We start from the raw sequence: 230,686 nt of genomic DNA, 5'->3' as shown, positions 1-230,686 counted from the left end.
CCTTTTCAAATTTCTGAAACGCTTCGGTCCTTAGCGAGCGAATATTTTTGTAGTCGAAATCGGCGGGGATCTTCTTCTCCGATAAGCGGTTCATCCGCGCGATCTCGGTCTGCTGCCGATTCACATACCCGGCATACCGCGTGTCGAATTCGACTTGTTGAGCCGCTTCGGCGGAGAGTTCTCGCAGTTGCGGGACGGCTTCTTCGATCTGTTGCCATGTCGTTTCGGGGCGACAGAGGAATTTTGCGGCCGGCTGTCCTTCGATGCGTCCCGCCTTGAGCCACTGGGTCCCCTGGTCGATCTCGGCCAGCTTGGTTTCGAATCGCTGCCAACGCGCCGGATCGACGAGGCCGGCATCGTTGGCGATCTTGGTTAAGCGGCGGTCGGCATTATCCTGCCGCAGGGTGAGTCGATATTCGGCGCGGCTGGTGAACATTCGATACGGTTCGTCGGTGCCGCTGGTGACGAGGTCGTCGATCAGCACGCCCATATAGGCGTCTTCGCGGCCGAGAATCAACGGTTCGCGACCGGCAGCGGTGAGGGCTGCATTGGCACCGGCCAGCAAACCCTGCCCGGCGGCTTCTTCGTATCCGGTGGTGCCGTTGATCTGGCCGGCCAGGAACAATCCATCGACCAACTTGCTCTCCAGGTGAGGGCGAAGCTGTTGGGGCGGGCAATAATCGTATTCGACGGCGTACCCGTAACGCATGATCTGGGCGTTTTGCAGGCCGGGGATCAGGCGGAACATCTGGTCTTGGACATCGCGAGGCAGGCTGGTCGAGACGCCGTTGACGTAGACCTCCTGGGTGTTGAAGCCCTCGGGTTCGAGGAACAGTTGGTGCGAGTCGCGTTCGGCAAAACGAACGATCTTATCTTCGATCGACGGGCAATAACGTGGTCCGGTGCTGTCGATCTGGCCGCTGTACATCGGTGCCCGGTCGAGATTGGCGCGGATCAGATCGTGGACCTGGGCGTTGGTGTGAGTGATCCAGCAAGGCAATTGCGGCGTGGTGATCGCATCGGTCAGGAAGGAGAACGGTTGCGGGTCGTCGTCTCCCGGCTGGCGTTCGGTTTGCGAATAATCGATCGTGCGGCCGTTGAGCCGCGGCGGGGTGCCGGTTTTGAAGCGTTCGAGTTGGAAGCCAAGTCGATGCAGGGCGCCGCTGATCCCGGCCGTTGTCCCTTCGCCGGCGCGGCCTCCTTGGGTTTTCGCTTCACCGGTATGCATGATTGCTTGCAAAAAAGTCCCCGTCGTCAGCACGACGCAGCGGGCGCGGTAGAGCGCGTCCCCTTTGACTTTGACGCCCGTGATCTGGGGTCGTCCGTCGACAGTTTCGGTGACAAGGTCTTCGACAACTTCCTGCCGCAGCCAGAGGTTGGGCTGTTCTTCGATCAGACGTTTGATCTCGATCTGGTACGCCTTTTTGTCGGCCTGGGCACGCGGGCTGTGCATCGCCGGTCCCTTGCGGCGATTAAGCATCCGGAACTGGATCCCAGTCCGGTCGATAGCAATTCCCATCAACCCGCCGAGGGCGTCGACTTCGCGAACGATATGCCCTTTGGCGACGCCACCGATCGCCGGATTGCAGCTCATCTGGCCGACGGTATCGAGGTTGGTCGTCAGCAGGGCCGTCTTGGCTCCCAGCCGGGCCGCCGCCGCGGCAGCTTCGGTTCCAGCGTGCCCGGCACCGATTACTAAGACATCAAAATCGTATTCCGCCGCAAACATATTGTTTACCTAGATGAGCCGTGTGTTTGATTCAAGTTGATCCGCTGAAAATGCCGAACCGACAAAGGAGTGTGCATGATCGGCACGACCCGCAATTTGAGTGCGACAGGAAGAATCAGCATCCGCGACAATGGTTTGCACGTGCAAATCGACGCTCGCGATCGATCTGACCGGAGCAGTAGGACCCATGCGACAAAAGCGAATTCACCGAACATTGGCGGTCTTGTGTGCCATTCCTATGTATTGTTGCACAAACGTCGCCGTTGCCCAGGCACCTGCGATGCAGGCGAGCGTGATTGCATCACCGCCGCCGCAGGACTTCGGAGCTGGCGTGTTCTTGAACAACACCAGCTTTGATATCCCCTTTTCGGTCGAACGGACGGGGGCCCAGCCGGTCGAGGTCCAGTTATTTGTCTCGCGTGACCAGGGAAAGACTTGGAAGTTCTTCGCGCGGCAACCGGCAAACGAAAGCGGATTCCCGTTCCAGGCTCCGGAGGATGGCGATTTCTGGTTCTCCACGCGAACGATCGATGCTCGCGGGATCTCCTACCCCACAGGGAACATGTCGCCTCAGTTGCGGGTGTTTGTCGACACTACGAACCCACAAGTTCAAGCGACCACCGATTCGGACATCAATGGCCAGATCGTGTTGGATTATGCGATCACCGACATTGCTGTCGATGAAAGCTTCATGCAACTGGAATACATGACCGATGCGGTTCGTCAGTGGATGCCGATCACGATCGACGGCCGCCCGGGACGTCGCCCCGAGGACGGCGCGATGGTGGGGCGGATCACTTGGCAACCCCAAACGGATTGGCGCCAGGTCCATGTGCGGATGATCGTTCGCGACAAGGCGGGGAACCAAACGGTGTTTAACGAACAGGTTCAACGCCCTCGCGTGGCGGCCAACCCGATGACCTTTGCCAGCGACCCTCGGCAGCAAGGCGCCGGCATGAACGCCACTCCCGTTTCGGACCGTCTGCCACCCCGCGGCAACGCGATGCCGATGTACTCCCAACCAGCCCCAACCTCAGGCTATCCGCAGCCTGCTTACCAGTCTGCCCAAGCAACCCCCGTTGGCAATTCGGCCTACCCGCCAGCGACGCCACAAACTGGGCTGCCCGCGACCTCGGCAGCCCCGGCACATTCCTATACACATCCGGCCACATCGCAATTCCGCGGCTCGGCCCCAATGACAGCCCGGACGGTCAGCGATACGCAAGGCTTCGGTCTCAATCCGCCAATGCAACAACCGATGGCCAATCCTCACTATGGCACGGCGACCGGAACGTATTCGCCATCGATCGAACCGCCTCACACCTCGACATTGCAACAGCAACCGGCCGCACCACGGGAAGCGTTTCGTCCGCTGCAGGGGACGCAAGTTAGCGCCGTTTCCCCAGCGGAATCTGAACCGCCAGCAGAGCCCGCAGAAACGCGTCAGTCGCGAACGCTGTCACTAAACGATACGCCAAGAGTCACGCGATCGAAGCAGTTCAGTCTGGATTACGAGGTCGAATCGGTAGGCAACGGCGGGGTCGAAGCGGTTGAATTGTGGGGAACTCGCGACGGCGGCCAGACTTGGCAGCGATGGAATGCCGATCCCGACAAACAAAGTCCGTTCGACATCGAGGTGTCCAAGGAAGGGATCGTTGGGTTCCGAATCGTGATCGTAGCCGCTAACGGATTGACCACGCCGCGCCCTGTCTCCGGCGATCCGGCCGACATCTACGTGCTCGTGGACACCACGGCGCCACAGACTCGCGTGACGGGGGCGACGTATGGCGACGAAGGGTACACCGGCTCGCTAATCATCGATTATGCCTGCAACGACGAAAACTTTGGCCCGCGCCCGATCAGCCTCGCCTTTTCCGATTCGCTCGACGGTCCCTGGACAACGATCGCCACAGGCTTAGCGAACACAGGACGCTACATCTGGCCTGCCGATCCACAACTGCCGCGGCAGATCTACTTGCGAGTCGAAGCGACCGACAAGGCGGGGAACGTCGGCGTGCACGCACTGGACGTGCCAATCTCGGTACAAGGATTGTCGCCGCAAGGACGGATCAATGGCTTTCAAACAATCGAAAGTCAACCCGAAGGCACACAAGCCGCTCTGCCCCGAGCAAGCTTTCGTTAGAACTGGCGTCGGTTTCCGCGATTCCGTGCCGCTTGCTGACTGCCCTACAATGCATAGGCATCAAAAGCAAGCGAGACACGGGAGGCTGGGCCGATGTCGGACGACGCCGTCAACAATCCTCACGACCGGTTTGTTCGCCGGTTCTTAGGCGAGATCGATCAGGTTCGCCAGCTCGTGCTGTGGCGTCTGCCGCCAGAGGTCGTGGCGGAGTTGGATCTCGATACCATCGCTCCTGCGAAGCAATCGTTTGTCGATCAGACGTTGCGTGAGAGCCTTTCGGATCTGGTCTTTGAGGTCGCGTTGGCTGGCGGCGGCGAGGCGTTGGTTGTGTTGTTGTTCGAACACAAATCGTCCCCCGATGCGATGACGTCGTTCCAGGTGTTGCGGTATATCTTTGGGGTGTTGGACCAACGGCAGCGGGATTCGCTGCCGTTGCGCTGCGTGATTCCGATCGTGTTGTATCATGGCGTGCGGCCATGGAATGTCGCTCGATCGCTGCCGGAACTGATCGATGCTCCTGCATCGCTGCAGCCCTATGTTCCGTCGTTCACGATGCCGTTGATCGATCTGAGCTGTTGCACCGATGAAGAATTGCGTACCGAATCGCTTTTCTTCGCGTACATGTCGCTGCTAAAATACATCGGGCGCGATGAACTGCCCGAGCGGCTGCCGGAGCTTTTGCGGCTGTTTCGCAGATTGCTCCCCCCGGCGACGGGATTGGCGAGCCTTGAAACGATCCTCCGCTATCTGGTCAGCGGAACCGACCGAGTGACTCGCGACCAGTTGCGAACGGCGGTCGCCGACGCATTGCGAATCGAAGGAGAAAACCTGATGCCAACTATCGCTGAACAGTGGTTAAAAGAGGGGATCGAGAAAGGGGTTCAAGCAGGTGTTGAAAAGGGGGAATGGATCGGCCGGATCCGGACGCTTCAAGAGGTCTTGAGCCGCAAGGTCGATTCTGTCGAGTTGTTGATGTCGCTGCAGGTGAGCGAGCTTCAACAGCTGGCCGGCGATTTGAGCGAAGCGTTGCCAAAAGAAGGGCGTTGAGCTTGAGCGACTGTCGGGTGTTGTCGTGGCAGAAAGCCGCTACAGTTTTCGATTGAAATGCACACCGCTTCAACTGTTCGTCACGTTTATTTGCCCGCCGATCGCATTCGACCATGCCGCTCCTGAACGCTTTTGATCTGCTAACCTCCGCCAACGACTCCGCCCCCAGCGCGGTCACCGTCTTGTTTGGCGACGATCCGATGCTGCGTAGCTGGACGTTGCGAAAGCTGTTGGGCTTGGATGCGGCGGAAGAGGATCGCCCCGATAGCATCGATCTCGATGGCGAACTGGCGGAGTGGAAGGATGTCCGGGATGAATTGCAGACCGGATCGCTCTTTTCGATGGGGCAACCGCGATCGATCGTCGTCCGCGACGCCGACAAATTTGTCTCCAAGTACCGCGCGGAATTGGAGGCGTACGTCGCCAAGCCCTCTTCGGCGGGGTTGTTGTTGCTGGAACTGAAGTCGTTTCCTGGCAACACGCGACTCTATAAAGCGATCAGCAAAACCCATCTGTTGGTCCAGTGTGCGATTCCGACCGGCAGCGGCCGCAGCACTAAGCCCGATCTGAACAAGCTGAAGTCGTTTTTGTGTGGGTTCGTCGCGGGGCGACACCAGTGCAAACTGCAGAAGGGTGCCGCCGAGACGTTGGTCGAGCTGTCCGGCACCTCGCTAGGGCTGCTCGATACCGACATCGCCAAGCTAGCGGTTTGCGTCGAGCGGGGGGCACCGGTCACGGACGACATGGTCCGCAAGTTTGTCGGCGGCTGGCGCAGCAAAACAACCTGGGAGATCATCGATGCAGCGACCGAAGGGAATTCGGGCGAAGCGCTGCGGCAACTGGACCACCTGATCGCCAGCGGCGAGAAGGCGTTTGCACTGCTGCCGCAGATTTCCTGGTCTCTGCGGCGATTGGGGCTCGCCGCCGCGGCGATCGATTACGCGGAGAAGTCGGGCCGACGGATCTCTTTGTCCGACGCGCTGCAACAAGCGGGCTTCCGTCCGTTTGACATGAAGAAGGCCGAAGCCCATCTGCGAAAGATCGGACGCCCCCGCGCTCAACGCATGCTCGGTTGGCTATTGGATGCCGACTTGAAGCTCAAAGGAACCCACTCGACCGACGATCGGGCGCGATGGGTTTTGGAGGAGCTGTTCCTCAAAATGGCTAGCTGAACTGCGGTTTAGCCCGTTTAAGAATGCTTGCAAAGGATGTTGCGCAAATTTGGTTCCGCCGTGCGATTTCGACGATCCATGCTTCGAAAAGCCTCATTTCCCCCGATTTCGACCCGTTTTGCGGGATTTGGCACACGGTTACCGGAAAATAGTCAAGATATCGGACAGCGAACGCGTTGACAGGTAATTTGAAGAATTTGTACGATATGGGGCTTCGACTAGCTGATAAGTCACTATGTCCATAAAGAGCATTGCTCCTAATTCCGTAATCTGAGATTTCGTCATGGCCGTTCCAAAACGCAAGCATTCCAATAGCCGCACCAACAAGCGGCGTTCGCACGATCACTTGAGCCGCAAGCAATTGACCTATTGCCCTCAGTGCAGCTCGGCCACGCCGACTCACACCGTATGCCCGAAGTGCGGGTACTACATGGGTCGCACGATTGTGGAAGTCAACGAAGACTAAACTGCCACCGCGGTTTAATCTGTCTGCCTCATATCCGCTAAGCAATTGCAAATCGTTCGCGATTTGTTGGTTTGCCGTTGGTCGAATGGACACGCATGGTTTCGCTTGAAGTGCAAAAAATTGGTTTCCTGTTCCCTGGGCAAGGCGCGCAATCCGTAGGGATGTGTCGTGGACTGCTGGATCAGCATGCCATTGCGCGCGACGTCTTCGAGCGCGCCTCCGCAATCTTGGGTTACGACCTGGCCGACGTTTGCTTGAACGGCCCTGAATCGCGTCTCTCGGCGACGGAATACAGTCAACCGGCGTTGTTTGTCAGCAGCATCGCAGCAATCGAAGTGATGCGAATCGAACAGCCGCAGATTTTAGCGCAGGCGACCGTTGCGGCGGGACTGAGCCTTGGTGAATATACAGCCGTCTGCTTTGCCGGGGCCTTGGATTTCGAGTCTTCGGTCCGATTGGTTCAACGTCGCGGGCAAGCCATGCAAGCCGCTGCCGATGCCGTCGAAAGCGGAATGGCAAGCGTACTGGGGCTAGACGTCGACAAACTGACCGATGTCTGCCGCCAGGCCGTCGAACCGGGCGAAGTATTGCAGATCGCCAATCTTCTGTGCCCAGGCAACATCGCCGTATCGGGCCATAAAACAGCACTGGCGCGTCTGGAGACGGTCGCAATGGAAGCGGGCGCCATGAAGGTGATCCCGCTGAGCGTTGCTGGCGCATTCCACACACCTTTGATGGCTTCCGCTGTCGACTCACTTACCGAAGCCCTTGCGGAAATGCCAATCGTCGATGCAAAAATCCCCGTCGTGTCGAATGTCGATGCTCGCTCGCACACATCGCCCGATGAAATCCGCAGCCTATTGGCACGCCAAGTGGTCAGCCCCGTTCGCTGGGAAGAATCGGTGCGGCAGATGATCGCCGACGGGACGCAAGGATTCTTTGAAGTCGGAGCGGGACGCGTGTTGCGCGGAATTCTTCGCCGGATCGACCGCAAGATGCCTGCTGAAGGATTCGGCGACGACAACTGATTGACGTCGCGCATGAATTCCTACTCTTCGATAACAACTCTCTCAACGACCAACCGAACCAAGAAATAGATTCATGAAGCTCTCGATTTCCGCAGATTTAAACGGCCAGGTCGCAATTGTCACCGGCGCCTCGCAAGGGCTCGGCAAATCGATCGCGTTGGCCCTCGGTGCCAATGGCGCTACGGTCGTTTGCCTGGCTCGCAACGCCGAAAAACTTGCCGCTACCGTTGCCGAGATCGAAGCCGAGGGGGGGAAGGCTGAGGCCCTGGCGTGTGACGTGACCGACCGCAAAGCTGCGGCCGATGCGATCACTGGAACGCACGAAAAGCATGGCCGTCTGGACATTTTGGTCAACAATGCTGGCGTCACCCGTGACAAACTGATGCGTGGAATGACCGACGAGCAGTGGGACGAAGTGATCGCGACGAACCTGACAAGCTGCTTCGTCTGTTGCCGTGCGGCGGCAACGATCATGCGTCGTGCAAAATATGGCCGGATCATCAACATGGCCAGCATTTCGGGGATCATTGGAAATCCCGGGCAAACGAACTATTCAGCGTCCAAGGCGGGTATGATAGGTTTGTCGCGTTCGCTGTCGCGAGAACTGTGCAGCCGCGGTGTGACCGTCAACGCGGTCGCTCCCGGATTCATCGCCAGCGAAATGACGGCCGCCTTGGGCGACGTAGTGCTGGCTGAAGTGGAAAAGCAGATCCCAGCGAAGCGTGTTGGGCAGCCGGAAGATGTGGCGGCGACTGTCCTGTTTCTGGCGAGCCCTGCGGCTAGCTACATCACCGGACAATGCCTGGTTGTCGACGGCGGCATGACGGGCTGATCGAAACCGGTTTTTGTCAGATTTCTGTCCACAAGGGGCGGATGCTGCGAAATATCGGAAAAAACCGGGCTCTTGACGCTAGGAGAATGCCAGGCGGATATTGACCCTGTTTATGCGCATCCTCTATCTTTTGGAATCCTCAACGTTTGACTTTCGCGCCGTGACCACGGCGCACGAATCAATTCATCAATTTTAGAAAACACTGAATACCAGTTTTTGGAGAACGCCGGATGGCATCGATTGAAGAACGCGTGATCGACATTGTCGCAGAGCAATTGGGCGTGGACAAAGAGAAGATCACCCGAGATACCTCGTTTGTAAACGATCTAGGTGCGGACTCCTTGGACACCGTCGAACTTGTGATGGAACTGGAAGAAGAGTTCGACATCAACATTCCCGACGATTCGGCTGAGAAGATCCAAAAGGTCGGCGAAGCGATCGACTACATCGAAAAGGAACAGGCTGCTTCGTAAGCCTGACTTTTCAATCCGTATGACGCAGTGCCGCCAAAGCCAGGACGCTTGAATAAAGCCTCGCGTCTGGTCTGGCGGCATTACTTTTATTATGGGGCGACTGTTCGAGTCACCTTCGCGTCTGTCGCGTTCTAAGGCGACCGGCGGGATCAATTGGAACCTAAAACATGAATCGACGGGTCGTTGTGACCGGGATGGGCGTCGTCACTCCGCTTGGTTGCGAAGTTGACGAATTGATGCAAAACCTGCTGGCTGCCAAGAGTGGTATCCGGGACTTGGTTTACCTTGACACGAACGAGTTCAAGGTCAAGTTTGGTGGAGAGGTTCACGACTTCTCGCCAGAGCCCTACGTGGTCAAAAAAGAAGCGAAGCGAGTCGACCGGTTCTCCGCCTTTGCGATGTACAGCGCGGGCCGAGCGGTCGATCAATCGGGCATCGATTTCTCGAAAGAGAATCCCGATCGCTGTGGCGCGATTATCGGATCGGGTATCGGTGGTCTGTGGGAAATCGAAACCCAGATGCAGCGTTTGATCGCCAAGGGACCCGATCGGGTCAGCCCTTTTGTGATCCCCAAGCTGATGCTGAACGCGGCTGGCGGTAACGTTTCGATCACCTATGGCCTGCGAGGACCTAACTTCGGCGTCGCCACGGCTTGTGCTAGCGCTGCCAATGCGATGGGCTGTGCGCTGCGATCGATCCAGACTGGCGAGACCGATGTGATGGTCACCGGCGGCAGCGAAGCGGCGGTCACGCCGATGGCGTTGGCTGGTTTCCAAAACATGAAAGCGCTTTCGACTCGCAACGACGATCCGCAGCGAGCCAGTCGTCCGTTCGACAAGGACCGCGACGGGTTTGTGTTGGCCGAAGGCGCTGGCATCCTGGTCTTCGAGGAATACGAACACGCCAAAGCTCGCGGTGCCAACATCCTGGCCGAGATCCTGGGCTTTGGCACCACCGCCGATGCGGGGCACATCACGTCGCCCGACGCCCAAGGCGCCGGAGCCGGCCGCGCGATGGCCGAAGCGTTGAGCGATGCGAAGCTGAATCCAGCGGACATCGGATACATCAATGCTCACGGCACCAGCACTCCGCTGGGCGACAAGGCGGAAACGCAAGCCGTGAAGACTGTCTTTGGCAGCGACGCGAAATCGGTCTCGATCAGCAGCACCAAGAGCGCCCTGGGGCACTCGCTGGGAGCCAGTGGCGGGATCGAATTGGTGATCTGCATCAGTGCAATCAACAATGGCAGCATCCCACCGACGATCAACCTGGACACTCCCGACCCCGATTGCGACCTCGACTACACGCCCCGCGAGGCGCGTCAGAAGGACGTCAAGATCGCGATGAGCAACAGCTTTGGCTTCGGTGGCCATAACGCATCGGTCATCTGCGGCAAGGTTTAGTTCTTGTTGTTGAGTTTGCCGCGGCGATCGCTTTGCGATAGCCGCGTCGAGGAATCGCCAACCGCTGGGATCTCCCGGCGGTTGGACCACGCCTAAGCTTCGGCTCCCGCGGGATCGCGAATCCATGGACTTCGGCTGGCTCTCGCTGCTCCCTCCGCTTGTCGCCATCTTGCTGGCGATCTTCACGCGTCGAGCAATCCCCTCGTTAGCCCTTGCTGTTTTTGTCGGCGTTGCGATCTTGCAGTTCGCTGGCGATCAGCCACGGTCTTGGTCGCAGCGGATGTTCGTCGACACGCCTTGGTCGATGGTCGAAGAGCATCTCTGGTATGCGGTTGCCGGCGGCGGCTCGCTGAATCCATTTGCCGCAATCGCCTCGGTTGTTTCGCTCGACTTTCGCGGTGCTGGCGATTCGCTCTCAGCGCTCGCCACTTCGGATCATCTGCGCGTCTTCTATTTCACGATGCTCTTCGGCGCCCTGGTCGGGGTCCTGCACGCCGGCGGGGCGATGCGGAGTCTTGTGTTGCGGTTGGCGTTGCATGTGCAGACGCGTTGCGGCGGCCAGTTGCTGATCTGGCTGTGTGGGATGCTGATCTTCTTCGACGATTACGCCAACACGCTGTTGGTCGGAACGACGATGCGGTCGACGGCCGATCGGATGCGTTTGTCTCGCGAAAAGCTGGCTTATCTGGTCGATTCGACTGCCGCGCCGGTGGCGGGACTGTCGCTGGTCAGCACGTGGGTTGCGACCGAGATCAGTTACATGAGCGAAGGTCTGGCGGCTCAGGGGAATCCGCAGGGGCTCAGCGGGTTTGATCTCTTTTTGCAATCGCTTCCCTACCGTTTCTACCCGATCTTTGCCCTGGTGCTTGTCGTTGTGATTGCGGCGACGGGACGCGATTTCGGACCGATGAAGGCGGCGGAAGATGGTGCCGCCAAGGAACCGGAGGATGTTCGCGAGAGCAATTTGCCGCAGTTGCACGATGCTCCCGCTTGGACCGCTATCGTGACGATCGCCGCAACGATCGGCGCGATCTTGTTTGCGCTGTATCGAACCGGTAGCGTCGAGGATCCCGACGTGGGTCTGCTGAGGTACTGGGGCCAGTATGTTGGCAATGCCGATCCCTACAACGCGCTGACCTGGGGTGGGCTTGTCGGTTTGCTGCTGTCGTTGGCGACGACCTATTGGTGCGGTGCGAAATCGATCGGGCCGTTGATTGTCGGCGCGTTCGACGGGATGCGTCAGTTGATGCCAGCGATGGTGGTGCTGTGGTTGGCTTGGACGCTATCGCGGCTGACGACCGCCGATTTTCTGGACACTCAGGGTTTTCTTGGCGATTGGATTCGCGAGGCCAATGTCTCGTCGGTCTGGATTCCGACGCTGGTCTTTGTCGTTTCGGGAGTCGTCGCATTTGCGACGGGAACCAGTTGGGGAACGATGGGCTTGCTGGTGCCGCTGTCGATCCCGATCGCGATCGCCAGTTCGAACGATCCGACGATCCTGTACGCCACGGCGGGAGCTGTCTTGTCGGGTGCGATCTTTGGCGATCACTGCTCGCCGATTTCCGATACGACAGTCTTATCGAGCCAGGCCAGCGGATGCGATCACATCGCGCACGTCAAGACTCAGATTCCCTACGCGCTGCTTGCGGCGGGCGTTTCGATTTTGTTTGGGTCGCTCCCCACCAGCCTTGGCGTCTCGCCGTGGTGGATGTTGATCGTCGGCTGCGTCGCAACGTTTGCCGTCGTCCGAGCGTTCGGTAAGCTGCCCAGCGATTCCGCCGAATAAGGCGGCTCGCAAGCTATTCGACCAGCGTCGGTTCGGTCGCGTTGCTGGCTCGCGTCTCTTTTAATCCGGTGCCATCGCGCGTGTAGCCCAGCACGTCGTGCAGCTTGGAGAACTTGTTGACGCCGGTGCTGAATTCGATCTCGCGGCCATTGAATTGGCAGGGATGTTGGTACCCGCACGCGTACGATAGCGACAGCAGTTCCTTGCGGAAGCTTTGGATGTAGCGGGTCATTCGCTTTGCTTTGTCGTCGACGTCCAGTCCCGCTTGCAGCCAGCGGTTCTGGGTCGCGACGCCCGCGGGGCAGTGGTCGGTGTGGCACTTGCGGGCTTGGATGCATCCGATCGCCAGCATCGATTCGCGGGCGATTTGGATCGCGTCGCAGCCCATCGCAAACGCGATCACGGCGCGGTCGGGGAAGCCCAATTTCCCGCTACCAAACCAGACGATGTCCTTGGAGATTCCTTGGGCTTGAAAGATCGGATAGACGCGAGCGAAGCCGATCTTAAATGGCAGCGAGACGTGATCGGAGAAGGTTAGCGGCGCCGCACCGGTTCCTCCTTCGGCACCATCGATCGTGATGAAGTCGGGGCCTTCGCCACGCTCTCGCATCCGTCCGGCCAGCTTGTGCCAGAAGCCGGTCGATCCGATCGCACTTTTGATTCCCACCGGCAGTCCGGTGCGAGCGGCGATCCGTTCGATCCAGTCGATCAGTTCGTCGACGGTGTCGAATTCGGAGTGAGCGTTGGGGGAGATGCAATCGCGACCGATCGGAATCCCTCGCGTTGCGGCGATCTCGGCGGAGACCTTTTTGCCAGGTAGGATTCCGCCTTTGCCCGGTTTGGCTCCTTGGGAGAGTTTGACTTCGATGCAGCGAATCGATTCGTTGGCTTCAACGCGCTGGGCCAGCACGTCCAGCGAAAACCGCCCCGTCTCGTCGCGAGCCCCGAAATATCCGGTTCCGATCTGCCACATGATGTCCGCGCCGTGACCATGGTAAGGGCTGATCCCTCCTTCGCCAGTGTTGTGAAAACAATGGGCTTCGCGGGCGCCGATGTTCATCGCCGAGACGGCGTTGGAGCCGAGCGAACCAAACGACATGGCGGAGATGTTGACGACCGATTGCGGATGATAGGGCCGGGCCCGATCGTGCGATTGCCCCATGATCTTCAGGCAGGGAATCGCTGTCTTGTCTTCACTGATGTATTCCGCTTTGTGTTCGGGAAACGGAAAGACCGCGTGCTTGATGATCGGGTATCCGATGCTGTAGATCTGCTCGGTCGTGCCGAAGCCGAAGTTGCTGTTTTCGCCTTTGGACGACGCGTAGACCCAACTGCGCTCATCGCGATTAAACGGCATCTCCTCTTTGTCGTTGGCAACCCAATATTGCCGCATCTCCGGCCCGATCATCTCCAACCAGTATCGGATGTGACCAACGATCGGGAAGTTATGCAGGATCGTATGCTTCCGCTGCATCATGTCGTAGATCGCGACGATCAGCAGCAGTCCAACGATTCCGCCAATTGTCAGCAGCAGCCAATGATCGGTGATAGCAGCGAACATGTCAGGTCGTCCGGTTTGCGGTGATATCGTTGATCGCAGGTCGCGCTCGCTTCGGTCTTCGAATCACGAAACCGAGGCGAGCGGACAATGGGTTCGAAGCGGCAGGTTGGTGCCGTCGCAAACGCGTCGCTTAGGTCGCTGGTGGCGGAGTTGGTGGAACGGACAGAGTCGCCGAGGGAGAGGCCGCCGGTGCGACGGGAGTCCGTTTCTTGGCCCAGGCGGCAGCACCCAGGACTGCTGCGTCGTCTCCCAGTTCGGCTTGCACCACGCGGAAACGATCCTTGTACGGTGCCAGCACCGATTTCTTCGCGGTTCGCGTGACGGTGCCGATAATCAGATCGGGCATCGCTTCGACCAATCCGCCCCCCATCACGATCGTGTCGGGGGCCAGCAGGTGGACGATGTTCACGACGGCCAATCCGATCGTTCGCGACGCCTCTTCGATCAACTCTTTGACTTCGGTGTCGCCATGCTTGACCGAATCGGCCAACGCACCGCTGCGAATCTCCGAAAGATCCATGCCGGTCTCTTTGTAGAGATGAGGTGCCATCCCGCGGTAAGCCGCTTTGGCCGCTTCGGCTGCGATCGCCAACCGGCTCGCTTCGGCTTCCAGAGTTCCCGACAGATCGTAACCGCTGGTCCGCGATCCGCTGCTGATCCGCGTGTGTCCGATCTCCATGCAACTGATGTCGGCGCCGTGCAGGATCGTGTCTTCGTATACGCATCCGCCGCCGATCCCGGTCCCTGGGAAAATGCCGACGGTGCATCGCGACTTCTTCGCCGCGCCATCGACATATTCGCCGTAGACGCCTGCATCGACATCGTTCAGAACATGCACGGGGCAGCCGAACTGTTTGTGAAGGATCTTGCCGATGTTGACGTTTTCCCAGCCCAGGTTGACGCAGACGTGGACCAATCCGGTGTTGGGGTCGACAGGGCCGGGACAGCCGATACCGATGCCAGCGAGCTCTTCGGCCTTCGTGTCGGTCTCTTCCAACGCGCGTTCGATCGCACCGATGATCCGTTCGATCACCGAATCCGCCCCCGAATTTCCTTTGGTGCGACGCCGGCGACGGCCCAGCGGCTTGAGGTCCTGGTCGTAAACAACCGCCAGCATTTTTGTGCCGCCTAGGTCGAAGCCAATCCACTTCTTTTTGTCTGTGTCAGCCATGAGGATCTCGTGATCGGTTGCGATAGGGAAACGGATGGTGTGCGAACAGGCAGAATAGAGGTTTTTTGCCGATTATTACAGCCCCGCAGGTCGCCGATCGTGGCGTTCGCCGGCGGCCGCTACGCTAAAATCGTTCGCACAAGGGCGGATTCATCTTGGCGATTCGCATTTTTTCCAAATTCTTTTCGCACCGTGACAATAAACTCCCGCCGCCAAGCATCTAGGTTTGTGCCAGTGCCTGTCCGCCAAGTGAAAACCGAGTGAACGAACGCGAATCGACACGATTGAGTGCCGACGAAGCGGCGCAGTTGCACGCGCAGCATGCTGCGTCGTTGCTGCGTTTTTTGACCGGATTGACCGGCAGCGCTGACGATGCCCAGGACTGCTTGCAAGCGACCTTTGCGATCCTCCAAGAGAAAGGGGGCGCTTCGGCTGCCGGAACTCGCCGAGCTTGGCTGTTCCGCGTCGCCCACAACGAAGCGATGCAGTTGTTTCGCCGTCGCAAACTGGCCGGGCCGATGGAATCGGCGGAAGCGCTGCAGCATGCCGCCGGGCGACACGATTCCCCCGTCGATCGGTTGCTTCGCCAGGAGCGATTGCAGCAGGTCCGACGCGAGTTGTCGCAGTTGCCCGAGGAGCTGCAGATGATCGTCAGATTAAGGATTGTCGAAGGGTTGAGGTTTCGCGAGATCGCCGACCAGTTGCAAATCCCGTTAGGGACGGCGTTGGGACGAATGCAGACGGCGCTGCGAAAATTGGGCCAGCAGTTGGGCGAGGATTTGTAGGCAGCAGCCGACCCGTCGCCGAGCTTTTGAAAATTGAACCGTTAAGAATCTAAAGACCGTGACAGCTATGAGTAACCAAGAACAGATCGATCGATGTCGGCTGTATCTGCTCGACGAACTGCAGGGGGACGATCTGCAGGCGTTTGAATTGCAGATGCAGTCGTCGCCGGAGCTGCTGGAGTGTATTGCCCAGCAAGCCGACTTGTTGGTCGAACTGGGAGAGGCTTGCCAATCGCCTGCCGAGCAACCAATCGCGGCCCCGCTTCACGCTTCGACCTCGTTCCTGCGAGTTGCTGGCGCGGTGGCAAGTTTGGCCGCGTTGGTGCTGTTTGTGATTTGGTTTGCACCGGTTGGACATGCACCACAGGCCAGCCGAACGACTGGCGGTGGAGTCGACGATGCCTTGGTTGCTCACGCCTGGGCGGAGAATCGCGTCGTCTTTCGCGGCGACGATCTCGACGTCGGGCAAGATGCGACCACCATCGACTTTGACACCACTGTCGACGAGGTCCCTTCCTGGTTAAGCCTTGGGGTCGCGCAGGTCGAACGCACCAGTGAGCCCGAAGGCATCGAAGGAGCGGATCGTGAACGAAGTTAATTTCTTGTCGAAATGGTGCGGCGTCGCGGTTTGTTTTTTGTTAGTGCTTGCCGCTACCAACGGTCTCGCGGCCGAATACGATCTCTCGCGCGACGCGATCGCTCAAGCTGACGGTTCCGCTGCGGAGCGGCCTGCCGAAGGCGAACGCCGGGTGACGGAGTTCGTGAAGTCGCATCTGCCCGAGTTGGAGTCGGTGCTTGCTTCGTTGAAGAAACATTCTGCCAAGGAATACCAAAAAGCGATCGGCGACTTGGCGCGGACGTCGCGACGGTTGGAACAGCTGCAGCAGCGCGACCCGGACGGATTTGAATTGGAACTTACGTTCCTGCAATGGCAGACGCGAGTCGACATCGCGTTGGCTCAGTTGCAGGTTCGCGACAACGAAAAGACGCGAGCGCAGTTGCGAAAAGCGATCGCCAGTCGAGAACAGGCGAAGGTGGCGCGGGCGCAGCACGAGAAGGCTCGTTTGACCGAGCGGATCGCCCGCATGCAGACCCAATTGCAGCGACTGACCGACCAGCTAGAGAACGTCGACGCTGAGAAAAATGCGGACAAAGCGTATACCTCGGCGATTCGGCGACTGGATGCCAAACAGGTCCGCCCCAATGCCGCCGCACGGACGAAGAAGAACGCCAAGTCGAAGCCTGCGACAGATCCCCAAACGCCAGAAAACAAATAACGAGTCTCGGATTCCCCAATGAAAGAGCGAGAAATGATGCATCGAATCGGTCTTGATCAATGGATCGCAGCCAGTCGTGTGGCCTGTGGTGCGCTGGCGATGTTGGTCGCCAGCGTCGCGTTTGCAGCGAAGCCCGATCCGCGTGGCGATGAATCGGTTCTGCCGGAGCTGGGCACGCGATTTGCCGTCGGCAGCGAGACTTCCGAGATCCCCGACTTTCAAAAACACATCAGTCCTTTGATGGGGCGGCTGGGTTGCAACGGGCGTTCCTGCCACGGGTCGTTCCAGGGGCGTGGCGGTTTCATGCTGTCGCTGTTTGGTTACGATTTCGAAGCCGATCACAAGGCGATGCTCGAAGCCGATTCGGGACGGATCGATACCACCGACGTCGACGAAAGCTTGGTTCTGGCCAAGCCGATCGACGAGGACATGCACGAAGGTGGCAAGCGATTCGACAAAGACGGTTGGGAATATCGCGTGCTGCGAACGTGGATCGCGGCTGGGGCGAACTACGATGCCAAGCAACGCAAGAAACTGGAACGCTTGGAAGTTGGGCCGGTAGAGATTCTGTTCGATCAAGACAAACAAACGACTTCGTTGCGGGCGGTTGCTCATTGGGAAGATGGCACGCGTGAAGAGGTCACCGGTCTGTGCCGGTTCCACACCAACGACGACGCGATCGCGACCATCGATGAATCGGGGAACGTCACCTGCACCGGTGTCGGGGACACGCATGTCGTCGTTTCTTACGACAACGCGGTCGTTCCGGTCGCGGTGATTCGGCCTGTTTCGCAGCTGACCGGCGACGACTATCCGCAGCGGGAAACGCGGACCGAGGTCGATCGCTTGATTGCGGTCAAGTTGCAAAAGCTGGGGATCGTGCCGTCGGAGATCTGCTCCGACGCGGAGTTCCTGCGTCGGGCGAGCCTCGACATTTCGGGGACGCTGCCGACCGCAGCCGACGCGGCGGCGTTTATCGCCGACCAAAGCAGCGACAAGCGTCAACGCAAGGTCGAAGAACTGCTCTCCAGCCCCGGTTATGCCGCTTGGTGGACGACGCGGTTCTGCGACTGGACCGGCAACAGCGATGCTCAATTAAACAACGTCTCGCCGATCCGTCAGGCTCCGACGCAACATTGGTATGAATGGATCCATCGCCGGGTCGAAGAAAACATGCCCTATGACGAGATGGTCGAAGGGATCGTTGTCGCCCAATCGCGTGAGGAGGGGGAATCGTATCGAGAGTATTGCGAAGCGATGGGGGCCGCGTGTCGCAACGGCGAGATGGATGGGTTTGCGGATCGACCTGGGCTGACCTATTTCTGGGCACGCCGCAATTTCCGACAGACCGAAGACCGGGCGATCGGATTTGCGTATTCGTTTTTGGGGATCCGGATTCAATGTGCCCAGTGCCACAAGCATCCGTTCGACCAATGGTCCAAGCAGGACTTCGATGAATTCAAGAACTTATTCCAAACGGTGGGACTGAGCCAGAAGCCGCGCGACAAGGAGGACTTGGAGCAGTATGAAGCGATGATGACGAAGATGGATTCCGACCTGAAGGGGAACCAGCTTCGCAGAGAGTTGCAAAAGGAATTCAACAAGGGGGCGGTGATTCCGTTCCCCGAGGTCGTCGAGCGCCCAATTCGCGGCAATGCCAAGATGGTTCGCAAACCAGGGCAGAAAGCGCGGCGAGTGGTCGAGCCGCCGACGGCCAAACTGCTGGGAGGTGACTACGTCCAATTGGATGAAATGGCGCGAGAGAAACTGATGCAGTGGCTCCGCGATCCCAGCAATCCCTACTTCGCCAAAGCGATCGTGAACCGCGTGTGGGCAAATTATTTTGGCAGCGGGATCGTCGATCCGGTCGACGATTTGAATCTCGCCAATCCGCCAAGCAACGCTCCGCTGATGGACTATCTTGCCGATGGGTTCATCGAAAGCGGATACGACATGAAGTGGCTGCACCGCACGATCGTCGACAGCGATGCTTACCAACGCAGCTGGCAAACGAACGAGACCAACGCGTTGGACGTTCGCAATTTCAGCCACTTTGTGCCGCGACGCCTGCCCGCCGAAACGCTTTACGACGCGATCTTGGTTGCGACAGCCAGCGATAAACAGGCGGCCCAATTGTGCAGCAGCCGCGACGGTCGCGCCGTGGGGATTGCTTCGAGCAGCCCTCGCAACAACGGCCGCGGTTCGTCGTACGCCCTGCAGGTCTTTGGCCGCTCGATTCGCGAATCGAATTGCGATTGCGATCGATCCGAAGATCCGAACCTGCTGCAAACGGTTTATCTGCAAAACGATGAAGATGTCACCAATCGGCTGTACGACCGCAACGGTTGGTTGGCTGAGCAGATGAAGAGCTTGGGGCAGCCGATGCTGGTCAGCGACGCAGCACTGGCGAAGGCGAAGCAGCAAGGCAACGAAGCGCGTCAGCGTCAAATCCAGATGATGAAGAAGCGTCGACAGGAGCTGGTCCAGACGCTCGTCAAGGTAGAAAAGAATTCCTCCATTTCGGAGGAGCAACTGAAGATTAAGACCACGCGAATAAATCAGCAGATCGCTCAAGTCAGCAAGCGAATCAAAGCGTTGCAAACGGGCGAAGTCCAGGATCTGCTCGCTGGCAAAGCGGCAGAACTGGACAGCAAACAATTGACCAACTTGGTCCAACAGGCTTACCTGCGAACGGTCGCGCGGTATCCGGAGCCGGAGGAACTGAGCAGTTCGTTGGCTTATATCGAAGCAGGCGATTCGGTTGCCAGCGGGGTAGGTGACCTGTTGTGGGCGTTGTTAAACACAAAAGAGTTTGTGTTGAATCACTGATGCCTTCGGGCAACGCAGACAAAATGAAGACGCAAGTTTAGATCGGTGTGATAAGAAATTTGGAGCGATAGTCGATGGGTATCTCAAAAACGTGTGATGGTGTCAGCCGACGCGATGTGCTGCGAGTGGGAGCGTTGGCCGCTGGTGGGTTCTCGCTGACGAACTATCTGAGTATCGCCGAAGCGGGCGAGGTTCAAGCGGGAGCCAAGGCGCAGTCGGCGATTTTCATCAACCTGCCCGGCGGTCCATCGCACATGGACACCTTCGATCTCAAGCCCGAGGCGGATGACAAGGTTCGCGGGCCGTTCCGACCGATCAAGACGAACGTGCCGGGCATTGAGTTTTCCGAGCATCTTCCCAAGCTGGCCGGCTGTGCCGACAAGTTTGCGATCCTGCGTGGCGTCAGTCACACGCTGGCCGCTCACGCGTTGGGGCAGGAATATGTGAACACCGGTTCGCGTCCGCTGCCATCGTTGGAGTATCCCGGTTTCGGATCGGTCGTCTCGATGGAACGCCCTGGCGATCGCGAGATCCCCGGTTTTGTGGCGGTCCCCAATATCAATCAACGTCCCGGTTTCTTGGGAGTTCAATACGCGCCGCTGAATACCAACGCAACACCTCGAGCGGGACAACCGTTTGCGGTCCGAGGCATCAAGCTGGCCAACGGGATGACGGTCGATCAGATGCGTCGTCGCCAGGATCTGTTGAGTAGCTTGGATCGGCGGATGGCGTCGATCGAAAAATCGAGCTCCTTGCTGCAGGGACTCGATCGCTTCAGCGAGCAAGCCTATTCGATGATCACGTCGACACGCACGCGGCAAGCTTTTGACATCAGCAAAGAATCGGAAAACATCACCAAGATGTTCGACGATCAAACCTTCAGCCAAAGCTGTCTGTTGGCAACGCGGTTGGTAGAGTCGGGAGTGCGGTTTGTTGGTCTGACTCTAGGCGGCTGGGATACGCATGTCGACAACTGGACCAAGTTGAAGTCGGGGCTATTGCCGCAATTGGATGCCGGACTCAGCGGCCTGCTGAATTCGTTGGCAGCCAAGGGGCTGTTGGAATCGACAGCGGTCTTTGTGACCGGCGAGTTCGGACGGACCCCGAAGATCAACACCCGATCGGCCGAAGGAGGCCGCGATCACTACCCACGCTGCATGTTCATGCTGATGGCGGGTGGCGGCGTCCGCGGCGGCCAGGTGATCGGCGAGAGCGACGACACCGCATCAGCTCCGCGGCACGAAGCGATCACCCCCGACGATGTCGCAGCCAGCTTCTATCACAACCTGGGTATCGATCCGACGAAGGAATATCACACCGAAACGGGCCGCCCGATCACGCTGGTCCGCGATGGCAACGTGATCAAACAGCTGTTTTCGTAACGGGTTGTGATCTGAATTGTGTCGAGCAATCATTATTAAATGAGCGAGTCGGGAGTTTGGGCTCCCGATAGCCGCGCTGCGTCATTTTTTGTTTCCGCCGTAAACCACCAATACGGCGGCTGCGACGATGATGAAAGCGATCAGGCCGATGGCGAGAAGTCCAAGCATTGTCATGTCATTCCTGTGAGTGAGGGTTTCTAAAGCATATCCAGCGGATCGATGTCGACAACGTATTGGATGTCTTCGCCCGATCGATGCTCGCTGGTCGCGGTGCGGATCACGTTCCCTAGCATTCCCGCGTCGGGGCACTGCAGCAGGATATGGAATCGGTATTTGCCACGCAGCTTGGCGATCGGCGGCGGCGCGGGGCCGAGGATTCGAATTTCGGCTTGCTGTGCATCGCGAGCCCGTTCCAGGCTGCTGACCAAGTTGTCGGCGAAAGCTTCGGTTAGTGTTTCCTCGCTGCCACGGATGATGATCCGGGCGATACGGCCAAAGGGCGGGTAAGCGAACTTCTGTCGCTGCTGCAGCTCTTCTTCGGCAAACTTGAAGTAGTCGTGTTTGGACGCGGCTTGGATCGCTGGATGCTCGGGCGTATAGGTTTGCACGACCACTTCGCCACCAGCGTCTCCACGTCCGGCTCGGCCCGCGACCTGAGTGACCAGCTGAAACGTCCGCTCGGCGGCGCGGAAGTCGGGAAAGTGCAACGCCGAATCGGCATTGATCACGCCGACGAGGGTGACGTTGGGAAAGTCGAGCCCTTTGGCGATCATCTGCGTTCCCAGCAGGATGTCGATCTCGCCGCTGCGGAATGCCGACAGCACGCGTTCGTGGCTCCCCGGGCGTCGCATCGTGTCGCTGTCCATCCGAGCGATGACCGCTTCGGGGAACTTTGCCTTGACTTCCATCTCCAGCTTCTGTGTTCCCAGCCCCGAATAACGGATGCCATCGAATCGGCATTCCGGGCACCAGGGAGGCGTTCCGATCTGGTAATCGCAATAGTGGCAGACGGCTTTGCTGCCATCGCGGTGATGCGTCAGCGGCATTTCACAATCGGGACAGGCGACGACGTGACCACACGAAGGGCACTGGATCGTCGTGGCAAAACCGCGGCGGTTCAGCAGCAGGATCGCTTGTTCTCCTTTGGCCAGCGCCGCGCGAGTCGCTTGCATCAGCGGGCGGCTGATCGACCCGCCGGTGCGATCTTCCTTCAGTCGCAGGTCGACAAGTTGCACGTGAGGCATCGGGCGATCGCCGACGCGTCGATGCAGCGGGATGCGTTTGTAAATTCCCTTCTTCGCGGCATTCCACGATTCGAGAGCCGGAGTGGCCGATCCGAGAATCAACGGAATCCCCTCCAGATGCGCTCGGTAGCGGGCGACATCGCGAGCGTGATACCGCGGGATCGTGTCCTGTTTAAACGACGCGTCGTGCTCTTCGTCGATCACGATCAGTCCCAGGTGAGGCGTCGGAGCGAAGATGGCGCTGCGGGCACCAACGATCACTTGAACCTGCCCTTCGGCGATCCGTTGCCAGTGATGGTTCCGTTCGACGGGGCTCATGTGGCTGTGCAGCACAGCGACGCTTTCGAAACGATCCTGGAACCGTTGGCGAGTCTGCGGCGTCAGGCTGATCTCTGGGACCAGCACGATCGCTTGGCGGCCGAAGCGTTGCAGGTGTTCGATCGCTTGGATGTAGACCTCCGTTTTGCCGCTCCCCGTAACGCCGTGCAGCAACAGCGTCGAATGTTTTCCCGAGTCGAGAGCAGCGCAGATTTCGGCAAGTGCCGCGGACTGTTCTTTGGTCAAACTGTGGGCGTCGGTCATGACGTTGTTACGCGACGGCAGGATGCCAGGCGTCATCACGCGGCGGACTTCGCCGACGATCAATTCTTTTTGCAACAGCTGGCGAATCGGTCCCTCGGTGCAGCCGGCTTGGTCGGCTAGATCGCGGAGCGTCATCGGTTCGGCAGCGGCGATCAGATACTGCAACGCATACTGCTGTTTGGCTGGCAGTTTCGCCACGACGTCGTCGTCCAGCGCTTGTTGCGTCGGAGTGAAGAAGGTGGTCGCACGCGTGCCGGCTCCCATCCGCACTCCCGCCGGAATCAAGGCGTCGAAAACCTGGCCGGGTTGTGCCTGGTAGTAGTGCGCCATCCAGAGCACCAACTGGATCAGGTTGGCGTTGCAGAGCGGTTTTTCGTCGAAGCAGGAATCGATCGGTTTCAGTGCCATCCCGCCGGTCGTCGTCGCGGTGACTTTCGTGCACCAACCGGTGATCGGTTTGCGTCGCTTGCCCAGCGGAACTTGCAATCGCATGCCGGGGCGAACGCTGTCGACAAGTTCGCTGGGGACGCTGTAATCGAACGGGCCAAAAGGCATCTCCGAAAAGACGACCGTTGCAACGGTGATCTGTTCATGGACATCGGTTTCCCACGCGGGCCCATCGAGGCTGAACAGCGAGCCTTGAGGGTCGTTGGCGGCGGGATCGGAATCGGATGACATGAATTCGTTCGGCAAGGAGAGTTCGGTCATTTCAGGATAATCTGCCGGAGACGATTTGAAGAGATGGTGTAGCCACGCCCACCACCACTACCATCGGTGCAACGCTCGACAACAACGGTCAATCTTGTCTAACCGCAATGCCGTCAACGAAGCGTAGTGGACGAGGTTACGAGTCCTTTTGCATCAGACCAAACCGCTGGGACTCGTAACCTCGTCCACTACATCCCGCCGCGAATTCTTTCGACGGTCCGAGGCTCCTTCATTGAACCGTAATGCGGTTAAACAACTGAAGCCCCTCCGATTCGCTAGCCGAGCGTTTTGCGGAATCGGGCTAGGCTAAGCCCCAGTACGATCACGTTGCAGAGAAACAGCCCGGCGACGGGGGCTAGCAAATCCAGCAGGTCGGCCCCTCGCAAGACGACGCCACGCAGGATCTCGATGTAATAGGTGACAGGAATTCCGAACGAGGCGAGGTAGATCGGCCAAGGCATCTCGCTGCGAGGGAACATGAATCCCGATAGCAGCACCGAGGGCAACATGATCATGAAGGCAAACTGCAGCGCTTCGAGCTGCGTTTTGGAGATCGTCGAGACTAGCAGGCCAAGGCCCAGCGAGCAGGTCATGAACAACAGCGTGAGGCAGAGCAACAGGGTGAGGCTGCCGTGGATCGGGACGCCAAAAACGAAGACCATCGCCGACAGAACGATCAGCGTGGCGATGAAGCCAAGGACGGCGTAGGGGACCAGTTTTCCAAGCAGCAGCCCACTGCGGCTGACCGGTGTAACGAACAGTTGTTCCAGTGTCCCCAGTTCGCGTTCGCGGACGATGGCGAATGAGGTCAGGAAAACCGTCACCAGTTGCAGGATGATGCCGACCAATCCTGGGACGAAGAAATGGGAGCTGTCGAGGTCGGGGTTGTAAAGCAATCGCGGCCGGATCTCGATCGGAACCGCACCGCGTCCCAGTTCGTCTCGGGCGGGGGCAACGTGAAGGTTTTCGCTCATGTTCTGAGCGATCGCGATCGACAGATTTAGGCCCAGCAATTGGGCGGTGTTGAGGGCGGTCGTGGCGACCTGGGAATCGCTGCCATCGATCAGCAGTTGCACCGAAACCTGCTCGCCGCGGACCATCCGGTCGCTGTAGTTGGGCGGTATCCGCAAACCGACGCTGGCACGCCCCGAGGTCATCGCGCGGCGGAACGATTCGTCGTCCAACACTCGCTCGACCGTCGTGAATCGCCGCGTGTTGTGAAACGCGTCGACGAGCTCGCGCCCCTGGCGGCGACCGTCTTGATCGTAGACGACCATCGCGATGTTTTCGATCTGCGTATCGAGAGCGAATCCGAAAATGATCGTCTGCATCAACGGAACGAGCAGCAGAAAGACGAGCGTCGATGGCTGGCGGCGGACGTGAGCGAACTCCTTGGTCAGGACCGCGACAAAGCCGCTGGACCTTCGCCGCGGCGGAGATCCGCTGGGGGACGCTGGACTTGGTTTCTGCAGCGGCTCCGATTCGTCGACGGCTTCGTTGGCAGCAGCTTCCGTTGGCGCGGGGGCTTGAAAACTGTCGGGATCGCGTTCGGCAGCTTGCGTCAACGTGACAAAGACATCTTCCAGGGAAGGTTCGACCGGCCGCAGTTGGACTTGGTCGGGTTCGGTCTCCATTCGGGAAACGAGTTCGCGATCGGACAGTTCCTCCGCCAGCAGCAGATGGATGGTGTCGCCGAACAGCGTCGCATCGAGGACGCCGTCGATCTCCCGCAATTCGGACAGCCTTGCCGTTGGCGAATCGATTCGCATTTCGCAGCGCCGCGTTCCGGTGGGCGTCACGTCGGGCAAGCGTTTCAAATCCGATGGTTTGCCACGCACTAACAGCCGCGACAGATAGATGTATCCCACATCGGTGCAGCGTTCGGCTTCGTCCATGTAGTGCGTCGTCACGAACAGCGTCACGCCGCGCCCTGAAAGTTCGAACAGCAGATCCCACAGACGCCTTCGCGCGACCGGATCGATCCCGGCGGTTGGTTCATCCAGAAACAGCAGGTCGGGTTCGTGAATCAGGGCACAGGCCAGAGCCAGCCGTTGTTTCCAGCCGCCCGAGAGCGTGCTGGCGAACTGGCTGACACGGTCGCCCAGTCCGGTGAGCTCGATCACCTCGTCGGCTCGCCGCTCTAATTGGCTCGGCGAGAGCCCGTAGATTCGTCCGTAGAAATCGATGTTTTCTCGAGCGGTCAGGTCGCCGTAAAGACTGAAGCTCTGCGACATATAACCGACGCGATGCTTGATCTGTTCCGATTCGGTGCGAACGTCGTGCCCTAGGACCGTCGCGTCGCCGCCGCTGGGAGGCAGGATGCCCAACAGCATCCGAATGATCGTCGACTTGCCGCTGCCGTTGGGGCCCAGCAAGCCAAAGATCTCTCCTTTGCGGACGTCGAAGCTGACGTCTTGCACCGCGACCAGATCGCCAAAGCTGCGCGAGAGATTGCGGACCGAAAGAACGTTCTCATTCATCGGCGTTCTTCGCTGACGGTTGCTCGATTTCGCCCAGCCAGAGGTCGGCGGACATTCCTGGCCGCAGTCGATCCAACCCTTCGACGAGCGTCGCCTTGATGCGGAAGACCTGTTTCGATCGCTCTTCAGGCGTCTGGATGTTGCTGGGCGTGAATTCGGCTCGCCGCGCGATGAAGCTGATCTCGCACGCGAACCGCTCGTCAGGAAAACTGTCGACGCTCATCGGCAACCGCTGGCCGACCTGAAGGTCCAGGTGGTTTTCGGGGACGTAGGCGCGGACCCACAAGTTGGTGTTGTCCATCAACGACATCACCGGTCCGCTGGCACTGACCAGGTCGCCCGGTTGCAGTTCCAACGCTTCGACCACGCCGGCGACCGGGCTGCGGATCACCAGTTCGTCCAGCCGCTGGCCGATTGCGTCGAGCGTGGCTTGAGCTGCATCGCGGGCGGCGGCAGCTTGCCGGACCAATTCGTTGCGATAGCCGTTTTTCATCAGCTCCCACGCGGCCTCCGCTTCGGCCAGCTTCGCCTTGGCTTCGTCCAATTCCTCCTGCCGCGTACCCGCTTCCAGCAATTGCAGTTCGTTGTTGCGGACGGTCAGGTTGGCCCGAGCCGACTTCATCTTCTCGTCCGCCTCTTCGTACTCTTGCTGCGAGACGGCGTTGCTGTCGCGGAGATTGCTGGCTCGATCGAGCGTGCGTTGGGCGAGCGTCAGCTCGACTTCCGCCGCTTGTTGGCGGCCCTTGGCGGCGGCGATCTCTTCCGGTCGCGGGCCGTTGGTCAGCTTTTCCAGTTGAGCTGCGATCTGGTCGACGCGCGCCTTGGCTTGGCGGATCTCTTCGGGCTGGTATCCGGCGGCCAAGCGATCGAGATCGGCTTGCCGCGCCGCGAGTTGGGCGGCCGCTTCGCGCTGCGATTCGATCAGATCAAACGGCTCCAGCCGTACCAGTTCCTGTCCCTTGGCGACGGTAGCTCCCTCTTCGACCAGCACCGCCGCGACGCGTCCGCCGACGCGCGAGCCGATCCGAATCTCGTCGGCTTCGATAAAACCAGAAACCTTCAGCGGCCCGGTCGCGCGCTGGCTGTACGCCAGAACGCCGATCAACACAGCGGTCAGGAGCGCCAACGGTGCAATGCGTTTTATCATCGGTGGAGGTTGTGTAATGTGATGGAACTGTCGGTAGCGATGTAGATCTCACTTAGTTTAACCGCAATACCGTTTAGCGAAGGCGCTTCGGACCGTCGAAAGCATTCGCGGCGGGATGTAGTGGACGAGGTTACGAGTCCCAGCGATTTGTTCTGATGCAAAAGGACTCGCAACCTCGTCCACTACGCTTCGTTGAACGATAGTGAGCAAAAGGACTCGTAGCCTCGTCCACTACGCTTCATTGGACGGTATTGAGTTTAACCGCGGCGGCATCGCCCCGCGCGGCTGTCGTTGGCGTGGACGCGCGTCCCGTTGGGCACGCGGTTAAACGAATGGTGCGGACCTGAGGACTGTTGGGCACTCGAGTCAAACGATTGGTGTGGGCCCCGCGACATTTGGTGGCGAGTCGCTTATAGTTCGATCCGGCGGTGGCGGAGTTTCGGTGGAGAGTGTTAAGAGGGTCTTCGGTGATGCGGATCGGTATCTTGGGCGGGTCGTTTGATCCGGTGCACTATGGGCATCTGATGTTGGCAGAGCGAGCTCGAGAACAGCTTGAACTGGACAAGGTCTTGTTTGTCCCCGCGGCGACGTCGCCTCTGAAGCCGACCGGTCCGGTGGCATCGAGTGAGTCGCGGGTTGCGATGCTGCAACTGGCGATCGGCGGGAACGAAGCGTTTGAAGTCAGCCGCGTCGAGATCGATCGCGGCGGCGTCAGCTACACCTTGGATACGGTGACAGCGATTCGCGAACAGTTCCCACAGGCGGAGTTGTTTCTGATGATGGGAGCCGACCTCGTCGGTCAGCTCGGCGACTGGAATCAACCTGAAAAGATCTTCGCGATCGCCAAGCCAGCGATCATGAATCGGGGCGGCTACGACGCGGCGACGGCTGCGGAGATCGAACCGTTTCTGACTGATAGCGAATCAGGGCAGGTTGCCTTTTTACAGATGCCACAGATCGAACTATCGAGCAGCGAGCTGCGCGATCGGATCGGTGCGGGTAAAAGCATTCGCTACCACACGCCGCGAGCTGTCGAAGAATTCATCCGCGCCGAAAGGTTGTACGTTTCGTAGCGTGCGTGTGCTGCGAAGCTCGCGATAGCCGGAAAACGAAAAAACCGCAGCCTCCAATGCAATGGAAGCTGCGGCTTTCAAATTCGTTCGCGAACATGGCCGATGATTATCGGTAGATCGATCCGCCCGTGTTTGGCGAAGTTGCGGTGGGCATCGAATACGACGAGCTAGGCGATTGGGTGGCCGGTGTCGTGTAGGTCGATGGAGCCACCGAGCTGTTCATACCAGGGTAGGCAGTTGCCGAGCTGGTGCTGCCGGGACGGTAGCCTCCAGGACTGGCAGCCACTTGATTGGCTGGCGTGGTTGGGTTTGCATAAGTCGCTTGGGTTGCAGGTGGTGCTGCATAGCCCGCGGGGTTCGTTGGAGTGGCGTAGCCTCCGGGGCCCGGTGGCATGTAGCCAGCTGGGCTGGCAGACGCGGCATACGGCGAAGCCGAACTGGCCGTTGCACCGTAGGCTGGACTGTTGGTTGCACTTGCTGTGTAAGCGGACGGAGCACTTGGGCTGGCATAAGGTGCCGCAGCACCGTAAGGCGAAGTTGGTGCGGCCCCGCCATAAGGGCTCGTTGGCGTCACACCGCCGTAAGGCGAAGCCGCTGCGGTGCTGTTGTAGCCGTTGGCCTGAGCGGCAGCGGTGGGCGTGCCGTAAGGCGAGCTCCCACCGGGAGTGCCATAAGGGCTTGCGTTTCCGTAAGGGCTTGCTGGAGCGGTGGTGGTCGACGCGGCGACTTGCGTGTTGGTCGATTGCCCCGACTTGCCGGTCGCTGCCGAAGCGATCGCCGTTGGCGTGTGGTTTTCGCTTGGCGGAGCTGGGTAGGTCGCGGTGGGCCCGCTACCAGCCAAAGTTTCTGCCGAAGGCTTTTTGCCCCACGAGAACAAGTTCTTGCCCGGCATTGCTGTCTTACAACCGGTGGTCCCCAGAGCCATGACTGCAATGCTGGCTACGGCGACGCGGTTCCATGTCACTATACGGCATCGCATAACGATGTTCCCTCAAACTGGCGAGTTTAGGGAAGCTGGAGCTTGCGGACGTCGTCTGGATAGAAACCAGTCGCGATTCGCAAAACCCTTCTTCCCTGAAGTGTTTTATTTGGAGTGAGTGCCCCGCACCGAATGTGTGGGGGCATCACAACGTTCCTATCAGAAGGGTTTCGGCCTGCGAGATCCGCTGAATCCAACTTATCCGCAGATTTTACCAAACTCCACTAATTGGGCCCGGATACTAGAACCGCAAGATTGCCGACGTCAATGTCGACTGAGCAATCCTATCGCGCAAAAGTTGGCGAATGTGGCGATTCATGCCCGATTCGAAAGCGGCGCTCTTGCAAAAAGCAAGGTATCCAGTGACAATCCTGGACTTCAAAAGAAATCAGGCGCGACCCTCCAGGATCAAGAATCGATCCTGTCGCTGGGATCGTGCCACTGCGTAAATCTACGCGAGGTAACGACTTACACCCTTTCTTGCACTCCCTTAGGAGCAATGTCGATGGCCCGATATACCGGACCCAAAGCACGTATTAATCGCCGTTTAGGCGCCATGATCTATGAAACCGCCGGTGCTGCCCGCGCGATGGAACGCCGCAATACCCCTCCAGGTATGCACACCCGCGGCCGTCGCCCCAGTAACTACGGTCTGGCGTTGATGGAGAAGCAAAAGATCAAGCACTATTATGGCTTGGGCGAACGACAACTGCGACGCTACTTTGACGCGGTCAGCAGCAAGCAAGGAAACACGGGTGAGTTGTTGCTCCTAATGTGTGAACGCCGACTGGACAACATTGTTCGTCGCTGCGGATTCACCAAGACTCGCCCGCAAGCACGCCAAGGCGTGACCCACGGCCACTTCCTGGTCAACGGCGTGAAGGTTACCAAGCCAAACTACCTGCTGCGTCCCGGCGATGTTGTGGAAGTTCGCGATCGTGACGGCCTGAAGAACCTGTATCGTGGCGTGATCGCCAATGCTTCGCCCGATGCATTGGACTGGGTCGCCTTCGACAGCGAAAACCTGAAGGCAACCGTGCAAGGGCTGCCCGGCCCTAGCGACATCAGCCTGCCCGTGGATGCTAACTCCGTGGTCGAATTCCTGTCTCGCTAGGTTTCCGCAGATTCGTTTGCAGATTCCTCAACTTGCTACCCTGAACAAACATCATGCATTCATCGCTCGTTGTATTGGGCGGAGGTCCAGGTGGCTATGCCGCCGCGTTCCTGGCCGCCGACGAAGGTCTGGACGTCACGATTGTCGAAGCCGATTCGCGGCTCGGCGGTACGTGCTTGCTGCGAGGTTGTATCCCCAGCAAGGCGTTGTTGCATGTGGCTCGGGTGATTAGCGAAGTTCAGGAACTCAATGAAGACTGGGGCGTCAGCTATCCTGGCGCTCCGTCGATCGACATCGATAAGGTTCGCGGTCGCAAAGAAACGGTGATCTCGAACCTGACCGGTGGCCTTCAAGCGTTGGCCAAACGCCGCGGCGTCAAAGTCATCCACGCCAAGGGCGTCTTTGAAAACAGCACCACGCTGAAGCTGGAAGGGGACGATGCGTCGATCCCCGAAGGCGGCAAGATCACGTTCGATCATTGCATCCTGGCGACCGGCAGCGTTCCGTTTGTTCCGCCGGCGTTTGACATCGGCAGCGATCGCGTGATGGACAGCACCGGCGCGTTGGAACTGAAAGACGTTCCCGAAACGATGCTGGTTGTCGGTGGTGGATACATCGGCCTGGAACTTGGCAGCGTCTACGCTCAACTGGGCAGCAAGGTTTCGATCGTCGAATTGATGGACGGCCTACTGCCCGGCGCCGACCGCGATCTGGTCAAGCCGCTGCAAAAGCGGATCGAAAAGCTCGTCGACGGCCGGTTGTTCTTGAACACCAAAGTCGGCTCGCTTGCCGAAGAGAAAGACGGCGTTCACGTGACCTTCGAAGGGCCCAACAAGTTTGGCAACGAAGTCTACGACCGCGTGCTGGTTTCGATCGGCCGCCGCCCCGTCAGCAAGGGCTTTGGCCTGGAGAACACCCAGGTTGTCGTCAACGCCAAGGGATTCGTCGAGTGCGATTCGCAACAGCGGACCGCCGACCCACACATCCTGGCGATCGGCGACGTCGCAGGCGAACCGATGCTTGCACACAAAGCCAATCACGAAGGTCGCGTCGCGGCCGAAGTCGTGCTTGGCAAGAACTCCGCCTTCGACAAAGTGGCGATTCCCGCAGTGGTCTTCACCGATCCGGAAATCGCTTGGGCTGGCCTGACCGAAGGTGAAGCCAAAGCTGCCGGCCGCAAGGTCGATGTCGAGGTCTACCCCTGGGCGGCCAGCGGTCGTGCTCAAGCGATCGGCCGGACCGAAGGTTCGACCAAGTGGCTCGTCGACCCCGAAACGCATCGCGTTGTCGGCTGTGGAATCGTGGGTGCCGGAGCTGGCGAATTGATCGCCGAAGCCGTCCTGGCGATCGAGATGGGCTGCGAAGTCCACGACATCACCGACAGCATCCACCCGCATCCAACGCTCAGCGAAACACTGATGAACGCGGGCGAAGTCCACTTCGGCACGGCGACGGAAATCTACAAGCCGAAGAAGAAGTAAGCTGCCTGCCTCGGCACGATTCTCCTGCGTGCTGGGGTTTTCATGTGCTTTAACGACGGCCTGCTTAGCCAGCCCGTCGTTCGCGGATTGCGTGCCGTATGCTTCAACCAATCGAGTTTGCTGCGGTCGTAGCCAGCGCGGTTTATGGAGTGCTGCTGGCCCGGCGGCACGACATGGATTTTGTTGGCGTCTTTAGCCTTGCCTTCATCGTCGCCTTCGGTGGCGGAACGCTCCGCGACTTGTTCCTCGACCGGCATCCGCTGTTCTGGATTCAAGAGGACCACTATCCGGTCGTCGTCTTCGCTATCGCATTGGCCGCCTACGGCGTCCGGCGAATCCCCGACCGAACGGAGTCGATCCTGAGCATTCCCGATGCGCTCGGCTTGGGGCTGTTTAGCATTGCCGGTGCCAGTGCAGCCATCGAAGCGGGGACCTCTTATTTCATTGCGTCTTTGCTAGGAGCGGTGACGGGCACCTTTTTGGGGGCGTGATCGGAGACGTGATTTGCAATCGTGTGCCCAGCCTGTTTCGGCCTTCTCCGATGTTTGCCACCTGTTCGTTTGTTGGCTCGTGGATCTTTCTGTTGCTCGATGCCTGGCCGGCCACTCGCAGCTATGCTTCCACGGTTGGAATCGTCGTGGTTGTCGCATTTCGGCTCGCGGCGCTTCGTTTCAAGTGGCGCCTCCCGCATGTTGGGGAAGGCGTGGCGGACGACCTGCCCAACAACGATGCAGCTTGACTGATTGGGCTCGGTCGCAACGTTGCAGAGCGACTGCTCGACTCGATGCGCCGGATGGTCCTGCATCGGCTGCTCGAAGCGGGTGATTCGATTCGCAAAATGGGTAGGGTTTTAAAAGTTCTAGTCAGCTTGCCAGTCCGCCCATTGTTAAAATCGAGGTGAGATTGAGGTCGTTAATCCACTAACCCTCCAGGAACAACTGCGTGAGTCTTCGAAACATCGCCCTGTCTGTATTTTGCGTTCTCTTGTTCGGCCTCGATGCCGCTGCCGATCAGCCCCAAACCCCAACGCTAGAGCCGGTCGCGTCGGTTGGCGTGGCAATCCCGGCGCCCCCGTTTGACGACGGGGAACGCGTCTGCTTCCTAGGGGACAGTATTACGGCGGGCGGATACGTTCAAACCCTGATCGCCGACTATTACCTGACGCGATTCCCTGAGAGGACGATTCACTTCTTCAACGCCGGTCGTTCGGGCGACACCGCCAGCGGTTCGCTCTCGCGACTCAAGGAGGATGTCATCGACAAGCGGCCGACCTCCGTTGTGATCATGTTCGGCATGAACGATGTCAGTCGCGGCTCTTACACGGCGAACCCGACCGACGCGCAGAAGGTCCGGCAACAGCAGGCATTGGACCGCTACAAAGCGAAGATGAAAGAAGTCGTGGCGCGGCTCCGCGATGAGGCGAACAACCCCAAGCTCTACTTCATGACCCCGTCCCCCTTTGATCAAACGGTGGTGCTGGATCGCGACAACAATCAGCCCGGCTGCAATGACGGCTTGGGGCGATGCGCCGAGATCGTTCGCCAACTGGCACTCGAGAACAACGCCCCGGTGATCGATCTGCACGGCCCGATGACGGCGATTAATCTCCAACAGCAAAAGCGCGATCCGACCTGGACGATCGTCGGCCCCGACCGCGTCCATCCCGGATCGCCTGGGCGATTGATGATGGCGTGGTTGCTCCTGAAAGCCCAGGGTGTTCCCGCGACCATCTCCAGGACGACGATCGACGCGGCGGCAGGCGCGGTCACCGAGAGCGTTAACGCGGACGTCACGTCGGTGGAGCGAAGCGAGACGGGTGTGAAGTTTGTGTCGCGCGAGGAGGCGTTGCCGTTTCCGATCAACGCGGGACCGATGGAGCTGTTGGACTTGCTGCCGATCGGCGACGATCTAGCTCAACAAATCCTGAGCGTGACTGGCCTATCCAAAGGAACTTATGAGTTGCGGATCGATGGCGCTGCGGCGGGGCAATACAAAGCGGAGGAGCTTGGCGGTGGGATCAATCTGGCGTTCAACAAGGCGACGCCTCAGTACAAGCAAGCTCAGCGCGTTGCCGAGTGGAATTCGCAGCGGCGCAGCGCCGAAGCGTCCGCTTGCAGTCTGTTGAATACGCGCCGCTGGATGCAGAGCTACTACAAAGTGGATGTCGATGACCCGCAAGCGGTTCAAGCTCACTACGATCATTTCGAAGATAAGAAGCAGTATTCGGCGGTGATGGCCAGGAAGTACCTAGAGGACTGGCCGAAATACAGCGAGTTCCGCAAGCGAGCTGCCGAGCTTCAGCAGACGGCCGAAACGAGTCGCGAGTCCGTGCCTCACACCTTTGAATTGGTGCGAATTTCAGGCTAAACCGCTGCGGAGAGGAGGTCGGCTGAAGCCTTTACTCCAGCGCTGGAGTCATAGGCTTTAGCCGATGTACGGCGAGTCGGGGAGGAGGTCGGCTGAAGCCTCGACTCCAGCGATTACGTGCATTGCCCCGCGAAGCGCAGGCCGCGGACGACCTGATTGACTGCGGCGGTTGCGTCGATCGTTCGCGCGACTTCGGCGTTAAACGACCACTCGCGATGCTGTCGCCGATCGCTAACCGTTTGACCGCGGGTCAATTCGCCGCGAGTTTCGACGTCAACGGCCATATCTTCCCACGTGAACAGCTCCGGCTCCAAAAACCCTAGCAGTGCCACCGGATCGTACAACGGAATCGTTTCGCGGCCCAAGTTTTGGACGTAGCTTCGGAATGCGCACAGCAGCAATTGGTGCAACAACTGCCCCGCGCGCGTCTGTTTCGACGGCAGGTTTTCGATCAGTTCGATCGAGAATTCAACCTGATCGGTAACGTCCAACGGCAAGAGACTCTTGGTCGTCGCCGATTCGATCACGCTGCGAGCCGCCACCGGATCGAAGTACATGTTCATTTCGGCAACGGGGGAAATGTTGCCTGGACAAGCGACCGCGCCACCACTGATCACCAACCGATCGACCAGCGATTCGAGTCCCGGTTCACGTTGGAACGCACGGGCGACATTGGTTAGCGGCCCCAGGCAGATCAGCGAGACTTGATTGGGATGCTGACGCAGCAGTTCGGAAATAATTTTTTCGCTCAGATGCCGATGCTGGCGATCACTGGGCTGGTAGTTGCAGCCCGCCAAACCATCAGCACCATGCAGCACGATGTCGTTGATCACCGAAGCCCCTTCGCATGGCGAAGCAATCCCGATCCGGGGATATTTCGGCGGATCGAGCTGTTGGATCAGCCCCTGGACATTGGTTGTTGCCTGGTCCGCATCAACGGTTCCAGCCGTCGCCGTAACCGCCAAGACTTCCAGCCGCGGGTCAAACAACGCCATTGTGAGTGCGATCGCGTCGTCGATTCCGGGATCACAGTCAATTATCACTTTTCTTGCCATAGGTGCGATTGTACGGTTGTCAACGCGGTGGCGAAACGGGGATTTTGTCCGCTGCCGTCGGGAAATGGACATTCGCACCCAGGCTGCCCTAGATTGCCGGTGTTGTGGTCCCCATCGATTGCGTCTATCGGTATATTGGCCTCCAACGGGCATGCCCTGCGATGCCAACGCCCCTCCAATGCCTTCTCTGTGCCGACAATGTTGTATTGAATATGAGCATCCAGATTGACGAAGCAATCGCCACCGCGCAGGCTGGCAACGATTTGTCCGCGGACGATGTGCAGGCATTGCTCGGCACGATGTTGTTAGGGCAGGCCAATGATCAACGGATTGGCGAACTGTTATTGGCGCTGCGTGCCAAAGGAGAATCGGTCAGTGAACTGGTTGGCGCGGCGCGCGCAATGCGTCAACACATGACTCCCATCAAGTCCCAAGGCGGCGTCCTGTTGGACACCTGTGGCACCGGTGGCGACGGATCGGGAACGTTTAACATCAGCACCGCCGCGGCAATCGTAACAGCGGCAACAGGCATTCGCGTCGCCAAGCATGGCAACCGAGCGATCACCAGCAACAGCGGTTCGGCCGATGTGCTTTCCGCGTTGGGAGTCAAAATTGACACCGATCGCGATGTGGTGGAGCGATGCCTGGAACAGGCAGGGATCTGTTTTTGCTTCGCCCCTCGGTTGCATCCGGCGATGCGGCACGTGGGTTCGATCCGGCGTCAATTGGAAGTGCCGACGCTGTTCAATTTGCTTGGCCCGCTCTGCAATCCTGCCGCGGCAACGCACCAAGTGCTGGGCACCGGCCAAGCATCGACACAGCGGAAACTGGCCGAAGCACTGCATCAACTGGGAACCGAACACGCGGTTGTTGTTCGTGGACACGACGGACTCGACGAAGTGACCTTAAACGGCCTCACCTCGGTGATCGAAGTGACGGGCGAAGGCTGTCGCGAAACCGAATGGTCTCCCGCCAGCTTTGGGCTCGATCCATCGGGCCCGGAAACGATGCTGGCCGACGGTCCCGACCAGAGCGCCGCGATCATTCGCGCGGTACTCGATGGCCAACCTGGACCGGCACGCGATATTGTGATTGCCAATGCCGCCGCATCGATCTGGCTGTGCGATGCGGATGACAACCTGATCACAGCGGCTCAACGAGCCGCGGATGCGATCGATTCGGGGCAAGCGCGACGCACCCTCGAAACACTATCTGAGATCACAACCTCGGCCCAGTAACGCAGCAGTTCCCGCATCGACGGAGAACAATGAGCGACCGCGTCTGCCAGCCACCGCGACGATTGCCACCGCTCCCTCCGGCGGGAAAAGCCGGCATACAACATCAAACGGCTCTGCTGTCGGATGTACAGCTCAAGTGTCGGGGAGGATACTGCCATGCCCGTCTAGGCGGTGGCATAAGTGGATAAAATATGGATCAACAAACTTTCCAAACGAACAACGGTAAACCCATGAACACATCTCTTGAAGCGGTCGCGTCTGCCGACAAAGTCGACTCGAAAGCGCAACCGAAATCTGGAGGTGCCTGGAAAACTCGGCTCGCCATCCTCTGCTCGATGTTGGTCCTTGCGATCGCTGGGATCGGATTCACTCAGGCGACCGACTCGGGCGCGTGGGAGTACTGGTTGTTTGTGGTGATCGTCTACGCGGCACTTGGGCTTTGGAAAAGCGTCCGCAGCGCCAGGCAGGCGGGACAATCTATCCACAAGACGATCGTCAGAGAATTGTCTCACTGGGGGATCTTGCTTGGTTTCCTCGCCGTCCTGCTGATGTTGGAGCGTCGCGAGATCATCAACCGCGATTCCGCTTCCTACTTTGCGGTGATGCTACTGGCGTTGACCTGTTGCTTGGCGGGGGTTCACATCGACTGGCTGCTGCTGGTCGTTGGTATCTCCTTGACGCTCATGGTATTGGCGATGGCGATGCTGGAACAATTGTCCGCGTGGCTCATCATGATTTTAGTGGCTTGCTTGGCAGTCGCCTTTTTCTATTTCAAATCCAAACGCGACGGTTCCGCCGTGAAAGCCACCAAATAGTTCCCCAATCGGTTGCCCTGACACAGCGGTACCTTCCTAAGCAAGTTTTACATGTCCAGCGATTCATCGAATCTTACCGCTCCGTCACCTCCGTCAATTCTTCAACAGAACTGGTGGCACAAGCCGCTGATTTGGGGTGTATTCCTCGCGTTGATCTACGCATTGCGAGAATTCTTTTTCATCGGATTTCTGACGTTTTTGTTTTGTTTCATAATCCGCAGCTTGGTGGCGATGATCGCCCGTCGCTTTGCACCGCAGCGCCTCCCTAGCCGCAGACTTGATTTACTACTCACGTTGTCCATCTTCCTGTGTCTGTGCTTGTCACTCTGTGGACTCGGCTGGTTCTTTTTGCCTCCGCTGATTCACGAAGGCAAGAGCCTGGTGGTGCAGATGAAAGACACCACGGCCGCCGAAGTGCAAAACACGCTGTTGGCCCATACCGTTGGGACGTGGAAATTCAAGCATCAGTTTGGCGCTCCCGCGGACCCACGCTACCAAAAAGGGATGGCCCAGTTTCTCGCAGCTGGCCGCAGCGGCGAGGGGTTGTACCAGGAGTTCCCCAAACTCCACTCAAGACTCAAAGCCGAATTTGAAGCCGAATACGAACAAGCTCAAGTGCTTGACCTACAGTCGCAAGAGAGCGGTGTGGGTGTGTCGTTTCAGAAGTGGTTCATGGAGTTCAAAGCACCCGACATCTTCCATTCAAAACGCGACTACTACGTTTCTCGCTGGCAAGCAAGCCAAACGTCAGAAGAGGCAAGTCAGGCGACAGACGACAAACCGGATGCAACATCAAGCCTAACCCAGCCGACCGATTTTGAATCTCGCCGCGATGAACGTATCCGGCAGCGAATATGGGCCGATGTCAACGCCGACCCTGTGCTATTGGCCCAACTCAGGAGCGAGTGGGCGCAAGCGATTTCGATCCAGAGATGGACAGTATTCCGCGAATCGGATGCATATCAAACCGAGTTCCAACAGTTTTATGAGACTCAGTTTGCGGACCCTTCCAATAACATACCGATCGACTACACCTATTTTGACGCCTTGGCCACAGCCTACCCCAAAGGGAAGCAGGCCTTTTTGCAAGTGGTGGATCAGCATCAACAGACAGCAAAAGAATCGCCTGAGCACCAACGGTTCGATTTTGAATCGGCAACAAAACTGGATTTGGGGCAGCAGTGGTGGGCCACCAGTCCGATGGCTGACTGGGTGCGTGAACATGCAACCGAAGATGGCCCCAGAATTCTCGAAGCAGGCGTCAAGCGAATGGACCAAGCGCTCGGCCACGTGTTAAGAATCCCGGTCCAGATTGGTACCGCACTGCTGTTGGCAGTTTTCATGTTACTGGAATGGGAGGGAGTGAAGACCGGCGTCGCTAATATTCGCAACACCCGACTACGATCGGTCTTCGATGAAATTGCGCCGGGGGTCACCGCGCTGGGTAAGCTGATCGGCAAGACCTTCCAGGGCCAAGTCACCATTGCCGTAGTCAATGCCTTTCTGACGCTGATTGCGCTGTGGATAATCGGTGTAGAGTACAAGTTCATCCTGGGGTTGGTCGTGTTCTTGCTTAGTTTCATTCCCGTGGTTGGAGTGATTCTGTCGGGCATTCCACTGTGTGGAGTGGCCATCCTGCAACCAGGCGGATCGCTGTTGATGGCGGCTCAGGTGATCGCGGCGATTGCATTGATCCATTTGATCGAGGGGATGATCTTGTCGCCACGGATCATCGGCAAGATCGGACATTTGCATCCGGTGCTAGTGATCGCCATCCTGTTGATCGCGGAACACTTCTTCGGAATGTGGGGGCTGGTTCTAGGCGTCCCGGTCGCCATCTATCTGATCCGAGTGGTGCTGCTCGATTCACCCATTCCCGGAATCTACGAGCCTGACCGCAAGCGGCAGTAAATCCACAGCCTCACCGCGACCGATGACCTCGCGAGTGATTGGGTCGAACTGGGATGTTCACCAACGCAGGGTGCCCGGTTCCTGAAGCCGCTGATAAAATTCTCGAGATTCGTTTCTCGATTCCATTTCAGAGCAGGATATTTCCTTCGTGTCGTCCACCAGTGAGCCCAAACTCGGTACGTTCTCTACACTCTCCATCGGTATCGGCGGCATGGTGGGAGGCGGGATTTTTGCGGTCACCGGACTCACGATCACCGCAACCCAAGGTGGCGCGCCGATCGCGTTCTTGATCGCGGGGATCGTGGCGTTGTTGACAAGCTATTCCTACCTGAAACTGACGCTCAGGTATCCTGGCGTCGGAGGCACTGTCGACTTCCTCAATCGGGCTTTCGGCAACGGCATCTTTACCGGTGCGGCGAACATCCTGCTGCTGCTCAGCTACGTCGTGCTTGTCGCCGTCTATGCCTATGCCTTCGGCAGCTACGGAGCCTGTTTTTTCCCCGAGCCAGACAGACCCATCTGGACTCACTCGCTGATCAGTGGCGTGATCATTGGGTTGGTGGGCGTGAACGCTTTCGGAGGAAGTCTGGTCGTCCGCGCGGAAAACGTTTTCAACATCCTTAAGATTTTGCTTCTGGCCGCCTTCATCGTGGCTGGACTTGCGACCCCAATGGAATGGAGTCGGTTGGGGACAGAGTATTACGTGTCGCCGATGGGTTTAGTCGCCGGAGCGATGTTGATCTTCTTAAACTACGAAGGCTTTGAACTGATTGCCAACGCCTCCAAAGATGTGGCCAATCCCAAACGCTCGCTCCCGATTTCCTATGTCGGCGGTGTGCTGATCGTGATTGCGATCTACATGCTGATCGTCACGGTGGTTGTCGGTCACCTGAGTTTCGCGGAAGTGGCCAGCGACAGCGACACCGCACTTTCGGTCGCTGCACAAGACGTCTTGGGAAGAACGGGATACATCGCCATTGCGATCGCCGCGCTGCTGGCGACAAGTTCGGCAATCAACGCAACGTTCTACAGCACCGGACGCTTGGCTTACATCATCGCCAAGACAGGTGAACTGCCTTCGGAACTGAAGCGATCGTTTCGCGGCCAGCATCTGGAAGGGACGCTGATCACTGCGGCTCTGGCATTGGTCGTCGCGAACTTTGTTCCTCTGGATGCGATCGCGACAATGGGGAGCGCAGGATTTCTGTTACTGTTCTTGGCTGTCAACGTTGCCAACGTCCGTTTAGCCCGTCAGACCAACAGTCGCGCATGGTTGTCCGGGCTAGCAGCGCTCAGTACGCTGGGCGCCATGATCGTGCTGTGCGTGGAGGTCGACGAGAATCCGGCGACCCGAAACCATTTGTGGATTTTGGTCGGCATGATTGTAGTTTCGCTGACTATTGAGATCGTTTACCGCCGCTTCACTGGACGCGAAATACGCCTAAGAGAGACCCCCGATTAGAATGCGAAAAACGGCGCTCACTAGCTGCGGCTCAGGAGCCGACCCAACCCATGTCGCAGGGATTCGGACGCGGCGCACACGAGGGTCCTAATGCGTACACGCCAGACGCTTAACAGGAAAGTGATGCAAAGATGAATGAACAAATCCAAGCCATCGTAACGATCCTCTCGTTGATGAACCCTGCGATCTGCGCAGCGATGTTTACTGCGGTGGAGGCGGACCGGTCGTTCGGCGAAAAGGCAACCGACGCCACCAAGGCAGCGCTGGCGATTTTGGTGATTCTCTCGATCGCCGCGTTGATTGGAACACAGTTACTGCACGTGTTCGGCGTTTCCTTGGACGCCTTCATGGTGGCGGGCGGCGGCGTTCTGGCGTGGATGGGGTTCTCCATGCTCAACCGCCAGGCGGGTGCCGAAGCCTCGAAGTCGGAGCATTCGATGACGCCCATGATCCTGTTTGCCGCGAGCCCCGGGACAATCACCGGAGTCATTACGCTGTCGGCGGTTCACACTCAATTGAAGTTGCCGATCACCGCGCTGGTGGCGATTGCCTTCGCGACGGCGTGCACTTGGCTCGTAATGCTGCTGGCTGCCCGGTTCGCAGGCGCACAAAACGGCGGCGGCTTCCTGCGGGACACCATGACACGCTTCATGGGGCTGATCGTTTTGTCGATGGGCGTGCAGTTCGCGTTGACCGGCTTTCATGCGTTCGCAAGAAGCGGAGCCGTCGCCGGTTGATCGAAGAGTGCCGCATGATCCTGGAGTCGTTCGGAACCATTTCGAGTGATACAATTAGCCCGCTCTGCAACTCGGTTGCCGTAGCAATCGCGACAGCAAAACCGTCAACAACTCTTTTCCATAGAAACCGTCCATCCGATGTCAAAACCAAAAGAACACAAGCACGATAGCGACCATCAACATACATCGCATCACAACGCTGCGAAGTCGAAGAAGATTCATCACGATTGGCGGTTCTGGACCGCCATCGTGTTAATGGGATTGGCGATGGCGGCCTATGTGCTTTCGTTTGACGAGTCGCTTCGTCCTGGGGACGTAGACCAAGCCGAAGTCCCCATGTCAGCTGAATAAAGGCCAATGAAGCAGCAAGCTTCCGCCCTGAACCGCGACTCGGCGACTCCGGCAAAAGTCGTGTCACCACGCGAGACATGAAATAGACAGCTGCAGGATTTGCCATCAGCCGCAGTCTCGGATTCAGCCCTCACGCCCGTGTTTCGGCATGGCGTGTGGGCTTTTCAAACGTTCAGCCACGATGCCTGGAGAGCGTTGGCGCGGCGGCAGCCAGTGACCGCCAGCGTGCGTCGCGAAAGCCATCACCTGGCTTAACGCAGCCAGCCGCGTGACTCCAATTCGGTTTCATCCCCACCTCTTTTGAGAGTCCAGCATCCCTATGAATGCGTCGATCATCACGCTCTGGACACGCGTTCGAGACAGCTATTGGTTCGTCCCCTCGCTGTTGGTTGTTGGTTCGATCCTGCTCTCGTTTGCCACAACAGCGTTGGACGAATCGCTCGGATCGGACTGGATCGATGACATCGACTGGCTGTCGACAAACCAACCCGAAGGTGCACGGGCGGTACTGTCGACAGTTGCCGGGTCGATGATCACCGTCGCGGGTGTGACGTTTTCGATGACGATCCTCTCGATCTCGCACACAACGTCGCAGATCGGACCGCGGCTGCTGAACAACTTCATGGCGGATAAAGCCAACCAGTTCACGCTGGGTGTTTTTATATCGACCTTCATCTACTGTTTGATGGTCTTGCGAACCGTTCGCAGCGCTGAGAGCGCACCGCCGGGCAGCGACCCGGCCGGCGATCTGGCTGGTGCGTTTGTGCCTCAGATCGCGGTGGTTGTTGGTGTCTTGATGGCGATCGCCAGCGTTGGCGTATTGATTTTCTTTATCCACCATGTCCCTGAGACGATCCATGTCTCGAACATCATTTCAGACGTTGGCAAAGGGTTGAACCGACACATCGATGACCAGTTCCCCGCGCGCGTTGGAGAACCGGGGGACACCGAAGGCGACGATGCTACCGACGCTGAAATGCCCGCCGGGTTCTATTCAACAGCGTGCCGGGTCGACTCGACAGTCGTCGGCTATCTGGAATACATCGACGGCGACGGGCTGATGAAACTGGCGGTCCAGCACGACCTCGTCTTGAAGATTCAACGCAGCCCTGGAGACTTCGTCACGCCGTCCAGCTCGCTGCTGCTGGCATCGCCGCAAGACCGAATCGATGACTCCGTCTCCAAAGCCTTGGCGTCGAGGTTCATCTGTGGTGTGCAACGCACGGCAACGCAAGACCTTCGGTTTCAGGTCAATCAATTGGTCGAAGTCGCGATGCGTGCACTCTCTCCCGGGGTCAATGATCCCTTCACGGCGATCAGCTGTATCGATTGGCTGCAGGCGGCGTTGGAAAACTTAGCAGCCCGCGAACTGCCTGAATCGCATCGCTATGACGAAGATCAAACGCTTCGTCTCGTGGCGACGCCCGTTACGTTTGCCGCGTTTGCGTCGCTGGTGTTCGACCAATTGAGGCCCTACGTCGCAGCGGATCGAAATGCGGCGTTACGCCTGATGGCGATGCTTGGCGATCTCGTGGTACAACCGATGTCCGCGCGAGACCAACGTCTGTTAGCGCGGCACGGCTGCGCCCTCCAGCGCGAATGCCGAAAAGCTCAGACCGACCTCCGCTCGCTCGGGGCGATCCACAAATGCTACCGCGAACTTTTGCGACGGAGCCACGATCCAGCGCGTCGAGCGGAACTTCACCGACGAGGCGCTGCGACTTAAGCTTCACGGCGAGACTGCGGTCCCAGCATCACCTGTTGACGGTTATTCCACGCGTCGAAGCCAATGCCGAGAGTCGTTGGGAACGGACGAACGTTAGAACCGCAAAATCGCAGCCACCTCGACTCCCTGAGGCATTTGCTGCTCGGGGCAACTTGCGACTTCCCCCCCATGACGCAGCGTCTCGATTACGATCGAATTCAATGCTTCGCCAATCGCAGGCTCACGTGAAATCATCACCGATTCAACGCGTCCATTTTTCGCAGCCGTGCGGACTTCGGCGAGGTCACTTGACGCTTGCGATCGCGACAGCGCCGTCCCAAATCGCTCAAAGAACGGTCCTGCGTTGGACGCGGATTCGTCACCGAGCGTCGAGCGTAATTGGGCCAGCAACTGCGTTTCATTCGATCGCGCAGGGCTGCCTTCCACGTGACAGGCGATGCAGAGATCGGACGTCGCAGCGAAGTGCCCGCCGACTTCGGTCGTCGCCATCAAAACCAAGGGCATGCCTGAATTGTAGATAGCGCCCGCGACCTCTTCACTGACCCGCGACAGGTAGTTTCTGCGATCGGCTTCAATCTTCTCTTCCCCCTCCCCCTGCCCATGGAACATCGTGGTCGATGTCCCTGCCGTGTTACCGACGCGACGATGACTCGTATGCTGCAGACTTTCCTCGGGGTCGCGTGGCAAAACTAAGTCGTGGAACTTTGCCGGCAACAACTTCGTTTCCACCGACTCCAACGACTCACCATCGGATCGGAACAGCCGCGCCTCGTCCCACGTTAGGGCGAGCAGAAAACAGGCGTCGACGGCGTGACGAGGACTGATCAGCGGAGCAATCACGAAAGAGTCCCCCACGGTGACGCTCTCCTCGAGATGCCGATTAACCTTGAATGCAAAGCACTGATCCGAACACAAATAGATCGCGAGACCGTCGGCTTGATGTTGCCAGAAATCCGCACTGGTCGATAGCGATTCAGTGGGGGCGAGAATCGAACAATCGTCCCCGGCGGCTTGAAGTTGCTCGGTCGCCTCGCGGAGCAAATTCTTCAGCCGGATCGCCGCTTGTTGAACTTCACGGCCGGTCCGATGCGTGGGCATCAAGATCGAAACACAAGGCGAGGATGAAACCGAGGCGAGCTTCCTGAGATCTTCCTGTTGAACGGTGCGGAGTGTTGTGGCTTGAATCGTTGTCGACATGACAGACCTCGGGGTGACGTGTGCAAGAAATAACCTTTTCCTGCTCACCTTCGCTGCAAACCGGATGCCGACCGAAAACCATTCGCGAACGCTCGAACGGATTTCTCGCGATTGAGGCGTCTTTCGTTGCCACCGAACACCCGATTTCAGGCCGAACACACGGGCCGCACCCTCTTCCGATCCAAGCTCAATTTTTCAGTAGTGAGGCACAGCCAACACTGCAGGAACTCACTTCCCTTCAGCGAGCGCACCTTGCAGAATCGGCTCGAACTGCAACGCTTGCCGCATGAACCCCAGGTCGCTGGCGTGCGAACCGTCGGTCGCCCCTTCCGAGTCATCCCCATACAGCGTATCGCCCGTGATGTAATGCAGGTTGGTCACGCCGTCGGCGACCAGGCTGGCGTGCGCCGCCTTGAGTGCAGCATGATTCCGCGTGTGATGCGCTTGTCGTGCCGGCAGAATCCAATCGTTCGTGTTGCGACGATCCTCGACAAGGAGGATCGGAGTCGCCGGGTGCGCCGCGCGCAGTTGTTTGATCAGCGGAATACATTTGGCCGTCACATCAGCAGGCCCCATGTTCGGCAAGCAATCGATGACAAACGCTGCGGCATCGACTTGCGTCAGGTAGTCGCCAACCTCTTTGTCCATTCGGCCATTGCCCGAGAAGCCCAAGTTGACCACCGGCCGATCCAATCGGCGGCCCAATATTGCTGTGTGAACCATTCCGGGACGACTGGCACACGCGCCGTGCGTGATGCTGGTCCCATAGAACACGATCGGCTTGGGCCGCGGCGCAAGACCTTCGAAATGACTCCCCGGCTTCACGCCGATACTCATAAACTCCACGCCGTTGTACAGCGGCAGGTAGGCGGCATACTCGCGCATCCCCTCTGCCAAATCGCCGACGATCTTTACTTTCATCTCTTGCGAGGCGGGCCGCGTGACTTGAACCCATCGCCAGTCCCCCGCTTCATCGCGTGCGTAGAGATCAACCCCACTGACGCCCGTCGCAGGCATATGTGGCATCGCCAAACGAGATTTCTTCAGTTTGTAATGGACATGAATCTCGGTCGCATCCGTTTTAAAACGAACCATCATTCCAGCACTATCGCGACTGAGGTTCCACACATTGGAGGTTACCGATCCTTCTGCCGACGCCGGAAAGCGATCAAACCACTGCTGGCGTTCTTGATCGGGAAGGATCCGGCCTTCGACTCCCCACTGCGTGACGTCGTACCAGTCGAGTCCATCGACCGTCTTCTTGGCGACCGCCATCTCGGGATCAAGCTGGTCGATCGCAACGTCTTGAGCAAACAAAGGGGATGCGGTCAGAAGGAGCCAAGTAGCGAGCAAGCTGCGAAACAACGTTGTCATCGGAGGTGGTTCTCAAGGTGGGAGTCAAACAGGAGAGTGAGTGTTGGCAGCATTATAGCGAACCACCAAATCGATCGCGAGCATTCACCGATTCCTGTCCAGCAATTCCACCCTCCAAACGAAGTTGGGAGGGTCGAAGAACGAGCGTTTAGCGAGTTTTTCGGGGAGGGCCGTCCGCAGGATCGACCGACGCGGAATCACCAAAAACTCCCCTCCCCGAACCGCGCTGCGCGGGTTCGACCCTCCCTGAGGGAGGGTGAAGAAGGGCCAGAGAATCCCATCCGAGCAACACCGACAAACAACCAACACAACAACTAGACACCGGCCCTCCAGCAAGCTCACACTGAAATTGATCAGATCGTCACTTTCGCACGCGAGAACACCTACAAATCTTTAACACCGGCACCCGCCCAACGAAGTTGGGAGGGTCAAAAAATGAGCGCTTAGCGAGTTTTTGCGGGGAGGGCCGTCCGCAGGATCGACCGACGCGGATTCACCCAAAACTCCCCTCCCCGAACCACGCTGCGCGGGTTCGATCCTCCCTGAGGGAGGGTGATGTCGCGACCAACGATCAGCGGGCGGTGTCTTCGTAGATCGGCAGGTGCCGGTAATAGATCTCCAACGACAACAGATTCATCGTCGTCAAATACAACCGACCGCCGTGCGGCGACCAGCGATCAGGAATCGGCAGCTTCGGATTCCAACTACCGCTTTCGGGACCTTCCTTTTCCTGGCCGAGAATCAACAGCGGATGCAGTTTATTATTCCACTGCTCCCACGTCTGACCTCCCATATGAAACATCACCTGGGTCGCGTAATACCAGTAATACGTATCGCGCTGAGGACGACGGGCGCTGCCCAGTTCGGGCAGATGCGACAACAGATACTCGGCCCCCGCTTCCATGTTGGGATTGTCGCGACGCCAACCGCGATACATCCGAATCAACATCCCAACGGCTGTCATCGTCGGCGTCACGTCCCGGCCGTGACGTTGGGCCGGCGTGTCCAACGCATACGGGTTGTAACGGAACAAATAGGGTTTGCCCGCCGAATCCTGGCTAAGCGTGACCCATCGATCGATCCCTTGATACGTTTTTTCGGGAACATTCAAACCGGCCAGCTCACCACTTTTCAGCGCCATCGTCATCCAACCGGTCACGCTGGTGTCGCTGCTGACCTGCGGCTGATACCGCCAACCACCACGCGTTGGATGCTGGCTGGCAACGATAAAATCGATCGCTCGCTGCGCCGGTTCGGCCAACTCCGGATCCTGGGTCATCCCAAAGGCTTCGCAAACCGCCAGCGCCGCGATACTGTGACTGTACAACCACACGTTACGATTCGATTCAGGATCCTCGGATCGAAACAAGTCACCATTCTCGCTTTGATTCCGCTTCAGATAATCGATCGCCTTGGCAACGGTATTCGCATGCTGATGCTTCAGGTGTGTATAGCCTGCGCCCTGGAAAGCCAAGATACAAAGCGCTGTCGCTGCGGTATCGCTGCGCAACGTCACCTCTTCGCCATGCCCCTGCAACGTCCAACTGCCGTCCGACCTTTGACGCGCCGCCAAGTAGGCCAAGCCTCGTTCGATCGCTTCTTCGGTCTCTGGTCCCACCAGCCCTGCCGGAGCTGGTGCGGCGCCACCAGCGGTCCGCATCAAACGACGTCGAAACGGCTCGACCGAGGCCACGCGCTGAGCCGGAGGCGGCGTTAACCCTCCGAGCTGGCGACGCTGAAAACGCTGTTGATTGGGTTGCAATGCAATCATCGGGCGGTCGTTGGTCCGATCCGATGGAAAGCCCATCCGCGGTGCCAATTCACGTCCCAAACCCGCCGGGCCGTCATCGGCCATGATATTTAGAGGCGTCGGCGTACCGATCGATGCCATCGCATCGGCGGCGGCCGTCGCACGACCAGCCATCGCACCGCGCACCGCCAATTGCGGTTCGGTTTGTTTCCCGGTTTCGCCATCGCCTTGGTCGCCGAGTGGCTGAGGAACCTGGACTTTCCCTGCGCCCGCCGTCATCGCCATCGATCGCGCCGCGCCGCGCGACCGACCAGTCAACGGGCTGGTACTGTTAGCCTGATTCGAAGCAATCGCGGGCATCGCTTGCTCCCCAAGCGATCGCTGGGCTGAGGCTAGGGGCGCGATCGACGAACCGCTGATACTGCTAGGCAATTCGTTCATCGAAGTCGAAGGCACCAACGAAGCGCCGCTGGCGGTTGCCGCTCGGCGAGGCGGCCCCGTGCCGCGATCGGCCAGCTGGCGCGACGCTCTCTCCGAATTGCGTGCCACATGCAAGCGAGGTGCTGCCGGCGCGGACATCGATGGCGTGGTTCGCGTTTGCGCCTCACGCCGCAGCATCGCCGCGGCGTCGCTACGGGCTTGGATCTGCGGAGCCGCTTGCGGTGTGTTGCGGCGCGCGATCGTCGAGCTGCGATTGGGGGAGGCTTGCATTTCGGGAGCCGACTGAGGCGTCACCGCCGAGGCTCCCGCCGCACGGGTCCGCGCGATGCTGGCGGCGTTGGCTTGAGGCGATTGCGGCGCCGCCTGCTGCTGAGGCACGTCGGGCGTTTGTATCGATTCGGTCGTCGAACGCATCTCGGGGGCGACCGCTGCGATCTGCCGAGCCAGCTTCGACGGCGCATCGGCAAGTGTCGGCTGGGCTTCGGTGGGCTGGTCGCGAGGAACCAAGAACGGTTGCGGTTGATGCTCAACCTGCGGCGGCGTCGGCATCTCCAATCGCTTGGCAACTTCGGCAACACGAGGCAAACGTTGCGCCTCGACGGGTGTCACGCGGGCTTCGCTGGTCGCGTCGACAGGCTTTGCCCAATCGGGCTGTTCCGCCACCGTGTCGGGGTTCACGCGAAACAGGTTGTCGGGCAACGTCTTCCGCACCGGCGCCCGCTGCGGCTGGACCCCCACGACCGCCTCGGGCCAATAGCGGGCAAAGATCACGACGTTGACGGCGAGGATCAAGAGGACCAAATGGACAAACATGCTGACCAAAAAACCGAACTGCAACGAACGCTGCATGTATCGCGAAACAAAGTTCCGCAACATCAGATCGATCAACACCATGCCCGCAGGAATCACCACGGCATACGTTTTTGCGTTATAAAGCCAACGCGGATCCTCCCACCCCAAGCGGCTGGCCGCCATATACATCAACGAACCGCCCAGCGCAACCAAAGCCAAATCCAACGGCCACATCTGGTCGCTTTCAGGAGGCAGTTCGTCGGACGGCAGTCGTGAAGAGGAAGGAGGAAACATAGTTTTCGCTGCTAATATTCGCTGGGGCCTTCTTGCGTCGTGACGGTGTAATCGGCAACGCCCGTGCGATTACAGAGGTCCATAACCGTAACGACGGCCTGGAACTGAACCCGTCGATCGGCACGAATCACAACCGATTGATGAACCGGGTTGCTGGCGACGCCGCGGATCAATTCCGCTTCCAACGCGTCGGGAGTAACTCGATTGCCGTTGAGCACCAACTCGCCTTCGGAATCGATATCAACCACGATCTCCTTGGGTTGTTCGGTCATCGGCGAGGCGCTGGTCGCCGAAGGGAGTTCGATCGGGATCCGCCGATCTTCCTGAGCAAATCGCGATGCCACCAAAAAAAAGATCAGCAACAAGAAGACAACATCGATCAGCGGAGTCAAGCTGAGTGTGCTTGTCGCTTGGGACTTTTTTAGTTGCACAGCCATGGGATTGGATCTCGTGTGAACTTAGCGAACCGGCGACGCAGGCGATTTGGTTGCCATTCCTGGCGGCTTACTGGAGGGGCGTTCGGCCGGGGGCGCAACGGGAGGCTTAGCCGAGGTCAGCGGCACCAAACGGCCATCAAAATCAAGCCGCATCCGCCCCGTAAATCGCTCCAACCCAGGAGCCACCAGAAAACAGATCTCTTCGATGCGATGGAACGCACGCGTCAGACAGCCTTCAAAATGATGCGCCAGAATCGCCGCGGGGATCGCCACGATCAAACCTGCCAAGGTCGTGACCAACGCCACGTAGATCCCTTCGGCCAAGTATTCCGCCTTGTTTTGCCCCGCCGCCAATTGCGTCGTATCGTGAAACGCGCGGATCATGCCCCAAACCGTCCCCAACAATCCCATCAACGGCGTGATCGCGGTCGCCAGGTACAACCATCGGATTGGCCCCGCCAAGCGATCCGCTTCGCGCTGCGCCGCTTCGGAAGCGATGCGTTCGATTTCGGCCAACGGCCTGCCGGTGCGAAGCAACAGCGATGCGACGACCCGCGCGGTTGGCGAAGGATGCCGGCGGCACGCCTGGTAAGCCACCTCGGGATCAAACGTATCGATCGGATCCGACAACATCTCCAGTTTGCGATTCAGCGCCGATGGCACCAATCGGCCTCCGCGCAAGGCAAACAGCCGCTCGGCTCCTAACGTCACCACCAGCAACGACATCACACCGATCGGAATCATGAACACGCCCCCTTTGGAAATCAACGACAAGATGTCGATCCCCATTGGCTTGTCGGAGGCATCATCGACCGATCCACCGGCCGCCGGATCGGGCTGTGTCAATTGATTCAGCGCCGCTTCGTCAATGATCTGTGGAGCATCCTGAGCGGCCAGACGATGCGTTCCCATCAGGCAACCGACGGCGAGAACCATCGGAAAGATTCCCCATCGCAGCCAGTGGGGCGTTGGTCGAATTGTCAAATCCACACACGTTCTCCCTAGGAAGTTCACCCACGTTGACAACGGGCAAAGTTTCCGAGCTTTAAGGACTGGAACCAACTTGAACAGCTTGCTCCATTCCAGCCGGATGGGGCCGCGGGCGACCTTCCAATACTAATCGGATATGCCATTGGGCAACAACGCCCACTGGGCCGTTTGACGAATTCGGAGCGATTTATCATTAGCGGGGGGGCGATTGCCCAAACCCTAAAATCGACGGACCGATACAGGCCTTAAAGCCGATCGAGCACGCCCTTGCGTTCATTTGCCTTGGCAACAAGTTCATGTTCTGGGTGTTTTTCGGCAATGTATTCGTAGAAACCTTGTGCGATCCCGATAGCGCTGGCCCGCTTTTCTCCGGCCGTGCTTTGAATCAGCAACTCGCCGCAGCGCCCCGCTTCGAACGCGCTTTTCGCTTGCCAGTTTTTAATCTCCGCGGGGGCCTTGTCCCCGCCAAAACCAAACATCACACGTTGAAACTCAGGAATCGCCTTGGTCAGTTCGCGTTCTGAAAAGTGAATCTCCCCCATCATGAACCGCGCCCGAGCTGCGACTTCGTCGCGATAATTGGCTGCTACTTGGCCATAATATTGCAGCGCCTTGGGATACTGCTTTAACTGCTGATAACAGTACCCGGTTTCGTAGAACACCTGCGGTAAATACGCGGTTGACGGATACAGATCGCGCATCTGGTCGAACCACTGCAACGCCTCGTCCCAATTTTTTAATTGTTGGGAAGCCTGCCCCCCATGCAAAAAGATCAGCTCGCGCAATTGCTGTGCTGCCGGATCGGCAGCTCGCGCTCCCTTCCCTTCGGCCAATACGATCTGCCGCGCCTGGCGGTAGCCCTCCAACGCGGGGGCGAACTGCCCCGCTTTGAACATCGATTCGGCGATCATCACCATCGCGTCAAGCTTCAACGGTCCCTCGGGAGCCACCTTCAATTGTTTCTCGAACGATCGCTTGGCGCCGTCGTAGTTCTTCAATTGGTATCCCGACCAACCCAATTTGTAATAAGCCTTTTCTAACAATGCGGGATCCGTGGTATGCTCCGCCGCGGTCGAGAACGCCCCGGCAGCTTTTTGAAAGTTGCCGGCATCAAACTGCTGCTGCCCCACGTGATAACTCGCCTCTGCTGCCAGCGGCGTTTTCGGGAACTTGACGACCAACTGACCAAAATGGCGGATCGCTTCGGCTTCATCCCCCTGATCGCGCATCGCCCAAGCCAGTTCGTACAACACCTTGTCCAATTCAGGATACTGCGGCACCTCACCGACCAAGCGTTTCAGGTAGGCCGAAGCTTTGGCCGGTTGCTTGGCGCCAACTTCCAACAGCGCTAATTCATACAGCGCGTGCCCCAACTCCAGTCCCGCGGGTCCACGTCGCAACAGGTCTTCGTAAGCGTTGCGAGCCTGATCGTCACGGCCTAGCTTCCGCAAACAAATACCGCGGGCCAATTGGGCGTCTTTGGCGATCGGGTGGTCCTTGTATTCTTTGAGCACTAAATCCAGCTGGACCAAAGCCTCTTCATATTGCTCCTTCTTCATCTGGCACCAACCGCTGCCGTAGATCGCGTAAGGCTTTAGCGCGGCTTGGTTTTCGGCGGCCAAGATTTCGTCGTAATACTTCTTCGCCTCGTCGAAATCCTCGTTGCCCGACGCCAACAGCGCCAAACGATACCGCGCTTGGAAAGCGGGGCCGGAGGTCCCCGCTTCGGCAATCACTTGCTTCCAAGACGTCTCGGCCAATTCCGGCTTGCCAGCATCCAACTGAACGCGGCCCAGCGTCACCAGCACATCGGCCGCTTGATCCCACTGGCTGCTCGTCTTGCGACTTTGTTCCAGCATCTTCGCAGCCTCATCCAGCTTTTCGAGCCTGTAATGGCTGGATCCAATCATGAACTCCGATTCGGCTTTCTGTTCGGGTGTCGACAATGCCCCTTTGGCCTTCGTCAATCGATCGACAACGCCGGCATAGTCCTCGGCGAGAAACGCAGCGGTCGCGCCGCGCAAGATCCACAGCGAACGCGAGGGGTGATCTTCGGAGAGCTGCAACAGGCGATCATAAGTCGCCGCTGCCTCTTTGGCTTTCCCCGTCTGCAGTTGCGATTCAGCAGCCACATACAACACATCGGGAGCCAGCGGGTCCTTGGCATATTCCGCCATGAATTGCTCTGCGAATTTACCCGCGCTAGCATGGTCGCGATTCTGCAGCGCCGTAAAACTGGCGTTGTACAACGCGCGAGCCCCCACCGGTTCCCCGGCCGACTCTTTGGCAATCGCCGCGTACATGTCGATCGCTTCCTGGCTGGTCGCCGGCGTTTTCGAAAGCGCGTCGGCCAGATCCATCTTCACACTGGAGGCAAAGAAACCATCGATCCCCTTGGCAATCGCAGCCCGCGCGATCGCGATCACTTCATCGGTTTTGTTATTCTTTGCGGCAATCGTCGCCAACCAGTGCGCCGCTTCGGTCGCGGCCACGGCGTCATCCAGCTTCAAAACTTCCTGAAACTTCGCGCTCGCTTGGTCAAACTTCCCCGCCCGGTAGTAGCTTTGTCCGGCGGCAATCAGTGCGGCCGAGGCAAACTGGCTTTTCGGATACTCGGTGATCAATTCGTCATAGGTCTTTGCCGCCGAATCGAGATCCTGCAATTGGACAGCGCAAAAGGCCAACCGGAAAAGTGCATAGTCGGACAAACGCGTCTTCGAATCGGCAACCTTCCGGAACAGCGGGGCCGCTTCTTTATATTGCTGCAGCCGAACATTGATGTCCGCCTGCCGGATCTGCACTTCGGGCAACAGATCCGAATCGGCACATCCGCCAATCAATCCGTCATAAGCCGCCAATGCCTCTTTCCAGAGCTGCTGATCTTCCAACGCCACGCCGTTGGCGTACAGCGCGTCGCAATACAGTGGCGACTCCTTCCCCTTCGGAAGATTCACCAACCGTTGATAATACCCAACCGCATCGGCCGGTTTCCCCGACGCATAGGCCGCTTCGCCGCTGTAAAACAACGCCTGATCGGCGAATTTCGTCTCGGGGAACTTTTTTAACAGGCTGTCAAAAACCGCGAGCGCTTCTTGGAATCGCTTCGCTTGATTGGCTTGGTCGTTCTGGCCAGCCGCAAAGAGACACCAACCACGATTGCTGAGCGCCTCTTCAACAAGCTCGAAATCCTTGGCCGCCAACGCTTGTTCGAACGCCTTGGACGCAGCCATGTAATCGGGCGATTCCTTCCGCATCTGACTGATGCCCAGATAATGCGCCGCCTTTGAGGCCAGCGGATCCTTGGCGTGCTTGTCCAGGAACTTCTTCCATTCGGCAATCGCGAGATCAAACGCGCCGTTGTTTTGGAAATTCGCCGCGTCGGCATAAACCGCCAACGCCTCTTCGCTCGATTCCGATGGATCTTGCCCAAGGCCATCGCTAGCAAAGAGACCGACCAGACACGCCGCCAGCAATAATTTGCTCACACCGATCGCTTTGTGTCTTCGAATCGATTGCAAGTTCCCGACTCGGCTCACACGATTAAGCACGATTAACGCTCCTTGACATGGAAGAAGGTATTGGTTCATTGAGAAGCTCCCGTTCCTAAGTGTATCGGTGACCGATAACGCCTGGAAGGATCATCGTCAACACATTGCCCGCCCGACCCCACGGGTCGACACTGGTTGCAAGCCTAGCCTGTTTTTGGCACTGCCTGCAAGAACATCCCCCCCGAGAGAAAGCCCAGCGATTCCGATGCCAGCCAACCAACCCCACACCATCCGCCTGCGAGGCCCTTGGAAATTGACGCCGTTGGAAGCCCCCAATGCCCAGCCGCTTCCTGGGCAAATCGGTCAATCCTGGGATCGGTTCATCGAAGGCTACGCCGGTCCTGTCCTGTACGTTCGACATTTTAATCGGCCCACTGGACTCTCGACCGAAGATCGGGTCGAGCTAGCAATTACCGACTGCGTTGGAACCGCGCACGTTTCGCTAAATGAAACCCCGCTAGCAAATTTCGCAGCGGAACAGACACCTTTTCGGATCGACATCACCGCGCATCTACAGCTGAGCAATCAGTTAGCGATCGAGATCATCCCCCCTGCCCTCCCCTGCCCTGCCGGAATCACCGGCGACGTCCAGCTGGAGATCCACAGCGGCGAAGGCTCGGCTCATTGACTGACAATTAAGAAAGTGAGCGGACCGCACCGGCGGCGATCGCGATTCGCGTCGCCGGTAAGCCGTTGGCGATCCGAGGTGCCCCAATAGAGCGGCGCACCGGCGCTCCCCCTTCGCCTGCACGCGAGTAACCTAACAGAAAAGATTCAGGGCTGCAGATCGAAATCGTGGGTTGTCGAATCCGATGCTACGGTAACACGAAGCTCCGATTGGCGATTGTACTTCGCCGGAACGTACTGCTCGACGCGTTCGGTGATCCCTCGGCTCACTTCTTCCTCCGTCGGATTCTCCAACGTCACGACATTGGTCCCCGTGATCTGCACCGCCTGTTCTCCTGGCGAAACGGTCGTGGCGTAACGGCCATCGACAATCTGAGCCCCCGTCGTCTGCCCTGTTCCGTTGACAGGCATAAACGAAATCGTCCCTTCGGCAACGGGCTTCCCTTCGAATTGCACTTGTCCCGAAACCGCAATTTGATCGCTGCGCGTTCCGCCACACCCCATCACCAACAACATGACCGACGCTGCCCAAACCAAACGATGACGCACATCTCGACGAACCATGAAACGCTCCAATAAAGAAAGGTCGAATTACCGGTGAACCATAAAAAAAAGACGCCACGTGGCAACAACGTGCAACATGACGCCCTGTGTACAGAAACGTGGAAGCAAAAAGATCAAAGAGGATCGACTTCGCCACCGTTGGCCGTCGACGCAGCCCGCCACGCAAACAGATCGACAGTCTCCGCGACGAACCGAACCGATCCATCGACCAGGGCCGATTGAACTCCCCCCGGATGCATACTCATCGACGCGTAGGTCGCCGCTTGCCACCTGTCGGCATGGTGGCAGGGAATGGTTCGCGGCGCGAAATCCGTGGCTCCCCAACAATACCTTCCACCGTCGACCGACGCGGTCGTATTGGGAGACAGGTACGTCGTAAAACCGGCTCCCGAAGTAACGATCGTCGCGGCATACAAGCCACGATAGCCCTGGCTGTTCTTGTTGATCGGAACTTCGGACAACAGCAACGTATTGGAAGTCCCATCGGTTACATCGCGGAATGCTTTTTGGGAGTGAACCTTAAACGGAGCCCCACCAAAATTGTACGTCCACACGCCGTCCCAATTCGACGCATTCTCTTGTCCATAATTGGTGTTCCCCATGTTCACCGCGTAGCTGCCGCGACGCGTCGACCACTGCGTCGGACTTTCGGATTGCCCTAAGACACTTCCCTCCGACGGGCATGTCATCACGGTCAGTTCCGCTTCGCGGAACTGTCGCTGCCGGTCGTGCGAATTGATCCGTTCATTGAAATTAATCGTTTCGTACAACGGCCCCTGTTCGATGAAGGGCAGAATCCGAGCGACCCACGAATGCGTGTCAAGATTGACGCCGTAGAAGTCGTAGCCAACCGACGGCAGGGACCGATAGGTGTCGTGGTAATTGTGCATCGCCAACGCGTTGTTCTTTAGATTGTTGGAGCATTGCATTCGGCGAGCCGCTTCGCGAGCCGCCTGAACCGCGGGCAACAACAGCCCCACTAAAATTCCAATGATCGCAATCACGACCAACAACTCGACAAGCGTAAAGCCCACCTTGGGAGCTGCGCTGGCAGAACTCGTTCTCATCTTATGAACTCCGAGCATGAACCGATAAACCTTATTTACGACAACACCCGCCACGCAGGCGGCCACAAAACCCAACGCCCCGACAAGAGATGAAGCAACGGCAGGTGGAGGGGGAAACAAGAAGACCGCTGCCGCGATCCAGGGACGACAGCGATCCGATGGAGGCGGTAATAAACCTAACGCCCCGTTTAAAGAGCAAGTAACCACCTCTATTAAATCCATGCGTTACAGCGTCAACGCTCTGAGATATATTGTCAGCATCGAGAACATACTGCCCTATCCCCTTGTCTCCGCCATAAATCGCTGCAGTAAACCATGAAACGACACGTTGCCCTGATCGTTGAAACGTCCAGCATCTATGGTCGCCAAGTGCTATCAGGCATCATCCAACACATGCGGATGTTCGATGATTGGTCGGTCTTTTTGGACCAGCACGACCTCACTCAAGAACCGCCGCGTTGGTTAGCGAATTGGTCCGGAGACGGGATCATCTCCCGGACAACCACCCCCGAACTACTGCAGACGGCTCAAGCGACCGGCGTCCCTCTGATCGAATTAACCGACAGGCACCAGTCGCACGGACGGACCTACGTCTGGTCCGACGACGCGGCGATCGGCCGTATGGGAGCCGAGCATCTGCTGGAACGCGGCTTTCGAGAATTTGGATTTTGCGGCTTTACCAATGAGGCATGGTCGGAACGGCGACAGGTCGCATTTTCTCAAAGGATCGAAGCGGCACAACGACGTTGCCACCAGTACGAATCCCCTTGGTACGGCCCCGACGCGCTTTCTTGGGAAGAGGAGCAGCAGCGATTGCGGGGCTGGCTGCGAACGCTACCGACATCCTGCGGGATCATGGCCTGCAACGATCTCCGCGGACATCAAGTGGTCGACGCCTGCCTTCAGGAAGGATTGGCGGTCCCCGAAGAAGTTGCGATCATCGGCGCTGATAACGACACGCTGCTATGCCGCGTCTGCAGTCCACCGATGTCCAGCGTGATCCCGAACGCCGAAGGCGTTGGGTTTCGAGCTGCCGAGTTGCTGACCCAGCTGATGAACGGCGAAGTTCCTAAACAAACCGAACACCTGATCCCACCGCTGGGCGTGGCGGAGCGGCAGTCGACCGATGTCGTCGCCATCGACGATCCTGACATCGCCGCCGCCCTTCGCTACATCCGCGAGAATGCCTGCCGTGGGATCAACGTTGCCGATGTGACCGACAACGTCGCGATCTCCCGCAGCTCGCTGGAACGCAAGCTGCGCCAGTACCTAGGGCGAACGCCGCAACAAGAGATTCGCCACGTTCAGATTAAACGGGTCAGCGAACTGCTGACCAGCACCGACCTGCCAGCCGAACAGATCGCAATCCTTTGCGGGTTCGACAATCCCGAGTATATGTACGTCGTCTTCCGCCGCGTCGTCGGCATGACGCCGGGCAAGTTTCGCAGCAAAGCCAAGTCGGGGTGAACGCGTTTCCAGCTGACAAAATATCGCAATCCCGCGACGCTCCAACACGTTGCTTCACGTGGCGACACGGCTAGGATAAGAAGGTCTTGCGACCAACATCCCTCCCCTATTGCCGAGAAACCATGAAGACGAGCCCCTTAAAATCGCAACTGCTGATCGTCGCCACCGCGTTGCTGCTGGCAACCCCACTGACCGCCGTCGAGGTCGACGACTTCGATTCGATCCAACGTTACACGCTCAAAAATCAGTCGGGGATGACCGTCAGCGTGACCAATTACGGTGCGATCATCACGTCGATCGTCGTCCCCGATCGCAACGGCAAGATGGCCGATGTCGCACTGGGCTACAACCGCGTCGAAGATTACATCAACGCCGTCGATCGGCCCTACTTCGGCGCGATCGTCGGTCGCTACGGCAACCGCATCGCGCAAGGCAAGTTTACGCTCGACGGCAAAACCTATTCGCTGGCGGCCAACAACAACCCGAACCATCTACACGGCGGCAACATCGGATTCGACAAAGTCGTCTGGGATGCAAAACCGATCGAAGGACAAAACGCGATCCAATTGTCGTACCTGGCCCGCGACAAAGAGGAGGGTTATCCGGGCAATCTACAGATTCGCGTCACCTACACACTGACCGATGACAACGCGATCCTCGTCGATTACCACGCGACGACCGACCAAGCGACTCCCGTCAACCTGACCCAACACACCTACTTCAACCTCAAAGGGGAAGGCGAAGGGACGATCCTCGATCACGAACTAATGTTGAATGCCGATCGCTACACGCCGGTCGACGCAACCGCGATCCCAACGGGAGAGCTGCCCGCGGTCGCGGGGACGCCAATGGACTTCACCAAGCCCAAACCGATCGGACGTGACATCGACAAGAAGAATCAGCAACTGGAGTTCGGCCGTGGCTTTGACCACAATTGGGTCTTGAACAAACCGGACGACAAGCAAGCGATGACGCTTGCCGCTCGCGTCTACGAACCAACCAGCGGCCGCGTGATGGAAGTCCACACGACCGAACCGGGGATCCAGTTTTACTGCGGCAACTTTCTGGACGGCCGTCTGATCGGCAAGGCGGGCAAACCCTACGTCCATCGCGGCGGATTCTGCTTGGAAACGCAGCACTATCCCGACAGCCCCAACCAACCGGGCTTCCCGTCGACGATCCTGCGCCCCGGAAAAACCTATCAAACGCAGACGAGCTATCGGTTCAGCACGCGATAGGCAATCTTGGTGGAGATACCGGTGCATCGGGGCAGGTTCTAAAACAAGTCCATGCGGAAGGCCCCGCACGGCCACGGCCTGACCCAGTGAAACGACCGGTTACTTGTGGCCGGTCGGGTTTACTTTGCGAGCTCCCATGCGGCCGAACATGCGGTCGAGTTCTTCGCGGCTGAAGAAGAGCGCGGTCGGGCGACCGTGCGGACAGTGGTGCGTGTCCTGATACATGTCCCGTTGTTCCAACAGGCTGGTGATCTCTTCGGACGTCAAGCGATCGCCCGCTTTGATCGCAGCTTTACAAGCGATCGTGTGCAGCAGATGGTCCAACAGATCGCGGACCTCGGGATCCTTGCCAGCACAGATCAGCGACTCCAACGCCTGCCTCAGCAGATCCTCGGGGCGCAGTTTCGCCAGCATGGCGGGATAAGCGGAAACGACGACGGTGTCGCCGCCAAAGGGTTCGATTTCGATCCCGACTTGTGCCAGCAGATCCTTCGATTCCAACGCGGTGGCGGCCTCCGATGAGGTCAGCGAAACCGGCTCGGGCACCAATAACTTCTGCGTCTCCAGGCTGCCATTCAACACCTTCTCGCGAACACGTTCGTAAAGGATCCTCTCGTGCAAAGCGTGCTGATCGACGACGACCATCCCGGTCTCGTCCTGGGTGACCAGATAGCGATTGTGAACCTGGTAGCCGAGATGACTGTGCGGCTTCGACGGATGCAGCCCATCGACTCGCGTCGTTTCCACATCTTGATCGTATTGTGTCGCATCGCCCCCCCCGTCGACCTCCGCACCTGGCAACCGCGGGCTGGGTTCGAACGGAATTCCAAACGATTCGTCGCTTTGGTCGCGAGCGGGTGCAACGGCACGAGCGCCACCAGGGAAGGGTTGGAAATCGGGAAGCTCTCCCGGCAGCGAACGGATCGACGGGCGAATGTTTGGCAGATCCCGCTCTGCGGTCGAGTTGCTCGACCGGCCCCACTGGATCACGTCCTGACGTTGACGTTGCTCCAGATCGTTCGATGTTTCGACAGCCTCGGATTTGGGTTCGGCAGTCGTCGGCGCGTTGCTGGAGATCGAGTTGCCGACGCGCGCCGTCAGGTCGCTCGTCAAAAACTTGTGCCGCAGCGTCTGCAGCAACTGGCTGTAGATCCGACCGCTCTCGGTGAACCGAACTTCTAATTTGGTAGGATGCACGTTGACATCGACGAGGTCCGACGGCATGTCCAAATTAATGAAGCAGATCGGAAATCGGCCGACCATCAACAGCCCGCGGAAGGCTTCGCCCAGCGCGTGCTGCAGCGCCCGGTCGCGAATGTGGCGGCCATTGAGGAACAGATACTGCATTCGATTGTTGCCACGACTGACGCTCGGATCGCAGACAAACCCTGTCAGCTTCACCTCGCCATTGTCGCCGGAGATCGGAATCAAACCACTGGAGATCTCTTCGCCAAAGAAGGCGCGAATCCGTTCATTGATCTTGTCGGTGGCGGGCAGATCGTGGACGACGCGGTTGCCGTTTTGCAGCACCATGTGGACCTGCGGATTGGCCAGCGCGATCCGCGTGAACGCCTCGACGATATGACTGGTTTCGGTTTGCGGCGTCCGCATGAACTTGCGTCGCACCGGCGTATTAAAGAACAGATTGCGAACCTCGATCACCGTTCCGACGGGACAACCGCAAGGTGCCAGAGGTTCGATCACGCCGCCGTGGATCAGCATTTCGCTGCCGCTGGCCGCCTCGGGCGTTCGGCTGCGAATCACCATCTGACTGACCGAAGCGATCGACGCTAACGCCTCGCCGCGGAACCCAAGCGTGCCGACGTGGAACAACGAATCCTCGTCGGGCAGCTTGCTGGTCGCGTGGCTGGTGACGGCCAACGTCATCTGATCTTCATCGATCCCGCAGCCGTTGTCGCTAATCCGAATCAGATCGGCCCCTCCCGCCTCCAACAGAACTTCGATCCGCGTCGATCCTGCATCGATGCTGTTTTCCAACAGCTCCTTGGCGACCGAGGCGGGCCGCTCGATGACTTCTCCGGCGGCGATTTTATTGACGAGATTGGGCGGCAGTTGGCGGATCGTAGGCATCCTGGAATCTTACCGCGCCCCCGATATTCCACAATTGGAGACGCCGCGGTGCGATAGCCCTAGGGCGGAGAATCGAGTATTAAGAGTCCAGATGATTCCACTTATTCAGATTGAGAAAAGATGAGCGACGAGAGCCCGCAACCGCTTCCCTTCCCAAGCCAAGGGCGAATCGCCGCGGTCGACTACGGCACCGTCCGGATCGGCGTTGCGGTCTGCGACCCCGACCGAATCATCGCCAGCCCGCTGACGGTGGTTCCCCAAGGAGCGGCTGAGCAACGGGGAAAAGCCTTCTGCCAACTGGCCGACGAAGAGCGGATCGCCGGATGGATCGTCGGATTCCCGATCCACCTGAGCGGTACCGAGAGCAAGAAATCGATCGAGGCCCGCAGGTTTGCGAAGTGGTTGCAGCAAACGACCGAGCTACCCGTCCGGTTGTTTGATGAACGTTTTTCCACTGCCGCAGCCGACCAACGACTGGCACCGTCCAAACTGACTAACAAGGGACGCAAGAAGCGGATCGATGCGGTCGCCGCACAGGTGCTGTTAGAATCATTCCTCGAAGCAGCGCGGCATCGGTCGGACCTGCCCGGCCTTTCCTTGGACGAAAAGGCGATCGGCGACGCGATCGATGACTAGCCCCCCTCAAACGTCAACATTTTTACACATTTTTTACGTTCCAGCGGTTGCGAAACAGCAGCGATTCCCGCACGAAAGCGATCCCTCACCACGCCGGCCCACGAACCCAAACCTATTACAGCAAAGCATTTACGGAAAACGGAACCGTCGCCCGATGGCGATTCCACTCAAGTTAGGCGGTTTACGAAGGAACTTCTGCCACCCCACTTGCATCCCAGCAGTAGGGACGTCATGCCGGCTCCATCGGCACTGCGTCGTCAATCCTTGCGCCCAAACGACGCCCTAACCGGCAAACGCAAGCTATCATCCGACCACCAGGCGATGCCTGAACGGGTGAAACATTGAATTTCCTTAACCCGAATGATGTCGGGACCTGAAGTGCCATGAACAACGATGCCCGCGAAGAACTGCTCAGCGCCTACCTGGACCAGGGTCTCAGTGCAGACGAACAGTCGTACGTCGAACAATTGCTGCAGAACGACGCAGCGGCGCGTCAACAACTAGAATCATTGCGCGCCTTACAGGCCGACGTGCGGGCGTCGCTGGCAACCGATGCGCGTTTGGGCACCGATTTTTCCGATCGTGTCTGGACGGCGGTGTTGGCACAGGCTGATGCCGAGAATCTTCCGCAGACGCATCCGATTCGGCGGGCGCAGGCTCGCGAACAGCAGGGCGTTTGGAAGCGCCATCAGCGTGCCTGGCTGGGCGGCATCGCTGCCCTGGCGGCCAGTTTGATGTTGATCGTCGCATGGAACGCAAACAACCCAACGGTTCAACCCGGCGGCACGCACGTCGCTGGCGGGCCCACGAACGCGGCAACGCCCAGCGACTCCCTCGGCAACCCACCGAAACCGAGCCGCGCGACAGATTCCGCCCCGAGCCCCATCGTCGAAGCGATCGCTTCTAATGACGACGCAGCCACCCCGAGCGCCCCTTCGGTCGATCCCGTGACACCTGCGGCAACGACCGCCCCAACAGCGGTACACGAGACTCCTGAAGAACGAATTGCGATGGCTCCCACGGCCTCGCCCACTATCACTCAACCCGCCGAGGCGCCCGGTGAAAGCACTCGTCCTGCGGCCGCCGTTCCGAACAAGCTGGAGTTTGCGGTTCTGCTGGAAGTGGAATTAACAGAACGCGGCCGCGATCTCAACGAACTGGAATATGCTCTGGAAACCGCGGGGATCCAAGATGTTCAACCCCAATCGATCAGTCGCGATCTAGTTGGCCAGCTGGTGCAAAGCAAGATGATCGGCACCGTGAATTTCGACGCCCCGCAAACCGTTGATGGCGACACGCAATTGCTGCTGCTAAAGGGGTCGGCGAAGCGTCTGGATCGCTTCATGCTGTCCTTGTTCAACCATCAAAGCGTCGTCAAGAGCGTCGGTTTTCAGATGACCATGGACCCAAACCTATTGACCACGATCAGCGAACTCTCTTCGGTCGATCCCTCGGTCATCCAACACGCCGACACCCAGGCATTGGCGCATCATCTGACATTTGGGGCGGGTGCGAATAGGTTCCCCCGCGCCGCACAATCGACATTCTTTGCCCTGACCGAAGAGTCGGCCAAGCAGATGAAATGGTCGCCGGAAACGCCCAACGACGAAGGCCCCGACTTCCAAACCCAGATGCTGGTTTTAGTGCGCTGCCCCCAATAGTCGTAGACGATATCGTCGGCACAAATTACCTGAGCCGAGGCATCATGTCGAAGCTTAACGGTTAGCCAAAGTTGACTGCAAAATGGCGTGCTAACTTCTCTGTTGATTGCTCTAGATCCTCCGGTCCCTCGGTCGATAGCTCTGATGACGTCTGCGTTGTTCCAGTTGTATTTGTGGAATAACGGACTTCCAGGACTCTAGCAGAGAAGCATCGACTCATGGCTCGACTCAAAACACGCACGCAGAAACTTCTCGCGGCGGCGATCATGGCGGCAAGCGGCTGTGCGCTGCCCGGGTGCATCGCCAACTGGAAACTTCCGCCAGGTCCGCACGACACGACCAAATCGTACTACGATTCCGTGGCCACCCGAATTGAGTATCCGGATGTGCAAACGATGGCAAATGAAGCCAGCGCGGCAGCCAACTCAACGGCTGCCCCACTGGCCTTGGAAGATCCATCGCAGATGCCCAGCTGGGACCTCACGCTGGAACAAGCGATCCAGATGGCGATCGGTCAGGGTCCCGTTCTACGAAGCTTGGGCGCCAGCGTCGTCACCTCGCCTCAAACCACTCCGACGATCTACGACCCGGCGTTGGCCGAAGCGAATCCGCTGGGAGGCGTCGAAGCGGCACTCTCGGAGTTCGACGCGCAGTTTGCCGGCGAGTTGTTCTGGCAGAAGAACGATCAACCGCAGAACGTCGACCCCAATGGTGCGGTCGCCTTCTTCCGTCCTTTGGCGTTCCAGCAAACATATGCCAACTATGCCACGGAGATCAGCAAGACCACAGCGACCGGTGCCAGCTTTGCCGCGCGACATAACGTGGCGTACGACCGACCGAACTCGCCTGGCCGTTTTTTCTCCAGCGACTTCGCTGGCTTCTTCGAGGGTGAATACCGACAACCTTTGATGCAGGGCCGAGGCACGGAATTCAACCGGATCGCGGGCCCCAACAGCCAGATCGGCGTATACAACGGTGTGCTGATCGCTCGCGTCAACAATGACATCAGCCTGACCGACTTCGAAGCTTCGGTGATCCAACTGGCCAACGACGTTGAAGAAGCGTACTGGAATCTCTACTTCGCCTACCGCAACCTCGAAGCCCAACTGCGTGGCCGCGAAGCGGCACTGCAAACGTTCCAGTATCAAGAGCTTCGTCTAAACGTCGGTGCCGGTCGTAGCGACGAAGAAGCTCAGGCTCGATCGCAATACTACCAATTCCAAGTTCAGGTCGAAAATGGATTGGCAGGCGAGGTGGGTCTCTACAAGCTCGAACAAAAACTTCGTTACATGCTCGGCCTTCCCGCGGCCGACGGGCGGCTGATCAAACCAGCGACCGACCCGCACGACGCTCGCGTGGTCTTCGATTGGAACAGCGTCCTGAACCAAGGCCTCGAACGGCGCGTCGAAATTCGTCGCCAGAAATGGGCTATCAAGAAGCGTGAACTTGAATTGACCGCTGCGAAACTGAACAAGCAACCGCGACTCGACTTCCTGGGCCAGTACCGCTGGCGTGGCCTGGGCAATCACCTGATCGGCGACGACGATTCCTACCTGGATAGCATGTACGGCGAGATCGCCGGCGGCGACTACCAGGAATGGCAGGCGGGCGTCGAATTGGCGTTCCCCGTCGGTCTCCGCAAGGCCTCGGTGGCCATCTCGCACGCTCAATTGAACCTGTCGCGAGAGCGTGCGTTGATGAACGAGACCGAGCTTCGCGTCAGCCACGACTTGGCCGATGCATCGCGTGAGGTGCAACGTCAGTACCAATTGCTGAAGACCAACTACAACCGCTGGATCGCCGATCGCCGCCAATTGGAAGTGCTGCGTGAACGCTACCGCCGCGGTGCCGACAACATCAACTTCCTGTTGCAGGCTCAACGTCAAGTCGTCAGCAGCGAAAGCGATTATTACGCCACACTGGTCGCTTACAACTTGGCGATGCGTGACCTGCACCGCCAGAAGGGAACCCTGCTTGCCTACAATCACGTTCACCTGTCCGAAGGTGGCTGGCACTCGCCCGCCTATCGTGAAGCATGCGAACAGGGACGCTTCTTCCGACCTTGCCTAACTCCCGAGGCCGTCGAAGCACCATGCCCCGTATCGCGTGGACCGTTCGACCCAAGTGCCCCCGGCGTGTCGTCGATGCCCGTCATGGAAACTGCCCCGATGATGGCTCCCGAAAGCCCGACGCCTGTGATCAGCACTCCCGACGAGATGCCAAGCCTTGGCTCGCCGACGAATGCTCAAGCCGCGATCGCACCGATCCCGGCCACAATGCCTCAAGCGATGAACGCCCCCACACGGCTGCCCATGCCTGGATCCAGCAATGCGATCCAACAGGTCAGCTATTAAAGGGCCCACCGGTTGCCGTCAAGCACACCGCAACCGCAGCGTCCAACACGCTGCGGTTGCGAAAGTGATCGACAACAAATCAGAAAGCCACGGGTCGAACGCATACCGTTCACCGGTGGCTATTTTGAATTCTCCGCGGCACGAAGCTGCAAGAATGCATCGAGGAACGGCTGCAGGTCGCTGCCATCAAGCACACCGCAACCGCAGCGTCCAACACGCTGCGGTTGCGAAAGTGATCGACAACAAATCAGAAAGCCACGGGTCGAACGCATACCGTTCACCGGTGGCTATTTTGAATTCTCCGCGGCACGAAGCTGCAAGAATGCATCGAGGAACGGCTGCAGGTCGCTGCCATCAAGCACCGAGTGGAAGTTTCCCTCCAGATGTCCGGTCCGCGCATCTTTGACCCGTTGGTCCGGATGCAAGAAGTAGTTTCGGATCTGCGATCCAAAACCGGTTCGCGCCTTGGACGCGTATTTCGACGCCTCCTCTTGCTCGCGTTTCTCTTCTTCGATCCTCGCCAACTTGGCCCGCAACATCTTCCACGCCGTAGCGCGATTCTGATGCTGGCTGCGTTGGTTCTGGCACTGCACCACCGTCCCGGTAGGTCGGTGCGTCAACCGCACGGCGCTGTCGGTCTTATTGACGTGCTGCCCCCCTGCCCCGCTGGCCCGGTAGGTATCCTCGTCGACATCCTTCTCTTCGATCTCGATCTCTTCAGCGCTCTCGATATCCGGAGCGACGGAAACGGCGGCAAAGCTGGTCTGGCGTTTGCCTTCGCTGTTGAAGGGACTGATCCGCACCAAACGATGCATCCCCTCCTCACCCTTCAAATAGCCATACGCTAACGGCCCACGTATCGCGATCGCCGCATGGTTGATCCCCGCCTGCTCGTTGTCCTGGCGATCCAACAACTCAATGGAGTAGTCGTTCTTCGCCGCCCAAGCGGTGTACATCCGCAGCATCATTTCCGCCCAATCGTTGGCGTCGGTCCCCCCGTCGCGGGCGTTGATCGAAAGGATGCAGCTAGCCGAATCGTTGGGGCCGTTGAGCAGCGCCCGCAGCTCCAGATCGTCCAACACCCCTTCCAATCGCTCGACCTCCGCCGCAACATCGGCTGCCAATTCAGGTTCCTCGGCCATCATTTCCAACAGTTCATCCAACCCAGCGGCCGCCTTGGTCGAACTGTTGATCGGAACCACGATGTTTTTGAGCGACTTCAGTTCCAGAACAACCGCCTGCGCCGCCTCGGAATTGTTCCAGAATCCAGGCCCCGACATCCGATTTTCGATCTCTTCGATCTGTTCACATTTGCCAGCGTAGTCAAAGAGAGTCTCGAAGTTGGACCAAGCGTTGCCGAATCTCTTCGGCTCTTTGTTTTAGATCACCTTCCATAACTCTCTCCAATCGTTAACCATGAGGGTATTCAGCGACACGTGTTTTGTCGCGGCCGATGATGAATCTGCGGCGTTGACGAATTATATGCCGCCCCGCCGGGAAGCACAGTGGGCCCGTCCAGGGTGGCTCTGTCGCGGCGAGCGATTCCACACAACGATTGATCAGGGTGATGTTTTGGCACGGGTTGTTTTAGCGATGAGCGGAGGCGTTGACAGCAGCGTCGCAGCCCACCTGTTGTTGCAACAAGGGCACGAGGTTGTCGGTGTCTTCATGCGACACGGCGAGGAATCGGCCGAGGTCTGCCGCGCTCCCGACGGTTCGGAATCGCCCGTGCTGCCGATCGTCCAAGGCCGCGCCGACCACAAACAGGGTTGTTGCAGCGCTAGCGATGCCGCCGACGCGAGGCGGGTCTCCGATCGGCTGGGGATTCCTTTTTATGCCCTCAACCTGAAGCAGGACTTCCGCCGGATCATCGATTATTTTGTCGATGAGTATTCCCAGGGACGAACGCCCAATCCCTGCGTGCAGTGCAACAACTGGATCAAGTTCGGCCGGCTGTTCGAATACGCCGACAGCATCGATGCCCAATACGTCGCCACCGGCCACTACGCTCAATTGTCCGAAGAAGCCGACGGCAGCTTCGCGCTGCGGCGTGGCGTCGACGATCGCAAGGACCAATCGTACGTGCTGTTTGGAATCGGCCAGCACCTGCTGTCGCGGATGCTGTTGCCCGTCGGCGGTTACGACAAACCTTGGATCCGCCAACAAGCCGAAGCGATCGGTTTGCGAGTCGCCGGAAAACCGGACAGCCAGGAGATCTGTTTTGTCACCAGCGGACACCACGGCCAATTTGTGCGCGACCGCAGCGGCGGCGGCGACACCGCCGGGCAGATCGTGACCACCGCTGGCGATGTCGTCGGCGAGCATCCCGGCATCGAAGCCTTTACGATCGGCCAACGCAAAGGCCTCGGCGTCGCGATGGGGGAACCCTACTTCGTCGTCCGTATCGAACCCGACACGCACCGCGTGGTGATCGGGCAGAAGGCCGACTTGGCTCGCGACGGCTTGATCGCTCATGAAGCCAACTGGTTGATCGATCCCCCCGCCGAAACGTTTTCGTGCAGCGTGCAGATCCGGTACAACAGCCCGCCGCAAGCCGCACAAGTTACACCGCAGGGGACCAACCGTTTCGACGTCCTGTTCGACGAACCTGTCGATGGCGTGGCTCCAGGCCAAGCTGCCGTGATCTACGACGGCGATCGAGTGCTCGGCGGCGGATGGATCCATTCCTCGACATCGACCTCCGCACAATAGCCAGCTGGCCAGCCGCACTGCTCGCCAATCATCCACACATCAAGACAAACAAACCGCCCTTCACGCCAACCACCATGACCTCCAAAACACGTCCAGAAATTTTGTCCGAACTGCAAGAGATCCTCTCCGATTTCCAGGGGCAAACCTACGATGCCCCGATCGACGAACAGACGATGTTTTTCCAAGACCTCGGCTTTGCCTCGATCGATGCGGTCGTGTTGGGCGAGACGCTCGAAGAGCACTTCCAAACGAAACTCGACTTCAACCCGTTCCTCTCGGAACTGGCGGCCAAACAAGTCAAGGATCTCCAGGTGGGTGAACTCGTCGACTTCCTGCACCGCAGCCTTTAAGAAGCCGACGACGACCGCCCTCCCCTCCCCTTTCCCAACCCACTCCTTCCGACGCGCCAGCATCTTCCAAAATGCCTTTTGCCGACCTACCACCACTGAAAGTCCACTACCAACAATCGGGCGAAGGGGCCGACATCGTGCTGCTGCATGGCTTCACCAGCAACCTGTCGATCTGGATGTTTGGCGGCGTGATGGAAGGCCTGGCCGATGAATACCGAGTCAGCGCGGTCGACATGCGCGGCCACGGTGCGACCAACGTCACGCCAGCCGACTACACCAGCGACGTGATCGCCGCGGATCTGCTGCGTTGGATGGATCATGTGCAGATCGAATCGGCAGCTCTGCTGGGACACAGCTTTGGCGGCGTCGTAGCGACTCACCTCGCGTCGCTGCACCCCGACCGCGTCCGCGCGATCATCCTCTCGGACGCCTATTTCCCCGGCCTGCAATCGCTGGAACCGAACATGGGACAGGCGAGCGTTTGGACCAGCCTCCGCGAGACGCTGCTGCAGGTCGACACCGACATCGGCCCGGTCGTCGATTTCCCTCACCTGTTCTCGATCGTCGGCAGCTGGGACGACCGTCAGCGAAAGCATCTGCGCGAACAGCTTGGGCCGATCGGTGAGCGTTGGCTCTCGAGCCTCGTTCGCCTGTCGGGGACCTCCGCCGGAACCGACACCTTCGCCACCGCGGGGCTCGACGCCGATCGAATCGCGGCAACTAGCGTTCCCGTCCTGGCACTGTACGATGAACACTCTCCCTTCGAAGCGACCAGCAAGTTTTTAAACGAACGGCTTGCCGATTGCCGACAAGCCGTGATCCCCGAGGCCAACCACTTGGCACCGCTCGAAAACCCCAAGGCGATCGTCGCCGAAACGAAATCGTTCCTGGCCGAACTCGCCCGCCGATAACACTACCACCGCAAACAACACGCAATTCGCTTCCCCACGGTCGCCTTTCGCTCCTCGAAAAGACGTTTCGCATCCGCACTTTCGCGGAGCGAACGGCGACCAATGAAGCACAACTCACCATCAAAACTGTGACCACACCGTGAATTTTGCAACTTTCATTCTGAAGAACCTGCTGCGTCGCAAAGCTCGATCGCTGTTGACGATGTGCGGGATCGCCGTCGCCGTCGCGACCACGATCGCGCTGCTGGGCGTTTCGGACGACTTTCAATCCGCCGTTCTGCAGTCCTTCAAAAACGAAGGCTCCGACATCGTGATCTCTCCCAAAGGATCGCTGCTGCAGATCGCTGGCGACATGAACGAAGCGGTCGCCGACGACATCCGCAAAGTCCCCGGCGTCGCTGCCGTCTCCCAAGGTCTGCTGGAACAGATCGCGATGGAGATCGACGACAACCAGGTCCCCGTCCTGCTGCAAGGCTGGAAACATGGCACCTTCGCTTTCAACGATATCGAGATCATCGAGGGCCGGTCGCTGGAGCCCGACGATGTCGATGCGGTCATGCTGGGCGAAGCGTTAGCCGAAAAGATGCACGCCAAAGTCAATCAACCGATCGAGATCCAAGACGAGACGTTTAACGTCGTCGGCATCTACGACTCCAAGACGCTGCTCAAACGCGGTGCCGCGATCATGCTGCTGCGGCGTCTGCAAGACCTGATGTTGCGAGAAGGGAGCGTGACCGGCTTTTCAGTTCAAGTCGATCCGGAGATCAAAGCGGATGCCGATGCGATCGAAGCGGTCTGCGAACGGATCGACAACCTAAACGATGCCGATGGCAACAGTCTGAACCTGGACGCCTCATCGACCGACGATTACGTCCGCGACAACTTCCAACTGAAACTGACCCGAGCCATGGCCTGGGTCACGTCGCTGATCGCGGTCGGCGTCGGCACGATCGGGATGCTGAACACGATGATCATGAGCGTGATGGAGCGGATCCGCGAGATCAGCGTGCTTCGCGCGATGGGCTGGCGACGCGGTCGCGTGATCGCGATGATCGTCGGCGAATCGATTGTGCTCAGCATCTTCGGCGCCGCACTCGGGGCGGGTGTCGCCATCGTCGGCAGCCACTACATCACCAAAATGCCGCAAGTCAACGGCTTCCTCAGCGGACACATCGCCCCCTGGGTCCTTGCCGCGGGAATGACGATCGCATTTTTTGTCGGCCTAATCGGTGCCGCCTATCCAGCCTGGCGCGCTTCGCGTCTGCTGCCATCGGAGGGCCTACGCTATGAATAAAACCAACGAACAAACGCAACCACTGCTGCAATGCAAGGGACTGCGAAAAGTCTATCCCAACGGGAATGTCGAAGCTCTTCGCGGCGTCGACGTGGAGATCTTCCAAGGCGAATACGTCGCGATCATGGGGACCAGCGGCAGCGGCAAGAGCACGCTGCTGTGCACGCTCAGCGGAATGGACGTGCCAACCTCGGGCGAAGTCCTCTACCGCGGAAAACCGCTGACCCAACATGGATCGCTCGACAGATTCCGCGCCCTGGAACTCGGCTTTGTCTTCCAATCCTTCTACCTGCTGCCAACCCTGACGGCGATCGAGAACGTCCAAGTTCCGATGTTCGAAGGCCCGCCGCGATCGTCGGCGGAAAAGCACCAGCGAGCCCACGACCTGCTGGAACGCGTCGGCATCGGGCATCGAGCGAACCACTTGCCGATGCGGCTGAGTGTCGGTGAAAGGCAACGTGTGGCGATCGCTCGCTCGCTGGCAAACGAACCGAAGCTGATCTTTGCCGACGAACCGACAGGCAACTTGGACAGTCGCACCACGGAAGAGATCCTGGCGATCTTCGCGAACCTGCACGAGACCGAAGGGGTCACGCTGGTGATGGTCACCCACAGCGCCGACGTCGCCGCACACGCCGAGCGCACCCTGCACTTCCAAGACGGCCAGATCGTCAAAGAAGAAACCAACCGCACCTAGCAACTGCGAGTCGCAACTCCCCGCGCTGGAGTAAAGGCTTTAGCCGACCAAGCGCAACTCCCCGCGCTGGAGTCGAGGCTTCAGCCGACCAATCGCACCTCACGACCCTAATCTAAAACCCGCCGTGATACGACGCGACCAGCTCGCGATCCGACAACGGTGTCTCGCTGCGACTGCCGTAGAAATAGAACGCCGAAGCGGCATCGCTGGCGGAGGCTTTATTGACGAGGTAGCGGTCGCAGTACTTCAGCGGAAAGAACATCAACCGCGAGGCGAGGCTGACCGCAGCCCGCATCCGATCGCTGGCGAAGAAGCTGAGCAGAAAATAACGCAGCGACCAAGCGAGCGCCGTCCCGGGACCGCAACTGATCCCGCTCTCGATCTCGTCGAACATCCGGAACAAGCGGCGATGGCCGAGTCGCGTGAAGCGGGTGAAGTCGAACTGCCGGCCGTGAACTTGCTGCATAAACGGCGTGTCGGAATAGACCAACCCGCCCGGCTTCAGCACGCGATGAATCTCCTGAACGCAGCGATGCGGATCGACGACGTGCTCCAAAACCGCTTGCACGATCACCGCGTCGACCGATTGGTCGGCGAAGGGGAGATCGTGGCCGTCGCAGACCAAACTGGTCCGCGGCGCGATCGCTGCGTCGGTTTCGATCAGCGTGATCCGCGGATCGTCGACCAGACAATCCATCCCACCGCCGATCACACCGCCACCGATCACCAGCACCACGGGATGCTCCGAACGCTCCAGCATCTGCTGCAACATCCGGGCGTAAACCTTGTCCGATGAAACGTTTAACGTCACATCGGGCAGACACCCACTGATCAGTTCACGGACCTTGCCGACAGGCCGAAAAAACGTCGGCTCCGCATTGGTGAACGTCTCGATGTCGAACAGACTCTTCTCGGGAACAACCAGTACCGGAACGCCATCGGCGACCGGATAGTTTCGCTCGCACGCGTCGCACTGCATCGCTTCGGCCGCGACCGACAACGCGCCGCTGCATCCGGGGCACTGCAGAATCTCGATCGCTTCGCGGCCAATTCGCAGACTGGCCGCAGCGGTTTCGCCAGCGCCGGCGTGCCCCGATTCGGACGAGAGCGCGGCGGAAGAAGCAACCTCAGCTTCGCGGCTGAGCGTATCTTGTAATGGAGCGTCTAAGGTTTCGATCATCGGTGCAACTACGGTGGGACCCACGGAATTGCCAAACAAGGCGGCTATCCCGAACCCTACGTCGCGTCGCTGCCGCAAACCGGGCGAATCCCAAACCAACCGCTGCGAACTCGCCATCGACGATAGCGATCGTACCGGTCCTAACAACGACGCAGCCGATGAAGACGCTGCGATCGAATCCGACCACAGCCGTGCAGAGAACGGCGACTTACGCAGCGTCGCACAGATAGCGACGGATCTGCTTGATCGCGCGATGCTTCTCGTTGCTGATCCGGCTGGGCGTCAGATCCATTCGCCCCGCGATTTCGGCTACTGTTAGACCCTCTTTCAGCAGCTCGATGATCCGCCGCTGCTGGTCGCTCAACTGAGTCGAAGCGACGCGCAAGACCTGTTCGATCTGGTCGTCGACGCGCGACGATTGATCGTCGACAACGCCGGGAGTGTCGAAATCGTCCAACGGGGCGTGCCGCTGACGCCGAACCCAACGCTTGACGATCCGCCAGATCGAACGGTTCAGCTCGCGACGCTCCTCGGATGCCGAAGCTCCGATCGCCGCGGTCAGTCGCTCGCGCGGAATCCGCTCCAACAACTCCGCCAACACCTGCTGAGTGCTATCGTTCCACTCGTCGCGAGGCATGTGAGCCGTCTGCCAACTCTTGGAACAATAGCGTTCGATCTGCTGGATCGCGTTGCTCTCCGAGGCGGGAGCGCTGCGAGCCGACGCGGTCTCGCCCGAACTGCAGATCAGCGCGGTGACAGCCACCGCTGCAAATCGTGAAATGTGCGGACTACCTGGCTTCTGTTTCATCGCAACCGTTGCCTTTGCTGTCAAATCAAGAACTCTCCGCGCGTACGCTACCTATCCCAATAGTCAGCCAAATCGGCCGATCTCGCAAGATTCTTTTCTAGAATCTTCATTTTTTGCAATTTTGGTGCAGAGTGACAACCTCAGGCGTCGCGAAGCGACGACACACAACAGCCAGTTCGACACTTCACCCTCCCCCAAACGAAGTTTGACACAGAGAGGGTCGAACCAGCGAAGCGAAGTTCGGGGAGGGGAGCCTGCGCATTACGAAACCGATCGATCCGAAGAACTGCCCTCCCCGAAAAACTAGCTAAACGCTCGTTTTCCGACCCTCCCAGCTTCGCCGGGCGGGTGAAACTGGCCGACACTTCACCCTCCCCCAAACGAAGTTTGACAGGGGAGGGTCGAACCAGCGAAGCGAAGTTCGGGGAGGGGAGTCTACACATATGGACGGCGATCGAGCCGACGAACCGCCCTACCCGAAAAACTAGCTAAACGCTCGTTTTCCGAACTTCCCAGCTTCGCCAGGCGGGTGAAACTGCTCGACACTTCACCCTCCCCCAAACGAAGTTTGACAGGGGAGGGTCGAACCAGCGAAGCGAAGTTCGGGGAGGGGAGTCTACACATATGGACGGCGGTCGAGCCGACGAACCGCCCTACCCGAAAAACTAGCTAAACGCTCGTTTTCCGACCCTCCCAGCTTCGCCGGGCGGGTGAAACGGCTCGACACTTCACCCTCCCCCAAACGAAGTTTGACAGGGGAGGGTTGAACCAGCGAAGCGAAGTTCGGGGAGGGGAGCCTGCGCATATGGACGGCGATCGAGCCGACAAACCGCCCTACCCGAAAAACTAGCTAAACGCTCGTTTTCCGACCCTCCCAGCTTCGCCGGGCGGGTGAAACTGCTCGACACTTCACCCTCCCCCAAACGAAGTTTGACAGGGGAGGGTCGAACCAGCGAAGCGAAGTTCGGAGAGGGGAGTCTACACATATGGACGGCGTTCGATCCGACGAACCGCCCTACCCGAAAAACTTGCTAAGCGCTCGTTTTCCGACCCTCCCAGCTTCGCCGGGCGGGTGAAACTGCTCGACACTTCACCCTCCCCCAAACGAAGTTTGACAGGGGAGGGTCGAACCAGCGAAGCGAAGTTCGGAGAGGGGAGTCTACACATATGGACGGCGTTCGATCCGACGAACCGCCCTACCCGAAAAACTTGCTAAGCGCTCGTTTTCCGACCCTCCCAGCTTCGCCGGGCGGGTGAAACTGGCCGACACTTCACCCTCCCCCAAACGAAGTTTGACAGGGGGAGGGTCGAACCAGCGAAGCGAAGTTCGGGGAGGGGAGTCTGCGCATTACGAAACCGATCGATCCGAAGAACCGCCCTCCCCGAAAAACTAGCTAAACGCTCGTTTTCCGACCCTCCCAGCTTCGCCGGGCGGGTGCGGTGAGGCGGTGGTAGCGCAGCATCCTGGACCCGAAGAAAACCGCCCCGGCGTTACTTCGCCTCGGCGCTCGCGGTCCCCAGCTCATTGATCAGCTCGATCGTTTGGGCGACGGTCAGACGCTCGGCTCGGATCTCGCCGCTGAAGCCCAGCTTCTCAAGCACGGCGTCGACTTGGGCTTTGTCCAATTCGCCTTTCATCGCGCTCAGCACGACGCTGCGAAGGAACTTGCGGCGGTGGAAATAGAGCGCACGCAGTTTCTCATGAAAGAAATCGATGTTGTCGATCCGCGCCCGCAAATTGGCATCGGTGTCGATCCGGATGATCGCCGAGGTGACTTTGGGTGGCGGCCAAAAGACGCCCGGCGGCAGCGTGCGAACGATGCTCGCATTGGCGACACTCTGGATCCAGATGCTCAGCGCACTGTAGTCCTTCGTACCGGGTGGAGCGACGATCCGATCGGCCAACTCCTTTTGAATCGTCACCGAGATAACATCGGGGATCGGATCGTTGCGAAGCAGATTCGAGATGATCGGCGTGGCGACGTTGTACGGCAGATTGGCGACCAACTTAAAACGCCGCCGCTTGGCCGGCAGTTTATCGAACTCCTGACGGATGTTTTCCAGCAGTTCGGGGTCGAAGTTGTTCTTGTTTTTCAGCGCGTCGTGCAACCGCATCGTGACATTCGGCAGATCCTCCAACTCCTCCTGAGCGATCTGAGCCAGGTTGGTGTCGATTTCAACAGTGATCACATGCGCCGCTCGGGCCGCCAAACGCGTTGTCAGCGAACCGGTCCCGGTGCCAATTTCCAACACGAGGTCGCGGTCATCGATGTCCGCACTGTCGGCGATCAGATCGACGAGATTCAGGTCGATCAAGAAGTTCTGGCCAAACCGAGACAGCGGGCGCATGCCCGTCTGTTGGAATCGTTTTGTCAGGTAGCTGGCGGTTTGTCGGTTGACCATCTGTCTTCTGTTTCCAATTGACGCTGAACGTATTTCGCCAACACGTCGGTTTCGATATTCACGCGATCGCCGACGGCAAGCCTGCCCAGCGTTGTCGCTTGCAATGTGTGCGGGATCAACGCCACGCTGAAGCGGTCGTCCTGCACGTCGACCAACGTCAGACTGACGCCGTCGACCGTTACGCTCCCCTTGGATGCCATCTGCCGAGTCAGTTCGGGCGGCACGCCAAACCACAGTTTAGCCCACGGCGGGTCTTCTTCACGCAAAATCAACGTCCCCAAGGCATCGACATGCCCCGAAACGTAGTGCCCGCCGAGTCGGTCGCCAGCTCGCAGGGCTCGTTCCAAATTCACAAGCGAACCCGCGACCAGCTGCCCCAAATCGGTTCGGCTGAGCGTTTCCTCCCCCGCTTCGAAGGACAGCCGCTGGCCGTCGATCTCAATTACGGTCAAGCAACAGCCATTGATGGCGACGCTATCCCCGATCTGAGCCCCTTCGGCAACGGGGCCGGCATCGACCTCGATCCGCTTGCCCGGCGACTGCGGAAGGAGCTGAGCGACGGTGGCGAGGTGTTCGACGAGACCTGTAAACATGCAATCCAATCCAGGAGTTCGAATCGCGGCCGGCTGAGCTCTCGACGACTGGTGAGGATTAACGCGTCCGCTTCTCAAATCTTGGGCTTTGAGGCAAAATATCGACCCAGCCCTCCGTTTTTATAACACGCCTTGCCCGCAGCGATAGACGCCACCGGGTTGAAACAGGGCGAGCAATCGATTCCTCCCAACAAGCATCGGACATTAAAATGAGCTTGATTGAAAACGTACACGCCCGTCAGATCATGGATTCGCGCGGCAACCCAACCATCGAATGCGAAGTCACTCTGATGGATGGCAGCTTTGGCCGCGCCGCGGTCCCCAGTGGGGCCAGCACCGGCGTCCATGAAGCTTGGGAACTTCGCGACGGCGACAAATCGGTCTACATGGGCAAAGGCGTCCTCAAGGCGGTTGCCAATGTAAACGACAAGATCGCCGCGGTTCTGGCCGGCATGGACGCGATCGACCAACGCGCGATCGACAGCCGCATGTGCGAACTCGACGGCACCGCCAACAAGAGCGAATTGGGAGCCAATGCGATCCTGGGCGTCTCGCTGGCCACCGCCCGCGCCGCCGCTCAATTCACCCAACAACCGTTGTACCGCTACCTCGGTGGCGTCAACGCGTCGATCCTGCCAGCACCGATGATGAACATCCTCAACGGTGGTTCGCACGCTGACAACTCGGTCGACATCCAAGAGTTCATGGTGATGCCACTGGGCTTCAATTCGTTCAGCGACGGCCTGCGTGCCGGCACCGAAATTTTCCACAGCCTGAAGAAGGTTCTGTCCAGCAAGGGCTTGAACACTTCGGTCGGCGACGAAGGTGGTTTCGCTCCTAACCTGGGCAGCAACCGCGAAGCGTTGGACCTGATCATGCAAGCGATCGACAACGCCGGCTACAAAGCGGGCGAACAGATCTTCATCGCTTTGGACGCAGCTTCGACCGAGTTCTACGACGGCGATTCGAAGAAGTACAAGATCGACGGCAAGGAACTCAGCGGCAGCGAAATGGTCGACTTCATGGCCGACTGGTGTGCCAACTACCCGATCTGCTCGATCGAAGACGGATGTGCCGAAGACGACTGGGACAGCTGGAAGCTGATGACCGAAAAGCTGGGCGACAAAGTCCAATTGGTCGGCGACGACTTGTTCGTGACCAACACCGAACGCCTGCAACGCGGCATCGACGAAGGCATCGCGAACAGCATCCTGATCAAGGTCAACCAAATCGGTACGCTGACCGAAACGATCGAAGCGATCCAATTGGCCAGCCGCGCCAAGTACACCAGCATCTCCAGCCACCGCAGTGGCGAGACCGAAGACAGCACGATCGCCGACTTGGCCGTCGCTCTGTCGACCGGACAGATCAAGACCGGTTCGGCCAGCCGCAGCGACCGCATGGCGAAGTACAACCAATTGCTTCGCATCGAAGAGGAACTGGGCAGCGAAGCGCAATACGGCGGACCGCTGTTCCCAACCAAATAGTCGCTCGGACTAGCCAGGGAACTAAAGTGACGTATCGGCGATTCAGGTCGTTGATGCGTCGAAGCGGTGGCCCGCACGGCGACCGCCAAGCTATAGTGAATCGCAAATGCGGCAGCGACCAACGGACGCTGCCGCATTTGTTTTGTAAACACTCGCGACACCGAACCACCACTTCCCAAGGAGCTTCCCCCATGCGATCGCTGCTGACACTCTGCCTCGCTCTGGCCGCCGCCATCCCAACTCAGGCCGATTGGCCACAGTGGATGGGGGAAAATCGCGACGGTAACGTAGGCGGAACCGGATGGATCAAGTCGATCCCCGCCGAAGGCCTGAAGACCGTCTGGCGGATGCCGATCAAGGGAGGTTACGCCGGACCATCGGTCGCCGATGGACGTGTCTATGTAACCGACTACGTCCGCACCTCGGGCGAAGCGGTCAACGATCCGGGAGCCCGAGCGACCCTCGGCGGCCAAGAACGCGTCCTCTGCTTCGACGCCAAGACCGGCAAAAAGATTTGGGAACACGCCTACGATTGCTCCTACAGCATCTCCTACCCGGCCGGCCCACGCTGCACCCCCACCGTCGATGGCGACCGCGTCTACGCTCTCGGTGCCGAAGGGGACTTGTTCTGCTTGTCGACTGCCGACGGCAGCGTCATCTGGCAGCGCAGCTTCAAAAAGGACTTTAATTCCGCAGTCCCGATCTGGGGACACGCGGCTCACCCACTGGTCGATGGCAATCAATTGATCTGCATGGTTGGCGGCGAAACTCAATCGGTCGTCTCGCTCGACAAGATGACCGGCAAAGAGATCTGGAAACGCCCCACCGTTGGCAACGACATCGGTTACTGTCCGCCTCGCATCATCCAAGCCGGCGGCACACGGCAACTGATCACCTTCAGCCCCAAGGGAATCGAAAGCCTCGATCCCAAGACGGGCAAGCCATTCTGGGATGTCCCCCTCACCCCGCTCTATGGCATGTCGATCACGATGCCGCAGCATGACGGGAACCTAATGTTTGCCAGCGGGATCGGCTCCGAATCGGTGATGCTGGAACTGGGCAGCGACCAACCGACCGTCAAGGAACTGTGGCGCGGCGAGCAGAAGACATCGATCTATTGTGCCAACTCGACGCCGATGATCGTCGACGGCGTGATCTACGGCAGCGATTGCCAAGTCGGCCACTTCGCAGCGATCGACACCAAGACCTCCGATCGACTGTGGACCACCTTTGCCCCGACGACTGGTGGCGAGCGACGTGCCAAACACGGAACCGCCTTTGTCACCAAACACGGCGACCAGTTCTTCCTGTTCAGCGAGACGGGGGACCTGATCATCGCGGCGATCGATTCGAAAGAGTACCGCGAAATCGGCCGCTTCCACGTCCTCGAACCGACCGGCGAATGCTTCGGCCGCTCGGTCGTCTGGTCGCACCCGGCGTACAGCGGCAAACATCTGTTCGCTCGCAACGACGAAGAGATCGTTTGCGTTTCGCTGGACGCGGACGACTACAAGTAGGCCCGACCTACCGGGCAGCCAACCGACGATTCCAGCCCGGCAGAGCGTTGCCGCGAGCGAGATCAAATCAAACCGGCGTCGAGCGATCGAGCCGGTTTTTTTGTGGGCAATTCGCGTCGGCTACTCCGCCGCGTCGAGATCGCCGTCACCCATCGCCGTGATTCCCAGTTCGGCAAGCACACCGTCGAGCTTGGCTTGCAGCTCATCCAACTGGGTTAAGACATCATCCTGACGACGATCGAGGTCGTGCAGCAGATCGCCCGGTTTCATCGTCGCAGCAGTTGGAGGGTTTGCGGGGGACATCCTTGCCTCGGAATCTGATAATGCTGTATCAATGGCGGGCATCGTGCCCCTTCCTAATGCAAGGCTTCATCGGCCGCTGCGACAGCAAAAAATGCCCCCCGGTCCGATTGTTCCTCTGCTGACGCCTGCGAAGAATAGGGAATTTTGGCAGGCTTTACGGCAAGGGGGTCATGATCTGCCCAAAAATGACCGATTCATGGAGAGGGAACGTTCCAGATCGGCCCTCGCGCGCCGCCGGCTCCAGGGCAACCAAACAGCTGAAAATTACCGAAGTCCAGTGGACAAAGCAGCTTATCGGTTGTTACTATGTCCGACCTAGCTGTTTGCGATGTATGTTTGGGAGTTCTCAAAGTGTATCGCTGCGTTGGAATGAAGCGTTCCGACGAAAGCCCCAACCTTTCAATTTTGGAGGGCGAAATCCGAACCTATGTGCAGGAAAAATAATGGTTAAGTTGGTTGTCCGTGATCGGGAGACGATTCAAGAAGCAGTCCGTCGATTCCGCAAACTCGTAGAGCGCAGCGGCATCAAGAAAGAGATGCGACGTCGCGAATTCTACGAAAAGCCGAGCGAAATCAACCGCCGCAACCGTCTGCGTGCCGAACGCCGCAGCAAGCGCAACCGAATGATCTCCGGCTAGAAATTCCGCTTTAGATTCAACCACTCAAGCGACGATAGCAAGATCACCAAGGCCGACTGCAAACAGCAAGTCGGCCAGATCGCAGCCCACCCGGCGCGATCCCGCATCGCAAGCGATGCGACCCAAGGGCGTTTAGCTCAGTTGGTTAGAGCACCTCGTTTACACCGAGGGGGTCGGGGGTTCGAGTCCCTCAACGCCCATTTGTCCGCAAAACAAAAACACGAAAAGCCCTGGCTTCCCCGCGAAGCCAGGGCTTTTTTCGTAGAGCGACCGAACATCGATATTGAAGGAAGCACGTCAAGGCTTAACATGCCAAGGTGGCGACGACCTCTACACTTGGGTAACAACCGTGGCAAGCTTTCCGATCTACAAAGTTAGCTCGCTCGACTCCGAAGACCTGGAGCAACTGGGAACCAAACCCAAGTACTGGTACCACGACGGTGACCGGCGAATGATGTTCAAGGCAGAAAACCGCCAAACCGGCGAAGACTGGGCCGAACGCATCGCCTGCGAAATCTGTCAAGAACTAGGACTTCCTCACGTACACTACGAACTGGCTTTTGACACCCACCAAAACCTACCTGGCGTGATCTGCCAGAACATCGCTGCCAAACCACGAAGCCTAATCCTTGGCAACCAACTCCTGCTGGAAGTCGATCCTGCATACCCGAGCGCTGATGAGAAACACTACAGCGTGCAAGAACACACTGTCGACGCGGTCTGGGAAGTCGTTTCAAAACTCGCCCCTCCCGATCAAATCGCTTCGGTTCCCCACGAGGCATCCTCGGCGGGAGCGGTATTTATTGGGTACACGATCCTCGACGCACTGATAGCAAACCAAGATCGCCATCACCAAAACTGGGGTGCGGTCCGCGGTGACACGACGCAACTTGCTCCGACCTTCGACCACGGGGCAGGCTTGGCACGGAACGAAACGGATCTCAAGCGACGGCGAAGACTGGACGCTGGCGATTCACAGCGGCAAATGGACGCCTACACGTCGCGTGCGCGATCTGCTTTCTTCCGCAACTCTCAAGACACACGAACGATCACCACCTACGATGCGGCCGAAGCGTTCTCGCAACGAAACATTCAAGCGGCGACGATCTGGCTGCAGAGACTCCAGCATTTGTCGCCACATAAATTGAGTGATATCGTTAACAGAGTCCCCGAATCGCGCATCTCTCTAACAGCTCGTGAGTTTACAATCCGACTGCTGGAGATTAATCGAACCCGATTGCTCAACCTCATCGCCACCTTATGACTCCCCCCAACCAAACCGTCTTCGTTGCCTGGCATGCTGAACAGCCGATGCCTCGCTGGGCCGCCGTCGCCCGCCTCGATTGCCTCTACAGCGAACTGGGGGACCGTCGCTTTCGCTTCAGCTACACCGAAGGGGCCCGATCGATCGAAGGGTTCCGTCCGTTGGACGGCATGGAAGATCTGCACCAGGTTTACGAGTCAACAAGCCTCTTCCCAGTATTCAAGAACCGTTTGCTACCCGCTTCGCGCCCCGAGTTCCGGCAGTTTTTGGAGTGGAATGGTTTCGACCCCGACGACCCGCCCGAACCACTGCTTCTATTGGGGCGAAGCGAAGGAATCCGCAAGACCGATGCAATCGAAGTTTTCCCCAAGCCGGTGCCAGATTCCCAAGGTTGCTTCGTCAATTTCTTCTTTGTCCACGGAATTCGCTTCCAGCCTACTGCCGCGGAACGGATCTCTCACCTGCATCCTGGCGATTCACTCACCGTACGACAGGAACCTGAAAACCCCATCGACCCGCATGCAATCGCTCTCGAAGCGAATGGATCGATGCTCGGGTACACCCCTCGCTATCTGGCTCGCGACATCGAACGACTGCTCAGCCAATGCCCCGCCGAAACAGTTCGCGTTGTCGTACAACAAGTGAATCTGGATGCACCGCTGCAACAACGCCTGCTGTGCCGGATGAACGCCTGCTGGCCGGCCGGTTTCCAGCCTTGCGACACCGTCGACTACCAACCGATTTCCAGTTTGGTTCCGCGTTAAGAAGCCCCTGTTGAATCCGCTCCGCTCCAGAACATTCAACAAATGGAGAAGCGAACATCCACAAAACAGCTGGTTTTCACGCGAAACTCTGACCGTTCAAAAGCCAAGTCAACGGGCCCGTAGGACGATGCAACGTGCAAGCGCTCCAGCAGGGCTCCCAAGAACTGATGCCCTGACATTCAGAGCGACAGGAACGGGATTAACTGCGTAGCACTACAGTCACGCCTTCATCTCGAGCTTTCGCCCCGAGCTACCGATGCTGCCCCCTCCGGGGCGACGTCGCCACTCCCAAACAACACGCACCACCTTACCGCGGGGGATCGGTGACTTTCTGAACATATTTTGCGTAAGAATCCTGCGATGGCTCCGTCCCAATAGGGTACAGACAGTACCTAGCCTTTATTTGGGAGATTCATCCATGACCAGGCAACGCACGTTTCTCTTTTTGATTCCATTGCTCGCGATCGCAGGGTTTTCGGTTTGGTTGATCGCCGGCGACCGGAACTCCAGTTCCAGCAAACAGCTCAACATCCCCGCCAACGCAAAAATCGAAACCGCTATATTCGCTGGCGGCTGCTTTTGGTGTATGGAGCCCCCCTTCGAGAAGCAAGCCGGCGTGATCGCCGCTGAATCGGGCTACACTGGCGGCCATAAGAAGAACCCCACGTACGAAGAGGTTTCGCATACCGACACCGGACATGTCGAAGCGGTCCGCGTGACGTTCGATGCAAACCAAATCGCCTACTCGGACCTGCTGGAGATCTTCTGGCGGAACATCGACCCGACCGATCGCTACGGCCAGTTTGTCGATCAAGGTAGCTCCTACACGTCGGCGATCTTCGTCGCCAACGACGCGCAACGCGAACAAGCGACCGCCTCGAAACAACAGCTCGCCGAATCGGGACGCTTCGAGAAAGAAATCGTCACGCCGATCCAAGACGCTTCGACTTTTTACCTGGCCGAAGACTATCACCAAGACTACTACAAGAAAAATCCGTTGCGATACAGCTTCTACCGACGCATGTCGGGACGCGACGAGTTCATCGATGCGGCCTGGGGAGACGACCGCAACTACCACCCCAAAACAAAAGCCGCCGCTGCAGCGAGCACCGATTCGGCAGACGCCGGCAGCCGGTATTCTCGCCCCAGCGAAACGGTGCTGCGCGACAAGCTGACCGATTTGCAGTACCGCGTCACGCAACAGGACGCCACCGAACCGCCTTTCAAGAACACTTACTGGGACAACAAACAGGCGGGGATCTATGTCGACTTCGTCTCCGGCGAGCCATTGTTCAGTTCCAAGGACAAGTTCAAATCGGGGACCGGTTGGCCTTCGTTCACTCGCCCGCTGGTCCGCGATAACGTCGTCGAACACACCGATTACAAGCTGATCCTGCCGCGCACCGAGGTCCGCTCCAAACACGGCAATTCGCACCTGGGACATGTTTTCAGCGACGGCCCCGAACCGAACGGGCTGCGGTACTGCCTGAACTCCGCCGCCCTCCGCTTCATTCCTGCCGATGAACTCGAGGGCCAAGGCTACGCCGAGTTTGCGGAGTCGCCTTAATCCCATCCTCGCTCGAGATTCCAGGAAGCCGTTCGACGAAGACAGAAACATTATGGATGTTACGGCTTGGCGGTTGCGTTTCTCGCGGCCACAAGCTTTTTGCACCGCAGGGAGAAGCGTCGCAGCCTCGCTTCGAATTGCCCCCAAAAGGGAACAATCACTTGCCTTCGTAAATCGCTTGTAGCCGGTTCATGTCGAGCTTGGTCATCTGCCAAACCGCTTCGAGCACACGAGCGCCGACCGCCGGATCGGGATCGTTGATCCACTGGCCGATCTGCGCCGGCACGATCTGCCAAGAGAGGCCAAACCGATCGGTCAGCCAGCCGCACTGTACCTCAGCGCCGCCTTCGCTCAGAGCGCTCCACAGCCGATCGATCTCCTCCTGCGAATCGCACCCCACCGACATCGAGAAGGCAGGAGTGAACTGCCACGGCTGTCCGGTGTTGAGGGCGACAAACGCCATCCCGGCCAATTCGAAATCAACGGTCAACACATTGCCTTCGGCCGGGTGCTTCAAGACCCGCACGATTTTCGAATTGGGAATGACCGAGACATAAAAGTTCGCCGCCGCTTCGGCGCAATTTTCGAAAGATAAAAACGGAGTGATCTTTTGTGCAATCTGCATCGCTTTGTTTCCGCAAGGGTTGATTCTGAAGTCGCCCGAGAGGCTCTCTACCTATAAGTAGTCGACCGACAAACGCCGCGATCGACATCGTATCGACAAAGCGATTTGGGACAGAAAGACCGCTCACTGACTTCGGCGCGACCTAGCACCCCGCCGGCGCGATACACCGATCCAGGGGAAGCGGAAGAAACCGGCAGACCGCACCGCATCGACACGATGCTACCTCTGTCGACGCAACTGAAACAAACGGGGCCATCGCCCTCCACCTGAATCTCACAAAAGCAGAAACCAGCCAATCTGGCCAACCCCAACGATCCACATTGACAATTGCGGTCATCGCATCGGGTTCTAGAATAGATTCGCTTAGGAAGATAAACACCCGCTGCGGCGCATTTTGCGTGCATTCAGTGCACGCTCCCCACCCGATGTCCAGCGAAGGCTACGTGCAACCGTGCTCGTGTTGCAACACACACCAGCTCTTCCGATGTCCGCGAGTGCTTCGTTTTGCGCCGCTTTATCCCTGCCCCCCCCATTTTGGCATCCATCCCATGAAACAATCCCGTTCTGCCTTTACACTCGTTGAACTTCTCGTCGTGATCGCGATCATCGGCATCCTGGTCGGCCTGCTGCTACCCGCCGTCCAAGCCGCTCGCGAAGCAGCGCGGCGAATGCAGTGCTCCAACAGCATGAAACAGCTCGGCCTCGCACTGCACAATTACCACGACACCCACGGCAGCTTTGTTCCCCGGGCGACCGGAACGACCAGCGGCACCTTCCAGAACAATGGCCGCTTGAACGGGCTGATTCCATTGATGCCGTTCTATGAACAAGGGCCGATGTACGACCAGATCGCCGCAGGCGATGGCACCAGGCCTCCGTTCGGCGGCAACACCTGGGACTCCTGGACACCGTGGAACGTTGCCCCCGAAATGCTGCACTGCCCCTCGGATAACTTCTCCGGAAACCAAACCAACCACTTCAATTACCGATTCAGTCTCGGCGATCAAATGGGAAGCACCCGCGATGCGACCTCGGTCCGCGGAGTCTTTGCAAAACGGGATGGCAGCCGATTTCGCGACATCCTCGACGGTACCAGCAACACGATCGCGATGAGCGAACGGAAGGTGAACTCCTACAGCCAAGGAACCCGAACCGGAACCATCCGAGTCGCGGAAGGAGTCACCACAGGCGTCGCGGATATCCAACTGAGCCCACTGAACTGCCTGGCCGAGACCGATGGCACGTTCTACCTGGATGCCAGCGTCGTCAAAGGACGCGGCGGATGGTGGCTTGCCGATGGGCAAGCCGAACGGGCCGGCTTCAACACAGTACTGCCCCCCAACTCGGCCAGCTGTGCCGATGGAACCAGCTCTAGCGGCGACAGCGTCACCTCGGTGATCACACCTACCAGCAACCACCCCGGCGGCGTGATGACACTGCGTGCCGACGGCTCCACTCACTTCGTCGCCGAAACGATCGACACCGGCGACCTCAGCCAACCGGAACGAACGAGCGGGCTCAGCCCTTATGGCATCTGGGGTGCCATGGGTAGCAAAGCGGGCGGAGAACCGACTGCGGGAATCTAGACGAGTCCTTGCACTTCCGCCCCCAAACCCTTCGTTTCCATCCCCATTCCACTCGCAAGCCAGCCCACCAGTGGCTGGCTTGCGAATTTTTATAAGTGTCCCAAACGATGAATTTAAAAAAATTAGCAAATAACAGCGCAGCGATCACCGCGACCTTCGCACTAGCGATGATGACAGGCTGTGGATCCAGCGGCCTCCCCGAAGATGCAGCTGCCGTCGAAGGCGTGGTCACCTATCAAGGCAGCCCCGTTGCCGACGCGGTGGTCACCTTTCGCTCCCAGACGGGCTTCAGCGCCGTTGGCAAGACCGCCCCAGACGGCCGCTACCAATTGAGTTCGGCCAGCATCCCGGGAGGAACAAAAATTGGCGATTATCAAGTGACCGTCGTCAAACGCGAAAAGCTCGACAACGCGATGCTGACAGAGGACGACCCGAACTACACAGGCCAACAACAACAGACTGCTCCACAGAAACCAAAGTACTTGGTCCCCGAACGCTACAGCCGTCCCACTACCAGCGGCCTCGAAGCGACCGTTGCCACCGGCCCCAACGAAATCAATTTCGATTTGACGGATTGATCTCGGCCTCTCGAGTAAAGCATTCCGCAACGCTCGAAAGCCTTCTGCACCCTGGCCCCCCTCCGCCACATCGGTGGACGTCATACGTTAGGATACCTCTCCCTGCCAGCGGCGCCGCAACGCCCGATGGCAACGCGTACGACTCGGTTCCCACGAACCGAGTCCCTGCGATTCGCCCCTTCCAGGTGATGTATCAAACGAGACACCCATGAAGTTCCTGACGGCTCATTGGAAGCATCTTCTGCTTGCCAACTACAATGTGCAGGCCGCCCTCCTGGAACCGTTTGTTCCGAAGGGAACGCAAATCGACGCGTTCGAGGGTCAGATCTACGTCAGCCTTGTCGCCTTCATGTTTGAAGAGACGCGTCTTGCTGGCATCCCGATTCCATTTCATCGGCATTTCGAAGAGGTGAATCTGCGGTTCTACGTCTCCCCAAAAAAAGATCCGTCGATTCGAGCTGTCACGTTCATCAAAGAGCTCGTTCCCAGACGGATCATTCCGTTGATCGCAAACAACCTCTTCCATGAGACCTACGCCGCTGTGCCAATGGACCACGGCAACGACCCCAAACGTCATTGGTACTCGTGGCAAAACGCGTCGCACAACCGGTTCGCTGCGAACATCGATTCCGAACTGGTTCTTCCCCCCGCCGGCTCGCTTGGCGAATTCATCACCGAACACTACTGGGGCTACTCCCAAGGTCCTCGGCGAACGCTGCAATACGAGGTCCGGCATCCTCAGTGGCGATGCTGTCAGATCGAAGATTTTGAAATCGACGTCGACTTTGCAGCGACCTACGGCGAGGCGTTTGCGTTCCTCAACACGCAGACGCCGGCCAACGTCCAATACGCCGAAGGCTCCGCCGTTTCGGTCTCCTTCCCAAGCCAGCTTTGAACCATGGCAAGCCAACAACAACTTTTAATTCGAGCGTGGCGATGCCTCGGGCAAACCGGTCCTCGACGACGCCCCTAGATGAAAGCCGCCGGAAATCCAGACTGCCAGGCTTGGGCGGTATTCGCAAACGCCGAGGATCGTTCCCCGCTGCGATGACGGATCGATGACAGCTGCCGACAAACGCATGCGAAGCCGACAATCTGTAGCCCGAAGCTTGAGTTTCGGGCACTTGCTACGCATTTCGTTTATGATGCCTACGAATCGTGAGCTAGATCACATCGCAACGGCTCTGGATCACGTTCAATAAGAGCGCTCGATGGCGATCATCTATTCACGGTTTGAGATTCATGGACATTCCTGCAGAGCCTGCCCCCGATGCACCGCTCCGCCCCGCAGACTGGGTCGACGAACATGGCGATTATTTGTTTCGATACGCCATCTCGCGGTTGCGCAGCGCCGAAGCGGCGGAAGAGGTAGTGCAGCAGACGTTCCTGGCAGGCTTGGAGCATGTGCAACAATTCTCCGGCAAAGGGACCGAACGGGGCTGGTTGACCGGCATCTTAAAACGCAAGGTCATCGATCTAATTCGCGTTCGCCAGCGGACCGAAAACTTGATCGCAGAGGACGGAGGGGACCCCATCGACCAAATGTTCGATCGCAGCGGGCACTGGAAGCGAAGCCTTGGATCGACCCTGATGCAACCACTCGATTCGCTCGAACGGGAGGAATTTTGGCCAATCTTGCGGCAATGCCTCCACGGTTTGCCAACGAACCAAGCCGATGCGTTTACATTGCGGGAAATGGACGACATGGGAACCGAAGAAATCTGTAAGGAACTTGCGATCACTCCGTCAAACCTCTGGGTCCTGCTTCACCGGGCACGGATTCGTCTGGCGCAGTGCATGAAAACTCGCTGGAACCAAGACCGGGACCAACCCGCCCCCGCATAATGTTCAGCTGCAAAGAAATCACCAAACTCGTCTCCGATTCGCTTGAAACCAAGCTAACGCTTCGGCAGCGGGTCGAGCTGTGGATGCATCTGCGGATCTGTCGGCTGTGCGCCGCATTCCGGCGCGACGTCGATTCGCTGCATCACCGCACCCAACAGCACGCGGCAGAATTCGACAACGATCCCAGCATCGCACAAGCGAAGCTCTCTCCAGAAGCTCGCCAGCGGATCAAGCAAGCGATCGCAGCCCGCAACGACTGAGCGAGAAGCTCTCTGCTCGCCCTCTCTCCGCTGCGCGACTCACGCGCCGCCAAGCCATTTGCAACCAAGCAATCCAAAGGTGACGCAGCTCTCTGCGCGTGGCCTCCCTTGTCGCTGGTAAGCGATCGCGCGATGTCGTCGCCTGGCTGACAAAAAAGTTTCCCACCCGCTGTAAGGATCTCCGCCTCCCCCCGTCCTCCCCGGTGAAACGTCCCCATTCCTGAAACCATCCCTCCCGCTTCAAGGAAGCCTTTTACATGCTGCATCAACGCACCCGCCTTCGATCGCTCCTGACCGCCGCCACCCTGTCGACCTGCCTGATTGCCGCCCCGCCAGCCGATGCGCAATCGGGAACGCGAGCCCCTCGCCCTGCCCCGCCGGCAGCGAATGCTGGCAGCCAAAGCCGCGCAGCTCAACCGCCAGCGGGAGGCAGCCAGAGTCGGATGGCACAGGCAAAGATCGCGATGGATGGCTATTGCCCAGTTTGCGTGATCGACATGAAGAAGTGGGTTCGTGGAACGACGCAGTTCCAGGCGAACTACGACGGGAAGACCTATCTGTTCCCTGGCGAAGAGCAGAAGCAGATGTTCCTAGCCGACCCCGCGAAGTACGTCCCCGCGTTGGGCGGCGACTGCACCGTCTGTTCGGTCAACATGTCGCAGCGGATGCCTGGCAAGGTTCAGCACTCGGCCCTCTACGGCGGCCGCTTGTACCTGTTTCCTGGCGAGGAACAAAAAGAGGCATTCCGAGCCGACCCAACAAAATACGCCAACATCGACCTCGCGATGAACGGCCTCTGTTCGGTCTGCCGCGTCGAGATGCAGAAGGATGTGCCTGGAAAGCCGGAGATCGCGACGGTTCACCAAGGCCTGCGGTACCTTTTCCCCAGCGACGAGCAGCGAAAAATGTTCCTCGCCAATCCAGCCAAATACGCCGTTCCCAGCAACGCACCACTCAATTAGCTGACGAAGTTCGAGCTTTCGTGTGCGAGGCAACCGATGTTCACGCGTCTATCTAGGGGAGTTCTGCGAGCCAACCGCGATCCATCCCCGACCTTCTCGTGCTGCGAATAACAAAAGGACACGGATATGCCCAACAAAATGTGGCACCTGAAAAACTGTGACCTCTTCGCTCGGCTGATGCCAGAACAGATCGAGCGGCTCGAAATGCGAAGCCGCTCCCGTTCGTTTCGAGCCCGCAGCCCGATCTACCTTCCCAGCGAGAAAGCGGACAGCGTGTTCCTGCTGACCAAGGGATTGGTCAAAGTTTGCAACCACACCCCCGATGGCAAGCAATCGATTTTGGCGTTTGTGGAGCCAGGGGAACTGTTTGGCGAGCTGGCTTTGTTTGCCGATGCGGCGCGCGAGGAATACGTCGAAGCGGTCGAGGCGGCGACGGTGGTGATGATTCCTGCGGTCGAACTGCAAGAACTGATGTCGCAGCACGGCGGCGTCGCGTTTGCCATCACAAAAATGATCGGCTTGCGGCGCAGCCGAATCGAACGCCGCTTAAAGAACTTGTTATTCCTATCCAACCGCGATCGGCTGATCCATCTGCTCCTCGACCTCGCCGAACAATTTGGGGCGGTCGCCGACGATGGGATCCGGCTGCGGATCAACCTCGCCCACCAGGAGATCGCCAATCTCCTAGGCAGCACGCGAGAAACCGTCACGATCCTGCTGGGCCAACTGCGTGCCGAAGGTTTCATCCACGTCGGCCGCCGCAAGATCGTACTGACCGACCCGCAGCGACTCTCGCAAACCGTGCATCGCAAAATCCCCTACCAACTGCTCACCTAGCACCGCCCCACCAACTCCCGCAAGGTCCACGAAGACGCCCGTCATGCAAACGTGACGTTTGCCGCAGTCATCCGCGCTGCGTGCTCCACAGCCCCACCCCGCTGCGGAAAACGTGCCTCGCCCGGCCCAGCAAAAACCGCTTCGGGAACTTGAGCCCCGACTCCACTCGGCAATGTTGTCATACAACTTGGAGGCGTCGCTCCGTTCGGGCTGTTATACTCTGGAAAGTCCTCGTCGATCCGGCGTTCCTCCTGCGGGCTCGCTTCTCACCACGATCGCGTTGGATCTGTCATCCTGCCTACAGATCGAATTCACTCTCGAAGGAAACAAGGAAGAGGTCTCCGCCATGTTGCGTCTTGCTCCGTTTTGCCTGCTGTTGATCGCCGCCGCGATCGCCCCACTGAATGCCTCCGCCGCGGAAAAGCCAGCGTTTCGCGCCGGTGCTGCGATGGCCGATATCACGCCGCCCCTTGGCGAACTGGTTGTCGGCAACTGGGTTCCGATTCCCGCTCAACACATCCACGACCCGCTGCATGCGAAGTGTTTGATCCTGGACGACGGCAAGAACCGGATCGGTTTTGTCGTCTGCGATAACGTTGGGATTTCGCGCGAGATCTGGGACGAAGCGCGCGAGCAGGTCGATCAAGCCGGCGCGATCGCCGGTGAAAATCTGTTGATGTCTGCAACACACACACACAGCGCCACGCGAGCGACTTCGGAAAAATACCGCCCGATTCTGGTTGCCGGAATCGTTAAAGCGGTCGCCGAAGCGATCGAGAATCTCGAACCTGCAAAGATCGGCTGGGGTTCGGGAGAGGAGCCGTCGGAGGTATTCAACCGCCGCTGGCACATCGGCGATGAAAAGCAGCGTCGCAATCCGTTTGGCGGCGTCGATATGGTTCGCATGAATCCACCCAGCGGTCACCCGACCTTGATCAAACCGGCGGGCCCCGTCGATCCCGAGATCTCGTTCATCAGCGTTCAATCGATCGATGGCCGCCCGATTTCGCTGTTGGCCAATTATTCGTTGCACTACGTCGGCGGCGTGGGCAAAGGAGAGGTCTCGGCCGATTACTTTGGCGTCTTTTCGGAGCGGATCGGCGAGCTATTAAAAGCAACCGACAGCGACAAGCCTTTTGTTGGGATCCTGACCAACGGCACCAGTGGCGATGTCAACAACATCAACTTCCGCGACCGCGGCCGTCCCTACAAGCCATACGAAAAGATGACCGAGGTCGCGCACAAAGTAGCCGACAAGGTGATCGACGCGCACGCCAAGATCGAATTCCAGGAATGGGTGCCGTTGAGCGTTGCTCACCGCGACCTGACGCTGAAGGTCCGAAAACCGGACGCCGCGATGCAGGAGTACTTTGCGTCGATCGAAGCGCTGCCCGAGGGGGCTGAAGTGTACCACCGACACCAGAAGACTTACGCCGGCCGCGTCAAGCGACTGCTGGAAGGTCCCGACCAATGGGATGTTTTGTTGCAAGCGGTGCGGATCGGCGACCTGGCGATCGCCGCGATCCCGTTTGAAGTCTTCACGCAGATCGGACTGGACATCAAACAGAAGGCTCCATATGGCGACGCCTTCACGATCGAACTGGCCAACGGCGGCTATGGTTACCTGCCCACACCGGCTCAACACAAACTGGGCGGCTACGAGACCTGGATGGGAACCAACCGCGTTCAACTGGACGCATCGGACCGAATCACCGAGACCCTGCTAGAATTGATGCAGGATTTAAAATAGTTGCCGTTGGGCAACGGCTACGCATGATGCAACAAGCGATCGAAACCCCATCACGGCAATGCGGTGATGGGGCATGCGTGGTCATTGTTCAATCACTTGATATTTCATGAGAGATCATTTACCGTAAATTTCATCAACAACCTTCCGTTACTCGATCTTTCCGGCTCGCATCGTTCGAGCCTCGCGAAATGGCATCACCCAAATTGCGTCATGCAATCGCTTGGGAAGCAGCTCGGCTGCTGTACGATCACGAAGAATCCGAATACTACCGAGCCAAGCTGAAGGCGGCGCGGCGGGTTCAAAAATCTTGGGTCAAACCGGCCGATCTCCCGAGTAATGCGGAGATCCGGGACCAGGTTCAGATGATGGCGCGGATGCATGAAGGGGATCTTGGGCATTCCCAGCGGCTGCACAAAATGAGGCTGCGCGCTCTTTGGTGGATGCGTCAGTTGCAGGCGTTCCATCCCTATCTGATCGGCAGCGTTCTGACCGGGCACGTCCGCGATGGTTCGGACATCGACATCCATGTCTTCGCCAGCAACCCGCAGTCGATCTTGATGCACGTCGAAGAGACGGGGAGCGGTTGCCAGATGGAGCGTAAGCGGATTCGTAAGGATGGCGAAGAACGTGTCTTTACCCACATTCATGTCCGCGATGAATTTCCGGTCGAACTGACAGTCTACCATCCCTCGTTGATCGGACATCGATTCAAGAGTTCGATCACTGGGAAGGCGATCGAACGCGCGACGCTATCGCAACTGCAGCAGTTGATCGAACGGGAACACGGTCAGGCGATCGATCAGCAGGATCACGTGTTGGAAGAAGCCGAATGCCAAGTCGATCGGTTTCAATTGTACGAGTCGTTGCTGTGGCCTCTGGAAAACGTCAAGCAAAACCTGAAATATCATCCCGAGGGAGATGCACTTTATCACAGCTTGCAAGTCTTCGAACACGCGCGCGACGAGATGCCCTACGACGAGGACTTCCTATTGGCGGCGCTACTGCACGACGTCGGCAAGGCGATCGATCCGCAGGACCATGTCGCTGCGGGGCTCGAAGCGCTCGATGGATTCATCCAACCGCGAACCGCTTGGTTGATCGAACATCATATGCTGGCGCACCAGTTGCGTGATCGAACACTGGGCGTCCGAGCCCGTCGACGACTGGTGGAACATCCCTGGCACGACGACTTGGTGGCGCTCTCGGATGCCGATCGGCGGGGACGTCAGCAGGGAGTGGAGGTGGATGATGTCGGCGATGCGCTCGACTATATCCGCAGCCTCGAAACGATGTTTGGTTAACGCCGCAGGGTTGGTTTCCAGGGATCGACCGCGCGGGAGGTGCTTGGAAAGTCGACCGGTTGCCGGCGGTCGGCGACCGGTGTCGGTTCGGCCCCATCGACGTGGATCGCCAAGCGTTTCTCGAGGCTCTCGACCCGTTCGGTCAAAACGTTATTGAGCAGTTCCAGCCGGTTGGCCCGCTCGCGTTCGTAGCGGTAATCCGCGAGCAGCCGCTCGGATTCCGATTCCAGCTGAGCCGCTTTGTCGCGTCCAAACAGGCTGCAGCCTGTCGATGCTGGTAACAGCATCACGACGCACAATAGAAAAACGGCTGGGGGATTCATCATCGAAGCCTGAACGGAAAATGCAGGGACATCCGCAGCGAGCCGCGCGGATTCTATTCCCCTTTTAGCCGTTCATGCCCAATGCACTCAAGATCGTTTCGGTCAACGAGCTGATCGGGCTGGTCGTTTCGCTGTAAGTCCAGAGATTGCGGACCAAATCGGTGGTCATCATCCCCCCGACGCTCATCATCAACAGAATGCCTGCCAGGGCCGATACGTTCCAGATGGAAAAGGGGACCTCGTAACCTGGCGCTACCACCGATTTCGGCAGAGGGGCGTTGGAAACGATCAACTCCTCTTCCACGCCATCGGCAACCAAGCCCGCTTCGTCGATCCCTTGCGCGTCGTCAGCTAGCAATTCGTTCCGCTCGGCCCACCCGCGGCCGTCGCCGGTGCTGGGGTCGACAAAGCCTGCATCGCCAAGATCCATGGCGCTACCAAACGCGTCCGATTCTTCGATCTCGATGACTTGCGACGCGCTGTCATCATCGGCTTCCAGACCGATTCCCGACGGAGACAGCTGAAACTCTTCGTCCGCTTTAAAATCGACAAGCGATCCGCTGCCGCCAGCCGAACGGCCGCTGCTGCCGGGTCCCGAACCAGGTGTCACGCCGCTGCCGTCACCGCCGAGATCCAATGCAGAAATGCTGGATCCTGCCAAATCCAACGGTTCGCTCTCCAGCGACAGTCCGCTGTCCGATGGGCTCATCAGATTGATACCACTGTCGCCGACGACCGAAATGTCGCTCCCCGCTCCGCCAAGAACGAGGTCGTCGTCATCGTCTGAAATGACCAGATCGTCGTCGTCGTTCAGGGCATCATCGATATCGGAGATGTCCGAAAGGGCCGATTCCATGTTCAAATCGCCCAGCAGCGAAGGTTCGCTGTCGCCGCTGATCAAGCTGCCCGATCCCCCTTGGTCAACGCCCAGAAGGTCGAGTTCAGAAAGGACGTCGTGTTTCGATTGCGGCTTCGCTCCGCGAATGGCTGGCGAATCGGTCAGGTCGATCTCTTCGTCGCTGTCTTCCATCAGCCCCAATTCGCCCATCGGGTCGTCGACATCGCTGTCGGCTGCCAGCGAAATCTTGGGGGGATGGATCGCGCTATCTCCCAATCCCGACCCCGCTACGGCGTCGTAGTCCTGTTCGAAGGTGAGATCCAGATCGCTGTCACCGGTCGCGGGTTCGGAGAGCGAAAGATCGATTTCGCCCCCATCGCTGGCCGCATCTTCGGCCAGGCTGAGATCGATTTCTCCGCCGTCCGAAGGGCTGTCCCCAGCAAGGCTCAGATCGATACTCAGGTCGACATCGTCGTCGTCGACGGGCGAATGCCCCGAGGTAGCCAATTCCAATTCGCCCAGCGAATCGTCGGCCAGGCTGAGGCTGATCTTGTCCGCGGCACTTTCCTCGAACGAATCCAAGCCTTCGTGCTCGCCTCCCGCATCGGTGACCAGATCATCGCTATCGAGCTTCAATTCGTTGGCGATGATTTCCACGTCGCTGTCGCTGCTCGACTTCGACGAAGATCGGGCAACCAATGCCACATCGCTTCCCTGTTCGTCGGATTCCCCTCCGATTTCCAAATCGCTGTCGTCGTTGAGATCGCCGCCGATGATCCGGCTGCCCGATCCAGCCCCTTGTTCGGCCACCAGGATTGCGGAGCCTTCGTCATCATCGCTGATGCCAAAGCCGGAGTAGATCCCCGAATCGCCTTCGAGTCCATCGGCCAACAAACGGTCGATTTCATCCTTGGGGAACTTCCAACTGGCGCCATCCTTAAAGGCACGGACATCGCCACTGGAACGCATTTCAACCAGCTTTTCAGTTGGAATGCCCAACAGCTGTGCAGCTTCTTCGAGGGGGATGAATTTGTTTGCCATGACCTACCGAACCAGTGTCTGAAAAGGAAGAGAGAAGCGCGATGTTGATTCACGTTCCACTGGCGGCCATCGGGCAAGCGGGAGACCGACCGGTCTAACGCTCAACCATCTGCCGGATTTCGGTCGGCAGCGGCGCAGTGGCGTTGTATTCGTCTAAGGAAAAATCCCAGGTCAGCCGACGACTGCTTTTCAGCGTAATCTGACCTGTGGGTCCGTCTATATGATACACCAGCATCGTGCCGCGAGTAGCATTTACGATTGTAATCTGCTGGCCATCATTTGCTTGAGGATTTACAAAACCCAGCAATTCTCCAGCTCCGGCCACCAGAGCCGGCCGAGATGCCTCGGGTTTCGCCTGCGTCTCCCCCGCTCCCGAACCGGGCGAAACGGTCGCCAAAACGAGCGTAAAGACAGCAATCACAAGTCCCAGCCATAACCGCATCGCACCCATCTCCCTATCGTGTGCCATCTGCGGAAAACATCCTTCTCGGCATTATGAATCGTTACTCGAAAGCTTCAAGCGCTTTCGGCGTCGTTCTGCCGCGCGGTGCCGCTACGAAGGATATTTGCCGCACAATCGAATCAGTCGTTTAGACCGACGGTTGTAGGACGGTCGGGCATTCAACATCAAGATCGATCTGTGATAGCAAGCGGAGTGGTTTCGCCAGGAAACTGAACGATAGGTCACGAAACCGCCCCCTGCCTGGGTTCAGTTGCGCAAACTTTAACGATCGAATCAAGTTGCACGTTTACAACGGACGATGACGGTTTGAAGTGATAGGTGTGCCGACTCTCTCGGCTGCACAGTTCGGTATCTCGCGTGCGAACGAAGGTCAACGATGGCAGGTCGAAACAATTTGTCTTCGAATAGTTGGAGTGGTCTCGCTAGCGTCGCCCTGGGCCCACTGGTGGCGGCGATCTTCTATAGCGTGCTTTACGTTTCCCCGGTCCCGTTCCTACACCGCTACTTCATGGGACACCCGGTCGCTTATGCGGCAACCGTCCTGTTTTTTGTCGCCCTGGTCGGACTGATCGTGCGGCATCTGGATACGCGTCGCCAGCTGGGAATCGTCGCCGGCCTGGCCGACAGCGAACTGAAGCCAGCGGAGCAGACGTCGTCGGATCTGGGGGAGCATGTCGCCCACTGGCTGGACCATTTGGCCCAGCTGCCGCGCAGCGAGCGCGGTTGCCAGTTGGTCCGTCGCCTGGAGGATCTGCTGGGGCGCCAGCAACGCCGCAAGACAACCCGTTTCCTGAACGACGATCTTCGCGATGTCTCGGATCGCGAAGCGGATCAATCGCACGATAGCTTGCAATTGGTGCGGATCATCGTCTGGGCGATCCCGATGCTGGGCTTCCTGGGAACCGTGGTCGGTATCACCCAGACCCTTGGTGGACTCGATTTCAGCGACGGGCAGAACGCCGTCGACAACCTGAAAGCGGGCCTTTACGTCGCCTTTGATACAACGGCGTTGGGGTTGGTTCTATCGGTGATCGCGATCTTCTTGCAGTTCCCTGTCGAGAAGAAGATGAACCACTTGATGGCGACTCTGGACCAGCGATCGATCGAAATCCTTTCGGGCGGTTTCCCCGAGGAATCGACAGCCGACCAGCCGTTGCAAGCGATCGCCGAAATGAATCGCGCCGTCTTGGCGTCGGTCAACCAATTGGTCGAAACGCAAGCCGAACTGTGGAAGAAGACCGTCGATTCGGCGCACGACCACTGGACCAGCGTCGTCGGCAACGCTGGCGATCAGGTGCAATCGGCGCTCACCGAAGCGATCCAACTGACCTTGCGAAGCCACGCCGAACACGTCGACAAAACCCACCAGAACGCTTCGCAGCAAATCGAACAACGTTGGAAGCAATGGCAGACTGCGCTCAGCGATAACGCGCGGGTCCTGATGGCGCAACAACAGACGCTTGCTCAACAGAACGAACTGCTGATCGGCACCGCCGACCGCGCCAAGGAATTGGCAGAGGTTCGCGAACTGCTGCAAACCAATACGGCGGGACTCTCGGCGATGCCGGAGATGAGCGACGCGATGCGTTCGCTGGCCCGCGCGATCGATCTGATCGTCGATCGCGTTCCATCGCAATCCCATCGGAGTAAAGCGGCATGAGCAGGCGCAGACGCCCTGGTCTAGCGCCGTCGCTGTTTCCGTTCCTTGCGGTGCTCGTCTGTACGCTAGGCACACTCATATTATTGCTCGCTTTGGTCGCCAAAGATGCCAAGGATAGCGCCGAACAAGTGGCTCAACAGCAGCGTCAAGAGATGCTGCAAGAGGTCACCGAGGTGGCGCAACAGGAACGTTGGCGGGCCGACGAGCTGCAGAACGTGCGCGACCAGCAGACCCAAGTGCTCGAAGAGCGGCGGTCGGAACTGGCGCACGTCGAAGATCACCTGCGCCGTGTTAAGCGTCAGCTGGAAGCGTTGCAGTCGGAGATTCGCAGCGCTTTGATCGAAGATACCGACGAAGCGGAACTGAAGTCGAAGATCGAAGAGCTGACGGCCGAGATCGAAGACAAGAAGGAATCGTTAGAAGATCTGAAGGAACGCAATGCCGGGCGGCGGCCTCGCGTCGCGATCATGCCTCACCGTGGTCCCAATGGAACCCAGCGTCGGCCGATCTATTTGGAATGTTCGGCGAATCAAATCGTTCTGCAGCCCGAAGGGGTTCGGATCACGATCGATGAATTGCGCGGACCGACCGGGCCGGGCAATCCGTTGGACGCTGCGCTCCGCACGATCCGCAACTACTGGGAATCGCAAGGGACCAGTGGCAGCGAGCCTCCGTATCCGCTGCTGATCGTCCGCCCCGATGGGATCATGGCCTACACCGCCGCTCGCGTTTCGATGACCGCCTGGGACGACCAGTTTGGTTACGAATTGGTCCCCGCCGATGTCGAGCTGGCGTTTCCCAAACCGGATAACGTGTTGGCCGAACGAACTGAAAAAGTGGTTGCCGAATCGGTCCGCCGCCGCGCGACGATGATCAGCGCCGTGCCGAGCCGGTATCGCCAAGGACTATCGGGATCCGACCCGATCGGCGAAGCGATCGACGACGCCACGCAGCGTCAATCGACGGGATTGGCCAGCCGCCGCAACGGTAATCATCCCGGCCAATCCCCCACGGGCTCGGGCTACTCCGGCGGCAACGGATCGGGAATGCAGGAACCGATGCAGCGATGGAACCAGAATTTCGGGTCGTCGGTCGCCAACAGCTCCGACGGTTCGACCGGCCAATATGCGCCGGGATCGATCGCCGGCCAGCCCGGTTCGCCTCAACAGACCACGACCGGTTCGATGTCAGGGCAAACCGGCGCGTCGCAATCGACGGGTCAGCCGCCGGGAGGTTCGCCTGCCGACAGCAACTCCCTGTCGCTGTCCCCTCCGGGAGGCGAAGGAAGCAACTTCGGTAGCCCTGGCGGATCACAAGGAACAGCCGGTTCCAACGCGACCGGCAGCGATTACGGTTCGCCCGATGGAGGCGACGGGACCGAAACCGATGCGTCGGGGCAGTCCTCCGCAGCCGCTGGCGGAATCGCTGCCGATGGCAGTGCCGCCGCAGGGCAAGCGTCGGCACAACAGATGGGATCGGGGGCCGACGCCAGCAGCGATCCCGATGCGGCGCAAAACGCCAGCGTTTCGGCAAGCCTCTCGGCAAGCGCTCCGCTGTCGCAACAGCGTGGCAGCGGATGGGCGATGCGTGGCAGCAAAGGGGCTTCCGATGGCCCGGCGGTCGTCCGCAACGTCAAGGTTCAATGTTACGGCAACCGATTGGTGATGATCGGCGATTCGTCCAACGACACCGACGTGATCCTTGTCGATCCGGCCGATCCATCGGCTGCGGTCGTGCGTTTGGCGGGCCTCGTTCGCCAACGCGTCGACAACTGGGGCCTGGCACTCACCGGCGGCCGCTGGCAACCGGTTCTGCAAGTGGCGATTGCTCCTGGGGGTGAAGCCAATTTTAACCAGCTGAATACCCTGCTTCATGGAAGCGGGATCGGCGTCGATGGAAGGAGCGTTCGATGAGTCGACGCAAGCGTTCCGATCAACTATCCGGCGGACACGATTCGTTCCTGGACATCGTCGCCAACCTAGTCGGCATCTTGATCATCTTGGTGGTGATCCTCGGTGCGCGGTCGCATCAGTTGGCGCAAGAGATTTTGGTCGAACCGCCGACCGAAGCGGAGCTGGCGTTGATCGATCGCGAGCATCGGACCGCGTTGTCGGTCAGCCGCGATGTCGAGCGATTGGAGAGATCGATCAGCGCCTACGACGGCGAACTGGAACATCGCCGCCAAGAACGGGAGGCGTTGATGCAATTGCTGGCCGTCGCCCAGCAGCAATGGGACGAATCGCTCGCGGAGATGGACGAACAAAAGCAAAAAACGGCGGCGCTGCAACGCGATCGCGAGATCGCCGAAAACGAACTGGCCGAACTCAGTGCCCAAGCCGCCGCATTGGAAGATGTCCCCGAATCGATCGTCGCCGTCGAACACCTGCCGACGCCGATGGCCAAGACCGTCTTTGGCGACGAGGTTCACTTTCGCTTGAAAGATGGTTTGTTGGCGATGGTTCCGATCGACGCGTTGTTAGACGAGATCAAAGAGGACTTCCAGCGGTTGGCCAGCAGTGCGCGAAGTGGCGACAAGGAATCATCGGTCGGTCCGATCCGCGACTTTGTCGCGCATTACAGCATGCAGATGTCGCGAGAAGCGGTCACGCGCGGGGGCCAGATCGGAATGGCGTCGCGCGTCCAGGTGGCCGAACTGATCATCGAACCACTGCGTGAACCGATCGGCGAACCGATCGCCCAAGCGCTGCAACCGCAATCGCAACTGGCCTATGAATTGGCCGGCCGCGATCCGGCCAGCACGACCGTCACGGTCTGGGTTTATCCGGAAAGCTTTGCCCAGTTCCGCCAAGTCAAAGAGTATCTCTACCGCATGGGCTTCGCCACCGCCGGGCGTCCCCTGCCCCACGGCCATCCGATCGCCGGCAGCCCCTCGGGCTCGCGCAGCCAGTCGCAGTAATCACCGCCCCGGCCAAGCGATACGACAACCACTTTGCCCGGCTTTGTCGCGACAGCCACAAAACCCACGAGTCGTTGGACTCGTCGCAGTCGGTCATGGTGGAACGCGTTGGAAAGCCAACGGGGCGACAGACTGGAATGATCAGCCGGGCTGCAAATCGCGGCCCCTTTCCAGTTTCTTTCTAGATGACTCGCCCTGGGCCGTTGCTCGGACAATGCCCCCTCGCCCCCCGCCAATGGTAGAATGATGCCCAACATACTTAACGAGGTAGGGCATTCAAATGAAGAGTCGTTGCGATGGCTACGCTGTGGTGGACGTGGAGACAACCGGTTTTGGAAAACACGATCGAGTCGTTGAGATTGGTTTGGTGTTGTTAGATGCGCGATATCGCGTGGTCGACGAATTCGAGACGCTGATCGATCCGCGACGCGATCTCGGCCCCACGCACATCCATCGAATTACACCGGCGATGGTTTCGGCGGCACCAACGTTCGACGAGGTGGCCGTGGCGATTGCGAGACGCATCGAAAACCGCGTTTTGGTCGCCCATAACTTACCGTTCGACCGTCGGATGCTTGCACAAGAGTTCCAGCGACTCGGTGCGGACTTCAATCCCGGTCTCGGCGTCTGCACGTTGAAGCTGACCAATCAAAAGCTTCCCGTCGCATGCCAGTCGCTGAACTTGCCCCCACCGGTTCACCATCGCGCACTCGCCGATGCAAGAGCGAGTGCGAGCATCCTGAAGACCCTCGCCCCCTCGCAGCAACAGACGCCCGCAGCCGTTTGCAACGTCCCCGGCCCATTCCTGCAACGAACGCATCGACGCTGTGCGACTGGCGAGACCCAACCGATGAGTCGCTGGCTGAGCCGACTCGTTTTCGACGAGGGCGATACGCGCCTCGTGCAATATATAGATCTGCTCGATTGGGCGTTGGATGATCTGGAATTGAGTAGCGACGAACAAACCTACCTGAATTACTCGGCAGAAGAACTTGGTCTTCGTCCCGATGAAGTCGAAAGAGCTCACGAACTCTATTTCCTGTCGATGATTGCCGGTGCAGAAAAAGACGGCGTCATAACACAGCAAGAGCATGCCGATTTGACGGCGGTCGCCAGCGCGTTAGGCATTTCGACCGATCGGGTGCCGAAGCCTTCGGCATCTGCACATGACAGCCAAGACCTCGTGCTCGGATCGGCAATCTGCTTCACAGGAAACTACATTGGAACCGACGGACGACGGTTATCGAAAGCGGAACTCGAATCGATGGCGACTCAAAGTGGCTTCACCGTTGTTGCCAATGTAACCAAGTCCAAATGTGACTGTGTCGTTGCGGTCGACCCCAACTCATCGTCAGGCAAAGCCAAACGGGCTCGCGATTATGGTAAACCCATCGTGGCAGCCGAGCGATTTTTGGAGATCGTGATGCAAGTCAATGCGTAACGCCCTGGTTGGCATCCCCGCCCCAACGAAACCCAACAAGAGGAAGCAAAGACGCGTTCCTCAGCGACGAAGTTTTCTTCTGTCCAGCTCAACACCATTGGCTCGTGCGGAGCTTAATCGATCGGCGACTTCCAGAGCTTCTTGCCCATGCTGGGGTTGTAGTTCGTCCAGTTTTTATCGCCGCTGATGTCGCTGTCGATGATGCTGGTCGCGGCAGCTAGTTTGGCGTCCAGATTATCCAGGTGATGCAGCGCGATCGCTTCGCGTGTCAGCGGCACCTTCGGGCTGCCATATTCCAGCAGGCCATGGTGGCTGAGGATCAGATGTTCCAGATGCCACTTCAGCTGTACCGGGAACGGCGACTTCGTTTCAGCTTCAACCACTGCGATCCGATCGGCCAGGTACTGGACGCCGATCACGATGTGACCGACCAATTGGCCGCGGTCGGTATAAGTGAGCTCGCCGCCGGAGGAAAGCTCTTCGGTTTTGCCGATGTCGTGCAGGAAGGCACCGGTGGTCAGCAGATCGATATCCAATTGCGGATAACGCGGCCCGATCAACTGAGCCAATTCGATCAGGTCGACGGTGTGACGCAGCAAGCCGCCGGGGAAGGCGTGGTGATTGGTGACCGCCGCCGGGGACTGCTTGAACCGCGTCATAAACTCTTCGTCGGCTAAACAAGCATCCAACAACTGACGCAGGTGAATGTTGCGGACACTCCCCAACAGTTCCTTCAGCCGCGCGAAGGCCTGCTCGCTGGCCGAGGCATCGAACATATCGAAGTCGGCCGGATCGACCTGCGACGGATCGACGGGACTGATCCCGGTCACGATCATCTGCATGTTGCCGTTATAGATCTGCGTGCGGCCTTTGACATGCAGATATTCGCTGTCTTGGCAGCGTTCGAAATCGCGATCCTCCGCGTTCCAGAACATCCCGGTCAGAGTCCCCGTCCGATCGGCCAGCTTCAGCAAAATATACTTGTTCCCCTGCCGATTGGCTCGCAACTGCTTGTCCGCAGCGCGATAAACGTCGTCGACTTGGGTTTGTTCCGAAAGCTGGTTGATAAAAAGCCGCTCAGACACCGATCGCTCCTTGGATATTTATGTAACGTTTCCCGCCGACCAACGTAGAACGCCCCACCGCTGCTGCCAAGTGCTTGCCCGATCAGAATCAGCCACAGACCGTTCATTTCGAGGACAGAAGGGGCCAGAATCAGCCTCTCCCAAGCTTCGGCCTCCTCCAATCCAGCGTTTCGTTGGGGCAAACCAGCCGCCATGCGATCGCCCCGGCTCCTCTGGGACAATTCGCTGCCAGAACATGGCGGCCGATACCTCCAATTGAAACGCCGATTAGGCCGGGGCCTAGTCCCCCAATCCTCGGAATGTTTCTACAATGTTCGCTTTGACCGTTACCCTCTTTATCCGAAGCCAAACCTGCCGTGAATAAAGCACCCAAGACCGCGATCACGCCCACCCGCGTCGACGATTATCCCGAATGGTTTCAACAAGTCATCAAAGCCGCGGATTTGGCAGAGGTATCGCCGGTTCGTGGATGCATGGTGATCAAGCCTTGGGGCTACGCCCTGTGGGAAAACATGCAGCGTGTTTTGGATGACATGTTTAAAGCGACAGGTCACCAAAACGCCTATTTCCCACTGTTCATTCCGATGAGCTTCCTGGAGAAAGAGGCGGAGCATGTCGAAGGTTTCGCCAAGGAGTGCGCGGTCGTTACGCACCATCGCCTGGAACCCGACGGCAAGGGGGGCCTGCAGCCAGCGGGCCCGCTGGAAGAGCCTTTGATCGTCCGCCCAACCAGCGAAACGATCATCGGGTCGATGTATGCCAAGTGGGTGCAGAGCTATCGCGATCTGCCGATCTTGATCAACCAATGGGCGAACGTCGTTCGCTGGGAGCTGCGAACGCGGCTGTTCCTGCGCACGGCGGAGTTCCTGTGGCAGGAAGGGCACACCGTTCACGCCACCTCCGAAGAAGCGTTGGAAGAGACGCGGAAGATGATCGACGTCTACGCCGACTTTGCCGAGAACTGGATGGCGATGCCGGTCATCCAAGGCGAGAAGACCCCCGCGGAACGCTTCCCCGGCGCGGTCTCGACCCTTTCGATCGAATCGATGATGCAAGATCGCAAAGCGTTGCAGGCCGGAACCAGCCACTTCCTGGGCCAGAACTTCTCGAAGGCTCAAGAGATCCAGTTCCAAGACCAAGACGGCAACATGCAGTTCGCATGGACGACCAGCTGGGGCGTTTCGACGCGACTGGTCGGTGCCTTGATCATGACTCACAGCGACGACGACGGCTTGGTCCTGCCACCCAAGCTGGCTCCATCGCACATCGTGCTCCTGCCGATCTACCGCGACGACGAACAACGTGCGGCGGTGCTGGAATACGTCGGCAAGCTGCGTGAAGACCTGTCGGCACAATATTACAGCGGCCGACGGATCAGCATCGAAGTCGACGACCGCGACATTCGTGGCGGCGAAAAGAAGTGGTATCACGTCAAGCGTGGCGTCCCGTTGCGACTGGAGGTCGGGCCGAAAGACATCGACAAAAACGCAGTCTTCGTCGGCCGCCGCGACACCGGCGAAACGAAGTCGATGGATCGCGATCAATTGGTCGCCGACGTCGTCGGGATGCTCGATTCGATTCAGACGAACCTGTTCGACCGAGCACTCAAGATGCGAGAAGAGAACACCTGCGAGATCGACAACGTCGACGATTTCCGCGCCTACTTTACCGCCAAGAATCCCGACCGACCGGAGATCCACGGCGGCTTCGCCAGCTGCTACTTCAGCAACGAAGACGACCTCGAACCGCTGCTGAAGGAACTGAAGGTCACGATCCGCTGCGTCCCGTTGAAAGACAACGACACGCCCGGCACCTGTTTCCTGACCGGCAAGCCCGCCGAAAAGAAAGCGATCTTCGCCAAGGCCTATTAGGTGGCGGGATAGCCGGTGCCGCAAGGAATCACCGCGACATCCGCTGGATCACGCCTGAGTTTTCCAGCGGATGCAGGCCATGCGGCCCCGGTCGGTCCAAGCTCGCCGCCGGAAAACAGCTGGCGGCGTTTTGCACGGAACGAAGCCTAAGCGGAACAGCTGATAGAACGACCATCCCCGCCGATTTCAGAGGCTGCTACTGGACAGGTTTCAGCATGATCGCTCGCAGATCCAGCAGCCACTTCTTCAGATCTTCCGTCGCTTGCAGACTGGCTGTCAACGTCGACGCTGGCAATTCGATTACACCAATTTTCACCTGTTGGTAATCGTCCCACGATCCGGTGCTGGCGACGGTGCCGGTCAGCGTTTCGTTGCCACATCGGAACTGGAACCGATTCCCCGCCGTGCCGTCGGCGCAGGCGTAGTCCAGCCAGACTTCATAGTTGCCCGCTGCGGCGACCTCCAACGTCCACTCGGCGCGATCCCGCGGGCTGCCCCAGTGGCCGATGTTTTTGTATTTCGATTCGAAGACGCAGCGATCGCCGTAGATCCGGCTCGCGGTCGCCGTCAGCGAAAGGTTTCCATCGGCAGCCGGCAGAACCGTCGCGGGATGGTTGCCGTCGAACGGCTTGGCCGGCGGACCAACATCGTCCAAGAAGGCGAGCAGATCGTTCATCTGATTGACGGGGATCAGTTTTTCAAAACCTTCGGGCATCAGCGACGTGCCGGTATTTTGAATCTGTTCGATATCCTCGCGGAGGATCGTCTTTCGCTTCCCCTCCTGCATCTGCAATTCGATCGCCGTGCTCGATTCATTGGCGATAATCCCGGCGGTCGCGACGCCATCGATCGTCAGCACGCTGTAGCCGCGGTACTTGTCTTCGACCGCTGCGTTGGGATCGAGGATCGCCGTCAGCATCGCAACGGGAGATCGGTCCTTTAGGCTTGTCAGATCGGGGCCGATCGGATGGCCGATCTCTCGCACGCGGTGACACGCGGCGCAATGCTTGGTGAAGATCGCCGCGCCACGCGACGCATCGCCATGCTGCGGCGCTGCGGTTTGATATTGTTTCATCAGCATCTGCTTGTCGGCTGCTGAACTCGATTCGCCGAACAACTTGACCGCTGCCGCTTTGACTTTGGCGCTGGCGTGCGACGCCAGTTGCTGGCGCTGGCTGGCACCAAGCGTTTGCGGCGGCAGGCGTTTCGTTTGCAGCGCGTCGATCAGGATCAGCGCCGATGCTTCGCGCGAGAGAACCGTCTCCAGGATCGCCGTCCGCACGCTGGGGCTTAACGATTCCAGACGTTCCAAAATCTCCGTCGGTTGCTTGGCGGCAAGCACGCGCGACGCAGCGACTTGGACTTCGATCGGCTCTGCCGCATCGACGAGGCCAAGCAGGTTGTTGGTGCTGTTTCCGAGCGACGCGATCATTTCGATAGCGGCCACGCGGCGAGGAACGTCGGAATCGGAATCGGTTGCCCAAGTTGTGGCATCACGGACGATCCGATCGATCTGCGATTGAACGCCTTCGTTGAGCGAGACGTTCTGTCGCCGGATCGACGCCAGCGTGCCGCTGAGCGAATCGAGCTGGTCCGCTGTTGGTTTGACATCGATCGCTGCAATCATCTCGCCCACGCGCTGCGACAAAAACTTGGCATCTTTGCTTCGCACCGCCATCTGCAAAATCGGCGACTGGAACGCTTTTGCTGCTGCCGGATATTCTTCGATCGCCTCATGGAAACCGGCCAGGTTTTGAGGGCTCAGCGAGCTGATCACCGCCGCGCGGATGTTGCCATCGCTCACCGAATCGCTAGCGATTTTGGCTAACAACTGAGTCGCGCGCGGCGATTCCGAGAAGCCCAACGAATAGGCTAACTGCAAGCGAACGTGGGGATCGGTCGCGTCGCAGGCGATCAGCGCCGAGAGCAGTTCGTCGCTGGCGGTATCGCCATTCGCCAAGAAGGATTCGGACAATCGAATCGCATGGCGGCGGACGGTTGGATGGGGATCGGCGATGGCGGCTTGCAGCGTCGCAACGTTTAAGGCTGCAAGGCCGTCGAGCGTGCAAATCGCATGCAGCCGAGCTAGCGGAGTTTCGGACGTTTTGGCGGTCGCTTGCAACAGCGGAACGACGCTGGCATCGGCGCGGTCGATCAGGATCGCTTGCGCGAGATCGCGGGTGCGGCCGTTGGGCGAGGCGAGTTGGGCGACGAGTTGTTCGTTGCTCATCGGTCCCAATTTGGCAATCGGTCGCGGTTTCTTGTCGCTTGGGTAGATCCGATAGATCCGGCCGCGATCGTGGCCAGCGCGGAGGAAGAGTTCCTTTTCGCGTTGGTCGTCGATCCATTCGGGATGTTCGATTACCAGGCGATACATGTCGGCAACCCAGAGCGCACCGTCGGGGCCGGTGGTGACTGTCGACGGCCGGAACCAACTGTCGCTGGAAGCCATGAACTCGATCCCCGCTTCGTCCGCCGGACGAACGCTCTCAAAAGTCACGCCTTGAGAGACCAATTGGCGCCGGTGGACTGCATTGTGAACCGGTTCGCAAGTGAATGTATTTTGTTGGAACTCCGGTCCCAACAGGTCGTCGCGATAGACCATCGTGCTGCAGGCCGATGTGAACTGATGTCCGCTGCCGGCGACCGGCGGCTTGTATCCCGACCAATGACTCAGCACGCGCGAGATCGGAAACAATTGAGTGTTATCGAGCCGAGCGATATTTCGCCCCGAGGCGGGAGGAGCGACCAACGGATTGCGTCGCAGATAATGATCAGCAAACACGTAATGCCGAACGGGGACCGAATTGTTGCATCCGAACCAATTGCCGTGATCGTCGCGGTGGCGGCCAAATTGCGTCTGGCCAGCTTGCACGTCCAACGATCCATCCTCGGGACGGATCCGCAGATCCTGACCGCGGATATCGATCGTTTTGCCGGTCTGTTTCGATTCGACCGTGCCGCCGCTGTCGCCATTGGCCAGATACAGCCAGTTGTCCAAACCGCGTTCGAATCCGTTGACCAAGTGCTGTTGGTTGCCTTGGGTGAAGCCGTGGTAGAGTTCGGTGCGAGTGTCCGCGGTGCCATCGCCGTCGCTGTCGGCGGCGTAGAAAATCGTCGGTGCGGCGCTAACGATCACGCCGTCGCGATAGGCGATCACGCCGGTCGGATACGGGATGTTGTCCAAGAACAGTGTCGACTTGTCGTAAGTCCCGTCGCCATCGGTATCCTCGAGGTAGCGGACGCGGCCTCCCGGCTTTCCCTTGTCGTCCAACCCCAGCGGATAATCGGCCATCTCCGCGACCCATAGCTTGCCGTCGGGGCCCCAGTCCAACGCAACGGGATCCATCACCAAAGGCTCGGCCGCGACCAACTCCACCGTAAAGCCGGGGCGAACTTGAATCGAACGCCATGACAAATCGGGACTCCGCGGCCCCGGATCGGCGTTGCCGATCAACTCGGCAAACGTGCGGCGGTCGACGCCATCGGGCAAGCGGTGCGTATCTTCGTTCTGCAACCACATGTGATCGGCGGCAAACCAAGCTCCGTTGTTCGTGCCACCACGGACGATCAGCGGGATCTCGGTCGCGGGTTCCACGTCGCGGGTGAAGTCGCCGGTCGCACTGTCGTACAACCGAATCGCCGACTGGCGCGTGTTGGAGACGATCATGTCGTCGTAGCCATCTTTGTCGAGGTCGACAAATCGCAAGCCGTTGTCGCCGCCGGTTTCATCGACGATGGCAAACGGCAGCGGCACCGGATCCGATTTCCAGTTGCCGTCGCCGCCCAACGAGTAGACCTGCCGCGTCTGTTCATTGGCGACCAAGACTTCGGAGATCCCATCGCGATCGAGGTCGCGCATCCGCACGCCTTGATCGACACCGTCGACGCTGGTCTTCACGGCGGCAAGCGGCTCGGGGAGCGGACTTCGCTCGATTCCGTCGTCGCTGACCCGATAGATCGCTTGGTCCTTCGCATTGTTAACCAACAGCGAAACGCTAGCGTCGCGCGACAGCTGACCAAAACGAACGCCCAGGTCGACGCGCTGGTTTGCCTCGCCGGCGGCTGTGAACTGGACAGGGCTTTCCAGCTCGCGCCACTCTCCGGTTTTCGGCTGCCAAATCCGGGCCAGCTTGCGATCTTCGTTGCCGATCATCACGTCGACGAAGCCATCGCGGTTGAGGTCGACGACCCGGACTCCATTGTCGCCACCACCGTCGGGACGGCGGAGCGGTTGGTCGGCCAGCAGATTCTTGTTGATCCGGTCGATACATTCCTTGAAGGTCAGGAATTTGACTCGCTTGCCATACTTCGTGTTCACCCGGTCGACGACTTCGGCGATCTGTTCGCTGCGAATCCATTCGTACGGATGAAAGACGATGTTGGCGATTCCCTGCTTGATCACCGTCGCATCGATCGCGGCGACCATGTCGTCGACGGTTCGCGGATTCTTCGGTTGTTGGATGTTCTGCGCCTGCCAGTCGTCGGGAATCGTGCAGGGGAATTCCCAACACAGCTTCCCGATCACATACGGGTAAGGGTAGTTCTCGATCTTATTGACAAACGAAGGGAACGGGATGTAGCGTCCAAAGCGTTCCTCTCCCTCTTCGGTCAGCGTGAGCGAACGTGGCAGTTGGGGATCGCGCGACGTGAAGACACAGACGACCGACGTGCTCGCCTGCAGGAAATTGCCACCAGGCGTCGTCTTGTTAATGATTTCAGCAAACCCACGCGGGCTGGGCGTGTTTTGGGAATCCATGCAAGGAAAGCGGAACGCGACAGGACGGCTGTTCGGAATCGACGACATCAGATCGACACAGCGGTCGTAGGTCGATTTGGCTTTGGCAAAGTCGCCCGCCTGCAGGCACGGACAGGGATGGTCGACCGTGTGCGTTTCGATCGACAGCCCTTCTTCCAGCCAAGCTTGCAGCTGAGGATCGGCGGGGTCGACCTGGCAGGACATGATGCTGACCGGCGCCCGGCCGTCGATCTGTTTCAACCGGTTTAGGATCGGCCGCAGATAGGTCTCGTATTTCGCGGTGTCGCGCATGTCGTCGATCCCCAGCGTCACGACCGCTTCGACGCCCGGTTCGCCAACCCATTGCGGCGTCTTCAGCTTGGCAAAGTCAGCGTGGGGATAATAGGAATCGGAATAGGCGTCGAGATAGGCAACGGGATTGTCTTGCGTTGCGTCGGGTTGAGTTGTCGTCGATTGGGCGAGCAGCGTTCCGCACCAGAACGCCGCGATCCAGCCAAAATACATCCGCAGCATGGGGTGTTGTCCTTAAGTGGTTCGCGTGAGCAATTGATTGGCAAAGTCGGCCAACTGACTGGCCGCAGCGGTTTTAAACGGCGGCAGGTCGAGGATTCGCGGGACCGTGACGGCGGCGTATTCGCCCGCCTCGTAGGCCCGCGGGTCGACGAGATACCCGATCAGATCGTCGGTGTAGCCGACAACGATCGTGTTTTTCAGCGGTGAATCGCGTTGGATCTGCAGCCCGTAATAACTGTACAGTTCGCTGGAATGGAACAGGATGCCGAGATCTCCCAGTCGCAGCGCCGTCGTGGGCGTGGCATGCGTTGTCCGCTGCAAATCCCAATCCTTCGCCGATTCGTACCAGGCTTTGGCAAAGCCGGCATCGACCCACTGGCCCGACGCACATTGTTCGGGATGCTCGCGATAGAGTTCCAGTTGCTGTTGCAACAGATCGATGTTCAGCGGCAATGCAAACGGTTCGCTGACCAGTCGCAGTTCATTGGCGTCGACCCGTTCGCTGGCGTCCAACGCGCGGTCGATCCCCTGCACGATCGCCGCCGCCGTCGGTTCGGCTTCGCCAATCCAGATGTCTCCATTCCCAGGGTTCACGTCGCCGGCGTGTCCTTGCAGGAAGCCCGGGACGATGCCATGTTTGGCTTGCACTTGATCGGCGACCAACCCGAGCCAATCGGGGCCGGCCTCGCCATCGCGATAACAGACCGGATGGCAGGCAAAGTGATACCACATCACGTCGGGTTTGTTGGCTCGTTCAAAACGCAGCACATGCAGGATCGTATCGAGCCAGCGATCTGCGGCGGTTGCATCGGCAGTGAATTCCTGGTCGGTCTTCCAGGTCGGGCTGGTTCGATTGAAGTTGCCTCCGTCGACCGAACTCTTGCCGACGTACAGTTCCGCCGCCGAGAGATCGCGATGCGCCTGGACGACGGCATCGACGACGTGCCCCAGCGTCTCTTTCAGGTAATCTTCGGGGATCGCTCCCCATTGCCGTAGATAAGAAAACGCCGGCATCGAATGGGTGTGCGTGGCGCAGACGCGGACATTGGCGGCCGGGATGCCCGTCTGCTTGGCGACCCGCTGTTGCACTTGTTGTGTGAAGCCTGGCGAGACGCTCAAAATGTCGAGCGAGACGATCGCAACGGATTGATCGGCCACTTTCATCACCAGCGCTCGGGCGGCTGTCTTTTGGCGAATCCCCGTAATTCGACGCTCTTGTCCAACCGGCTTGTGGAACCCGGCTAGCTCGATCCCCAACGGCGGCGTGGTGTCGACGACGGCGTGGCCGATCGAAAGCGAACCGCTTTTGGATGTCGCTTCCGCAGCGATCCCGTGGCAGGGCCAAGCGGCGGCGGTTGTCGCGGCACCGAGACTCGCCAGAAATCGGCGACGATCGTGAGGCGGCAGCAAAGGGGGCTGGGATTTTGGCATGGCTTGTTTTTCCTGGAGGGCTAAGGAGGGAAAGCAAAGCTGCGATCGCGGGGAGTGTTGTCGTGCGATTGGCGGGCTGGGGGAGGTGGGCCTATTGTAGTCGATCGGAGAGCGATCGTTGCCATTCGCCAAATCGGCGGATCCGCCGACTGCTGATCCGCCGAAACGCGGTAGATGTTCGTTTCGGTTGGCGGCTACACTACGTGCCGCAGCGTCGGACCGATGCTCCGCGCACGTTACCTTCGACCAAGGATGAACCGATGTTTTTTCATGCTCCGTTGCTTTCGATCGCCGTTCTCGACGGAACCGGTTCTCCGTTCGCAATCACCACGACCTCGCTGCTGTTGGCACAAAACGATTCGACCGGCGGAGTGGGGATCGGTCCGCTGGCGATGATCTACGCCGTGGTGATGTTGATTCTGTCGCTGCTGAGTTTCGCAAGCTACGGCTGGGACAAGCGGCAAGCGCGGGTGGATCGCCAGCGGATCAGCGAACGGAGATTGCACACGATCGATCTGCTGGGCGGCTGGCCCGGCGGTTGGATCGGCCGGCGGACGTTCCGTCACAAGACGAGCAAGCGATCGTTTGTGATCGTGTTTTGGATGACGGTGGTGCTGAACCTGTGCCTCGTCGGAGGGCTGTTTTATGGATTGTCTCAGCTGATCTGAGCTGCGCGGGCCGCGGCGAGCTGGCCATCGACGTTTGTCGGTAAAACACATGCCGTCGCTTCGCGACTGACGCGGCAGGTTGGGGCCTAGATTCCTGGGACTTGCGTCCTGTCAGTTATACGTAAGGCATGATGAGTTGTCGCGACCGAACGCTTGCCCGGCCAGTGAGAAGTCTTTCGTTCGTCGCAGACCGTTCCACATCGCAATCATCCATGTTAGGGCCGCAGGCTCGACCATTTGCATAGCCCAGGCCATCGGCCTGGGTTCTAGGGGCGTTGATTGACATGGTTGGGCTGAAGGCCCGGTCGATTGTCACCACCACTGCCCGGGGCGTTGCCCCTTCGCCTGTTGTGAAATGAAACCGGGCGCCGTCGGCTGATACCCAGCCCTGCAGGCTGGGCTATGCAAATTGCTGGACCTTCGGCCCGCGCCAGGCGTGCCAGGAATGTGCGTGTCCCCTTTTGCCCCTTGCTTTCGCCGTTATCTGCGACTTACGTATAACTGACAGGACTTGCGTCCCAGGCTCTTGGATGCCGTCGCTTTGCGACTGAATCGCGACTGGGCTGGGCGTCGGTTGGTGCGATTGTTGCCGAGGCCGATTGGTTAGTACGACGTGCCGGAACCTTGCGGCTTGCTGGCGGGCTCGTCGGCTGTCTCGGTCGCGGGAGCGGTTGCGGGTTCTTCCGTGGGAGTGCTGGGAGCACATCCGATCATTGGGATGCAGAGCGCGGCGGTCAGGAGAGCGAATCGAATTGCGGAGAACATCGTTGGTTTGGCCTCGGACGAATATTGTTGACGTGACGGGGAAACGAATCATCAATTTTGTCCCGCCCCGAGGCGGATGTCTGTGAGCCAACGCACAACATCCGCACAAGCTGACTGGCACAGATCTAGGCAGGCTTTTCGGTACCGATCTTGACGACCGCTCCTTGGCAACTGGAACCGTTGCCGGCGGTGCAGCCGAAGCAATGCCGGCCGGTCTGGATGCCGCGACTGGCCAGCGATTCAAAATCGAAATCGGAGATATGCCGCGGTTGCTCCGGCGACAGGCCGATGTTGAGCATCTGATTGAAATCGCAATCGAACAGATGCCCCTGCCAGTCGACCGAGACCATCGTGCGGCACATCACGCCTTCGACAGTCGCCGGATTAAACGACTCGATCAACTTTTGCATGTAGTTGTCGAATTGGTCCGACCGCAACAGATCGTCCAGAAAGCGGCTGATCGGCAGGTTGGTGATCGTGTGCAGATTCGTGAAGACGATGTCGTATCGCGACTTCAATTCGCTGCGGTAGGTCGCTTCGAGAGCGGCTTGCGATGGCGGCAGGGATGGGCCAACGGGGTTGTAGACCAGGTTCAGCGTCCGCGTCGAATCGGGTTGGCCGTAGCCGAGGGCGTTGAGCCGGCGGAGGCCATCGATCGATCGCTTGAAGACGCCGTCGCCCCGCTGGCTGTCGCAGTTCTCTTCCAGGTAACAGGGAAGCGACGCGACGACTTCCACCTCATGCTGGGCCAGGAATTCGGGCAGATCGCGATAGCCATTGGCCATCAGGATCGTCAGGTTACAACGGTCGATCACGCGGCGGCCCAGCAACGTCGCCTGTTCGACGAGCCAACGAAAGTTCGGGTTCATCTCCGGCGCACCGCCGGTGATGTCGAGCGTCGGAATATCGTGCCGAGCCAAGACGTCGATGATCGCCTCGGCGGTCGCTCGCGACATGCTCTCGCGGCGGTCGGGGCCAGCGTCGACGTGGCAATGGGTGCAGGTTTGGTTGCACAGCTTGCCGACATTGATCTGCAGCACCTCGATCCCGGTGGCGGTCAGTCGCGGCAAGCCGTTATTCGACATCGCTTCGGTGAAGTAGGGGAGCGGAGGCGTGAATTCGTCTTCGAGCACCTCGCGTTGCCGAGCGGCGTTGGCGAGTTCACTCTGTTGTCGCAGAAGAGATAATTGCATCGTGTGGATTCTTTGCGGATCGGACGGTTGATGAACGGAGACTTCGTTTAACCGCGTGGGCATCGCCCCGCGTTTCTGCTGCGTGTGCAGCCGCGGTGGGCTCGCGGTTTAACCGAAAAATTTAATACGACGGAGCGTTAGCAGCACGGCTCGTCGTCGTGGCAACTGCTGGCGTTCCCCTGGCTGGTCGCATCGTAATCGAGCCCCTTCGATTCGCGAGGATCGCGGCAAACGTTGCGTCGACAGTCGAATGATTTGGCATCTTCCAAGGCGATCGATTCCCGCGGCTCGATCGCATCGAACATCTTGGCGTACGGCGCCCGCTGGAGCAGGTGGAACGTCTTGTCACAGACCGCCATCCGCTGGCCGCGGTGATAGGTGTGACCGTCGTCGTCGACGACCTTCTTGAATGGGCCACGATAGACAACGGCTTGATTGCGTTCCAGGCATGGGCCTTGCTTGCCCTTGTGAGCGACGACGGTGACCGATCGAAATTCGATCCCCTCGACCGTCCGCCACGGTTCGCTCTGCCGTTTGACGATCTCGATGCCGTGGAATCCCGCTTCTTCAAAAGCCTGCAAGAACTTGTCCTCGCGGAACGCTCCGGTGATACATCCCGACCACAACTCGGGATCCTGCTGCAAGCGATCGGGGACATCTTCATCGCTGACGATATCGCTGATCGCCGCCCGTCCGCCGCGACGCAAGACGCGGAAGATCTCCGAAAACAGCGGCCGACGATCCTGTTGTCGGACCAGGTTTAGCACGCAATTCGAGAGAACGCAATCGACCGAATCGTCGGCGACCAGCGGTTGCTGACGGCGCAGACGCTCTTCGGTCTGACGCAGCGAAAGGTAACCGGCCGGATCGTGGACCGGGTGCTCGGCCAGTTCGCTAGCCAACAGGTCGAGGTCGAGTCCCAGGTCTTGGATCAATCCGTAACGGAAATCGACGTTGGCGTATCCGATCGTCTCGGCGACTGTCGAGGTGTGCTTGCGAGCCAGGTCGAGCATTTCGCGATTGCAGTCGACGCCGATCACACGTCCCTCGCGACCGACGACTTGCGACGCGATGTAGCAGAGCTTGCCGCCGCCGCTGCCTAGATCGAGCACCGTCTCGCCGGGACGAACGTAGGGAGTTGGGTCGCCACAGCCGTAGTCGCGTTCGATGATCTCTTGCGGAATCGCGGCCAGCAGGTCGGTGTTGTATTCGACGGGGCAGCAGAGTGCGGGTTCGACGGCATGGGCTGCGGCGGCATAACGATCGTAAACAGAGGATTCAGAAGACGGAGCCTCGGCGGTCGTCGTGGTCTTCATTCGCGGTTTCCTTCCAGGAGACAAGGATTGGCTGGCAACACGCAGGTCGATGCGTGTGGTTTCGTCAAGGTAGACGGTCTCAGTTGTCAGTCCTTACGAATTCTATTCGTTTTTTCTAGGGAATGGCATTCGGCGGCTGTAAAAGTGGACGGGGGAACACGATCGTTGGGCCAAGCGGTTGAAGCTCGGCAAGAACGGACATTTGGCGGACCTGTGAGCGAATTCACAGATCCCGATGCAAGACGGTACTAAATTGCAGCATCTGCATCGCGATCTCGATGCGTCGCCCCAATACGATGTCCCAGGTGACCGCTATCAATCAAGCCGAATCCGCAGCCGTGAGCGCTGCGGCGAATCCCGTCGCGTCGCATCTGCAATCCGTTGTCGTCGTGATCCCCGCGCTGAACGAAGAGCGATCGCTGCCGTTGGTTCTGGGCGATCTGCCCGACGTCGGCCAAGTGATCGTGATCGATAACGGCTCGACCGACCGGACCGCCGATGTCGCCAGAGCGGGCGGAGCGGTTGTCGTCAGCGAGTCGCAGCGAGGTTATGGAGCGGCTTGCTTGCGTGGTCTGGCGACGATTGAACAACAGATAAATGACGGGCGTGCGGCACCCGAGATCGTCGTCTTTCTGGATGCCGACTACAGCGATCACCCCGATCTTTTGCCGCGGTTGGTGGCGCCGATCTTCATGGGGCAAGCCGATTTTGTGCTCGGGTCGCGACTGCTGGGAGAACGCGAAAAGGGAGCGATGCCGCCGCAAAGCGTCTACGGCAATCGACTCGCTTGCTTCTTGATGCGGCTGCTGTTTAGTGCCCGCTACACCGATCTGGGCCCGTTCCGCGCGATCGACTACGGCAAGCTGTGCGATTTAAAGATGGCCGACGAGAACTTCGGCTGGACGATCGAGATGCAGATCAAAGCGATCTTTGCCCATCTGCGTTATCTGGAGATTCCAGTTCCCTACCGCAACCGCGTCGGGACCAGCAAGATCAGCGGAACGGTTAGCGGAACGATCAAAGCCGGCTCAAAGATCCTCTACACGGTCGCTCGCTATGGTTTGCGACGGGGATCGATGTGATGGATGGTGCCGACCGACCGCACGATCGAACAGCTGTCGCAACGCGATCGCTGGCCGTTTTGGCGATCGTTTCAATTGGGCTGTATGCGGCAATCGCCTGGCTCAGCTGGCAGTTCGATTACCACGCGGCAGGCGTCGACCGACCGATCCTTGCTGTCTTAGGACTATTCGCCGTCGCGTTCGCACTCTATCTGATCGCGATCCGAATCGTGGCTGCCGGTCCGGGCAACCTGAAGTTGGTTGTTGTGGCGGCGATTGGGTTTCGGATCGTGATGCTCTTCTCGGTGCCGATTCAAGAGGTCGATATCTATCGGTACCTGTGGGACGGGGCGGTCTCGGTGGCGGGAGTGAGCCCCTATCAATACAGTCCACAACAGGTTCAGGATGCTGCGTTTTCAACGACCGTCGATCCCCAACTGCAGCGATTGATCGCGGTCTTGGATCGAGAGCATCCGCTGGCGGAGATCTTGGCTCGCGTTCACTTTCCCGAATTGCCAACGATCTATCCGCCGACCAGCCAAGTGGTCTTTGCGGCCAGCGAAATCACGACGCCCGCCGGTGCGTCGCTGCTGGCCCGCCTCTTCATCATGAAGGCGTGGCTGATCGGATTCGACATCGCGACGCTGCTGGTGGTGATCGGATTGCTGCGGGCGTGCGGGCGATCTGCCGATCTATGCGTGATCTACGCCTGGTGTCCGCTGTTGATGAAAGAGGTCGCCGGGAGTGGTCACTTGGACGCGATCGCCGTCTTCTTCACAGCGCTGTCGATCTACCTGGCCGTCCGGCTGTTGAAACGAGACGCTGCGACGGTGAAGCCCAGCGACCTTGGATTGGCAGGCGTCGCGATCACGCTCGCACTAGCCATCGGTGCCAAGTTGTACCCTGTCGTGCTGGCACCGCTGATGGTGTTGGTTGTCGCCCGCAGATTTGGCTGGCAGCATTTGCTGATGCCCGGAGCCGTCCTGGCCGTTGGAACGCTGCTGCTGTTGCGGCCGATGATGCCACGCGATGCGGAAGTTGCTGAACCGATCGTGTCACTCGTCGCGGAGGACTCCGGCGGTTCGATGCCTGAGCCGATCGAGGTGATCTCGATCGCACCTCCCAGCCCACCGGCGACCGATCCCAGCCTGGGCGTGGCGACGTTTTTGAAACGCTGGGAAATGAACGACTTCCTATTTTTGATCCTGATCGAAAACCTGAAGCCGACCAGCGAGCTACCATCCGATCGCATCGCCTGGTTTTCGATCGTTCCCGACGCGGTCCGAGAGAGCGTCCGCGAAACGGCTCAGCAATCGATGGGCATCGAAGCGGCAGAGGCTCCGTTTTTTGTCGCGCGAGCGATCACAGCCGTCGCGTTTTTGCTGGTCGCAATCGGGCTGGCGTGGCGAGCTTCCTCCGCTGCCGACGGGGCGTTGTTTTGCGAAGCCGTCTTCCTGACGCTGGCCTGGTTCTGGCTGCTGTGCCCCACGCAGAATCCGTGGTACTGGAGCTGGGCGCTGCCCTTCCTGCCGTTTGCCCGCGGGAGAGCTTGGTTGGCGGTCAGCGGACTGGTGCTGATCTACTACCTGCGATTCTGGCTGGACTATCACCACGCCGACACCACCGTCTTGGGCACCCGATACGCCGGAGTCGCATTCTACGACTTTGTCATCACCTGGCTCGAGTTCGCGCCCTGGATGGCCTTCCTAGCAATCGACGCCTGGCGACGCCGGAGCGGACGATTTCTCCTTTCCCCCAAACGTTGTTCGGAGGACGGATGAAATGCGTTCTGCCCAACTGAGCAATCGATCGACTCGATGAGTCGACGCGGTTAGCGGACCTTGCACTTGAAGCGGATCACGCAGCCTTCGCCAACGCCGAGAGTCTCGGTCAGTCCCCATCGCAGTCGCAGCGATTGGCCCTCGTTGTCTTGGGCACTGAAGTTCGCTCCCTTGGTGCAGGTCTGACTTCCTTCGACGTATTCCAGTCGTGTCGTCAGGTTGTCGAGGATCGCGACGTTGCTGACCGGTTGGTCGCCAACGTTGTCGAATCGCAAGACGAAGTGAACAAACTCGCCCGGCAATGCGTTCTGCTTGTCAGCCAGTTTGATCAGACGAACGCGCCCCTTGCCGACTTCGAAGATCTTCAGCTCTTCAGGCTTCTGGTCGTTGGTTGCGATCCCAACCACTTCTTCGTCGATCACGACTTGAGCTCCCTCTTCGCTGCTCCACGCGATCGCAGCCTGCCCGGCTTTTGCAAGCCAAGGTTTGTCGGCATCGCGAAGCACGCCCTGTTCGATGATCGAGAGTCCCGCCAGGACGGCGATCACATCTTCGGCTAGCAACGGTTGCACGACGTTTTCTGCTGGCACGCCGCGGTTGCGATCACGCAACGCATCGGGGCCCATCGTGCGGACGTTGCGTTCGGGTCCCAGCGGCTGCATGACAGCGCTGCTCGGTTGACGCAGATCGATCCCGATCGGACCTCGAGGCAGATCGACTCGCTGCGTCGCCAAAACGTTTTCGCCGGTCACGGCGGAGGTGACTTTGCGAACGGCGGCAAATCGCGGTGCGTAAACGCAGACGCGGTTGCTAGGTTCGACGTACGTCAGCCCGTCTTGCGTTTCATAATGAACGATCGTGTCTTCCAGCCCCAAGCCGCCGACGTCGTTGTTCAACAACACACGGGCGCTCGGCATCCGGTCGCCACCATCGCACAAGTATTCGTTTGGATCGCCGGGGAATTGGCAGACCATCGGCGTTGGGCATTGAGCCGTCCCGCAGCAGGCGCATCCAGTGTTGTCGGGCATGCAGGTCGCACAGCCGCCGTTGCAAGCGGTGCAGGCGCCGCCGGCCAAGCCGCTGGAGAGGCGATTCCGGAATCCGGCAGTCTCATAGACACCGGGGTAGTTGTCGGGCGTATAGGTCGGCGCGGTGACTTCGGTCTGTCCGCCGGGCGCCGCGACCAATTGCTGGTGCGTGACCAACGCGACTCCCGCAGCGGCATTGCCGGTCGGTGCCGCGGCCGGATATCCGGCAGCGGTCGCTTGTGGTGCCGGTGGCATCGCGGGCGCAGCGGTTGGCGTCGACGCGAATTGCTGTGCTGGATGCGGCTGCGACGGATGGCTCGCTCGCTGCGCCATCGGTTGCGATGGAGCAGGGGCCAGCGACTGGCAACCGCTTGTTGCGATCGACAATCCGAGTAGGCCGAGAGCGTAGAGCGACGACGCTTGGATGCGGAGGAAGGCAAGCGATGGCATTATCGAACAACTCCAGAATCGATCGGCAAGGCATACGGTCGAGCAATTCTCGTCTGCTCGGTCGATGGGATCACTTGCGTGGGAACGTCGTCTCGCGGAATGTGAGGTGTGCGAATCGCAGCGGTTTGTCCCTCGGGCGTCAACGCCTCGGTTCGCGGCGATTGCAGCGGCAGCCAATACGGGCAGCCCATCAGGAAGGCGTTCATATAAGTCGGATCCGACGGTGGCGTCCGCGAACCATAACGAATGATCGCCACGGGTCGGCCCAGCGTGTCGGCAACATCCAGGGCGTCTTGATGCGGTTGGATGTCGAAGTCGCGCTGCTCGCCGGGCCTGTCGGCTAGCGGCAGTGCGGTCGAAGGATCTTCCAGGTAGATCACTCGCGTAACGAGGTTGCCACGCAGCGCGTGCAACATGTCGTCGTTGCTGATCACGATCGGAATCGCAAACCGCACCTCTTGCCCAGCGGGCGGATAGACGCGGTCGATCAATTCGATCGTCGGATAGATTTCGTAGCCTTCGAACAACGGGATCTCGGTGATCCGAACTCGATAGACGTTGCCGAGTTCAAATCCGGCGTAGACCGGTTCGGCGGTATCGGCTTGAAACATGTTGCCGATCGCCAGGGAGACCTTCGCGGTCCCTTCGGCGGTGATTTTCACCGGCTGGTACTGGCACTGTACCGGGCCGCGGAGATCGCGTCGGAATTGACCGATCGCGCCGGGCGGCATGTTGTCGTTGAACAGGCGATGGCGCTGCGGTTGCTGCGCTGTCGCAAGGGTTGCCAACAGCAAGCTTGCGACGATGAAGCTGGTTCGGATTGGAAAGTTTTTCACTTGCATCGAAACGCTTCTCACCGTTTTTGCCGTTTTGCCGTAGCCTGCGACGCTTACTTTATTGAGCAAGGCAACCGCCTGGTGATTACCGGGGCGGTTGCGTTTCCATTTCAGCGGCCGGTGATGTTCCGGCCGCCGTCGTTTATTCAGACCCGTGTTGGATCAACCGGTCTTATTCCGGTGGGCAATAAGCACCGCCACCAGGAACGGTTCCCGGAGCATTCGGGCTGGAGACCGCTTGGCTTCCCTGGGTGTAACCAGGTCGTCCGTAAGCTGTTCCAGGATGAATGTTCTGCTCCGTGATGTTGATCCGACTGACAGGATGCGGATAGCTGTAGCCAGGTTGCAACTTGACGCCGATCTTGACGTCCTTGACCGGTGCCGGCATCACGCTGCGAGTGCGGTTGGTCATCGTGTGGCTCTTCAGGCTAGCCGGTCCACCCAATGGAATGTGAGGTGGTCCAGGCAATCCGATTGGTGTGCCGGTGATCGGCATACCGTACTGAGGCACGGTGACGCCCGAGATCATGCCTGGCAGACCAGGTGGCATAGGTGCTCCGCCTGGAATTCCCATCGGTCCACAGCTGCCATCGCCACAGTTGCCCATCGCGTATCCACCGGCTCCCGCCATTCCCATCATGTAACCGCCCGCTCCGTTTGGCATGCCCCCCAGCATGGCTCCGGTTCCCATCTGTCCAGCCATCTCGATGTCCTTGTCGCCAAGTCGCAAGATAGCCAGGATCGAACCACGGCGGTCGGCTTCGATGATCGGATCGACACCTGGATCCAAGCGAGTGCTAACCAGCGTATCGATGCCGGCCAGTGCTGGACCTTGGAAGTCGGGATCTGGAAGATAGATCACCTTGGTGACAAAGTTGCCAGTCAAGACTTGATCGAGATCTTCTTCGGTGATCTGGATTGGAATCGAATTGTGCGCCAGGTAGGCACCGGTACGCGGATTGCCTGGAGCGATTTCGAGACTTGGATACAGTTCGACCCCTTCGCGGCCAACGATGTTGGTCAGCTTCAGGCGGTACAAACCGCCGGCGGGGAAGTTTTGGCGCGCTGGAACGACCAGCGGTTCGCTGTCGAAGCTGCCGCCACCGGACACATCGTATTGAACGTGCATCGAATCGGGGCGAGCAAACGTGACTTGAACCGTGGGGTTCATTTGGAACGCAGCTTGGATGATTTCACCGCCGCCATCGCCCATGCCGCCACTGCAGCTGGAGCAACCGCAACCGCTCGATCCCTTGCAAACGTTGCTCATCCCGCTGCCATACATTCCATTGAATGCGGCTTGGGCAATCGGCGAAGGCATTTCTGCGACTTGCGATCCAGGTGCGTTAGCTCCTGGTGGCATTCCAGGGCCCATTTGGCCAGGGCCCATCATCGGTCCGCCACCCATCATGGGGCCAGGTCCCATACCGGGGCCTCCCATCATCGGTCCGCCGCCACCCATCTGCATCGCAGGTGGAGCCAACACGCCGGGGCCGGGGCCGCCGACGCCAGGGCCGGGCTGCATCATGCGCTCGGCCGGTGGCAGATTGTGGCGGACGGGTGCGCAACCGGTGACCAGCACCGTCCCCGCAATACAAAGCATTAGGTGGGTCAGTCCGATTCTCATGTGATTCCTCTTCGACTTGGTCTGTCCGTAGACCGAGAACTTTGGCGTCCGAAACGTTTTTCTTGCCCGACGTTGCCGTCACGCTTCGACTTCAGCCATCAGTAGCTGATTGCGTTTAGCAGCTTGATCAGCCTGGACCCCTGGAAGGGTTCGGGCCTAGAATCCGCGCGGCGACGAATTCAGCTACTGCCTTTGTGCATCGGCATGTTTCCACCTGATTCTTTGACAAAATCCGCATAACCGGCAAATCATGACCAAACCGAACCCTGCTCGGCCCAACCTGACAACTCTCCTGGCGGTGCTAGCATTGGCTGGCGCGGCGGTCTACTTCGTCCCCATCGCCCGCTCGCAAACCCCTTCGGACAATGCGCCAGCGAACGCTTCGAACGCTCCAGCGGAGTCTGCTGGATCGTCGAGCAACGCGACAAAAGCTTGGCAAACACTCAACGGAGCGATTCGCCAGCTGGTCGACACCGGGCCCGCGTTTGAGGCCAAGCTGAGGCAGGTTACACGCGTCGACGGCCAGGAAGTGCGGGCGGTCGGGCGATACATTCAGTCCAGCGGATTGCGGGGCCTGATGCGGATGGAGCTGCAATCACCCATTGGCGACCAGACCAGCCGATTTGAACAAACTTGCGACGGCCGGCTGACATGGACGCGCGAACAGGTCGGCGATCAGGTGCGGATCCGCCGCGTCGACGTCGGTCGACTCGATGAGCTCGCCTTCACTTCAGGAATCTCGGCGCGGTTCAAAGTCGGTGGACTGCCCGAACTACTCGATTCGATCGCCTGGGACTACGACTTGCATCTTGTCCGTGGCGTGCTGAAGGAAACGCAAAATGTTTGGATCGTCCGCGGCACGCTCAAGGCGAGCCGCATGCAAACGCTGTTGGATGAAAACGGGCAAGCGGTCGCTCCACCCGAATTGCCAACCAAAGTTCGTGTGGCATTGGCGGCCGACGGACCGTTTCGATTGATTCCTGTTCGGATGGAGTTTTCTTCGGAACCGTCATCGGGTGACAGCGGGCCCGCCCGGCTGATCAGCGAGCTGGATATTTACGAGATCAAGGCGATCGACCCTCCCAAAGAGGAACTGTTCCGCTACAGCACGACCGAAGACGACGCCCACTTCACCAACGAAACCCAGATCTATCTGGATCGGTTTCAGACCCGGATGGCCACGATCCCCGCGACACCCTCGCTGCGGCGGTAACCGAATCCGCCGGGCGACGCCGGTGCGAATCACCCGCGCGAACGTTTCCCCTTGTTTTCTGGCGTTTGCGGCTTAAAGTGGCGGCTTTCGGTTTCCAATGATCGAGTCGGCTGCGTGCGTCCGCTCGCCGCGGTCGCTTACAGAAAACGGGTTCGCTGCATGAGTTCTCCTTCCCCACGTCCCAGCTTGCGCGATTGGTGCCAACTGGTTCGTCTGCCCAATGTTTTTACCGTGGTCGCCGACACCACGGCAGCCTTCCTGCTTGTTGCGCATGAACTCGCCCCGCTGCCTCGGTACGCGATCGTGCTCGCGGCGGTCGTCTGCATCTACTGGGCCGGCATGATCCTGAACGATGTTTGGGACATCGAGATCGATCGCAAAGAGCGATCCAAGCGGCCGTTGCCCGCCGGGAAGATCTCGCTATCGGCGGCACGACGCGCCGGATGGGGACTTTTGTTGGCGGGAATCGCCCTGTCGTTTGCCGTCGGGTTCATTTCGCTGGGCGACGCGTCGCCGAACCTTGTCCCCGGAGGAATCGCCGTCGTGTTGGCCGCGATGGTCGTGCTGTACGACGGACCGATCAAACGGACGCCGCTGGCCCCGATGGCGATGGGAGCGTGTCGTTTTTTCAGTTTCCTATTAGGAGCGAGCGCCGCGGTCGGTTCGATGGCCGAATTCCCTTTCCTTCCGCTGCACGTTCTGGCGATCGCCGCGGGATTTGGAGTTTACATCGTGGGAGTCACTTGCATGGCCCGCGGTGAAGCGGTCGGCGGCCAGAAGATGCCGTTGATCGTCGGGCTGGTAATTACGATCGTGGGGATGGCGATGATCGCGGGGGGCCCGCAATTTGCTCCCGCCGATGCGGTGGCACAGTTTCAGATCGAACCGCGTCGGCAATTTTCGCTGCTGATCGGTTTGCTTGCCTTCACGATCATCCATCGCGCGTTCCGAGCGATTGTGAATCCGGAACCGTACGCGATTCAAATGAACATCAAACACGCAATCCTCACGTTGATACCGCTTTCGGCCGCCGTGGCCCTGTTGGCCTCGGGCCCGCTGGCGGGGCTGTTGGTCTTCGCATTGGCAGTTCCCGCGATGATGCTGGGATCCTTTCTGCGGATCACGTAAGACCAGGGTGTCTCGCTCGAATTGAGGGCGAGACGCAAAACCGTTTTTCGAACGCAACGATTCGATCGATGCGCCGTCTGCCCTTCGCATCGCTTTTTGAAAACCGAATTTGCCACGCCGCGAAGGCGTTTTGGCGTTTGCGTTCTCGAGTTTCTTCAGCGAAAATAGTGGACGTTCCAGCTGGACATTGCATATCATTCGGCAACACGCAAGCGAACGCTTCCGTGTTCGAACCCAGCTGTTCCGGTTTCAACGTAAGGTCTGATCATGTCAGATTTACTCGCTACACCGACCGCACAGTCTGTGTTCGGCCTGCTGATCTTAAGCGTCCTAATCGCCATTGGAATTTGGCTCGTGTCAAGATTTCGCGATAGCAGCGATGAAGACCGGGAACCGGCCTCAGAAGTGCTATCAAACTTTGAAGAAATGCTCCGAGAGGGTGACATCAGCCCGGCGGAATTCCGAACTATAGAGGCAGTGGTGGGCGATAAGCTCAACAGTGAAGCGAAGGATTCCTGAGAACCGGACTTGTGCCGATTCGCGGGAATAAAGCGGCGGGACCGAATGTCCTGTCGCGGTGGTGTGATGAGCAATCATGACACGACAGACCAAAACTTCGTTGGTGGTTTCTCAATTGTCAGGATGACAAACCCATCATCACCGATTGATTCGGATTTCAACTTGTTTTGAACTGATTCGATCCCAATCCATTAAACAATTGAACCACAATCGGCTCGAACTTGCGGTCACGGATGTCCCGAGTCATCGATGAAACAGTTTGGTCGCGACGCCCCCTTATGTCGCGGCATGCTGTCGAATCAACGGCGAATCGAGCTGTGGACTACCGTCCTGAACTAACGCGATCGATGTGAACGAGATTGAGCCTGGCTTAGGGTCGTCGCACCGGTTTTGCAATATAAACGCAGCAAGGAGTCGAGTATGACATCAAAGGATATTACCACCGGACGCCGCAGCGGTGGCACAACGAAGAAGAACGCTTTCTGTTCGTTCTGTCGCAAGAGCTACCGGGACGTGGGTCCGCTGGTGGAAGGTCCTGGCGACGTCTACATTTGTTCGGAATGCATCGAGCTGTGCCAGTCGATCTTGGATCAAGAGCAACGTCGACGTGGCCCCTCGAAGAAATTGTTCGATGACATCCCCGCACCTCGCGAACTGGTCGCCCATCTGGACCAATACGTGATCGGGCAACAATCGGCTAAAAAAGTCCTCTCCGTTGCCGTTCACAACCACTACAAACGCCTGACCGCAGAATGGGAAGGAACCTCGGACGTCGAGATCGAAAAATCGAACGTCTTGATGGTCGGTCCGACCGGTTGCGGCAAGACCCTGCTAGCCCGCTCGTTGGCTCGGATGTTGAACGTTCCCTTCGCCATCGGCGACGCGACGACGTTGACCGAAGCGGGCTACGTCGGCGAAGATGTCGAAAACCTGCTGTTGAAACTGTTGCATGCTGCCGACTTCGATCTCGAATCGGCACAACGCGGCATTTTGTATATCGATGAAGTCGACAAGATCGGCAAGACAGGCGGCAACGTCTCGATCACTCGTGACGTCTCCGGCGAAGGTGTACAACAATCGCTGTTGAAAATGCTCGAAGGAACCGTCGCTAACGTTCCACCGCAAGGCGGACGCAAGCATCCCGAGCAACAGTACATCCAGATGGACACCAGCAACATCTTGTTCATCTGCGGCGGCACCTTTGTGGGGATCGAAGAGATCATCCGCAAACGCCAAGGACGCCGTTCGTTGGGCTTCGGCAGCGACGCCGGCCATCGCGACGATTCGGACGTTGCATCGCTGTTGGCTCAGGTCAGCTCGGACGACATCCTCGAATACGGCCTGATTCCAGAATTGGTCGGACGGATGCCCGTCGTCACCCACTTGGCTCCATTGGATGAAGAGGGCTTGCTGAGCGTCTTGCGTGAACCACGCAACGCACTCACGAAGCAATATCAAGCGTTGTTCCAGATGGAACATTGCGAAGTCGAATTCACCGAGGACGCGTTGCGAGTGATCGCACAACGTGCTCAAGAGAAGGGCACCGGAGCTCGCGGACTTCGCAGCATCATCGAAGAAGTGATGCTGGACATCATGTACGAACTGCCCGACCAAGAGCGTGGCAGCGTCTACACGATCGACGAGAGCGTCGTCACCGGTCGCCGCAAGCTGTTCCAAATGCCGGAACAACCACAGACTAAAAGCGCTTAAGAATCGAAGCCTTCATAACGCCGATTCTCGAAACGGCCACGTTCCCCGGCGGGGGAAACGTGGCCGTTTCCTTTTGCGCTGTCGGTAACTAGTGAGCCGCGAATGGACTAGGTCTTGATCAAATTATTGACCGCCTGTTCGGCTTCGGCAGCGGCACCTCCCGCTGCGGGAACCGCCTCATTGACAACCGGCGGTTTGACGGGGAGATCGGTTTTTGCGACGTCCGCCGCGGGCTCTCCATACAGCGCGTACAACTCCAGCATCATCGAAAAGAGCGTGTGGTAAGCGGCCTCGTCGCCTGGCTGCGGTTTGACAAAAGTCAGCCCATTGCGACTCATCCAGGCGATCAACGTCCCCGCATCTTTGCCGTCCGTTTGTGGATCGAATTGACTCGAACGCTGCGAAATCAACGCAGGGTTTTCGCTGTACCGCGCCAATTCATTGCTTTTTTGCGACAGAAAGTCCTCGGCTCGCTTGAGATGTAAAATCGTGCGTGAATCGTAGCTGCCCCATGTCTTAGCGGGATAGTGCCGATAGAACGTTCGCGTCAGTTCCGCCACGGCATCTTGGAAGCTGAACACCAGCGCCCGCTGGGCGACGGGGTCTCCGGTGACCCGGGTCAGCTGTTGCTGCAAGTGATCGATCCCTTGAATGTGGGGCTCAAAGCTGGGGCTCATGAAAGCCACCGGCCAATCGAATGCAATCGCCGTTGGTTGATCCAATCGAAACTCCGAATGCCCTCCACCATGATTCTGCGTTTTGACACGCAATTGATGATGCATTGCCGTTGTCAATTGCCAACGGGTCGTCGGCTGGTTGGTCTGAAAGGTCTCTTGCAATGGAATCCCGTATCCGATCGGTGTTCCGGCGAAACGATCCAGCATGAAATTCAAAGCGCGTCCGCTGGCGACAGCATGCCGTGTTAGTTCGGGATGGTTTTTGTAGGTCTCATACGTCCGCCGCATCGACGTGTCGCGGAATCGCAGCGTTTGGTCGGCTTGCATGTCGTAGAGATCTTTGATGCGCATCCGACCACGCATGTTCTCCTCTCGTCGCTCAAAGTGCGTGACGACGTGCTTCTTCCAATTGTCGAGTTCTTTGTCAACAGCATCGGCGATCTTCTGCCGTGCTTCGGCATACATGTTCAGATACTCCCCCTGAGCGCGTAGATACTCCCCTTCGGCGGCCAAATACGCCGCCGCCGCATTCATTCGTTCGGCAAGTGGATCGAGTGCTTGTGTTCCGCCCAGAGCGATCCCCGTGCTGCCGCTGCTGAAACCCGATCCACTATTGCCCGACCCGCCGTTCCCCTGGCCGCCATTTCCCTGACCACCGTTCCCATTGTTTTGTGATAACGGAGGGAAGACTTGCACCGGGTCATCGGACAGATTGGCATTGTCGCTCACCCGAACGTAATAGGTCACGTTGGGCCGGATCTTTGTCAACGTTGCCGTCACGATAGGCCGACCGTTTCGAGGCTGGACCGGATTGCTCGGTTTGACGCTCACACTGTTGTCGAGCACCGTGAACTTCGCGTCCAAGGCAACGACCACGGTATACGCAGTCGCGACATTATCGTGAATCCACGCGAGATCGATCGTTTTGGCATTCCTTGTCCCTGCCAAATTCGTCGCCGCTGCGAAGGCTTGCGCCCCCGAACCACTGACCATCATGATCGCCGCGAAACCCAGCGCGGTAGCGCGCCAATTGTTCTTACCGTTCATTTCTGTTTGTCCCTTAAAAACTTTGCACCACCATATTGATGGCGCCCAGCGGCACCATATCGATCTTGGTTTGTAACTCCTCCGTCTCGCCGGACGTCGACGCGCGCGACGCGCCCCGATACATTCCCGCCAGCCGCCCGTGCGTGTCGACGATCGGGCAACCATCAAACAAACAGAACTGCCAATCGTCCGCGGAGGCCTGAATCTGTCCGAACCAGCAGACTGGCGATTCGGCGTCTTTCTGAATGGTCCGTCCCACCGTTCGGATAGTCACGAACGACACCGAGCGACTGGCAATCGCTTCGAAAATATCCTTCTCGATAAACGGGTTCGCCAGTTTGAGCACTTTCTTACGTCCGATCGTTAACGGTTCGACCGCCAGCGTCGAAACCTCGCTCAACGGCGAACTCAAGCGTATCCAGCCGATGTTGTAGCTATCGACTGCGCTCTGAAGCCAGGGAAGTTCACGTTTCCGTTCACCGATCTTCGTCGCGATCCGATCCAACTCCGCAGCCGGTTGGTCGGCTTTTGCCGTCCCTTCCAGCTCCGCGATCTCTTGCATTGCAGCCTGCAGTTTAAGCATGCTCGCGCCATAACTCGGATGTATTCCCAGCGATTCCATTTCCGCCTTTTGTCCCGAATTCAGATGCACCACTTGCATCCCATGAACTTGCATCTGCCCGACCACGTGTGCGTTTGTAATCAACAGATCGGGCTTTGCCGCCCAGGCGGATGCAAAATCGAACTTGGTATCGTTCACTTGAGCCACCACGCGGAACATGGCGTTGCGGACGCGGTCGAGTCCAGCAAACGTATCGGCAACCGCCGACGATTCCACCGTTGTAGAAGCCTGCGACGATTCGGGGGCGTCGTCCATCGCAACGACTGCGGCAGCGGAATTCGCCGCCAGCCCGCGTCCCTCCGCCTCGTCAACTACCTCGACTGCCGTGGTCAGCACCGATTCGCTGGCGCTGTCGTCGGACTTCGGATCCTCCTCGGGACGATCAAGCTCGCGGGGCATTTCACGGATCGCGGGGGTCCCCTCGCCACTGGGGTCTCGCGAAGCCTCGCCCTTAACGGCACCTGGGGAAGAGTCCGCGGTGGCAACTCGGGCTTGTTCGTTCTGATTGGAAGTCACCGAATGTCGAAAGAACGCCAACGCCCCAAAAGCAACAAAAACAAACAGGGGCACCATCACAAACATCGCTTTTTGATTCACCGACGCAGAACTGCCGGAATCCCCGATAAAAGCAGGCCCCAGCTTGTCTTTAATCTGGGCGATGGTCAGCGTTGAAACGCCCACACGGAAAGGGCAATCTTGATGCAGTCGAACGGATCGAACCGCTTGATCACCGATCCAGGTACCGTTGGTGCTGTCCAGATCGTGAACGATCCATTGTCCATGCGGGTCAACAATCAGTTCCGCATGCTTACCCGAAACGGAGTGATCCTGGATATGGATCAAGTTTTCTGCGCCGTATCCGATCGAGATCACCTGGCGTGCTACCGCGGTGTCGGGCCATGGCATCGCGACTTGGCCCGAAAGCATGATCGTGTCGGTGGGACTCACCTGGGTCGGCTGATCGATCCATTGGCCGTTGACGGAGGTTCCATTGGTGCTACCGAGATCTTCGATCCAATAGCCCTCGGCGTCTCGCATTAAACGACAATGCAATCCCGAAACCGCCTGGTCATCGATCCAGAGATCCGCTTCGGGATCGGAGCCGATGTTCCAGGTGATGCTGTTCATTATTCCACTCGTCTACGGGAGGTTCAGAGGCCACACGAAGTATAACTGCCTACAGCCTACCCGCAAAACAGTCCTGTCGCCGAGCCTACGGCGTTTCATGCGCCTCTTTGCCCTCAAACGGCGGAAACTGGCTGCGCGCACGCGGAATCCGACAACATTTCGTTATCCATGGAAAGCAAACCTTTGTTCACCCAATTGAAACTGGCAGGATCGCGTCAGCCGCACCTCTTCGATTCGCAACCAAACGCCGTTGACCGATTGCACGTTTTTGATGCTCCATCGCCCGCTGCGATCGATTTGAATGAAGGCATGCTTGAGATCCAGTTGTTCATCCCAAAACGAATCCATCTGAGCGCGTTGTTCCCGCCCGATCCAGGTCCCTTCACGCGAGATCGGCATACTGTCGACGACCTCGCCTCCGATCACGTGTTCCAGCCTCGGTTCCTCTTGCGCGATCGTGAATCGATAGCGATGCGAGCCCATCAAGATATCGCTGCCATGGGAAAGCCGCGCCCCATCCACACGGACAAAGGTTCCATTGGTGCTATCCAAATCGCGGAGGTACCATCGCCAACCGCCGTCGGTATCCGAGCGGATGATTTCCGCGTGTTTCGTAGAAACCATCGGATCGTGCTCGATCTGCACCTCGCCGCTGCGACGCCCAATCACCGTACATTCCCTCCGCAACGAGACGTTTTCGTACGAGACTCCGTCATCGTGAAAGACACGCAACATCGCCATGGCCGGTCGCAGCGTCGGGCGGAACGGCCGAGTCCGCGGAATGGCGTCGGGAACCTCAAGATCAGCGAGAGCACTGATCGCTGAAGCGTCGATAAACTGAGTCGCTTCGACGTCCTCCGCCTGCGCGGCGCATAGAGTCATCCGCAGATCCGAGTGATCGTCGTCCCTCGGGGATGCCGCCGCAGCGTGGCGCGCGGCATTCAACAGCTGTAGCTTTCGAAGTTCCTTCTCCAAATGAGGACTCAGATCCGCGTGCTGAACAATCACATCCTGATCGTCGATCAACTCCCCCGCTTCACGGCGCTTTGAAATATCCAGCGCCACCGCAATCGCACGTTGTAAAAGATCCGACATAAAACATTGACCGTTAGCAAAATGTCACATAAGGCACTACGAGCCACGCCGTAGGTGCTTTCCAATCGACTCAACAGCAGCTCACAACGCATGTCGCCGTCTAGACGTAGCGGGACAATCGAACCAGCGAGGCCTGCAGCTGCTTGCGTGCTCGCATTCGAATGCCACGAATCGCATCCACCGTCTTACCCATCTGAGCTGCGACTTCGTCGATCGGCAACTCCTGGACGTACAATAATTCCACCGCCTGTCGATATTCGGTTGGCAAGGTTCCCATCGCCACCCAGAACGCGCTGCGTAATTCCTTCTCGCGAGCAAACTGGGTGACTCGTGAGTTCTTGTCGACGGCAAGCTCTTCGATCAGCCCCTTCAACTCCCCCGATTCGCTGCCTGCGGCGACCTGCGAACACAATGCACTGGGGCTGCGTTTCACCTTCCGCAAGGCATCGAACACGGTGTTCCGCGCGATCGTCTGCAACCAAGCGAACAATTGTCCACGTCCCTGCGGCTCAAACGATCCAATTTTCCGAAACACTTGCAGATAAACATCTTGGATGATGTCTTCGGGGCTCAACGTCGATCGGTTGCTCGCGGGAAGGAACCGCTTCACATACCGTTCCATCCAGTCGTAGTTCCGCAGCAACAGCTCTTCCAAAGCCGCACGATCCCCGCCCAGGACGCGTTCGACCAACGAATCGTCCGTTTGTTCATCGCTCGATTCGGACATCACCCGGCATTCATTTCAATGCGTGAATTAAACCACGAACAACGCGACCGCAGCTTGGGTTGCGGCGCGGATCGGAGCCCGTGTTCACTGCTAAACGCTCTTCGAAGTCGGGCTCCAAGCTTGCCCGCATTCTAATCCTTTCAACCATCGCGTTTCTGCCAAAATCACTGGCAAACGCAAAGACTTCAAAAAAACAGATTTCTTGCGTGCGCCGTTTTCTGTCACAGCGTTGGAGTTGATAGAATGCACGCCACGAGCCGTGCGATCCCGTTCAACGGCACTAAGTTATCAGGACAGAACAATGAAAACCTTAACAAAAATCAAGAACCAAGCAATCAAGTTTCACAAAAACGAAGCGGGCCTCGAAGCGCTTCAGGTGGTGATGATCATTGCCATCGCCGCAATCTTTTTGATCTTCATCAAAACCAATTGGGAAACCGTCAAGGGTTGGGCTCAAGATCTGATCGATCAAATCACCGGCTTCACCGAATAGCACCGTCACGCCGTTGCCGATACTGCCCAGCCACCCGTCGTTTCGACATCACGGTGGCCAATATTCTTGGAACGGTTATTCGGTTTTGCCACGATCTCGCGAGCCCAAAACGATGACAACAGCCACTTCCATCGTCGATCAACCGGCAAGCCCGACCATCATGGCCTCCAACACCAAATTGCTGTGGGGCGTATCGCTTGCTGGCCCCATCGTATTTGCAACGCCTTGGTTCCTCTTGGGCTCACCGCAAATGCCTCCCTTCGGCATGACCGCGGGCGTGTTGACGCAACTCTTGCTGGTGTCTTTTTTTACTGACCTGTCGTTCCGTAAAATTCCCAACTGGGCTACGTACACAGCATTCACCTGGGGCCTCACGATCAATCTGCTTGGATATCTCATGCCCGAGCAGCAATCATGGCTCGGATCGGTGGGGCTCGGTCAATCCTTCGCTGGTGGTTTTGGTCTGCTGGGGATCATGTTCGTGATCTTCAGCATCTCCGGTGGCGGAGCAGGTGACGTAAAACTGTCCGCCTGCCTGGGTGCTTTGTTAGGCTGGGATCTTGCCCTCAACGCGATGCTTTATTCGTTTGTCGTTGCCGGAGCGGGCATGCTCTGCATTGCAATTTGGAACCAAGGACCATGGGCGTTGACAACGCTCCTGCTGCGTTCGGTGGGCAGTTGGTTGTTGCCGACGGTTGTCTTGCCCCCTGAACCCCAACAGCGTGCGTTGCTGAAACAAAAGTTCCCGCTGGCGCCGTTTTTCGCCGCAGGCACGCTGTTGGCCCTCTATTGGAACGGAGGGTATTAGGATGCAAGCCGCGATCCGTCGTCCCGCCCCGTCGACCCGTCGAGGAATGTCGTCGCTCGAAGTGGTCATGCTCACCGCGGTGATGTTTCCGTTGTTTGCCTACAGCGCTTACCACGCGATCCAAGCGCTGCGTGTGGTTTTTACGGTAGTCGGTTCGATGGTGGGTAGCCCGCTTCTTTAATAAGGTTCGCTACGATGACTCTCCCAATGCTGCTCGAATCCGTAGAATCAGTTTGGGTCATTTGGAGTGTGTCGCTAGTCGCGTTGATCGCATTGACCCGGCATGCGTTCCTGCAGAACCGTTGGCAAGGGATTCGAGCGTTCCTGCGAGATGAATCAGGAGCTTCGTACACGCTCCCGTATCTCCTGACGCTCCCCTTTGCGATGCTGATCTTTTGTTGTGCGCTGCAAGGGACCTTCATCCTGCTAGCGAAGATCGGCACCATGCACGCGGCGTATGGCGCAGCACGGGCGGCAATCGTATGGCAAGGGGCGCAGTGGAATTCGGATTCTCAGAGCCGCGAGCATGTCGACTACTATGCCGATCGCGCCGCGGCACTTGGCATGGTCCCTTTTGCCGCCGGAGTCAAACAACCGCAGGTCGAACGTTTATTAACCAGCCAATTGCCCAGCGCTGGCGGGGCGAACTTGATCCTCCAGTCGCCACTCTACAACCTTGCCTATCAAGGCTTCGCCGGGATCAGCGAATCGTCGACGCCATCGCGCGTCATTCGCAATCCCGACGCGATCGCCACGACCAGCTACATCAACCAAAAGATCCTGGTGGCAGGAACACTTACCAAGGCGACCGTCAAGAACTCGAACGACATCACACGCTTCAACGACCAGGTCGAAGTGCAGGTTGCCTATTGGATGCCATTGCAAATACCGCTTGGCGCTCCGATCTTCGCAATGTGGGGCAGCGGCCCGGCGGAAGGCAACTTTTACGCTCGGCGGATCACCACCACCGTGACGCTTCCCAGCGAAGCCGCTCTCACACGTTCGGGACGATTAGAGGTGCCATATGTGCCGCACGACATCTAACACATCAGAGGGTCGAGCCATGAACGGGAAAAACATTGCGCATGCGGTAACCGCTCGCGTCAAACGCTGGCATCGGGACGAAGAGGGCATGATGGTTTGGGCCGTCCTGGTCGCCATCCTCTTCTTCCTTGTGATGACCGCGTTTGTCTACAACACCGGAAAAACGGTCGCGGTGAAAATCGAAACCCAGAACGCCGCCGACGCCATGGCCTACTCCAGCAGCGTCTGGACCGCGCGTGGCATGAACACGATCACTGCCTCGAATCACCTGATCGGTGAACTCAACGCGCTGTACGTCTTGCATCATGCGTTGGGAGGAAAACACCTGGATGAGCATTCTGGCGCTAACAACGAATTTGAAATGGTCACCACCGATGCTGCATTGCTAGTTGCGTCGTTTGGGAAACATCTCCCGGCTTTCCCATTCAAAGGGCACGATTCAGTCAGCAAGAAAACAAGTGCGGATCGCAATTCCGCAATATTCCAAGCCAAACTGGTACTGCGGATTCAAATGCTTATACTTTACGCCGCACATGCCAAAACATACTTCGCGTGGTTGATCGACCCTGAACCCATCTCCAAAGCAGCACTGGCAGGAACTTTAAGAGGTCTTCAAGCATCAGAACATTTAATCGGACTGGAGTATAAATATCTTCATGGTGTTGAAAATGTAGTCGCCAAAGGACTGCGTGTTCCTAAAAAAGGCATTCCTGATGCAATTCGAGCATTGGACATTCACCAAAAGCTTATCGCCACGACCATTCCTCTAACGACGTCTAACGCCATCGATAAGATCGCCGCCGAACACGGCGTCCGACACGACTACACTCATATCGCAAGCTTACCTGTTGAGCCTGAAAAACCCAAAGGTGAACTCGGCGATGAAAAGCGATCACAATTAATACGCGCTACACATCCATGGGCATTGTCATGGGGAAAGCCGATCGCCGACGCGATGCTCATCGCACCGACCAGTTTAGCTTCCACGTTCTACACGCGTTGGGTTACAACCTACACGTTGCAATCCAGTGAATGGTTGCGTACCAAAACAGGGTCAAACTACTCCAACCATTTAACAGTCATCAACTACCGCGGAGGTGGAAGTGGAGAAAAAGGAAAAGGAATCCAACTCCTTGTGGTTCGTGGTGTTAATGCAACCGCTGGCGGATACTCCAAGGGCAATGAACGTTGGAACGATTCCACGAACCCTCAAGCAGCTTCTCGTGAAATCGATGATCGATTTTGCAATTTAGTGTTCGCTAAAAGCAACTCAGCACCAAAACTCGCCGCCTCTGCGATCTTCCGACAAGAAAACCCAACGGGAGTAATCTGCTTTGCACAGTCGATGATTTACAACGCCAACAACAAGCAAGACCTACGCACCGGATCCGGGACCAAACAACCCGACCAAGCATGGGACACCCTAAACTGGTCGAGTGGTGTACCAGAATACAACGGCAACCCTAGTTTCCTGTCGTCGCTTGGGGACATTTTCCGTTCCGCAAGCGAACCGCAGATCCGGCTCAACTGGCAAGCAAAACTGACTCCGGTAACAAATTACAAACTCGGCAAAGTGGGCTTTTTGGCCGGCGTTCAAGACCAAGATATCCGCGACGTAATGACCTCGGGGCTGCCCGGCTATGCACTCACGAACCACTAGCGCAACATCTGTAATGAAAACCAATCGCATCCACTATCGATCACGCCGTGGCATGGCACCACTGGAGCTTGTGATGGGGCTTCCGTTCCTGCTGCTGGTCGTTGCGACGATGTGGTCCGTTGGCAAGGCATCGATTGGTAAGCACCAGGCAGCGATCGAGGCTCGGCGGCATGTCTGGACACTACGGACCGCTCCCACACAAACTTCGACCAACCTAAAGTCGCAAAATTACGTTCGCGATGCTCCCATGGAACGCCTGGACCGGCCGACGCTCGGAATGGTTTCCGGGGAAGCGGAAGAAAACATTCGGATCGCGGGTTGGCTTGGTTCGTCCACCCGACCTACCAGCAAAACCGCCGTGCTCGCGGGAACCTGGGATCATCAACAGGTGAACATGGACGATCGCTTCGATATCGCCGTTCGGATGGGCGTGTCCGCGGCAAGTGCTGGTGCGACTATCCTCAACTCGATATTCAGCTTCTTCCGATAAACGCACACTCCATGAAGATCGTCTCCAGATCGATTGCGATCGCTGCAGTGCTCTGCCTCACCTTTTGGCTCTTAAAAGCACCTGCAACGTGGCTTCGCCCTACGCCTGCCCCAGCGACTCAAGCAGCCGCAGATGAGTCGACTGCCGCCTTCAAGGCAACGGCGGCGATATGTGACCTGACGAACGATGGGCACTGGAGTTTTGAAGGTCCGGACGTCGAAGTGGGTTCTCAAAAATTCAGTCAACCCACCGAAGCACGCATCGCGTTGCTCAATGAACCCAGACAGCCAAGCGGCAAGGTCCCACCAACCTCGATCAACGAATCGATCCTTCAATTAGTAGAAGGAATGCAACCGGAGGTCACCACGACCGCAACACTCCGTCGTCGCTTGGTCGACCAGACCGCCGCGACGATGGCTCTGTTCACCGACCTCGAAGACAACCTATGGGTGTTCCGGATCTTGATTGGCGATCCCGGCAGTCAGACGCTTCTCTCGGTCCGTCCGCACTTCAATGCGCCGGACCGTGAACTAACCTTCATCCCCACGCTGCCACAGACCGTGGTGACCGCGACGCGCGACAACCGCGATGGCACCATGGCAGCGAAATTCATGACGACCGAAGCCCCTCAAGAATTACTCAATGAACAATGGCAAACCCTCGGCTGGGAGATCGTCGCCGACGCGCAGACCCCAGATCAATGGATCGCGAAAAAACAGGGGCATGCTTTTTCCATCCTTCGCAGCGACAACCAAGACGACACATCGACCCTGATCGTCCTTCGGGTTGTCGAATAAGATCCACAATGACGAATCACCCCTACCTAATGCTTCCCAAGCAAACGTTTCCTCTCGTCGCGTTCGGTTTCAGCCCCTTCACTTCAGAACGGCAATGCGATGGGATGCGAACTCGGCCGCTTGAGTTGCCACGTCACTCTTCAGTTGCGAATCGTAATGCAAACGTGAGCTGAGCACCAATTCATAGGCAGCGAGCGTCTGTTCCTTGCCAGCCTTTCCCAACCGCTGCTCCAACGACCTCGCTTCGGTCAGGTAGCCCAGCAGTGTTCGCTCTTCATAAGTGAGTTTTTCAAAATCACTTCCGCCCGCCAACTCGAAGCCTTTGATCACATCGTCGAATTGGACAACGTTACCATCACCGGTTCCGCTACCGGCGTTATTCGACTTCGATTCGTTCGCCAACATGTAATATCCGAGCACAGCGCAAAGAATGATCACTCCAATTTGCATCGTCGAATTTTGTGACTTCTTTGCAGCGACCTCGCTGGTGCTAACACTCGCCACGTTGGCACCGACGGCTTCCAACCCGAGCGTCACGCTGCGCGTCAATTGAACCAAGGATCCGGTTCTCCATTCCGCGACGCCTCGGGGAGCGACTTGTTCGGCACCGACAAAGATCGGAAAATCGTTGCGATTCTCCAAGAAAACCACGTCGCCAGTGACTTCAATCACCGCAGCAACCGCCGCCACTTCTCCATGGTTCACCACGATCGGACCGTTCGAACTGCTGCCCAAGCTATATTTCCCGCGGACGATTTCATGCGTGGCAACGGGATTGCCATCCACCAACACGGAAACTCGAAAACTCATCATGTATTAGATCCCAGGTAGCACCGACAACACAAACGGAGCGACAACGATTAACAAACAGGCAACCATGATCAACATTGCAGGAAAGACGATCGCGACCTGCGATTCTTCCGCAGCCTTCTCTGCCCACTGCGAACGCTTCTGCCGCATCTGATCGGCTTGCCGGCGCAGGATTGTCGTGACGGGGGTTCCTAATTCTTCTCCTTCATTGATCGACATGATGACTTCGGTCATGTCGGGATCGCGATTGCGATCGGCAAATCCCAACAAGGCCTTGCTCCGCAACGCCCCCATGGCAATCTCTTTTTCCACCAATCCCAACTCCTCGCCCAACGGAGTTCCTTGCGATTCGCGAGCCGCCGTCTGCAACGCTTCTTGGAACCCCGCCCCGACTTCCATCATCAACGCCATCAATTCAATCACGCCTGCGAATCGTCGTTTCAGACGCATTTGTCGCACGATCGCCTGGCTCTTCAACGTTCGCGCCGAAACCGATTGCTGGATCGAAAAAGCGATGAGCCCAATGAACAGCGACGCCACGATCGAATATTCCAGGATAAAGAGCCCAGTTAAAAAACAGCCGACCGCGATACCGATCCCCTCCAATCGTTTGACGTTGAGGTACTCCTGCGGCTTCCACGGCTCGCGAATCCCCGCCGCATGCAGATGCTCATCGGTTGCTGCCAAGATCGGTGCGTTGCTGGGCCAGATCGTGTTCCATTGATCGATCAACGGTTCGCCGTACCGATACGCCGCATTCGCCTTGCGCAATGCCTCACGTCGTTGCTGCTCAAAACGCCCTCCCTGTGGATCGACGACTCGCCGCGATGTGGAGATATCCAACACGGTGTAGCACAACAAAGCGACTGCGGCGGCAGTCAAAAGGCAGGTCATCATTCCCATGGTCACTGTCTCCTTAGAAGTCGATATCCAAAATGCGCAGGCACCATTCCCACGACACATAGACAATGACGAGCACGACCAAAAGCACAAGTTGCCCCATCAGTGTGCCAAACAATACCGCCATGGAAATCGGATCGAGCATGTAAAACAGTCCGAGGAATCCAATTGGGAAGAGGCTCAGAATCAAGGCCATCTTGCGTCCCGCCGCCGTGTCCGCCTCCAGCTTCCGTTCCAGCCGCTGCGATTCCTGTAGCCCCTGGCTGATGCGATCCAACGCCATCGCCACGTTCCCTCCCTTTTCCAACGTGACCGTCATCGCCGACGCGAACGTTGTGAAGGCATCCAAATCAAGCCGCTCTTTGACTTCGCGAATCGCATCTTGCAACGGCCGTCCGGCGCGATAGTCGCGGGTGATTCGCTTCAGCTCATTTGCCAACGGCGCTTGGGTATCGAAGGCAACCTTTTCGATCGCCTGAGGCAAGCCCAGGCCCGCGCGACAACCGTTGGCGACTCCCACGGTGGCCCGAACCAGTTGATCTCGCAACACGATTCGGTGCCTTTGGATCCACAGGTCGATCATGTACCGCGGCGCGATAAATACGATGAACGCGGCGAACAAAGCGATCGGAGGCATGCCTAATATAAAAGTAAACAACACGATTGTGGCAACAAACGTGATCCCCCACCATCGCATCCATGTGTGCAATTGTTCATCCGACACACTCAATCGGGCAAGCTTGGGCTTGATGTCGGCCAGATAGCGATCGGTGATCCGGTCCCAAACGGGACCGAGCGACTGACAGACGAGAAACACCGCCGCAAAGACGCACATTGATCCTAGCAATAAACTCATGATCCGCCGCTAACGATAAAAGGTATCCAAGTCGATCAGCTTGTCTTCGATCAATTCGCCCATAAACGTCGGCAGAGCGCCAGTCGGCATGAGGTCGTCGTTGTGGGATTCTTGTCGAAACAAATCCTTCGTTCGCAAGATGCCTTGCGCCTTGTCGTAGCCGACAAATTCGGTGATCTGCGTGACGCAGCGTCTGCCATTGGAATGCCGAGTCAACTGAACGACCAAATCGATCGCCGACCCGATCTGGCTGTAGATTGAACTGATCGGCAGATCGGCCGCCGATTGCACCAAGACCTCCAAACGTTGGATCACGTCTTCGGACGTATTCGCGTGGATCGTTGTCATCGATCCATCGTGCCCCGTGTTCATCGCCTGCAACATGTCGAGCGCCTCCGGCCCACGGCACTCTCCCACGACGATCCGGTCGGGGCGCATGCGGAGCGAATTTTTGACAAGGTCGCGAATGGTATAGGCCCCCGTTCCCTCGATGTTCGCGGTTTTCGTCTCCATCCGCACCACATGTTCCTTCTGCAGTTGCAGTTCCGCCGTGTCTTCAATCGTGACGATCCGATCCTTATCGGGAATAAAGTCGCTGAGACAATTCAACAACGTCGTCTTGCCAGTTCCCGTTCCGCCGGAAATCAAAATATTACAACCGTGGACCACACATGCGCGCAAAAAATCGCGAGCCACGGGCGTCAACGCTCCCTTCTTGACCAGATCGTCGATCAACATCTTCTTCGAAGGAAACTTACGGATCGTCAAGCAGGGTCCGCTGAGCGCCAGCGGTGCGATCACGGCGTTGACCCGGCTGCCATCCAACAATCGTGCGTCGACCAAAGGTTCGGCCGTATTGATCCGTCGTCCCACGCGATTGACAATCCGTTCAATGATCGCGACGGTGACTTCGTCGGACACAAACTGACGTCCCGACTTTTCCAGCACGCCATTTTTTTCGACGTAGATCTTATCCCGACTGACGACCATGATTTCCGAGATGTTGGGCATCCGAATGAGATCTTCCAGAGGCCCATATCCAAACAGGATATCTTTCACCTGTTTCTTCAAATAGCAGCATGCGAGGTAGTGCAGCAGTTCGTTTTCGTGGTCATAGTTCCGCTGCTTCAGTTCGGTCTCCCAGGTCGAGGCAAACATGCGTTCGACCCGCGCAATCCGCAGACTGAGATCGGCGTGGCGATCGGGAATCATCGCATCTTCCAACGCGGCGGCTAACGATTCCAAGCGTGACTCAAAGTCGGGGCGACTGGATAGCATCCGCGTCCAGCGTTCATCCCCTTCCTTCTCGGAGACTTCGCCTTCAATCATCCGCTGCAAAATGTAGCTTTCGGTGCGTGCCGCGGCGGTCCCGATCAACAGATCGGCATTCTCCTGGCTGAAGAGACCGTGCAACCGCGAAAACTCATCGATGTCGTGTTCCACTTGCAACAGAAACGGATCCGATTGCCGGCGTGAATCGTCGGTGTCCGAGACATCCAATCGGGACAGTAGGTCGCGATGGATTTGTAGTATCAGCATCGAAACACGCTGCGAAATCCCCGCAGATGCGTCCTCCGCAGCGGGTGCCTCTTCCAACTTCAGCGTAAACGGAAAGATCCGAATCGCTTCGGATCGTCCGATGATCGCACGCTCGCCCATCCGCACCGATTGCTCGCCGACAAACACCTCGTTGTCACCCAACGGCGTCAGTTCCCAATGCGATCCATTGCGATTGAGGATGGCGTGGGTTGGCGAGATATAAGGATTTTTCAGGACGATATCGTTCGTATGCGGATCCGATCCGATACGAACAATCGCTTCGGACGTATTAAAATACGTCGGCTGCGATTCTCCGATCCGGCTGAACGCAATTCTCAAACGAAGCCCCTTACAAAAACGGCAGCCCACACATTCGACGTCAAGCTACACACCGGAGTGAACACGGATCTGAAACTTTTCGTTGGTGCCACGGGTTTGACGATCGACGAAACTCTGAAGCTTGTTAGCTTCCACAGTGCCACCTTCAGAGACCGCTATTCCAATTTCGCGCGCCTGTTCGCTGCGTTCCCCCAACATCCGTTTTGCCCCCACACTGACGACTCGAAAGGGTCCCACCCATTCCAATGGTTCGCTCTCATTATCCGCGGAGATGCGAAAACTAACACTCTCGCCCACAGCGATCGATGCGACCGGGGCTCGCGACATATCCACCACGATCACGGATTCGCCAGCCTGTAAATCGTATTGGGCCCCCCGCACCGGCGCATCCACCCACAACACCAACTCTCCCTTGATGAGATCGCGCGTCGCCGTCCGCCCACTGAGCACCGCCATGTCTTCAAATGGAATCGCCGACTTTTTCAACGACTCAGAAAATTGCGTGGGGACCGGAATCGAGTCGAGGACCTCGGTGGAGAATTTATCCCCCGCACGGATATCTTTGGTGACCGTGGTGAATTGCACGGGCTTCGTGCTCTGCGAAATACTAATTGCGTTAAACACGGCCGCCAGTCCGCCCAATCCTACAGCGATTAGCAATTTGGTGGTGTGTCCCATGATGGTACTTTCGAGTGATTCGAGTGAAAAACAACGAGGGCAGCCGACCTAGTTCGCCCCACACGATGCCAGCAACCGGCTAGCCTTCACATCCACGGTGCCAAAGTAGATGATGTCGTCCGGCTGCAGACGACAGCGTTGGATTCGCAATGGCTTGCTGTCGCCGCGGCGCAGAAAGGTTCCGTTTTTGGAATGCAAGTCTTCAATGATGGCGACGGGCCCATCGGGCAAGATCCTCGCATGAAACAACGAAACCGTAGGCGATTCCAGTTGAATCTCATTGCCAAGCCCCTTCCCCACAAAGATCGCGCCTCGCGAATCCTGCCCTCCCAGCAAATTTCCAGGTAACAGAATCCGGTTGTCCCGCCCCAACGTGATCAGGTCCTGCCGACGAACGGGATGTGCCGAACGGATCCGTTTCTGATTGACGTAGGTGCCATTGGTGGAATTCAAGTCGGTGATTTTTAATCCATGATTTGAATAACTGATCTGGCAATGGACACCCGAAACAACAGGACTGTCGATGCGGAAATCGCATTTGGGATGGTACCCAATCACCCAACGATCTTGCGGAGGCTGTCCTGGTTGATTCAAGACAATGTTGATGTAAGTCGCCTTCACCGACGCAGGGACAATTTCTTCCACCGTCCCTTTGAATTCGCCTTTAGACGGACTATCCGATAATGATTCCGAGGTATCGGCAGTGGGTGACAACGGCTTGGAATCCGACAATGTCAGATCATATGCTTCGCGCCGGGCGGGATTGATCAAACATAATTTTGCTTCCGCGATCTCGTTCAATAGATCTTGCCCGATGTCGGTGAATTCACCTCGGGCACGACGTCGCACATGCAGCGATTGGCGTTCGGCTGCGGATCGAATGACTTCCAGGTCTTGTTCGAAGCGGGCCACGCCCAACAACTGGTATAACGTTGGCGGCTGTTGTTCCGGTGGGATACCCAACCATTGATGGTAAACGTCGAAGTCGCTCATCCGCTTGTCACTCGTTCCCGAATCCACTGTTCGAGTTGTTCCAATTGCTCGCTCAACGCATCGTCGATGAAGCCGTCGCGGTCATGCTGTAAACAGGTGCGTCCCAACCCAACGCAACTGTGCAGATACAATTTATTGGCTTGATCCCACGCCATGCGGGCCCGCGCGACATGCCCTTGCATTTGCATACGTTCTTTTGGCTGTGTCTGCAATGCTTGCTTCTTGTTTAACATATCGACCAATCGCCGCAACGTCCGCGATTCGGCGAGGGATTGTCGCATCAATCGCTGCGTTGATACGGCCGCCGTAGGAACTGCTGATTCGATCGCGCGTCCTCCGATATGGGCGTAGATTTGATCCAAACGCGACAACAAGTCTCCAATACTGGAATCGGGTCCCAAGCTGGCATCGACAATCCAAGCGTCCGATTCGTCCTCTGCCGCCGACGCGTTTTCTCCGATCGTTAGCCGGGTTCGCCAAACTTCCAGCGGTTCGAGTTCGGCAAACCCCTCGCGTCGCATTTCGACAAATGCGGATGCCTTGGTCGCTGGAACCTGCGCCGTAACGGTAATCGTTCCGCTGGCATCATAACTGCAACAGACACGAATCTCGGTTCCCTTGGGAAGCGATGGATCCAAATGAACAACGCACTGCCCCAACGAGGAACAGTAAACCGGATTTTCACTTTCCCCCTCCAACAGTCGGACGCGCACGTTCTTTTGCCCATCTTCCATGGTCCGGAAGACCTGTGTCGACGATGCCGGCAACGGACTGTTTCGGGGAATGATCACCTGGTTGACCCGTTGCTTAGTCGCCAAATCGACGCCTTGAATTCCTAAGCTGTGTGCATTGACATTCACGACCTCAAACTGCGACTGGCTATCGAGAAAACGTTGTTCGCTGCGCATTGCCGCGTACAAGGCCGCCCCCTGAGCAACAACCACGTCGGGCTGCTCGGCCAACGTAACAGGCTGCGAAGTTTCTTGGCGCAAGCGAGCGGCTACCAGCGGAATTCGGCTGGACCCGCCCACCAACAGCACCTCATCCACATCGGACCATTGGCAGTTCGCATCGCTTAACACCGACTGACACGTCATCGCTGTCCGCTCGATCAAAGGCGCTACAGCCTGCTCAAATGCCTCGCGTGTCAGCGTAAAGCCGTCGATCAGTCCGGCGTGCTGAAACGAAACGACAAACGAATCATGAAGGCTCAACGCATGCTTTGCTTCGCGTGCCAAGGCATTCAATCGCAGCAAATCCGCAGGATCACAACGCGGGTCCACACCATGCTTGTTCAGAAAGCTCTGCGCGATCCGGTCCACGATCCGTTCGTCAAAATCGCGGCCCCCGAGGTAGATATCTCCGTCGGTCGCCAGAGTCTTGAAAACGCGACCTTCGATCTCCAGCAACGTCACATCAAACGTGCCGCCACCAAGATCGTAAACTAAGATCTTGCGAACGGCTTGATCGCTCATTTCTCGCAAATGCTGGTACCCCGCAGCGATCGCGGCAGCCGTCGGCTCGTTGATAATGTCCAACACCTTGATCCCCGCCAACGCAACGGCTCGTTGAGTTGCCGAACGTTGGCGTTCATCAAAGTAGGCGGGAACCGTAACGACGACTTCGCTGAGCGGGCCTATTTCATGCTGCACGTTTTGGACAAGTCGTTCGACCAAAAAACCGGTCAAGACTTCCGCCGGCACCTCACACAAACGGACCCGCTTTTGATAGTGCGGTTTGCCGATATCGCGTTTAAACCCTTCGGCGTAGCTTTCAAAATCTTGGTAGCCCAGGTCGACAGCATCGTTGCCCACGATCACATGATCGCCGAAAAAAATCGCGCTGGGGACCAACCCCTGCTCGCGATCGTGGGCCGCGATCTGCGGCTGGCCCGACGAATCCACATAAGCGGCGACGGATATCGTCGTGCCCAAATCCAATCCCACTGCGGCTTTCTGCATCACTTATTCTCCCTCGCCGTCATTGCTGGTTGGAGCGGGCGGGCTGGGATGCAATCCGATCGTCTCCCCAGGATCACTGGCGATGTCATCGGGCGTCGCCGCCTCTCCGCCTCCGGTGGGAACCAACAAAAACGCAACCACCGCGAGAACCAAAGCTGCGCCAATGATCGCGCGATCCTTTGTCTTCTTATCCCAGTTTTTATAGTCGGTCCAACCAGCCGATGCAGCCTGTTCGGTTGGCAGGCCGGTGGGCACTGACGCGGGGCGGACTGGAGCCCCCATTGGCTGCGCGGCCGCGGAAATCGGAGCGGCGGTGGCGGGACGATTGGGTGCCGGTCCCGCGGGGGCATTGGAAGCCGCCGGCCCCACGGGGGCTGCCGGCCCAACCGGCGCCGCGGGAGCTCGAGGGGCCTGAGATGAAACCGCCATCGTTTTCCTCGGTTCGGCCATTCCGAACGGCGCGCGCGCCGGCAGCCGTGCGTGGGAACCTGTCGAAGGATCTGCTAACACGATCGTTTTCCGCAAACTGCTCTTCTTTTGCGGTGCAGGACGTCTCGAAGCCTGACTTGCCGCTACCGCGACTTGCGGCGCCGCCGCTGGCCGCAAACGCTTTCGAACGGACAGGTATTGCGTTGCCAGTTCGTTGATCGAAGGGGTGCCGCTTTGCAAGAAGAACTGAACATCCGGTCCCTGCCAGGACAAACGGATGATATCGCCGGACCGCAATGCCGCACGACTTCGCACCGGCGATTGGTTGACAAACAACCCACTTCCCCCGATGCGCTGCACGACCCAACCATCGCTGCCCCGACTGACACACACACGGCAATCCACAGCGTCTGCGAATTCCGTGGAAACTTGAATGTCCGCATCCGAAGCACAACCGATTTCAAAACGAGTGGCATCGGTACCGAACATCTTGCCGGCTTCCGGCCCCGATGCGATCACGACCACCGCACCGTTACTGGGGCGTGTCAGGACGTCGCTTGCCGAATGATCTCCAGGATGCGGCACCTCCGATTCGTTGCTACTCTTCCGCACCGGCATTGGATTGATCACCGCGGCGGGCTGCGGAGACCGAACCGATGTATTGGCCACCTCCGCGGGAAGTTCACTTAACGCCTGTTCAGCGAACCGATAGCGTGAATAGGGATCCTTCAACAACATCTTATCGATCACCGCTCCCAACTCGGGCGGGCATTCCTCGACGATGTCGCAGGTCGGTGGCAGCGTCAGCTGAGGATTTGCGTGCCAATGCAGCCATGCGATGTCGTTCCGATTGGCATCATCACGCACACCATTGAACAACGTCGGGAAATCGTCGCCGACAAGCAACTCGAGGATCGTGAAACCCAAGGCGTAGATATCGATCCCAGCACCCGCAGCGTTCTCGTCGCCGGTCATCTCAGGAGCGAGGTATTTGGGGGTGCCCGCATCGGGAATGATTCCCGGACCGTCCAACGGCAGCAGGAATCCATCGCATAAGAGGACTTGATCATCGGCGTCCAACAGCAAATTCGTTGGTTTAATGTTGCCGTGAAAGAAACCTGCCTTGTTAATGTAATCGAGCGCTTCGAGCGATTGGCGCAACAGACGCAGAGCGCTCGCAGGCGTACAGAAGTTCAGATCGGCGACCGATCGCGGAGCCCATTCGGTGACGATCCAGCCGCGATCTTGTTCAACATCGAGGTAATCGATCAGATGACGATGAGAAAACCCAGCCCAACGACGCGCCGCGTCGTAGACGCGATCGCGCAATCGCGAATTGCTGCAAACGTGCGCTGAAAGCTGCTTGACCGCGACCCGCTTGCCAAGCCGAGTCGCTCCTTCGTGCAAGGTGCCAAGCTTTCCCTGCCCGTGAATGCGAATCAATTGGATCATCTGTCTCTGTAGCCAGGGGGTACAATCGCCTTACAACTGTCGCTGATTCTATCCCCCATACAACCGAACGCGAACCTCATGCAGGGAATTTTATGGAAACGATCAAGATTTACGAAGAGACGACGCGACACTTTCTGTTGCCTATCAAACCTCTGCTGGACGATGACGACGTATCAGAAATTCTAATCAACGGCCACGAAACGATCTTCTTTGAAAAGGCGGGCCGCTTGTATCGGTCGGAACTGCGGTTTCCCGACGAAGCTTCGTTAATGGCCGCAGTACGCAACATCGCGGAATTTGTCAACCGAATCGTCGACCGCGACAACCACAGCATGGACGCTCGCCTGCCCGACGGATCCCGCGTCCACGTGATCATCCCTCCCAGCTCCCGAGGCGGGCCGCACGTCTCGATACGCAAGTTCAAACGCTCGACGTTCAACTTGGATTCTTTGGTCGACTGGGGCAGCCTGAGCGCCGCTGCCGCGGAATTCCTAAAGATCGTGGTGCAGATTCACAAGAACACGATCATCAGCGGAGGCACCGGCACCGGCAAGACGTCGATGCTCAATGCGCTCTCGGCGTCGATCCCCGAGCACGAACGGATCGTCGTTATCGAAGACAGTTCCGAGCTCCAGTTGCATCAACCCCACACCGTCTATCTGGAAGCGCAACCCGCCGCCCCCGATGGTCGCGGGCGGGTCAGCATTCAAGATCTGTTTGTCGATTCGCTGCGGATGCGTCCCGACCGGATCGTCGTCGGTGAAGTTCGACGCGGTGAAGCGTTGGACATGATCCAATCGATGCTCTCGGGACACGCCGGTGCGTTGACAACAACGCACGCCAACACACCGCTGGACGCGATGATTCGCCTAGAGACGATGTGCCTGATGTCGGGCGTCGACATGCCCGTCCATGTCGCCCGACGCCAAGTCGCGTCGGCAGTCCATCTTGTGATTCAGCTCCGCCGCTACGACGACGGTTCACGCCGCGTCCATTCGATCGAAGAGATCCTCGGACTCGACGACCAAGGCATGTACATCGCCCATCCGTTATACGAATTCCAAACGACCGGACGCGATGACGACGGGATGCTCATCGGTGCGATGCAGCCCACCGGCAACGTTGCCACGTTTTCAAAAGAGGCCTACGCGCTGGGTTTCGGCAACACCATCGATCTCTGCCGGTCCGTGCTTCCCCCCAACGGAAGCGAAGCCGAGCAATAAACGCCTAGCCGTCTCGAGAAATCACCTCGCGGCAAGCTGTCCAACGCAAAGGCGTGGTGGCGACGTCCGACAGATTGAATCTGCAGGTTCCGAATGTAATGCGGAGAATCTGCCAATCATCCGACAGTCACACCATCACGTCCGGTACCGAATCAACAGTGCCCTTCACCAACTCGATCGTTTCAAATTCCGATTACCGATCTAAATCCACGGCGCGATAGCGAATCTGTTGCACGAAAAGTGGAAACGCAAACGCAGGGCGCTTGCTCCACCCGCAACGGTACAGGCCCAAAAAACAAGAGGATCGTTGCAGCGTTTCACGTTCGGGAGCGAGGTGTGTCGTGAACTCAACCAACAAAGGATGTGCACGAATGAATCTCACCTTGAATCGCTATAGAGACGCTTAGGGCGAGCGCACTTTCGCGGAACGAAAGGCGACAATCTGCAACGGGAATATGGGCGACGACTTAGCCCAATGTGAACTCGGGCAGGCGAACGATCTCACCGCCGCGAAGCGCCGATTGATGCGCACAGATTCCAACGCAGGTCCAGTTGGCGCTGGTCACCGCATTGGGCATCGGATCGCGATCCTCCTTTAATGCCGAAACGAACTCGTGCACCAAGTGCGGATGTGAACCGCCGTGACCGCCACCTTGGATAAAGGAGAGGTGTTCGGAATCGTGAATCTCCGCCGGTTGCGTGAACTTCTGAATCTCGGCGGGTAACAGATGGGCATAATCGGGCACCTCCACCTTCTCCGCAATCTCCGGCTCCGGTTTCTTGGCGGTATGAAGCACGTGCGGTTCGTTTTCCACAAGCGTCCACTCAAAACTCTTCTTCGTTCCGTAGACATCAAAACTCTCGCGGTACTGTCGAGCAACGTCGTATAAGAATCGCCAGATGTGCGCCGTCAGATCGCTATCCTTGACCTTGATGTGACAACTTTCGACGGCGAACTTGTTCCCCGACTTCTCCGCGATGTCGTCGCGGACCGTTCCCGACCCGAAGCAGCTGACGTATTCTGCCAGTCCATCGACCAAGCCCAGACAGGGACTGACCGCATGCGTGGCGTAATGCATCGGGATCATCTGTTCCCAATAGCTTGGCCAGCCGTCCATGTCTTGCGGATGCGAAGCGGCCAAGTGCTGGATCTTCCCCAACTCTCCCTTGGTGAACATCTCTTTGATGAACAGATACTCGCGGCTGTAGACAACCGTTTCGGCCATCATGTATTTGAGCCCCGTCGCTTTGACCTTCTCGACGATCTTCTGGCAATCCTCGATCGTCGTCGCCATCGGAACGGTGCACATCACATGCTTGCCCGCGTCCAACGCCTTGAGCGTCATCCAGGCGTGGTCGGGGATCGGGCTGTTGATGTGGACAAAATCGATCTCGGGATCGGCAAGGACGGCGTCGTAGTCGGTGTATCGCTTTTCGATCCCGAACTGATTCCCCGTCTTCTCCAGTTCGGCAGCGTTGCGGCGGCAGATCGCCCCGATGTTCGCCTGAGGATGCGCCGCATAGATCGGCAAAAACTCAGCTCCAAACCCCAGCCCAATCATCGCCCCGTTTACTTTTCCGTTCATCCAGCTCTACCTGTCGCACATCTTAGATTTCGGTCCACTCATCGGGCAGCCGACGTTTCCGACAACGGCAGCTGGGCGGCAACAAACCGCAACCGACGGAAACATTATCGGCCGTACCGGATTTCAAGCCATGAGCTTGTGCGCACAACATTTGAGTTTTTTCACCGAACACTCGCACCCCCGAAAGAGTTAGCTGCCATAATGGATCCTCGGCTCGATCACTGCTCAGCGGACCTACGGAATCCAACGGAAGCCATGAAGATTGTGCAACAGCGTCGCTCAGTGGCTCTGCTAGTCGAAACATCCAACGCCTACGCCCGCGGCGTCTTGGCTGGCATCATCGATTACATCCAGCAACATCAACGCTGGTCGCTGGTGTTGCCGGAGCAGGAACGTGGCGCGCGGCCGCCCGACTGGCTGCAACGTTGGCAGGGAGATGGCATCATCGCTCGGATCGAGACCGACGAGATCGCTCAAGCGATTCGGCGCACCCAGTGCCCAGTCGTCGATGTCAGCGCGGCTCGCCATCTGCCCGGCGTCCCCTGGGTCGAAACCGACGACGATGCGATCGCTCGGATCGCCGTCGAACATCTTGTCGAGCGAGGTTTCCGGCACCTCGCCTTCTGTGGCGATTCGGGATTCAATTGGTCGCAGTGGCGGCAACAAGCCTTCGAGCAATACGTCCAGCAAGCCGGCGGTACCTATTACCAATACGATTCGATCCCCCGCCACGATCCCGAATACTCGTGGAACAGCGAACGGGCGCGGCTCGCCCAATGGGTCGAGCAACTGCCGCATCCGATCGGAATCTTTGCCTGTTACGACATCAAAGCGCAGCAATTGCTGGACGTCTGCCGCGAGCTGAACATCGCCGTTCCCGAACAGATCGCCGTGCTTGGTGTCGACAACGACCGCTTGTTGTGCGACCTCGCCGACCCGCCGCTTTCGAGCGTCAGTTGCAACACGCGGCGGACCGGATACGAAGCCGCGGCAATGCTGGACCGGATGATGGCGGGAGACACGATCGGGGCGGAGAAGGTTTTGCTGGAACCGTTGGGAATTCAGACTCGCCAGTCGACCGACATCTTGGCGACCGACGATCCCGATGTCGCCGCGGCGGTCCGTTTTATCCGCGAGCACGCTTGCGACGGAATCAAAGTTGTCGACGTGCTGAACGAGGTCCCTGTCTCGCGGCGAGTGCTGGAAAAACGGTTCCTCAAAATCCTGGGGCGCTCGCCGCACGAAGAGATCACGCGGCTGAAGATCGATCGCGTCAAACAACTGCTGGTGCAAACCGATCTCTCGCTCGCCGAGATCGCTCGCCGCACCGGATACCGCCACGACGAATACCTCTCGGTGGCATTCAAGAACGTCGTTGGAGTTCAACCGAGCAAATACCGCCAATCGGCGAAGACATCGACTTGAAACGGCGGCGCGATCGATGAGGAGTATCTCGAAGCGATCCAAAGATAGCAGCCGGAGGTCGTGACGAAGAGTGCAGCAGCTCGGCCCCAGCCTCTTCTAAACGGGCCCTTCGATCGCTAACGCATTCATCAGATCGCTCAGCACGTCGGCATCGTTAGGCAGCTTCGTCGGCACCATCGCTCGCAGGGCGATCGGCACATTGTCCATCCGAAAGGTCGTTCCGGCCGCGTGGAGACCGTAGACCGCGGTGCTGAATTCGACCGTCGGCTGGAACAGCGATTGCGAACCGGGATGGTCTAACAGAATAGTGGGGATCGATTCCAGATGTTTTCGTGCGGCCGCCGAGAACCTAGGAATCGTTTCGGCACCCACCAAAACCACCGCGTCGACATCGCCTCGCGCCAGCAGCCCATCGGCAGAGAACTCGCTCGGATTGTGACGCGGGTAACCGCAAGAGAAATCGACCGCAAAAGGATATCCGGTCTGCCAACAGACGACATTGTCCGCTCCCGAAACCTCCCCGTGCCGCCCCATCCGCCGGGCCGTGAATCGGGCGAACCGATTGAGTTCGGCGACCAATTGCAGCAGTGCCGCAACGTTCACGTGATCGATTGGCGCTGTCGTCGCCACCTCGCGGTCGGCGTCGCCGCCGAGCCCCAGCCCATAAAAGAAGACTCCATATTTGCAGCCCTTCATCAGCGGAACCAGTTGTTCCAGCGGTGCCGGTACATCGGCGACTTGGTCTCCGCGGATGAGGCGTCGCAGCATCGAAAGGGTTTCAAAATCCTGTCCCGGCGGGATCGCAATCGTGATGTCCGGCGTCGTCCCCTCGGCGTCCAATCGACATTGTTCAACTTGCCCTGCGGTGCCGATCATCACCACGGTGCGGTCGGCTCGTCCGCCGGGCAACCAACGGCCGCGAGGATGAATCGAATAGCGTTCCGCATGTCGCGGATGGGAGCTTGCCGGATCGCAACCCCAGAAGATGACAAGATCGGCGCGATTGCGGATCTCGCCTAGTGTGCAGGTGACTTCGCCAACCTCCTGCAATGCCATGATCGCGGCGGAGTGATCCAAAGAAGCGGTCGTATCGACCACGCCGCCCAAGGCATCCGCCAAAGCGATCGCCGCGCGTTGACCGGGCGTCGCACTTTGGGAAAGTCCATAGATCAGCGGATAGTCGGCGGCGCGAAGGATCTCGACCGCCACGGCGAGGGCGGAATCGTAGTCGACATCGACTCCGGCGACCTGCGGTCCGCGAGGCTCCGATTCGCATCGTGAGCGAAACCACTGTTCTCCGCGCGGGCACGCCGGTTCGAACGACAAAAGCCGATCGCCGTCGAACTGCACGGAAAGATCATCGCAGAGACAACTGCAACCCGGACAGGCGACGTGATTCCAGGTTTCGGACAAGCGACAACTCCTGTGTGACTGGGGGGATCAACAAACGAATAGGGACGAATCGACGACCGTCCAACTAAGAATATCGAAAATCGACAGCCCGCGTCAGCGACGCGGGGCTGGTTTCCTCAGTTTAGGCGTGCCGGGTTCGTTTGATTCACCCGAGAGTAGTTCATCGTGTTCCGTCTTGTCACGCTTCGCTGCCTGATCGCCGCGAGGTGCTTATTGGTTAAGTGTTGTTTGCGATGATGGACGATCCGCATTGCATCAAGTGTCACGCAGAGGTGCCTGCCCAATGGACCGACAACCTGGAGGTCCAATGGAGCGACGGCACGAAGCGGGTGCTGCACGACGTGATGGTCGACCAGCTGCAAGCGATTCACTACGCTACGCAGGACCAGTCGAATCCTAGCGATTCGATTTCCGAACCACTACTCGACGAGATAAACATCCGATGCGGCGGGAAAATATGCCGACGGGCTCAGCGAGATGTTGCCAAGAGTGACAACGCGCATCGTCCCGACGGCAAAAGAGGAGTTGAAGGTTCCGCTGCCCGCCAGGATCGCGTGCCCCCAACGCGAGTAGACCGTTCCAGAGAACTGGGTGATGCCAAGGGCCTGCAAGCTGAGGATCGTGATCGGCCGACGATCGCGCGGCCGTTGATACAGCAGCATTCCGTGGTAGGGACTGCTCGGATCGTTCAATCCCGACAGCCGGCTGCCGGGCAAGGGCGAGATCAGCACGCTGGGCAATTGAGCGCCAACCGTATTGGGCGGCGCCGTCTCGCGATCCTCCGCGGCGTCGGGAAGACCGGACGCCGGATTGTAGCTGCTGTTGCTGGTCACATAAAACATCACGCCATCGGCATACACGATGCCTCCGGTGATGCTGAGCGCGATCCCCGTGATCGGGTGCTTGCCCCGGATGATGTAGACCCCCGGTTCAAAACGAGCGATCCCGGCGGTGACGTCGATCCAGTCGTAGACGCCCGGCTTGAGCACCGTTCCCAGCGGCTTGAGGATATTGAGTGTGACCAGCACGCCGCCGTGATCGTCCACTTCGACGTTGTCCGGATCCGATGCTGTCGATGGCGGTGCCAGGTTCCCCATCGGATCGGGCATCGGCATCCGGTTGGCTCTTAAGTTGAGCGTATCGACGCCGGGCAGAGGATCATAATACAGAAGGCGGTCGACGCCGCCGGCGGTGCGAATGTCGCTTGCCCGAACACACGTCAGGGGCAGAACCGGGGTACAGGCGATCGAATAGGGTGGCCCATGGGTTTCGCCCGCCTGTTCGCCATATTCGTCGACACCGCCCCATGTGTTGTTACTCAAGATCGCACCGTCGACAGTCAACGTGCCGAGCCCCAAGACTTCCAAACCGCCGAGCAGACTTGGATAGAGCGGCAGAGTCAAAATCGAGGCGACGGAGATCGGGGCGGGATCGACATCCAACAGCATGATCGCCGCGGGCGATGTCGACGTTTTCGTTCCCGCCACAGCTCGGGTCGTAATCGTTTGCTGTCCGCCTGCCGCAAAACGCTGCAGAAAATAGCTGGGGCTTTCCCCCTGGACGATCACTTCGGAGAATCCTGCAACTCCCTGGTAGGGCCCCGAGCTGGGCGGGCTGTTGGTGGTCACGTTGGCGTCGGGCAACGCGTTGTGCGATTGAACGTATTCCGTACTGATCGCGTTGATCGAACCCTCGTCCCCTCCCATCATCCCCCATGTCGCCGCGGCATAAGCTGCCGCGTCGGTTGTGTTCTGGTAGTCGCGCGATACCGTCATCATCAAACCGGCATCAAACACGAGAGCCAAAACCGCAAAGACACCCGGCAGGGCAACGCACAAAAAGACGAAGACCTTCCCAGTTCGCGTCGTAGGTTTGATCCGGCGCGATTGGAGAGACGACGGTGGATTGGCGTGCGTGTTCAATGGACGATCCTCGTTACAGTTGTCGCAGAAAGCGTCTTGGCAGATCCCAGCAATCCCGGCAGGATGGGGTTGTGGAGGTAGGAGAGTTGAATCGACACGCGGTCCCCTTCGCGCGTGTCCGCATCGAGCCACTCGACTCGAATGTCCACATCTTCGGGCGGCATCGTCACCAACAGCTCTCGCGCCGCAGCGGCGATATCGGAGCTGTCATCCGCGGTGCCAACATAGGCTGTCGGCCCCAGAACGCTCTGTTCGGGAGTCGCCTGTTCGCCGCGAACGATCACAACTCTTGCGATCCGCCGCGCCGATTCTCCCAACGCGTTGTAACGCAGCGAGACCAGTGCAAACTCCAACATCGCAAGCAGCGCCCCCAGGAAGATCAACATCGTGATCGCGACTTCCAAGGTGTAGGCGCCGCGACGACGGGAGACAGCACAACGATTCAATTTACGGTTCATCGATCGATACTCCAGCGAAGGTTAGCGAAGCTGCAGCATCACGACGGATGCTTCCAAATCGATCGAAGAAGGGATGCCCGGCCAATCGACAGCCGGCACAAACGCACACTGCGACTCGACGCGCACGCGATACAGCCCCATTTCGGCCTCTTCGGTATCGGCAACGACGGTCGTTTCGATATCGGCAAAGGCCGCAGTCGCGTACAGATCGGACGCAAAGGCTTGCTGGATTCCCGCGGTCCATTCATCGCGATTGATCGACGTCACCTTCCGCATCGCTCCGTATTCGGCAGCGACACGGGTGGCGTTGGACAAAGCGACCTTCAGATGAACCACGCGCCCCAGGTCGGCGCAAGCGAGTGTGAACAGCATCACCATCGGCAGGGCGATCGCAAGTTCGATCGCCGCCACCGCACGTCGTGGCGCCCGGCGTCGCATGGTCTTCAAATCAGCCGGTTTCATCCGTGTCTTATTTGGAAAATGCACGGCACACCTCAATCGCTGCGGGCCCAGCCAAGACGACAAACGTCGCTGGCAGAATGAGAAGCATCGTGGGAAGCAGGACTTTGACGCCTGCCTTTTGCGCCGACTCCTCGGCATCCATTTCGCGTTGTTCGCGCAACGTCTCGCTGATCACTTTGATCGATTCGCACAACTCGGTACCAATCTTCTGCGATTGCGTGACAAAGGTGCTCAGCGTGCGAAGCGGTTCATATCCTGTGCGGGTCGCAAACTGCTGCAGTGCCGCTTCGGGAGACGATCCAAGTGCCATCTCGCTCTGCACAATGCTCAGCTCATCCCCCATCACTGGATGGGCCTGTTGGAGTTCGCGATGAACCTGAGGCAACGTCGCGTGCAGGCTGAGACCGCCGCGCAGGCAGACCGAAGTCAGGTCGAGGAAATCGGGCAGGCCTTTGCAAAACGCGATGTGCCGTTGGCGAACGCGGCGCCCGAGCCAAGCCTGCGGCATCAGCAAACCGACGAACCCAAACAACGCTCCTGCGGCAAGCGCCGTTCCATATCCAACGCCTCCGGTAAACGCCATCGCCAACAGCGCGATCGGTGGCGCCGCGGCCAATGCATAGGTCATGGCAATACAGCGGACGAGATGTGAATGACGATAAAATCCGGCGTGGGAAAGCAGTTTTTGCAAGCGTTTCCAATCGTCGGGGCGCGCCGCCAACAGGCCGACCAATCGGCTGCGAAGCGGTTGCTGCCGCTTGGCGTTTCGATCGGCAGAGCTTTCGCGAAAGATCGATCCCCCTTCGGCCGACTCCGTCGAAATCGTCTGCGATTTACGTGTCAACGATTCGCACCGCCGGTCGATTGCGCTGTCGTGGCCGCAAAACGGCAACGCCAAACAATAGACGAACAGGCTGACCGAAATGAACGCAAAGATGGTGAACAGGGTAAGCATGATAGGAGCCTCCTAGTAAGAAATCCGTGTTGTGTAATAAATCCACACCCCGCCGAGGCATTGCGCCCCCGCAGCCAGTGCCAACAGCGATGGCGTTTCGAACAAAGTACTTACGTAGGGGCGATTGAGGATCGCCAATCCGATCAACGAAACGATCGGCAGCAGCACAAGCGTCGTCGCCTGCAAACGTCCCTCCGCCGTCAACGCTTGCACCTTCATCTGCAGCTTCAGACGGCGACGTACGGTATCGGAAAGGTTGTCCAACAGATCGGCCAAACTGCCGCCAGTGCGAGCATGGATGGTGAGGGCGACAGCAAAGATCTGCAGTTCGACAATTTCGGTTCGCGATGCGAGGCTGCGGGCGGCGACTTCGATGCTCAACCCCATGTGCTGTTGATCGATGCAGTAGGCGAACTCCTCACCCAACGGCGCTTCGACTTCGTTGGCTACCATTTGAAATGCTGCCGGCATCGTTTGTCCCGAGCGGACCGAACGGTTGATCAATTCCAGCGTATAAGGAAGCTGACGGTAGATCTTGCCGCGTCGCGATTGATATCGCATCCAGACAAACACGGGGATCGCGAGACCGCCGGCAATCCAGCCTGCGACCACAAAACCAACGACCGGCCCGTGTAAAATACGGCTCACGCCAAACAGAATCACGCCCATCAGACAAGCCAGCCCCAGGCTGCCATAGACCAATTGTGACATCGTGATTTGGGTCCCCGATTGTTCCAACAGACGCCCCAACCCATGTTGCCAGCGTTCGCGCAACGAAACCGTTTCCTTCACGCTAGAGACGTTGCGAAACAGTTGCACCTGATCGGTCGCACGCGCTTCGGAAAGTCCAAGATCGTCGTTCAAACGCTGGGCGACACGCTGTCGATAGCGATAGAACAACTCGTAGATGAGACTCTGGAGGGCAAGGATCAACAGCGTGCTGCTGATGAAGATAATGATCTGTAGTTGGGAATGAGTCATTGGGGTGAATCCGAAACGTCGCAGGTGTAACAACAGGAAAAACTACTGAATCCGATACGCTTGCATCTGTTCCATATCCACTTCCATGCGGCGTTGCCGAAACATCTCCGCATCGATGTGGACGCCAGCCGACCGGAGTCGCGGGAGACACTTCGGCATAATTCCACAAGCCTCGAAATGGCCTTCCACCTGCCCGTTCTCGGCAACTCCTGTCTGTTGAAACGTAAACAGATCATGCATGTTGATCGCATCATTCTGCGTGCCGGTGATCTCCGATATCTGTGTGATCTTCCGAGTGCCACCCGCCAATCGCTGGGTCTGGATCACGATATTGATCGACGATGCGATCTGTCGATGAACAAACCACATCGGCAGTTCGGGAGCCGCCATCCCGACCAGCATCTCTAAGCGATTGATCGCATCTCGAGTGTCGTTGGAGTGGATCGTTGTCATGCTGCCGGCGTGTCCGGTACTCATGGCTTGCAGCATGTCAAACGCTTCCACGCCGCGGCATTCGCCGATGATGATTCGATCGGGACGCATCCGCAGGGCATTTTTCAGCAAGTCGCTGGCGGTGACTTCTCCGCGACCTTCCAGGTTCGCAGGGCGCGTCTCCATCCGAGCGACATGCGATTGCTGCAGCTGTAACTCGGCGGCGTCTTCGATTGTCGCGATCCGCTCGCCCTGAGGGATGTGGCTGGACAACATGTTTAAAAGGGTCGTCTTCCCACTGCCGGTGCCTCCCGAGATCACGATGTTCAATTTGGCGGCGATACAAGCGGCCAGAAAACCCAACATCTCCGGCGTCGCCACACGCCGTTTGACAAAGTCGGCGGCGGTCATCGGGCGAGTGGCAAATTTGCGAATCGAGACCAATGCCCCTTCGAGCGCTAGCGGTCGGATGACGGCATTCAATCGGCTGCCATCGGGCAATCGAGCGTCGACCATGGGACTCGATTCATCGATGCGACGCCCCACGCGACTGGCCACGCGTTGCACGATATTGACCAAGTGATCCAAGCTCTGAAATCGAACCTGCGTCTCTTCCAACATCCCGCGGCGTTCGACGAAGACGGAATTGGGGCCGTTGATAAGAATGTCGGAGATCGTTGGATCGTTCATCAAGACCTCGATCGGCCCGAGTCCTAACATCTCATAAAGCAGGTCTTCGACGATCTCTTCCTGCTCGGCATGGGTTAACAAATCGGAGTGGAAACGACACAACTCTTGAGCGCCAAGTCGCAATTGGTCTCGCATCAATTCGGGTTTGATGTTCCGCAATGCCGACATATCGATGCGGGCAACCAATTGGTCGTGAATCTCACCACGCACGCGTTGCAGTCGTTCGCGGCGTTCAAGGCTGTTGTTCGGAGATAGAGTCGCTTGATTCATTGTTCGTTGATCCCACAGACGTTCTTGTTGAAGTGATAGAGATTAGGAGAGTGCTGGTACTTGGCGAGAAGAACCAAACGTCGATTTCAGGAGTGCGCCAACGTTCCATCGCGTGTTCGATGGCAGAGGCGTTTCGCCGTCCAACAATTGAACCAATGCCATGTAGTCCCGACTGCATTGTGATTTTGGCGAATCGAGCACCACCGGAATTCCCAGATTGACCGCTTGATTCATCGGACAGACATCGTTGCTGATGCAGGCATCGATTTTGCGTCCAAAGATCTTCTCCGCGTGGCCAATCGGAACTTCGCCAGACTGGCCAACTTGCGATGCGACGATACGAACCTTGTCGGGGTCGACGCCAAAGCGTTCGATGCTTTCGAAGAAGCGGTGTGCGCGTGCCAGTGCGGGAAAATGCATGCGAAAAATGAGAACAACCTGATCGCTGTCCGATAGCGCTGCCAGTTGTTCGCGATGCGAAATATCTTCCAATTCGACGACGACCCGCTGAAAGTTTGTTGTCATCGAACGAACGATACTACGGATTGTTTCAGGACTGCTCGACGGCAAATAGGTCAACGGGTCGGCACCGGCTAACAAACTGATTCCTGTTTCGTGCTTGGTGAGGGCTTGCTGAACCATTTCGGGAGCCAACGGATGGTTGTTGGCTAACATTTTGGAGATGGTGTGCCGCGGACTCAGCCTTAGCAGCGTTGCCAAATCCCCCCCGTGCATCTGCAGATCAACCAATCCACACTCGCCATATTTGTGAGCGTATTGGGCGGCGATATTGACGGCCAAAGAACTTGCACCGCAGCCACCACAACTGGAGGTGACAGTAATCAATTCCGATTTGCGTTGATTCTGTACAGTGCCTGGCGCCGCCCGTTTTACGAGCAGCCCTATTTCGCGTTGCAGATCGTCTTTCTCGTCGACAAAATCATCGGCGCCAGCGCGAATGATTTCGATTACCTGACGCCCGGTGGTTGCGTTTCCGACGACCACAATTCGGGTATCTAAAGACGAACGCAGGCGATGAATCAACGATTTCAAATTGCTTGTTGAATCGGAGAGTTGCAAAAAGATGAACCCTGTAGCCGCGTTTTCCTTCGCTGCCGAAAGTATCGCTTCACACTGGCCCGACGCAACGCGAGCACATGTCAGAGGAACCTGCTTCAGGCTTTGTTCAAGACGATCGGATAACGAAGGTGACTCGATGGCGATGACGCAGTGTGCACGCAACATGTTGTTATTTTCATATTGTTGGAAACGCGAGGATTGAAGATCATTCGATGCGTACTCGACGAACCGAGTGTGTGGCGCAATCCTCAAACGCCTATCACCGGCCCCACAAATTCGTCCTGTTAGAACAAACCGCAACATGACCATTTACAGCACAACAACCGTAGGACCACATAATGGGGAATGCATCGCAACTGGAAAGGGTTGCGGGAAGTCACATCGCAGTGCGCCGCAATCCCGACCCTAATTAACGGTTTGATAGAACGACGCGTTGCGTTTGCATTGGGACGCTTGGACTACAACAGCCCTTTGTCCACGAGTTAAACCATGTGTCGCTAGTACTATCTATGATGGGTCGATTGAGTGTTTCGCGATTACGTGCGGCAAGCCGCACCCAATTGTTCGCAAGAAAGATTTGCCATCACTTACGAGATGTTCTAGCGCAAGCCAGAACCCAAAACGAAAATTAGTATTTACCGCAACTTTATTCGCAAAAGCTATTCCGAAGCGATTTGCAGACGCGATTCCACCAAACATCCCATAGCCTTGGGCAGGCGAATTACTGGCAATCCGTCCGATCGCCTAGCGCACAACAACCGAAACCGATGAGGATTTCCATCCATATCAAATCGTGATTCAGACCGTTGCCTTCGAGAGCGTTTTGTCCCACATCGTGACTGGATGCCAAATCGACCTGGTGATCGATTGCGACACAGGTTGGCAACCACAGCAAGTGAGACCGCTCACGACGTCCGAGTGTTTACCACCATTTCCAAGTGGCAAGCATCTACCCGCCACTGGATGCTGGAAGCGTAAAAGAGAAGAATTGGACGCTAATCCAACGTCTTGAAGGAACTCGAGACAAAGTCCCAGCTTTGCCCTTCGGAATTGGTTACGAACAGACGGTAGTGATAGGTTGTTCCCGGTTTCAATTCGCTGAGACGGAACGCGTTGCTGCCACTGCGGACGTCCTGCAGCGGAGTCGCAAATTGCCAAGTTCGATCTTCACTAAAAACATCCCCTTGGACCCCACTGCCACCTACTTTTTCGGGACGGCGGAAAGTTAAACAATCTTGCGTACCGTAATAGAGTACCGCCTTGGCCCCTTTGCCCGCTTGGATCAACGGGTAATCGATCGTCGCCGAATGCGCGGCGATCGACTTCGCTTCCGCCTCTCCAAATTCGACCGGCATCGCGAACAATTGAGCGACCTTCTCGTTCGCAAGATACGCCGGCAGCCTCATCCCTCCCCGGTTCCCCTGTGGTTTTGGAATGCTCTCCGCCCGATAACACTCCATCCCACCGGTCGCCGATTCAATCCAACCTTCGGTTCGATAGTTGTCCGCGTAGCGGGTGTACTTATTCAGTGCGATCGGCAGTTCGCCACGATTCGCCGCGGCGCGGTCCAACCGAGCTCGCTTCGTTTTGGTCTGCTCCGCGGGCGACGGCAAACTTGCCAGATACCAACGTCGGTCGCTGCCATAAAACCAGCCCCGCCGCCGGATCACGCGTTGCACATCACCGGTTCGTTGAACGCGAGGCGGCCCAGGAATTTCACAGAACGAACCGGTCGAGGTTAAAAAGGGTTCATCCTTCGGGCTCTTTTTCGGTTGGCTGCCAACGGCAAACAACACCCACCGTTGCTGCGCTTCGTTGTAGATGTAACCGTAATAGGTGAAGACATCCCCTTGAGCCGTCACGCGAAATGCCTGGATAGCGCGATCGGCTCCGCCTGGATAAACCACCGCATCGCGGATCTTCAAGCCCGTCCCTTCGTGACCAAAACTGCTGAACCTTGCCTCGGGATGCCCGGTAGCGAGCAATTGCGGCATCGATTCCAACGGAGGCGCTTCGGCAGCCTTGCTGCCTGCGGCCCACATCGAAAAATTGTAGCTAACCTCGGGAGGAATCTTTCCATCGACAAAACTTGTCCCAAAATAGCCGAACGGTGTCGTGATCGGTGAATAACTGGAAACCGGCGTAACACATTCGGTCTCAAAAACCCACATCGTCGGCTGCCGACACTCCGGCGGTGCGTAGAACCGTGTATGAACGGCGGCTGGCCGCCAACGGACGCGCAAAAGTTTGGCATCGCGAATCGCCGGACCGCTCAATTCGATTCGGTGGATCTCTGTTTCCATCGGCAACGGTTCAGTCAAACACTTCAGTGCAACGCGGAGCTTGCCTGGCTGCTTCACATCGAAGGAAATCGGAATCCCGGCGAGCCCATCCGACGCCCCAAGGTCCAACGATTGCACTTCTTCGCCCCACTGGATCTGCCAACGCGTTTGCGCTTGCTGCGACGGCAACTGCAAAAACAGCTTGGCCTCGATTGTCCCGGGCGACGCGATCCAAAGGTACCATTGGGCGGATCCCGTTTTCTCCACGTTCCGGAATTGCAACGACTCAAATGACTCAGCAATCAAGCCGTCATCTTCGCGCACCATCGCCAGTGAACCCGATGCAACGAAAGCCCCTTCATCGAAGAAGCCGTTGGTTGCGTTGAATACGATCCGTCCGTCGGCGGCCGCTTGGCCGTTGTAGACGATCTCCGCACCATCGACTCCTTCCGAGCCGGCAAGGAACTGCACCACCGGCTCGGCCGAGCGCCCAGCGATTGGGAAAGTTGCGACAATGAGAATGGCGGAGGTGAGAACCAAGTTCGCTTGCATCACTCATGTATCCCGAAGTGCACCACACAAATGGAACACCATCGTACTACCGGGTCGGGGAGACAACAACGATTGCATCAATCGAAAACCACGATACGCTTGGCGAGCCCATCCTGACGCTTGCGGCGACATCATCGTGTTCGCTTTGGCCCCGTCGCTGCGAAATCTCGTTCTCTCATGCGATGCTTCGGCAACAAAGACTCAGTCGTTCGATTCGTGGATCCACTCGCGGGCCGCACCGATCTCGTCGTGATCGAAGTATTTGATCTTGGCGGTGGTGAAGGGACGACAGAAGACGGTCATTCCCTTTTCCCACTTCGATTCGCCGACGATGGCGAGCCGTTCGATGTGGTTGAAGTGCTTGAAATCGAACTTGATATCTTCCCACAATGCTCCCGCTTCCCAGCCGTGAAAATCGTGCATGATCACCAACATCCGCACCTTCCCATATTCGGCGATCTTCGCTTCGGTCATCGGAACAAACTTTTCGTACGCTTCCTTGGACAACTTGCCGGTCAACTGGATCTCGACCACCTGTCCCTCGGCGTGTTCGGTGATAACAAATGACATCTCGATACTCCTTTGTAAAAAGGTGGAGGGATGCGTTCATCCACAATTCTTTGCCTCTTTGAGCACCCTGGCAATCGAGTGCACACGTCATACCAATGCTCCCAATCCCCATGACGGATGCCGCCACAGAGGGTATCCAGCTGGACAACAGTGCAAAGTGTTATCGGCGCGGCCATTTTCTAACCAGGCTCGCCCGGGAGAGGCATTCCGTTTTGTTGGCATCTTGCAATCCAGACCCTCGGCACCGCCCTGCGGCCCGCTATTTGCATCGGTTAATCAAATCGTGCATCACACGTCGGCTGACGGTCTGTTTTAACCGGAAAGCTCGCCAGAACGTCTCGTACCAAAAGGGCTCAAAACACCATGAATCCATCGGAAATAATGTCCACGATCGAGCGACTCGCTTCCCCCGACGGCGTCGTTCGCGAGAAGGCACGACATGCACTGATCGACGCAAAGAGCGATGAGGTGATGTTGGCGCTGATCGCCAAACTGGACGATCGACGACATCAAGTCCGCTGGGAAGCGGCCAAGGCGTTGTCGGAGATCGGTGATTCCTCCGCCTCTTCCCCCCTGGTCCATGCGATGGACGACAGCGACAGCGACGTCGCTTGGGTGGCAGCCGAAGGCGTTGCCGGAATGGGAGAAGTTGGTCTGTCGGCGGTGCTCGGAGGGCTGATTCGATCGAGCCGCTCGGGAGAGTTTCACCGCGCCGCCCACCATGCATTAAAAGAGTTCTCGCGGCGTGGAATCCGACGGGACGTTGTCAAGTTTGTGATGAATGCATTGGAAGGTGCCGCGCCAAAGCTGTCCGGTCCGGTAGCCACCTACAAGGCGATGCAACAAATGGACGTCCCCCGACTCGCCCCATAGCCAATGCCTGTGACGCAAACGGTTGACACTGGCGAAGCACTCGGAGACAGCGTTGACAGCAAGAATCGGTCTCCGAATCACGCAACAAAATCTCCATCCCCAGACTGGCAAACTCCCCTCTCACGAAAACTCGCTCCAAGAAAAGAAGCCGCCGCTGCCCTCGGTCGACCATCGACTACCGATTAACGATGACGGTGCTTGCGGAGTTCAGCGGCGGCGAGATTTCGGCTTGCCCTTGCTATTCGCCTCGGTATGCGGGGGAGCATCTCCTGAACATGAATCACCAGTCCTTCGGCGCCGCGAGAGACAGACCACACTGCAGGACGCGCACCAATCCAGTGGAGTCGCCTATTTAACTGTTCTTGGCAAGGAAACCGGCTGAGTTTTGTGCGTCCCGGCCATAAGTTGACCACTGCGATGTGAGATTGAGTCTGATCGAGTTGGTGATCGCGTTCAGCAGCGGTTTCCAGATGAAGGGATTGCGATAGCGTGCCTCCAACGCGACAGCTGCCCGGATCTTTTCCAACGCCAACGTTCGCTCATCCGCTTGCCACGCCGCGGCCGCTTCGGCCGCGGCAGCCTCCGCCTGTTGAGCATCACGAGCAACGCGATCCAACCACTCCGCTGCCTGTTCCCAATGTTTGGCTTCCTCCCCCGACGTGGCACCGGCCAACCATCGCGTCTGATGCGGCTTCATCCCGTTGAGATCCAAGCCCATCGAACCAAACGACGTGTTCCAGTCGCATCCCCGCCATCGGTTCCGCCCCATTTCGTAAGCGGCGTCGATTGCATTGGCCGCCTGCATCCGTTTGTTCCGAGTAGTCACCGGTGGCTCCGAATCGAGAAAGATGGAAAAATGTAAACATCGATGCCAGCCTCCCGTGAATAAGCACATCGCGTGCCAGCGACGCGAAAGCGACGTCCACTTCGCCGGGCCTCCCCGCTGCCTATCGACCGCAAGCGGCTACGAAAGACAAATGCATGTCTCGAACAAAACCCAACTATTGGCTCACCCTGGCGATCATTGCCTCCTTCATCGCCGTTGCTGTCTTTGGCATCGTGACCTTTCGCAACACCTTTGCCGTGCGCGAAGTCGAACAACGGATCGCCAAATCGCATGCCGTCCGCGAAGCGACACACCAACTGCTCTCGTCGGTCAAAGACATGCAAACCGGGCAACGGGGTTATCTATTGACCGGCAATCCGATCTACCTGGATCCCTATCGGATCGGTGTCGAACAGATCCAAGCTGGGTTCGCGCGGTTGCGAGATCTGACAGCCGACAATCCAATCCAGCTGAAACATCTCGACGAGATGCAACAACTGGTCGAACAAAAACACGAATACCTCGCCCATACGATCCAGCTGCGCAGCGAAGCCCCCAACGAACCGATCGGCGATCAGGTCATCGAGATCGTCAAGTCGGGCGAAGGGGAAGGGACGATGGAAAAGCTGCGCGATGTCGCCAAAAAAATCCTAACCCACGAAGGGGAGCTGTTAGCCCAACGCGAAGCGGCCTCCGAACACGATGCGGAGGTGTCGCGAACAGCGATCATGGCCGGGCATGCCATCGCGTTGGGATTGATCGTGATCGCTGGCTTTGTTGCACACGTCGATCGCAAAAAACGGGACAGCGCCGAAACGCGGCTCGACGCAAAACAATCCGAACTCGCGGCGGTCATCAATTCGGCCAACGACGGGATCATCGCCTTCAACCGCGACTTTGGGATCCGCCTGACCAATCCCGCCGCGGCGGCGATGTGGGGCATCGACGGCTCGACATCGGTCGGACAATCGCTGTTGAATTTTGTTCCTCACCAGCGAAGAGAAGGTATCCGCCAACGGGTGCAGAAGTTTCTCGATTCGTCGGAATCGTCGATGCCGTTCACCGACGGCGTCGGGCTGCGCAGCAATGGCGAGGAGTTTCCCTGCGAGGGGGAGATCACCAAGACGCGGTCGGGCGAAGAGGATTTCTTGACGTTGATCCTGGCCGACGTCAGCCAATCGCGCGACCTGAACGCCAAGCTGCGGCAACACACGCTGATCCTGGACCAGGTTCGCGATGCGGTTTTGGTTTGCGACAAAGAGGATCGGATCCTGTCGTGGAACGAAGGGGCCCATCGTTTGTACGGACTGTCCAAATCCGAAGCGCTTGGCAAGAACGCGGCGCAGCTATTGTTTCCCGATGATCGACCGCTGTGGGATGCGGGCCGCGACGCCACGCTGGCCGCGGGGGACTACTCGGCCGAATTTACGCAGCGGACAGCCGATGGCCGCCAACGGATTGTCGAACAACGGCGATCGCTGCTGCGGAACGAACAGGGCGAACCGACGGCTCAGCTGATCTTGAGTATCGATGTCTCGGACCGCAAACGGGAAGAAGCGAAAGAGCGTCGCAGCCAGCGGCTCGAAAGTATCGGCACGTTGGCCGGCGGTGTCGCACACGATTTGAACAACGTGCTGACCCCGATCCTGATGAGTGGCAAGCTGTTGAAACAAGGCAGCCCCAACGCAAGCCGTTTACACGACACGATCGTCACCAGCGCCCAGCGTGGGGCGCAGATGATTCAAAAGCTGCTGGCCTTTGCTGGCGGTGATCAAACGCAAAGCGAAGAGGTCGATCTGCGCGAGATCCTTAACGAGCTGGAAGAGATCCTCAGCCACACGCTACAGAAGACGATCGACCTGCAGATCAGCATCCCCGACACGCTCGATCTGATCCACGCCGACAGCACCGAACTTTCGCAGGTGCTGATGAACCTGGCGATCAACGCCCGCGATGCGATGCCCAGCGGCGGCCGGTTGGACATCCAAGTCGAAAATTTTTACGTCGATCCGTCGCGTGCCTCGCACAGCGACAACCTCAACACCGGGCCACACGTTCTGCTGACGGTTGCCGACACCGGAGAAGGGATTCCCAAAGAGGTGATCGAACGAATCTTCGACCCCTTCTTCACGACAAAAGCTCAGGGCAAAGGAACCGGTCTGGGGCTGGCCACGACACTCGGAATCGTGCGATCCTTCGGCGGCGACGTCACCGTCTACAGCGAACCGCTGGCCGGAACGATCTTTTCCGTCTACCTTCCCTCGTCAAAACTGACGCAGCCGAAGGTTCCCGCCGCGAGGGTCGAAAACCACCAACCTCCCAAAGGGAATGGCGAATTAATCCTGATCGTCGACGATGAATCGCTGATCGTGGAAACCTCGTGCGAGACGCTGCAATCGAATCGCTACCGCACGGTCGCAGCTCGCAGCGGCGCCGAAGCGGTCGCCATTTTCCAGAACCGTGGCGATGAGATCGATTGCGTGTTACTTGATATGATGATGCCAGGGATGGATGGCCTGGACACAAAAGACGCCCTGCGTGAGCTCAACCCAAACGTCCGCGTGATCGCCAGCAGCGGCTTGCGGCGCCCCGGCAGCAGCGGTGGCCGGCTGGTCGACGTCGACGGCTTCCTTCCTAAACCTTATACCGACGAACAACTTTTAAACATGCTCCGAAACGTTCTGGACGCGTAGCGATCGCCCTCGGTGGGCGGGCTTCGCGTCTTGGCAATCCCCGCTTGGATCCGAGAAGAGTCGAACGAGCAGCAACGAGCCACGGCATGATGCAACTACTGATTATCGACGACGAACCTCTGATCTGCGAAACGATCGCGATGGCGTTTCCCGGCGACCAAGTCATCTCCAGCTTGACGGCGGAAGCTGGGATCGCCGCGTTCCTCGAATCGCCACCGGATGTCGTGCTGTGCGACATTCGTTTGCCCGACATGTCGGGGATGGAGGCGTTTGAAAAGCTGCACCGGATCGACCCCAAAGTGCCGATCATTCTGATGACCGGCCGCGGCACGGCGGGAACCGCGATCGAAGCGATGCAGCGAGGCGCGTTCGAATACATTCTCAAACCGTTGGATCCCGACACCCTGATCCCGCTGGTCTGCGACGCGGCTGAAACCAGTCGCATGACGCGAACTCCCGCGATGGTTCCCGATCCGTCGGCCGAGGATCAAGCGGTCGATGCGTCGACCGACCTGTTGATCGGTGCGTGCCCGGCGATGCAAGAGGTTTATCGTTCGGTCGGCCGTGTCGCCGGCCAAAACGTGACCGCGTTGATCCTGGGTGAAAGTGGCACAGGCAAAGAGGTGATCGCCCGGGCGATCTATCAATACAGCAGCCGCGCCGCCGGCCGCTTCCTGGCGATCAATTGCGCCGCGATCCCCGAACAATTGCTCGAAAGTGAACTCTTTGGCCACGAAAAGGGAGCGTTTACGGGAGCCGAACGAAAGCGGGTCGGCAAGTTTGAACTTTGCAACGACGGTACGCTCTTTTTGGACGAGATCGGCGACATGACGCCGTTGATGCAGACCAAGATCTTGCGAGTCTTGCAGGATCAAACGTTTGAACGCGTCGGCGGCAGCGAAACGATCCACACCAACGCGCGGATCATCGCGGCGACCAATCGCGATCTGGAACAAGCGATCCAGAGCAAAGACTTCCGCAGCGATCTGTTCTACCGCTTAAACGTCTACACGATCAAACTTCCGCCGCTGCGCGAACGCGGTGACGACATCGCGCTGTTGGCGAACCATTTCTTGAATCGCTTCGCCGCCGAACTGGGGAAACAGATCACTGGATTCGCCAAGGAAGCGATGAATCTATTGACGCAATACCGCTGGCCCGGCAACGTCCGCGAATTGCAGAGCGCTGTCAAACACGCGTTGCTCGAAGCGACCGGCCCCGTGATCGTCCCGGCGTTTCTTCCCGATGTGATCCGCGAACCGGCGGCTCACGATAGCGGGCGAGTTTCCACATCGACCGGCTCGACGACCAACACCTTTAACTTCGCTGAAATGACCCGCCAACGTCTGCAGGCGGGAAGCGAAGATATCCACCGCGATCTGGTCAGCATCGCCGAGCGAGAGATCTTTGCCGAAGTGCTGCGGCACACCGATGGCAACTTAACCCAAGCTGCCAAGCGACTGGGAATCACCCGCACCACGCTCCGCGCCCGGCTCGAATCGCTCGGCATGTCGGTCGAACGCTCCGCCTCAGTAACCGAAAACTAACGGCTCGCGATTCATCGATCTTCGCTCGAAGTGATTGCCGGCAACCGACCGCCGGCGGAGCGATTGCCGCTGGCAGATTGTGGGCACTCTTTATCCGCGGCGTTCACTTTTTAGCCGCCGTTTCCGCTTGCCTCTCGAATTGCAAGCTGCCGGATGGCCAGCCAAGCCAGATGATTTGGCATTGCAAAACACTCGGTTTCCGCAAAGGCTAGCGGGTTTCTACAGCGAGCGTTTCGAATTTGGCCCGCCCTGTGCATGAAGGCTCTCTCCGTTCCAAGAATTGGCTTCAAGGAATCCCCCCTTTCAATGGAGAGCCTAAAAGATGTCACGTTCACTATCTCGCTATTTTCTCGCCGCACTCTCGGGCAGCACCTACGTCATCCCCGTCGCCGCCGCACCCAACACCTCGGCACCCTCGGCTCAGCCTCGCCCCACGGCTCAGGTGGAGATGACCGAAGAGCAAATGATCATGTACGAGATCCGCAAACAGGTCGGCCGCGAACTCAAAGGAACCTAGTTCACTTCGCCCGCCGTTGCTAGCGTCGTCGATCTCTCCGCGATGCACCCCACCGCGCCCTGCCCCAACGGAAAGCACCGCCACCACCGATGGCTGATGTCGCCCCGCATCCGCCTTCCGGCAGCTTCTGTTGGGGCTTTTTGCGCGTCCTCTACTCGGGTTCACGCATTGGAGCCCTCGCTCCAATGCAATCTCGTCCATCGCAAGATCGCGCTAAAATCACGCGACTCCTTCAAGAAATCAAGTTTTCGTTCGCATTTTATAAAACCACCCACCGGTTCCGGTTTTACCACCTAGCGCGAAAAATACGTTTATTCAGCTGGTAGGGATCGCCGATAGGGTGGTATGGGGCGTCGTAGTTTGCGCTTCCGGAATTACAGTTCCAAGCTGGCGAAAATAACATGAAATCGATTCGAATTCTTGCACTGACCGCAGCATGCGTCTGCACAGCGCCCGCACTGGGGCAATACACACAACGCCTTGCGATCGGTGACGGGGACGTCACCGGCACCCGCATGATTCAACCGGTCGCGCATCGCAATGGAGTTCGTTGCCAGTGCGGACAGCAGTGCTACCGGGACCTGCAGCGATGCTGTCCCCAATGCGGCACGCCACTGGATTCCCAACATCAACACGCATCCCCGGGCCTCCCGCCGTCAAATCCGACGGGAAATGGGCTGGCGACGCCACCTCAATCCGGTGCACCTGGGACCGTCCCCACGCCACCGCCCGTCACTCCGGCACCGAATGGAAACCAGGACGTGGCTCAACAGCCGCCGGTTTCCAACCAATCGCCGAATAACACGCCCGCCCCCAACGTCAACGATTTCGCGAACTTCACGCCTCAATCGCCCGTGACCACGGCCTCGGTCTTCGCAGCAGTGCCACCGACGATCGACCTCAACTGGGGCGGCAACACATCGACGGCAACGATCAATATCATTCGTCCTTACACGACGATAGGAACGATTGTTCCCGGTACTGGTTTACCCGGCAGTCCGTCCGCCAGCCTAACCTTCGACATCACACCGGGAGACAGTGTCCCCGACTTCCAGAGCGTCGGTGCGGGACGGGATGAGTTGGGCGGCGGCGATGGTGTCGACACCTTTGATGTCGTGGAGTCGATCCCTGGCGGACCGCTAACGCCCCCCACGGGCACCGAGTTTGAAAGTGCGACGGCAACGTACGGTCCCGGTACCGATGGCTACCTCGACGGCGAAATCTGGAACGTATCGGCGTTGTTTACACAAACGATCGAGATTCCGAATCCCAGCGCGACCGTCGTCGGTCGCCTGAAGATCGGTGAGAACAGCAGCCCCATTCCGCGCAACCGCGTCTTTGTGAACTACAGCTATTTCGACGATGTGCCGTTGCGTCCTGAAGGCGTCGGCGTCCACCGATTCAGCCCCGGTTTTGAAGTCATGCTCGATAAGAATTCGTCGTTTGAGCTTCGCACGCCATTCGCGAGCACGCTGTCGAGCGGATTTGCCTTAGATGGCATCACCAGCAAAGACATTGAGTTTGGCGATCTGTTTATGGTCTTCAAACAGAAGTTGCTGGAAACGGAAAACTCACTCTGGTCGATGGGGATTGGTGTCACCGCCCCCACCGCGGACGATCTGGATATTTCCTTGACCGACGGCACCCAGCTGATCAAAGTCAACAACTCGACAGTCCACCTGCTGCCGTTTTTCGGATACATGATGCAATTGACCGAGCGTCTGTTTGTCCAAGGATTCGTGCAAGTGGACGTCGATGTACGCGGCAACCGCGTCTTTATCAATCCGCAGGCCGCGGGAGCCAACCGTGTCGACGCGGGCCGAATTCGCGATACCACGTTGCTGTACACCGATATCTCATTCGGCTACTGGCTGCGAAAACGGGGCGAACACCGTGAAAAATTGCTGACATCGATCGTCCCCATGCTCGAAGTCCACACCTCCAATTCACTTGAAGCCAACGAAACCATCACCCGCGGCGCCGTTACGCTGGGTGAAACGGGGGACGGTGTTCAGAACCTGACGCTGGTGGTGGGCAACCATTTTGAAGTGAGAAACAACCACAACTTTACCGCCGGCTATGCCCTTCCGATTGGAAACCGAGCGGATCAAGTCTTTGATGGCGAGTTGCGATTGTTCTGGAATCGATACTTTTAATTGGGGATTCACCACCGCGCCATCTGCCAAACATCGGCCCATCACGTAGACCCGCGAATTCAATTCGCGGGTCTTTTTCGTTGCTTCCCCACGCCACCAGCGTAACAAAAAACTTCGATTTCAGCATGCAAAACCCTAGGTATGGCTCATTGCCCCACACTATACTGGCCATCCACAAAGGTGGGGAATGCGATCCGTAACGCTGCAAACGCCCGCTAATATGACTCGCCACATCTAGATGAGACAGCAACGATGACGTCGGTTCGATCAAACAGGAAAGCGTCCTTGATTTCAGCCCTCCGACAGCGCAAGCTTCGGCGAAGGCGGCTTCAACTGGAACAATTCGAACCTCGACTGCAATTGGCCAGCGACTTCGGCGGAATCATTGGGAACGTCTTTAGCGATCAAACCGGCGATGGTCTGTCCGCCGATGACCTCGGTCAAGAAAGCGTGGTGCTTTACCTGTATCGCGATGGCGGCGATGGGAGCTTTGACGGATTACTTGGCGGCGATGACTCGTTCCTGGACTCCACAACCACCGACGCCAATGGCGACTATGCTTTCGACCGTCTCGCCGCTGGTGACTATTTCGTTGAACGGATCTTGCCAGCTGGATTCATCGAGCGCGCGGGAACCCACGTCTCGACGTTGACGACGATCAGTGACGAGCAAGCTTCGGGCGAATCTGTCGGCGTGCTGATCGACGACTTTTCCGAAGGGGATCAAAGTTTACTTGTCGACGTTCCAGGCGAATACGACGACAACTCCTTCGAAGCCCCCGAAGCGAGTCAATCGATTTTGGGGCGTGAGCGAGATTTGTATCTGACGTTATTCTCAGGCCTACGGGTCAATTTAGACGTCGACAGCAGTGGCGGTAGTTTGAATTACAGTTCGACCTCGGACGCATTAGGCGAATTTTATGTGGAATACGATGGAATCGATGGTTCGTCTAATTTTGATCCCATCGGTCTCGGCGGGGTCGACCTAACCGATGGCGCAACAGCGGATTCCTTCGTGTTAACGCTGGGAGCACTGGGAGCGCTGGGAGCGGATTCTCCGGGCGCCGTCTCAATCGGAATCTTCATACACACCGACAGTGTGAACTACTCGTCATATTCCACGACGATCGTCACGCCGCCAGGCGGAATTCCTTTCTCCGAGCGGGTTATTCCTTTCAGTAACTTTACTGGCATTGCACCGGGAGAAGAAGCGGACTTTAGCAACGTCGGTGGGATCAGCATCCGAGTCAGTTCCGATGTACCGGCTTTTGACAGCCAAACTTTGAAGATCTACACCGTCGGACAAGTTGACACACGTGTCGATTTCGCAATCTACGAACCGCTTTCTTTGGGCGACCGTGTCTGGAACGACACGAACAATGATGGGAACTTCGACCTCGCTTCGGAAATTGGAATTTCCGATGTCCTGCTCACTCTCTACGAAGACAATGGCGATGGCGTTTTCTCCAGCATCAACGACCCATCGATCGATAGTACGCTCACCGACCTCGACGGGATTTATTCGTTCACTAACTTGTTTCCTGGAGACTATTTCGTCCAAGTCAACGATCTAAATTTCAGTTTGGGTGGACCGCTGTCTGGCTATCTCTCCAGTCCCGGTAACCCCGACCCCGACAACGATATCGACAATGATGACAACGGGGCCGAAGTGCCAGGCCAGGGCGTCATGTCGCTTGCGGTAACTTTAGCAGCAAACTCGGAGCCCGGGTCGATTTCCTACAGCGATCCAAACGCCAACCCGACACTTGATTTCGGGGTTTACGCCGCACCAGACCTGTCGATTACGAGCACCGACACGCCGGATCCCGTCGTCGCCGGGAACACACTAACCTATACCCTCGAAGTCCACAACAATGGACTTGGTGATGCCACAGGGGTCACTGTCGTTGACACGCTTTCGACAAACGTTCAGATCGATTTTGTCAGCACCAGTCAAGGAACTCCGACGTGGATTGGGAATGAAGTCACAATTGATTTAGGGGATCTTGCTAGCGGCGGTAGCGCGACGATCTCAATTACGGTGATCGTCGATCCTAACACGGCGAACGCCATCACCAGCTTCGCCACGGTCTCGGGAAATGAAACCGACATCGACAGTGCGAATAACTCGGCATCCGATACGACAACGATTGAAGCAATCATTGTCAACAGTCCACCAATTGCTAACCCAGACACGATCTTCGTGTACGAGGACCAACCCTACACCGGCACCTACAGCGAACTGCTGCTCAACGACACCGATCCCGACGACTACGACACCTTAACCTTCGTTGCGATGGATGGAAACGTCGTCGACAATGGCGATGGCACGTTTACGTACACACCACCGCAGGACAAATTCGGCGACGCGTACGAGGTCTTCTATTATTCCATCGTCGACGACGGGGGCCTCTACTCCGTTGCTGAGGTAACCGTCAACATTATTTCGGTCAACGATCCGCCGACGGTTTCCGACCTGTACTATTCGACACCCAACGATCAAGCATTGACGTTTGTGCTTCCGCTGTCGGACTTTTCCGCCGGTCCATCGAATGAATCACAAGCCCTGAATGTCGTCTTCTTCGACAGTTCCAGCGAACAAGGCGGCGATGTTATCTACAATCCCACCGACGGCACGGTGACTTATTATCCGCCGTCCCCCGCACAAGGAAGCCAATTCGTCGGCCTCGATTCGTTTGACTTCACCGTCGCTGACGACGACGGAGCCGAGACGACCGGGACCATCTATATCTATGTCACGGCGAACTCCTATCTGTTTGACGATGGCTACAGCGTAGCTACCGGCGTTTTCCCAAGCTTTGTCACGTCTGGTAATTTTGACGACGGTTTCAATTCCACGGGCGTTTCTTACCCCGATCTTATTGTGGCAAACGATTTCCAGAACTCAGTCTTGGGAAGCGCCAGTCTCACCATCGTCTGGAACCCTGGCAGCTCGCAACCCGCGGTCGAGCCCGAGAAATCAACCATCCTGTTGCCTACAAACTCCCGACCACAGAGCGTTGTTGTCGGCGACTTCGATGGCGATTCGCGCGATGACATCGCAGTGGCCTTGCTCGGAGAAGGACGTAACAACGGCCAGGTCTACGTTCTATTGGCCGACCAAGTTCAGTATGGCGACATGCCGTTTGACGAATCCGAATGGATCCTAGTCGGAACGGGTGCCGGTCCGTCAGCAATTGCCACCGCCGATGTAAACAATGACGGAAATCTCGATCTCGCCTACACGAATTTTTACGGCGATACGGTTTCCATTCTCCTAGGGACTGGCGAGGGAACATTTCAACCTGCCCAAACCCTTGCGGTCGGCACGCGCCCCTCCGCGTTAGTCTTTGGTGACATTCAAAACGACGGAAACGTCGACCTTGCCGTCGCCAATTATGGCAGTGACAGCGTCTCTTTGTTTCTTGGCAACGGCAACGGCAACTTTTCCGATGCAGGCACGCTGACAGGCATCCCAACCCCCACCGGTCTCGCCGTGAGCACGTTGGATAACAACGGATTCGACGACCTTGCCGTCAGTGGAGGATCGCAGGTTCACATCTTCTACAATGTCGGGAACACCGCGACCCCAGACGTCGCATCGGAAGTCATCGACTTTGACTACCGACTGGGAGGCATCCAGGCTGCCGACATCGACCGCGATGAAGACCAGGATTTGCTGGTCGCAAACTCGGGCGGCGGAGCGGTATCGCTGCTCACCAACCTAGGCTCGGGGTTTGTTCATGGCCAAACCATTCCGGTACCATCGATCGTTTCGCAAGGCGGTGCACTGCCAAAGAATTTAACCGTCGTGGATCTCGACCTGGATGGCATCCAAGATTTCGCAGCATCCCAGGTCGTCAACGGCATCAGCATTCACTACGGAAGGGCCGTCTCGGGCTATGGCGGCTTCGGGGTCGCGATGCCGGTGGTTGCGGAATTCCAAAACGCAGCTGACCGGTTTGACGTAAACGACGATGGACTCGTTTCGCCCATCGACGCGCTTCGAATCCTGAATTCCTTGGCGAAACAACAGACCGCCGGAGAAGCCGCGACTGCGGCGGCGCAGGCAAACTATGTCGACGTCAATGGCGATGGCCAGATCACACCGATCGACGCGCTGATGGTCCTCAACGAAATCCAACGCCGCAAGAGTACGACGGCGGGCGAATACGGGTTGCTACCTCTGTTTGGTGACGCCGATGAGGAAGAGGAGCAATTGCTCGAGACGTTGGCGATCGATGTCGAACGGGGACGTAAGTTGATTCCATAGCCCTCGTTTTCAAGGAGCTATTCGCCACCGGTCGTCGCGATTTCTACGACACAGCGAAATCCAAACGGCGGACGGCGTCCGATGATCTCATACCAATATTGCGGCGATTCCATCGCTTCGAACGTCAGCGGTGCAGAGTCTCGGTAGTCGTTGCCACAATAGACGATTCCAAACTGATCCTCTTGGTTTTGAATAGGCACCGTCACTTCGAGATCGTCGGTGGTCTTGGTCCATTCTTTGACGTTACCCGCCATGTCGCGGCAACCAAAAACACTGACATCATCGCGTGATGAACCAATCGGTGCAGGGCCCTGTTCGATCCTGTCAACCGCCACGTCGGGGACCGGCTCATCCGCCGGAGCCTCAAACGGACCAGTTTGTTCTGGCGGATGATCCCAGCGTCCCGCCGCCTTATCCCATTGCTGCTTCGTTGGCAAATCACAACCGATCGCATTCGCAAACAGATACGCCTCTTCGGCGGAAACATTGACCACCGGCAGATGAGGATGATCTTCCGCCGGAAGAAAATCATTTCCTGCCAAAGTCCCTGTTTTCCACTCCTCTCCAATTGCAGCCGATGGCGATTGCTGAACAAACCGCGCGAACATCGCGTTGGATACCAAATCTTGCATGCAATAAAACGAAGCAAGATCTTGGTTCGCCGTACGGGGAATCAATTGGAACCGCAGTCGTGTAGCCTCATCGATTGGACGTTCAATCGCGCTGTACAGCATCGTTCCACCAACCCGAACAAGCTGTGCATCGGATGCGATTTCAAACCCTTGAGGAATCGCGTCGAATGCGATGCTTTTCAAATTCATCGTTCGCAGCGCAAGTGCTGCCGGTGTCCCCGTTACCACGAACACCGAGGCGGCGATAAACGAACGACGCAACCAACGTCGCCTTGCTTCCTCGCGTTCCCGATGGCGAATCGCGTCAAGAATTCCATCGATGAATTGGGTACACGTTTCGAATCGTTCGGCGGGATCCTGGGAGAGCGCTTTGCCGATAACCGGTTGCTCTTCGGCAGGCAACTCCTTCAGAAAGTCTTGCTGCTGTTCGCTCGACTGCAGTTCTCTGCCCAGGCGAAGTTCTAAATAGGTTGCCGCAAGACTGAACTGATCCGATCGCGGCCCAAACTGCTTGCGAAATGCTTCAGGCGCCATATAGAGCGGTGTGCCCAGTACATTGGCCGGCACCGTCAATTCTCCAGGCTGCAATTCTCCAGTAATCGCGATTCCGAAGTCCGCCACCTTCACATGCTCGCGTTGCAACAAGATGTTGGCCGGCTTGATATCGCGATGAAAGATACGCTCAGAATGCAGGAAATCGATCGCTTCGGCAGCCTCTTTCATGTAGTGCAACAATTCGTCGCGTTCGATACCAATCTTTTTGTGTTTCCGCAGCGTGTCTTCCAAACTCTCATCGGCTAGTTCTGAAACGATCATCAATTGATCGCCGACCACCCAAAACGCTTGCACATTTAGCAACAGAGGATGCCGCAACCGTTTGACGATCGACAGCGCCTTCAATTCCGTTTGGGTCGCCTTGTGCTTGATGGGAAAGGAAACTTTTTTAACGGCGACTTCGACGTCACCGGGAGCCATCGCTCTCCAAACTTCACCGTATTGCCCCTCACCGATCCGTTCGATCAGCCGATATCCGAAGTTGTCCGGAAAAGACTCGACCTCCACCGCGGGTTCACGATCCATGATTCCCGACGAAACGGGAACATGCACCGCCACCGTTCGATCGTTTCCACCGACAACACTTTCGAAGTGACGGTCGGATAACCGTTCGGTCTTCGTGCGAGGCACCCCTCGGTGCGTCCCCGTACCATGCTCACCCTCGCGCATCGTTCGCTCACGTGGCGTGTGCCGTGCCGTGTCCGATTCATAGCGAAAGCGTGCGTCATCTTGTAGCCAGGCTTCCAACCGATCCGCAAATTCGACCATCCGCGAATAACGCGACTCCGTCGATTTGGCGATCGCTTTCATGCAAATCGCGTCGAGTTCTGCATCGATTTGATTCCGGTGATCCGACGGCTTGGGCGGAATCACGGTAAGGATTTGATTTAAGACTTCAACCAGCTTTCCCGAAAACGGTCGCGAACCGGCCAACAGCTCGTACAAGATCACCCCCAGCGTGTAGATGTCGGTCTTCGGACCGATCGCCGCGGCCGTTCCTTCGACTTGCTCGGGAGACATGTACGCGGGCGTGCCTAGCACTGCACCAGGTGTCGTGAGATCGATCGCGTCGGGCCGGGCGAGAGTGGCGAGACCAAAATCGATGATCACCGGTTCATTCAAATAATTCACGATCACATTGGACGGCTTCAGATCGCGGTGGACGACACCTACCTGGTGTGAATGATGCAACGCATAGGCGAGCTTTTTAATCAGCAGGACCGCCTCGGCGATACTCTTGGGTCTCACTTCGGGATCGGTTAGAGGTTTGCCTTGAACATAAGTCATCACCATGAACGGAACCCCGCCTTCCTGGTTGACTTCATGGATTGGGCAGATGTTAGGATGGACAATCGCCGCAAGTGCACGCGCTTCGCGAAAGAAACGATCGACCACCATTTGCGCGTCGGCGTGATTGATGAACGGCACCTTGATCGCCACTTCACGGTCCAAGCGATCGTCATGGGCTAGATAGACCGCCCCCATTCCACCTTGACCAAGCGTCTGGATAACGCGGTAGCGACCGAAGTATTTCCCCGTCCCTACGCCACCTTCGATCGGCGTTTCGGATTGTGAATCCGCGACAATTGTCTTAAAGACGCCCTCCTCGAAGACCTGGCGCGTAATCTCTGCAAATTCGGGAAACGCCCGATCGTAATCAGACAACTGCAGTGACAACTGATTTCGGTGCCGATACGGAATGTCCAGTTCGAGCAGATTCCTGTAGAGGTCTTGCCGCTCATCCCCCTCCCATCGATCAACAATCTTCCGCAGATCCGGCGGATCCCCCGATTGCCACTGCTTTTCGAATCGTTCGCGCGTTTGTTGAATCCTTCGAAACAGTGGCTCAGTCATTAATTTGGCTGCGACAGAAGTGACAGATGGATAGGCAGGGATGTCGGAAACGATGGATGCCCCATCGGTTCCTCAGGAGCATCCGAAGCGAGGATGCGCCAACGCCCCCCAAGATGAATCACGATTTACCCTGAAACGTTGGCCAATCAATGGTAACATACCAGTTCCGTAATGTATCGTCATGAACGCATCACCGGGGGCTCTGGCAACTCCGCGTTTCCAATTGATTTACGAATCGGTGCGCGATCATCTCCGCTTCTCTCAGAGTCCGCAAGCGATCGCTTGTTGGCGGGGGTCTCCCCACGGAACATGCCTGCCTCCCTTCCCTTGGACGACCAACCGAGACTTCCGATGATCCCCAAGTGTTTCGATTACCGAGTTCTCTTAGTGCTGGCGTGCATCCTAGGCAGCGCAGAACGTAGCGTCGCCCAAGTCGAAAAGCCTGTCTTAGTGGTTGCCCCCGGAGGGCCTCGGACCTCGGTTACGAGGATCGCATTTTGCGACCAAGGCAAGCTGTTGCTGACCGCCGGCTGGGACAAGACCGTGCAGGGTTGGCAACGGAAGAACGACGGCGATTTCCAATTGGATGCCGCCAACACGCATCGGATTCCGATCGGCCCGGGACAAGCAGGAACGATCAACGCGATTGCGGTTTCTTCGGACAATCGCTGGTTGGCAATCGCCGGTAAGTCGCGGATTCGCGGCGCTTCAGATTTTCAAGACGCGGGTCGGATCTATCCGGTTTCGGCGAGTCTCACGAACGAGATGAAATTGGATCGCGGCGTGATCCACCTCGTTGACCGGACGACAAACGCTCGGACAACCCTTCGCGGACACACCGCCCCGGTCGTTAATCTCGCATTTGCCACCGATGCTCAAGGTCTCATCCAACTCTTCAGCGTGGCAGCCGATTCCAATGCGGACGACGACGTCACCGATTTTGAGCTGCGTCGCTGGAACATGGAAACCAAAGACGCGATCCGCAAGACGTTTCAATTGCCGCAAGCACTCGCATCGTCGCAGATCGCCGTGGTTCATGACTCCCGCGAACACCCGGCCCTCGCGATCGCCTGGTTCGACGACCGGCTGAGGCTTTGGAACACCAAAGATAATCTGTTGACCGAGGCTCCCAACGGGGTGCGCGCCGCATCGGTATTCGTTCCCGCTGGTAATACGGAAACGATTCTTGTGGGCAGTGGAGGGCAGTTACGAGAATGGCGTTATCAGAACAACACGCTGCAGCAGATCCAAGTCTGGGACCTGCCGCGATTCGATGACCTCGCTTGGTTGCCTCAGTCGATCGCCACCCTTTCATCAACCGGCGAGGGCACCCACGACCGAATCGCGATCGGCGCAACCGGCATCTCCGAAGGCATGGGCAAACAAGCGAAGCTGATCGTTTACGACTTCCCAATCAACAACATCGCCGCACCGCGTCGCGAGCTTCCCCTGTGGGCAATCTCCACAAACAACCCACCGCCGGTCAACATTGCGGTCTCGGAAAACTCGGAGCACATGGCCGTCAGCGGCAATCCCGGGCATCAGCTTGCCATCTTTAAACGTACCGATTTACTCGGGCAATCCAACGGATCTCAAAAACTGACCAGTCGTTACCACGAAATCGAATCGGCAAGATTTGGGACCCTCGCCGATCAAGATGGCTTGATGATTCGAGAGTCGGGTGCCTCGTCGGAGAATCTTGCCCTCAATTTTTCGAATCAATTGGTTTCCGTTATCGATGAAACCAATCCGTGGAAATCCAACGCGACACCTTCATCGCTGAAAATCGAACGAGATCCCACAATCGACAACGCGTTCAAGGTGACCGATCCCGAACGAACGCTTTGCGAGATTACGTTGCCAGCGGGCCAACGGATTCGATTTGCCCCCGTGCTATCGACCTCTTCGGCGACCCGCGAATCGGTCGTCGCCGTCGCAACCGAATCGGGCAGCGAATATCGTTTGCTGATCTACAACGCCAACACCGGTGAATTGATTCGTGAACTACGAGGGCACGATGGCCCGATCCTATTCTCGGACGATGGGCAATTGATCGCCGCGACGACTGTAGAGACGCCAACGCTACCACCGACGATTCGGCTGCGCCGGGTGGCTGAACTCGAGAAGCCATCGTTGGCATCGGTCCCGATCCAACCAGGCCAATCGGTATCGGCAATCGCAGTCCCTGATTCGGAAGCCCTGAAGGAGACGCCGATCCTTGTCGCCGCGACCCACATCGCTGGGCAAGAACCACGTTTGACGGTCTTCGATACGGCTTCCGGCGCCCCGATTCGAGAACTGGCCGCGCATTCGGAGCGGATCCAATCGATCGCATTTTCGAAAGATGCGAAACTGTTGGTCTCGACAGCCCGCGACCGAACGCTTTGTGCCTGGGATCTATCGGACCTCAACACCATCCTTGGCAAACACGGGTCGATTGCGGGAGTGCAATTGGACAACCAAGCCGTTGTGAAACGAATCCGTCCTTTGCCCGCCGGCATGAAGCCAGCGCCGCTGCAAAAGAACGACCGGCTGATTTCAATCGTCGACGAACCCGCATGGAAATCGGGGCTGGATCTATTCCACCGCATGTGGCAGTTGGAACCGGGGAGCGTCGCGAATGTCGTCGTGCAACGTGGAACTGAAAATGTTCAACTTGCATTACCTGTGTCGCAGGCGAGCGATGAACGCAAGCCGCTGTTCTCGCTATTGATCGCCGACGACAACCGACCGGGATCGCGACGATGGATCGGATGGACGCCGTCGGGCCCGTTTGAAACCAGCAGCGAATCGATGATGAAGGCGATCGGTTGGCACTTTAATACCGGACAGCCCGAACACCCGGTAACGTACGCTGAGATCGGTGCCTACCGCGATCAATATTATCGATCGAAGCTGATCACGTCGCTGATCAGCACCCGCACCATCCCGCCAGCTCCGCCGCTGCCTCGCCCGACGATGTCGATGCTGTTGCTGCCGGGCGAAATTATCGACTCGCAATTGGTCAGTTCACCAATCGTCCGCCAGGCACCCAACTCCATCTCGCTGTCATTGCTTGGACGGCTGCCCGCCAAAAAGATTGGGGCTGTGGAGTTTCAGTTCGATCAGCAGGCGGCGATTCAACCAACCTATGATTCCAACGGCAGCTGGACCGCTGCCCTCCCAGAGGCGATGCAGTCGCGAGGTCTTCATTCGATCCAAGCGGTGGTGCATACGAACGAACAGATTCCTCAATCGTTCACCAGTCGCTTGCAGTACCACTTCATCCCGCCGCCGCCGCAAATTCAGATTTTGCCGCAGCCAACGCGCACCAAGGACGAGACGTATTCGCTGAAATTCACCCTGGAACCAACGATCGATACCGACACGTTGGACTACAACATTGCCAGCGGTGATTTTCAAAAACGCGGATCGGGAGTTGGTCGCCAAGAGATCGAACTGTCCGTTCCCTTGTCGCTTGGGAACAATGCGATCTCGATCTCGGTGGTGCCTCGGGGAGGCGATCCACAGCAGGAAGCTGCGCGCACCATTCTCGAGGTCTTCCGTTACATGGGCCCCGTCGCGCCACCCGTGATTACCTTAAACAAGATCCAGCATCTACATGGCGGCCAAGTAGAGACGGTTGCGTTGAACCAAGCCGATCCCGCCCTGCTCGATTCGCCAAAATGCAAACTGCAAGGTTCCATCGATTCACCAATCGAACCGTTGACCGTTGTCCGCGTGCTTTTGAACGATCAATCGATGGATCTAAGTTCCACGTTCCAATCCGCTGAACTGAAGAAATTTCAACTCAACCAAGTCCTTCGCTTGCAGCCCGGCGATAATCAAATCACGATCGAATCGCAGACAAAAAGCAGTCCTTTGACGTCGTCCACCTTTGCGGTTGTCTACCAGCCTGCGATCCCCAAGCTTGAAATTACGGGGCCGAGCAACGACACGGAAATCACAGAATTCCTGGTGACGCCTCAAGTCACACTTACCGGGCGGATCCGGGCCGAGGAAACGCCGGAGGCTTTCACGGTCAACGCGTTCATCAACGGCATCGAACGCAATGTGCAGGTTCAACAGGTCAACGATCAAACCGTCATTCAGGAGACCGTTCCGCTGCGCCTGGGGCAAAATATCATCGATCTGGATGTGCGGAATGCATGGCACAAAGAACCACTGCGTCAGCGATTGAATGTCTACTATGCCCCGCGTCCGGTGATCATGAACGTCGCCACGGAAACGAAGCCCGACATGCCCTATTTTTCAGGCGTCGTTCAATGCCGATCAGCCTCCCCGATCGAACAGATTACGTTTGATGCAGTGCCCGTCGATTCATTTCAGGTAGTGGAAACCAACGGCGACTTGCAAACCGTCCGTATTGAAAAGCTCGACTTCATCGAAGGCAAGGCAACGGCGGAACTGAAGATCACTTCGAATGAAACTTCGGAACCCTTGGCCGTCGAACTGCCCAAGATGCCGCTGCCCACGGCTCCCGAGATCGAACTGGTTTCGAGCATCCCACAAGACGCGGTCACGAACAAAGAGTTTGACCTGCGATTCAACGTCAACTCAAAATCACCCACCACGAATATCGAAGTACGCCATCGTGGTAAAACGGTCTATCAAAGCGACCGCGTGCAGAATCCCATCGCAGTCAAATTGGATCTCGTCGAAGGCATGCAACCGATAAGCATCTCGGTGTCCAATGCCGGCGGAGTAACGCGGCGGTCGTATTCGCTGAATCGACTGCTTTCGCCAGCTCAATTGATACTGGATTCGATTCGCTACGATCCGTCAGCTAAGGAAACGATTCCGATCGAACTCCGCGATGGGCATTTGGTCACGAAGACGCCATTGAAAGCGGGCCGCGTTTGGTTGCAAGGCCGCGTCAAATGGCTCGACTCCGACGATCCTAATATCAACAAGCCCTTGGGACTAAGTCTGCATGTCAACGGATTCCAACAGTTGCCCGTCCGACTGGATCCGCTGCAAGCGGGCGCAATGGAGCGAACCTTCCTCTGCGAATTGTTTCTAAACGCGGAAGATAATGAAATCCAAGTCGACGTTCCCGAGATTCAACTCGACCGTGTGAATGCCGATTCGCTGCATGTAATCTGCGATAATCCGGTCCAGCGGCAACGACTGCGGTTGGTATTGGTTGGCGTCGGTCCACAGACGGAACAGGAGTTGCGAGAGGAGGTGTTCAAAGCGATCGGTATTCGCAAAGAACAGGGCCGATTGGTGAGTCCTCAATTTTCCGAAGTCTACGTTGCAGGCGTTCTCACAGGCGACAATGTTGGCGAAGATCAGATCCTTTCGATCCTGGGCAACCGGGTGCGTCGCGTGGGTCAGAAAGCGATGCAACAGACGCCGGCCAACGAAGTGGTTGCCGTCTATTTTCGCGGCGTGCAAGTCATTTCGCAGGAAGGGCGATCCTATTTAAAGCGATCTGCCGATGGGAAAAGTGTGCTGAGCAATTTGTATACGCTCGACGGGATTCACCAACAATTCGAATCGGTGTGCGGAGCGAAGGTGCTGTTGATGGATCTCGTGAACGACGATGGGGCTGCCGACTTGGTTTCTCCATTTCCGCCCGTGCGGCCGCAGTCGGCTTCATTGGGATATGCGATTGAAAACGTCCAATCGCCGGCACAAGTCAAACGCAAGCTGTTGGGTGCGATTGCACAGATTCGCGAGCAGAAGCCGACGCCGTTGTTCGTGCTCCGCGCCGGCTTGGAAGCCTTTGCGCAACAGGACAACAACCTTAGCTTTGCAAACGAAATCCCCGACCTGATGACGGCTTTGCAATTCTGAACCAACCTCCCCAACAATCGGTCTGTCGGGGAGGTTGAATATGCTAATCAGCGATGCGTCATCGCTTTTAGGGATCAGCCGCCCAGCGCGATCAGACGCGTGGGTGTGCCGGGGACGTCCAACTTGGCCGCTACCGTAAAGTCGGTCAACGAGATGATCCAGATACTTCCTTCCCCTGGGTTGGTCAACGCGACTTGGCGGTGTCCGGGCAGGACGGTGGCGGTGTGATGCCCCGAATGCCCTTCGATTTGATTGGGGCCAACGGCGATCGATTGCACCTGTTTCGCATCGCTGAAGTTGCCGTCGTCGTTCGGGTCGAGATCGACGACGATCAATCGATCCTTCGACGAATCCGATCGGTTCTCGGCAAATGTGAGCGCCAGTTTGCGACGGTCTCGGGTCTCGACGACAACGGGTGTCGACAGGCTTTCCGCTTCGTCAAGAGCGATCAAAAGTGTTGAGATCGCGGGAGCGGGACTGCTGGCGTCGATCCAGCACAATCGGCAATCCGCCTCTTTTCCCGCGGTGAATAGAACGTGGTTCTTCAGGTTCGCAAACGCTCCGGTTCGCAGCGGCTTGTCCTCGGAACCTTTGCCGATCGCCAAGTGGTTGACTTCCACGTCGTCGGCGCTGCCGGTCATCTGCATATCGGCTGGCACCCAACAGACGCCATCGGCGGGCGCCAAGAAGACTTTTCCTTCGTTGATCGTCGCGCCGTGCAGACCGCCTGAAGGACATCGGATCTCGTAACGTTTACCGTTGTTGGAACCGAGTCCAACGACGTCGACGCGGCCGCTGTTTTCACCGCTCCGATCGATCCAAGTCGAATACGCAACGTGGTCCTCGGCAATCGCCAGCGTGATATGCCCGCCCCCTCCCAAAACAAAGGTGGTCCGATCGGCCGAAGGCTTCGGATCGCGTAGCCGCTGAGCTGTGGTGATCGTCATCCCGCTGCTCTTGTCGTTCGCCAAGACGAAAGAACGGCCGTAGTGGTACAGATGGGCGGGGTTGCCCTGTTCGGTGTCGATCACCGACCGTAGCACGCTTGGCGCGTTGGGGAACTTCCAATGCGAGTGATCGCCGTGCGGTTCTTCGACACCGCCCGATTCGATAGCGACCCAACCGCTGCCGATCGTCCCGTCGGCTTGATCGCGGACACCGATCAAGATCAGACCGCTGTCAGCTTGCATCTGGACCAGCGACTGCTCCGCGACATCCAAGGCTGGAAAGCCGTCGATGGTTTTCGCCTCTAAAGAGTATTCGTTTCCTTGTCGTTTGAAGTCGCCGTAGCGAACCGTGGCGTCGGCGTCGTCTTGCCAAAAGAGTCGCGCTCGCGTGCGACCTTGAGCATCGGCGGTGGCGCAAGAGGCCAACGCTAAACCAAGCAACAGGCAGCTTCGTTGGAAGATCGTTTTCATTGTGGATTACCTTTTTTTGCGAGTCAGTAGACGGACCGCCGACGGTGGCAGGTCCAGTTCATGTGGTTGTTGTGAAGTTGAGTCGAAGGTTGGAATCGATAAACCGCTCGTCGCCGGGTCGCCCAGTTTTGGGTCGAGGATCCAGCCGCCATCGCTGATCGATTCGACGGAGACGAAATATTGGGGACCGCCAGACGGCGACACTTGCTTGAATCGGGCTTGGCCTGTCGGGTCACTGATCGCAGCGGCGACGACCGGTCCCGATTCGGAATCGTGCAGCTGAACGCGAACGTTTGCCAACGGATCGCCTTTGTAGCGAAGCAAAATCGTAGGCGACTGATTCGACGATTCGCTGGACGAATCGCTGCAACCGACGATCGCGAGCAGCGAAACGAGAATGGACAACGAAATGGTTTTGATCATGGCAACTGCACCACCTCGCCACCGTCCCGCGAATAGGCTGCGTGGTAGGTTGGCAGATCGATCGAATCGCCGATGAAACGGACGCTGCCATCGAGCATCGCATGTCCAGCCACGCCGGGATGGTACGATCGGGAGCTGTAGAAACCGCGGCCGTGCATGCCAACATCGGGCAGGTCGGAGTTGGGGGACATGTAGCCGTTGATCACCGTTGCATAAGGGACGCCGCGAATCCACGACGCGCCGCGATTCCCTTGATACGAAGTGATGCTTGCCGGAACGACCGCCTGCAGATCGGGATTGGTAATCAACGCCCCGCCGCTCATAAAACCAGCGCCACTGGGATTGCTGGAGGTCCCGCCCCAGTTGGCGATCCGACGCTGCGGACCGGTTGGCGATGGTTCGGTCTCTGCGCTGGTTTGGTCGCCAAGAACGGTTTCCGCAATCAGAACCGTGTGGCTGGTGCCGTCGATGCAGTCTCTGAATCCGGCCCAAGAGTCGGTCCAGACCATGCCGTCGGTTCGATAGCGGTCGTCGTAGTGTGTGTCGGTGCCACTGCCGTAGCTGAACATATAAGTCAGCCCCGCCGTGTAGCCGGCGGAACCGTCGGCGAAGGTCGTCGCGAACTGGGGATCACCGGCGTCGCTTGGACACAAGAAGGTTGGCAGCACGCTTTCGATGGCGCCGCGGAGTGCGGGATTGAACTGAGCGGCCCAGGCCGGACCGACTAACAGCGGCGATTCAAAATCGATCAGCTCCGCCAGATTCCCCTGTTCGATAAAGGGAAGCACGCGGGCTTGGACCGAATAGCTGCTCGATCCGGTCATCGCCGGGATCACGCGATAGGTGCTCTCGTAGTTGTGCGTCGCTAAAGCGAGTTGTTTTAGGTTGTTGCTGCACGACATCCGCCGCGCCGCTTCGCGAGCGGATTGAACCGCCGGCAACAGCAGCGAGACTAAGATGCCGATGATCGCGATCACGACCAGCAGCTCGATCAACGTAAAGCCGGTGGTGGGATTGGAAAGTCTTGATTTGTTCATGGGATGCTATAGGTATTGCAGACTTCGTCGATCGAAGCCGTTTGGGAGAACGATGTAAATTGAAGGAGCCCCGCTGCGCAGGCACGATCGATCGGGTTTGGTCGGACCGGTGACCGATCACACCACAAGCGCAGCGGGACAGATTGCGGAGCGGACACCATCCGATGCCGCAGAGCGCAGCATCGGGCAGAGGGCAACCGAAAGGAGATGTCGCGAGGGATCGCCAACGCGATTACCGAGGCGCACGTCGGGCAACGTTCGCGCAGAACCGGCTGGACTTATCCGAGGACCGGTGGTCCGCGAGGTCGCGCGATCGAGAGGGTCGCTGCAACGGCAACCGCATCGAAGATAGGATCCGACGACTGAACCAATCGATCGCTTAACAGCGACGGTTCGAGGTTCCAGTTCACGCCGGTTGGACTGGCTAACGACTGACAGATCGGACAGTCATCGGCATCATGATGATGATGCGATTCGCCATCGCAAGCCGTAACCGCCTTGGAATGATTCCGCTGCAAACCACACGCATCGGGAAGATCCCCACCGTGATGATGGCAACCATGGGAACAGACGCTTGCTGCAGCGTGATGGTGCCCATGCGCGTCGCAGGTGGCGACATGCAGCCACGCGGGTGCTTGCCCCCAAGCAACTACAAGGCACAGCAAAATCGGTAGGATAGGTCGGAACAGCGAAGTCATGGACGACGTTCGGCTTCAATGGAAGTTTGGGTTTTAGATGATCCGACCAAGGATTGCAGCCCACAGTACGAGCCGACAACGAAAAGAGTTCACCCAAAAGTTCAACTAACCCAACCCATACAAAACAGAGGCAGCGGTCTGTATGTCGCAAAGGAAAACGTATCTCCGCGATGCCAAACGCACTACGTTATTTTGACGCGTCTGCGATACTGATTTAGCACTTTGCCTCGCGAATTGACCAACGTGACCGTGACCGTCAGAATCGAGTGCGATGCCAACTGGCGGATTGAATACTCACCAAATAGCCGAGTATCAGCGCCTTCATCAACGACCAGGATGTCGTTTTTGGGTAGTGATTCTTCGAAACTCGATTGGATATTTCGGCCCATCGACGTTTCAAACTTCCGATCAAAACTTCCCAGCAAGACGCGATCGCGTCCACTTTCTTTCAAAAACGAAGCGACATGCTCAGTCATTCCAGCGATCGCATCGGAAAGCGTTTGAGCATGCCCTACCGAGGGAATCAACGCGATGACGAGGACATGCAATCTTAAAGTCGGGAACATCGTAGGAGCCCTTTGTTTAGCAACACATCTAAACAGGCAATCCGATTGCGCGACCAAAGACGGACAGACTTTCAGAATTTAAGAGCTCATCGCACACGCACCAAGGGCAGCATCAGATTTTGCAGTTCCGTGGGCGTGGCAATCGGACGCTGCGAAGCGCCTGTGATCTCGATCACCGATTGTTTTACGTATCCGATCAATTCATCGACAAAGACCTCACCATCGGCCGTACTGGCATCGATCGCGCCGCCCGCTTTCCCATCGAGGCCCTGGAGCACACAATACGAAAACACCCCGTGCTTCAACTGCGGATATTCGATGGCCGCCGCCCTGCCCGTGGCGGCGGCAAAGACCAGATTCCCGGTGCTCTTTGCGCTCCGTACACTGCTCTTGGCGTCGACCACCGATCCGCTGTGGCAGGTGTCGAGCATCCAAATTACACGCCCCTGAAACCTGGATATCCGCTCCAGTTCCTGCCATGGCACTCCGTTGCTAACGATATCCTGTGAATCATTCGACTTAACCTTCGTGGTGACATAATAGAAGTTGCCATCTTCGGTCGTGCCGTGCCCCGAAAGGTAAACCAGAATCACATCGTCTTTGGTTCGGTTTTGGGTCAATCGATCGATCGATTGCGGCGCGGACCGAGAACGGCGGGAATCGAGTGGCCATTGGAAACGTTCCGAATGGGCGATTCATGCGACCCTTATCGCATCGATTACAGGAACAAAAAAACGGGATGTGGACACATCCCGTTTTTACAATTTGAATTTTCCATCGCAACTCGCGTTAACCACGCGTTACTTTGTGTAGGGCAGATCTTTTGGTTCATCGCCCGGTTTATCTTTGATGGGCTCAATTGCGATCCCGTCTTTGGAATCGGGAATCGCGGGCATTGCCGCAGGGGCCGGGAATGCGCTTTCCGGAATGTCTTCGAGATTCTTCTTACGATCCTTCTCAGCTAACAGAGAGTATTGCGCGCCTTCGGTTCCCTCCAGGTCGTAGCGTCCCCAGTACTGCTGCGATCGGGGATTGTAGTAATACACGTATCGCGGCTGCGAAGGATACGAGATGCAATAATGGTAGCTGTAGGTCGGTGCCGAAACCACAGGTTTGTAGTAGTAGCGTGTGTAGTGATACGATCGCGTGGGTTGGTACGACCAGCTGCTGTAGTACTGACGACCACCATAGCCGGCTTCTGCTTCGCTGATCGCAAACTGTGACACCATGCCAATAGCGAGCGCTGCAAGAGCAAGTTTTTTAACGTGCGTTAACATTCAATCTTCTCCAATTCCAAGGGTAGGTGTTGTTGACAACAGTTTTCATCATTGGACAAAGCAGGTCTTCGCCCACGCCAGCAAGCCCCACACTTGAGAATGCGTGTGGAGCCGTGTGTTTCCCAGAGCAGTTCGACCTTAGAAGCCAGGATTCTCTGGAAGATCTTCAGGGTTGAAATATCGAATACTGACCGAGGCGAGCAGAAAACGTTTGTTGCGATTCGAGTGAAAAGCTGCCTCGGATTTTCATCCGGGCGCCCAGCTTGCGAATTTCAATCTTTTTGGCGACTCGATTTTCTTTCAATCGCTGTTGAATGGAGCGGCCAACCGTACCGCCGTCGGGACCGGAAAACTCGCCGATCGCGACGGAGGCTTTTTCCTGCGACTCCAGGAACTCGGCAATATCATCGGACAGCTTGTTAATCGCATCCTCTAGCGACCCGTTGCTTGCCGTAGCCAGTCCCGGCGCCAAGACGATACAGATCAGTAATCGAGCGGCAATCGCTATCAATTTCTGAACTTTCATGATACTTGTTCCTCGTTTTCAGTTTCCCGCGGCGTCGTTCGCTCGCAATTGAGTGAATGCCATTCCCTATTCGCAACCGGACATCCAATCGCAAAAAATTGACGACGTGCAATTTTGCTAATTGTTAAACGGACTACCGATTCGCAATTCCGAAGCCGCTTGTTGAAATACCGAAACGGTTGCTTTGCGCGATTCCCATTCGGCGCGTTTGATCGTGCCACCTTCGATCGCTAACGGCCCCAGTCCCAGCGAAAACAGTCCGCCACTGAAGACTTGATTTTCCAGGTCGTTGATCGATTCGTAGCCCAACTCACGGGCGGCCGACTCCAAGTCGAGATTTCGATCATACAGGCGTGCCACGCGGCTGATCGGTTCCTCAAATTCTTCGATCGGCCGATCCTTGTTCTTGCCAACGTGCAAATAGACTCCGATGGCAGCCTTCAGTTTGTTCAAGTATCCCTCTCGGGAGTCCTTCAACGCCTGAGAGAGTTCGCTTTGCGAAGCATACATCTCCTGCACCTTCCGCCGTGCTTCGGCGCTTTCCAAAGCGTTCCCGCTGCGAACGAAATCGCCAATCGGAATCATGCCGTGTCGATGACAACGGATACAAAAAATTCCGCTGACGATCTCCGGCGTACCGGCCACGTTTTTGGAGTCCCAAACGATATCGATCGGTCCGCGGTCGATTCGTTCCCCTCCGCATCGACCAACATGTAAGCATGCGAACCGTTGGGAAGATTCCAGAACGCGAGCCGTTCCCACGCGAAGATGTCGTCGGTCCCAAACCTGCAACAGCTGCTAAGGAATGGAACGCTTTGCAACTCGCACGATTCGCTCAGATCAATTCGGGAATCGGTTCACCGAAGGGGAGCATTGGCATTGGACGACCGCTGTGATCGAGGAAGCTCTGCGTGTAATCGATTCCTAGGTGCCGGTAAACCGTGGCCCAAAGATCGTTAGGGGACATTGCACGGTGAATGGGTTCTTCCCCCTTATTATTGGTAGCGCCAATCACTTGCCCGGTCCGCAGCCCGCCCCCCGACACAAGCATGCTCATCGCACGGGGCCAGTGATCACGCCCCGGTTGGGAGATCTTCGTCTTCGATCCAACCTGCTGGCTGATCCGTGGCGTTCGCCCAAATTCTCCGGTGACCACCAACAGGACCTTTCGATCCAACCCGCGCGCGTACAGATCTTCGATCATCGCGGTGATCGTGTTGTCGTAGATCGGCAGTCGAATTTTGGCGTCGTCGAACAAGTGACAATTCACGGCATGCGAATCCCAGTTATAGGTGCCGTATTGGGGCATCGAGATCCCCGATTGATAGGGATTCTCCATCACCACCGTCACCCACGGGACACCACGTTCGACTAAGCGGCGGGCCAACAGCGCGCGCTGCCCCCAACCGTGGCGTCCAAATCGATCGCGCACCGAATCGCTTTCCTGAGACATATCAAACGCCTCGCGAACGCGGGTCGATGTCAACATCTGAACCGCTTTTTGCCGAAAACTGTCCATACTATGCATCGACGATTGATAATCGATCTCACGGCGAAGGTTGTCGATCTGCTGCAACAACCCCACCCGATCGCTCAATCGATCGGACATCGATTGGTCGATGCTAATGTTGGGGACCTGGAAGTCATCTTTGTTGGGATCGGTCGAGATTCGAAACGGATGGGTGTGGTTGCCAAGATAGGCCGAACCGAAGCTGAACGTGTCGACATTGTTTACCCGACCTGACCCGAGAACGACGTAGTTCGGCAGCCCACCGGTCTGACGACGATGTTCCAAGTCCAACGAAGCCATCGATCCGACACAGGGACTGTCATTGACAAATCCTGTTGGCTTGGCCGGATCGCGACCGGTGAGGAAACGCTTGTGTCCTCCACCATGGTCGGCGAAGTCGTGATGAATCGAGCGGATCAAGCTGAACTTGTCGGCGATCTTGGCATGCATCGGCAACAATTCGCTCACGTCCAAACCAGGGACGTTCGTTTTGATCGGCGAAAACAGCCCACGATAGTCGCTCGGCGCATCGGGCTTCATATCGTAGGTCTCCATGTGCGGTGGACCTCCCGGCAACCACACAAAGATCACCGACGTGTCTTGCGGCGTTCGGCCCACCGACGCAGCCGTGGCCTCACGGGCTTGCAATAAATTGCCAAGCCCAAGACCGCTCACTCCCGCAACCCCGCCAAATTCCAAAAACGAACGACGTGAAACCGGACCACAACACCTCGTTGCACCCAACCGACTCTTGGCCGAACTCATAACCAGACTCCAAGGATTCATGGCTTCACAAACACCAACGCCGCCGTCCCCTGTCCGTCTCAGTGAATCGCGCTGCTGGGGTGGCGTCGTGCGCCGCTGGGGTCGAATATACCCCATGCGGCCATTGCGTCACAGCAAAAATAGTACGACACCTCGCCCCCTAACAGCCGAGTGCTCTGAGGCGGGAACGCCTCCATCGCACAGCCCGCCCGATGGAGGCGGCTAGGAAAAACAGGGTCCCCCATCATTCGACGGGGATCGAACGATTCGTCTCGCCGCAGGGCTCGTTGCTGCCAAAGGCGAGTGCAAAGACAGCGGGCCTACGCAGCCCCAATGCGATCCAAAGGAGGACGCCGATTAGCATCGGGAAGTAGAACGGATCGCCGACGCGGACATGGGTCGCGATCGCCCCCCCGAGATAGCCGGTCAATAAAATTGCAGCCAAAAATCCTGTACGTGGAACCAGAAACAACAGTGCAAGCACGACTTCGACGATCCCAATCTTCATGATCAGATCCGACGTGTAGCCGAGATGGGCGAACATCTCGGCCTTCCCCTCCCATTCGACAAATTTGCCGACAGCGCTGCCGAAAATCAGAAACGCCACGATCAACCCACTTAAAATCCAGCCTGCAATACGCATTTTCATTTCCTTTGTGACCGAGTGAATCCCACAACATTCCCAACCTTCCACCAAAGTCGCGTCGTCTACATAAACATATTGAGAACACGATCCTCAGCCGCCAGCCACACCATCATGTTCCGTTATCGATCACCTGCAATCGATTCATGTTCGGCGAGACCATTTGTCTCCCCGCAGCACTCGGGGCTTAACCGCCGGTTCGGTTTTGCATCAATAAGTAAGGGGGAAGTATTTGCATCGTTTTGTCTCTGCGGTGATTGGTTTCGAAACCGATGCAAGCGTGCGGTACTCATGTAATCGAATAGCGATCACTGAAATCGACGCTGGATCGGGACACTTCTTTGGGGCCATGGCTCACCGCCCCCGCCGAGTATTTTCACCGGCAACCCTGCGGTACACAACTGTTCAGCGTCGCCCGTCAACGGCATACTTTTAAGATCGGCCGACCGTATCACCAATGTGGCCGGCCAAAATGTGGATGCAAACATGGCTGCGAAAACATCGGCTGACAAAATGGAAGGGACAAGCAGTGGACACGATGGAACTTTTGGAATGGTTGAATAATCCATCCGTCATCGTCGGCTTGTTCACCGCAGCGGTGATTCTGGTAGCTGTCGATTTCCACTTCCCGATCGACTGGCCGGCGCATCTGGGATACGTCGCGTTTGCACTGGGACTGTTCCTGGTGATCCCGCTGAATCTTGTCGCCAGCACGTTTGTTGGGTTCTTGGGTTGGCTGTTGTTGGAAATCATGCACACATTGCTGTTCGGTCGTTTTTTGACCAACGCACCCGGAAGGGCTCGGCCGCGGCCAGTGGCAGAAGATACGTCGAAACCGTTGGATCTCGACGCCTGATTTGGATTGGAGGATTTGGGAATGCCTTTTGGATTTGGTCGCCGCAGCAACAGCGGTCTGAAGCTGCGATTGATGATCGCAGTGGGATTGGCGTTGTTCTCGTTCATCTCGTATCTGTCGACCGGGCAACGCAATCCGATCACGGGCGAAAAGCAGCGAGTGGCGATGAGCCCCGATCAAGAGATCGCGCTTGGTTTGCAAGCCGCCCCCGAAATGGCAGCTCAACACGGCGGACTGCATCCCGATCCGCAGGCCCGAGCGCACGTCGACCAAGTCGGCGGGCGGCTGTTGCGCGGGCTGGACGACTACGTCCGCGTGAAACAAGGAACCAATCCGTTTCAATTTGAGTTCCATCTGCTGAAAGATCCGCAAACGATCAACGCCTTTGCGTTGCCCGGCGGACAGGTGTTTATCACTGCGGCTTTGTACAGCAGGCTGCAGACCGAAGGGCAATTGGCCGGCGTTCTGGGGCATGAGATCGGGCACGTTCTCAGCCGCCATGGTGCGCAGCGGTTGGCGAAACAGAAACTGACCAGCGGCCTCGTCGGCGCGGCGGGCGTTGCTGGCGGCGACATCAGTTCGGCTCATCTGGCCCAAGCGATCGGCCAGATGTTGAACATGAAATATGGCCGCGACGACGAACTGGAATCCGATCGCTGGGGCGTGCTGCTGACCGCGCAAGCCGGATACGATCCGCGGGCGATGCTGGGCGTGATGGAGATCCTCGACGAAGCGACCGGCGGGAACGGACCGCCGGAAATGATGAGCACGCATCCCAAACCGGCTAATCGACAAGCTTATATCCAAGAGGTGTTACGATCGGTATTTCCCGACGGTATTCCCGAAGGGCTTGATCCTTAGCGTTGGAGTGATGCTTTTGCATTTAGTGGGCTCGATTCGCCCATGGCTACCGCGCGCCCCGATTTGAGAGCGATTTTGCGTCCCATTGCACAGGCTTTCCAATGCAATCACCGTGTTGGATCGCTTGCCAAGAAACCGATACATTACGTGGGAGTGCTCTTGCAACCGACGGACTGTACAACGGAGAGGCGGCAACATGATTGGAAAAATGCAAAATACACTGGCGGTCATTTTGGCTGGCGGTCGAGGCTCGCGGTTGGAGCCTTTGACACGCGACCGCGCGAAGCCGGCGGTCCCCTTTGGCGGGCTGTATCGGATCATCGACTTTGTTCTCTCGAATTGCCTCAACAGCGGCATGCGGCAACTGCTGCTGTTGACGCAGTACAAGGCGCAAAGTTTGGACCGCCACATCAACCTCGGCTGGCGTCCCTACTTCTGCCGTGAGCTGGGTGAATTCATCGACGTCGTTCCACCGCAACAACGGATCGACGATCAGTGGTATCAGGGAACCGCCGACGCGGTCTACCAAAACATCTATGCGATCGAGCGCGAGCGGCCCGATTATGTCGTCGTCCTGGCGGGCGATCATATCTATAAGATGAACTACGAATCGATGGTCGATTTCCACATTCAGACCAAAGCCGACCTGACGATCGGTGCGTTGCAAGTCGATCGCGAATCGGCGAAGCAGTTTGGCGTGATGCAGATCAACGAGGACAACCGCGTGATCGGTTTCCAAGAGAAACCCGAACACCCACAAACGATGCCCGGCGACGACCAGCACTGCTTGGCATCGATGGGAATCTACGTCTTTTCGGCTCGCTTCCTGTTTGAAGAATTGTGTCGCGACGCCACCCTCTCGGGCAGCCGTCACGATTTTGGCAACGACATCATCCCCTCGGTGATCGGCGACCATCGCGTCTTTGCGTTTCCATTCCGCGACGAAAACCGCAAACGCGATGCCTACTGGCGCGACGTCGGCACCTTGGATGCTTACTTTGAAGCGAACATGGATCTGATCACCGTCGATCCGCAGTTGAATCTCTACGATAACGACTGGCCGATCCGGACGTATCAACCCAACATGCCGCCACCGAAGTTTGTCTTCGGTAGCGAAGGGGATATGGATCGCCGCGGTGAAGCGCTCGATTCGATCGTTTGCCAGGGTTCGATCTGCAGCGGTGGGCACGTGCGACGCAGCATCCTCAGCCCGGGCGTTCGCGTGAACAGCTACGCCGACGTGGAAGACAGCATCGTATTTGAAGGAGTCGAGGTTGGTCGCCGAGCCAAGATCCGACGAGCGATCATCGACAAAGGCGTCGTGATTCCGCCCGAAACGACGATCGGCCACGACGTCGAAGCGGATCGAGCACGCGGGTTTATGATCACCGACAGCGGGATCGTTGTGATCGCGCGGGGCGAACATATCGACGGCGGGGGAGCCTTCCGGCACGAGATCCGCAACCTGTCCGCAAACGAATAGACCACGGGCTGACTGCCGATGCCACAAAGCTTCCGGCGGGCCAGCTTCATTTAGATGACGACGCTTATCCAGGAGTGTGATTGCAGTGCCGCTTAGCCAAGCCACCATTTTTTTGATCGGCGTTTGTGTCGGCGCACTGCTATTCGCCCTGGGTGGCTGGACCGGTTATGCCTGGGGTCGTCGTCGTGGCCGTCGCGATGCAACCGCGCCGCTGCAAGGGGCCGAACTGCTGGGCATCATCGATGCCCTTAGCCAATGGACAAGTGAGTACTCAGGGAACGTCACCCGTTATCAAGACGAACTCAGTTCCGCCGCGCGCGTCGTCCAAGATACGATCGAAGCGGGGAATCCGCAGACGACGCCAATCGTTAAAGTACTCGACGACATCATGACCAGCAACCAATCGCTGAAGCAACGTCTCGACGATGCCGAGCGGCAACTGGAGAAACAAACCCGTTCGATCGAGGCGTACATCTCGGAAGCCCGAACCGATGCGCTAACCCAACTGCCCAATCGCCGCGCCGTCGATCAACGGCTCGATGAAATGTTCTCTGCGTGGCAAAAAGGGGGCCCCGGATTTGTGATCGCGATGATCGATGTCGATCACTTCAAACAGATCAATGACCGCTACGGGCACCCCGAAGGGGACGCCGTGCTGCGGCAGATGGCCCAACTGCTGACCAACCACATTGAAGGGGCCTATATGGTTGCCCGCTTTGGTGGCGAAGAGTTTGTCGCCTTGATGCCTACTCCGCTACGCGTTGCCGCCGATCGACTGGACCGGTTTCGCAAAATCGTTGCCAACCAAACGGTGACCGTGGGAGAACAAAGCATTCAATTTACGATCAGTATCGGGGTGGCCGAATGCCGCAACGACCTACTGATCGGCCCGATCGTCCGCCGCGCCGACGAAGCGTTGTATGCCGCCAAAGGCATGGGGCGCAACCGCGTCTACTTCCACGACGGCAAACAGCCGACTCTGGTGGGCGCCCCGGAAGTCGCAGTCTAACGCGCTGCGTTTTGCCATCGCAGCTCCAACGGATCGCCCACAGCAGCTTGGCTGACGATTCCAAGAGTTCTCCCTTCCTGTCCCGCTGCTGGTATCGCCACGCAACTGGTCTATCATTAACATCAGCATTGACGCCAAGCTTCCCGCCTGAGCCCACCTGACGATTGAGGGATCGATGAGTAACGCCAGCCAACCAACCAATCAAAAATTCCAAACGACTCCCTATCCGATCGATACGATGCCCCCGGGCATCCCTTACATCGTCGGCAATGAAGCGGCCGAACGGTTCAGCTTCTACGGCATGAAGGCGATCCTGACCGTCTTCATGACCACGTACCTGCTGGGCGGCAATGGCGAAACCGATCCGATGAGCGAAGGGGACGCCAAGTTCTGGGTCCACGTGTTTGTGATGGCCGCCTACTTCACGCCGCTGATCGGTGCCTTCGTCGCCGACTGGCTGTTTGGTAAATACAAGACGATCCTCTGGCTCTCGATCCTCTACTGTTTCGGCCACCTGGCGTTGGCGCTGAATGAAACCCGGATCGGCCTGGCGGTTGGCCTCGGGCTGATCGCGTTTGGCACCGGAGCGATCAAACCGTGCGTCTCGGCCCACGTTGGCGATCAATTTGGCAGCAAGAACTCGCACATGCTGGAGAAGGTCTTCGGTTGGTTCTACGTGGCGATCAACCTGGGCGCTTTTGCATCGACGCTGCTGACGCCGTGGCTGCTGGACCGCTTCGGACCGCAAGTCGCTTTTGGTGTCCCCGGCATCTTGATGGCAGTTGCGACCTTCCTGTTCTGGATGGGGCGAAATCGATTCGTCCACATTCCCGCGCGTGGAGCGGTCGTCTTCAAAGACGCCTTCACCGGCGACGGGCTCAAAGCACTCCTCAACCTGGCGCCAATCTACATTCTTGTTGCGGTCTTCTGGAGTCTGTTCGATCAAACGGCAAGCGCTTGGGTCTTGCAAGCCAATCACATGGACCGCACGATCCTCGGGTTTGAATTGCTGTCGAGCCAGATCCAAGCGGCCAACCCGTTTTTGATCCTGATCCTCGTTCCCACCTTCAGCTATCTGATCTATCCAACGATCACCAAAATCTTCCCCCTGACACCCCTGCGACGCGTTGGGATCGGGATGTTTCTGACCGTCGGTGCCTTCTCGATCAGCGCGTTGATCGAAACCGCGATCCAAAATGGCGACACGCCAAGCATCGGCTGGCAGGCACTGGCCTACATCATCCTGACGGCGGCGGAGGTGATGGTTTCGATCACCTGCTTGGAATTCAGTTACACCCAAGCCCCTAATAGCATCAAAAGCATCATCATGAGCTTTTACATGCTCTCGGTTTCGCTGGGCAACTTCATCACCGCCGGTGTCAACGCGGTGATCTCCAACGAAGATGGCAGCTCGAAATTGCCAGGCGCATCCTACTACTGGTTCTTCACCGGCCTGATGCTAGTCGCCGCGTTCCTGTTCATCATCGTGGCCTACATGTATCGCGGACGAACCTATATCCAAGACTCCGGTCCCGAATCGGAAGTCGATGCGGAAGCTTCGGCGATGAACTGAGCTTGCTCCCAACGCGATCGTTCAGCCGCGCCGAACTGCGTTTGGGCTGCGGGTTTACACCCGCAGCTAGATGCTTTCGCAGCTTCGCGGCGGAGGAAATGAATCGCGAAGCGATGGCAGCATTTAGCCGTGGGCGCAGCCCGCGGAACCGTACGCCCTAAACAAGCGCGTCAGCCGCGGAGCGGCGGCAGCAACTCGCCACTACCAAACGTGCCGTCGCGCGCAGAAGGCAAATCTCCCGCGCCGTGAGACCGCTCGAGGACTAGCTCCAAAAGACCTTTTCGGCGGTTTTGCCGAGCATCCAGGCGCGGTCTTGGTCGCTCAAGAAGTCGAGCTTTTCGCGGATCAGATCGATCGATTCTTGATACGTGTGCCCTTCTTCGACTTGGTAGGGGCAATCGCTGGCCCACATCATCCGCTGGCTGCCGTAGGCGTCCATGCAGCGATGGATCATCGGCCCCAAGTCGGTATAAGGAGCTTGCTTCTTGCCGAGCGCATAAAACGCGGAAGCTTTGAGGTAGGCATTTTCGTGGCGTGCCAAGCGACAGAGCGCTTCGACTTGAGCATCTTGGATCTTGCCATCGACGCCGATCCGGGCAAAGTGATCGACGACGACGCGTGTCTTGGGATACTTGGCACACATCGCATCGACAGCCGGCAGGTACTCGGGGTTCATCAACGGACAAATCGCCAGCCCCTCATCCGCTGCGATCGACCACATCTTGTGCATCGTAGGGTTATCGAGCCACTGATCCGCCGGTTGCTTACCGGCCACGATTCGGAAGCCTCGCACGCCCTGCGACTTCAGCTGCCGCATCGTCTGCCGCGGCTTGTCAGCCGGGTCGATCACCGCGACGCCGGAAAACCGGCCCGGATGCGCGGCCATCACGTCTAACATGTACGAATTATCGACGCCATAAAAACTCATCTGGATCAGCACGATCCGATTGACACCCGCCGGCTTCGCGTGAGCCATCAATTGTTCAGGCGTAAAGCTAGCCGGCTGCATCGACGATTTGTCGTATGCCTTGTCCAACGGATATTTGTTGGTATCGGGCGTCCAAACGTGAACGTGTGCGTCGATGTAGCCGTCCGACTTGCCATCCGCTGCGATCGCCAAGCGGTTCGTCGCCGCCAGCGCGGTCGTCGCCGCCGCGGCCCCGAGCAAATGACGCCGCGATAGCCGAACCGCGGAGAAGACCTTATCATCAACAGCCATTGAGGCGGACGTAGTAGAACCGTTATTTCGCATGAGAGGCTTCCAGTGATTGCTAGTAAGACACCGTTGTCGATTCTGAAACAACTGATCGCGATCCCCAGTCAGAATCCGATGGGGCACGAACCGGTTGGCGACGGTTGGTATGAGGCGGGAGTCAGCCGATGGCTGTGTGAGTTCTGCAAGGAACACAGTTTACCCTACGAGTACCACGAAATCGAATCTCAACGTGGAAATGTTGTCGCTCGCATCGACGGGGATCCGAACCGCCCCACAGTTCTACTGGATGCCCATCAAGACACCGTTCCCGTCGCGGGGATGATCGTCGATCCCTACGACGCGATCGAAAAGGAAGGTCGTTTATACGGCCGCGGCACCTGCGATGTGAAAGGTTCGATGGCGGCGATGCTGGCCACCGCGCTCCGCTTGATCCCGCTTGCCGGCGACCACGCACCGGTGATCCTGTCGTTCACGTGCGATGAGGAGCGGACACAAAAAGGAGCCGCAGAACTGGCTCGCCGACTCGCCCTGCCCGCCGCACAGCGATCGGCGTTGCTGCCGGAAAATCCTCAGTTTGCAATCGTCTGCGAACCGACCGATCTGAACGTCGTCGTGGCGCACAAAGGAACGGTCCGTTGGAAAATCCGCACCTGCGGCGCCGCAGCACACAGCAGCAATCCAGCTCTCGGCGTCAACGCGATTTACAAGATGGCGAAAATCGTCAGCTGCCTAGAGGCCTACGCGGCCGAACTGCAATCCGGCGGAATCGTCCATCCGCTGTGTGGCGGGCGCACGCTCAGCGTCGGCACGATCCATGGCGGTGCGAGCGTGAATATCGTCCCCGAACAGTGCACGATCGAAATCGATCGACGCTTGGTTCCGGGAGAGGTCGCCGAAGAAGCGATCGCCGCTGTCGATCGATATCTTCGCGAGAACTGCGACGTCGACTTTGAGTTCCTGCCGATCGACACGATCAGCAACCCGCTGTTGGATCGCGACAACGCGGCGCTGTGCCAACGGTTGATCGAAGCGGCGGAACCGACGCGAGCGAACCGCCAGGCGATCGGAGTCCCCTTCGGAACGCACGCCCCGCGCATCGCGGCGCTCGAAATCCCAACGGTTGTCTTTGGCCCCGGATCGATCGCTCAAGCCCATACCAAAGACGAATGGATCGAGATCCAACAACTCGACGAAGCGGTCGAGATCTTCGTTCGCTTCCTGACGAAAAAATAGCCGCTGGCAAACCGGGCGGCGTCAAACCGATCCGGTTGTGGCGCTGCGAGTGCCCGCAGCATCGCTGCTGGACGAATCGACGTCCGCTTCCAAGTCGGCGGCTTCCGATTCGGCGGCGCTCGCCTCGGCTTCCTGCTTCCGAATCGTTCGCTCCAAGCGACCGATCTTGCGTCGGATCTGCTTCGCCTCGGTCTCCAATTCCTCCAACTGCAGCTGCAACTTGGCGATCGTCTTCTCCGGCGCTCGCAGCGTCAGTCGCTGGAACAGGTCCAGCAGGATCAACGCCCGCAAGGCTCGCATCGCGGTGCCGCGCAGCCGATAAGTGCGGACGATTTGGTTCAACTGGGAGAGCCGAATCAACTTCGACGCCCCGGTCGCTCGCAACAGCCGCAGCGATCGCATGAACGACAGCAGCGGCAGCAAGATGATCGCCAATTCGATCCAGTGCTCTTTCAGATAGGTCAGCTTCTTCTCGGCGACCGAGGCCATCAAAATGAACTCAGCGGCAAAGCTGAACCAGATCACGCCGGTGCTGACGTGCAACGCGATCCGCAGCCAGCGGTAATCGGCGACCTGCGTCTTCAACCACAACTCGATCACCAACACCGGAAGGATCATCAGCGCGATCCAGATCATCGGCATGCTGAACGTTCGCTCCAACCGTCGCCGCAGTCGATCGTCCGGCCGACGCCAGCCCCAACCGGGCAGCCACAAACGGTTCCCCATCTCCAGACTTTGCGCACACATCCGCAGCGACGGGCACAAGCAATACAGCAGCGAGTAGAAGTGGAACCGGCGCGTTTCCCGCGTCCAAGGTCGCGTCCGCCAATGATAGACCGACTCGGCAATCACCAGCGGCCAGATCAACCCCATCAAGATCAAGGTCGCCAGTTCGATCGGTTCCCACGACAGGTCCGATGCAACCAGTTCAGGAACCTCGACGGGAAGGTCAGCCGCCGGATCGATCGCGTCGAGCGATTCCGTCGCCTCGATTTCCGCAGCCGGATTGTCGGTGAACGACTCGCGAAGATTGGGCACATCGACAAAGATCACCACCGCCACCGCTTGGCAGACCAGGAACAGCAGCGATGCCCAAAACAGCACCGGTGCGGCTCGAGTCGCTAGCCAAATCGGAGGTTCTTCTTTCGTGCGGTGAATCATTGCCCTAACGTGGATTGTCGATAGAAAACGCGGCGACTTGCGAAGCCGCCATCGCCGCGTGGCATGCTTGCCGCGCGAGCCGTCATTAATGTAAGGCCCGGCGGCGATCCTATCAGGGCGCTACGAATCGATTCAAACGGGCAGACCGAACCGAAAACGAACGCCCCAACCTGCGGAAACCCTGAAAAACCAAAGGCTTACCGCGACGAAGCGGTCGCCTTAAAGTCGTCCTGAATTTTTGTTAATAGCCGCTGAGGATAGCCACCATAACGTTTGTCGGGCGACACGATCTCGCCGACCGGCATCTTGTCGATCTCCGCTTTGGCGAAAGCGACCTTCTCGTCCAGTTTGTCGATCGCGTTGAGGGCGGCGATCGCAGCAAAGACGTTTGTCCCAGGCTTCGACGGCGCGACATCAATCAAACACTCGATCCCCTGGCGTTGCAGTTCCTTGTCGCCAAACTTGCCCACGGCATAACCGGCAGCGACGCGAACGTAGGGCGAATCGTCGCCAAGCGCCGCTAGCAATGCCTGCTTGGAAGCGTTCACCGCATCGCCGCCGCGATTCAAAATCCCAACCGCTCCCCAATAGCGGACCGCGCTGTCGCTGTCGGTCAGCAGCGACTTCAATCGGTCCAGGTCTTCGGGATTGCGATGCGTGGCGAGGTCCGCCGCAGCAAAGATCTTCTCAAACGGATACTTTGTCTCATCGCGAGCCATCTCGTACGGCGTCGATCCCTCGCTGCGACTGTGGATCTCCCCTTCAGGCAAAAAGCCGACGTCGCGGATGTCGTGGCACCATTGATAAAGCGCATCGCGCAGCTCGCCAAGCTTCTGCTGATGATCGGGCGAATTGGCCAAGTTGTTGACTTCGTCGGGATCGGCCTGCAGATCGTACAGTTCTTCGGCCGGCTTGAGATTCCAGAAATGCGACTGAGCCGCATTGCAAAGCCCCGCATCAAAAGCTCGCTTCCACGCAGCCGTCGATGGCGTTTGGAAGTTGTACGAAACAAACTGGCCGTAGATGAAGTGTGGGTTGAAATTGCGAATGTATTGATAGCGGCCGTCGGTGACGGTACGGATGAAGTCGTAACGTTCATCCATCCGGTCACGGAAGCCGTACATATATTTGGGAGCTTCGGTTTCGTATTTCCCCGCGATCGCTTGACCCTGCATCCACTCCGGCGGTTGAACGCCCGCCAGGCTCAACAAAGTCGGAGCGAGATCGACAAATCCGACCAACCGATCGCTGACACCGCCGGTCTGATATTCCTTGGGAGCCAGGTGACGCCATTTTTCTGGGAAGTAGACAACCAGAGGAACCGCCAGACCGGAGTTGTAGGTCCAGCGTTTGCCGCGAGCCATCCCCGAACCATGATCGCCGTAGTAGAAGACGATCGTCGAATCGGTCAGTCCCTGCTTGTCGAGTTCACGCAACAGCTTGCCCGCCGTAGCGTCGGCTTGCGTGACGACATCGTAATACTGAGCCCAGTCGCGGCGAGTGTCTTCATTGTCGGGGTGATAGGCGGGAACGCGAACCTTCGCCGGATCATGGATCTGTTTGTGCGGCCGCGTGCGGATCTTGCTCTCATGGCTGCACGTCTCGTTGAAGATCGCAAAAAACGGCTGCTCCGGATCGCGATTTCTATAGTGAGCCTTTCGCGACGAATCGGCCCAACCCAATTCCCCTTGCGGACTGACGTTGTAGTCCTGCTTGGAATTGTTGGTGCAGTAATAACCCGCTTGCGACAGCAGCGCCGGATACAACGGAATCGATTCGGGCAGCTGAGCCATGCTGCGCATATGTTGTCCGCCGCACGAAGGCGGATACAGACCGGTGATCAGCGTCGTTCGAGCCGGTGCACATACGGGAGCTGTCGACCAAGCCAACTTGTACCGCATCCCCTTTTTCGCCAACGCATCGACATTCGGTGTGGTGGCAAATTCATCGCCGTAACACCCCATCTCCGGACCGTGATCCTCACTGGTGATCCACAAAATATTAGGCCGCTCGGCAGCCGAACCGGCAGCGGCCCAAACGGCTGTTGTTGCGAAAAGCAAAAGGAAAACAAATCGTTTCATGATGAGGAGTCCGCCAAGGAAATATTCATTTGAGATGCAAACCGCCGATCAAATCACCGCCACGGCGTGCAAAAACCATTTCATAGCGTAATGCAAACCAACCCAGGTTGCACGCGCACGCCCCGACGCTTTGCTGGGGATGGCGTGCCATTGGGTTTCCTGGACAATAATTGCAATTGTGGGCAGGTTGGGGGATGCCGTAGAACGCGACCGGCCGTCCAGACGTTCACGAGCAGCGTGCTAGCAATTCCGACCAGAACTCACATTTTCATCGCGGACCTGAATTAGTCATGCCCGATTTTCAAGACCGCTTGCGGCAGCTGAGCCCCGAGAAACGTGCGCTCCTGGAACAGATGCTACTCGAAAAATCGCGGCGTCGGCCGGCGCAAGCCGCCGCGACGACCAAGATCCCGCGGCGTCCCGCCGATGCGCCGCAGCTGCTCTCTCAAGCCGAACAGCGTTTGTGGTTCGTCGACCGCCTGGAGCCTGACGATCCGTTTTACAACATGCCGCTGGCCGCGCGGATCACCGGACCGCTGGATCGGCAGGCCTTCACGCGTGCGATCCAGGCGATCGTCGATCGCCACGAAACGCTGCGGTCGACCTACCACTTGGTCGATGGCCAGCCGGAGCGGCGGGTCGCCGAAACGCTGACGATCCAACCGCGGTTCGTCGACGAATTCGAAGACCTTCCGCGGCAACTGACGCTGGAAAGCCGAGAGTCGTTCGACATCGAAACCGGGCCGCTGTTCCGCGCGATCGTCTACCGGATCGCCGAAGAAGAACATGTCGTGCTGTTGGTGATGCATCACATCGTCTCCGACGGCTGGTCGATGATCGTGATGCTCAAAGAGATCGCTGCCTTCTACGCCGCTTTCCAATCCGATCCCTCGCGGCCGATCGACGACGCATCCATCCTGCCACCGCTGCCGATCCAGTACTCCGACTTTGCCTATTGGCAACACTCGGCGATGTCGGAATCGCGGATGGAGCAACAGCTGGAATACTGGCGAACGCAGCTGGCCGGCGCTCCGATGGCCCTCGACTTTCCGACCGATTTTCCGCGGCCGGCGACGCAAGATTTTGATGGGGCCACGCTGCCGTTGGAACTGCCGCAGGCGTTGACGCTGCAGATCAACACGTTGGCCCAGTCGATGCAGTGCACCCCGTACATGGTTTTGTTGGCAGCTCAGGCAACGTTGCTGTCGCGGTTCGCGCGGCAGAGCGATGTCGTGCTGGGAACTGCCGTGGCCAACCGAACCGAACCGGAACTCGAAGCGTTGATCGGGTTCTTCGTCGGCACGCTGCCGCTGCGGATCAAGACCGCGGGAAACCCGACGTTCCGCGAGCTGCTGGATCATGTCCGACAGGTCACCTTGGGCGGCTACGATCACGCCGATCTGCCGTTCGAACGGATGGTCGAAGAGTTTGCTCCGCGACGCGACCGCAGCTATTCGCCGATCTTCCAGTCCGCCTTGGTGATGCAGAATCTGCCGCGCGACTTCAACCACGGCCAGACGACGATCCAGCCGATTCCGATCGACAACGGAACGGCCAAATACGACCTGACCTTCTTCCTGTGGGAAGAGACGCAGCGGTTGATCGGTCACGTCGAATACCGCACGCGGTTGTTCCGTCCCGAGACGATCTCGCGACTGATCGACAGCTTTACCGTCCTGTTGACCGCTGCGGTCGCCGATCCCGATTGCGGCATCGATCTGTTACCGGCGGTCTCGCCCCAGCAGCGGCGGTGTGTGATCGACGATTTTAATCCTCCCGTCGTGGAGTTCCCTCCGCCGCATACGCTGCACGAACACTTCGATCTCCGCGCAGCGACCGATCCCGACAAGGTTGCGATCCGGGCGCAGGGCGATTCGATCACCTTCGGTGAACTCAATCAACGATCCGACGCGCTGGCGGCGACATTGGTCGCCCAGGGCGTTGGCGACGAGGCGTCGGTTGTCGTGGCGCTGCCGCGATCGATCGATGCGATCACCGCGATGTTTGCCATTTTTAAAGCGGGAGGGACCTACGTTCCGATCGATCCCGCGGTCCCCTTCGCGCGGGTTGCTTCGGTTGTTGGCGACGTCGCGGCGACGCTGACCCTTGCCGGAGAAGACCTCTGTTCGGAGCTAACGTTTGCCGGGGTCACGTGTTCCACGGTCGCCGGCTTGTTGGAATCCGCAGCCTCCGCCGCTACCGAAGCGAACTTGGCCGGACGCGCCACCGCGACCAGCCGCGCCTATATCATCTTCACCTCTGGATCGACTGGCGTTTCCAAAGGGGTGCAGATCGAACATCGCACGATCGTCAACTTCATCCTCGCTCAGATCGAGCGGATGGGAGTGACCGACAGCGATCGCGTGATGCATGGCTTTTCGCCAAGCTTCGACGGTGCGATTTCGGAGATCCTGCTAACGCTGCTCAGCGGCGCGACGTTGGTGATCGCCGACGCCGATACGATTCGCGATCCGCGGCTGTTGACCGCGATGCTGCAAGACGAACAGGTCACCGTGGCAAAGTTTCCCCCTGCCCTGCTGTCGATGCTGCACAGCGATCAGCTTCCCAATTTGAAGATCGTTGCCTCCGCGGGGGACAAATTGACGGGAGAACTGGCGCGGCGTTGGGTGCCGGGGCGACGGATGTTTAACGGCTACGGACCGACCGAAGCGACCGTTGGCGTGTCGATGATGCTGATCCCCGATCCGTGCAGCGACGATCGGCCGCCGATCGGTGGCCCGATGCGGAACATGCGGATGTATGTTCTCGATCCGCAAGCCCAGCCGGTGCCGATCGGGATGCCCGGAGAGATCTACATCGGCGGCCGAGGCGTCGGTCGCGGCTACTTGAACCAACCCGAATTGACCGCCAAGGTCTACGTTCCCGATCCGTTTGTCGATGATCCGGCGGCGCGGATGTATCGGACGGGTGACCTGGGGCGTTGGTTGCCCGAAGGCGTGGTGCAGTTCCTTGGCCGCGTCGACGATCAGATCAGCCTGCGTGGTTTCCGGATCGAACCGGGGGAGATCGCGGCGGCGATGGAGCGTTTGCCACAAGTTCGCCAAGCGGCGGTGGTGCTGCGAGGCGAAGGCGATTCGGGACAGCTGGTCGCTTATGTTGTGCCCGAGTCGGCCGACAAACAGGATTCCGCGGCGCAGTCGCTCGAGCACGCGCATGTCGACAGTTGGAGCGACCTGTTCACCAACGCGCACCGCGTCGCGCCACCGGTGCTGAACCCCGAGTTCAACATCACCGGTTGGATCAGCACGTTTACGGGACAACCGATCCCGGGCGATGAGATGGTCGAGTGGGCCGATGCGGCGGCGCGGCGGATCGAAGATTTGCATCCGCAAAACGTGCTGGAGATCGGCTGCGGAACGGGGCTGATCCTATTGCGGATCGCTGGCCAATGCGATTCCTACGTCGGAACCGATCTGTTGGCACCGTCGTTGGAAAACGTGCGGCAAGCGCTGAAGAACCGCCCCGAATTGGCGGGCAAAGTCGAATTGTTCCATCAGCCGGCCGACGATTTGGAAAACCTGGCCGATCGCCGCTTCGATCTGATCGTGCTCAATTCGGTCGTCCAATATTTCCCCAGCGTCGACTACCTGGCTCGCGTCATCCAACAGGCCTCGCGCCTGCTGGCTCCCGGCGGACGGATGTTCCTGGGCGATCTGCGGAACTATCGTCTGCAGTCGGCGATGGCGACGGCGATCGAACTGCAACAGGCTCCCGACGCGCTGTCGATCAAGTCGCTGCGGGACCGCGTCGCGGCGCGGATCCAGCACGAAGAGGAGCTGTTGATCGACCCGCGGTTGTTCGCCGCGCTCAAGTCGCGAATCGAAAACTTGACCGGCGTCACGGTCCGGTTGAAAGATGCCACCGCCGAAAATGAACTCAGCTGGTTCCGGTACGATGTGGTGCTGGAGTTCGATCGACCGACGGCGGCCGAGGATCGACAGCGAATCGAAGTCACCGACGACTTCGATTTCGAAGCGTTTACGCGCCAGTTGGCTCAATCGCCGCAGCAGGCTTTTGTGCTGCAGGGTGTCCCCAACGCGCGGGTCGCTCGCGACGTCGCGATCCAAAGCAAGCTAGCGAATTTTGTCGACGACCGAAGCGTCGGCGAACTGAAGCAATCGGTCGGCGAGATTCCGACGCAGCATCCGCAAACATTCTGGAAACTTGCGACCGAGCTCGACAGGTCGGTCAATCTCTCTTGGAACGTAGACGATCCCGCAGCCTTCGACGTCACGATCGACGCGGCCGTTGACGCGACGGAATCGGTGCCGGCGGCGGCTCCCGTGATGCCAGGCACGCTGGTTGGACTGGAGGGGCTTGGCCAATTCGCCAACAATCCGCTAGCCAGTCGGACGCAGCAACAGTTTGCCAAACAGGTGCGCGATGCGTTGAAGGATCGGCTGCCGCAATACATGATCCCGTCGACCGTGGTCACGCTGGACGAGATCCCGCGGACGATCAACGGCAAGTTGGACAAAGACCGTTTGCCCGCGCCGGCGGGACGCCCGGAAGGAGCCGCGGGATTTGAGCCACCGGCGACTGACGAGGAGCGATTGATCGCGGGGATCTGGGAAGATCTGTTGGATGTTCGTCCGATCGGCCGCGTCGACAACTTCTTCGAATTGGGCGGGCACAGCATGTTGGCGGTCCGCATGATGTCGGAGATCGAACGCCTGGCCGGGCATGCGATCCCGCTAGCCGCTCTTTTCCAAGACCCCACGGTGGCGCATCTGGCGTCGATCCTCGGCCGCCCCGAATCGGCCATGACCGCATCGTCGCTGGTCCCGCTGCGAACCAGCGATGTCGGCGTCCCGTTGTTCTGCATCCATCCGGCTGGCGGAACCGTCTTCTGCTACCTGGAACTGGCCCGCAGCCTGTCGCAGGACCGCCCGGTCTACGGACTGCAGGCGGTCGGTGTCGACGGCAGCCACCCGCCGCAAGAGACGGTGGAGGAGATGGCCGCGCATTATGCGAAAGCGATCCAGCAGCAATGCCCCGAGGGCATGTTGCACGTCACCGGATGGTCGCTGGGAGGGAACATCGCGTATGAAGTCGCTTGTCAATTGAAAGCGATGGGACGCGAGGTCGGGATGCTGGGGCTGATCGATTCGGGGCTGATGGACGACAACTCGACGCTCAGCGAAGAGGACTTCCTGCCGCTGATCATGGCTCTGTTCCCCGGCGCCGAAGCTCATTTCTCGTTGGAAGAGTTGCGGAAAAAGTCGCCCGCCGAACAGCTGGCCTACTTCACCAGCCAAGCTGCTCAGGCGGGGATCGTGCCGGACGAAGCTTCCGATTACGGCCAAAACGTCTACCAAGTCTTCCAAGCCAATGTCAAAGCGGTCCACACGTATCGGGCACCAACGTTTGATGGTCCGCTGACCCTGATCCGCCCCGCCGAACAAGCGCGGACCGGAAACCTGTTCGACGACACCGCTCTGGGGTGGCAGTCGCATGTCACCGAAGTGCGGAACGTCCAGGTCCCGGGCGACCACGCTCACATGCTGCAGCCCCCGGCGGTGGAAGTGCTAGCAAAATCGCTGGAGACGATCATGCAGCAGACCGAACAGGCACTCGTTTCTTAAATCGCCAAGCACGGTCCAGGACCGTGTAAACGGGCGAACCAGTGCCGCGAAGTTCCGGGCAGAACAGTTTCGTGATGCTCACACCAGTGGAAGGCCCTCCCCGGAAAACTCGCTAAACGCTTGCTTTCCGACCCTCCCTGGCTTCGCCGGGCGGGTGAAGTCACACATTACTCCACCCTCCCAAAACGAAGTTTGCAGGGGAGGGTCGAACCAGCGAAGCGACGTTCGGGGAGGGGAACCTGCGAAGCATTCACTACATCTCACACCAACGGAACGCCCTCCCCGGAAAACTCGCTAAACGCTTGCTTTCCGACCCTCCCTGGCTTCGCCGAGCGGGTGAAGTCACACATAACTCCACCCTCCCCAAACGAAGTTTGCGGGGGAGGGTCGAACCAGCGAAGCGACGTTCGGGGAGGGGAGCCTGCGAATCATTCACGACCTTTCACACCAACGGAAGGCCATCCCCGGAAAACTCGCTAAACGCTTGCTTTCCGACCCTCCCTGGCTTCGCCGAGCGGGTGAAGTCACACATAACTCCACCCTCCCCAAACGAAGTTTGCGGGGGAGGGTCGAACCAGCGAAGCGACGTTCGGGGAGGGGCAGCCGCGTGCGTCAATGCATGTTCGACAATGATCATCAAGGACTTTCCACAGAATCCCTGTAAACGCCCGTAGTTCGCACTCTTTGGCTCACATTGGGATTGGGGAAACCGGCTGTCGATTCGCTTGAACACCACGTACCCCACCCCCGAATGGTCCAGCAGGAAGCGTCGACCCGAAAGCCTGCAATGCAGTGGATAGCCAAGGCAGGCGTTTTGAAGCTCGGTTGTCGTGGCGGTCGATTGTTGTCTAGAATCCTCGCCCGCTACCGAAAACTGAACGCAAGCGTGCGACACTTGTTCGATGGCGACCGATCGGATCTCCCACGACTTCGACTGGGGGAGTGCCGATGCAACCGTCAAGAAATCCAAACCACCCTGGAGAGTGACCTATGATGATGCGACTCCTGTTGGCCGCCACGATTTGTTTGAGCTTCGCCGCAACGGCCCCGGCAGAACCTGCAGGCGCCGAAACCAAAGAAGTCGTGAAGTATCAGTTGTTGGAATGGAAGAACAAACACACCAGAAACAACGACGATGCCGAAAAACTGATCAAAGCCTTTAAAACGCTGAAGGTCGAGATGGAAGTCAGCGACCACGGCAATCACAAAGACGTCAAATACCGCTGCCCCAAGTGGAAGCAATTGACAGTCAAAGATCACGACACCGCCCACCAGTGGGAAGCGTGGCTGAAGAAACTCGGATTCAAAACGATCCACGAACACTGATCGGCCACGAGCCCCGATCCTGCGAATTGTTGGTCGCCTTTCGCTCTGCGAAAACGCATCTGGCAATGCGAACTTGCCGCCGCTGACGCCTCGCTCAATGGAACGTCTGTCGGTCTGTGCGAACCAACCAGAAGCACGCGTTGCAAAACGGTCTCAGGACCTTGGGAACGTCTCGACGTTTGCAGCAAACAACCTTGTGTTACTGGATTTTCAGGACCTCGGCAACCGCTACATACGACAACATCAGCAAGAGCGTCCCGCACATGGGAGCTGCCAACAACAGTGGGACTCTTGCCTTTTTGTGCTCGAAGAGTGCGAACAGCAGGTTGATTGGATAGCAAACCAAGCAAAGCATGCCAATGATGAATTGTTCCTGGATCGCGATCCAAGCAATCCAGAAGTGACCAATCATTGCTGGAACAATCGCAAGGACGATCAAGAACGAAAAGAACGATTCAATCTCCGGTGTGGTCTCCGTTGCTTGATCTTTCGTCGCTGCGATCTCGAGCTGCCCAAAGTCGTAGCGGTACAAATTGTTTTGAGATTCATCGGACTGGACGCAAAACACCAATGGCAACTGCAAATTGAATATCGAGTTGGCGTGCTTCGCGTCCCATGTCTTCCCGATCGCGATTGCGATCTTTTTTTGATCTTCTTTGTCTTGAGCTCGAAAGTGGTCGCTCATCAATATTTCAATGTGAGAACCTTCATGTTTGGCTTGGACAATAAATGGATCGTTCTTGACGGCTGCGTTGAATGTCACGACCAGTCGTTGCGACTTGCGGAAGGCTGGAATAGCAGCTGCGACAAATAGACAGACGGTCGCAAGCACGACGCCGATGATGATAGGTGCAACCCACCGAAATTTACGTTGCGGTACAGCGGTTGCAGGAACTAGTTCGTTATCGCTTGCCATGGTTGCCCCCATTTATCTTTGATTTCCAAGGTCGTTCAACTGGTATATCTTGAACAGCGATGGAAGAAGGACTTTAATTCTTGGAAATTCGTTCCCACGACGATTGAAACGTCGCGAAATGCCTGGTCTGCCTGAGCCTTGCAGCGACGGCCCCGGCGGAACCCGTCAGCGCCGAAACCAAAGAAGTCGTGAAGTATCAGTTGTTGGAATGGAAAAACAAACACACCAGAAACAACGACGATGCCGAAAAATTGATCAAAGCCTTTATAACGCTGAAGGTCGAGATGGAAGTCAGCGACCACGGCAATCACAAAGACGTCAAATACCGCTGCCCCAAGTGGAAGCAATTGACAGTCAAAGATCACGACACCGCCCACCAGTGGGAAGCGTGGCTGAAGAAGCTCGGATTTACGACGATCCACGAACACTGATCGGCCGACCGCCGTTCCCTGCTCCGATACTGCGAATTGTTTGCCCTTTCGCAGCACAAAAGCGAACCGCGGGGTTTCGAAGCTCAAAAATGCTTCCCCGCGGCACCAATCAGCGTTATGTTAAACGGCATGCTTGCCAAACTAAAAACGTTTACGCTGCTGGGGATCGATGCTTTGCCGGTCGACGTCGAAGTCGACCTGTCTGCCGCGGCACTCCCCAAAACGATTCTGGTTGGCCTGCCCGAGACCGCTGTCAAAGAGAGCACTCATCGGGTGGAACGGGCGATCGTCAACAGCGGCTTCACTCGCCCGCAAGATCGTGTTGTTATCAACCTCGCTCCCGGCGATCTTCCCAAACAAGCCCCTTCGTTTGACTTGCCGATCTCGATCGGCGTGCTGATCGGCAGCGGCCAGTTCCAATCCGATCGGCTGGACGATTACGCGATCGTCGGCGAACTGGCTCTCGAAGGTTACACGCGTCCCGTCAAAGGAGCGCTCTCGATGGCGATCGCTGCCGCGGCGGAAGGGATGAAAGGGATCATCGTCCCCGCCGAAAGTGCGGCCGAAGCGGCGGTGGTCGAAGACATCGAAGTCATCCCGGTCGACAGCCTGATTGCCGCCGTCGGGTTTCTGTCGGGATCGTTGGATATCGAACCGGCTCCCAGTCGGCTGGAACAACTGTTCGATGAGTTCAGCACCTACGAAATCGACTTCTGCGACGTCCGCGGCCAAGAGGTCGCCAAGCGGGCGTTAACGCTAGCTGCCACTGGCAAACATAACTTACTTATGATCGGTCCGCCGGGGAGCGGAAAGACGATGTTAGCCAAGCGGTTGCCGACGATCCTGCCTCGTTTGACAGCCGCCGAGTCGATCGAAACGACTCGCATTTATAGCGTCCTGGGGCAACTGCGAGCCGGCCAACCACTGATGGCCACGCGGCCGTTCCGCAGCCCGCACCATACGATCAGCGAACCGGGGTTGGTAGGTGGTGGAAGTCCTCCGGCGCCGGGGGAGATTTCGAAAAGCCACAACGGGGTGCTGTTTCTCGATGAATTGCCGGAGTTCAACCGCAAGACGTTGGAGGTGATGCGGCAACCTTTGGAAGATGGGATCGTGACGATCTCGCGAGCGTTGCGAACCAGCACGTTCCCGTGCAACTTTATGTTAATCGCGGCTGCAAACCCGTGTCCTTGTGGCTATCGCGGCGACACGCGTCGCCAATGCAATTGCACTCCGCCCCAGATCGAACGATACATGGGGCGCATCTCCGGGCCGCTGTTGGATCGGATCGACATCCACATCGAAGTTCCCGCGGTCCCATTTGATGAACTCTCCGGTCGCGCCGCGGGAACCAGCAGCGCCGCGATGCGCGAGGAGGTGTTGGCGGGGCGGACCGCCCAAGCCGAAAGGTTCCGCGATCGCACGACGCGTTGCAACGCGGACATGACCAGTCGCGAGGTCCGCGAATTCTGTGAACTCGACAAAGCCAGTCGCAATCTTTTGCGCGACAGCGTCGAAGAGATGGGCTTGTCGGCTCGAGCCCACGACAAGATCTTAAGAGTCGCCCGGACGATCGCCGACCTCGACGGCGCCGAAACCATCCAACAAGTTCACCTGCAAGAAGCTGTCAATTACCGGCTGCTGGACCGCGATATCTGGTCGTAACCTGGAATCCTAGGCTTCGACAGCGCGTTGCGGGTCGCTCCCAAAGCAGTTTCGTGTCGTTTGCGCCGGAGACAATTGCGACTCGATAACCTCTTCAGCCCGGTCTGCGGCCCTTTTCTCCCTCGATTGCCTGCGCGAACCACCTCGGGGAATCTGGGCTCTGTAGGGAATGCCACCGGTGACATGGCAGGGCAATCGGTTAGAATCTGGTTAGGTGGCGACATCGACCACCTTCCAAGAGAACCTTAACCACACAAGACGATTTGGTGAGCGAACAAGCACAAAACGAAGATTCACAGACGCATCCACCCGTTTCGGGCAAGCAGCGGAGCCTGGAACTGGCGACCGCAGCAGCTCGCGTAGCGATCGAAAATCGTGGTAGCGACGTGATGGTGATCGATGTTTCCGACCAAACGGTCCTCTTCGACTATTTTGTCCTGGCGACCGGAACCAGCCGGCGGCAGCTGCACGCGATCAGCGAAGAGATCGACGATGTGCTGGAAAAATCGCTCAACGACAAACGGATGGGGATCGAAGGCTACCAAGAGAGCCGCTGGATCGTGCTCGATTACGGCACGATCGTCGTCCATCTATTCGATCAAGAGACCCGCGGCTATTACGATCTCGAATCGCTGTGGGCCGACGGGAAACCTGTCGATCTGAAGACGCTGGGACTGCAAGAGGACTGATTCAGTCCGAGGGGATTGGGACGCGGAAGTTTTTGCGTGCAACAGCGACCGTTCTGCTATAATCGGCAGCTACCAACCTAGCGGTCGATCGTCGAGCTATCGACAATCGCAAACGATCGCTGTCACTTCACCGCCTGACAATCCCCGAGAGTTCTGCATGCGATACCTGTCCCTTTTGATTGCCTTTACCTGCCTCAGCACCGCCGCCGTCTCGCAAGTCAGCGGCGAAGAGTTTTCGGTTCGCAAAACCGACAAGTCGATCGAGGTCAAACAGGGCGATTCGCCCGTAGCCACGTACCTGTTCCGCAGTGGAGCGAAGCCGATCATCTGGCCGCTGTACGGACCGGGCGACGTCGAGATGACTCGCGGCTATCCGATGCGCGACGCTTCTTCCGACGAACGCAGCGATCACATCCACCATCGCTCGCTGTGGTTCACCCACGGCGAAGTCAATGACATCGACTTCTGGGCCGAGACCGAAGGGCACGGCGTCATCGAGCAGAAAGAAATCCTGGAAGCCAAGGGTGGCAAGCAGGCCGTGATCGCAACGGCCAATGATTGGATGAGCCCCGAGGGGAAGAAGATCCTGTCGGACCGCCGCCGATTCACTTTTGGTGGCGATGACACGATGCGTTGGGTCGATTGCGATTTCACCTTGATCGCTTCGGCTGGCGAAGTTCACTTCGGCGACACCAAAGAAGGTTCGTTCGGAATCCGCACCGCGGGGACGATGAAAGTCGACGCCAAGACGGGCGGAACAATCCTCAACAGCAACGGCGAAAAGAACATCGACGCCTGGGGCACTAAAGCCAAATGGTGCGACTACTTCGGACCAGTTCAAGGCAAGACGCGCGGCATCGCGATCCTGAACCATCCGTCGAGCTTCCAATATCCCTGCCGCTGGCACGTGCGAAACTACGGCCTGTTCGCTGCCAACCCCTTCGGTCACTATCACTTTGTCGGCGACAAAGAGAAGACCGACGGCTTCCGCTTGGCACCGGGCGAAACGATCCAACTGCGATATCGCGTGATCTTGCACGACGGAACGACCGAAGAAGCTGAGATCGCGAAGCAGTTCGAAGCGTTTTCGGCTACCGAGATCGCGGGCCCTTAAGTTCGCTCGAAGCTCTTCGCTCGAAGCCCTCTGCACAGCGGCGGCACACCGCCGCTGTGGTCTTGATTCGAGCACCAAACAAGTGGCAAAAGCTCCGACGCGTCGGAGCAGATTGCCCAAGCGTGTCGGCATGTTCTCCTGGACGAACTCTCGTCGCCTGCCCGCACCTGCAACGCAACACGCCATCTCTTGTGGCACCGGGGGATCCGTGACGGCTCGCCACGGACTCTGCGACGCTCTATCATTTCTGGCATCGCCCCCGATGCCAGCGCGTCCGTCAATTTTGGAACAACACGATTAACAACGACAGCGAAAAGCACTTCGATCAGCTCGCCGAATGGCTCAAGATGGAATCGGTCGCCGAGCGGCTGCGGATGGACGAACGCCGCCAACGGGCCAACGGCAAGCAAGCCGAATCGTACGGCGAAACGCTGTTGGATCTGGTCGTCAGCGACCATGACACCGGGCTCGGCGGACGTTATCTGCTGAGCTTTGTCAAGCGAAATCGCAATCTTCCACTCCCCTGGAACCGCTTCAAAGTCGGTTCGCCGGTGATCGTCGCCGCCCAAGACGATCACTCGATCGACAGCATGCCGGGCGTTGTCAGCCGCCGCAACAACGAATCGATCCAAGTCGCCCTGGACCAATGGCCCGACGGCGACGTCTATCGCATCGATATGTCTCCCGACGAAGTCACGCGGGTCCGCCAGCATCAAGCGCTAGCGACGGTCCGGACCAGCCGCGGCCGCTTGGCTCAGCTGCGCGACGTGCTGTTGGGCGAGCGGGAGCCGGCGTTTGGCAAGCTGCCCGAGATCTTGATCTCCAGCCGACTGAACCAGTCGCAACAGGAAGCGATCCGGTTCGCCTTGAGCGCTCGCGACGTGGCGATCATCCACGGCCCGCCGGGAACTGGCAAGACGACAACGGTGGTCGAGATGATTCGTTACGCCGTCGGTCGCGGCGACACCGTGTTGGCTTGTGCCCCCAGCAACACTGCGGTCGACAATCTGGTGACGCGACTGGTCCAAGCCGGTTCCAAGGTGGTCCGACTGGGACATCCGGCTCGCGTCAATCAAGACCTGCAACTGCATACGCTCGACGGCCAAGCGGCCAACGATCCGGCGATGCGAGTCGTCAGCGAGATGATGCGTGAATCGGAAGAGCTGTTCCGACAACTGGGCCGCTACACGCGAGCCAAGCCGGACAAGGGACACAAACAATCGCTGCGACGCGAGGCCTGCCGATTGCGCGACGACGCTCGGTTGATGGAACGGCAAGTGATCCAGAACGTGATCGATCGCGCCGACATTGTCTGTGCGACGACGACGTTTGATGGCCAGATCTTGGGGGACCGGACGTTTGATCTCGCCGTGGTCGACGAAGCGTGTCAGAGCACCGAACCGGGCAACTGGCCCGTTGTCACCCGCGCCGATCGGATCGTTCTGGCCGGGGACCACTGCCAGTTGCCGCCGACGGTGCTGTCGGTCGAAGCCGCCGATGAAGGGTTTGCGATCAGCATGATGCAGCGACTGGTCGAACATTACGGCGACGCGATCACGCGGCAGTTAAACGTTCAGTACCGGATGCACAATCACGTCATGGACTTTGCCTCGCAGCAGTTTTATGACGGATCGTTGGTCGCCGACCCGAGCGTCGCTTCACACCGATTGAGCGATCTCGAATCGATCGACCTGCTGCCCGAGACCGATCAACCGGTCACCTACTACGATTCTGCCGGCGCCGGTTGGGACGAGGAACTCGAACCCGATGGACTGAGCAAACGGAATCCGCAAGAGGCGATTCTGGTTCTGCGAAAGGCGCACGAACTGCGCGAAGCGGGCGTCGCGGCGGAGGACATCGGGATCATCGCACCCTATGCCGCTCAGGTCCGTCTGCTGCGTCAGCGGTGCCAGCATCCGCGGATCGAAATCGACACGGTCGATGGATTTCAGGGCCGCGAAAAAGAAGCGATCCTGATCTCATTGGTCCGATCCAACGCGATCGGCGAGATCGGTTTCCTGGCTGATAAACGGCGGATGAACGTCGCCCTGACCCGAGCCCGCCGCAAATTGATCGTCGTCGGCGACAGCGCCACGCTGGGAGCGAACCCGTTTTATACCGAGTTTCTTGAATACGTCGAAGCGATTGGCGGCTACCACAGCGTCTGGGAAGAGATGTAGCGCCTAGCCTCCTGCTGCGGAATCGATGGGCAATTTCCATTTCCGCTGGAATATTCCCACATAAAACCGTGAATTTCTTCCCTCACAGACCAGCGGCAGCATACATGTAGGTAAGCTGGGCGTTTTATTTGCGGCCCTACCAAAGATTGGTCTGGCCATCCGACCGGCACGGTTGCTAGGCTTCCCCCCAATTCGAACAGTTTCGATTGACGGATCGCCTTGGCGGTAATGTGGGAGATGGTTGAATGTGTGGTATCGTCGGATACATCGGAAAACGGGATTCGCTCGATTTTTTGATGAGCGGCTTGCGTCGCTTGGAATACCGCGGCTACGACAGTGCGGGAGTCGCCCTGCATGACGCAGCGGAAGTTCATAAGTGCCGGAGCGTTGGCCGGATCGACGATCTTGCTGCGGCATTGGAAAAACAGCCTGGTGTTTCCGGCACGCTGGGCATCGGCCACACGCGGTGGGCCACGCACGGACCGGCGACCGAGCCGAATGCACACCCCCACGTGGGCGGCGACAATCTGGTCACGCTGGTTCACAACGGCGTGATCGAAAACTTCCAGATCCTGAAAGAGGATCTGATCGCCAAAGGCTATCACTTTCAATCCGACACCGACAGCGAAGTCATCGCCCATCTGATTGCCGAGGGACTGTCAAAATCAAGCCCCAGCGAGACCGACCCTCACGCTCATTATTTGTCGGCTGTGCAACGAGCGGTCGCCAAACTGCGCGGCACCTACGGCCTGGCGATCATCTTTAAAGACGAACCGAATCTGTTGATCGCTGCCCGATTTGGCAGCCCCTTGGTCATCGGCGTCGGCCGCGGCGAGCACTTTGTCGCCAGCGACGCATCCCCTTTGGCCGGTCACACCGACCGAATCGTCTACCTTGCCGATCACCAGATCGCCATGCTGACCGCCGATTCGATGACCGTCACCCATCGAGATCAAGGTCGTGTTCGCCTGGACGTGCAGCCATTGGAAGTTGGCGAAGACCAAGTCAGTCTCGAGGGCTACGATCACTACATGCTCAAAGAGATCTTCGAGCAACCCGAAGCACTCAAGAACGCGATCCGCGGCCGCTTGGACGAAGAAAACGCGACGGCGATCTTCGGCGGTTTGAATCTCACCCCGCAACAACTGCGTTCGGTCAACCGCATCATCCTGACCGGCTGCGGAACCAGCTGGCATTCGGCACTGGTGGGCGAATATCTGCTGGAGGAGTTCGCACGGATTCCTGTCGAAGTCGAATATGCCAGCGAACTTCGATACCGCAATCCTCCGTTGGAATCGGACACGATCGTGTTTGGGATTACGCAAAGCGGCGAAACGGCGGACACCTTGGCGGCGCTGCGTGAAATGAAACGCAAAGGTCACCGCACGTTGGCCCTTTGCAACGTCGTCGGCAGCAGTATCGCTCAAAACGCCGACGGTGGTGTCTACCTGCACGCGGGTCCTGAAATCGGCGTAGCCAGCACCAAAGCTTACACGTCCCAGTGCATCGTGTTGGCCCTGCTGACTCTCTACTTCGGACGCCTGCGACACCTGAGCTTCGAAGCCGGCAAGCAAATGATCGAAGAGATCAAACGCGTCCCCGCCGCGGTTCAAGAGGCGCTCAGCTGTGACCAACAGGTCCGCGAGGTTGCCGCCAAGTACCAATCGGCAACGAACTTCCTGTACTTGGGTCGACAGTACAACTTCCCTACCGCGCTCGAAGGGGCGTTGAAGTTGAAGGAAATCAGCTACATCCACGCCGAAGGTTATCCCGCGGCGGAAATGAAGCACGGACCAATTGCGTTGGTGGATGAACAGACGCCCAGCGTCTTCATCATCCCCCGCGGCACGGTGTACGACAAAGTGATGTCGAACATGGAAGAGGTGCACGCTCGTGGCGGCCCGATCATCGCGATCACCTCGCACGACGACAACCGGATCACCGAGATCGCTGAAGATGTGATCCGGATCCCCGAGGTTCCCGAATTCTTGCAACCGATCGTTAGCGTCGTGCCATTGCAACTGCTGTCGTATCACATCGCATTGGCACGCGGTTGCGATGTAGATAAACCGCGTAATTTAGCGAAGAGTGTTACGGTTGAGTAAAATCCGCAAGCTTTAGGTAGTACAGTTCATTAATATTGGCGTTTCCGGCTGGCCAATCGACCGGAACGCTCCGCTTCACAACAGGAGATAAACCGATGAAGACAAATGGTTTAAGCTATAACTCACGCAAAGCTCTGATGGTCAATATCGGCGATTCGGCCGGTTCGGAAATCGCCAACCTGATCCAACGCATGTCGGCGCAAATCGACGAACTGCAACGCAACAAAGTATCGGTTACGCGGATTGTGCCAAACCAAGAACCACAGATGGCTGGCGAAGAACCTCGCTAAAACGGTTGGCGACGCCTGCCGGTAGCGGACTGGTTTTGCCGATGACAACGAGATTTTCAATAAAACCTTCCCGCAATCTGGGATGATCCCGCGGGGCCCGTGTCTTCGCTGGCCCCGCCACTGGACGGACGAATTCGACCATGAAGTATTTGATCACCGGAGCCGCAGGCTTTATCGGTTTCCATCTCTCCCAATACCTGCTGGCCCGCGATCACAGCGTCGTCGGCATCGATAACCTGAACGACTACTACTCGGTCGATCTCAAAAACAGCCGACTGTCGCAACTCAAAAGCCATCCCAATTTCGAATTCCAGCAGATCAGCCTGGAAGATTCCGGTCCGATGACGGAACTGTTCCAGTCGCATCAATTTGATCGCGTCGTGAACCTCGCCGCGCAAGCTGGCGTTCGCTATTCGATCGAAAATCCTGCGGCTTATATCCAAAGCAACATCAACGGATTTCTAAACATCCTCGAAGGTTGCCGGCACACACAAGTTCCACACCTGACGTATGCCAGCAGCAGCAGCGTCTACGGCGCCAACACCAAGATGCCGTTTTCGGTTCATCACAATGTCGACCATCCGGTCAGCTTGTATGCTGCGACTAAAAAGTCGAATGAACTGATGGCTCACACCTACAGCCATCTCTACGGTCTACCGACCACGGGGCTACGGTTCTTCACCGTCTACGGCCCTTGGGGACGCCCCGACATGGCGCTCTTCCTGTTCACTAAAGCGATCCTCGAAGGCCGCCCGATCAACGTCTTCAACCACGGTCGGATGCAGCGCGACTTCACCTACATCGATGACATCGTCGAAGGCGTCGCCCGAACAGCCGACCAGATCGCGGCTCCCAATCCCGATTGGTCCAGCGACAAACCGGATCCGGGAACCAGCAAAGCCCCCTACCGGATCTACAACATCGGCAACAACAACCCGGTGGAATTGAACCAGTTCATCGGCGCGATCGAAACGGCATTGGGCCGGACCGCGGAAAAGAACTTCATGGACATGCAACCAGGCGACGTCCCGGCGACCTATGCCGACGTGCAAGCCCTCGTCGACGCCGTCGGCTTCCAACCGAAGACGTCGATCGAAACCGGCATCAGCCGCTTCGTCGATTGGTATCGCGAATACTACCAGGTCGGCTAAATCGATCCGCCGTTCGGCAACCACCCCGCCCATTGATTTGGATTACGCCAAGGCCATCAACAATTTCAACGTCGATGTCACCGACTGCAACGTCGTGGTTTCGTTGGTGGTGTGATATCCGGTGGTGGGAATCTGCAACGTCGCACCGTTGATCTTGCCGTCGGTCGCGGCGACCAAACGCCCCAATTCGGTCCGTCCCAAGGACAACGGCTTGTCGCGACTGGCGTTCAACATTTCCACGTACAAATCTTTGAAGCTGTAGCGAACCCCCAGCGATTCGCACAGCGTCACCAATTCATTGGTTAACGGTTCTGCAAACGCTCCGTTGGCGTCCTTCCTTCGCAGCACAACGTCTTGCTTTTCAGCGGTCGCTCGTGAGGGGTAAGGACTGGTATCCAGCACAATCAAGCGATCCGTCCAGAATTGTTGCCGCTGAAACCAAGCCAACGCGTACCGCCAACTGCGCCCCGCCTCCTCCTGCGCCGTGAACAACGCCGTCCCCTGGAAACCGTGACGGAATAGATGAATGATGATCGCCACGCTCAGCACGTTGTCTAGCTGAGCCGATAGGCAACCCTCTTCGATCCGCAACCGATCCAAGAACGAAATCGGAGTGCCAGGATGTAGAAAATCCAAACCGTCGAGTTCAAAAATTAAATTCCGACGTTCGGGGCAAACATATGAACGCGTGATGCTCGCTTGCCCCTGATAGGTGCCAGTGTAAGGCAGGTGTGCTTGTACCCGTTGGCCGCAAAAACGATCGGCGATCGATTCCATCAGCTGTTCCGACACCGACTCTCCCGTCTGTTCGCTTTGGTTGCCCGCGATAAAGGCCGCGTACTGGAACTCGTTAGGTCCGGTGCATAACAATCCGTGTCGGTCGATGTGCGCCGAGAGGATTAGACGATCGGGATCCTTCCCTTTAGCCACTAACACGCCTTGGTAATGCTGTATCTGAACCCCCACTTCTTCCAGTTCGCGACGCAGCGTCCGAAAAAACGAATCCTCGGTGCCGACAACCGCCGGCTCGCGGATCAGCATCTGCAGCGTCGACAAAAAGCCCTCGATGTCCAGCGGACTGTCGAACGCGTCGGAGAATTGGGCTCGCATGCTGGGCTGTTCAGGTATGGTGCTCATAAACAATGCACGGAAGAGAAAGAAACCTGTGAAAAAGGCTACCATTCGCCAACCGAGCAAGTTTCATTCCCAATCCCGCTGTGCCGCGAGCATTCAAGATGCCGAATTTCGCGTAAATCGCTGAAGTTCCGCTGGCTGGAATTGCCTTTTCTACCGCATGTATAGAATTAGGTTACCGATTTGCTTTTGCCTGATGCCTGAAACAACGCCCTCTTCCTGCGATTGTGTCGCCTGCCACACGGAGGACTAGCAAAGCTTTGGCACTGCAAATTGCTGAATATTTGCGTTTTACGCCTCGTTTGAAACCTAGGCTTGTGTATCTCGCGGCGGGCCAACATGCGCGGTTTGATTACGTGTAATCTGAACTGTCCTAATGGTGCCCGCGCTACCTGAAAATGACTTGGGATTCCAACAGAGCCAACGGATATGCTCCCGACTGATATTTTTGTTGCCACCGTACCTCGTCTCGCATCGATCGATCTCGCTATTGCCGCCTGCCGCGCTGGCGCGATCGGGACGCTCGATTTCGCCTGGAACCACACATCGATCAGCGCGTCGATCGATCGTCTAGCGCGGTTTACGAACAATCCGTTCGCCGCGCGCATCGATCAAAACACCAAATCACGGCATGTCGAACGTTTAGCCCAACATGCGGCTCAGCTCGATGCGGTGATCCTGGCCGGCGAGATCACAACCCAACGAGTCGCGACACTGCGCAGTCTGCTCGGCAACGACGTTCGATTGCTGGCAGAGATCACGCACAGCGAGACGCTTCAAGAAGCGATCGGCCTGCCGCTGGATGGCGTGATCCTCAAGGGGAACGAAGCGGGAGGCTGGGTCGCCAGCGAAACCACCTTCTTGCTGCTGCAGCGTTGGGCCCGATTGGACGACGCGACTCGCCAGCGTCTGCCCGCCTACGCCCAAGGTGGAATCGGCCCACACACCGCCGCAGCTTGCGAAGCAGCCGGCGCTCGCGGCGTCGTCATCGATTCTCAGGTTCTCTTGGCCCAGGCATCGCCACTCTCCACCGCAGCCGCCACCTGGGTCCGATCCTACGACGGCAGCCAAACTCATTTGTTGGGCGAAGCGTTGGGGCGATGCTTCCGATTTGCCGCGCCGCCAAGCGCGGGACTCGTACAACAACTGCGCGAACTCGAACTGAACCTGTTGGCCAAACAGGAATCCGCCCCCGACCAATCGTTTGCACAAGCCTGGACCGACGGCGTCGAACAAGCAGTCGCCGCAAACGATGACCCGCGCGTCTTGATCGCCGGCCAAGACCTCGCCTTTGCCGCGGGGCTGGCCCAGCGCTGCGTCGACGTTCGCGGCACCGTCACCGCCATCATCGATCAATCGCGTGAGAACATCCAAGCGGCAGCCGAAGTGAATCCGTTGGACGCCGACGGACCGCTCGCCGCCAGCCACGGCATCGGGTTGCCAATCGTTCAGGGACCGATGACGCGAGTCAGCGATACGGCGGAGTTTGCCGAAGCGGTCGCCAGCGAAGGAGGCCTGCCGTTGATCGCGCTGGCTCTGATGCGCGGCCCCGAAGCCTCCAAAATCCTGGCAGCCACGCGAGCCAAGCTGGGCGATCGCGGATGGGGCGCCGGCCTGCTGGGCTTCCTGCCGCCAGAGATCCGCAACGAACAGATCGCTGCGATTCGAGAGCACCGGCCACCGGTTGCCCTGATCGCAGGCGGGCGTCCCGACCAAGCCAAAGAACTCGAAGCGCTCGACATCCCAACCTACCTGCACGCTCCCTCGCCGGGGCTGCTGGAAATGTTCCTCCGCGACGATGCACGGCGGTTCGTCTTCGAAGGCCGCGAGTGCGGCGGACACGTCGGACCGCGCAGCAGCTTCGTGCTGTGGGAAAGCTTGCTGGTCGTGCTCGAAGCATTTGCCAAGAAGAACCCCAGAGAAGTCGCCAAGCTGCATCTGCTGTTCGCCGGCGGCATCCACGACGGCCTCTCCGCCGCGATGGCAACATCGGTCGCCGGACGCCTGTCGCAACTGGGCGCCAAAGTTGGCGTGCTGATGGGCTCGGCCTATCTGTTCACCAAAGAAGCTGTCGAAGCCGGCGCGATCGTGCCACGCTTTCAAGAGGAAGCGATCCGCAGCCACGACACCGTCCTTCTGGAAACCGGTCCCGGCCACGCGATCCGCTGCATCCGAACCCCTTACCGCGACCTGTTCGATCGCGAGCGGCGACGTCTGGCTGGCGAAGGCAAAACAGCCGACGAGATCACACGCGAACTGGAATGGATGAATATCGGGCGGCTGCGCGTCGCCAGCAAGGGAATCGAGCGATCGACGCCCAGCGATGGTGGCAAAAGCAAACTGGAAAACGTCTCCAGCGACAAGCAATACGAACGCGGAATGTACATGGTCGGCCAAGTCGCCGCGCTCCGCGACAGCGTGACGACGATCGGCCAACTGCACGCCGATGTCAGCCAGACCGGAACGCAGCGACTGCAACAAGCCTCGGCGAATTTGAACGTCGCTCCCAAACCCAGCTTCACCGATTCGGTCGACGCTCCGCCCCCCTGCGATATCGCGATCGTTGGGATGAGTGCGATGTATCCCGGCGGCAACGAACTGGCGCAGTACTGGGAGAACATCCTTAACAAGCACTACGCCGTCACCGAGGTCCCTCGCGACTCGCACTGGGACTGGACGTTGTTCTACGATCCCGACCCGCGAGCTCCCGATAAGATCGTCAGCAAATGGGGCGGCTTCCTGACCGACCAAGTCTTCAATCCGTTCGAATACGGGATCACGCCGCGGAGTATCGCGTCGATCGAACCGCTGCAATTGTTGCTGCTGGAATCGATGAAGCGAACGCTGGCCGATGGCGGTTACGATCGCCGACCGTTCAACCGCGAAACAGCATGTGCGGTGCTGGGCATCGGCGGCGGTGGCAGCCCGATGGGCGTGATGTATGGCATCCGCAGCTCGTTGCCGATCATCGAAACCGCTCCCGAACTGCCGATCGGCGGCCAAGCGATCTACGACGCGGTGAAAAACCATCTGCCCGAATGGACCGAAGATTCGTTCCCCGGGATTTTGATGAACGTCGCCGTCGGCCGCGTCGCCAACCGATTTAACCTCGGCGGATCGAACTACGCCCTGGACGCCGCCTGCGCCTCGTCGCTGGCCGCCGTCCACGCCTGCATCCGCGAATTGCAACTGGGAACCACCGACGTCGCGTTTGCGATGGGTGCCGACACCGTGCAAACGCCTTACGCCTTTATGGCCTTCAGCAAAACGCACGCCCTCTCGCCGCAGGGACGCTGCCGGCCGTTCGACGCCGAAGCCGACGGGATCGTGCTCAGCGAAGGCCTTGGCATCGTGATGCTGAAGCGTTTGGCGGATGCCGAGCGCGACGGCGACAAGATCTACGCAGTCATCCGCGGCATCGGCAGCAGTAGCGATGGCAAGGACAAAGGGCTGACCGCCCCCAACGCCACCGGACAGATCCGCGCCCTGCGACGCGCCTACGAACAAGCCCGCGTCGAACCATCATCGATCGGTTTGGTCGAAGCCCACGGAACCGGTACCGTCGTCGGCGATCGGACCGAAGCGACCTCCGTGGCGACCGTCTTGGACGAATCGGGAGCCCGCCGTCAGTCAGTTGCGATCGGCAGCGTCAAATCGATGATCGGTCACAGCAAGTGTGCCGCCGGCGTCGCGGGGCTGATCAAAGCCGCGATGGCCTTGCACACCAAGACCCTGCCGCCGACGCTCGTCGAAACGCCCAGCCCGGCGATCGACTTCCCCAACACCGGGCTGTACCTGAACACCGAGACGCGTCCCTGGATCAACGGCGAAGATCACCCACGTCGCGCCGGAGTCAGCGCGTTCGGATTTGGCGGAACCAACGTCCACTTGGTCTTGGAAGAATACACCGAAGACTTCGCTAATCCGCCCGAGGTCGCTCGCGCACACTGGCCCGCCGAACTGCTGGTCTGGCGCGCAGCCAATCCCGCCGCGTTGCGAACCGAACTGACGCGGATCCATGCCTGGCTGGCCGCCGGCGTGATGCCGGAACTGCCCGAATTGGCAGCTTCGCTGGCCGACGCCTTTGAAAAGACAACCGCCTCGGGATGTGTGGCGGCAATCGTTGCCAAGGACCTGGGCCAGCTGACCGATCATCTGGCGATCGCGATCGAAAAATGTGAAGCGACGCCGTTGGCGATCTCCGATCCACGCGGCATCTACCTCGCCGAGATCGAACCCGAGACCGCGGGCAAAGTCGCGTTGCTGTTCCCTGGACAAGGGGCACAATATCCCGACATGCTCGCCGAACTGCTGCTCGCCTTCCCCGCAGCACACGCCGCGGTCGATCATGCCGCCGCGGTCTACGACGAACATTTTGCCAGTCGATTTGCTCAACTGATCTATCCACCATCGCCGTTCACCGACGCCGATCGCGATGCCAACCGCAAGGCCTTGGCCGACACCGCGGTCGCTCAACCTGCACTCGCCGCCACATCGTGGGCCGCGCTGCAAGTGATCGATGCGTTGGGGATTCGCGCCGATGTCGTCGGCGGTCACAGCTTTGGCGAACTAGTCGCCGTGGCAGCCGCCGAAGCGTTGACGTACGACGATCTATTGAGTCTTGCCGCGGCGCGTGGCGACGCGATGCGATCGGCCGCTCAACCGCAGCCCGATGGCGGTTTTGCCGGAGCGATGGCGGCGGTTTCCGCCGACGCAGCCACGATTCAAAAGGAGCTATCCGCCGCCGGATTAGCCGAAGCGATCACGATCGCCAACGACAACTCGCCGCAGCAGATCGTGATCTCCGGTCCGATCGCAGCGGTCGACAGCGCGATCGAAAAACTGACGGCCGCCGGAATGCGAGTCGTCAAACTGGACGTCTCGTGTGCCTTCCATTCACCGCAAGTCGCCGCCGCTGGAATCGCATTTGCCGAGAAGCTCGAGTCGCTCGCATGGAAAGCTCCACAGCGAACGGTCTACAGCAACACAACCGCCGCCAAACATCCGGCCGCTCCGGCAGAGATGCTGGCCACGCTCAAGTCGCACCTCGCATCGCCGGTTCGCTTCCGCCAACAGGTTGCCGCGATGTACGCCGACGGCGTGCGAACGTTTATCGAAGTCGGCCCCGGCAGCGCGTTGACCGGTCTGGTCGGGCAAACGCTGCAAGGCCACCCGCACACCGCCGTCTCGATCGATCGACGCGGTCGCGATTCGCTGAC

175 protein-coding genes and 1 tRNA gene (2 of these 176 cut by a window edge) are annotated in these 230,686 nt (G+C 58.1%); 98 read left to right on the top strand and 78 right to left on the bottom strand.

Annotation, left to right across the window (positions count from 1 at the left end):
• A protein-coding gene (gene mnmG / locus Poly24_RS01305) for a tRNA uridine-5-carboxymethylaminomethyl(34) synthesis enzyme MnmG (RefSeq protein ID WP_145089361.1) crosses the window boundary here: on the bottom strand, nt 1-1,729 show its 5' portion. 200 nt of this gene lie to the left of the window's left edge; 1,729 of the gene's 1,929 nt are visible here — the first part of the coding sequence; its start codon is at nt 1,727-1,729; the stop codon falls past the left edge of the window.
• A 238-nt stretch (nt 1,730-1,967) separates the two neighbouring features.
• Here mnmG and Poly24_RS01300 point away from each other — a divergent pair, with 238 nt between their 5' ends.
• The 9 genes from Poly24_RS01300 (at nt 1,968) to Poly24_RS01260 (ending at nt 12,079) form a co-directional block, all read left to right on the top strand.
• Nucleotides 1,968-3,872, top strand: a complete 1,905-nt coding sequence (locus Poly24_RS01300) for a hypothetical protein (RefSeq protein WP_145089358.1) — start codon at nt 1,968-1,970, stop codon at nt 3,870-3,872.
• Between the two features lie 93 nt (nt 3,873-3,965).
• On the top strand, nt 3,966-4,919 hold the full coding sequence (locus Poly24_RS01295) for an Rpn family recombination-promoting nuclease/putative transposase (RefSeq protein WP_145089355.1): 954 nt from the start codon (nt 3,966-3,968) through the stop codon (nt 4,917-4,919).
• Between the two features lie 113 nt (nt 4,920-5,032).
• A complete protein-coding gene (gene holA, locus Poly24_RS01290) occupies nt 5,033-6,091 on the top strand; it encodes a DNA polymerase III subunit delta (RefSeq protein WP_145089352.1) in 1,059 nt (352 codons plus the stop codon).
• Nucleotides 6,092-6,374: 283 nt separating this feature from the next.
• Nucleotides 6,375-6,557: a 50S ribosomal protein L32 gene (gene rpmF, locus Poly24_RS01285; RefSeq protein ID WP_145089349.1), complete on the top strand. Its 183-nt coding sequence runs from the start codon at nt 6,375-6,377 to the stop codon at nt 6,555-6,557.
• A 95-nt stretch (nt 6,558-6,652) separates the two neighbouring features.
• Nucleotides 6,653-7,585 carry an ACP S-malonyltransferase gene (gene fabD / locus Poly24_RS01280; protein WP_145089346.1) on the top strand — a complete coding sequence of 311 codons (933 nt, stop codon included), beginning with the start codon at nt 6,653-6,655 and terminating at the stop codon, nt 7,583-7,585.
• Nucleotides 7,586-7,658: 73 nt separating this feature from the next.
• Nucleotides 7,659-8,417: a 3-oxoacyl-[acyl-carrier-protein] reductase gene (gene fabG / locus Poly24_RS01275; protein WP_145089343.1), complete on the top strand. Its 759-nt coding sequence runs from the start codon at nt 7,659-7,661 to the stop codon at nt 8,415-8,417.
• Between the two features lie 230 nt (nt 8,418-8,647).
• Nucleotides 8,648-8,890, top strand: a complete 243-nt coding sequence (acpP, locus tag Poly24_RS01270) for an acyl carrier protein (protein ID WP_145089340.1) — start codon at nt 8,648-8,650, stop codon at nt 8,888-8,890.
• A 167-nt stretch (nt 8,891-9,057) separates the two neighbouring features.
• The gene (gene fabF / locus Poly24_RS01265) at nt 9,058-10,293 is read left to right on the top strand and encodes a beta-ketoacyl-ACP synthase II (protein WP_145089337.1); all 1,236 of its coding nucleotides are present in this window, start codon (nt 9,058-9,060) and stop codon (nt 10,291-10,293) included.
• Nucleotides 10,294-10,417: 124 nt separating this feature from the next.
• Complete coding sequence (locus Poly24_RS01260; protein WP_145089334.1) at nt 10,418-12,079, top strand: Na+/H+ antiporter NhaC family protein; 1,662 nt, start codon at nt 10,418-10,420, stop codon at nt 12,077-12,079.
• 13 nt (nt 12,080-12,092) lie between these two features.
• Here Poly24_RS01260 and Poly24_RS01255 read toward each other — a convergent pair whose 3' ends face one another.
• Together Poly24_RS01255 and Poly24_RS01250 are read right to left on the bottom strand one after the other, a co-directional pair.
• The gene (locus Poly24_RS01255; protein WP_145089331.1) at nt 12,093-13,640 is read right to left on the bottom strand and encodes an FMN-binding glutamate synthase family protein; all 1,548 of its coding nucleotides are present in this window, start codon (nt 13,638-13,640) and stop codon (nt 12,093-12,095) included.
• A gap of 130 nt (nt 13,641-13,770) precedes the next feature.
• Nucleotides 13,771-14,811 (bottom strand): ROK family protein, encoded by a 1,041-nt coding sequence (locus Poly24_RS01250; protein ID WP_145089328.1) that lies wholly within the window; start codon nt 14,809-14,811, stop codon nt 13,771-13,773.
• A 260-nt stretch (nt 14,812-15,071) separates the two neighbouring features.
• On the opposite strand from Poly24_RS01250, the gene Poly24_RS01245 reads away from it, so the two are divergent.
• The 5 genes from Poly24_RS01245 to Poly24_RS01225 all read left to right on the top strand — a co-directional run bounded on the left by Poly24_RS01245 (nt 15,072) and on the right by Poly24_RS01225 (nt 21,084).
• Nucleotides 15,072-15,596, top strand: coding sequence for an RNA polymerase sigma factor (locus tag Poly24_RS01245; RefSeq protein WP_145089325.1), 525 nt, complete (start codon nt 15,072-15,074; stop codon nt 15,594-15,596).
• A 67-nt stretch (nt 15,597-15,663) separates the two neighbouring features.
• Entirely contained in the window at nt 15,664-16,194 is a 531-nt protein-coding gene (locus tag Poly24_RS01240) for a hypothetical protein (RefSeq protein ID WP_145089322.1), read from the top strand.
• Nucleotides 16,181-16,873, top strand: coding sequence for a hypothetical protein (locus tag Poly24_RS01235; RefSeq protein ID WP_145089319.1), 693 nt, complete (start codon nt 16,181-16,183; stop codon nt 16,871-16,873). Before Poly24_RS01240 ends, Poly24_RS01235 begins: the two co-directional genes overlap by 14 nt.
• A gap of 18 nt (nt 16,874-16,891) precedes the next feature.
• A complete protein-coding gene (locus Poly24_RS01230; RefSeq protein ID WP_231753400.1) occupies nt 16,892-19,702 on the top strand; it encodes a DUF1549 and DUF1553 domain-containing protein in 2,811 nt (936 codons plus the stop codon).
• Between the two features lie 74 nt (nt 19,703-19,776).
• The gene (locus tag Poly24_RS01225; RefSeq protein WP_145089316.1) at nt 19,777-21,084 is read left to right on the top strand and encodes a DUF1501 domain-containing protein; all 1,308 of its coding nucleotides are present in this window, start codon (nt 19,777-19,779) and stop codon (nt 21,082-21,084) included.
• A 197-nt stretch (nt 21,085-21,281) separates the two neighbouring features.
• Here Poly24_RS01225 and priA read toward each other — a convergent pair whose 3' ends face one another.
• The 3 genes from priA to Poly24_RS01210 all read right to left on the bottom strand — a co-directional run bounded on the left by priA (nt 21,282) and on the right by Poly24_RS01210 (nt 27,245).
• Entirely contained in the window at nt 21,282-23,618 is a 2,337-nt protein-coding gene (priA, locus tag Poly24_RS01220) for a replication restart helicase PriA (protein WP_145089313.1), read from the bottom strand.
• 275 nt (nt 23,619-23,893) lie between these two features.
• Entirely contained in the window at nt 23,894-26,098 is a 2,205-nt protein-coding gene (locus Poly24_RS01215; protein ID WP_145089310.1) for an ABC transporter permease, read from the bottom strand.
• Nucleotides 26,091-27,245, bottom strand: a complete 1,155-nt coding sequence (locus tag Poly24_RS01210) for an HlyD family secretion protein (RefSeq protein ID WP_145089307.1) — start codon at nt 27,243-27,245, stop codon at nt 26,091-26,093. Before Poly24_RS01210 ends, Poly24_RS01215 begins: the two co-directional genes overlap by 8 nt.
• Before the next feature lie 470 nt (nt 27,246-27,715).
• Here Poly24_RS01210 and nadD point away from each other — a divergent pair, with 470 nt between their 5' ends.
• Complete coding sequence (gene nadD, locus Poly24_RS01205; RefSeq protein WP_145089304.1) at nt 27,716-28,318, top strand: nicotinate-nucleotide adenylyltransferase; 603 nt, start codon at nt 27,716-27,718, stop codon at nt 28,316-28,318.
• A gap of 106 nt (nt 28,319-28,424) precedes the next feature.
• Here the strand turns inward: nadD and Poly24_RS01200 are convergent, their stop codons facing one another.
• The gene (locus Poly24_RS01200; RefSeq protein WP_145089301.1) at nt 28,425-29,297 is read right to left on the bottom strand and encodes a hypothetical protein; all 873 of its coding nucleotides are present in this window, start codon (nt 29,295-29,297) and stop codon (nt 28,425-28,427) included.
• Between the two features lie 505 nt (nt 29,298-29,802).
• Between Poly24_RS01200 and rpsD the strand changes: the two genes are divergently transcribed.
• From rpsD to Poly24_RS01175, 5 genes are all read left to right on the top strand, one after another.
• Nucleotides 29,803-30,411 carry a 30S ribosomal protein S4 gene (gene rpsD / locus Poly24_RS01195; protein WP_197452235.1) on the top strand — a complete coding sequence of 203 codons (609 nt, stop codon included), beginning with the start codon at nt 29,803-29,805 and terminating at the stop codon, nt 30,409-30,411.
• A gap of 53 nt (nt 30,412-30,464) precedes the next feature.
• Complete coding sequence (gene lpdA / locus Poly24_RS01190; protein ID WP_145089295.1) at nt 30,465-31,892, top strand: dihydrolipoyl dehydrogenase; 1,428 nt, start codon at nt 30,465-30,467, stop codon at nt 31,890-31,892.
• 98 nt (nt 31,893-31,990) lie between these two features.
• Nucleotides 31,991-32,383: a trimeric intracellular cation channel family protein gene (locus Poly24_RS01185; RefSeq protein WP_145089292.1), complete on the top strand. Its 393-nt coding sequence runs from the start codon at nt 31,991-31,993 to the stop codon at nt 32,381-32,383.
• Entirely contained in the window at nt 32,380-32,631 is a 252-nt protein-coding gene (locus Poly24_RS27745; RefSeq protein WP_145089289.1) for a TRIC cation channel family protein, read from the top strand. Before Poly24_RS01185 ends, Poly24_RS27745 begins: the two co-directional genes overlap by 4 nt.
• Nucleotides 32,632-32,834: 203 nt before the next feature.
• Complete coding sequence (locus Poly24_RS01175) at nt 32,835-34,259, top strand: SGNH/GDSL hydrolase family protein (protein WP_231753399.1); 1,425 nt, start codon at nt 32,835-32,837, stop codon at nt 34,257-34,259.
• Between the two features lie 113 nt (nt 34,260-34,372).
• On the opposite strand, the gene Poly24_RS01170 is transcribed toward Poly24_RS01175, so the two are convergent.
• On the bottom strand, nt 34,373-35,302 hold the full coding sequence (locus Poly24_RS01170) for a nucleoside hydrolase (protein ID WP_315852227.1): 930 nt from the start codon (nt 35,300-35,302) through the stop codon (nt 34,373-34,375).
• A gap of 224 nt (nt 35,303-35,526) precedes the next feature.
• On the opposite strand from Poly24_RS01170, the gene trpD reads away from it, so the two are divergent.
• The 7 genes from trpD (at nt 35,527) to Poly24_RS01135 (ending at nt 43,554) form a co-directional block, all read left to right on the top strand.
• Nucleotides 35,527-36,552 carry an anthranilate phosphoribosyltransferase gene (gene trpD, locus Poly24_RS01165; RefSeq protein ID WP_145089283.1) on the top strand — a complete coding sequence of 342 codons (1,026 nt, stop codon included), beginning with the start codon at nt 35,527-35,529 and terminating at the stop codon, nt 36,550-36,552.
• A 230-nt stretch (nt 36,553-36,782) separates the two neighbouring features.
• Nucleotides 36,783-37,367 (top strand): hypothetical protein, encoded by a 585-nt coding sequence (locus Poly24_RS01160; protein WP_145089280.1) that lies wholly within the window; start codon nt 36,783-36,785, stop codon nt 37,365-37,367.
• A gap of 231 nt (nt 37,368-37,598) precedes the next feature.
• The gene (locus tag Poly24_RS01155) at nt 37,599-39,278 is read left to right on the top strand and encodes an AI-2E family transporter (protein ID WP_231753687.1); all 1,680 of its coding nucleotides are present in this window, start codon (nt 37,599-37,601) and stop codon (nt 39,276-39,278) included.
• 148 nt (nt 39,279-39,426) lie between these two features.
• Complete coding sequence (locus Poly24_RS01150; RefSeq protein WP_145089274.1) at nt 39,427-40,740, top strand: APC family permease; 1,314 nt, start codon at nt 39,427-39,429, stop codon at nt 40,738-40,740.
• A gap of 131 nt (nt 40,741-40,871) precedes the next feature.
• The gene (locus Poly24_RS01145) at nt 40,872-41,477 is read left to right on the top strand and encodes a MarC family protein (RefSeq protein ID WP_145089272.1); all 606 of its coding nucleotides are present in this window, start codon (nt 40,872-40,874) and stop codon (nt 41,475-41,477) included.
• Nucleotides 41,478-41,615: 138 nt separating this feature from the next.
• Nucleotides 41,616-41,828, top strand: a complete 213-nt coding sequence (locus tag Poly24_RS01140) for a hypothetical protein (protein ID WP_145089269.1) — start codon at nt 41,616-41,618, stop codon at nt 41,826-41,828.
• Nucleotides 41,829-42,147: 319 nt separating this feature from the next.
• Entirely contained in the window at nt 42,148-43,554 is a 1,407-nt protein-coding gene (locus Poly24_RS01135; RefSeq protein ID WP_145089266.1) for a DUF2254 domain-containing protein, read from the top strand.
• 93 nt (nt 43,555-43,647) lie between these two features.
• On the opposite strand, the gene Poly24_RS01130 is transcribed toward Poly24_RS01135, so the two are convergent.
• The 6 genes from Poly24_RS01130 to Poly24_RS01105 all read right to left on the bottom strand — a co-directional run bounded on the left by Poly24_RS01130 (nt 43,648) and on the right by Poly24_RS01105 (nt 54,314).
• Nucleotides 43,648-44,751, bottom strand: a complete 1,104-nt coding sequence (locus tag Poly24_RS01130; RefSeq protein WP_145089263.1) for a baeRF3 domain-containing protein — start codon at nt 44,749-44,751, stop codon at nt 43,648-43,650.
• Nucleotides 44,752-44,979: 228 nt separating this feature from the next.
• A complete protein-coding gene (locus Poly24_RS01125) occupies nt 44,980-46,125 on the bottom strand; it encodes an SGNH/GDSL hydrolase family protein (protein ID WP_145089260.1) in 1,146 nt (381 codons plus the stop codon).
• Nucleotides 46,126-46,696: 571 nt separating this feature from the next.
• Nucleotides 46,697-49,402 carry a prenyltransferase/squalene oxidase repeat-containing protein gene (locus Poly24_RS01120; protein ID WP_145089257.1) on the bottom strand — a complete coding sequence of 902 codons (2,706 nt, stop codon included), beginning with the start codon at nt 49,400-49,402 and terminating at the stop codon, nt 46,697-46,699.
• A gap of 11 nt (nt 49,403-49,413) precedes the next feature.
• On the bottom strand, nt 49,414-49,839 hold the full coding sequence (locus Poly24_RS01115) for an ExbD/TolR family protein (RefSeq protein ID WP_145089254.1): 426 nt from the start codon (nt 49,837-49,839) through the stop codon (nt 49,414-49,416).
• A gap of 21 nt (nt 49,840-49,860) precedes the next feature.
• Nucleotides 49,861-50,829, bottom strand: a complete 969-nt coding sequence (locus Poly24_RS01110; protein ID WP_145089252.1) for a MotA/TolQ/ExbB proton channel family protein — start codon at nt 50,827-50,829, stop codon at nt 49,861-49,863.
• A gap of 245 nt (nt 50,830-51,074) precedes the next feature.
• Nucleotides 51,075-54,314 carry a tetratricopeptide repeat protein gene (locus tag Poly24_RS01105; protein ID WP_197452232.1) on the bottom strand — a complete coding sequence of 1,080 codons (3,240 nt, stop codon included), beginning with the start codon at nt 54,312-54,314 and terminating at the stop codon, nt 51,075-51,077.
• A 268-nt stretch (nt 54,315-54,582) separates the two neighbouring features.
• Here Poly24_RS01105 and Poly24_RS01100 point away from each other — a divergent pair, with 268 nt between their 5' ends.
• The gene (locus Poly24_RS01100) at nt 54,583-55,005 is read left to right on the top strand and encodes a hypothetical protein (RefSeq protein ID WP_145089247.1); all 423 of its coding nucleotides are present in this window, start codon (nt 54,583-54,585) and stop codon (nt 55,003-55,005) included.
• Between the two features lie 146 nt (nt 55,006-55,151).
• On the opposite strand, the gene Poly24_RS01095 is transcribed toward Poly24_RS01100, so the two are convergent.
• Together Poly24_RS01095 and Poly24_RS01090 are read right to left on the bottom strand one after the other, a co-directional pair.
• Nucleotides 55,152-55,568 carry a hypothetical protein gene (locus Poly24_RS01095; protein WP_145089244.1) on the bottom strand — a complete coding sequence of 139 codons (417 nt, stop codon included), beginning with the start codon at nt 55,566-55,568 and terminating at the stop codon, nt 55,152-55,154.
• Between the two features lie 113 nt (nt 55,569-55,681).
• Nucleotides 55,682-56,635 (bottom strand): DUF1559 domain-containing protein, encoded by a 954-nt coding sequence (locus Poly24_RS01090; protein WP_145089241.1) that lies wholly within the window; start codon nt 56,633-56,635, stop codon nt 55,682-55,684.
• 315 nt (nt 56,636-56,950) lie between these two features.
• Between Poly24_RS01090 and Poly24_RS01085 the strand changes: the two genes are divergently transcribed.
• Complete coding sequence (locus Poly24_RS01085) at nt 56,951-58,102, top strand: XylR family transcriptional regulator (RefSeq protein WP_197452231.1); 1,152 nt, start codon at nt 56,951-56,953, stop codon at nt 58,100-58,102.
• 122 nt (nt 58,103-58,224) lie between these two features.
• A complete protein-coding gene (locus Poly24_RS01080) occupies nt 58,225-59,340 on the top strand; it encodes an aldose epimerase family protein (protein WP_145089238.1) in 1,116 nt (371 codons plus the stop codon).
• Nucleotides 59,341-59,439: 99 nt separating this feature from the next.
• Here the strand turns inward: Poly24_RS01080 and mutL are convergent, their stop codons facing one another.
• Complete coding sequence (gene mutL / locus Poly24_RS01075; protein ID WP_145089234.1) at nt 59,440-61,431, bottom strand: DNA mismatch repair endonuclease MutL; 1,992 nt, start codon at nt 61,429-61,431, stop codon at nt 59,440-59,442.
• 120 nt (nt 61,432-61,551) lie between these two features.
• Here mutL and ruvX point away from each other — a divergent pair, with 120 nt between their 5' ends.
• The 3 genes from ruvX to Poly24_RS01060 all read left to right on the top strand — a co-directional run bounded on the left by ruvX (nt 61,552) and on the right by Poly24_RS01060 (nt 66,082).
• The gene (gene ruvX, locus Poly24_RS01070; RefSeq protein WP_145089231.1) at nt 61,552-62,067 is read left to right on the top strand and encodes a Holliday junction resolvase RuvX; all 516 of its coding nucleotides are present in this window, start codon (nt 61,552-61,554) and stop codon (nt 62,065-62,067) included.
• A gap of 383 nt (nt 62,068-62,450) precedes the next feature.
• Nucleotides 62,451-63,728 (top strand): hypothetical protein, encoded by a 1,278-nt coding sequence (locus Poly24_RS01065; RefSeq protein WP_145089228.1) that lies wholly within the window; start codon nt 62,451-62,453, stop codon nt 63,726-63,728.
• 218 nt (nt 63,729-63,946) lie between these two features.
• Entirely contained in the window at nt 63,947-66,082 is a 2,136-nt protein-coding gene (locus Poly24_RS01060) for a TolC family protein (RefSeq protein WP_145089225.1), read from the top strand.
• 287 nt (nt 66,083-66,369) lie between these two features.
• Here the strand turns inward: Poly24_RS01060 and prfB are convergent.
• Nucleotides 66,370-67,477 (bottom strand): peptide chain release factor 2 gene (gene prfB, locus Poly24_RS01055; protein WP_391556901.1). Its coding sequence is split into 2 segments (ribosomal slippage): nt 66,370-67,407 and nt 67,409-67,477, totalling 1,107 coding nucleotides; the frame shifts between segments, so codons are not numbered across the junction.
• Between the two features lie 177 nt (nt 67,478-67,654).
• Here prfB and mnmA point away from each other — a divergent pair.
• From mnmA to Poly24_RS01030, 5 genes are all read left to right on the top strand, one after another.
• The gene (mnmA, locus tag Poly24_RS01050; RefSeq protein ID WP_145089222.1) at nt 67,655-68,794 is read left to right on the top strand and encodes a tRNA 2-thiouridine(34) synthase MnmA; all 1,140 of its coding nucleotides are present in this window, start codon (nt 67,655-67,657) and stop codon (nt 68,792-68,794) included.
• Between the two features lie 74 nt (nt 68,795-68,868).
• Nucleotides 68,869-69,144: an acyl carrier protein gene (locus Poly24_RS01045; protein WP_145089219.1), complete on the top strand. Its 276-nt coding sequence runs from the start codon at nt 68,869-68,871 to the stop codon at nt 69,142-69,144.
• Nucleotides 69,145-69,215: 71 nt separating this feature from the next.
• Nucleotides 69,216-70,055 carry an alpha/beta fold hydrolase gene (locus Poly24_RS01040; protein ID WP_145089216.1) on the top strand — a complete coding sequence of 280 codons (840 nt, stop codon included), beginning with the start codon at nt 69,216-69,218 and terminating at the stop codon, nt 70,053-70,055.
• 139 nt (nt 70,056-70,194) lie between these two features.
• A complete protein-coding gene (locus tag Poly24_RS01035) occupies nt 70,195-71,349 on the top strand; it encodes an ABC transporter permease (RefSeq protein WP_145089213.1) in 1,155 nt (384 codons plus the stop codon).
• Entirely contained in the window at nt 71,342-72,046 is a 705-nt protein-coding gene (locus Poly24_RS01030) for an ABC transporter ATP-binding protein (RefSeq protein ID WP_145089210.1), read from the top strand. The genes Poly24_RS01035 and Poly24_RS01030 overlap by 8 nt, the downstream gene beginning before the upstream one ends.
• Before the next feature lie 112 nt (nt 72,047-72,158).
• Here the strand turns inward: Poly24_RS01030 and Poly24_RS01025 are convergent, their stop codons facing one another.
• The 4 genes from Poly24_RS01025 to Poly24_RS01010 all read right to left on the bottom strand — a co-directional run bounded on the left by Poly24_RS01025 (nt 72,159) and on the right by Poly24_RS01010 (nt 77,030).
• Entirely contained in the window at nt 72,159-73,226 is a 1,068-nt protein-coding gene (locus tag Poly24_RS01025; RefSeq protein ID WP_145089207.1) for a methyltransferase domain-containing protein, read from the bottom strand.
• A gap of 208 nt (nt 73,227-73,434) precedes the next feature.
• A complete protein-coding gene (locus Poly24_RS01020) occupies nt 73,435-74,034 on the bottom strand; it encodes a sigma-70 family RNA polymerase sigma factor (RefSeq protein WP_145089204.1) in 600 nt (199 codons plus the stop codon).
• A 1,491-nt stretch (nt 74,035-75,525) separates the two neighbouring features.
• A complete protein-coding gene (rsmA, locus tag Poly24_RS01015) occupies nt 75,526-76,437 on the bottom strand; it encodes a 16S rRNA (adenine(1518)-N(6)/adenine(1519)-N(6))-dimethyltransferase RsmA (RefSeq protein WP_231753398.1) in 912 nt (303 codons plus the stop codon).
• A complete protein-coding gene (locus tag Poly24_RS01010; RefSeq protein ID WP_145089201.1) occupies nt 76,407-77,030 on the bottom strand; it encodes a riboflavin synthase in 624 nt (207 codons plus the stop codon). The genes rsmA and Poly24_RS01010 overlap by 31 nt, the downstream gene beginning before the upstream one ends.
• A gap of 209 nt (nt 77,031-77,239) precedes the next feature.
• Between Poly24_RS01010 and eno the strand changes: the two genes are divergently transcribed.
• Both eno and Poly24_RS01000 read left to right on the top strand, forming a co-directional pair.
• Nucleotides 77,240-78,517: a phosphopyruvate hydratase gene (eno, locus tag Poly24_RS01005; protein ID WP_145089199.1), complete on the top strand. Its 1,278-nt coding sequence runs from the start codon at nt 77,240-77,242 to the stop codon at nt 78,515-78,517.
• Between the two features lie 191 nt (nt 78,518-78,708).
• A complete protein-coding gene (locus tag Poly24_RS01000; RefSeq protein WP_231753397.1) occupies nt 78,709-80,034 on the top strand; it encodes a PQQ-binding-like beta-propeller repeat protein in 1,326 nt (441 codons plus the stop codon).
• A 120-nt stretch (nt 80,035-80,154) separates the two neighbouring features.
• On the opposite strand, the gene Poly24_RS00995 is transcribed toward Poly24_RS01000, so the two are convergent.
• Nucleotides 80,155-80,337, bottom strand: coding sequence for a hypothetical protein (locus tag Poly24_RS00995; RefSeq protein WP_145089196.1), 183 nt, complete (start codon nt 80,335-80,337; stop codon nt 80,155-80,157).
• 443 nt (nt 80,338-80,780) lie between these two features.
• On the opposite strand from Poly24_RS00995, the gene rpsU reads away from it, so the two are divergent.
• The 5 genes from rpsU (at nt 80,781) to msrA (ending at nt 84,570) form a co-directional block, all read left to right on the top strand.
• Nucleotides 80,781-80,975, top strand: coding sequence for a 30S ribosomal protein S21 (gene rpsU, locus Poly24_RS00990; RefSeq protein ID WP_145089193.1), 195 nt, complete (start codon nt 80,781-80,783; stop codon nt 80,973-80,975).
• Between the two features lie 126 nt (nt 80,976-81,101).
• A tRNA-Val gene (locus Poly24_RS00985) sits at nt 81,102-81,175 on the top strand.
• An 83-nt stretch (nt 81,176-81,258) separates the two neighbouring features.
• Complete coding sequence (locus Poly24_RS00980; RefSeq protein WP_145089190.1) at nt 81,259-82,239, top strand: HipA domain-containing protein; 981 nt, start codon at nt 81,259-81,261, stop codon at nt 82,237-82,239.
• A complete protein-coding gene (locus Poly24_RS00975; protein WP_145089187.1) occupies nt 82,236-83,003 on the top strand; it encodes an HIRAN domain-containing protein in 768 nt (255 codons plus the stop codon). Before Poly24_RS00980 ends, Poly24_RS00975 begins: the two co-directional genes overlap by 4 nt.
• Before the next feature lie 418 nt (nt 83,004-83,421).
• Entirely contained in the window at nt 83,422-84,570 is a 1,149-nt protein-coding gene (gene msrA / locus Poly24_RS00970; RefSeq protein ID WP_145089184.1) for a peptide-methionine (S)-S-oxide reductase MsrA, read from the top strand.
• Between the two features lie 157 nt (nt 84,571-84,727).
• Here msrA and Poly24_RS00965 read toward each other — a convergent pair whose 3' ends face one another.
• Nucleotides 84,728-85,195 carry a VOC family protein gene (locus Poly24_RS00965; RefSeq protein WP_145089182.1) on the bottom strand — a complete coding sequence of 156 codons (468 nt, stop codon included), beginning with the start codon at nt 85,193-85,195 and terminating at the stop codon, nt 84,728-84,730.
• Nucleotides 85,196-85,743: 548 nt separating this feature from the next.
• On the opposite strand from Poly24_RS00965, the gene Poly24_RS00960 reads away from it, so the two are divergent.
• From Poly24_RS00960 to Poly24_RS00920, 9 genes are all read left to right on the top strand, one after another.
• The gene (locus Poly24_RS00960; RefSeq protein WP_145089179.1) at nt 85,744-86,781 is read left to right on the top strand and encodes a DUF1559 domain-containing protein; all 1,038 of its coding nucleotides are present in this window, start codon (nt 85,744-85,746) and stop codon (nt 86,779-86,781) included.
• 107 nt (nt 86,782-86,888) lie between these two features.
• Entirely contained in the window at nt 86,889-87,359 is a 471-nt protein-coding gene (locus Poly24_RS00955) for a carboxypeptidase-like regulatory domain-containing protein (RefSeq protein WP_145089177.1), read from the top strand.
• A gap of 208 nt (nt 87,360-87,567) precedes the next feature.
• On the top strand, nt 87,568-88,254 hold the full coding sequence (locus Poly24_RS00950) for a YqjF family protein (RefSeq protein ID WP_145089174.1): 687 nt from the start codon (nt 87,568-87,570) through the stop codon (nt 88,252-88,254).
• A 347-nt stretch (nt 88,255-88,601) separates the two neighbouring features.
• Nucleotides 88,602-89,204 carry a sigma-70 family RNA polymerase sigma factor gene (locus tag Poly24_RS00945; RefSeq protein ID WP_145089171.1) on the top strand — a complete coding sequence of 201 codons (603 nt, stop codon included), beginning with the start codon at nt 88,602-88,604 and terminating at the stop codon, nt 89,202-89,204.
• Nucleotides 89,204-89,464, top strand: coding sequence for an anti-sigma factor family protein (locus Poly24_RS00940; RefSeq protein ID WP_145089169.1), 261 nt, complete (start codon nt 89,204-89,206; stop codon nt 89,462-89,464). Before Poly24_RS00945 ends, Poly24_RS00940 begins: the two co-directional genes overlap by 1 nt.
• Before the next feature lie 257 nt (nt 89,465-89,721).
• A complete protein-coding gene (locus tag Poly24_RS00935) occupies nt 89,722-90,426 on the top strand; it encodes a YHS domain-containing protein (protein ID WP_145089166.1) in 705 nt (234 codons plus the stop codon).
• Nucleotides 90,427-90,552: 126 nt separating this feature from the next.
• Entirely contained in the window at nt 90,553-91,263 is a 711-nt protein-coding gene (locus tag Poly24_RS00930) for a Crp/Fnr family transcriptional regulator (RefSeq protein WP_145089164.1), read from the top strand.
• Nucleotides 91,264-91,609: 346 nt separating this feature from the next.
• A complete protein-coding gene (locus tag Poly24_RS00925) occupies nt 91,610-93,013 on the top strand; it encodes a neutral/alkaline non-lysosomal ceramidase N-terminal domain-containing protein (protein ID WP_145102541.1) in 1,404 nt (467 codons plus the stop codon).
• Nucleotides 93,014-93,201: 188 nt separating this feature from the next.
• Nucleotides 93,202-94,314, top strand: coding sequence for an HD domain-containing protein (locus tag Poly24_RS00920; RefSeq protein ID WP_145089162.1), 1,113 nt, complete (start codon nt 93,202-93,204; stop codon nt 94,312-94,314).
• Here the strand turns inward: Poly24_RS00920 and Poly24_RS00915 are convergent.
• From Poly24_RS00915 to Poly24_RS00905, 3 genes are all read right to left on the bottom strand, one after another.
• Entirely contained in the window at nt 94,311-94,640 is a 330-nt protein-coding gene (locus tag Poly24_RS00915; protein ID WP_145089159.1) for a hypothetical protein, read from the bottom strand. The two genes, Poly24_RS00920 and Poly24_RS00915, sit on opposite strands and share 4 nt — an antisense overlap.
• 61 nt (nt 94,641-94,701) lie before the next feature.
• On the bottom strand, nt 94,702-96,516 hold the full coding sequence (locus tag Poly24_RS00910) for a helix-turn-helix domain-containing protein (protein ID WP_145089156.1): 1,815 nt from the start codon (nt 96,514-96,516) through the stop codon (nt 94,702-94,704).
• Nucleotides 96,517-96,610: 94 nt separating this feature from the next.
• The gene (locus Poly24_RS00905) at nt 96,611-96,958 is read right to left on the bottom strand and encodes a hypothetical protein (RefSeq protein ID WP_145089153.1); all 348 of its coding nucleotides are present in this window, start codon (nt 96,956-96,958) and stop codon (nt 96,611-96,613) included.
• Nucleotides 96,959-97,373: 415 nt separating this feature from the next.
• Here Poly24_RS00905 and Poly24_RS00900 point away from each other — a divergent pair, with 415 nt between their 5' ends.
• From Poly24_RS00900 to Poly24_RS00885, 4 genes are all read left to right on the top strand, one after another.
• Nucleotides 97,374-98,639, top strand: a complete 1,266-nt coding sequence (locus Poly24_RS00900; RefSeq protein ID WP_197452230.1) for a MotA/TolQ/ExbB proton channel family protein — start codon at nt 97,374-97,376, stop codon at nt 98,637-98,639.
• Nucleotides 98,636-100,552 carry a hypothetical protein gene (locus Poly24_RS00895; protein ID WP_145089147.1) on the top strand — a complete coding sequence of 639 codons (1,917 nt, stop codon included), beginning with the start codon at nt 98,636-98,638 and terminating at the stop codon, nt 100,550-100,552. Before Poly24_RS00900 ends, Poly24_RS00895 begins: the two co-directional genes overlap by 4 nt.
• Nucleotides 100,549-101,556, top strand: a complete 1,008-nt coding sequence (locus tag Poly24_RS00890; RefSeq protein WP_145089144.1) for a hypothetical protein — start codon at nt 100,549-100,551, stop codon at nt 101,554-101,556. The genes Poly24_RS00895 and Poly24_RS00890 overlap by 4 nt, the downstream gene beginning before the upstream one ends.
• A gap of 280 nt (nt 101,557-101,836) precedes the next feature.
• Entirely contained in the window at nt 101,837-102,997 is a 1,161-nt protein-coding gene (locus Poly24_RS00885; RefSeq protein WP_145089141.1) for an exonuclease domain-containing protein, read from the top strand.
• A gap of 113 nt (nt 102,998-103,110) precedes the next feature.
• Here the strand turns inward: Poly24_RS00885 and Poly24_RS00880 are convergent, their stop codons facing one another.
• Nucleotides 103,111-104,082, bottom strand: coding sequence for a 3'-5' exoribonuclease YhaM family protein (locus Poly24_RS00880; RefSeq protein WP_231753396.1), 972 nt, complete (start codon nt 104,080-104,082; stop codon nt 103,111-103,113).
• A gap of 356 nt (nt 104,083-104,438) precedes the next feature.
• On the opposite strand from Poly24_RS00880, the gene proS reads away from it, so the two are divergent.
• Nucleotides 104,439-105,953, top strand: a complete 1,515-nt coding sequence (gene proS, locus Poly24_RS00875; protein WP_145089138.1) for a proline--tRNA ligase — start codon at nt 104,439-104,441, stop codon at nt 105,951-105,953.
• A 196-nt stretch (nt 105,954-106,149) separates the two neighbouring features.
• On the opposite strand, the gene Poly24_RS00870 is transcribed toward proS, so the two are convergent.
• Nucleotides 106,150-111,225, bottom strand: a complete 5,076-nt coding sequence (locus Poly24_RS00870) for a PVC-type heme-binding CxxCH protein (RefSeq protein WP_145089135.1) — start codon at nt 111,223-111,225, stop codon at nt 106,150-106,152.
• A 12-nt stretch (nt 111,226-111,237) separates the two neighbouring features.
• A complete protein-coding gene (locus tag Poly24_RS00865) occupies nt 111,238-112,656 on the bottom strand; it encodes a neutral/alkaline non-lysosomal ceramidase N-terminal domain-containing protein (protein WP_145089132.1) in 1,419 nt (472 codons plus the stop codon).
• Nucleotides 112,657-112,916: 260 nt separating this feature from the next.
• Between Poly24_RS00865 and Poly24_RS00860 the strand changes: the two genes are divergently transcribed.
• Complete coding sequence (locus Poly24_RS00860; protein ID WP_197452229.1) at nt 112,917-113,324, top strand: DUF1294 domain-containing protein; 408 nt, start codon at nt 112,917-112,919, stop codon at nt 113,322-113,324.
• 603 nt (nt 113,325-113,927) lie between these two features.
• Here the strand turns inward: Poly24_RS00860 and Poly24_RS26810 are convergent.
• The 3 genes from Poly24_RS26810 to Poly24_RS00850 all read right to left on the bottom strand — a co-directional run bounded on the left by Poly24_RS26810 (nt 113,928) and on the right by Poly24_RS00850 (nt 116,598).
• The gene (locus tag Poly24_RS26810) at nt 113,928-114,089 is read right to left on the bottom strand and encodes a hypothetical protein (RefSeq protein WP_197452228.1); all 162 of its coding nucleotides are present in this window, start codon (nt 114,087-114,089) and stop codon (nt 113,928-113,930) included.
• 125 nt (nt 114,090-114,214) lie between these two features.
• Nucleotides 114,215-115,282 (bottom strand): arsenosugar biosynthesis radical SAM (seleno)protein ArsS, encoded by a 1,068-nt coding sequence (arsS, locus tag Poly24_RS00855; protein ID WP_145089129.1) that lies wholly within the window; start codon nt 115,280-115,282, stop codon nt 114,215-114,217.
• Between the two features lie 137 nt (nt 115,283-115,419).
• Nucleotides 115,420-116,598 carry a methyltransferase domain-containing protein gene (locus tag Poly24_RS00850; RefSeq protein WP_145089126.1) on the bottom strand — a complete coding sequence of 393 codons (1,179 nt, stop codon included), beginning with the start codon at nt 116,596-116,598 and terminating at the stop codon, nt 115,420-115,422.
• Between the two features lie 305 nt (nt 116,599-116,903).
• Here Poly24_RS00850 and Poly24_RS00845 point away from each other — a divergent pair, with 305 nt between their 5' ends.
• Both Poly24_RS00845 and Poly24_RS00840 read left to right on the top strand, forming a co-directional pair.
• Nucleotides 116,904-117,680, top strand: coding sequence for a glycosyltransferase family 2 protein (locus Poly24_RS00845; protein WP_231753395.1), 777 nt, complete (start codon nt 116,904-116,906; stop codon nt 117,678-117,680).
• A complete protein-coding gene (locus Poly24_RS00840; protein WP_145089123.1) occupies nt 117,680-119,440 on the top strand; it encodes a hypothetical protein in 1,761 nt (586 codons plus the stop codon). Before Poly24_RS00845 ends, Poly24_RS00840 begins: the two co-directional genes overlap by 1 nt.
• Before the next feature lie 50 nt (nt 119,441-119,490).
• On the opposite strand, the gene Poly24_RS00835 is transcribed toward Poly24_RS00840, so the two are convergent.
• The 3 genes from Poly24_RS00835 to Poly24_RS00825 all read right to left on the bottom strand — a co-directional run bounded on the left by Poly24_RS00835 (nt 119,491) and on the right by Poly24_RS00825 (nt 123,381).
• Nucleotides 119,491-120,918 (bottom strand): DUF11 domain-containing protein, encoded by a 1,428-nt coding sequence (locus tag Poly24_RS00835; RefSeq protein WP_145089120.1) that lies wholly within the window; start codon nt 120,916-120,918, stop codon nt 119,491-119,493.
• Nucleotides 120,918-121,760: a hypothetical protein gene (locus Poly24_RS00830; RefSeq protein ID WP_145089117.1), complete on the bottom strand. Its 843-nt coding sequence runs from the start codon at nt 121,758-121,760 to the stop codon at nt 120,918-120,920. The genes Poly24_RS00835 and Poly24_RS00830 overlap by 1 nt, the downstream gene beginning before the upstream one ends.
• Before the next feature lie 166 nt (nt 121,761-121,926).
• Nucleotides 121,927-123,381 carry a hypothetical protein gene (locus Poly24_RS00825; RefSeq protein ID WP_145089114.1) on the bottom strand — a complete coding sequence of 485 codons (1,455 nt, stop codon included), beginning with the start codon at nt 123,379-123,381 and terminating at the stop codon, nt 121,927-121,929.
• A 250-nt stretch (nt 123,382-123,631) separates the two neighbouring features.
• Here Poly24_RS00825 and Poly24_RS00820 point away from each other — a divergent pair, with 250 nt between their 5' ends.
• The 4 genes from Poly24_RS00820 to clpX all read left to right on the top strand — a co-directional run bounded on the left by Poly24_RS00820 (nt 123,632) and on the right by clpX (nt 127,951).
• On the top strand, nt 123,632-124,594 hold the full coding sequence (locus tag Poly24_RS00820) for a hypothetical protein (protein ID WP_145089111.1): 963 nt from the start codon (nt 123,632-123,634) through the stop codon (nt 124,592-124,594).
• 159 nt (nt 124,595-124,753) lie between these two features.
• Nucleotides 124,754-125,722 (top strand): UbiA family prenyltransferase, encoded by a 969-nt coding sequence (locus tag Poly24_RS00815; RefSeq protein WP_145089108.1) that lies wholly within the window; start codon nt 124,754-124,756, stop codon nt 125,720-125,722.
• 267 nt (nt 125,723-125,989) lie between these two features.
• A complete protein-coding gene (locus tag Poly24_RS00810) occupies nt 125,990-126,241 on the top strand; it encodes a hypothetical protein (protein ID WP_145089105.1) in 252 nt (83 codons plus the stop codon).
• Nucleotides 126,242-126,661: 420 nt separating this feature from the next.
• The gene (gene clpX, locus Poly24_RS00805) at nt 126,662-127,951 is read left to right on the top strand and encodes an ATP-dependent Clp protease ATP-binding subunit ClpX (protein WP_145089102.1); all 1,290 of its coding nucleotides are present in this window, start codon (nt 126,662-126,664) and stop codon (nt 127,949-127,951) included.
• Between the two features lie 107 nt (nt 127,952-128,058).
• On the opposite strand, the gene Poly24_RS00800 is transcribed toward clpX, so the two are convergent.
• The 4 genes from Poly24_RS00800 to Poly24_RS00785 all read right to left on the bottom strand — a co-directional run bounded on the left by Poly24_RS00800 (nt 128,059) and on the right by Poly24_RS00785 (nt 133,247).
• Nucleotides 128,059-129,675 carry a hypothetical protein gene (locus tag Poly24_RS00800; protein ID WP_145089099.1) on the bottom strand — a complete coding sequence of 539 codons (1,617 nt, stop codon included), beginning with the start codon at nt 129,673-129,675 and terminating at the stop codon, nt 128,059-128,061.
• Nucleotides 129,676-129,688: 13 nt separating this feature from the next.
• Entirely contained in the window at nt 129,689-131,425 is a 1,737-nt protein-coding gene (locus Poly24_RS00795) for an FHA domain-containing protein (RefSeq protein WP_145089096.1), read from the bottom strand.
• Between the two features lie 162 nt (nt 131,426-131,587).
• Entirely contained in the window at nt 131,588-132,520 is a 933-nt protein-coding gene (locus Poly24_RS00790; protein ID WP_145089093.1) for an FHA domain-containing protein, read from the bottom strand.
• A 100-nt stretch (nt 132,521-132,620) separates the two neighbouring features.
• Nucleotides 132,621-133,247, bottom strand: coding sequence for an RNA polymerase sigma factor (locus tag Poly24_RS00785; RefSeq protein WP_145089089.1), 627 nt, complete (start codon nt 133,245-133,247; stop codon nt 132,621-132,623).
• A 301-nt stretch (nt 133,248-133,548) separates the two neighbouring features.
• On the opposite strand from Poly24_RS00785, the gene Poly24_RS00780 reads away from it, so the two are divergent.
• From Poly24_RS00780 to Poly24_RS00750, 7 genes are all read left to right on the top strand, one after another.
• On the top strand, nt 133,549-133,740 hold the full coding sequence (locus tag Poly24_RS00780; RefSeq protein ID WP_145089086.1) for a hypothetical protein: 192 nt from the start codon (nt 133,549-133,551) through the stop codon (nt 133,738-133,740).
• A 112-nt stretch (nt 133,741-133,852) separates the two neighbouring features.
• Nucleotides 133,853-134,548 carry an A24 family peptidase gene (locus tag Poly24_RS00775; RefSeq protein WP_145089083.1) on the top strand — a complete coding sequence of 232 codons (696 nt, stop codon included), beginning with the start codon at nt 133,853-133,855 and terminating at the stop codon, nt 134,546-134,548.
• 1 nt (nt 134,549) lies between these two features.
• Complete coding sequence (locus Poly24_RS00770; RefSeq protein WP_145089080.1) at nt 134,550-134,729, top strand: hypothetical protein; 180 nt, start codon at nt 134,550-134,552, stop codon at nt 134,727-134,729.
• Nucleotides 134,730-134,743: 14 nt separating this feature from the next.
• Complete coding sequence (locus tag Poly24_RS00765) at nt 134,744-135,592, top strand: hypothetical protein (RefSeq protein WP_145089077.1); 849 nt, start codon at nt 134,744-134,746, stop codon at nt 135,590-135,592.
• Between the two features lie 19 nt (nt 135,593-135,611).
• Nucleotides 135,612-137,252: a TadE/TadG family type IV pilus assembly protein gene (locus tag Poly24_RS00760; protein WP_197452227.1), complete on the top strand. Its 1,641-nt coding sequence runs from the start codon at nt 135,612-135,614 to the stop codon at nt 137,250-137,252.
• 13 nt (nt 137,253-137,265) lie between these two features.
• Nucleotides 137,266-137,742 carry a hypothetical protein gene (locus Poly24_RS00755; RefSeq protein WP_145089072.1) on the top strand — a complete coding sequence of 159 codons (477 nt, stop codon included), beginning with the start codon at nt 137,266-137,268 and terminating at the stop codon, nt 137,740-137,742.
• 347 nt (nt 137,743-138,089) lie between these two features.
• On the top strand, nt 138,090-138,539 hold the full coding sequence (locus Poly24_RS00750; protein ID WP_145089069.1) for a hypothetical protein: 450 nt from the start codon (nt 138,090-138,092) through the stop codon (nt 138,537-138,539).
• A gap of 78 nt (nt 138,540-138,617) precedes the next feature.
• Here the strand turns inward: Poly24_RS00750 and Poly24_RS00745 are convergent, their stop codons facing one another.
• The 8 genes from Poly24_RS00745 to Poly24_RS27610 all read right to left on the bottom strand — a co-directional run bounded on the left by Poly24_RS00745 (nt 138,618) and on the right by Poly24_RS27610 (nt 148,496).
• Entirely contained in the window at nt 138,618-139,352 is a 735-nt protein-coding gene (locus tag Poly24_RS00745; RefSeq protein WP_145089066.1) for a hypothetical protein, read from the bottom strand.
• A 3-nt stretch (nt 139,353-139,355) separates the two neighbouring features.
• Complete coding sequence (locus tag Poly24_RS00740; RefSeq protein ID WP_197452226.1) at nt 139,356-140,252, bottom strand: type II secretion system F family protein; 897 nt, start codon at nt 140,250-140,252, stop codon at nt 139,356-139,358.
• Nucleotides 140,253-140,265: 13 nt separating this feature from the next.
• Nucleotides 140,266-141,105, bottom strand: coding sequence for a type II secretion system F family protein (locus Poly24_RS00735; protein WP_145089060.1), 840 nt, complete (start codon nt 141,103-141,105; stop codon nt 140,266-140,268).
• Between the two features lie 9 nt (nt 141,106-141,114).
• Entirely contained in the window at nt 141,115-142,983 is a 1,869-nt protein-coding gene (locus Poly24_RS00730) for an ATPase, T2SS/T4P/T4SS family (RefSeq protein WP_197452225.1), read from the bottom strand.
• Nucleotides 142,984-143,028: 45 nt separating this feature from the next.
• Nucleotides 143,029-143,625, bottom strand: coding sequence for a hypothetical protein (locus Poly24_RS00725; RefSeq protein ID WP_145089054.1), 597 nt, complete (start codon nt 143,623-143,625; stop codon nt 143,029-143,031).
• A gap of 84 nt (nt 143,626-143,709) precedes the next feature.
• Nucleotides 143,710-144,654, bottom strand: coding sequence for an FHA domain-containing protein (locus Poly24_RS00720; RefSeq protein WP_145089051.1), 945 nt, complete (start codon nt 144,652-144,654; stop codon nt 143,710-143,712).
• The gene (locus Poly24_RS00715; protein WP_145089048.1) at nt 144,651-146,615 is read right to left on the bottom strand and encodes an Hsp70 family protein; all 1,965 of its coding nucleotides are present in this window, start codon (nt 146,613-146,615) and stop codon (nt 144,651-144,653) included. The genes Poly24_RS00720 and Poly24_RS00715 overlap by 4 nt, the downstream gene beginning before the upstream one ends.
• A 3-nt stretch (nt 146,616-146,618) precedes the next feature.
• On the bottom strand, nt 146,619-148,496 hold the full coding sequence (locus tag Poly24_RS27610) for a protein kinase domain-containing protein (protein ID WP_145089045.1): 1,878 nt from the start codon (nt 148,494-148,496) through the stop codon (nt 146,619-146,621).
• A gap of 92 nt (nt 148,497-148,588) precedes the next feature.
• On the opposite strand from Poly24_RS27610, the gene Poly24_RS00705 reads away from it, so the two are divergent.
• On the top strand, nt 148,589-149,719 hold the full coding sequence (locus tag Poly24_RS00705) for a CpaF family protein (protein ID WP_145089042.1): 1,131 nt from the start codon (nt 148,589-148,591) through the stop codon (nt 149,717-149,719).
• A gap of 467 nt (nt 149,720-150,186) precedes the next feature.
• Here the strand turns inward: Poly24_RS00705 and Poly24_RS00700 are convergent, their stop codons facing one another.
• Nucleotides 150,187-151,305, bottom strand: a complete 1,119-nt coding sequence (locus Poly24_RS00700) for a Gfo/Idh/MocA family protein (protein WP_145089038.1) — start codon at nt 151,303-151,305, stop codon at nt 150,187-150,189.
• 255 nt (nt 151,306-151,560) lie between these two features.
• Between Poly24_RS00700 and Poly24_RS00695 the strand changes: the two genes are divergently transcribed.
• A complete protein-coding gene (locus Poly24_RS00695; protein WP_145089035.1) occupies nt 151,561-152,730 on the top strand; it encodes a XylR family transcriptional regulator in 1,170 nt (389 codons plus the stop codon).
• 96 nt (nt 152,731-152,826) lie between these two features.
• Here the strand turns inward: Poly24_RS00695 and Poly24_RS00690 are convergent, their stop codons facing one another.
• The 10 genes from Poly24_RS00690 to Poly24_RS00650 all read right to left on the bottom strand — a co-directional run bounded on the left by Poly24_RS00690 (nt 152,827) and on the right by Poly24_RS00650 (nt 164,797).
• A complete protein-coding gene (locus Poly24_RS00690; protein ID WP_145089032.1) occupies nt 152,827-154,143 on the bottom strand; it encodes a formylmethanofuran dehydrogenase subunit B in 1,317 nt (438 codons plus the stop codon).
• A 419-nt stretch (nt 154,144-154,562) separates the two neighbouring features.
• The gene (locus tag Poly24_RS00685) at nt 154,563-156,065 is read right to left on the bottom strand and encodes a pilus assembly protein TadG-related protein (protein WP_197452224.1); all 1,503 of its coding nucleotides are present in this window, start codon (nt 156,063-156,065) and stop codon (nt 154,563-154,565) included.
• Nucleotides 156,062-156,523 (bottom strand): TadE/TadG family type IV pilus assembly protein, encoded by a 462-nt coding sequence (locus tag Poly24_RS26805; RefSeq protein WP_197452223.1) that lies wholly within the window; start codon nt 156,521-156,523, stop codon nt 156,062-156,064. Before Poly24_RS26805 ends, Poly24_RS00685 begins: the two co-directional genes overlap by 4 nt.
• A 21-nt stretch (nt 156,524-156,544) precedes the next feature.
• Nucleotides 156,545-156,985: a TadE family protein gene (locus Poly24_RS00680; protein ID WP_197452222.1), complete on the bottom strand. Its 441-nt coding sequence runs from the start codon at nt 156,983-156,985 to the stop codon at nt 156,545-156,547.
• Between the two features lie 7 nt (nt 156,986-156,992).
• Nucleotides 156,993-157,940 carry a type II secretion system F family protein gene (locus Poly24_RS00675; protein WP_145089024.1) on the bottom strand — a complete coding sequence of 316 codons (948 nt, stop codon included), beginning with the start codon at nt 157,938-157,940 and terminating at the stop codon, nt 156,993-156,995.
• 12 nt (nt 157,941-157,952) lie between these two features.
• Nucleotides 157,953-158,921 (bottom strand): type II secretion system F family protein, encoded by a 969-nt coding sequence (locus Poly24_RS00670; RefSeq protein WP_145089022.1) that lies wholly within the window; start codon nt 158,919-158,921, stop codon nt 157,953-157,955.
• A 42-nt stretch (nt 158,922-158,963) separates the two neighbouring features.
• Nucleotides 158,964-160,313: a CpaF family protein gene (locus Poly24_RS00665; RefSeq protein WP_145089019.1), complete on the bottom strand. Its 1,350-nt coding sequence runs from the start codon at nt 160,311-160,313 to the stop codon at nt 158,964-158,966.
• A gap of 42 nt (nt 160,314-160,355) precedes the next feature.
• Nucleotides 160,356-161,558 carry an AAA family ATPase gene (locus tag Poly24_RS00660; protein ID WP_197452221.1) on the bottom strand — a complete coding sequence of 401 codons (1,203 nt, stop codon included), beginning with the start codon at nt 161,556-161,558 and terminating at the stop codon, nt 160,356-160,358.
• Nucleotides 161,559-162,388: 830 nt separating this feature from the next.
• Nucleotides 162,389-164,227: a DUF3472 domain-containing protein gene (locus tag Poly24_RS00655; protein ID WP_231753394.1), complete on the bottom strand. Its 1,839-nt coding sequence runs from the start codon at nt 164,225-164,227 to the stop codon at nt 162,389-162,391.
• Nucleotides 164,228-164,428: 201 nt separating this feature from the next.
• A complete protein-coding gene (locus Poly24_RS00650; protein ID WP_145089011.1) occupies nt 164,429-164,797 on the bottom strand; it encodes a SpoIIAA family protein in 369 nt (122 codons plus the stop codon).
• 381 nt (nt 164,798-165,178) lie between these two features.
• Here Poly24_RS00650 and Poly24_RS00645 point away from each other — a divergent pair, with 381 nt between their 5' ends.
• Entirely contained in the window at nt 165,179-165,670 is a 492-nt protein-coding gene (locus tag Poly24_RS00645; protein WP_231753393.1) for a HEAT repeat domain-containing protein, read from the top strand.
• A 352-nt stretch (nt 165,671-166,022) separates the two neighbouring features.
• Here Poly24_RS00645 and Poly24_RS00640 read toward each other — a convergent pair whose 3' ends face one another.
• Entirely contained in the window at nt 166,023-166,496 is a 474-nt protein-coding gene (locus tag Poly24_RS00640) for a hypothetical protein (protein WP_145089005.1), read from the bottom strand.
• A gap of 155 nt (nt 166,497-166,651) precedes the next feature.
• Here Poly24_RS00640 and Poly24_RS00635 point away from each other — a divergent pair, with 155 nt between their 5' ends.
• The 5 genes from Poly24_RS00635 to Poly24_RS00615 all read left to right on the top strand — a co-directional run bounded on the left by Poly24_RS00635 (nt 166,652) and on the right by Poly24_RS00615 (nt 177,681).
• Nucleotides 166,652-169,189, top strand: coding sequence for a CHASE3 domain-containing protein (locus Poly24_RS00635; protein ID WP_145089002.1), 2,538 nt, complete (start codon nt 166,652-166,654; stop codon nt 169,187-169,189).
• 86 nt (nt 169,190-169,275) lie between these two features.
• Nucleotides 169,276-170,736, top strand: coding sequence for a sigma-54-dependent transcriptional regulator (locus Poly24_RS00630; protein ID WP_145088999.1), 1,461 nt, complete (start codon nt 169,276-169,278; stop codon nt 170,734-170,736).
• Between the two features lie 322 nt (nt 170,737-171,058).
• Complete coding sequence (locus tag Poly24_RS00625; RefSeq protein WP_145088996.1) at nt 171,059-171,253, top strand: hypothetical protein; 195 nt, start codon at nt 171,059-171,061, stop codon at nt 171,251-171,253.
• A 401-nt stretch (nt 171,254-171,654) separates the two neighbouring features.
• Nucleotides 171,655-173,409 (top strand): hypothetical protein, encoded by a 1,755-nt coding sequence (locus Poly24_RS00620; protein WP_145088993.1) that lies wholly within the window; start codon nt 171,655-171,657, stop codon nt 173,407-173,409.
• A gap of 285 nt (nt 173,410-173,694) precedes the next feature.
• Nucleotides 173,695-177,681: an FG-GAP-like repeat-containing protein gene (locus tag Poly24_RS00615; protein ID WP_197452220.1), complete on the top strand. Its 3,987-nt coding sequence runs from the start codon at nt 173,695-173,697 to the stop codon at nt 177,679-177,681.
• A 17-nt stretch (nt 177,682-177,698) separates the two neighbouring features.
• On the opposite strand, the gene Poly24_RS00610 is transcribed toward Poly24_RS00615, so the two are convergent.
• Nucleotides 177,699-180,722, bottom strand: coding sequence for a bifunctional serine/threonine-protein kinase/formylglycine-generating enzyme family protein (locus Poly24_RS00610; protein WP_145088987.1), 3,024 nt, complete (start codon nt 180,720-180,722; stop codon nt 177,699-177,701).
• Nucleotides 180,723-181,073: 351 nt separating this feature from the next.
• Here Poly24_RS00610 and Poly24_RS00605 point away from each other — a divergent pair, with 351 nt between their 5' ends.
• Complete coding sequence (locus Poly24_RS00605; protein ID WP_197452219.1) at nt 181,074-186,524, top strand: WD40 repeat domain-containing protein; 5,451 nt, start codon at nt 181,074-181,076, stop codon at nt 186,522-186,524.
• A gap of 74 nt (nt 186,525-186,598) precedes the next feature.
• Here the strand turns inward: Poly24_RS00605 and Poly24_RS00600 are convergent, their stop codons facing one another.
• From Poly24_RS00600 to Poly24_RS00550, 11 genes are all read right to left on the bottom strand, one after another.
• Nucleotides 186,599-187,942 carry a hypothetical protein gene (locus Poly24_RS00600; protein WP_145088982.1) on the bottom strand — a complete coding sequence of 448 codons (1,344 nt, stop codon included), beginning with the start codon at nt 187,940-187,942 and terminating at the stop codon, nt 186,599-186,601.
• 6 nt (nt 187,943-187,948) lie between these two features.
• Entirely contained in the window at nt 187,949-188,365 is a 417-nt protein-coding gene (locus Poly24_RS00595; protein ID WP_145088979.1) for a hypothetical protein, read from the bottom strand.
• Nucleotides 188,362-189,402 carry a DUF1559 family PulG-like putative transporter gene (locus Poly24_RS00590; protein WP_145088976.1) on the bottom strand — a complete coding sequence of 347 codons (1,041 nt, stop codon included), beginning with the start codon at nt 189,400-189,402 and terminating at the stop codon, nt 188,362-188,364. Before Poly24_RS00590 ends, Poly24_RS00595 begins: the two co-directional genes overlap by 4 nt.
• A gap of 278 nt (nt 189,403-189,680) precedes the next feature.
• Nucleotides 189,681-190,100, bottom strand: coding sequence for a DUF2946 family protein (locus Poly24_RS00585; protein ID WP_145088973.1), 420 nt, complete (start codon nt 190,098-190,100; stop codon nt 189,681-189,683).
• Between the two features lie 182 nt (nt 190,101-190,282).
• Nucleotides 190,283-190,666 (bottom strand): hypothetical protein, encoded by a 384-nt coding sequence (locus tag Poly24_RS00580; RefSeq protein WP_145088971.1) that lies wholly within the window; start codon nt 190,664-190,666, stop codon nt 190,283-190,285.
• 86 nt (nt 190,667-190,752) lie between these two features.
• Nucleotides 190,753-191,286: a caspase family protein gene (locus Poly24_RS00575; protein WP_197452218.1), complete on the bottom strand. Its 534-nt coding sequence runs from the start codon at nt 191,284-191,286 to the stop codon at nt 190,753-190,755.
• Nucleotides 191,287-191,466: 180 nt separating this feature from the next.
• The gene (locus tag Poly24_RS00570; RefSeq protein WP_145088965.1) at nt 191,467-191,943 is read right to left on the bottom strand and encodes a hypothetical protein; all 477 of its coding nucleotides are present in this window, start codon (nt 191,941-191,943) and stop codon (nt 191,467-191,469) included.
• A gap of 166 nt (nt 191,944-192,109) precedes the next feature.
• Nucleotides 192,110-192,469, bottom strand: coding sequence for a hypothetical protein (locus Poly24_RS00565; RefSeq protein ID WP_145088962.1), 360 nt, complete (start codon nt 192,467-192,469; stop codon nt 192,110-192,112).
• Nucleotides 192,470-192,586: 117 nt separating this feature from the next.
• On the bottom strand, nt 192,587-193,054 hold the full coding sequence (locus tag Poly24_RS00560) for a hypothetical protein (protein WP_145088959.1): 468 nt from the start codon (nt 193,052-193,054) through the stop codon (nt 192,587-192,589).
• 250 nt (nt 193,055-193,304) lie between these two features.
• Nucleotides 193,305-194,744, bottom strand: coding sequence for a DUF1501 domain-containing protein (locus tag Poly24_RS00555; protein ID WP_145088955.1), 1,440 nt, complete (start codon nt 194,742-194,744; stop codon nt 193,305-193,307).
• Nucleotides 194,745-194,988: 244 nt separating this feature from the next.
• Nucleotides 194,989-195,387, bottom strand: coding sequence for a DoxX family protein (locus Poly24_RS00550; protein ID WP_231753392.1), 399 nt, complete (start codon nt 195,385-195,387; stop codon nt 194,989-194,991).
• A 538-nt stretch (nt 195,388-195,925) separates the two neighbouring features.
• Here Poly24_RS00550 and Poly24_RS00545 point away from each other — a divergent pair.
• The 5 genes from Poly24_RS00545 to Poly24_RS00525 all read left to right on the top strand — a co-directional run bounded on the left by Poly24_RS00545 (nt 195,926) and on the right by Poly24_RS00525 (nt 201,169).
• Complete coding sequence (locus Poly24_RS00545) at nt 195,926-196,243, top strand: hypothetical protein (RefSeq protein ID WP_231753391.1); 318 nt, start codon at nt 195,926-195,928, stop codon at nt 196,241-196,243.
• A 21-nt stretch (nt 196,244-196,264) separates the two neighbouring features.
• Nucleotides 196,265-197,104, top strand: a complete 840-nt coding sequence (locus Poly24_RS00540) for a M48 family metalloprotease (protein WP_197452217.1) — start codon at nt 196,265-196,267, stop codon at nt 197,102-197,104.
• Nucleotides 197,105-197,300: 196 nt separating this feature from the next.
• On the top strand, nt 197,301-198,587 hold the full coding sequence (gene glgC / locus Poly24_RS00535) for a glucose-1-phosphate adenylyltransferase (RefSeq protein WP_231753390.1): 1,287 nt from the start codon (nt 197,301-197,303) through the stop codon (nt 198,585-198,587).
• Nucleotides 198,588-198,672: 85 nt separating this feature from the next.
• The gene (locus Poly24_RS00530; RefSeq protein WP_231753389.1) at nt 198,673-199,596 is read left to right on the top strand and encodes a GGDEF domain-containing protein; all 924 of its coding nucleotides are present in this window, start codon (nt 198,673-198,675) and stop codon (nt 199,594-199,596) included.
• Between the two features lie 175 nt (nt 199,597-199,771).
• A complete protein-coding gene (locus tag Poly24_RS00525) occupies nt 199,772-201,169 on the top strand; it encodes a POT family MFS transporter (protein WP_145088947.1) in 1,398 nt (465 codons plus the stop codon).
• A 262-nt stretch (nt 201,170-201,431) separates the two neighbouring features.
• Here the strand turns inward: Poly24_RS00525 and Poly24_RS00520 are convergent, their stop codons facing one another.
• Complete coding sequence (locus tag Poly24_RS00520; RefSeq protein WP_145088944.1) at nt 201,432-202,388, bottom strand: amidohydrolase family protein; 957 nt, start codon at nt 202,386-202,388, stop codon at nt 201,432-201,434.
• A 45-nt stretch (nt 202,389-202,433) separates the two neighbouring features.
• Between Poly24_RS00520 and Poly24_RS00515 the strand changes: the two genes are divergently transcribed.
• On the top strand, nt 202,434-203,618 hold the full coding sequence (locus Poly24_RS00515) for a M20 family metallopeptidase (protein ID WP_197452216.1): 1,185 nt from the start codon (nt 202,434-202,436) through the stop codon (nt 203,616-203,618).
• A 21-nt stretch (nt 203,619-203,639) separates the two neighbouring features.
• Here the strand turns inward: Poly24_RS00515 and Poly24_RS00510 are convergent, their stop codons facing one another.
• Nucleotides 203,640-204,779, bottom strand: a complete 1,140-nt coding sequence (locus Poly24_RS00510; RefSeq protein WP_231753388.1) for a potassium channel protein — start codon at nt 204,777-204,779, stop codon at nt 203,640-203,642.
• Nucleotides 204,780-204,976: 197 nt separating this feature from the next.
• Nucleotides 204,977-206,860, bottom strand: a complete 1,884-nt coding sequence (locus tag Poly24_RS00505) for a sulfatase-like hydrolase/transferase (RefSeq protein ID WP_145088941.1) — start codon at nt 206,858-206,860, stop codon at nt 204,977-204,979.
• A 290-nt stretch (nt 206,861-207,150) separates the two neighbouring features.
• On the opposite strand from Poly24_RS00505, the gene Poly24_RS00500 reads away from it, so the two are divergent.
• Both Poly24_RS00500 and Poly24_RS00485 read left to right on the top strand, forming a co-directional pair.
• Nucleotides 207,151-212,466: a non-ribosomal peptide synthetase gene (locus Poly24_RS00500; protein ID WP_231753387.1), complete on the top strand. Its 5,316-nt coding sequence runs from the start codon at nt 207,151-207,153 to the stop codon at nt 212,464-212,466.
• Between the two features lie 990 nt (nt 212,467-213,456).
• The gene (locus Poly24_RS00485) at nt 213,457-213,792 is read left to right on the top strand and encodes a hypothetical protein (protein ID WP_231753386.1); all 336 of its coding nucleotides are present in this window, start codon (nt 213,457-213,459) and stop codon (nt 213,790-213,792) included.
• A gap of 199 nt (nt 213,793-213,991) precedes the next feature.
• Here Poly24_RS00485 and Poly24_RS00480 read toward each other — a convergent pair whose 3' ends face one another.
• Complete coding sequence (locus Poly24_RS00480) at nt 213,992-214,477, bottom strand: hypothetical protein (protein ID WP_145088938.1); 486 nt, start codon at nt 214,475-214,477, stop codon at nt 213,992-213,994.
• A 266-nt stretch (nt 214,478-214,743) separates the two neighbouring features.
• On the bottom strand, nt 214,744-215,226 hold the full coding sequence (locus Poly24_RS26800) for a hypothetical protein (protein WP_197452215.1): 483 nt from the start codon (nt 215,224-215,226) through the stop codon (nt 214,744-214,746).
• A 42-nt stretch (nt 215,227-215,268) separates the two neighbouring features.
• Between Poly24_RS26800 and Poly24_RS00470 the strand changes: the two genes are divergently transcribed.
• The 7 genes from Poly24_RS00470 (at nt 215,269) to Poly24_RS00440 (ending at nt 224,333) form a co-directional block, all read left to right on the top strand.
• Complete coding sequence (locus Poly24_RS00470) at nt 215,269-216,804, top strand: YifB family Mg chelatase-like AAA ATPase (RefSeq protein WP_145088936.1); 1,536 nt, start codon at nt 215,269-215,271, stop codon at nt 216,802-216,804.
• 266 nt (nt 216,805-217,070) lie between these two features.
• Entirely contained in the window at nt 217,071-217,493 is a 423-nt protein-coding gene (rsfS, locus tag Poly24_RS00465; protein ID WP_231745905.1) for a ribosome silencing factor, read from the top strand.
• Nucleotides 217,494-217,650: 157 nt separating this feature from the next.
• Entirely contained in the window at nt 217,651-218,607 is a 957-nt protein-coding gene (locus tag Poly24_RS00460; RefSeq protein ID WP_145088932.1) for a DUF6807 domain-containing protein, read from the top strand.
• A gap of 347 nt (nt 218,608-218,954) precedes the next feature.
• Nucleotides 218,955-220,787 (top strand): AAA domain-containing protein, encoded by a 1,833-nt coding sequence (locus tag Poly24_RS00455; protein WP_145088929.1) that lies wholly within the window; start codon nt 218,955-218,957, stop codon nt 220,785-220,787.
• A 245-nt stretch (nt 220,788-221,032) separates the two neighbouring features.
• Nucleotides 221,033-222,892: a glutamine--fructose-6-phosphate transaminase (isomerizing) gene (gene glmS / locus Poly24_RS00450; protein WP_145088926.1), complete on the top strand. Its 1,860-nt coding sequence runs from the start codon at nt 221,033-221,035 to the stop codon at nt 222,890-222,892.
• A gap of 95 nt (nt 222,893-222,987) precedes the next feature.
• Complete coding sequence (locus Poly24_RS00445) at nt 222,988-223,182, top strand: hypothetical protein (RefSeq protein WP_145088923.1); 195 nt, start codon at nt 222,988-222,990, stop codon at nt 223,180-223,182.
• Nucleotides 223,183-223,322: 140 nt separating this feature from the next.
• Nucleotides 223,323-224,333 carry an NAD-dependent epimerase gene (locus tag Poly24_RS00440; RefSeq protein ID WP_145088920.1) on the top strand — a complete coding sequence of 337 codons (1,011 nt, stop codon included), beginning with the start codon at nt 223,323-223,325 and terminating at the stop codon, nt 224,331-224,333.
• 42 nt (nt 224,334-224,375) lie between these two features.
• On the opposite strand, the gene Poly24_RS00435 is transcribed toward Poly24_RS00440, so the two are convergent.
• Entirely contained in the window at nt 224,376-225,443 is a 1,068-nt protein-coding gene (locus tag Poly24_RS00435; RefSeq protein WP_197452554.1) for a peptidase M42, read from the bottom strand.
• 453 nt (nt 225,444-225,896) lie between these two features.
• On the opposite strand from Poly24_RS00435, the gene Poly24_RS00430 reads away from it, so the two are divergent.
• A protein-coding gene (locus Poly24_RS00430; protein WP_145088914.1) for a type I polyketide synthase crosses the window boundary here: on the top strand, nt 225,897-230,686 show its 5' portion. Its footprint extends 1,255 nt past the window's final position; 4,790 of the gene's 6,045 nt are visible here — the first part of the coding sequence; it begins with the start codon at nt 225,897-225,899; its stop codon lies beyond the right edge, outside the window.

The sequence above is a fragment of the Rosistilla carotiformis genome, from assembly GCF_007753095.1.
Taxonomy (GTDB): domain Bacteria; phylum Planctomycetota; class Planctomycetia; order Pirellulales; family Pirellulaceae; genus Rosistilla; species Rosistilla carotiformis.
This window is presented reverse-complemented; position numbering and strand designations above follow the sequence as displayed.

Coding starts and splice junctions, on each gene's coding strand:
- Poly24_RS01255 (WP_145089331.1), bottom strand. CDS start 13,640: ATGTTCGCTGCTATCACCGATCATTGGCTGCTGCTGACAATTGGCGGA.
- Poly24_RS00600 (WP_145088982.1), bottom strand. CDS start 187,942: ATGAAAACGATCTTCCAACGAAGCTGCCTGTTGCTTGGTTTAGCGTTG.
- nadD (WP_145089304.1), top strand. CDS start 27,716: ATGCGGATCGGTATCTTGGGCGGGTCGTTTGATCCGGTGCACTATGGG.
- Poly24_RS00800 (WP_145089099.1), bottom strand. CDS start 129,675: ATGAACGGTAAGAACAATTGGCGCGCTACCGCGCTGGGTTTCGCGGCG.
- Poly24_RS00680 (WP_197452222.1), bottom strand. CDS start 156,985: ATGAAACCGGCTGATTTGAAGACCATGCGACGCCGGGCGCCACGACGT.
- Poly24_RS01135 (WP_145089266.1), top strand. CDS start 42,148: ATGAATGCGTCGATCATCACGCTCTGGACACGCGTTCGAGACAGCTAT.
- Poly24_RS00820 (WP_145089111.1), top strand. CDS start 123,632: ATGACCAAACCGAACCCTGCTCGGCCCAACCTGACAACTCTCCTGGCG.
- Poly24_RS01295 (WP_145089355.1), top strand. CDS start 3,966: ATGTCGGACGACGCCGTCAACAATCCTCACGACCGGTTTGTTCGCCGG.
- Poly24_RS00595 (WP_145088979.1), bottom strand. CDS start 188,365: ATGATCAAAACCATTTCGTTGTCCATTCTCGTTTCGCTGCTCGCGATC.
- Poly24_RS00775 (WP_145089083.1), top strand. CDS start 133,853: ATGACAACAGCCACTTCCATCGTCGATCAACCGGCAAGCCCGACCATC.
- Poly24_RS00860 (WP_197452229.1), top strand. CDS start 112,917: ATGTTTTTTCATGCTCCGTTGCTTTCGATCGCCGTTCTCGACGGAACC.
- Poly24_RS00510 (WP_231753388.1), bottom strand. CDS start 204,779: ATGATTCACCGCACGAAAGAAGAACCTCCGATTTGGCTAGCGACTCGA.
- Poly24_RS01230 (WP_231753400.1), top strand. CDS start 16,892: ATGAAAGAGCGAGAAATGATGCATCGAATCGGTCTTGATCAATGGATC.
- Poly24_RS00620 (WP_145088993.1), top strand. CDS start 171,655: ATGAAATCGATTCGAATTCTTGCACTGACCGCAGCATGCGTCTGCACA.
- Poly24_RS01145 (WP_145089272.1), top strand. CDS start 40,872: ATGAATGAACAAATCCAAGCCATCGTAACGATCCTCTCGTTGATGAAC.
- arsS (WP_145089129.1), bottom strand. CDS start 115,282: ATGCAATTATCTCTTCTGCGACAACAGAGTGAACTCGCCAACGCCGCT.
- Poly24_RS00660 (WP_197452221.1), bottom strand. CDS start 161,558: ATGTTGCGTGCACACTGCGTCATCGCCATCGAGTCACCTTCGTTATCC.
- Poly24_RS00560 (WP_145088959.1), bottom strand. CDS start 193,054: ATGATTCCGATTGGCGATTTCGTTCGCAGCGGGAACGCTTTGGAAAGC.
- Poly24_RS26810 (WP_197452228.1), bottom strand. CDS start 114,089: ATGTTCTCCGCAATTCGATTCGCTCTCCTGACCGCCGCGCTCTGCATC.
- Poly24_RS01040 (WP_145089216.1), top strand. CDS start 69,216: ATGCCTTTTGCCGACCTACCACCACTGAAAGTCCACTACCAACAATCG.
- Poly24_RS01045 (WP_145089219.1), top strand. CDS start 68,869: ATGACCTCCAAAACACGTCCAGAAATTTTGTCCGAACTGCAAGAGATC.
- acpP (WP_145089340.1), top strand. CDS start 8,648: ATGGCATCGATTGAAGAACGCGTGATCGACATTGTCGCAGAGCAATTG.
- ruvX (WP_145089231.1), top strand. CDS start 61,552: ATGAGCGACGAGAGCCCGCAACCGCTTCCCTTCCCAAGCCAAGGGCGA.
- Poly24_RS00565 (WP_145088962.1), bottom strand. CDS start 192,469: ATGAAAGTTCAGAAATTGATAGCGATTGCCGCTCGATTACTGATCTGT.
- Poly24_RS00765 (WP_145089077.1), top strand. CDS start 134,744: ATGACTCTCCCAATGCTGCTCGAATCCGTAGAATCAGTTTGGGTCATT.
- rpmF (WP_145089349.1), top strand. CDS start 6,375: ATGGCCGTTCCAAAACGCAAGCATTCCAATAGCCGCACCAACAAGCGG.
- mutL (WP_145089234.1), bottom strand. CDS start 61,431: ATGCCTACGATCCGCCAACTGCCGCCCAATCTCGTCAATAAAATCGCC.
- Poly24_RS00830 (WP_145089117.1), bottom strand. CDS start 121,760: ATGCAAGTGAAAAACTTTCCAATCCGAACCAGCTTCATCGTCGCAAGC.
- Poly24_RS00545 (WP_231753391.1), top strand. CDS start 195,926: ATGGAACTTTTGGAATGGTTGAATAATCCATCCGTCATCGTCGGCTTG.
- Poly24_RS01010 (WP_145089201.1), bottom strand. CDS start 77,030: ATGTTTACAGGTCTCGTCGAACACCTCGCCACCGTCGCTCAGCTCCTT.
- Poly24_RS00485 (WP_231753386.1), top strand. CDS start 213,457: ATGATGATGCGACTCCTGTTGGCCGCCACGATTTGTTTGAGCTTCGCC.
- Poly24_RS00890 (WP_145089144.1), top strand. CDS start 100,549: ATGAGTCGACGCAAGCGTTCCGATCAACTATCCGGCGGACACGATTCG.
- fabD (WP_145089346.1), top strand. CDS start 6,653: ATGGTTTCGCTTGAAGTGCAAAAAATTGGTTTCCTGTTCCCTGGGCAA.
- Poly24_RS00785 (WP_145089089.1), bottom strand. CDS start 133,247: ATGTCCGAATCGAGCGATGAACAAACGGACGATTCGTTGGTCGAACGC.
- Poly24_RS01260 (WP_145089334.1), top strand. CDS start 10,418: ATGGACTTCGGCTGGCTCTCGCTGCTCCCTCCGCTTGTCGCCATCTTG.
- Poly24_RS00580 (WP_145088971.1), bottom strand. CDS start 190,666: ATGTTCCCGACTTTAAGATTGCATGTCCTCGTCATCGCGTTGATTCCC.
- Poly24_RS01185 (WP_145089292.1), top strand. CDS start 31,991: ATGCTTCAACCAATCGAGTTTGCTGCGGTCGTAGCCAGCGCGGTTTAT.
- fabF (WP_145089337.1), top strand. CDS start 9,058: ATGAATCGACGGGTCGTTGTGACCGGGATGGGCGTCGTCACTCCGCTT.
- Poly24_RS00540 (WP_197452217.1), top strand. CDS start 196,265: ATGCCTTTTGGATTTGGTCGCCGCAGCAACAGCGGTCTGAAGCTGCGA.
- Poly24_RS00935 (WP_145089166.1), top strand. CDS start 89,722: ATGCTGCATCAACGCACCCGCCTTCGATCGCTCCTGACCGCCGCCACC.
- rpsD (WP_197452235.1), top strand. CDS start 29,803: ATGGCCCGATATACCGGACCCAAAGCACGTATTAATCGCCGTTTAGGC.
- Poly24_RS00795 (WP_145089096.1), bottom strand. CDS start 131,425: ATGAACAGCATCACCTGGAACATCGGCTCCGATCCCGAAGCGGATCTC.
- Poly24_RS00610 (WP_145088987.1), bottom strand. CDS start 180,722: ATGACTGAGCCACTGTTTCGAAGGATTCAACAAACGCGCGAACGATTC.
- Poly24_RS01025 (WP_145089207.1), bottom strand. CDS start 73,226: ATGATCGAAACCTTAGACGCTCCATTACAAGATACGCTCAGCCGCGAA.
- Poly24_RS01120 (WP_145089257.1), bottom strand. CDS start 49,402: ATGTTTCCTCCTTCCTCTTCACGACTGCCGTCCGACGAACTGCCTCCT.
- Poly24_RS00695 (WP_145089035.1), top strand. CDS start 151,561: ATGAAGATTGTGCAACAGCGTCGCTCAGTGGCTCTGCTAGTCGAAACA.
- Poly24_RS01210 (WP_145089307.1), bottom strand. CDS start 27,245: ATGATAAAACGCATTGCACCGTTGGCGCTCCTGACCGCTGTGTTGATC.
- Poly24_RS00675 (WP_145089024.1), bottom strand. CDS start 157,940: ATGCTTACCCTGTTCACCATCTTTGCGTTCATTTCGGTCAGCCTGTTC.
- Poly24_RS00925 (WP_145102541.1), top strand. CDS start 91,610: ATGTTGCGTCTTGCTCCGTTTTGCCTGCTGTTGATCGCCGCCGCGATC.
- Poly24_RS00460 (WP_145088932.1), top strand. CDS start 217,651: ATGCGATACCTGTCCCTTTTGATTGCCTTTACCTGCCTCAGCACCGCC.
- Poly24_RS00440 (WP_145088920.1), top strand. CDS start 223,323: ATGAAGTATTTGATCACCGGAGCCGCAGGCTTTATCGGTTTCCATCTC.
- Poly24_RS00895 (WP_145089147.1), top strand. CDS start 98,636: ATGAGCAGGCGCAGACGCCCTGGTCTAGCGCCGTCGCTGTTTCCGTTC.
- Poly24_RS01065 (WP_145089228.1), top strand. CDS start 62,451: ATGAACAACGATGCCCGCGAAGAACTGCTCAGCGCCTACCTGGACCAG.
- Poly24_RS01060 (WP_145089225.1), top strand. CDS start 63,947: ATGGCTCGACTCAAAACACGCACGCAGAAACTTCTCGCGGCGGCGATC.
- Poly24_RS01215 (WP_145089310.1), bottom strand. CDS start 26,098: ATGAATGAGAACGTTCTTTCGGTCCGCAATCTCTCGCGCAGCTTTGGC.
- msrA (WP_145089184.1), top strand. CDS start 83,422: ATGACCAGGCAACGCACGTTTCTCTTTTTGATTCCATTGCTCGCGATC.
- Poly24_RS00915 (WP_145089159.1), bottom strand. CDS start 94,640: ATGATGAATCCCCCAGCCGTTTTTCTATTGTGCGTCGTGATGCTGTTA.
- Poly24_RS00455 (WP_145088929.1), top strand. CDS start 218,955: ATGGAATCGGTCGCCGAGCGGCTGCGGATGGACGAACGCCGCCAACGG.
- holA (WP_145089352.1), top strand. CDS start 5,033: ATGCCGCTCCTGAACGCTTTTGATCTGCTAACCTCCGCCAACGACTCC.
- Poly24_RS00715 (WP_145089048.1), bottom strand. CDS start 146,615: ATGCAGAAAGCCGCAGTGGGATTGGATTTGGGCACGACGATATCCGTC.
- Poly24_RS00790 (WP_145089093.1), bottom strand. CDS start 132,520: ATGTCGGATCTTTTACAACGTGCGATTGCGGTGGCGCTGGATATTTCA.
- Poly24_RS00650 (WP_145089011.1), bottom strand. CDS start 164,797: ATGTCATTTGTTATCACCGAACACGCCGAGGGACAGGTGGTCGAGATC.
- Poly24_RS01200 (WP_145089301.1), bottom strand. CDS start 29,297: ATGCGATGCCGTATAGTGACATGGAACCGCGTCGCCGTAGCCAGCATT.
- glmS (WP_145088926.1), top strand. CDS start 221,033: ATGTGTGGTATCGTCGGATACATCGGAAAACGGGATTCGCTCGATTTT.
- Poly24_RS00735 (WP_145089060.1), bottom strand. CDS start 141,105: ATGAGTTTATTGCTAGGATCAATGTGCGTCTTTGCGGCGGTGTTTCTC.
- Poly24_RS00965 (WP_145089182.1), bottom strand. CDS start 85,195: ATGCAGATTGCACAAAAGATCACTCCGTTTTTATCTTTCGAAAATTGC.
- Poly24_RS00720 (WP_145089051.1), bottom strand. CDS start 144,654: ATGAGCGACTTCGACGTTTACCATCAATGGTTGGGTATCCCACCGGAA.
- Poly24_RS00850 (WP_145089126.1), bottom strand. CDS start 116,598: ATGAAGACCACGACGACCGCCGAGGCTCCGTCTTCTGAATCCTCTGTT.
- Poly24_RS00810 (WP_145089105.1), top strand. CDS start 125,990: ATGTCAGATTTACTCGCTACACCGACCGCACAGTCTGTGTTCGGCCTG.
- Poly24_RS01160 (WP_145089280.1), top strand. CDS start 36,783: ATGAACACATCTCTTGAAGCGGTCGCGTCTGCCGACAAAGTCGACTCG.
- Poly24_RS00445 (WP_145088923.1), top strand. CDS start 222,988: ATGAAGACAAATGGTTTAAGCTATAACTCACGCAAAGCTCTGATGGTC.
- Poly24_RS01095 (WP_145089244.1), bottom strand. CDS start 55,568: ATGGTTCGTCGAGATGTGCGTCATCGTTTGGTTTGGGCAGCGTCGGTC.
- Poly24_RS00480 (WP_145088938.1), bottom strand. CDS start 214,477: ATGAGCGACCACTTTCGAGCTCAAGACAAAGAAGATCAAAAAAAGATC.
- Poly24_RS00955 (WP_145089177.1), top strand. CDS start 86,889: ATGAATTTAAAAAAATTAGCAAATAACAGCGCAGCGATCACCGCGACC.
- Poly24_RS00825 (WP_145089114.1), bottom strand. CDS start 123,381: ATGAGAATCGGACTGACCCACCTAATGCTTTGTATTGCGGGGACGGTG.
- Poly24_RS01240 (WP_145089322.1), top strand. CDS start 15,664: ATGAGTAACCAAGAACAGATCGATCGATGTCGGCTGTATCTGCTCGAC.
- Poly24_RS27610 (WP_145089045.1), bottom strand. CDS start 148,496: ATGATCCAATTGATTCGCATTCACGGGCAGGGAAAGCTTGGCACCTTG.
- Poly24_RS00840 (WP_145089123.1), top strand. CDS start 117,680: ATGGATGGTGCCGACCGACCGCACGATCGAACAGCTGTCGCAACGCGA.
- Poly24_RS00975 (WP_145089187.1), top strand. CDS start 82,236: ATGACTCCCCCCAACCAAACCGTCTTCGTTGCCTGGCATGCTGAACAG.
- Poly24_RS00740 (WP_197452226.1), bottom strand. CDS start 140,252: ATGGGAATGATGACCTGCCTTTTGACTGCCGCCGCAGTCGCTTTGTTG.
- Poly24_RS00505 (WP_145088941.1), bottom strand. CDS start 206,860: ATGAAACGATTTGTTTTCCTTTTGCTTTTCGCAACAACAGCCGTTTGG.
- Poly24_RS00995 (WP_145089196.1), bottom strand. CDS start 80,337: ATGTCCCCCGCAAACCCTCCAACTGCTGCGACGATGAAACCGGGCGAT.
- Poly24_RS00760 (WP_197452227.1), top strand. CDS start 135,612: ATGAACGGGAAAAACATTGCGCATGCGGTAACCGCTCGCGTCAAACGC.
- Poly24_RS00665 (WP_145089019.1), bottom strand. CDS start 160,313: ATGAATCAAGCGACTCTATCTCCGAACAACAGCCTTGAACGCCGCGAA.
- Poly24_RS00605 (WP_197452219.1), top strand. CDS start 181,074: ATGATCCCCAAGTGTTTCGATTACCGAGTTCTCTTAGTGCTGGCGTGC.
- Poly24_RS00520 (WP_145088944.1), bottom strand. CDS start 202,388: ATGGCTGTTGATGATAAGGTCTTCTCCGCGGTTCGGCTATCGCGGCGT.
- Poly24_RS00570 (WP_145088965.1), bottom strand. CDS start 191,943: ATGTTAACGCACGTTAAAAAACTTGCTCTTGCAGCGCTCGCTATTGGC.
- Poly24_RS00945 (WP_145089171.1), top strand. CDS start 88,602: ATGGACATTCCTGCAGAGCCTGCCCCCGATGCACCGCTCCGCCCCGCA.
- Poly24_RS01140 (WP_145089269.1), top strand. CDS start 41,616: ATGTCAAAACCAAAAGAACACAAGCACGATAGCGACCATCAACATACA.
- Poly24_RS00550 (WP_231753392.1), bottom strand. CDS start 195,387: ATGCGTATTGCAGGCTGGATTTTAAGTGGGTTGATCGTGGCGTTTCTG.
- Poly24_RS00625 (WP_145088996.1), top strand. CDS start 171,059: ATGTCACGTTCACTATCTCGCTATTTTCTCGCCGCACTCTCGGGCAGC.
- Poly24_RS01225 (WP_145089316.1), top strand. CDS start 19,777: ATGGGTATCTCAAAAACGTGTGATGGTGTCAGCCGACGCGATGTGCTG.
- Poly24_RS00835 (WP_145089120.1), bottom strand. CDS start 120,918: ATGCCATCGCTTGCCTTCCTCCGCATCCAAGCGTCGTCGCTCTACGCT.
- Poly24_RS01030 (WP_145089210.1), top strand. CDS start 71,342: ATGAATAAAACCAACGAACAAACGCAACCACTGCTGCAATGCAAGGGA.
- Poly24_RS00770 (WP_145089080.1), top strand. CDS start 134,550: ATGCAAGCCGCGATCCGTCGTCCCGCCCCGTCGACCCGTCGAGGAATG.
- fabG (WP_145089343.1), top strand. CDS start 7,659: ATGAAGCTCTCGATTTCCGCAGATTTAAACGGCCAGGTCGCAATTGTC.
- Poly24_RS01250 (WP_145089328.1), bottom strand. CDS start 14,811: ATGGCTGACACAGACAAAAAGAAGTGGATTGGCTTCGACCTAGGCGGC.
- Poly24_RS00745 (WP_145089066.1), bottom strand. CDS start 139,352: ATGATGAGTTTTCGAGTTTCCGTGTTGGTGGATGGCAATCCCGTTGCC.
- Poly24_RS00435 (WP_197452554.1), bottom strand. CDS start 225,443: ATGCGAGCCCAATTCTCCGACGCGTTCGACAGTCCGCTGGACATCGAG.
- clpX (WP_145089102.1), top strand. CDS start 126,662: ATGACATCAAAGGATATTACCACCGGACGCCGCAGCGGTGGCACAACG.
- Poly24_RS00635 (WP_145089002.1), top strand. CDS start 166,652: ATGTCTCGAACAAAACCCAACTATTGGCTCACCCTGGCGATCATTGCC.
- Poly24_RS00705 (WP_145089042.1), top strand. CDS start 148,589: ATGGAAACGATCAAGATTTACGAAGAGACGACGCGACACTTTCTGTTG.
- Poly24_RS00670 (WP_145089022.1), bottom strand. CDS start 158,921: ATGACTCATTCCCAACTACAGATCATTATCTTCATCAGCAGCACGCTG.
- Poly24_RS01100 (WP_145089247.1), top strand. CDS start 54,583: ATGCCAGCCAACCAACCCCACACCATCCGCCTGCGAGGCCCTTGGAAA.
- trpD (WP_145089283.1), top strand. CDS start 35,527: ATGAGCATCCAGATTGACGAAGCAATCGCCACCGCGCAGGCTGGCAAC.
- eno (WP_145089199.1), top strand. CDS start 77,240: ATGAGCTTGATTGAAAACGTACACGCCCGTCAGATCATGGATTCGCGC.
- Poly24_RS01020 (WP_145089204.1), bottom strand. CDS start 74,034: ATGAAACAGAAGCCAGGTAGTCCGCACATTTCACGATTTGCAGCGGTG.
- Poly24_RS00950 (WP_145089174.1), top strand. CDS start 87,568: ATGAAGTTCCTGACGGCTCATTGGAAGCATCTTCTGCTTGCCAACTAC.
- Poly24_RS00700 (WP_145089038.1), bottom strand. CDS start 151,305: ATGAACGGAAAAGTAAACGGGGCGATGATTGGGCTGGGGTTTGGAGCT.
- Poly24_RS00865 (WP_145089132.1), bottom strand. CDS start 112,656: ATGCCAAAATCCCAGCCCCCTTTGCTGCCGCCTCACGATCGTCGCCGA.
- Poly24_RS00910 (WP_145089156.1), bottom strand. CDS start 96,516: ATGGCAAACAAATTCATCCCCCTCGAAGAAGCTGCACAGCTGTTGGGC.
- rsmA (WP_231753398.1), bottom strand. CDS start 76,437: ATGGTCAACCGACAAACCGCCAGCTACCTGACAAAACGATTCCAACAG.
- priA (WP_145089313.1), bottom strand. CDS start 23,618: ATGACCGAACTCTCCTTGCCGAACGAATTCATGTCATCCGATTCCGAT.
- Poly24_RS00960 (WP_145089179.1), top strand. CDS start 85,744: ATGAAACAATCCCGTTCTGCCTTTACACTCGTTGAACTTCTCGTCGTG.
- Poly24_RS26805 (WP_197452223.1), bottom strand. CDS start 156,523: ATGAACCGTAAATTGAATCGTTGTGCTGTCTCCCGTCGTCGCGGCGCC.
- rpsU (WP_145089193.1), top strand. CDS start 80,781: ATGGTTAAGTTGGTTGTCCGTGATCGGGAGACGATTCAAGAAGCAGTC.
- Poly24_RS00885 (WP_145089141.1), top strand. CDS start 101,837: ATGAAGAGTCGTTGCGATGGCTACGCTGTGGTGGACGTGGAGACAACC.
- Poly24_RS01080 (WP_145089238.1), top strand. CDS start 58,225: ATGAAGACGAGCCCCTTAAAATCGCAACTGCTGATCGTCGCCACCGCG.
- Poly24_RS01085 (WP_197452231.1), top strand. CDS start 56,951: ATGAAACGACACGTTGCCCTGATCGTTGAAACGTCCAGCATCTATGGT.
- Poly24_RS00555 (WP_145088955.1), bottom strand. CDS start 194,744: ATGAGTTCGGCCAAGAGTCGGTTGGGTGCAACGAGGTGTTGTGGTCCG.
- Poly24_RS01125 (WP_145089260.1), bottom strand. CDS start 46,125: ATGACAACGTTGTTTCGCAGCTTGCTCGCTACTTGGCTCCTTCTGACC.
- Poly24_RS00780 (WP_145089086.1), top strand. CDS start 133,549: ATGAAAACCTTAACAAAAATCAAGAACCAAGCAATCAAGTTTCACAAA.
- Poly24_RS01130 (WP_145089263.1), bottom strand. CDS start 44,751: ATGTCGACAACGATTCAAGCCACAACACTCCGCACCGTTCAACAGGAA.
- Poly24_RS00930 (WP_145089164.1), top strand. CDS start 90,553: ATGCCCAACAAAATGTGGCACCTGAAAAACTGTGACCTCTTCGCTCGG.
- Poly24_RS00585 (WP_145088973.1), bottom strand. CDS start 190,100: ATGACTTCGCTGTTCCGACCTATCCTACCGATTTTGCTGTGCCTTGTA.
- Poly24_RS00655 (WP_231753394.1), bottom strand. CDS start 164,227: ATGCAAGCGAACTTGGTTCTCACCTCCGCCATTCTCATTGTCGCAACT.
- Poly24_RS00590 (WP_145088976.1), bottom strand. CDS start 189,402: ATGAACAAATCAAGACTTTCCAATCCCACCACCGGCTTTACGTTGATC.
- Poly24_RS01300 (WP_145089358.1), top strand. CDS start 1,968: ATGTATTGTTGCACAAACGTCGCCGTTGCCCAGGCACCTGCGATGCAG.
- Poly24_RS00630 (WP_145088999.1), top strand. CDS start 169,276: ATGATGCAACTACTGATTATCGACGACGAACCTCTGATCTGCGAAACG.
- Poly24_RS00920 (WP_145089162.1), top strand. CDS start 93,202: ATGGCATCACCCAAATTGCGTCATGCAATCGCTTGGGAAGCAGCTCGG.
- Poly24_RS00815 (WP_145089108.1), top strand. CDS start 124,754: ATGAGTTCTCCTTCCCCACGTCCCAGCTTGCGCGATTGGTGCCAACTG.
- Poly24_RS00940 (WP_145089169.1), top strand. CDS start 89,204: ATGTTCAGCTGCAAAGAAATCACCAAACTCGTCTCCGATTCGCTTGAA.
- Poly24_RS00905 (WP_145089153.1), bottom strand. CDS start 96,958: ATGCGGTTATGGCTGGGACTTGTGATTGCTGTCTTTACGCTCGTTTTG.
- Poly24_RS00470 (WP_145088936.1), top strand. CDS start 215,269: ATGCTTGCCAAACTAAAAACGTTTACGCTGCTGGGGATCGATGCTTTG.
- Poly24_RS01155 (WP_231753687.1), top strand. CDS start 37,599: ATGATCGCCCGTCGCTTTGCACCGCAGCGCCTCCCTAGCCGCAGACTT.
- Poly24_RS00525 (WP_145088947.1), top strand. CDS start 199,772: ATGAGTAACGCCAGCCAACCAACCAATCAAAAATTCCAAACGACTCCC.
- Poly24_RS01090 (WP_145089241.1), bottom strand. CDS start 56,635: ATGAGAACGAGTTCTGCCAGCGCAGCTCCCAAGGTGGGCTTTACGCTT.
- Poly24_RS00500 (WP_231753387.1), top strand. CDS start 207,151: ATGCCCGATTTTCAAGACCGCTTGCGGCAGCTGAGCCCCGAGAAACGT.
- Poly24_RS00750 (WP_145089069.1), top strand. CDS start 138,090: ATGCAACCGGAGGTCACCACGACCGCAACACTCCGTCGTCGCTTGGTC.
- Poly24_RS01115 (WP_145089254.1), bottom strand. CDS start 49,839: ATGGCTGTGCAACTAAAAAAGTCCCAAGCGACAAGCACACTCAGCTTG.
- Poly24_RS00870 (WP_145089135.1), bottom strand. CDS start 111,225: ATGCTGCGGATGTATTTTGGCTGGATCGCGGCGTTCTGGTGCGGAACG.
- lpdA (WP_145089295.1), top strand. CDS start 30,465: ATGCATTCATCGCTCGTTGTATTGGGCGGAGGTCCAGGTGGCTATGCC.
- glgC (WP_231753390.1), top strand. CDS start 197,301: ATGATTGGAAAAATGCAAAATACACTGGCGGTCATTTTGGCTGGCGGT.
- Poly24_RS01000 (WP_231753397.1), top strand. CDS start 78,709: ATGCGATCGCTGCTGACACTCTGCCTCGCTCTGGCCGCCGCCATCCCA.
- Poly24_RS00645 (WP_231753393.1), top strand. CDS start 165,179: ATGTCCACGATCGAGCGACTCGCTTCCCCCGACGGCGTCGTTCGCGAG.
- Poly24_RS00755 (WP_145089072.1), top strand. CDS start 137,266: ATGAAAACCAATCGCATCCACTATCGATCACGCCGTGGCATGGCACCA.